We start from the raw sequence: 226185 nt of genomic DNA on the forward strand, positions 1-226185 counted from the left end.
CACCAGCGGATAGCCGATGGCCGCCGCCTTCTCCACCGCCTGTTCGATGGCGGTGACGGTGGCGTTGGCCGGTTGCTTCAGGCCCAGACGGTTGACCGCCTGCTGGAAGCGCTCGCGGTCTTCGGCGCGGTCGATGGCGTCCGGACTGGTGCCGATAACCGGCACGCCTGCGGCTTCCAGCTCGCGCGCCAGCTTCAGCGGAGTCTGGCCGCCATACTGCACGATCACGCCTTTCGGCTTCTCGATGCGCACGATTTCCAGCACGTCTTCCAGCGTTACCGGCTCAAAGTACAGGCGGTCTGAGGTGTCGTAGTCGGTGGAGACGGTTTCCGGGTTACAGTTGACCATGATGGTCTCGTAGCCGTCTTCACGCAGCGCCAGCGAAGCGTGCACGCAGCAGTAGTCGAACTCGATGCCCTGGCCGATACGGTTCGGCCCGCCGCCCAACACCATCACTTTCGGCCGGTCGTTGGTCGGGTTGGATTCGCACTCTTCTTCATAGGTGGAGTACATGTAGGCGGTGTCGGTGGCGAATTCCGCCGCGCAGGTATCCACGCGCTTGTATACCGGATGCAGGCCGTAGCTGTGGCGCAGCTTGCGAATTTCGCTCTCGGCGACGCCGGCCAGCTTGGCCAGACGCGCATCGGCGAAGCCTTTGCGCTTCAACGTGCGCAGGAAGTCTTTGTTCAGGCCGTTGATGCCCGCCTCGGCCACCTGCTCTTCCAGGCGCACCAGCTCTTCAATCTGCACCAGGAACCAACGGTCGACGTTGGTCAGGTTGAAAACGCCGTCAACCGACAAACCGGCGCGGAAGGCGTCGGCGATGTACCAAATGCGGTCGGAACCGGCGTCTTTCAGCTCGCGGCGGATTTTGGTCAGCGCTTCCGGATCGTCCAGGCTCACTTTCGGATCGAAGCCGGTGGCGCCCACTTCCAGACCGCGCAGCGCTTTTTGCAGCGATTCCTGCTGGGTGCGGCCGATGGCCATCACTTCGCCGACCGACTTCATCTGGGTGGTCAAGCGATCGTTGGCGCCGGAGAACTTCTCGAAGTTGAAGCGCGGGATCTTGGTTACGACATAGTCGATGGACGGTTCGAACGACGCCGGGGTGCGGCCGCCGGTGATGTCGTTCATCAACTCATCGAGGGTATAGCCCACCGCCAGCTTGGCGGCGATCTTGGCAATTGGGAAGCCGGTGGCTTTCGACGCCAGCGCCGAAGAGCGCGACACGCGCGGGTTCATTTCGATAACGATCAGGCGGCCGGTTTTCGGGTTGACCGAGAACTGCACGTTGGAGCCGCCGGTTTCAACGCCGATCTCACGCAGCACCGCCATCGAGGCGTTGCGCATGATTTGGTATTCCTTGTCGGTCAGGGTCTGGGCCGGCGCGACGGTGATCGAGTCGCCGGTGTGGATGCCCATAGCGTCGAAGTTTTCGATGGAGCAGACGATGATGCAGTTGTCGTTCTTATCACGCACCACTTCCATCTCGTATTCTTTCCAACCGATCAGCGATTCATCGATCAGCAGCTCGTTGGTCGGCGACAGGTCCAGGCCGCGTTCGCAGATCTCTTCGAACTCTTCGCGGTTGTAGGCGATGCCGCCGCCGGTGCCGCCCATGGTAAAGGAAGGGCGGATGATGCACGGGAAGCCGACGTCAGCGGCTACCGCCAGCGCTTCTTCCATGGTGTGCGCGATGCCGGAACGCGCGGTATCCAGACCGATTTTCTTCATCGCCACATCGAAACGGCGACGGTCTTCGGCCTTGTCAATCGCATCGGCGGTGGCGCCGATCATGGTAACGCCGAACTCGGCCAGCACGCCCTGGCGCTCCAGCTCCAGCGCGCAGTTCAGCGCCGTCTGGCCGCCCATGGTCGGCAGCACCGCATCCGGGCGCTCTTTTTCGATGATCTTGCGCACCACTTCCCAGTGGATCGGCTCAATATAGGTCGCGTCGGCCATCTCCGGGTCGGTCATGATGGTCGCCGGGTTGGAGTTGACCAGAATGACGCGGTAACCCTCTTCGCGCAGCGCTTTACACGCCTGGGCGCCCGAGTAGTCGAACTCACACGCCTGGCCGATAACGATCGGACCCGCGCCGAGGATCAGGATGCTTTTTATGTCTGTACGTTTTGGCATTTTTTACTGCTCCTGATTATTTGGCGTTAGAACGGTAAGTCTCAATCAGTTCGATAAAGTGATCGAACAGCGGCGCAGCGTCGTGCGGGCCTGGGCTGGCTTCCGGGTGGCCCTGGAAGCTGAACGCCGCCTTGTCGGTGCGGTGAATGCCCTGCACCGTATGGTCGAACAGCGATTTGTGCGTCACGCGCAGGTTCGCCGGCAGGTTGTTTTCATCTACCGCAAAGCCGTGGTTCTGCGCGGTGATCATCACGGTGTTGTTGTCCAAATCCTTCACCGGGTGGTTGCCGCCGTGGTGGCCGAGCTTCATCTTCATGGTTTTCGCCCCGCTGGCCAGCGCCAGCAGCTGATGGCCCAGGCAGATGCCGAACACCGGAATGTCGGTTTCCAGGAACTGTTTGATGGCGGTGATGGCGTAGTCGCACGGCTCCGGGTCGCCCGGGCCGTTGGACAGGAAGATGCCGTCCGGATTCATTTTCAGCACGTCGTCGGCCGGGGTCTGCGCCGGCACCACAGTCAGGCGGCAGCCGCGATCCACCAGCATGCGCAGGATGTTGCGCTTGGCGCCGTAGTCGTAAGCCACCACGTGGAATGGCAGTTCCGCGGCGGTTTTGGCTTCGGGCAGGTCGCCTTCAAGCGTCCAACTGCCTTGCTGCCAGCTGTAGGCCTCTTGGGTGGTGACCTCTTTCGCCAGATCCATGCCCTTCAACCCCGGGAAACCTTGCGCCTTGGCCAGGGCCAGCGCGGCGTCCGGCGAATCGGCGGCGATGATGCAGCCGTTCTGGGCGCCCTTCTCGCGCAGCAGGCGGGTCAATTTGCGGGTATCGATATCGGCGATCGCCACGATGTTGTGACGCTTGAGGTAGTCGGACAGGCTTTCTTCGTTGCGGTAGTTGCTGGCGATCAGCGGGAGGTCGCGAATGACGAGGCCTTGGGCGTGTACTGCGGAGGATTCTTCGTCGGAAGCATTGGTGCCGACATTGCCGATATGAGGATAAGTAAGAGTAACGATCTGGCGGGAATAGGAAGGATCAGTGAGGATTTCTTGATAACCGGTCATCGACGTATTGAAGACCACTTCCCCCACTGCCGTTCCCTCTGCCCCGATGGCCCGACCGTGGAATTGGGTTCCGTCTTCCAGAACCAATAGCGCTGACTTTATCAAAACACCCTCCAAGGAATAATCAATCACAATATTTGCATATTAATTCAGATATCACGATCTAAATCAATGCAAAAACCGTCCGCGAGGCCAATTTTTGGCAAATTGGGCGCATTTTAATGATGAGTGCCTGGCTTGTCTACCCAAACTGCCGTTTTTTGTTTTATTTTTGCAGTTCTCGGCGCGCATGCGGCTTGAGCGCCGATAAAAACACAGAAAACCGGGGCTAGAAAACGGTTGCGGGGAAGAATGACGGAAAACGGCGCCGGAATGGGACAAAAAAGACGCTAAAAAAGCAGAGAGTGGAAAAAAAGGAGATGATTAGCAAAGTAAATATAGATAAATAACATCTTTGACAATGAAACAAAGCCAACATGATATTTATCATGTTAAAAAAAAGGACAATAAAATTATTGCCCGATTATCATAGCATTATGACCAATACAACCACATCACGATGGTATGCAAATCAATTATAACTGGTCCAAATTCAATACATCTCGCATATCAAACAAACCTTTATCCCGGTTATGCAGCCAGGAAGCCGCGCGCACCGCGCCGCTGGCGAAAGTCATGCGGCTGGAAGCCTTATGGGTGATTTCCACCCGTTCACCGATGTCGGCGAACATCGCGGTGTGCTCGCCGACGATGTCGCCGGCGCGAATGGTGGCAAAGCCGATGCTTTTCGGATCGCGTTCGCCGGTATGGCCTTCGCGCGCATAGACCGCACAGTTTTTCAGATCGCGCCCCAGCGCGCCGGCGATCGCTTCGCCCATGGCCAACGCCGTGCCCGACGGCGCATCCACTTTGTGGCGGTGGTGCGCCTCAACGATTTCGATGTCGGTGTAGTCGCCCATCACCTGCGCGGCCTTCTCCAGCAGTTTCAGCACCAGGTTGACGCCGACGCTGAAGTTGGCGGCGAACACGATGCCGATATGCTGCGCCGCAGCGCGGATCGCCTGCTTGCCGGCGTCATCGAAGCCGGTGGTGCCAATCACCATCGCCTTGTGGTGCGCCACGCAAAAATCCAGGTAGCTCCGGGTGCTTTCCGGGCGGGTGAAGTCGATCAAAATGTCGAACTCGCTCGCCACTTTCTCCAGGCTGTCGCTTACCTTAACGCCCAGCGCGCCAATGCCCGCCAGCTCGCCGGCGTCGACGCCGATCAGGCTTGAACCCGGGCGCGACAACGCCGCGCCCAACACCACGCCTTCCGCCTGCTGCACCGCCTGGATCAACTGACGGCCCATCCGGCCGCCGGCGCCCGCAATCGCAATGCGGATTTGTGAATCACTCATGCTTGCTCTCTTCTTGATTTGACGCCTATCCCATTAGGCTATCGATTCAGGGTAACTGCCCCGCTTCAGCGTCGCCAGAGGATTCATTTCATAATTAGAAAATTATGATATTCCCCCGCTTTTATCAGCGGCGCTGTCGTGAGATTAACATTCAACCGATTTGGCGGCCTGCGACGATTGTACATAATCATGCAGTTTCCATGGCAAAAAAATGCAGAAAAAAGGCGCCGAAAACGGCGCCTGGGGAAAGGATCACAGCGTGGTCAGGCGGTAATGGCGGCCACTTCGTTGGCGATTCCCGTCAGCGCATCGTGGCGGGCATAATCCTCACGCACCAGCGCTGCGCGTTGTCGATAGATCGGCTGCTGCAGAATGCGCGTCGCCGCCGCCAGGATCTTTTCAGGGCTCGGCGTGCTGGTGTGCAGGCTGATGCCGCAGCCGGCGGCGACCACGCGCGCGGCCGCCTCCAGTTTGTCTTCGCCCGTGCCGGCGACGATCAGCGGCACGCCGCTGTTCAGCGCATAGTTGATCGAGCCGTAACCGCCATTGGTGATCAGCAGCGCCGCCTCCGGCAGCCAGTGTTCGAAGGAGATGAACTCCCGCACTCTGGCATTGCCCGGCAGCGCGTCCATCAGGCCTTCCGTCGCCCTCCCGCCGGTGGTGGCCAACACCCGCACCGGCAGATGCGCCAGCGCTTGCAGCGTCGGCACGATCAGCTGATGCAGATCGACATTGGCCAGCGTGCCCTGAGACACGATCACCAGCGGCCGATCATCGTCTGCCCCCCACAGCGTTTCTTCCGCCGCCGGCTGGCCGCCGCTGCGCAGCGGGCCGACGAAGCGCACGCCGCTCGGCAGATCGTCACGCTCATATTCCAGCGCCGTGGTGGCCAACTGCAGGAAACGCTCGCAGCCGCCGATCAGCGCGTCGGTGAACGGGCGATTCAGCGGCCGCCCGCCCGCCTGCACCAGCGCGGCATCAAAGCTTTGCTGCACCTCATCAAGCAACACCCGCGTTTCTTCATCCACCAACTGCTCACGGGTCAGCGCCCGCGGCAGCAGCGCCGGCGGGATGCGCGGGCCATAGAAAATGGCGTCGCGCGAAGAATACGACAGCGGCGTGACGCCGATCCCGAACACCGGCGGCCGTTCGGCGGACTGCAACAGCGGCAGCACGCCGTAGAAGCAGTTCTCCACCATCAGCAGATCGGTCTTTTCGGCGGCGATGGCCGCACGCAACTGACGATCCAACAGTGGGATCGGCGCGGCGAAGAAGTCTTTCAGCGCCAGCGCCATCTGCGCGTTGCCCGGCGGCAGCGCGGCGCGCTCGGGGAAATGCTCCTCCAGGTGGCGATAGTCGAAGTCCACCTGCGCGTCGAACGGCACGAAGCTCGCCCCAGCCGCTTCGGCGCGTTCGCGGAACAGCGCGCCGGTCATCACTCGCACCTGATGCCCTTGGGCAATCAGGTGGCGAGCGATGGCTAACATCGGGTAGACGTGCCCCGGAGTGGCGACCGCCGCCATCAGTATCCTTGCCATAATGCTCCTTTTAAGCTTCTGCGTTGGCCGGCTTCAGCGCCAGATTGGCGCACACCGGATTGCTTTGAATATGCACGCGCTGCAAATGACGCGCGGAACGGGCGGTAAAGCCCTCACGGCCGTGCAGCAGCGAGAAGTTGTCCGCCACCACCACGTCGCCCTGTTGCCACTGATGGGCATAATAGTGACGCGGATCGTACAGATGCTGCTGCAGAGTGTGGTGGAACTGTTCCTGCTGTTGTTCCGGCACGCCGTGATATTCCAGCGCATGTTGATTGAGGAATTTTTTCCCTTCCGTCGGCGGTTCATTGTAGCGCATGATCAAGCCCCTGCCGTTCGGGTGCTGCACCACCAGCGGCGAACAGACTTCACCGCCGTAATGCACCACCTGCTTGATACGGTAGGTGATCGAGACCGACAGCCACTGATCCAGCAACGCTTCGTCCGCATTGGCCAGCAGCCGCGTGGTATCGACGAAGGTAGTGCACCCGCCTTCGTCCGGCGACGGCGCCGCCACGCAGTGGAACAGCTGGAATTCGGGAATAGTCGGCTTATACATGCCATCCCAATGCAGCGGGACGTAGCTGCTGTCGAAAATATGATCCTTGGCGTCCGGATGTTCCTTCACGTCCAGCACCGCGCCGAACGGCCACATCATGATCTCGCCCCACTGCTCGGCGTAGCGCGTCAGAACCTCCCCATCGCTGAAACCGGAGTCGAATCCGCGCAGCACCAGCAAGTGATGTTCCTGCGCCAGCGCCCGCAGCGCTGCCACCGGCAGTTCGCCGATCTTTTGCCCCGGATGCTGCGGCGTCAGGATCGCGCCAAACGGGGTATTCGGTTGAATATGGCAATTAAGCGGTTGGTTATTCATCGGTGATTCTCCTTGCATCGAATGTGCTGCTCACACGGCAACGTGCCGTCAAAAACGCGTCCGCCAGGATTTCGGGCGCAAAAGCCTGCAGCGGCCTCAGGCCATCTGCGGTTGTTCGATCAGGTAATGGCTCGGCGTGCCGCGGATCGCCACCAATTCGCCGTCCAGGCTCTGCGCGTCTTTACGCTTCATCAGCACGAACTGGCCGTTCACGTTGGCTGCCACGCCATGCCACGGCGTCAGCCAATCGTCTTTGGTCGGCATCATGTGGATGCCCATTTTCAGACTGTCGACCGGCTGCGGGTGAATCGACAGCCGGATCGCCGCCGGGAAATGCTGCGCCAGCAGATTGCCCCAGGCCCAGCTACGCTGGATCACTCCGCAGGCGCGCCGTTTGGCGTCTTTCTGCAGCGCGGCGTTGGAACCGCTGTAGCCCGGCAGTTGGCTGTCTTCATACAGGAAGCGCGTGATGGCGCGGTACAGCAAGAGGCCCTGTTCGTCCTGCATCAACTGCTGTTTGATCGCCTCTTCCGATTCGGCATAGCCCTCCACCAACAGTTGGCGCAGCAGATCGTAATCATCGGTATGTTCAGCCAGGCCTTTGACGTCGCCGAGGTTGAATACGCTGAGATGCGTCGCGCCCACTTCATGCAGCAGGTTTTCAATTTCGCGCTGATAGTGGTTGATCGCTTCGTCACTGACGCGGATCAGATCGCCGAACACGTGGCCATCTGAGCAGATAACGATATGCGCGCCCGGCGGGTAGTAGAGTTGAATGCGCTGGCATAGCGAGTTGAGGAAGATCAGCGACAGCCGCTCCGCCATGTCCGGCACCGCGCCGATCACCTTGTTGGTGTTGGGCGACTTGGTCGGGAAGGCCGGCAGCACGAATTCGATACGTTGCTCGTTTTCGATGAATGCCCGAATGCGCGGCAATTGCACCTGAGTGACCCGCCGTTCTTCTTCAGCGATCGAGGTGTCGTCGCCGGGGAAACGGCGGCGGTATTGCAATAATTCACGTAGGATCTTTAACGATATTTCTTCTTTCTGAGCGCTGTCCACAATGAGCTCCTGTTACGATGTGGTGCGGGAGTATTATTGATAAGCGCAATAAGATTTATCAAAAAGAGAAAAAATCTCTGCAAAATAATAATCAGCCCGTCGTTTATATGCTTCAGGCAATATAGAAGAGATGATGCTATATTATTAGCCCGTATAATTCACAATCTTGGTTAAGTTGTGCTTAACAAACTATGAGCAATATTTTAAAACGCATGGCCATTTTCTCAAAAGTGGTCGATTGCGGCGCATTCAGCATGGCGGCAAAAGAATTGGGCATGACGACCTCCGCCGTCAGCCAACATATTCGCCAACTGGAGGAGCATCTGGGCATTCAATTACTGTTGCGATCGACGCGTTCATTGAGTCTGACCGAAGCAGGATTGTGTTTTTATGAAGATTGCCTGCTGATGATCCACGCTGCCGAACGTGGCCAACAACGGATCGCCGCGCTGCGCGGAGAGCTGGTCGGCGAACTGCGCGTCGCCACTTCCACCGAATTCGCCACTCACTATCTGGTGCCGGCGTTGCAAAGCTTTCTCGACGAGCATCCTCGGCTCACGCTGCGGCTGGAGATCCACGATGAGAAGATAGACCTGATCGCGCAACGCATCGATCTGGCGATACGCGGCGGCGTGCTGGCCGATTCCAGCTACGTTTCCACGCGGTTGGCCCGCTGCCGCGAAGTGTTGTGCGCCTCACCGGCCTACCTGGCACACCACGGCGTGCCGGATTCGCCGCAGGCGCTGACCCATCACCATTGGGTCACCTTTACGCCGCTCGGCAACCCACAGTTTGTCCGTCTTATCCATCGCAACGGCGATGAACACCGTATGCGCATGACCGGGCGTTTGTTCACCAACAGCGGTATGGCGATGAAGGAGTTGGCGTTGACCGGCAAGGGCATCATTCGCAATTTCTTCGCCAATGTTGAACGTGAATTGCGCAGCGGCGAGCTGATTGAAATATTGCCCGATTGGCGCTTACCGGAAATTAATTGCTACGCCATTATGCCACGTAGGGAGATCCAGCCATTAAAAGTCAGACGATTGCTGGAACATATGAAACTCTATTTGCAGGAGAAGGGATTAACCGCCGTAGAACATATTCGGCAGGAATAGAATAAGAAACATCTGCAACATCCATTATTGTAATTATTGTAATCACTTTGCCAACACCGGGCCTATTTAGATTGCAGCCTAATGATATTCTTATTAATGACTTTTCGCCAGCCTATATAATTAACCACACCGACGTTATTTCAAATGCTCAGAATAAATTTGACTTTAGTTAGCAGAAAATTTGAATATGCATGGAGTGTTATTTTTTACGCGGCTCGCTTTCCAAAAAAAACGGGAAGCCTAAGCCCCCCGTTGTCATTCACTCACGCACCTCAGTCAATCTGACGGACGTCCACGCGCAGCTCTTTCGGCACTTCGAACACGATGTTCTCTTCGCGCCCGCTGATTTCATGCACGTCCAGGCCGCCCAGCGCTTTCAGGCGAGAGATCACCTCCTGCACCAGCACGTCCGGCGCCGAGGCGCCGGCGGTAACGCCGATATTGCGCGCTTCGCTCAGCCAGCTTTCCTGAATATCCGCCGCCGAATCGATCAGATAAGCCGGTTTGCCCACGCGCTGCGCCAGTTCGGCCAGACGGTTAGAGTTGGAAGAGTTCTTCGACCCCACCACCAGCACCACGTCCGCATCGCCGGCCAGGTTGCGCACCGCTTCCTGACGGTTGGTGGTGGCGTAGCAAATGTCATCCTTGCGCGGACCGATAATGCTCGGGAAGCGCTGACGCAGCGCATCGATCACGTCCGAGGTATCATCAACCGACAGCGTGGTCTGCGTCATGAAGCACAGGTTGTTTTCGTCTTTCACCTGCAGCTTCCACACGTCTTCCGGCGATTCGACCAGGTACATGCCGCCCTGCGGGTTGCTGTACTGGCCCATGGTGCCTTCCACCTCCGGGTGCCCGGCATGGCCGATCAGGATCGCTTCGGTGCCGCGGCGGCTGGCGCGCGCCACTTCCATATGCACCTTGGTCACCAGCGGACAGGTGGCGTCGAACAGCATGGTCAGATCGCGCGCCTTGGCTTCGGCGCGCACCGCCTGAGAAACGCCGTGCGCCGAGAAGATCAGGATAGAGCCGTCCGGCACTTCGGCGATCTCTTCGATAAACACCGCGCCGCGCTCACGCAGGCTGTCGACCACGTAGCGGTTGTGCACCACTTCATGTCGCACGTAGATCGGCGCGCCATATAGCTCCAGCGCGCGTTCCACGATGCTGATCGCACGATCAACCCCGGCGCAGAAGCCGCGCGGGTTAGCCAGCAATATTTGCATGCGTCTCCTCCTGCTGCGGATCGATCTCCAGCACTTCGATGTCGAAGGTCACCGGATGGCCCGCCAGCGGATGGTTGAAATCGACGGTGATTGAATCCTCCGCCACCGCGCGCACCACGCCCGGCATTTCGCTGCCGTCGATGGCGGTAAACAGCATGATGGTGCCCACGTCCGGCACGCCGGTTTCCGCGAAGTCGCGGCGCGAGAAGAACTGGACCAGATCCGGGTTCTCCGCGCCGAACGCCGCTTCCGGCTGCAGGGTAAAGGCGCGCTTGTCGCCAGCGCGCAGGCCGAGCAGTTGCTCTTCCAGCGGCGCCGACAGGCTGCCGTCACCCAGGCGGAACAGCGCCGGTTTGCCGCTGCTGCGGGTGGATTCGGCGGTCGAACCGTCTTCCAGTTTCAGCGTGAAGTGAACCAGCACCGCGCTGTCACTGATAACCTGAGCCGTCATATTACTCACCTTTACTCTTTGCGCCTTTGTTCGCCGGCGACAAGAAACCTTCCAGCACGATCATCGCCGCACCCACGCAAATAAAGCTGTCCGCCAGATTGAAGGTCGGGTAGTGCCAGTCACCGACGTAGAAGTCGATGAAATCGACCACAAAACCGTGCCACAGGCGATCGAACAGGTTGCCCAACGCCCCGCCGATGATGAAGGCGTAGGCGATGTTGTTCAGCTTCTGCTGCGCCGCGCTGCGGTACATCATCACCAGCAGCACCGCGACGATGGCGATGGCGATGCCGGCGAAGAACCAGCGCTGCCAACCGCCGTGATCGGCCAGGAAGCTGAACGCGGCGCCGTAGTTGCGCGCGTAAAACAGGTTGAACGACGGGATCAACGGCTGGGACTGGCCCAGCGTAAAGTTAGCGAGGATCCACTGCTTGCTGCCGAAATCCAGCGCCAGCACCGCCACTACAACCCACAGCCAACGCAGGCCGGTCGAACAAATTGGTTTACTCATCAGGCGCGAGTTCTCAGGCAAAGTTACGCTTCTCGCCGTCACCGGCGACGTTGCTCACACAGCGGCCGCAGATGTCTGCGTGCTCCGCCACCAGGCCGATATCGGTGGTGTAATGCCAGCAGCGCGGGCACTTCTCACCTGGCGCCGTGCTGAAGGCGATTTTCAGCCCTTTCAGCAGCTCGGAAGCCTGCGCGTCGGCCGGCGCATCCGCCAAAGGCGCAACGCTTGCCGCAGAGGTCAGCAGCACAAAGCGCAGCTCATCCTGCAGGCTATTCAGACGCGCCGCCAACTCGCTGTCGGCATACAGCGTCACCGCCGCTTCCAGCGAACCGCCGAGGCGTTTGTCGGCACGCGCCTGCTCCAGCACCTTGTTCACTTCGCCGCGCACTTTCAGCAGCTCAGCCCAGAAAGCGTCGTTCATCGACTCGCCTTCCGCCAGCCCGAACAGGCCGTCGTACCACTCTTCAGTGAACACGTACTGCGCGCGTTTGCCCGGCATGAAGCCCCAGATCTCGTCTGCGGTGAACGACATGATCGGCGCCATCCAGCGCACCAGCGCTTCGACGATGTGATACAGCGCGGTCTGGCAGCTGCGGCGGGCGACGCTGTCGCTCTTCGCGGTGTACTGACGATCCTTGATGATATCCAGGTAGAAGGAGCCCATCTCGACCGAACAGAACTGCATCAGGCGCTGCACCACTTCGTGGAAATCGTAGTTGGCGTAAGCCTGCTCGATATCCCGCTGCGCCGCCAGCGCGCGGCCGACCGCCCAGCGATCCAGCACCACCATGTCTTCCGGCGCCACGCAATCGGTGCTCGGCTCGAACCCGTTCAGGTTGGCCAGCAGGAAGCGCGCGGTGTTGCGGATGCGGCGATAAGAGTCGGCGGAGCGCTTGAGGATCTCGTCGGACACCGCGATCTCGCCGGTGTAATCGGTCGACGCCACCCACAGACGCAGAATGTCGCCGCCCAGCTTGTTCATCACGTCCTGCGGGCTGACGGTGTTGCCGATCGATTTGGACATCTTGCGTCCCTGACCGTCGACGGTGAAGCCGTGGGTCAGCACTTCCTTGTACGGCGCCTTGCCCTTCATCGCGGTGGAAATCATCAGCGATGACATGAACCAGCCGCGGTGTTGGTCGGAGCCTTCCAGATACATGTCGGCGCCGTGGCCGTTGAATTCAGGACGCACGTCGACAACCGAGGCGTGGGTGGAACCGGAATCGAACCACACGTCCAGCGTATCCGGCACTTTCACGTAGTCGGCGGCTTCCGCGCCGAGGATGTCGGCCGCGTCCAGATCCCACCAGGCCTGAATGCCGTCTTGCTCGACGCGTTTGGCCACTTCTTCCATCAGCTCAACGCTGCGCGGGTGCAGCTGCTCGGTCTCTTTATGCACGAACAGCGACATCGGCACGCCCCAGGTGCGCTGACGCGAGATGCACCAGTCCGGGCGGTTGGCGACCATCATTTCGATGCGCGCCTGGCCCCAATCCGGGATCCACTGCACGCCCTTGATCTCTTCCAGCGACTGCTGACGCAGGCCTTTCTGATCCATGCTGATGAACCATTGCGGCGTAGCGCGGAAGATGATCGGCGTCTTGTGGCGCCAGCAGCACGGATAGCTGTGCAGGAACTTCTCGACGTGCAGCAGCGCGCCTTTGTCACGCAGCAGATCGACGATCAGATCGTTGGCCTTGAAGACGAACTTGCCGTCCAGCAGCGGGTAGGTGCCGGTCAGGTAGCAGCCGTTCGGCCCTACCGGGTTGGCCACTTCCAGGCCGTATTTCTGGCCGATCACGAAGTCGTCCGGGCCGTGGCCTGGCGCGGTGTGCACCGCACCGGTACCGGCGTCCAGCGTCACGTGCTCGCCGAGGATCGCCGGCACGTCGAAGTCCATGAACGGGTGTTTGAAGCGCAGCAGCTCCAGATCGGCGCCTTTGCAGCTGCCCAGCACCGTCCACTCGGTGATGCCGGCGCGTTTCATCACGCTTTCCACCAGTTCGGCCGCCAGGATCAGGCACTGGCCGTCAACCTGCACCAACTGATAGGTGAAGTCCGGGTGCAGCGAGATCGCGCGGTTGGCCGGCAGGGTCCACGGAGTGGTGGTCCAGATAACCAGGGAGATGGCGCCGCTGAAGTGGCTCACGCCGAACTTGGCCGCCACGGCAGCCGCGTCGGCCGCATGGAAGCTCACGTCGATCGACGGCGAAGTCTTGTCGTAGTACTCCACTTCCGCTTCCGCCAGCGACGAGCCGCAGTCGGTGCACCAGTGAACCGGCTTGGCGCCTTTCAGCAGGTGGCCGTTGCTGATGATCTTGCCCAGCGCGCGGATGATGTTGGCTTCGGTTTTGAAGTCCATCGTCAGGTACGGACGATCCCAGTCGCCCAACACGCCCAGGCGGATGAAGTCCTTCTTCTGGCCTTCAACCTGCTCGGCCGCGTACTCGCGGCACTTCTGGCGGAACTCGGCCGCCGTCAGCTTCTCGCCCGGCTTGCCGTACAGTTGCTCAACCTTCAGTTCGATCGGCAGGCCGTGGCAATCCCAACCCGGCACATAAGGCGAGTCGAAGCCGGCCATCCCTTTCGACTTGATGATAATGTCTTTGAGAATCTTGTTAACCGAGTGACCAATGTGAATGCTGCCGTTCGCATACGGAGGGCCGTCATGCAAAATGAAGGTTTTTTTGCCCTTTTTGGCAGTACGAATAATCCCGTACAGATCCTGTTCATACCAACGTTGCAGCATGCCAGGTTCGCGCTTGGCGAGATCGCCGCGCATCGGGAACCCTGTTTCCGGCAAGTTCAGGGTATTCTTGTAGTCACTCATGAGATTCTCGTTTCCGTTTTCGGCTATTTACCCGTCACACTTCAAGCTGCATCTTTGTCGGCCGCCCTTTCTCACCCGAATCACTTGCCTGTGCAAGCTCATCGGGGTTCGCGCGGTTGCCGCCGCGATGCAACTCGAATTGTTTAGGGTAAACGATTAAACCAGTGTTTTTAACCCGAAGAACTTCCGGGCCGTCACCACATCATTGGCGATTTGCTGCTTCAGGGCATCCAGCGAAGCAAACCGCTGTTCATTGCGCAATTTTGCGCGGAGCACCACCTCAATATGGCGCCCGTAAAGATCCATTGTGACATCCAGCAGATGCACTTCCAGCTGCTGGCGCACGCCGGCGACGGTCGGGCGCGTGCCGATATTGGCCACGCCCGGCAGCGGCTTCGGCCCCAGGCCATACACTTCCACCGCATACACTCCTTTCACCGGCGCCACCAGACGCTTGAGCGGCAGATTGGCGGTCGGGAAGCCGATGGTGCGCCCCAGCTCGTCACCGTGCACCACGCGCCCGGAAATGCTGTACGGGTGGCCCAGCAGGGTCTCCGCCAACGGCAGATCGTCCTCGCTCAGCGCGGTGCGGATCGCGGTGCTGCTGATGCGCCGCTCGCCTTCGCGGAAGGTCGGGGTGCTGACCACATCGAAGCCGTACTCTTTTCCGGCCTGCTGCAATAGCGGAAAATCGCCCTGACGCCCGGCGCCAAAGCGAAAATCATCCCCCACCATCAGGAATTTGACGCCCAGTTTTTCCACCAGCAGCTCGGCGACGAACGCCTGCGCGGTGTTGGCGGCGAAACGCGGATCGAACTTGACGCACAGCAGGTAATCGACGCCCGCCTGCGCCAGATAGTTGGCCTTGTCGCGCAGGCGCGTCAAGCGGGCCGGCGCCTTGTCTGCGGCGAACATCTCCAGCGGCTGCGGCTCAAAGATCATGACCATCACCGGCAGCCCGAGGCGTTGCCCTTGTTGCTTCAACTGCTCCAGCAGCGCCTGATGACCGCGGTGTACGCCGTCGAAGTTGCCGATGGTGAGCACGCAACCATGGTGGCGCGCCCGGATATTGTGAATGCCGCGAATTAGCTCCATAGCTGGCTCAAAACAGTGGAAATCGGCGGATTATACCTTGTACAGCCGGTAAGGTTAACCCGCGATTGGTGCCTTTATGTAATAGACATACCATACCGGAGATAATCTGCGCGTGAAACGGCTTCGCCGCAGTTTATCCGGCGTTGCCGGGGCGATTCTCGACCGCGGCCAACGGCTTGCGCCCGCCGCGGCAAAACATTGGCGAATTTTCTCGCGAAACACTGTATTCCCAAGAGCGAAGCTGGTAAAATCCTGCGCCATCACAACGTAGCGAGTGCCGCCTGTACAAACGGCGCTTATTTGCACAAATCCATTGACAAACGAAGGCTAAAAGGGCATATTCCTCGGCCTTTGAATTGTCCTCAATAGAATATATTTGGGAGTTGGACCTTGGCTAATATCAAATCAGCTAAGAAACGCGCCGTACAGTCTGAGAAACGCCGCAAGCATAACGCAAGCCGTCGCTCAATGGTGCGTACCTTCATCAAGAAGGTAGACGCAGCTATCGCAGCTGGCGACAAAGAAGCAGCACAAAATGCATTCCTGGTAATGCAACCACTGGTGGACCGTCAGGCAGCTAAAGGCCTGATCCACAAAAACAAAGCAGCGCGTCATAAGTCAAACCTGACTGCACGCATCAACGCAATGCAATAAGCATTTCGTTATCTGCTTGATAAAAAAACCGGCTCAGGCCGGTTTTTTTACGTCCTGCGTTCAGTGAACCGCTAGCAGGAAAACAGCGCCGAGAAGTCTTTGTTGCAGACGCGTTGCACCGCCGGATGCTGGATCATGCGCTCGGCGAAGATGATGTAATACTCCTCCTGCACGCTGTCGATACGCCCAATCTCCACCACGTTGTCATCGTTGTAGGTATCCTGCGCATACAGCGTCGGCGCCACGAAGATCGCATTGTGGTACATGCCGAAGGCCTTCATCAGCGCCGCATCGTCGAACTCGCCCAGAATTTCCACCTGAATGCCCTGCGTATTGAACCAGTTGAGCAGCTTGCGCCCCAACATCGAACGGCGGCCGGGGATCAGCAGCTTGCGCTGCTCCAGACAAGCCGGGAACGGCAGGTCCGGCGCCGGTTGGCGACAGAAAAAGCTGATGCCGCACTCGCCCAGCTTCAGCGAGAACAGCCCTTCCTGCTGGCTGGAGTCCACCGGGCAATCCGAGAGGATCATATCCAGCTTGTGCTGGCTAAGCTGCTCCAGCAGCATCTCGTGCGTCGATTCAAAGCAACGCAGGTGGATCTGCTCGTTGTCCACCACCACCGCCGTTTCCAATACCTGGCTGACCAGCCGCTTCGACAGCGCATCCGCTACGCCGACGTCGAACAGCAGGTTGGACTCTTTGCGGTAGTTGACGATATCCAGCATTTCCTGGCTGAGCATAAACATCTTGTCGGCATAGCGGAACACCAACTGCCCCAGCTCCGAAGGCACCAACCCGCGCCCCTGGCGTTTGAACAGCTTGCCGTCCAACCGCTCTTCCAGCGCTTTGATCTGGCCGGTGATGGTCTGCGGCGTCAGAAACAACGCTTCGGCGGCACCAACCACGGAACCGGCCTTGCAGACCTGCCAGAAATAGTAAAGGTGATTAAAGTTGATATGCGACATCCTCACGAGCGGCTCTCCTTAACAACGTTTCGCAGCGGCAAACGGTGTGCCGTGACGAGCGACAAACTTCCTTTCCCTGCTTCAGACAACGTATAACCCCATTAGTCCCAACGAAGAACGGCCGAAGCTGCACATATTTTATACCGTACAGCTCCGACCAGCCATTTTATTATGTGCCTTTACCGGGCACATTCAGGATTAACGCACGCGCGGCAACGCCAGACGCAGCAATCCATACCCTACCACCGCCGCAGTGGTGGAGCCCAACAGGATCCCCAGGCGGGAATAAGTGCTGAGCGCCGCATCTGCATCGCCAAACGCCAGCGAGGCGATAAAAATCGACATGGTGAAACCAATGCCGCAGAGCACCGAAACGGCAAACACCTGTTTGAAGCCGATGCCTTCAGGCAAACGGGCGATGCCCATTTTCACCGCCAGCAGGCTGAAGAGGAAAATCCCCAGCGGCTTGCCGATAAACAGCCCAGCCGCAATCCCGACCGGCAGCAGCGACGTTAACCCTTCCAGCGATACGCCCTGCAAAGAGACCCCGGCGTTGGCGAAAGCGAACAGCGGCAGGATCATAAACGCGACCCAAGGGTGCAACTCATGCTCCAGCGTTTCCGACGGCGATGGCCCCTTTTTGACGTTCAACGGGATCATAAAGCCGACGATCACCCCGGCCAGCGTCGCATGCACCCCAGACTTGAGGATCGCCACCCACAACACCAGGCCGACCATCATGTACAGCGAGGTTTTACCCACGCCGCGCCAGTTCATCACCGCCAGCAGCGCCGTCGCCGCCGCCGCCACGCCCAGCGCCACCATCGACACTTCGTGGGTGTAGAACAGTGCGATGATGATAATCACGCCCAGGTCGTCGATGATCGCCAACGCCAGCAGGAACACTTTCAGGCTGGTCGGCACGCGGTTGCCCAGCAGCGCCATTACGCCAAGCGCGAAGGCGATATCGGTCGCAGCCGGGATCGCCCAACCCTGGCGGGTGACGTCATCCGCGCCGTTGAACAGCAGGTAAATCAGCGCCGGCGCCAGCATGCCGCCCAGCGCGGCGATCGCCGGAAACACCGCCTTATCGCGCCCGGACAGCGAGCCTTGCATCAGCTCGCGCTTGACCTCCAGCCCCACCACCAAGAAGAAGATGGCCATCAGGCCATCGTTGATCCACAGCAGCAGCGGCTTGGCGATCTCCAGCGAAGCAATCTTCACCATCACCGGCAGGTTAAGGAATGCCTGATAGATCCCCTGCGCCGGGGTGTTGGCCATGATCAGGGCGACGATCGCCGCCGCGATCAGAATGATACCGCCCGCGGCTTCCTGACGTAAAAATTGACGAATGATGTTGGTCACAGTACGTCTCTCCAAATCTGTGCAGGACGTAGCGCCCTGCGAACCACAGTCATGAAGTGAGTATAGAGGGCGTTTTAGTTCGAAAAAATAAGTTTATAAATGCTAAATAACTCGGAAAAACCGATAAAAAGCACGAATAAGTCACACTTATATTATGGAATTTGCGGTTTGGCGCGCAAATAAAAACCCCGGAACAGAAGTCCGGGGTTCGTACATAAACCAAAAGAAACAGTAGGTTAGCGAGTCAGATCGTCAAAGAACTTTTTCACCCCGTCGAAGAAGCTCTTCGAACGCGGGCTGTTCTTGTCGCCGGACGGGCCACCCAGGCTCTCTTCCAGCTCACGCAGCAGCTGCTTCTGCTTGTCGTTCAGATTGACCGGGGTTTCCACCACCACGCGGCACAGCAGGTCGCCCTGGCTGCCGCCGCGCACCGATTTCACGCCCTTGCCGCGCATGCGGAACAGCTTGCCGGTTTGGGTCTCCGAAGGCACCTTCAGTTTCACCCGGCCGTCCAGCGTCGGCACTTCAATCTCGCCGCCCAGCGCCGCCATGGCGAAGTTGATCGGCACTTCACAGTACAGGTTGTTGCCTTCACGCTCGAAGATCGGGTGCGCCTTCACCTGCACCTGAACGTACAGATCGCCCGCCGGTGCGCCGTGTTCGCCGGCTTCACCTTCACCCGCCAGGCGGATGCGGTCGCCGGTATCGACGCCGGCCGGAATTTTCACCGACAGCGTCTTGGATTTTTCTACCCGGCCGTGGCCGTGGCACTTGTTGCACGGATCTTTGATAATCTGACCGCGGCCATGGCAGTGCGGACACGCCTGTTGCACGGTGAAGAAGCCCTGACGCATCTGCACCTGGCCCTGACCGTGACAGGTTGGACAGGTCACCGGCGAGCTGCCCGGTTTGGCGCCGCTGCCGTGGCAGACGTCGCACTCTTCCAGCGTCGGGATGCGGATCTCTTTGGTGACGCCACGTACCGCTTCCTCGAGGGTCAGCTCCATGTTATAGCGCAGATCGGAACCGCGGCTGGCGCGCTGACGGCGGCCTCCGCCGAAGATGTCGCCAAACACGTCGCCAAAGATATCGCTGAAGTCGGCGCCGCCGCCAAAGCCGCCGCCGCCCATGCCGCCCTGTTCAAAGGCCGCGTGCCCATACTGGTCGTAGGCCGCGCGTTTCTGGTCGTCGGTCAGAACTTCGTAAGCTTCTTTAACTTCTTTAAACTTGGTTTCGGCGTCTTGTTCCTGGTTGCGGTCAGGATGGTATTTCATCGCCAGGCGTTTATACGCCTTTTTGATCTCACGTTCATCCGCCGTCTTGCTGACGCCGAGAATCTCGTAATAGTCTTTCTTCGCCATTCTTTCGCTTACCCTTAACATGCGTGCACGGGCGCAGAGTTGCCTCGACGCCCGTGCTGGTTTCCGGGAACGACACCTCGGCCGCCCCGTGCCCGCTTAAGGGCGATTATTTTTTGTCTTTAACTTCTTCGAACTCGGCGTCAACCACGTCGTCGTCTTTCTGCGCCGCGTTGTCCGCGCCGGCGTCAGCACCCTGCTGAGCCTGCTGCGCCTGAGCCATTTCCAGCAGTTTGCCGGAAACCTGCACCAGCGCCTGAGTCTTCGCTTCGATCTCGGCTTTATCTTCGCCTTTCACCGCCGCTTCCAGATCCTTCAGCGCCGCTTCAATCGCCGTTTTGTCTTCCGCCGGCAGTTTGTCGCCCGCTTCTTCCAGCTGCTTGCGAGTGCCGTGGATCAGGTGATCCGCCTGGTTACGCGTCTGTACCAGCTCTTCGAACTTGCGGTCAGCTTCAGCGTTCAGCTCGGCGTCGCGCACCATTTTCTGGATTTCGTCTTCGTTCAGGCCAGAAGATGCCTTGATGGTGATCTTCTGCTCACGACCGGTGTTCTTGTCTTTGGCAGACACGTGCAGGATGCCGTCGGCATCGATATCGAAGGTCACTTCGATCTGCGCCATGCCGCGCGGCGCCGCCTGGATGCCGTCCAGGTTGAACTGGCCCAGAGATTTGTTATCGCTGGCGCGCTTACGCTCACCCTGCAGCACGTGGATGGTTACCGCAGACTGGTTGTCTTCAGCGGTAGAGAACACCTGGCTGTGCTTGGTCGGGATCGTGGTGTTTTTGGTGATCAGCGGCGTCATCACGCTGCCCATGGTTTCGATACCCAGCGACAGCGGGGTCACGTCCAGCAGCAGAACGTCCTTCACATCACCGGCCAACACGCCGCCCTGTACCGCAGCGCCCACGGCAACCGCTTCGTCCGGGTTCACGTCTTTACGCGGTTCTTTGCCGAAGAAGTCTGCGACTTTCTTCTGCACCATTGGCATACGGGTTTGGCCGCCCACCAGGATCACGTCCTGAATGTCGGAAACCGACAGGCCTGCGTCTTTCAGCGCCACTTTCAGCGGTTCGATAGAGCGCGCAACCAGATCTTCAACCAGCGACTCGAGTTTGGCGCGAGTCACTTTGATGTTCATGTGTTTTGGACCGGTCGCGTCTGCGGTGATGTACGGCAGGTTAACGTCGGTCTGCTGAGCGGAAGACAGTTCAATCTTCGCTTTCTCAGCGGCTTCTTTCAGACGCTGCATCGCCAGCGGATCGTTGCGCAGATCGATACCCTGATCTTTCTTGAACTCTTCCACCAGGTAGTTGATCAGACGGCTGTCGAAGTCTTCGCCACCCAGGTGGGTGTCACCGTTGGTCGCCAGCACTTCAAAGGTTTTTTCGCCGTCAACGTCGTCGATTTCGATGATGGAGATATCGAAAGTACCGCCGCCCAGGTCATAAACCGCGATGGTGCGGTTGCCGACTTCTTTGTCCAGGCCGTAGGCCAGAGCCGCCGCAGTCGGTTCGTTGATGATGCGTTTGACTTCCAGACCCGCGATGCGGCCGGCGTCTTTGGTCGCCTGACGCTGGGCGTCGTTGAAGTAAGCCGGTACGGTGATAACCGCTTCAGTTACCGGTTCGCCCAGGTAATCTTCCGCCGTTTTCTTCATTTTTTTCAGCACTTCCGCAGAGATCTGCGGCGGAGCCATTTTCTGGCCTTTCACTTCCAGCCAGGCGTCGCCGTTGTCGGCTTCGACGATTTTGTACGGCATGATCGCTTTGTCGCGCTGCGCTTCTTCATCCTGGAAGCGGCGACCGATCAGGCGCTTGATGGCGAACAGGGTGTTTTCAGGGTTGGTCACTGCCTGACGCTTAGCCGGCTGGCCAACCAGAGTTTCACCGTCCTGGGTATATGCGATAATAGAAGGAGTGGTGCGGTCGCCCTCGGCGTTTTCCAGCACGCGTGCCTTGGCACCATCCATAATTGCTACGCAAGAGTTGGTAGTACCCAGGTCGATACCAATAATTTTGCCCATCTAAACGTCTCCACTAAAAAATTCATAATCAGTCAGGTTGCTAACCTATATGCGGGCGATTTTTTGCTTTTCAACTGCCCGATATCTCAGTGCGACCCGCGGTTAGCAGCTGCGGTTGCAAATAAGATGGGGCCATCCAGTCCGGCATCAAGGGGCAAGGCGAAAAAAATTTCTTTTTTTATCGTCATTCAGATCATTGTTTCCGGCTGCGGGGATCATTATGATGCGCGCGCTCTGGTGGAAAACTTCGATTTTTTGGCCATTCAGACCATTTATGATTTTACTTCGCTGTTTCCGTTAATTTTCTGTTATCGCAGAGGACTTATGCACACCAACAAGTTGGCGAATCCCGGCCCTCTCGGCCTGATGGGCTTCGGGATGACCACCGTCTTGCTGAACCTGCACAACGCGGGCTTTTTCCCACTGAACTCCGCCATCATCAGCATGGGGATTTTCTTCGGTGGCCTGGCCCAGATCCTGGCCGGTCTGCTGGAGTACAAGAAGGGCAACACCTTCGGCATGACCGCCTTCACCGCCTACGGCAGCTTCTGGCTGAGCCTGGTCGGCCTGCTGCTGCTGCCGCGTCTGGGCCTGGCTGAAGCCACCGAGGCGCACGTGCTGGGCATCTACCTGGCGCTGTGGGGCGTCTTCACCCTGTTCATGTTCTTCGGCACCCTGGGCGCCAACCGCGTGCTGCAGTTCGTGTTCGCCAGCCTGACGCTGCTGTTCGCCCTGCTGGCCGTCGGCAACATCACCGGCAACCACGCGCTGCTGACCTTCGCCGGTTATGAGGGCATCATCTGCGGCGCCAGCGCCATCTACCTGGCGATGGCAGAAGTGCTCAACGAGCAATACGGCCGCACCGTGCTGCCGATTGGCGAACCGGCCCCGGCCCGCGTCGCGGCCTCACCGGTCGCGGCGTAATCGCCCTCCCCTGACGAAAAAGCCCTGCACTGCAGGGCTTTTTTTTTAGCTGTAGGAGTCGGCTCGCCGCTCCCCGGCTTCGCTGTTCAGGTCGCGATGCAGGTAGACGCCGAGCAGCAGCCCGAGGAGCGACAGCGCCAACACATAGTAAGCGGGCGCTAACGGGGTTAATTTCATGATCAGCGTCACAAAAATAGGGGTTAAACCGCCAAAAATAGCGTACGAGACGTTATATGAGAACGAGATGCCGGTAAACCGCACTTCCGCCGGGAAGGCCCGCACCATCACATACGGCACGGCCCCCACCACGCCTACGCTGAAGCCCACCAGCGCATAGCAGGCGAATAGCATTTCCGGGCGCACGCCCACCGTTTGATAGAACAGCCAGCTGCAGCCGGCCAGCAGCACACTGCCGACTACCAGCGTTTTGCTGGCGCCGAAGCGATCGGCCGACAAACCGGCGACGATGCAGCCGGCGATCAGCATGATGGTGGCGATGCTGTTGGCCTGCAGCGTCAAAGCCGGCGCAATGGCGAACTGTTTTTGCAGATAGGTCGGGGTCATCAGGATCACCACCACGATGCCGGCGGAGAGCAGCCAGGTCAGCAGCATCGACACCGCCACTTCCCGTTTGTGGTTGATCACCACCGATTTCAGCGGCAGCTCTTCGGCCAGCGCTTTACGCGCCTGCATCTCGATAAAGATCGGCGTCTCCTGCAGCCAACGGCGCAAGTACATCGCCACCAGGCCGAACATGCCGCCCAACAGGAAAGGAATGCGCCAGCCGCCGCCGGCGATGCTCTGCGGGCTGAGCGTGGTGTTGATCACCGTCGCCACCACCGAGCCCAACAAGATGCCCACCGTCAGCCCGGCGGTCAGCGTGCCGCAGGCGAAGCCGATGCGCCGGCGCGGCACGTGTTCGGCGACGAAGACCCAGGCGCCCGGCACCTCACCGCCGATCGCCGCGCCCTGCAGCACGCGCATCAGCAGCAGCAGTAGCGGCGCGGCGATGCCGATGCTGGCGTAGGTCGGCAGCAGACCCATCGCCAGCGTCGGCAACGCCATCAGCAGAATGCTCAGGGTAAACATCTTTTTGCGGCCGACCAGATCGCCGAAGTGCGCCATCACGATGCCGCCCAGCGGGCGGGCTAGATAGCCGGCGGCGAAGATGCCGAAGGTTTGCACCAGCCGCAGCCACTCCGGCATGTCCGCCGGGAAGAACAGATCGCCGACCACGGCGGCGAAGAACACGAAGATGATGAAGTCGTAAAACTCCAGCGCGCCGCCCAACGCGGCCAACGTCAGCGTTTTGTAGTCTTGCCGGTTCAGCCGGCGATTATTGTCGTGAGGCATAGGGCACCGTCGGTAAAGGCTGTAAAAATAAAAGCCGCAGGCTTTCTGTAAAAGAATCCTTACTATAACGGCAAATTATTTTCACACCAGACGGGCTGAAGCCGATCTCGCAGAACGCTGAAATTTAGAGGTTTATCTCGCGACGCGCGCTCTTTGGCCGAAATGCTGCTACCACCGCGGCGTGCGTTTCGACGTAAGGCCCGTCAAGCAGTTGAATGCAATAAGGCACGCTGGCGAAGATGCCATGCACCACCGCATTGCCCTGCTCATCCTTTACCCCTTCCAGCGTTTCCTTGATCGACTTCGGTTGGCCGGGCAAGTTGATGATCAGCGCCTGTTTGCGGATCGCCCCCACCTGGCGAGAAAGAATTGCCGTTGGCACATAGTGTAGGCTGATCTGACGCATTTGCTCGCCGAAGCCGGGCATCACGCGATCGGCGATCGCCAGCGTGGCGTCGGGGGTGACGTCGCGGCGCGCCGGCCCGGTGCCGCCGGTGGTCAGCACCAGATGGCAGCCCATTTCGTCCACCAGCTCGCACAGCGTTTGTTCAATTTGCGTCTGCTCATCGGGGATCAGCCGGGTTTCCAGCTTGAAGGGCGTCGCCAGCGCGCCGGCCAACCACTCCTCCAGCGCCGGAATGCCTTTATCCTGGTAAACGCCGCCGGAAGCGCGGTCGGAAACGGAAACCAAACCAATACGTAAAATATCCATGCGTAACCTCTACAGCCTGATGGGGTCCGAACGGGTTCGTCTCCCGTTCTGTTGTCATTGCCGAGAGTATAAGGGCTTCCCCCGCCGGCGGGAGCGTCGGGCATAAAAAAAGGTGGCCTGAGCCACCTTTTTACTGCGCGATCTGCGGGAATTACAGCAGGTCGGCGATCATTTTTTCCAGTTTACCCTGGTCTACGGCGAACTTGCGGATGCCGTCGGTCAGTTTTTCAACCGCCATCGGATCCTGGTTGTGCTGCCAGTAGAACTCAGGTTCGGTCAGTGCGGCAGGACGCGCCTTCACTTCACCGGTGTAAGACAGTTTACGCTCCAGCGCGCCTTCGCTCTCCGCCAGCTCTTTCAGCAGCGCAGGCGCGATGGTCAGGCGGTCACAGCCGGCCAGTTCGATGATTTCGCCGACGTTGCGGAAGCTGGCGCCCATCACCACGGTGTTGTAACCGTGCTGTTTGTAGTACTGGTAAATTTCGGTCACGGAGATCACGCCCGGATCTTCGTGCGGAGCGAACTCTTTCTTGTCGCCGTTAGCTTTGTACCAGTCGAGGATACGGCCGACGAACGGCGAGATCAGGTAAACGCCGGCTTCGGCGCAGGCGCGAGCCTGAGCGAAGGAGAACAGCAGCGTCAGGTTACAGTTGATGCCTTCTTTCTCCAGCTGCTCCGCCGCGCGGATGCCCTGCCAGGTCGAGGCCAGTTTAATCAGAATGCGATCGTTGCTGATGCCGGCTTCGTTGTACAGCTTGATCAGGCGCTTGGCCTTGGCCACGCTGGCAACGGTGTCGTAAGACAGGCGTGCATCCACTTCGGTGGAGATGCGGCCCGGAACCAGTTTGAGGATCTCCAGACCGATGTTGACCGCCAGCTTGTCGGCGGCGTCGGCGATCTGCTGCTCGCGATCGCTGCTCTGGCCGCGCGCCCAGGCAATGGCTTCGTCAATCAGTTTGCGGTATTCAGGAATTTGGGCTGCATTGAGGATCAGCGAAGGGTTGGTTGTGGCGTCCTGCGGTTGATACAGCTTCATTGCCGCGATATCACCCGTATCTGCAACCACTGTAGTCAGCTGGCGCAGGGAAGTTAATTTGTCGGTCATGTTGGCATTATCTCATCGTTTGTGCATGAACTTTTGGCATTGTTCAACCATGCCCTGCCCTGATAATAACATGCGCCAAGCCCGGTGCAAGGCTGGAAAACCGCGGCGCGCAAGCATCTGTTTTATCCTTGGGCGAGCAACCGTTTACGCCGATATCTTTCGCCATAACCGAGCGGATGGAAAGGCAATAACGTGCTATCGCCCGAATAAATTATGTTAAATTCGAAAAAATTGATGCAATTCGTCCGCTAATCTGCGAAAAATCTTAATCGACTGACGCCGGACAGATTCCAGCTAAGCTCTTGTAAAAAATAGGCCAATGTTTTTCACCTGCGGTGGATGCTGCAAGGTGCGCATGACATTTCGATAAGAGGAGGGATCCCTTGACGGACCTGATGAATTTTATAAACAACATTTTGTGGGGGTCAGTGCTGATTTATCTGCTGCTCGGCACCGGCATTTACTTCACGTTGCGTACCCGCTTTATCCAGCTTCGCCACTTCAGCCACATGTTCTCGGTGTTGAAAAACAGCAATAAAAGCGACAGCGCCGGCATCTCCTCTTTCCAGGCGCTGTGCACCACGCTGGCGGCGCGCGTCGGCACCGGCAACCTGACCGGCGTCGCCATCGCCCTGACCGCCGGCGGCCCCGGCGCCATCTTCTGGATGTGGGTGGTGGCGTTTATCGGCATGGCCACCTCATTTGTGGAAAGCTCGCTGGCTCAGCTCTATAAAACCAAAGACGACAACGGCAACTACCGCGGTGGCCCGGCCTATTACATGGAAAAAGGCCTCGGCATGCGCTGGATGGGCGTGCTGTTCTCGATCTTCCTGATCATCGCGTTCGGTCTGGTGTTCAACGCCGTGCAGGCCAACTCCATCGCGCAAGCCTCCGCCGTCGCCTTCCATTTGCAACCGCTGCACGTCGGCATCGGTCTGGTGCTGCTGAGCGGCGTGGTGATCTTCGGCGGCATCCGTTCCATCGCCAAAGTGGCCGAACTGGTGGTGCCGCTGATGGCGGGCGCCTACCTGCTGCTGGCTCTCTGGGTGATTGGCCATAACATCGAACACATGCCGGCGATCCTGGCGCTGATCTTCAAAAGCGCCTTCGGCCTGCAGGAAGCCGCAGCCGGCGCCGTCGGTTACGGCATCTCCCAGGCGATGACCCAGGGCGTGCAGCGTGGCCTGTTCTCCAACGAAGCCGGCATGGGCTCGGCGCCCAACGCGGCGGCGTCCGCCTCGCCTTATCCGCCGCATCCGGCTTCGCAGGGCTACGTGCAAATGCTCGGGGTGTTTATCGATACCATCGTCATCTGCAGCGCCACCGCGGCGATCATCCTCTCTTCCGGCATACTCGATCAGCCGACCGACAGCATCAGCGGCATCGATCTGACGCAGCGCGCGCTGTCGACCGCCGTCGGCAGCTGGGGGGCACCGTTCGTCGCCATCGCCATCTTCTTCTTCGCCTTCACCTCGATCATCGCCAACTATGCCTATGCCGAGAGCAACCTGGTGTTCCTCGAACACAATCATCCGGGCGGCCTGTTGATTTTCCGCTGTGTGGCGCTGGGCATGGTGATGTTCGGCGCGCTGGCGGAGCTGCCGCTGGTGTGGAAAATGGCGGATACCTCCATGGCGCTAATGGCGATCACCAACCTGACGGCGATCCTGCTGCTGTCGCGGGTGGCGCTGAAACTGGCCGACGACTACCATCGCCAGCGCCGCCTGGGCAAGCTACCAACCTTCGACGCCACCCGATTCCCGGAGCTGAAATCGCAGCTGGAGCCGGGCGTGTGGGACGATCAAAAGCCGCCGCGCTGAGTTTTCCGGGGCGCGTGCGATGCGCGCCCCGCCTATTGGACCGATTGCCGCTTTTTCCTGCGCTTTTTGCTACAGTACCCGCACTTGGATAAACAGGATCTGGCCATGCTCGTTATTATTTCCCCTGCAAAAACGCTCGATTACGACAGCCCGCTGGCGACAAAACGCTTCACGCAACCCGAACTGCTGGACAAGTCTCAGCGGCTTATCAACATTTGCCGCAAGCTGACGCCGGCGCAAATCGCCAGCCTGATGAGCATCAGCGACAAGCTGGCCGGCCTGAACGCCGCGCGCTTTAGCGAGTGGCAGCCGGCATTTACCCCGGACAACGCCCGTCAGGCGTTGCTGGCGTTCAAGGGCGACGTTTACACCGGCCTGCAGGCGCAGGATTTCAGCGAAGCCGATTTCGACTTCGCCCAACAGCATCTGCGCATGCTGTCCGGCCTGTATGGGGTGCTGCGCCCGCTCGATCTGATGATGCCGTATCGGCTGGAGATGGGCATCAAGCTGGAAAACCCGAAGGGCAAAGATCTGTACAGCTTCTGGGGCGGTCAGATCACCAAAAAGCTCAACGAAGCGCTGGAGCAACAGGGCGATGACGTGGTGGTCAACCTGGCGTCCGACGAGTATTTCAAAGCGGTGAAGCCGGCCAAACTGCACGGCGCGCTGATCAAACCGGTGTTCCTCGACGAGAAGAACGGCAAATACAAGGTCATCAGTTTCTACGCCAAGAAAGCGCGCGGGTTGATGAGCCGCTTTATCATCAAGAATCGCCTGACGCGCAGCGAGCAGTTGGCGGACTTCAACTTGGAAGGCTACGCCTTCGACGAAGCCGCCTCGCAGGGCAATGAACTGGTGTTCAAGCGCCCGGAGCAGGCATAAAAAAAAGCCGTCGCAAGACGGCTTTTCGCATTCTAACCTGCCGAATTTCAGGCCGGAAGTGCCATCAGGAACGTGCGCAGCTCGCCGAAACTGGCCGGCAGCGTGTGCGACAACAGCGGCAGATCGGCCCGCAACGCCAGCGCTTTCGGCAACGGCAGTTCCTGGCCGAGGATCGCCTCCACGCTCTCTTTAAACTTGGCCGGATGCGCGGTGCCAAGGAACAGACCAAACTCCCCTTCCTGCAATTGGTCACGCAGCGCACGGTAGGCAATGGCCGCGTGCGGTTCGGAGACATAGCCCAACTCGGCCAGCTCACGCATCGTGTCTTTGGTGGTCTCGTCGCTGACCGCCGCGTGGCCCAGCTCTTTCAACTGCCAGACCTTGCGACGGAACAGCTCTTCCACGCGCGGCCAGTTGTTCGGCTGGCTGACGTCCATGGCGTTGGACAGCGTCGCGACCGTGGCGTGCGGCTGCCACTGGCCGCTGGTCAGGAAGCGCGGCACGGTGTCGTTGGCATTGGTGGCGGCGATGAAGCGCTTCACCGGCAGACCCAGCGACTTGGCCAGCAGCCCGGCGGTCAGATCGCCGAAGTTGCCGCTCGGCACCGAAATCACCAGCTGATTGCGCGCTTCCTGCGGCAGCTGCGCCACCGCTTCGAAGTAGTAACAGATCTGCGCCAGCAAACGGCTGATGTTGATCGAGTTGGCCGAGTTCAGGTGCAGCGCATCTTTCAATTCCTGATCGTCAAACGCCTGCTTCACCAGCGCCTGACAGGCGTCGAAGTCGCCGTCGATCGCCACGGTGTGAATGTTGCCGCCCAGGGTGCAGAACAGTTTCTCCTGCAACGGGCTGATTTTGCCCTGCGGGTAGAGGATCACCACCCGGACGTTTTTCAGGCCGTAGAAGGCGTGCGCCACGGCGGCGCCGGTGTCGCCGGAGGTGGCGGTCAAAATGGTCACCGGCTGATCGCCGGCCACTTCCGCCAGCATCTGCGCCATAAAGCGGCCGCCAAAGTCTTTGAACGCCAGCGTCGGGCCGTGGAACAGCTCCAGGCAGGAGACGTCTTCCGTCACTTTCGCCACCGGCGCCGGGAACTCAAAGGCGGCCTGTACGCGTTTCTTCAGCGCCGCTTCCGGCACCTCTTCGCCGATAAAGGCCGACAGAATACGGCTGCTGCGGGTGACAAAGTCCTGCTCCAGCAGGTGGTCGATCTCGGTCAGTTCGAACGCAGGCAGCTCCAGCGGGAAGAACAGCCCCTGCTGCTTGCCCAGGCCTTGTTTGATCGCCTGCGCGAAGCTGACCTGCTCGTTGTGATCCTTAAGGTTGTACAGTTTCATGCGTTATCCCAGTAGTCGAGCGCCTGCGGTATCCAGACGGCAAATATGAACAAAACCTTCGTCGTTTTGCAGATAGTGTTGTTGCAGCCAGGCGGCCATGCGCTGCGCGGTGGCGCCGTCATTGCAGACGGCGAACAGCGTCGGGCCGGAGCCGGAGATGCCGCAGGCCAACGCGCCTATGTCCTGCGCCGCCTTGCGCGCTTCGGCGAAGCCCGGCAGCAGCCGGGTGCGGTACGGCTCGGCGATCACGTCCTGCATCAATTTGGCGGCCAACTGCGGCTGCCGGGTATGGCAGGCATGAATAAAGCCGGCCAGATAGCGGCCGTGGCTGATGCAATCCTGACGACGGTATTGCGCGGGTAAAATGGCGCGCGCTTCGGCGGTGGAGACCTTGATGCCCGGATAGGCCATGACCCACAGCCAATCGTCGAAGCACGGCACCTCCTGGCTGATAATGCCTTCTTCTTCCAGCATCAGCTGCAGGCCGCCCAGATAGCAGGGCGCCACGTTGTCATAATGCACGCTGCCGGAAATGCGGCCTTCCAGCTCGCCCATCAGGCCGAGCAGCGTCGTCTTATCCAGCGGGCGATCGCAAAATTCGTTCATCGCCATTAGCCCGGCCACCACCGAACAAGCGCTGGAGCCCAGCCCCGATCCGATCGGCATGTTCTTTTCCAGCCGCATCGCCACCGGCACTTCGCGGCCGATCTCCTGGCAGAAACGCTCCCAGCATTGATAAACGATGTTCTCTTTCGGCTCGGCCGGCAGCTTGCTGACGAAGCGCCCGGCATTCTGCAAACTGAACGTCTCGGCGGCTTCCACGCTGACGCAGTCGCCCAGCAGCGTGCCGTCGATCGGCGAAACCGCCGCGCCCAGCACATCGAAACCGACGCTGACGTTACCGATCGAGGCCGGTGCATACACCTTAACCATATTAAACTCCCAACTTCCATGACAGTGTGCGCAGCAGATCGGCGAACACGCCCGCTGCGGTCACATCGTTACCGGCGCCGTAGCCGCGCAGCACCAGCGGCAGCGGCTGATAATAACGGCTGTAGAAGGCCAGCGCGTTCTCGCCGTTCTTCACTTTATACAACGGATCGTTGCCGTCCACCGCCTCGATGCGCACCTTACATCGCCCTTCGTCGATCAGACCGACATAGCGCAGCACCTTGCCTTGCTCGGCGGCATTGGCCACGTTGCGCGCGAACTCTTTATCCAGTTCCGGCAGCCGCGCCAGGAAATGGTCCACGTCGCCCGACGCGTCGAAGGACGGCGGCAGCACCGGCTCGACCTCGATATCGCTCAGCTCCAGCTTGTAACCGGCCTCGCGCGCCAGGATCAGCAGCTTGCGCGCCACGTCCATACCGGACAGATCGTCGCGCGGATCCGGCTCGGTGTAGCCATTGGCCCTGGCCTGCAGGGTCGCCGCCGACAGCGACAGCCCTTCGTCCAGCTTGCCGAAGATAAAGGACAGCGAGCCGGACAGGATGCCGGAGAAGCGCACCAGCTCATCGCCGGCGTTCAGCAGGTTTTGCAGGTTCTCAATCACCGGCAAACCGGCGCCGACGTTGGTGTCGTACAGGAACTTGCGGTGCGAACCGGCGGCGGCGGCGCGCAGTTGCTGATAATAGTTCATCGACGAGGTGTTGGCCTTTTTGTTCGGCGTTACCACATGGAAGCCGTCCGCCAGGAAGTCCACGTATTGATCGGCCACCGCCTGGCTGGAGGTACAGTCGACGATCACCGGGTTCAGCAGGTGATACTCCTTCACCAAACGAATCAGGCGGCCGAGATTGAACGGCTCCTGCGCGCCGGCCAGCTCGTCGCGCCAGCTGTCCAACGCGATGCCATGCACGTTGGTCAGCATCACGCGCGAGTTGGCGATGCCGCACACCCGCAGATCGATATGTTTTTGTTTCAGCCACGGCTGCTGGCGGTAGATCTGCTCGATCAGCGCCCCGCCGACGCCGCCGACGCCGATGACGAACACTTCGATCACCTGATCGGTGTTGAACAACATCTGGTGGCTGACGCGCACGCCGGTGGTAGCGGAGTCATTGCTGACCACCACCGAGATTGAACGTTCGGAAGAGCCCTGGGCGATGGCGACGATATTGATGTTGGCGCGCGCCAACGCGGAGAAGAAGCGCGCGGAAATGCCACGCAGGGTGCGCATGCCGTCGCCGACCACCGAGATGATCGCCAGGCGCTCCATGACGTCCAGCGGATCCAGCACGCCATCTTTCAATTCCAGATAGAACTCCTCCTCCAGCGCACGGCGGGCGCGCTGCAGTTCGCCCTGCGGCACGCAGAAGCTGATGCTGTATTCGGAAGAGGATTGGGTGATCAGCACCACCGAAATGCCGGCGCGTGACATCACGGCGAACACCCGCGCGGCCATGCCGACCATGCCTTTCATGCCCGGGCCGGAGACGTTGATCATCGCCATATTGTTCAGGTTGGTGATGCCTTTCACCGGCATTGCGTCATCGGTGCTGTCTTTGCCGATCAGCGTGCCGGGGGCTTGCGGGTTAGAGGTGTTTTTTATCAGGCATGGGATTTGGAACTGGGCAATCGGCGTGATGGTGCGAGGGTGCAACACTTTGGCGCCGAAATAGGAAAGCTCCATCGCCTCCTGGTACGACATCGATTTCAGCAGCCTGGCGTCCGGCACGGTGCGCGGATCGCAGGTATACACGCCGTCGACGTCGGTCCAGATTTCGCAACAGTCGGCGCGCAGGCAGGCGGCCAGCACCGCGGCGGAATAGTCGGAGCCGTTGCGGCCCAGCACCACCAGCTCCCCCTTGTCGTTACCGGCGGTGAAACCGGCCATCAGCACGATGTGGTCGGCCGGGATCGCCGCTGCGGCGATGCGCAGCGTGGACTCGGCGATATCCACGGTAGACTCCAGGTAGTGGCCCTGCGCCAGCAGTTTCTCCACCGGGTTGATCACCGTGACCGGGTAGCCCTTGGCGCGGAACACCCCTTCCATGATGGCGATGGAGAGTTTTTCGCCGCGGCAGATGATCGCCGCGTTCACGCTGTCCGGGCACTGCCCCAGCAGCGAGACGCCGTGCAACACCTGTTTGAGCTGCGCGAATTCCTGATCGACCACGCCTTTCAGGCGATCGTATTCAAAGCCCGGCAGCGCCTGCGCCAGCCCGCTCAGCAGGTCGGCAAAGATCCGCTCGGCGTCGCTGATATTCGGCAGAATGTCCTGGCCCGCCACCGTTTTGTCGATCATCGCCACCAGATGGTTGGTGATCTTTGCGGGGGCGGACAAGACCGTGGCTACCTGCCCTTGACGCGCATTACTCTCCATGATGTCGGCGACGCGCAGAAAACGTTCTGCATTCGCCACCGAGGTTCCGCCAAATTTCAGCACTCGCATGTGTGATCTCTCCGAATTTAAGCCGAAAAAAAAGCCCGCACTGATTAGGTGCGGGCTTTTTTCTGTGTTTCCTGTGCGCGTCAGCCCGCCCCGTTACCTGTGGTATCGGTGGTGGTAATAATTGTGGTTTTCAGGCTGATGTTGCGCATGTTGTCTGTCTGTCTCATGAAATACTCTGTCCCCTCTATTGGTTAAAGCAATCGCTATCCCAAGTCAAACTATTTCTTTTTTTTGCTTATTTTCCGTTCAGCGGCGGTAATGCGCGATGCAACAGGTGAAAAGCAAAATGACAGAACAAAAAAACAACTTAAAGCCGATTTACTAGTGGATCACGCTGGGTAACCGTCTGATGGAGCCGCTATCACTTGGCGAGTTTTTTTTCGATGTCGTGCAGCAGCGTATGCAGCATCGCCGTATCTCGCTGTTGCAGCGCGCCGAGACGCTGGTGCAGCCAGTCGCGCAATTTTTGGTCATCGCCGACATCCAATGCGCTCAACAAGGCATCGGCGCGGCGGCGCAGCGCCTTAAGCTGCCCTTCCGACGCCGCCGTTTCCTGTGGCGTATTGACACCCATCAGGCTCGCCAGCTGGTAGCAGTACACCATCACCGCCTGGCCCAGGTTAAGCGACGGATAGTCCGCCTGCATCGGCACGCCGGTCAGCAAGTCCGCCAACGCCAGCTCTTCGTTGGTCAAGCCGGAATCTTCGCGGCCGAACACCAGCGCGGCCTGGCCGACCCACTGCTTACGCTCGCTCAGCTGTTCCAGCAGTTCGGGCGGCGTACAGTAGTAGTGAAAGCGCGCGCGGCTGCGGGCGGTGGTGGCGACGGTAAAATCCACGCCCGCCAGCGCCTGCTCTAGCGTGGCGAACGTTTGCACGCCGTCGAGGATCTCGCCGGCACCGTGCGCCACCCAGCGCGCCGCCGGCTGCAGGTGCGCCTCGCTGTCGACGATGCGCAACGACGTGAAGCCCATGGTTTTCATCGCGCGCGCCGCCGCGCCGACATTTTCCGGCCGCGCCGGAGCCACTAAAACAATATGAAGCTGCATCACTCTTCCACCGAAGGCGGGCCTGCGTTTTTAACGATGGCGCAGCGCCCGCTTATATTTACAATTAAGTAACAATAAACGCGTTAATAGCAACAAACAAGATTAAACGGCTCGTTGAGCTAATAAACCCATCGTAATAGTCATTATTCGCGCTTATGTTTTACTGTGTTTATTTATCAATAAGTTAAAACAACACGATGATCAATAAGCGAATAATTGTATCCTATCGGGCCGGATAATGCTGAATCGTTCACAGAATTTGAGGTTCTGTGACTTAAACTGGCATTTCTGTAAGTGTTTTTCACAAATCTGTTAACGTGCTACAATTGAATTTGATATATGTCAACAAAGCGTAGTTTTGTTGGGTGATGAATTCGGCACGCGCTGTTATATTGCTGTTAATGGGGTTAGGATATGCGCCGTTTCGGCACCCCAGGGGTTGTAGGGAACAGCATCCCCACCAGGCTAGCGATCTTGTTGACATGAGATGGAAAGTGCATCAAGAACGAGTTTACGTACTTTAGTCATTTGCTGAGAGGGAACGTGGCGCTATCTCTGCCCTCCTCTAAGAAAACAAAGACTTCTGTACTTCCGATTTTCTATTTTGTTGGCAATTTTAGGTAGCAAATATGCAGACCCCGCACATTCTGATTGTCGAAGACGAGTTAGTCACTCGTAACACCCTGAAGAGCATTTTCGAGGCGGAAGGCTACATTGTTCATGAAGCCAATGATGGTGCAGAGATGCACAATATCCTGTCTGAAAATGATATCAATCTGGTCATCATGGACATCAACCTGCCAGGCAAAAACGGCCTGCTGTTGGCGCGCGAACTGCGTGAACAGGCCAGCGTCGCCTTGATGTTCCTGACCGGTCGCGATAACGAAGTGGACAAAATCCTCGGCCTGGAAATTGGCGCCGACGATTACATCACCAAGCCGTTCAACCCGCGTGAGCTGACCATCCGCGCGCGCAACCTGCTGTCGCGCACCATGAACCTGGGCAGCCTGGGCGAAGAGCGCCGCCTGGTCGAGAGCTACAAGTTCAACGGGTGGGAGCTGGACATCAACAGCCGTTCTTTGATCAGCCCGGCCGGCGAACAATACAAGCTGCCGCGCAGCGAATTCCGCGCCATGCTGCACTTCTGCGAAAACCCGGGCAAGATCCAGTCGCGCGGCGAACTGCTGAAGAAAATGACCGGCCGCGAGCTGAAGCCGCATGACCGCACCGTGGACGTCACCATCCGTCGCATTCGCAAACACTTCGAATCGACGCCGGACACGCCGGAAATCATCGCCACCATTCACGGCGAAGGCTACCGCTTCTGCGGCGATCTGGAAGAGTAATTCCGGCCTGCCGTCATGAAAACGGGGTTCAGCATGCTGAACCCCGTTTTTTTATTTCGTCTCAGCCCACGGCATGATCGGCACCGCGCTCAACGCGTTCTTCGGCGAACCGTCGATCACCTTGTCGGAGTAGCTCAGGTAAATCAACGAATTGCGCTTGGCGTCATAGAAGCGCACCACCTGCAACTTCTTGAACACCAGCGAGGTGCGTTTCTGGAACACCACATCGCCTTCCGCCTTGCCGTTTTTGATCTTGTCGCTCAGCTCGATAGGCCCCACCTGTTGGCAGGAAATGGCCGCGTCGGCGGTGTCCTCCGCCAGCCCCAGGCCGCCTTTGATGCCGCCGGTTTTGGCGCGGCTGATATAACAAGTTACATTTTTAACGTCCGGATCGTCGAACGCTTCCACCACGATTTTGTGGTCCGGCCCTAACAATTTAAACACCGTATCAACGGAGCCCACCTGCTCCGCCTGCGCGCTGCCAACGGCTGCGCAAACCAAACCGAATAAAAATATCCAGCTTTTTTTCATTTACTTAACTCCGGTATAACCTTGCTGCAAAAATAGGTTCGGCGGTCGCCATTATTTATGTCTAAGCTCACGGAATCGGTTTTTACGGGTCCGCACCGTCCGTTTTAGCACAGAGCGTGACAAAAATCTTTGAGAGTCGCGGAGTAAAAAAATTGCTATGATGCGGCGTCGTTATTTCTTTGCGCCCACTACGGTGTACCCCAATCCAACTCTGGCGCGGCATGCGCAGCAGAGGCAAAGAGTGCAACGCATAATGGCTCATGGATCGGTCTGATAGCGCAGCACCAGCGTGACGAATCAACAGTTCGGGTTCCTACCCCCAAGCTTTACGAGGAAGATCTATGGATCAAGCCGGTATCATTCGTGATCTGCTTAGCTGGCTGGAAAGCCATTTGGACCAACCCTTGTCGCTGGATAACGTGGCGGCCAAGGCAGGCTACTCCAAATGGCATCTGCAACGGATGTTCAAAGATATTACCGGTAACGCCATCGGTGCTTACATCCGGGCAAGGAGGCTGTCCAAAGCCGCCGTCGCGCTGCGTTTGACCAGCCGGCCGATTTTGGATATCGCCCTGCAATATCGCTTCGACTCGCAGCAGACCTTCACCCGCGCCTTCAAAAAACAGTTTGCGCAGACGCCGGCGCTGTACCGCCGCGCCGAAGACTGGAACGCATTCGGCATCTGTCCGCCGATCCGTCTGGGAGCCTTCACCCTGCCGCAGCCGGAATTCGTCTCGCTGCCGGACAAGCACCTGGTCGGCCTGACCCAAAGCTACTCCTGTACGCTGGAACAGATCACCACCGTGCGCACCGAACTGCGCTCACAGTTCTGGCGTCAGTTCCTCGGTGACGTCGAAACCCTGCCGCCGGTGCTGTACGGGCTGCACCACTCGCGACCGAGCCAGGAGAAGGACGACGAACAGGAAGTGCTGTACACCACGGCGCTGGAGCCGGATCAGGTGCCTGACAAGGTACAGGAAGGCCAGCCGCTGGTGTTGCCGGGCGGTGAGTTTGCGATGTTCAGCTACGAAGGGCCCACCGAGGGACTGCAAGACTTTATTCTGACGGTCTACGGCACCTGCCTGCCGGCGCTCCAGCTGACGCGTCGCAAAGGGCACGACATCGAGCGCTTCTATCCGAAAGGCGAGCGCCGTCCGCATCAGGCGCCTATCGAGATCAAGTGCGATTACCTGATCCCGATTCGGCGTTAACGCTGCAGTTCATCCAACGCGGGCATGTCCAAATGCGTGACATCGCCCGCCGTTTCCACGATCCAGCCGGAAGCCAGCCACGGGCTCTGCTGGTGATCGACGCGCGACAGTGAGCAGTTGCGCAAGCGCAGGCGGCGTTCCGCATAGGCCGGCAGCCCCAGCACCGTACTGATCAAACACCCCAACGCGATGCCATGACTGACGAGCAGCGGCTTGCTGCCTTCAGGCAGCATCAGGCAACTCTCCAGCGCGGCGCGCATGCGCTCGCCCAGCTCCTCCATGGATTCGCCTTGAGGGATACGGCCGTCAGGAGTACCATCGACCATCTGTTTGCGCCACTGCTCTTCCTGCGGCGTCAAACTGTCGATCAGGCGTTCTTCCAGAACCCCCATGTGCAGCTCACGCAAACGCGGATCGCTAATCACTTCGCAGCCACAGGCGTCGGCGATGATCTGCGCGGTGCGCCGCGTGCGCCCCAGATCGCTGGTAATGATGTGCGTAATGCCTTCTTTGCTGACGCGCCTGGCGACCAGACGGGCCTGGTGTTCACCCATGGCGGTTAACGGGCTGTCGGACTGACCCTGGATACGGCGAGCCGCGTTCCATTCCGTTTCGCCATGGCGAACGAGGTATACCTGTAACATTTTTGTTTTCCGTTATACTGCGTGAAATTTGCGTTTATCCCCGGCCCGGCGGCGCTTTTGCCGCTGCCCGGCGTATCGGCCAGAAGGATATCAAACCCGTTATGTACCATGTTGTCGCTGCAACTACCAACCCGGCAAAGATCAAGGCTATTCAACTCGCCTTCGATGACGTCTTTGGCGCGGGCCAATACCGCATTGAATCCGTTGACGTCGCCAGCGGCGTCTCGCTGCAGCCGATAGGCAACCACGAAACCCGCACCGGTTCGCGTCAACGCGTCATGGAAGCGCGCCAGGTCAGGCCCGAGGCCGATTTTTGGGTCGGCGTGGAAGCCGGGATTGAAGAGAATATGACCTTCGCCTGGATGACCATCGAGAACCCGCACATCCGTGGCGAATCCCGCTCGGCGAGCCTGATGCTGCCGGAAGTCATCTTACAAGGTATTCGCGCCGGTCGCGAATTGGGCAGCGAAATGGCGGCGATCACCGGCAACGCCGAGGTGAAACGTCAGGGCGGCGCCATCGGCGTCTTCACCGACGGCCGGCTGAGCCGCACCAGCGTTTACCACCAGGCGCTGCTGCTGGCGCTGGTGCCGTTCCACAACGCCATCTATCAGCAATAACGCTGAGTCTGCTAGGGCGCGTCGTGCAACAGCTGCTGCTCAAGCCACTGTTTCAGCGCGGGTGAAGCCGCTTTCAGGCTGTTCGATCCGCGGGTGATGGTGGCGATCCCCGCGCCCAGTTCATTTTTTAACTCGCGCTGGCTCATCTCGCCGCGCATCAGTTCCTGAATGATCCGCACCCGGGTGCCCAGCGCGGTGCGCTCGTCCGGCGTCAACATCAGCTGCAGCAGCGGTTGATGCAGTTCTTGCGCAAAGGAATTCTGCAGCAGCGCGACGAAGCGCAGCCAATCCTCATTGCCTTGTTCTGAAAGAGCGGGGTCGTTTAACGATAATTGCGTCATGGCAGCCACCATACTATTTAACTAGTACAGCAGCATACCATAGGGCCGTCAAAATCAATAACGTCTCTGCCACTCGGCGTCGGTCAGCACCTTGGCCGGCCGGTGCGTCAGATAACGGTAAAACGCATCATAAGCCAGCACGTTCTTGACGTAGCCGCGGGTTTCAGAGAACGGAATGCTTTCGATGAATGCCACCGGATCGATCCGCCCCGCGCTGTTGCCCAGCCAGGTATTCACCCGCGACGGGCCGGCATTATAGGCGGCGCTCGACAGAATGCGGTTGCGGCCGAACTGCTGATAGACCGACTCCAGATAGCTGGTGCCAATGGTAATATTGGTCTGCGGATCGAACAGTTGGCTCGGGCCGACATAGCCGGGAATATTGTACATCTGCACCGTATGCTGCGCGGTGCGCGGCATCACCTGCATCAGGCCGGTAGCGCCAACCGGCGACTGCGCTTTCGGATTCCAGGCGCTCTCCTGACGCGCGATCGCCATCGCGTAGCTGGTGGTGATCCCCTTGTCATCGGTCGCGCGGCGGAACTCCTGCGGCCAGGCGACCGGGAAACGCTCCTCCAGATGATCCCACAGCTTGCCGACGATGGTCGCCTGCACGCTCAGATCGGCCCATTTTTGCTCAAAGGCGTAGCGCGCCAGCGCTTCTTGTTCCGGCCGGCTGCGGCTGGCGACATACGAGCCCCACTCGCTGCGGGCCAGGTTGTCCATATTCCAGTACATCAGCTCACGCACCCGGGCGACCTCCGGCCCGTCGACCAGCGACGTGCGCGGCTTGGCCGCCACCGCCACCATCACCGGATAAGTGGCGTTCAGCTTCTGCGCCGCGACCATCGGATAGAAGCCGCGTTCGGTCATCAGGTTACGCAACATCTCCTCGCCTTCGGCGCGTTTGCCTTCGTCCATCAGTTGACTGGCGCGCCAGTAGCGCCACTCATCCTTGTTGCGCGACTCTTCCGGCAGGCGGGCCAGCCAGGTCGCGACGCCCTGCCGATCGCCGTTGCCCAACGCCATGCGTACTCGGCGCTCCAACAGCGAAGGCGAACGGCTGCGCAGAATCACCTGATCGCGCCACTGCGCCTGCTCGTAGGTAGCGTCGCTGCCCATCAGGCGCCAGGCCACCGCCTCTTCCAACCCCAGCCGTTCGTCGTCGCTCATTTTCTGCAACCGCGCGAGCGTCGGGATCATCGCCCGCGCGTTTTCCACATCCTGCCGCGCCAGGCGTTCAAAGGCGATGCCGGTGGCGGCACGGGTAAAGTCAGTCGGCCCCACGCTGCGGGCGAAGGCTTCCACGGTGGTCGGATCGTTTTGCAAGCGCACCAGGGCGTTGCCCATGGTTTGATAGTCGGCCGGCAACTGGCCGTAAAGGTTGCTGACCAGCGAACTGTTACCCTCTTTCAACGCCAGCTTCATGCGCGCCAGAATATCCAGCGGCGTTTGCTTGCCTGCGCCGCGCCAGACGCTGAACAGACGATCGCAGGCGCTCGGCAACGTTTTGCCGTTCAGCCACAGTTCATCGGCGCCGCTCCAGGCCGCCTGCTGGTCACCGGTAGCCCATTTGGCGTAGTAATAGTTGCAGCGCGCAGCCACCGGTTTGGGCGGCTGCGCGCTGAAGGCCAACAGGGTGCGCCACTCTTCGCGCCGCGCCAGTTCATTGACGAAGCGCGGCACCAGTGATTTCGCCGGCGGCAGCGTCAGGTGGCGTTTGATAAAGTCGTTCACCTCGGAGAACCCCGCCTGGCTCAGATCCTGTGTCAGCTCGCGGTATTCCAGGTAAGGATAAAGCGGGTAATCGCGCAGCGTCGGCATCAGCTGCGCCACCACGTCCATTTGATTGCCGTCCCACGCCTGTTTGATCTGCTGGTAACGCTGACGTTGCGCATCCAGAGAATCCGCCAGCGCCGCGCCTGAAAACGCCGTCAGACACAGGCCCATTGCCAACAGCCGTCGCTTGTCCACCTTGACCATCCTCGCTCTTTCCTCACTGGTTGTACCGCAGGAGCCGCCCAGCTCCCCGGTGACCGCCGCACCACGGCGCCGCGGGACAAAATAAAGCCGGGCGCACGGCCCGGACGCGGATATCTACCATAGACAGCGCAATCGCTTATCCATTCAATACTGTAGAAGAAGAAGTGTATCGCCATGACGGGGGCCAGGTAAAAAACGTTTACTTTGGCTGACAAATCAGGCCGGCGGGATATTTCCAGCCACCGGATTTTTATTAGCTGCCCCGGCACTTATTGGAGAAGTAAAATACTTTTTAATTATTAGCCATCACATTATTGCATTTTCGACATGACGCCGCCGTTGCGCAAATCGCCTGACAGCAGGCTAAACGCGCCAACTTTGCAGAAAAGCGGTGGCAAACCCGGGTGGGCATTTTTATACTATCAAAAATAAGTAAGATAATTCCGAGAAAACAGCACATAAAGCGCCCAACGAAGACATCTTATAATACAATCCGCGCCAATTATGGGTTAGATAGTGTTCATTAGGCAGTGCGACTGACAGCTTTCAGCAAAACGATTGTCCCTTCAAGCGGGCCGGATTTTTCCTTGTCAGGCCACGGCCTGCGGGCGGTGGATCAGGCCGGAATGGCGGGTGAAGATGGTGAATAAGACCGCGATAGCGATGCGTTGCGCAAAAAGCCCCGAACCGGGCTTCCTTGACGCACGCCTGAATATCGGCCGCCTGCTGCTGATCGTTTTGTTGGTGCTGCTGACGTTGTCCGAGCCTGCGCACGCCGCCGCTGATCCCTATCAAAAGCGCACGCACGCCGTGACGACCGTGGTGGTAGGCATCATCAGCTACGCCCGCTGGTCGCGTGAACCCAATCCGATCCGCTTGTGCGTGACCGCACCCACCCAGTATGCCGAAGGGCTGTTCGATCCGATCCTGCTGAGCGCGCCGCGTCCGATTAAAGCCGAGCGCGTGCCGTTCGACAGCCCAACGCTGAGTACCGGCTGTGATGTCATCTACTTAGGAAACATCACCGCCGCGCAGAGACAAAATTTCATGCAGCGCATTTCCGGCAACTCCATTCTCAGCATCAGCGAGAACGATAGCGAATGCTCCGCCGGCAGCGCATTTTGCCTGCAGATTGATGGGGACCAGGCCAGCTTCAAGGTCAACCTGGACGCTCTGGCGCGCAGCGGCGTGCGCGTTCACCCCAACGTGCTGCAGCTGGCACGCAAACAGGCGCCGCCGCTATGAGGCTGTTGCGTAGAAACCGCTCCGGCAATGCGCGCCCGACGCTGGGCCGAGTGCTGCAGCGGGTGCATCTTGGGCTGGCGCTGATCGCCGTCGGCACCGCCGGCATCTTTTTGACGCTGGTGGCGCTGTTTGCGCTGCGCGCCTATGCCAATCACAACCTGCACCTGATCGCGCGCTCCATCAGCTATACCGTCGAGGCCGCCGTGGTGTTTGAAGACCGCACCGCCGCGCGCGAGGCGCTGATGCTGATATCCTCCAATGAAGAGGTATCGGACGCGCGGATCCTCGACAACAACGGCAAGATGCTGGCCAACTGGCGCCATCCTACCGATGGGCCGCTGCACGGCCTGGAGCAGATCGTCGCGCACTGGGCGCTGCCCGAACCGGTCATTCTGCCTATCACCCACGAGGGCAAACAGGTCGGCCAGGTCTGGCTGAGCGGCAACGGCGGCAGCCTGCTGCGTTTCCTGTTGCGCGGCATGGTCGGCATGATCGCCTGCCTGGTGCTCAGCACCCTGTGCGCCCTGGTGCTGTCGCGCCGCATGCTGGTCGGCATCGTCAGTTCGCTGGACGATATCGCCAACGTGGCGCATGCGGTGCGCCGCGATCGCACTTTCGGCCTGCGGGTGCCGTCGGCGCCTATCGCCGAGCTGCATGAGCTCAGCAACGATTTCAACGGCTTGCTCGACGAGCTGGAGGCCTGGCAGGCCCATCTGAAGCAGGAAAACGACTCGCTGGCGCACCGGGCGACGCACGACAGCCTGACCGGTTTGCCGAACCGCGCCTTCTTCGAAGGACGGCTGAGCCGGGCGCTGGGCGATATCGAATCGCCGGCGAAATTGGCGGTGCTGTTTATCGACGGCGATCGTTTCAAGGAGGTGAACGACAGTTACGGCCACGCCGCAGGCGACGCGGTGCTGACCACCATTGCCGGACGCATTCGCGCGCAGTTGCGCGAGACCGATCTGGTCGCCCGCCTGGGAGGGGATGAATTCGCCGTGCTGTTGGCGCCGGTACACGGCACGGAAGATGTCTTGCAGATCGCTGACAACATCATCGACTGCATGACGCAACCGGTCATTTTGCCGAACGACGAGGCGGTCATCACCTCTCTGAGTATCGGTATTGCGCTGTACCCTGATCACGCGTCGACGCCTCAGGGTCTTTTGCACGAAGCTGACGATGCGATGTATCAGGCAAAGCATCGTTATAACGGAGGCTGGCGGCTGGCTATACATAAATAAGAGCCCCGGCTATAACACTTGAACTAGGGATTTTGACTATGATACAGCAACTGTTTAAAGGTCGTTTTTCACTGCTGGCGATGGCGTTCGTCGCCCTGCTGGCGCTCGCCGGCTGCCAGAGCAAACCGCAGGGCCTGACGCCCGAGCAGGTTGCGCTGCTGCAATCGCAGGGCTTCAAACTGACCGATAACGGCTGGGAGTTCGGCCTGTCGGATAAGGTGCTGTTCGGCAACAACATCGGCAAGCTGAACCCGGAAAGCACCGAGACGGTGCAGAAGATGGGCCGTGCGCTGCTGAGCGTCGGCATCACCAAGTTCCGCCTGGACGGCCATACCGACAACTACGGTGAAGACAGCTATAACGATCAGCTTTCCCTGCGCCGCGCCGATGCGGTGGCCGATCTGCTGGCCAGCGTCGGCATTCCGCGCGCCAATATCGAAACTCGCGGCATGGGCAAGCGCGATCCCGTTGCCGATAACCGCACCTCCAGCGGCCGCGCGGAAAACCGCCGCGTCGCGATCGTCGTCACGCCATAAGCCACCAATATGCGCCTTTATCGGCGCATAAACGGTTATACTTGGCGATCGCTGAGCGATGTCTGGGATCCGAGATCGAAACGGGCTACACTCATGCCGCCAGACATCCTATAAATACTGATATAGAGAGGCTTAGAGCAACGTGGCTCAATACGTCTATACCATGCACCGCGTCGGCAAGGTGGTACCGCCGAAGCGTCATATTTTGAAAAACATCTCCCTGAGCTTCTTCCCTGGGGCCAAAATCGGCGTGCTGGGCCTGAACGGCGCCGGTAAGTCCACCCTGCTGCGCATCATGGCCGGCATCGATACCGATATCGAAGGGGAAGCGCGCCCGCAGCCGGGCATCAAGATCGGTTACCTGCCGCAGGAGCCGCAGCTTAACCTCGAACACACCGTGCGTGAATCGGTGGAAGAAGCGCTGGCGGAAGTGGTCGGCGCGCTGAAGCGCCTGGACGAAGTGTACGCGCTGTACGCGGAAGAAGGCGCAGACTTCGACAAGCTGGCCGCCGAACAGGGCCGCCTGGAAGAGATCATTCAGGCGCACGACGGTCACAACCTCAACGCCCAGCTGGAACGCGCCGCCGATGCGCTGCGCCTGCCGGACTGGGACGCCAAAATCGCCCACCTGTCCGGGGGTGAACGCCGCCGCGTCGCGCTGTGCCGCCTGCTGCTGGAAAAGCCGGACATGCTGCTGCTGGACGAACCGACCAACCACCTGGACGCCGAGTCCGTGGCCTGGCTGGAACGCTTCCTGCACGACTTTGAAGGCACCGTGGTGGCGATCACCCACGACCGTTACTTCCTGGATAACGTGGCCGGCTGGATCCTCGAACTCGACCGCGGCGAAGGCATTCCGTGGGAAGGCAACTACTCGTCCTGGCTGGAGCAGAAAGACGCGCGTCTGGCGCAGGAAGCGTCCGCCGAAGCCGCTCGTCGCAAGTCGATCGAGAAAGAGCTGGAGTGGGTGCGTCAGGGCGCCAAAGGCCGTCAGTCCAAAGGCAAGGCCCGCCTGGCCCGCTTTGAAGAGCTGAACAACACCGAATACCAGAAACGTAACGAAACCAACGAACTGTTCATTCCACCTGGCGCGCGCCTGGGCGATAAAGTGGTCGAAGTCAGCAACCTGCGCAAGTCTTATGGCGACCGCCTGCTGATCGACGACCTGTCGTTCTCGGTGCCGAAAGGCGCGATTGTCGGCATCATCGGCCCGAACGGCGCGGGTAAATCCACGCTGTTCCGCATGATGTCCGGTCAGGAGCAGCCTGATTCCGGCAGCATCGTGCTGGGCGACACCGTCAAACTCGCTTCCGTCGATCAGTTCCGCGACAGCATGGACGGTTCGAAAACCGTCTGGGAAGAAGTCTCCGGCGGGCAGGACATCATGCGCATCGGCAACACCGAGATGCCGAGCCGCGCCTATGTCGGGCGCTTCAACTTCAAGGGCGTCGATCAGGGCAAACGCGTGGGCGAGCTGTCCGGCGGTGAGCGTGGCCGTCTGCACCTGGCCAAGCTGCTGCAGGTTGGCGGCAACGTGCTGCTGCTCGATGAACCGACCAACGACCTGGATATCGAAACCCTGCGCGCGCTGGAAAACGCCCTGCTGGAATTCCCTGGCTGCGCCATGGTGATCTCGCACGACCGTTGGTTCCTCGACCGTATCGCCACCCACATCCTGGACTACCAGGACGAGGGCAAGGTGGAATTCTTCGAAGGCAACTTCACCGAGTACGAAGAGTACAAGAAGCGCACGCTGGGCGCCGATGCGCTCGAGCCGCACCGCATCAAGTACAAAAAGATCGCCAAGTAATACCCAAGGCGCCGCATGCGGCGCCTTTTTTTTACCCCCGCGCCAACTCGCGCGCGTAATCGTCGAACGCCGGGTGCTGCAGCACCACATCGATGAAACAAGCCAGCGCCGGGGAGTTCAGCTTGCGGCTCGGGTAGACCAGATACAGCTCGTTCCCTTCCGCACGCCACGCCGGCAACACCTCCACCAACAGCTTCTGCGCCACCACCTCGCGGCTGAGAAACGCCGGCAGCAACGTGATGCCGGCACCGGCAATGGCGCATTCGCGCGCATACAGCAGGTTGTCGGTGGTGTGCGCCAGCGGCAGCTGCCAACGGTAGTAGTCATCGCCGCAGCGCAGGTTCCAGGCCGTCCAGGCGCGGTGGGCGATGCAACGATGCTGCTGCAGTTGCTGCGGATGTTCGATCGGCGGGTGCTGCGCCAGGTAGGACGGCGCCGCCAGCAGATAGCGCGGCGCGTACCCGAGGCGTCGGCCGATCAGCGAAGAATCCTGCGGCTTGCCGGTGCGCAGCGCGGCGTCGTAACCTTCCTGCACCAGATCCACCATGGCGTCGGACACCGACACCTCCAGCGAAACGTCCGGGTACTGGCGCTGAAAATCCGCCGCCAGCCGCGCCACCAGGGTCGCCCCCAGCCCGGCCGGCGTCGAGATGCGCAGGCGCCCGCTCGGGTTATCGCGCAGCCGCTGCAACGCCAGATCGGCGCGTTCGGCAGCGGACATCATCGCCTGACAATGCTCCAGATAACGCTCGCCAGCGAAGGTCAGGTTCAGCTGGCGCGTAGTACGATTGAGCAAGCGCAGCCCCAGCGTCTGCTCGAGCTGGCTGATACGCTGGCTGACGCTGGATTTCGGCAACCCGACGCGCTGCGCGGCGGCGGTGAAGCTGCCGCACTCCGCCACCAGCGCGAACAACGCCATGTCCTGCAGCTGTTTGAATTCCATTGTTCACCTTAAACGAACACTCCGTTAGATATTGTCCATCTTATCACCCCACTGTCGCGGGTCTACACTGGGGGCATCATTTGAAAGGAGTACAATCATGTCGATAAAAGCCATTGCCGTAGACCCGCAGAACCCCGCCAGCTTCATCGAAATCTCACCGGAGATGCCGGTTCCCGGCCAGTACGATCTGCTGGTGGAAGTGAAAGCGGCGTCGGTCAACCCGGTGGACACCAAAGTGCACGCCGGCCTGCAGAAAAGCGGCCTGCAGCAGCCGCGCGTCCTCGGCTGGGACGCCAGCGGCATCGTGGTGGGCGTGGGCAGCAGCGTCAGCGGCTTCAAGCCCGGCGATGAAGTGTGGTACGCCGGCGACATCACCCGCCCCGGCAGCAACAGCAGTCACCAACTGATCGACTCACGCATCGCCGCGCACAAACCGCGCAGCCTGAACTGGGCCGAGTCCGCCGCCATGCCGCTCACCGCCCTCACCGCCTGGGAGGCGCTGTTCGAACACCTGAACATTCAGGACGCGCCGGAGCACAAGACGCTGCTGATCATCGGCGGCGCCGGCGGGGTCGGCTCGCTGGCCATTCCGCTGGCCGCATTGCGCAGCAAGGTGCAAGTGATCGCCACCGCATCAAGACCTGAATCCGCCGCCTGGTGCCGTGAGCGCGGCGCCGATCTGGTGGTGGACTACCGCGATCTGAAGGGCAACCTGGCGCAGCACGGCATCGAGCAGGTGGATTACATCCTGTGTCTGAACGATACCGACGGCCACTGGCCGGCGATGGCCGAACTGATCGCGCCGCTCGGCCATATCTGCACCATCGTCGAGAACGCGCAGCCGTTGGATCAAAACGCGCTGAAGCTGAAAAGCGCCGCGCTGCACTGGGAGTTCATGTTCACCCGCAGCATGTTCACCACCCCGGACATCGCGCAGCAGGGCCAGATCCTGCAGCAGGTGGCGCAGCTGCTGGACGAGGGCAAGCTGAGCACCACGCTGAGCGAAACCCTGCACGGGCTGTCGGTAGACACGCTGACCGCCGCGCATCAACAGCTGCTCGGCGGCCATATGCAAGGCAAGCTGGTGATCGCTTACTGAGCCTGAATCGCGGCGGCGCAGCGCGCCGCCGTTACTGCGGACGAACGAAGCCGACGCACAGCATCTGCTCGTCACTATGCGGATCGGCGCGGAAGGTCAGCGTCTGCTGCCAATCGAGGCGCATCTTCGGCCAGTGGGCCAACTCGCCGCCAAAGTCGCTGTGCGCGCAGTCTTCACCCAACCGCCCGAACAGGGCGACGCCGTGCTGCGCAATCTGCGGATAGCTGATGTTGACGTTGTAGATATTCGGCCGCGCATGATTGGACCAACGCGTAATGGTCCGCGGTCGGGAACCGGCGTACACCGTCATCCACTGCGACAGGTATTCGCCGCCGACGTAGCGCAGTTCAACGCCATACCGCTCTTGCCACTGCCGCTCCACCCCGGCGCTGAACGCCTTGATACCCACCATTTTCTGACCGGCGTTGCGCACGTTGCCCAGCATCACCGCGGCATACCCCAGATAGACCGCCAGCGCCGCACACATCAGCCCAATGGTTGCCGCGCGCAGCGAACGCACCGGCGGCTGGCGCACGCAACCGACCAGCAGCGCGGGCGCCAGCATGAAGAAAGGCTGCAGCCATTCGGTCAGCCGGCCGCCGACGTTGAAAGAGAACCAGAAGGTAATGATGCCGAGCGGCAACAGATAGACCCACAGCAACACCCGCATCGGCAACGCCGGTGGCCAGGCCAGCACCGCCCCGCTGCGCCGCAGGATCCCCCACAGCACCAGCGACGGATAGAACACCAGCAGCAGCGACTGCAGCATATCGAGGTTGAGCTGCATCTTGATCTGCGAATCCACCCACTTGAAGGCGGCAAAGTCGTGGTTCCACAACCAGAACACGTTCGGCAGCACCAGCGCCAACCAGATCGCCACCGCCAGATAGAACTGCGGCTGGCGATAGCAGCGGCGGATCTGCGGCACGAACAGCGTCGACAGCGCCGCGAAATAGACAAAGGCGAAGGTCGAGTACTTCGCCATCATCGCCAGCCCGGCGGCCAACGCGAAGGCCGGCCACCAGTTGGCCGAACGCGAAATAGCCAGGTGGAAAAACAGCGCCATCCACGGCCACAGCATCACCAACAGGTAATTGTCGTTGTAGGGAATGATGTCGAAATTGATGATGCCGGACAGGTTGAGCGTCAACAGCGCCATCCAGGCCAGCGAGGTGCTGCCGCTCAGCCGGCGCGCCAACAGCCAGACGCCCAACATGCCGATGGCGATGGCGATGAAGTGCCCGCCATACCAGTACAGGTTCAGCGGCAGCCACGAGAACCCGATCGCCGGCTGCATCGCCGCCCCGACCAGCCACGGGTTTTTCGGTGAGCCCCACTCACCGTTGAGGCCCCAGTTGAGCGCCTCGACGGCGTCGTAAGGCAGGGTAGGATCGAGATGAACAGTCAGCAGCGTCCAGGCTGCGGCATAGCAGACCAACCAAAGAGCGAGCAAGCGATAAGACATGTCTTCTTCTGAGCGTTATGGTAAAGAAAATCTTACCGTAGTCGCTGTCGAATGAACCATGTTTAAACAAGCCGTTAAATGTGCGCCCGGGCGGCCGTTTCTGCCGCCGCGACCGCACATTCCGCTAATTTTCTCAGCCTGCGGCGTGATGCTGGGCGGGCGCGTTCGCCAACCGGCCGGCGTCCGCCGCCAGCAACTGTTGCACCAGCTCGACGCAGCGCAGAAAACGCTCTTCGTAATCGCTGGACTCAACGTGCACATACTCGATGTCGTTGGCGCGCAGCATTTCCTCCAGCAGGCGCTGGAACGCCAGACGATCGGCGGTGCTGCCGAGGCTGCGCAGGCCGTCCGCCACCCACGGCGTGTTGTTTTCCAGCAGGATCACCAGATCGAAACGGTATTCGTCGATCAGCGCCTGCACGAAGGGGTGTTCACGCCCCTCGTACTTTTTGCAAAACGCCTGGGTGGTGACGAAATCGGTATCGATAAACGCCACCTTGTTGGCGTACTTGACCGCGAAATCCACATATTGCGCCTGCCCGAGGGCAATTTTGTCGTAGTCGGAGTATTGCAGCGCCATCTCGTCGCCGCCCAGGTGCGAGAACACGTAATCGCGGCCATATTCCCAGGCGCTGGTGGTGTTGAAGATGTTGGCCAGCTTGTTGACCAGCGTCGATTTGCCGCTCGACTCGCCGCCGAGGATCGCCACGGTGCGCACGAAGAACGGCTTCACCTCGGTCGGGATGTAATCCCAATAGCGGAATGGATCCTGGCGGATCTGATTGCCGCTGATGTTCATGAACGAACGCTCGGGATCGACCAAAATGGTTTCGATGCCCAGATGCTCGCGGTAGCGCGGCGCATCCTGCGCTTCGCTGGAATAAATGAAGCTCGGCACGATCCCCTTCTGTTCCATAAAGGCCTTCATGCCGTCGCTCCACACGTTCCAGCCGTGCGGATAGGGTTCGATGCCCTGCTCGTCGAACGAGTGGATATGGATGTTTTTCTGATACTTGAAGGTCTGCAGCAGCCAGCGCAGGCGATCGCTGACCGTCGGCTGTTGCGACATTGAACTGTTCTCGAACAGCTCGCGGTCGCGAGGTTCGTCGTGGCACAAAATAACGTGCAACTCGTCCACCTGGCTGCAGGCGCGCTGGATCAGATAGATGTGGCCGGTATGCAGCGGGTAAAATTTACCAAACACCACGCCGACTTTAACCTCTTTGCGCGGGAACTCCAGCCCGAGAAAACGGTGCAGCGCCTCAAGTTTTTGCGCGCTCGGGCTTTTGATTTTGTCGTTCAACAGCTGGCTCAGATAGCCCTTGGTCATGCCGCTGGCATCCGCCACCTGCTGCAGCGTGCAGCCCTTTTGCTTGATGGACGTCTTCAGGTAATCAAATTGCGGCATGGCCACCTCCGTTTAATATGCTAAACAAAATAGCATATCTTGCTCGCCGTCGGCGACATTAATAAAACCCTTCCAGCACGTCCAGCGCGTCCGCCAGCTTCTTGACCCCGAACACCTGCATGTTGGCCGGCGGCTTTTTCGGCATATTGCCGTGCGGCACGATGGCGCGCTTGAAGCCGTGCTTGGCCGCTTCGGAGATGCGCTCCTGGCCGCTCGGCACCGGGCGGATCTCCCCCGCCAGCCCCACTTCGCCGAACACCACCAGATCGTTCGGCAGCGGCCGATCGCGCAGGCTTGAGACCAGCGACATCAGCAGCGCCAGGTCGGCGCTGGTCTCGCTGACCTTCACCCCGCCGACCACGTTGACGAACACGTCCTGATCCGACATCTGCAGCCCGCCGTGCCGGTGCAGCACCGCCAGCAGGATCGCCAACCGGTTCTGTTCCAGGCCCACCGCCACGCGGCGCGGGTTGGACATCATCGAGTGATCCACCAGCGCCTGGATCTCCACCAACAGCGGCCGGGTGCCTTCCCACACCACCATCACCGAGCTGCCGGAAGTGACTTCATCGCCGCGGCTAAGGAAGATCGCCGACGGGTTGCTGACTTCGCGCAGCCCCTGTTCGGTCATGGCGAACACCCCCAGCTCGTTGACCGCGCCGAAGCGGTTCTTGTGGCTGCGCAGGGTGCGGAAGCGGGAATCGGCGTCGCCGTCCAGCAGCACCGAACAGTCGATGCAGTGTTCCAGCACTTTCGGCCCGGCCAGCGAGCCGTCTTTGGTGACGTGGCCGACCATCACGATCGCCACGCCGCGCGTCTTGGCGAAGCGCGTCAGGTAGGCGGCGGTTTCCCGCACCTGCGCCACGCTGCCCGGCGAAGACTGAATGTCCGCCATGTGCATCACCTGAATCGAGTCGATCACCATCAGCTTCGGCTGTTCCTGCTCGGCGATCAGGCAGATCTGCTCGATGCTGGTTTCCGACAGCATGTTCAGGCCGCCGGTCGGCAGCCCCAGACGGTGGGCGCGCATCGCCACCTGCTGCAGCGATTCCTCGCCGGTGACGTACAGGGTTTTCATCTGTTCAGACAGTTTGCACAGCACCTGCAGCAACAAGGTGCTCTTGCCGGCGCCGGGGTTGCCGCCGATCAGAATGGCGCTGCCGGGCACCACGCCGCCGCCCAGCACGCGGTCGAATTCGAGAAAGCCGGTGGTGAAGCGCGGCAGCGCCTCCAGGCTGATTTCCGACAGCTTCTGCACCTTGCTGACGCCGGCGTCGCCGGCATAGCCGCTGAGGCGATCGTTGCGCGCCGCTGCGGGCGACGCGGCCAAACGCACTTCCGTGATGGTGTTCCAGGCCTGACAGGCGCTGCACTGCCCCTGCCAACGCGGATAGTCCGCCCCGCACTCATTGCACACAAATGCCCGTTTTGCCGCTTTTGCCACGTCTTACCTCAATCTTTCGTTATCGCACTTCGTGTTTCAGGCTGCCGGTGAGAATACACAGCACGCCCATCAGATCCGCATGCCGGATCGCCACCTGCGCTTTTTCATACACTTTCGGCTTGGCGTGGTAGGCGATGCCCAACCCCGCCGCCTGCATCATTTTCAAATCGTTGGCACCGTCGCCGATGGCCACGGTCTGCGCCAGCGGGATCTCCAGCTTCTCCGCCAGCCGCAGCAGCGTATCGGCTTTGAACTGCGCGTCCACCACCGGCCCCAGCACTTCGCCGGTCAGCTTGCCGTCGCGGATCTCCAGCTCGTTGGCCGCCGCCGCCACCAGCCGCAGCCGGTTACGCAGGTATTCGGCGTAGTAGGTGAAACCGCCGGAGGCGATCGCCACATGCCAACCCATCGCCTGCAGCTTGCCCACCAGGCTGGTCAGCCCCGGCATCAGCGGCAGCTCGTCGCGCACCTGCTTGAGGATGTTGGCGTCGGCCCCTTTCAGCGTGCCGACGCGCTGGCGCAGGCTGGCGGTAAAGTCCAGCTCGCCGCGCATCGCGCGTTCGGTGACTTCCGCCACCTGTTCGCCGACGCCCGCCAGCTTGGCGATCTCATCGATGCATTCGATCTCGATCGCCGTCGAATCCATATCCATCACCAGCAGCCCCGGCGTGCGCAGGTGCGGGATCTTGCCGAGCGGCGCCACGTCCAGCCCGCTCTCCGCCGCCAGCAGCTTGGCGCGCGGCGTCAAGGTGCCCGCCAGGCGCACGACCTGATAGTCGTCCACGCCCCAGGCGGTGACGATCACCATCGCCGCGCCCAGCTTGCGTTGGAATTGCGTAATGCGCGCCTTGTCCAGCTTTCTGCCGTATAACAGCCACCCGGTATTGCCCGCCCGGTAGTCCAGCGGCATCACTTCGTCGCCGCTGAGCGAAAGGGGAAGACCCGGCCATTGAGAGATCTCCGCCGGAAGATCGCAATAGGTCAGACTGTTTGACATCATTGACTCCTGAATGGACAAAAACGCTGCATGATAAAACGACGCATCAAGCTATCCTATCGCCAGCGGTTCTGGCAACATAAAGTGTCCCCGATGCCCAAGGAACCTGCATGGCTCGCGCTAAACTGAAATTTCGCCTGCACCGCACCGCTATTATCCTGATTTGCCTGGCTTTGCTGGTGCTGCTGATGCAGGGCGCCTCTTATTTTAGCCTGAGTCACCAAATGGCGCGATCCGAGCAGGTGGAAGAGTTGGCGCAGACGCTGACCAAACAGGTCGCCTACAGCCTGGCGCCGCTGCTGGACGACGACGGCAACAACCCGCGCATCGACGCCATCCTCAAGCAGCTCACCGATCACAGCCGCATTCTCGACGTCAGCGTGTATCAGCTTGACGGCACGCTGGTCTCCCACGCCGGGGAACAGATAAGTATACGCGATCGCCTGTCGCTCGACGGCAAACGCGCCGGCAGCTACTTCAACCACCAGTTGGTCGAATCCATTCAGGGCAAAGACGGCCCGATCGGCTTTATCCGCATCACCCTCGACACCCACGTGCTGGCGACCGAATCCAAGCAGGTGGACAACACCACCAACCTGCTGCGCCTGATGATCCTGCTGGCGCTGGCGATCGGCATCATTCTGGCGCGTACCCTGCTGCAACACCGCCGCAGCCGCTGGCAGCAGTCGCCATACCTGTTGACCGCCAACACGCCACTGGAAGAAGGCAATACGGTGGAAGACGACGAAGAGGATGCGCCGGAAACAAAGCAGGAAGCGCCGAAGAAGGAATAACTCAGGCCAGGCGTTGAATGCGTTCGTGCCGATTTCTTGTCCTTTCGGTGAATAGATTGTCCGTAACAACGGGATCCACAACCAATTGAAAGGTAAAGCGTTAGCCAAAACTGGCCAAGCGGAATGAATAGATTGACGGGCGGGCGCCATGACGACGCCCGCCGCGGTATTACGCTTTGTCGCCCAGCAGCACGGATTCCAGCGCGATAACGATCATTTCGTTAAAGGTGGTCTGGCGTTCCGCCGCCGTGGTCGCTTCGTGACGCAGGATGTGGTCGGACACGGTGCAGATGGTCAGCGCCTTACAGCCGAACTCTTCGTACAGCTCCGCCGCCACGCCGTAGATGCCGGCCGCTTCCATTTCCACGCCCAGGATGCCGTACTTCTTCATCACCTGGAACATGTCCGGATCCGGGGTGTAGAACAGATCGGCGGAGAAGATGTTGCCCACGCGCGCCGGGATGCCCTGCGCAGCCGCCGCGTCGACCGCGTTGCGCACCATGTCGAAGTCGGCGATCGCCGCGTAGTCGTTATCCTTGAAGCGCAGACGGTTCACCTTGGAGTCGGTGCACGCGCCCATGCCGATCACCACGTCACGCAGTTTGATATCGTCACGCACCGCGCCGCAGGAACCGACGCGAATGATCTTCTTCACGCCGAATTCGGCAATCAGCTCGCGCGCATAGATGGAGCAGGACGGGATGCCCATGCCGTGGCCCATTACGGAGATGCGGCGGCCTTTGTAGGTGCCGGTGAAACCCAACATGCCGCGCACGTTGTTCACTTCCACCGCGCCTTCCAGGAAGGTTTCGGCGATGTATTTTGCGCGCAGCGGGTCGCCCGGCATCAGTACTACGTCAGCGAAATCACCCATCTCAGCATTAATGTGCGGCGTAGCCATAATTTTCTTCCTTTAGAAATCTTATTTAATAAAAACGTCAAACATCTAAGCCTTGAATTTCGAGTTGCAGCCAGGCAGCTAGCGGGTGAATCCCCAGGAACTTACTTGAGTAAGCGACTGGGGTTCACGCGTGAAGCTAACAACGCTGCGGCTTGAAAGACAGGGCTTAGAACATGGTCTTACCGTAATCCATCGGCGACAGGCCAAAATAATTGGCGACGGTCTGGCCGATGTCGGCGAAGGTCTCGCGGTGGCCCAGCGAGCCCGGCTTCACTTTCGGGCCGTAAACCAGCACCGGGATGTGCTCGCGGGTGTGGTCGGTGCCCGGCCAGGTCGGATCGCAGCCGTGGTCGGCGGTGAAGATGATGATGTCTTCGTCTTTCACCAGCTTCAGCAGCTCCGGCAGGCGGCGGTCGAACAGCTCCAGCGCGGCGGCGTACCCCGCCACGTCGCGGCGGTGGCCGTAAGAGGAGTCGAAGTCCACGAAGTTGGTGAACACGATGGTGTTGTCGCCGGCCTTTTCCATTTCAATCAGGGTCGCGTCAAACAGAGCATCGATGCCGGTCGCCTTCACCTTCTTGGTGATGCCGACGTTGGCGTAGATGTCGGCGATTTTACCGATCGACACCACTTCGCCGCCCTTCTCGTCCACCAGCTTTTTCAGCACGGTCGGCGCCGGCGGCTCTACCGCCAGATCGTGGCGGTTGCCGGTGCGCTGGAAGTGGCCCGGCTTATCGCCGACGAACGGACGCGCGATCACGCGACCGATGTTGTAACCGCCTTCGGTCAGCTCTTCACGCGCGATTTCGCACAGCTCATACAGACGATCCAGGCCGAAGGTTTCTTCATGGCAGGCGATCTGGAACACCGAGTCAGCGGAGGTGTAGAAAATCGGCTTGCCGGTTTTCATGTGCTCTTCGCCCAGCTGATCGAGGATCACGGTGCCGGATGAGTGGCAGTTGCCCAGGTAGCCCGGCAGATTGGCGCGTTCGACCAGTTTGTCCAGAAGCGCCTGCGGGAAGCTGTTGTGCTCGTCCTTGAAGTAGCCCCAGTCGAACAGCACCGGCACGCCGGCGATTTCCCAGTGGCCCGACGGCGTGTCTTTACCGGAAGAGAGCTCGCTGGCGTAAGCGTAAGCACCGATGATGTCGGCGTTGCGATCCAGCCCCTGTGGGAAGTTGCCGGTGGACTCTTCCGCCGCTTTGCCGAGGCCCAGACGGCTCAGGTTAGGCAGCGTCAGCGGGCCCTGGCGGCCCACGTTGGCTTCACCGCGCGCGCAAACCTCGGCGATGTGGCCCAGGGTGTCGGAACCCTGGTCGCCAAAACGTTCGGCGTCTTCGCTGGCGCCGATGCCGAAGGAGTCCAATACCATAATAAATGTGCGTTTCATCTGTGCTCTCCTGCGTGTTCTCACGCTATTGCGACCGCAAAACTGCAATCGCCCTTATTCTCTAAATTTATACCCAATGGATCTCAAGTTGTAGCTAGGCGGCTAGCGTGTGTATCCCCAGGAGCTTACTCAAGTAAGTGACTGGGGTGCACGCGTGCAGCCAACAACGCTACGGCTTGAAAGACGAGGGTCATCACGCTTGAGTGATGCGCTTATACACCACCGGCGTCGCCTCCGGCACCTTGTCGCTCAGCGTCATTGCGCTGCGCACCGCATCGGCCGCCAGTTGCCAGCTCTCTTCATCGTTGGCGTGGATCATCGCCAGCGGTTGCTGGGTATCCACCTTATCGCCCAGACGCGCTACCTCGGTCAGGCCAACGCTGTAATCGATGGCGTCGCTCGCCCGGCGGCGGCCGCCGCCCAGCGACACCACCGCCATACCCAGCGCGCGGGTATCCATGGCGCTGATGATGCCCGGCTTTTCAGCATACACCGGCTTGCTCAGCGTTGCCGCCGGCAGATAGCTATCATAACGTTCGACGAAGTCTATCGGCCCTTGCTGCGCCGCCACCATGCGGCCAAACACCTCAGCCGCTTTGCCGTTGTCCAGCACCGCCTGCAGCTTGGCGCGCGCATCGGCCTCGTCTTGCGCCAGGCCGCCGGACAGCAGCATCTCCACGCACAGCGCCAGCGTCACTTCCAGCAGGCGCGGGTTGCGGTATTCGCCGGTCAGGAAGCGCACCGCTTCGCGCACTTCCACCGCGTTGCCGGCGCTGGAAGCCAGCACCTGGTTCATGTCGGTCAGCAGCGCGGTGGTCTTGCAGCCCGCGCCGTTGGCCACGCCGACGATCGCCTGCGCCAAATCTTGCGACAGGGCATAGGTCGGCATAAAGGCGCCCGAGCCAACCTTCACGTCCATCACCAGCGCATCCAGCCCTTCCGCCAGTTTCTTGGCCAGAATGGAGGCGGTGATCAGCGGGATCGAATCCACGGTGGCGGTGATGTCGCGGGTGGCGTAAAAACGCTTGTCCGCCGGCGCCAGCGAGCTGGTCTGGCCGATGATCGCCACGCCGACGTCCTGAATGATTTTGCGGAAGGCGTTATCGTCCGGGAAAATATTGAAGCCCGGAATGGCTTCCAGTTTGTCCAGCGTGCCGCCGGTATGCCCCAGGCCGCGGCCGGAGATCATCGGCACATAGCCGCCGCAGGCCGCCACCATCGGGCCGAGCATCAGCGAGGTCACGTCGCCCACGCCGCCGGTCGAATGCTTGTCGACGATCGGGCCATTCAGCGCCAAACTCTTCCAGTCCAGCACGGTGCCGGAATCGCGCATCGCCATGGTGAGCGCCACGCGCTCCGGCATGCTCATGTCATGGAAATAAATGGTCATCGCCAGCGCGGCGATCTGCCCTTCCGACACCACGTTGTCGCGAATGCCGTTGATGAAAAAGCGGATTTCCGCTTCGCTTAACGGCTGGCCGTCGCGTTTCTTACGAATAATTTCTTGAGCCAGGAACAAGGCATCCCCCTGTGTCGCCGAGAGTCGGTGCAGACGGGCGCGCCTGGCGCCCGCCAACGAAATCGATCAGTAGCCGCCGCCGGCGGTCTGGGTCTGGTGGCCCAGCGCGGTCAGCAAGCTGGCCAGCAGGCTGGAAGCGCCAAAGCGGAAATGCCGCGCATCGGCCCACCCTTCGCCCAGAATACGATCGGCAAGTTGCAGATAATGCAGCGCGTCTTCCGCGGTGCGCACGCCGCCGGCCGGCTTGAAGCCCACCGTCTTCGCCACGCCCATATCGCGGATCACCGACATCATCAGCTCGGCGCTCTCCAGGGTGGCGTTGACCGGCACCTTGCCGGTGGAGGTCTTGATAAAGTCCGCCCCGGCCTTGATGGCGATCTCGGACGCCTTGCGGATCAAATCGGCCTGTTTCAGCTCACCGGTTTCGATGATCACTTTCAGCAGCACGTTGGCCGCCTGGCAAGCCTGCTTGCACTGTTTCACCAGCTCGAAGCCGACCTGTTCGTTGCCGGCGATCAGCGCGCGGTATGGGAACACCACGTCCACTTCATCCGCGCCATAGGCGATCGCCGCACGGGTTTCCGCCAGCGCGATGTCGATATCGTCATTGCCATGCGGGAAGTTGGTCACGGTGGCGATGCGGATGTCCGGCGTGCCTTGCTCGCGCAGCGCCTTACGCGCCACCGGGATAAAACGCGGGTAGATGCAGATGGCCGCCGTGTGGCCGGCCGGGCTGTTGGCCTGACGACAGAGCGCGATCACTTTCTCGTCGGTGTCATCATCATTCAGCGTGGTTAAATCCATCAAGTTCAGCGCACGTTGCGCTGCTGCGGTTAATTCGGTCATAAAACTCTCCAACTGAGTACCTGGGTGTTGGCGAGCGGACTTGGTTCCATGAAGATAGCGCTGGGGAACGGCGTTCCCGCGGCGGCAACTGAGATCCTTCTCACCGCACATGGCCACCCGCCTTGCGGCCGGCCAGTAATAGCTATTTGAACACGAATGCCGAAGGCGATTCGCGTTCATCGTCACACTATATGAAATAGCACTGTAACAGACCGGAATTATATGTGAAGAACATCACAAAATAACGCGATATCGTTCACAAATTCGCTAAAGAAGCGGCTGAAGATCGCGGATGCGGCAAGCACCCGCGTTGCTTAGAGTATAGGCGGAGTCCCGCGATCGGTCGCGCCGTCGCGGGCTCCGTGATGGCTTACAGCGCCAGGAAGAAGCCGGCGATGGTGGCACTCATCAAGTTGGACAGCGTACCCGCCGCCACGGCCTTCAGACCGAAGCGCGCGATGTCGTGGCGACGGTTGGGCGCCATGCTGCCCAGACCGCCCAGCAGGATCGCCACCGAGGAGAGGTTGGCGAAGCCGCACAACGCGAAGGAGATGATCGCCTTGGTGTGCGTCGACAGCACCTGCAGGCCTTCCGCCGCCACCACGTCGTCCGGGCGCAGATAGGCGCCGAAGTTCATGTAGGCGACGAACTCGTTGACGATGATCTTCTGCCCGATGAACGAACCGGCGGTCATCGCTTCGCTCCACGGCACGCCGATCAGGAAGGCGATCGGTGAGAACACCCAGCCGAGGATCAGCTCAAGCGACAGCTGAGGATAGTCGAACCAGCCGCCGATACCGCCGAGAATGCCGTTAAGCAAGGCGATCAGCGCGATAAACGCCAGCAGCATCGCACCGACGTTCAGCGCCAGCTGCATGCCGGAAGCCGCGCCGGAAGCCGCCGCATCGATCACGTTGGCCGGACGATCCTCTTCGGCGATTAGCTTCATCGCATCGTCTTTATCGTGGGTCTGCTCGGTTTCCGGCACCATCAGCTTGGCGAACAGCAGCCCGCCCGGCGCGGCCATGAAGGATGCGGCGATCAGGTATTCCAGCGGCACGCCCATCTGCGCGTACCCCGCCAACACCGAACCGGCTACCGAAGCCAGGCCGCCGCACATCACGGCGAACAGTTCTGACTGGCTCATGGTGGCGATATAGGGGCGCACCACCAGCGGCGCTTCGGTCTGGCCGACGAAAATGTTGGCGGTCGCCGACAGCGATTCGGTGCGCGAGGTGCCCAGCAGCTTGTGCAGGCCGCCGCCCAGCACGCGGATCACCAACTGCATGATGCCGAGGTAGTACAGCACCGCAATCAGCGAGGAGAAGAACACGATCACCGGCAGGACGCGCAGCGCGAACACGAAGCCGCCGCCGCCGAACACCTCGAACATCTTGTCGGACACCAGCCCGCCGAAAATGAACGAAATGCCCTGATTGCCGTAGGCGATAACGTTTGCCACGCCGTTAGACATACTGCCGAGGATGCTGCGGCCCAGCGGCACGTACAGCACCAGCGCGCCGATGCCGACCTGAATGATGAACGCCCACACGACGGTGCGCAATTTGATGGCCCGACGGTTGCTGGAGAGCAGCACCGCAATGGCGATCAGCACCGCCATACCGACCAGACTCATGATGAGTTGCATGCAAAGTTTCCCTGTTGCAAAAAATAAAATACATCCCTGCTCATGAAGAGAGGTCTGCTATTGGAGAGTTTCGGGGGGATTATACTGAGCGAGGTCACCCTCGCACCGATTTATGTCACAAATGTATACAACGAGACGCAAATGAAAATCTTATAACGTGACGCAGGTCACGTTATAAGCTCGTCAATCCGGCATGGCAAACAGTGACTGGGTATTGCGTTGCAGGTGAGCGGCGATCTCGTCGGCCGGTTCCGGCCGCAGCTCGCACAGCGTGTGAAACACCTCGGCGGCGCGCTCGGGGCGATTCGGCTGCCCCTGATAGCCGGCCAGCGGCATGTCCGGCGCATCCGTCTCCAGCAGCAGCGCCTCAAGCGGCAGCTGCGCCATCACGCCGCGCGTTTTCTGCGCCCGCTCATAGGTGATGGTGCCGCCCACACCGATGTAATAGCCGAGGCGGATAAACGCCTGCGCCTGCGACAGGCTGCCGGCGAAGCCGTGCACCACGCCGCGGCGCGGCAGTTGCATGCGCCGCAGCGCCGCGGCCAGCTGATCGTGGGTGCGGCGCGAGTGCAGGATCACCGGCAGGTCATGCTGTTTCGCCAGCCTCAGCTGGGCCAGCAGCACGCTTTGCTGGCGCTCGAACTGCGGGTTGTCCATATACAGATCGAGCCCAATCTCCCCCACCGCCACCAGCTTGCGCGGCCGTTCGGCCAACAGCGCCGCCAACTGCTCCAGCTGCGGCTCATGATGCTGCGCGATATACAGCGGGTGCAGCCCCAGCGCGGCGAACAGCGGCGCGTGATCCTGCGCCAGCCGCAGCACCCGCGCAAAGCGATCGGCAGTGACCGTCGGGACGATGATGCGCTGCACGCCGGCGCTTGCCGCCCGCGTCAGGCTTTCGGCCTCGTGTCCGGTAAAGGGTGGGAAATCGAAATGGCAGTGGGTGTCGGTAAAGGCGTAGCTCACAGCGCGCCCCCTTCACCCGGCGGCAGATCGCCCGGCAGAATGAGTTTCGGCGCCGCCACCGCAGCCTCCGGCTGCGCCGTGAGATCGGGCGACATGGCGATGTCGGTCACGATCGGCGAAGGCATTCTGACATTCTCGGGCTGGATCAGGCGGCGCGACAACGATTTTCGCACCTTGATGCCGTCCGGTTCCTGCTGCGCCATCCACTGGCCGACGGTGGCCAGGAAGTAGCGGCCGCAGCGGCGCCCCAGGTGATAATCCTGATTGAGCGCCCCCAGTCGGCTGCCCAGCGCATTGCTGGCCAGCGGCTTAGGCGGGAAGATCTCGAAGATGCGCAGCTTGCCCGGCGGCTTCTCGATAAAGCGCTGGATGCGGTGATAGCTTTGCTCATGATGCTGCAGGATGCGCACCATCTGCTGCAGGCTGCTGTCGCTCAGCCAATGCTCCATACGCTTCATCCACTGCGGGGTGTAGTACATTTGCGAAGGCACGGTGCGGATCACCACGATGGTGTCGGCGCCGCGGCGATAGGCCTCTTCCACCGGAATCGCATCGCTGATGCCGCCGTCCTGATAGCTGACGCCGTCCAACTCCACGCCCTGACGGTAGAAGCCGGGAATGGCGCTGGACGCCTTGATGGCCGGCAGCCAGCGTTCGCGCTGCGCCGGCAGATAGGCCGGTTCGAAATCGTCGCTGCGGCAGGCGCACAGCAAGAATTCGCGCCCGTCGGTAAAGTGCTGTTCCGCCACGTCCATCGCCAGCGGCATCTGCGCCGCCGCCGTATCAACCAGCCAATCGAGATCGATCAGATGCCCGCCGCGCACGAAGCGCAGCGGATTGAAGAACTGTGCCGAAGTGGTGTAACGGGTGATCACCCGGCGCGCGTAGCCCATCTGCCCGCAGATATAGGCAGACAGATTCTGAGCGCCGGCCGATGTGCCGATCAGCAGATCGAAAGGGTTAAAGCCCGCGCGCTGAAACTCGTCCAGCACGCCGGCGGTGAAAATGCCGCGCTGGCCGCCGCCTTCGCAGACCAGCGCCATCTTGCCTGGCCGAAAGGGTTTAGACGCCAGCGGTTCTATATTGCCGAGCGTGATGGGTATTCTGTATCCCAACTTGGCATCCTCAGTGAGACGTTTTCTCCGAGGATACCGCGTCTCGCTCTCTTCCGTAATCCTCTTGCAGTACACCGGCGAGGAAATCGTTGCTGCCGGCCAGCCAGGCGCAATCGCTGCCGGACCATTCGGCCCACGCCTGCCATACCTGGCCTTTCAGCTGTTTCCAGCGCCCAACGATGATGTCGCTGTTCATGGCCGGCCCTCCCCGAGGTGAGAAAAGGAATTAAGCTTTGTTACAGTTTACGGGAAAATGCCGGCCGGCTAAGGGCGCCGACGGCCGGTGAACAGGCTGACCAGGAACAGGATGATGCCGACAACGAACACCACCTTGGCGGCCCAGGCGGCGGTGCCCGCCAGCGAACCGAATCCCAGTGCCGCAGCGATAAGCGCGATGACTAAAAAGATAATGCCCCAACGAAACATAAGCTTCTCCTTACCATTGTGAAAAAATTCTCTGCTGTCTGCCGCCCCGACAACGGGACGTCGACGGCAAATCAGTTTCTTTTTTTGGTGGTACATGTCGGGCCGCCTTCACGGCCCGACAGATGCGGCTTGTTGTTACTTGTTACGGGCGCCTGGCGGGATTACGGCTTGACCACCAGGTCGTTTTTCACGCTTTTCACGCCGTCGATGGCCTTGGCGATGCTTTCGGCACGCTCAGACTGCGCCTGCGTTTTCACCTCACCGGAAAGCTGCACCACGCCATCGGTGGTTTCCACTTTCACATTGCGCGACGGCACGATGTCATCGGCCAGCAGCTTGGCTTTCAGCTCGCTGGTGGTGGCGGTGTCGCCGGCATACGATTTGATCGACTGGTTGGCTTCGTCCTTCACGTGCAGCTTGTCGCTAACGGTCTTGACGCCTTCCACCTTACCGGCAACCGCGACCGCATGTTCCGCCTGCGCCTGGCTGTCGACAAAGCCGCTCAGGATCACGGCGCCTTTTTCGGTTTTCACCGAAATGTCAGCGCTTTTGATGGTCTTATCTTCCACCAACGCACTTTTAACTTTAGCCGTTATCGCGCTGTCATCCATGTAACCGTCAACTTTTTTCATGGAGCTATCGATTTTGGCACCGGCACTATCCGCGGCGTTAGACGCCTTGTTTAACAGGCTGTCTTCGGCCAGCGCAGTGCCGCTCACCAAAGCAGAACCCAAAACAACAGCCATCAGCGAGTGTGCAAATTTGGTCTTTTTCATCGATCTCTTCCTTTTGTTGGGGGCCCGCAGCGCCAAAGCGCCGGAACCCTTCAGCCGCCTTCACGCGGCCTCTCGGTAAATACTTCATCATCGCTATACGATTAAGCGTTCACGACAGGAGTATTGCAACGGCCGTGCCAATCCAATAAATACCTTATTTATCAAAGAGAAAAATTCTTCAGTTGGATTTTTAATCAACAAACTGTCGTCTATTGACGACAGATTAAGCCACACAAAACTGAAATATTCCTATCTCATTGATATTTAAAGATACTGACTGTCTCCTATCGGCAACACATCAGAATAACTCACCAAACAAGCAACGTATTGCAGTGATTTACTCTCAAGCAATGTGCGAACATCCTGTTAAAGATAGACCATGCGGCGGAAAACGCAGGCCAATCGCGTCTCGCCTTGGCGATGTCGATTCGCAGGGTAAAATATGAGGAAGTTTTATTAATTAGCGGAGTGAGAATACGGGGAGCTGGCAGGGCGCACCGGGCGCCCTGCCGATTGATCAGTGTTCGCGGGTTTTGCGGAAGGTCACGTCAGGATAGCGTTCCTGCGTCAGGTTGAGGTTCACCATGGTCGGCGCGATGTAGGACAGGTTGTCCCCACCGTCCAGCGCCAGGTTGATCTCGTTCTTGCGCTTGAACTCTTCGAACTTCTTCACGTCGTCGCACTCAACCCAGCGCGCCGTCGACACGTTGACCGACTCATACAGCGCTTCCACGTTGTACTCGCTCTTCAAACGCGCCACGACCACGTCGAACTGCAGCACGCCGACCGCACCGACGATCAGATCGTTGTTGGCGATCGGGCGGAACACCTGCACCGCGCCCTCTTCGGACAACTGCACCAACCCCTTCAACAGCTGTTTCTGCTTCAGCGGATCACGCAGGCGGATGCGGCGGAACAGTTCCGGCGCGAAGTTCGGGATGCCGGTGAACTTCATGTCTTCACCCTGGGTGAAGGTATCGCCGATCTGAATGGTGCCATGGTTGTGCAGACCGATGATGTCGCCCGGGTAGGCTTCTTCCACGTGCGAACGGTCGCCGGCCATAAAGGTCAGCGCGTCGGAGATCACCACGTCTTTGCCGGTGCGCACCTGGCGCAGCTTCATGCCCTTCTCATAACGGCCGGAAACCACGCGCATAAAGGCCACGCGGTCGCGGTGCTTCGGATCCATGTTGGCCTGGATCTTGAACACAAAGCCGGTGAATTTCTCTTCCGCCGCCGTCACTTCGCGGGTGTCGGTTTTGCGCGGCATCGGCGCCGGCGCCCAGGCCACCAGGCCGTCCAGCATATGATCCACGCCGAAGTTGCCGAGTGCGGTACCGAAGAACACCGGCGTCAGCTCGCCGCTCAGGAAAGCCTCCTGATCGAACTCGTGAGAAGCGCCCTGCACCAATTCCAGCTCATCGCGCAGCTGCGCCGCCAGATCTTCGCCCACCGCCGCATCCAGCTCAGGGTTGTTCAGGCCCTTGACGATGCGCACTTCCTGAATGGTGTGGCCTTTACCGGTCTGGTACAGGTAGGTTTCATCCTTGTACAGGTGGTAAACGCCCTTGAACAGCTTGCCGCAGCCGATCGGCCAGGTGATGGGCGAACAGGCGATCTTCAGTTCGCGTTCGACTTCATCCATCACCTCCATCGGATCGCGGATGTCGCGGTCCAGCTTGTTCATGAAGGTCAGGATCGGCGTGTCGCGCAGGCGGGTGACTTCCATCAGCTTGCGGGTGCGATCCTCAACGCCCTTGGCGGCGTCGATCACCATCAGACAGCAGTCGACCGCGGTCAGGGTGCGATACGTATCTTCGGAGAAGTCTTCGTGCCCCGGGGTGTCCAGCAGGTTGACCAGGCTGTCGCGATACGGGAACTGCATCACCGAGGTGGTGATCGAGATCCCACGCTGCTTTTCCATTTCCATCCAGTCGGATTTGGCGTGCTGGCTGGAGCCGCGGCCTTTTACCGTACCGGCGGTCTGGATCGCCTGTCCGAACAGCAGCACTTTTTCGGTAATGGTGGTTTTACCGGCATCGGGGTGCGAGATGATGGCGAAAGTTCTTCTTTTGGAGACTTCGCGGGCAAATTCACTAGGAGACATGGTTTTCAGGTTCTACGGTTAGTCCGCCCTGCGACATCATCAGAACGCGCCGATCGCGGCGCCGGGCAAAGCGGTGAATAAAAGATAACAGCCGGGCATTTTCGCCGATTTGCCAACCGGTGACAATCAATGCTTTTTCCGACCGGGCTGATTACCCCAGCGGCAGCGCCATCACGATCGCGTCTTCGCGGCCGTGGGCGCTCGGGTAATAATTGCGGCGCACGGTGACTTCGTTGAAACCGAGATCTTCATACAGCGCGATCGCCGCCTGGTTGGAGGCGCGGACTTCCAGCCACAGCGTGACCACGCCGCGGCTCTCCAGCTGTTCGATCAACGCGTTGAGCAGCAGGCGGCCAAAGCCCCGGCGCTGGTACTGCGGATGAATGGCGATGTTGAACAGCGTGGCTTCGTCCAGCACGATCTGCGTGATGGCGAATCCCGCCATCTCCCCGTCGGCGCTCAGCTTCAGGTTAAGGTAGCGATCGCCCTGATTGCTGGCGAAGGTGGTTTCCGTCCAGGGGAAAGCGTGGCTGGCTTGCTCAATGGTGAAGGCCGTGGCCAGGTCGGCCGCCGTCAGGGTAGAAATCGTGTTCATGATGACAAATCTGCTGCCAGAGGGCGCGTTTGGCCCCCGCGTCTTGAGAAAGCTCGGCCAGCGCCGGGCTGTGTAGCTGCGCGCCGGCGACCGCGAGCGGCTCCGCTACGCCCAGCCGCCAACTGTTGCATGCGGTCTCTGCAGGCAGCATCGCCACCTGTTCCGGCGTCAGGCTGTAAGTTTGCGCCGGCGTCAGCCCCAGGCTGCGCAGCACGTCGCAAAACAGCGGATCGTCGGGCGCCGGCAGCGTCTGCGCCACCACCAGCAGGCGCGTCTCGGGCGGCAGACTGACCGCCACTTCGCCCTGCAACACGCCCGGGCGGCGCAATGTCCACTGCGTAATACCCAGTTGTTGTAACAGCCAGTCGCGTTTTGATGCCATGCCGATTCCTACCCGTTGTGGTGCGCCATGCCTGCCATGCGCCGCGCTATGCTAACAAACCCGCGCAGCCCGCGCCAACAAACCCGTCGAACATATCGCCACAAAGCTCTATAATCCCCGGTCTCATTTCCAGGAGCCAATATCTGATGTCTGCATTAACCCCCGCCAGTGAAGTCATGCTGCGCCACAGTGATGAATTTATCGAACGCCGCGTGCTGTTTGCCGGCGACCTGCAGGACAGCCTGCCGGCCCAATTCGAGGCCGCGGACGTGCGCGTCCACACTCAGCATTACCATCACTGGCAGTTACTGAACCGGACGATGGGCGATAACGTGCAGTTCGGTTTGACCGTCGATCCCGCTTTCGTCGCCGACTGCGACACGCTGGTTTACTACTGGCCGAAGAGCAAGCAGGAGGCGCAATTCCAACTGTGCAACCTCCTGGCGCTGCTGCCGGTGGGCGTGGACGTGTTCGTGGTCGGTGAAAACCGCAGCGGCGTGCGCAGCGCCGAGCCAACGCTGGAAGGCCACGTTGCGCTGGTGAAAATCGACAGCGCGCGCCGCTGCGGCCTGTATCACGGCCGCCTGGACGCGCAGACCGAGTTCGACCTGAACGACTGGTGGGACAGCTATCAGCTGCACGATCTGGAAGTGAAAACGCTGCCGGGCGTGTTCAGCCGCGACGGCCTGGACGTCGGCAGCTCGCTGCTGCTGTCGACGCTGGAAAAACACATGAAAGGCAAGGTGCTGGACATCGGCTGCGGCGCCGGCGTGATGGCCTCGGTGATGGCCAAGCTGTCGCCGAAGGTGAAACTGACCCTCAGCGACGTCAATGCCGCCGCGGTGGAGTCCAGCCGCGCGACGCTGGCCGCCAACGGCATCGAAGGCGAAGTGATCGTCAGCAACGTTTACTCCGATATCACCGGCCGTTTCGACATGATCATCTCCAACCCGCCGTTCCACGACGGGCTGCAGACCAGCCTGACCGCCGCCGAAACCCTGATCCGCGGCGCGGTGAAGCACCTGCCGATCGGCGGCCAGCTGCGCATCGTCGCCAACGCCTTCCTGCCCTACCCGGACATTCTGGACGCCACCTTCGGCAGCCACGAAGTGCTGGCGCAAAACGGCCGCTTCAAGGTGTACCAGGCGACCGTCGGCCGTCCGCCGCGCGCGCCGAAGAAGAAATAATTCGCCGTTGGCGGAAAACGACAGAGCGCGGCCTGCAGGCCGCGCTTTTTTTTAACCGTTGATGTAGGTCATCGACTCCGCGCCGTAGCGATCGCCGGCCGCCGCGCTCAGCGGAAACACCGCTTCTATCGCCGCCAGTTCAGCCGCGCTCAGCGCGATCTCCGCCGCAGCGACGTTCTCTTCCAGATAGCGACGGCGTTTGGTGCCGGGGATCGGCACAATGTGTTCGCCCTGCGCCAATACCCAGGTCAGCGCCAGCTGTGAAGGTTTGACGCCCTTCTGCGCCGCCAGCTCGCTCACCTTCTCCACCAGCGCCAGGTTGCGGGCGAAGTTTTCCCCCTGGAAGCGCGGGTTGCCACGGCGGAAATCGTCCTCGGCCAGATCCTCCGGCCGCCGGATAGCGCCGGTGAGGAAACCGCGTCCTAACGGGCTGTAGGGCACAAAGCCGATGCCCAGGCGCTCGCAGGCCGCCAGTACGCCCTGCTCGGCGTCGCGCGTCCACAGCGAATACTCGGTCTGCAGCGCGGTGATCGGATGTACCTTGTGCGCCCGCTCCAGCGTGGCGACCGACGCCTCGCTCAGGCCGATGTGGCGGATCTTGCCTTCGCGGATCAGATCCGCCATCGTGCCCACGACGTCCTCGATCGGCACTTGCGGATCGACCCGGTGCTGATAATAGAGATCGATCTCCTCCACGCCCAAGCGCCGCAGGCTGCCTTCCACCGAGCGCCGGATATACTCGGGCCGGCTGCTGACGCCGCGCGCCGACGGATCCGCCGGATCGCGCAGAATGCCGAACTTGGTGGCCAGGAACACCTGTTGCCGCTTGCCCTTGATCGCCTCCCCCACCAGCTCTTCGTTGGTGTGCGGCCCGTACATGTCGGCGGTGTCGAGCAGCGTGACGCCCAACTCCAGCGCCCGGTGCAGCGTGGCGATGGCTTCCTGCCGATCGGCGCCGGTGGAGTAGAAGTCGCTCATGCCCATGCACCCCAGCCCCAGGGCGGAGACGACGGGACCGTTGGAACCGAGTTTACGTTGTTGCATTGTGCTGCCCTCATGCGGTGAATGGATAACGCAGCAAAGTCTGGTTGTTTACGCGACAAAGATAAATAATGCAGATTGCACATCACTGTTCAAAAATCACCAACAATCCGGAGTGGACATGGATCAGGTTCAAGCCATGCGCATTTTTACCCGCATCGTCGAACTGGGCAGCTTCAGTCGGGCGGCCGAACGCCTGCAGCTGCCGCGCGCCACGGTCAGCAACGCGTTGAAACGGCTGGAACAACGGCTGGGCGTGCGCCTGCTGATCCGCACCACCCGCCAGGTGCAGGTGACCAGTGAAGGCAGCCTCTACTATCAACGCTGCGTGCAGTTGCTGGGGGCGCTGGAGGAGGCGGACTCGCTGTTCAGTCACCATAAGCTGCAGCCGTCCGGCAAGGTGCGCATCGATATGCCCCATTCGCTGGCGCGCCAGATCGTCATTCCGGCGTTGGACGACTTTTACCGGCGTTATCCCGACATCACCCTGGCACTGGGCGCCAACGACACCCACGTCGATCTGTTGCGCGAAGGCGTGGACTGCGTGCTGCGCGCCTGGGAAACCGAAGACGACAGTCTGGTAGCGCGGCGCATCGCCCAGCTGCCGCAGGTCACCTGCGCTTCCCCCGCTTATCTGCAGGCCCACGGCACGCCGCTCGACATCGATCGCCTGGGGCCGCATCGCGCGGTGGGGTATTTTTCCCTGGCCAACAACCGCGATTACCCGCTGGAATTCTGCCGCGGCGGCAAGCTGGAACTGCGCGAGCTGCCCGCGCGGCTCAGCGTCAGCGGCGCCGACGCCTACATCGCCGGCGCGCGGGCCGGCATGGGATTGATTCAGGCGGCGCGCTATTCGCTTGCCCCCTGGCTGGAACAGGGCGAACTGGTGGAAGTGCTGGCGGACACGCCGCCCCCGCCGATGCCGATTTACATCATGTATCCACCCGGCCGTTTCCTGGCGCCACGGGTCAGGGTGTTGATTGATTGGCTGATTTGGCTGTTTGACCAGCAGAAAAGCGGCGATATGGCTGTTTTTCCAGCAAACGCCCGCAAAGCGGGGAAATAACTGTTGACGTGCCCGCCAAAATCTCTAGAATTCGCCTCCGTGGTAACGTTACTCCGGTAATGTTTCTGGTACGCGAAGGTGGCGGAATTGGTAGACGCGCTAGCTTCAGGTGTTAGTGTCCTTACGGACGTGAGGGTTCAAGTCCCTCTCTTCGCACCAAATAACCACATGATTTATATTGCACTCAGCATCGATGCGAAGGTGGCGGAATTGGTAGACGCGCTAGCTTCAGGTGTTAGTGTTCTTACGGACGTGAGGGTTCAAGTCCCTCTCTTCGCACCAAGCTGGCGACGTAATATAAATCAAAGCAACAACATCGACTGTGCGAAGGTGGCGGAATTGGTAGACGCGCTAGCTTCAGGTGTTAGTGTCCTTACGGACGTGAGGGTTCAAGTCCCTCTCTTCGCACCAATTGATGATCTCTCCGGCGGTTCCTTCGAAAAAATCCCAACGCATTGATGATAAACACGCTTAAGCGTGGTTTTGCCGTTTCTGGCGTTTCACCCAAAGCTGAAGTTGAGGCTGACTGCCGCCAGGCCGCCCGCCAGCGCCATGCAGGAAGGCAACAGCAGATAGTGGCGCAGCCGGCTGTTGAACAGCATCACCAGCGTGGCCAACATCGCTATCACGATCAGGGTGCGCAACTGCAGCATATCCAGGTTGATCAGGGCCAGCAGCGGCATCAAAGCACAAGGCAGCAAAACGCCCCAGGCGCTGGCCAGGCGATCCCCGAGGCACCAACTGACGCCCCACAGCCCGCACGCGGCAATCATGGCAGTGAGCATGACAACCTCCTTAAGTGATAATGATAACCAATATCATATAACACTTTTTTGGCCGCCGCATCATTTTCACTGCGCTGACCAAACTCAGATGACACCAGCAGGAAAAAATGATAATTTGACATAAGAAAATTCCTAGTCCTGTTTGCATGATAATAATCACAACCCTCAACCATGCAATTAAAGTGGATATTCGCGCCAAGGGAATGCTTCTCAACCTTAATTATTCGACAGAACGACTTTGCAAAGAGTGACCTCCGTATGAACGCCCGTTCTTATCAGGAATTACTGAACAGCAAGCAGCGCCTGGCATTATTTCTTTTTCTGATAATGAATGCCGCCTCTTCCGTATTTACATTATTGTTCCCTTTTAGGGATACGCCCGCATTTACCCTACCTTTATTATGTATACCGCTATTTTGTCTGGTAGCAGCGCTATTTTCTCTGCAAACGCCACGTAAATATTTGTGCAAACTCAATCTGTTCGCCAGCGTGCTCGGCCTGCTCTGGGCCGCACATATTTACGTTAAAAGTCAATATTGCCTACCGAATAACCAAGATTTTTTATTAATTAGTTTGTTTAGCATCTTTTTTATCAGCGCTATTTCTCTGACGGATAACTTTACCGCCTTTTGTTTACACGCCGTACCTTCCGCAATGATGATCCTGGCTTTAGACGGTATGCATAATACCCTGCGGATATTATTCACCACGCTATTACCTATTATCGCTTTCTCCATTCATCACCTGATGTTGAAACGCAGTGAAATCTTTACCCACGCGCTGGTGGCCAACCTGTATAACGAGCGGGACAAATTCAATAATTTGAGCATGCTTGATCCCCTGACCGGCCTTTATAACCGTCGAGGGCTGGAGAATAAGATCACTATGCTGCTGGAACCGCAAACCGGCCGCCACTACGTGCTGCTGCTGGATATCGACCACTTCAAGGTCTACAACGACAGCTACGGCCACGCCATGGGCGACCGGGCGCTGGTGCAGGTGGCGATCGCCATCCGCGATGCGGTGCGTTCGCGCGACATCGTGGTGCGCTACGGTGGGGAAGAGTTTTTGGTGCTGTTGACCAACGTGCACGAAGGCTATGCGGCGCAGCTGGCCGAACGGGTGCGTCAACGCGTGGCGGAACTGAATATCCCGCACGGCGCCAGCCCGCAGCACAGCGGCACGCTGACGCTCAGCGCGGGCATCTCGGCATTGGAAAGGCTGGACGTCGAGTCAGCGATCGGCGCGGCCGACGCCGCGCTCTATCTGGCGAAGCACAGCGGCCGCAACAATATTCAGCTGGCGCAAAACGTCGAGCCCGCTCTGCTGCAACCGCAGGAATTGACACACTAGGCGCTTTCCCAAATCGCCTTGCCCTGCCAGCGCCGTTCGATCGCCGCCAGGAACAGTTTCACCTTGGGGGAGAGATGGCGCCGGCTGGGATAGACGGCGCAGATCGGCGGCCCAGGGCGACAATAGCGTTCCAGCACCGGCACCAGCGTGCCGGCCGCAATCTGCTCGCCGACCAGAAATGCCCCCACCTGACACAGACCGGCCCCGGCGACGGCGGCATCCCGCAAGGCCTCGACGTTGTTGAAACGCATCCGGCCGCGCACCGGCTGTTCGTGCAGTTGACCGTTAACCCGATAGCGCCAGGGCGCCGGCAGCCCCTGATGGCTGAAGACCAGTGTCTCGTGATCGCCCAACGCCTCCGGTTTCGCAGGCGCGCCGTGCCGCGCCAGATAATCCGGCGCCGCGCAGGTGATCAGGCGATGCGGCGCGAGCACCCGCCGCACCAGTCGGCTGTCGTCGCTGCCGCCGACGCGGATCGCCACGTCGATGCCGTCGCGCACCAAATCGCTGTAATCGTCGGAAAAGCTGACGTCGGCGTCCACCTCCGGCCACTGAGTCAAAAACTCCCGCAAAATCGGCAAAATGTGCAACCGCCCCAGCGAGACCGGCACATCCAGCCGCAGCCGCCCGCGCGGGGTTTGCCGCCGCGTATTGAGCGCCGTTTCCGCCTCTTCGGCCTGCGACAGGATGCGCTGCGCATACTCGTAAAACACCGCGCCGTCTTCGGTCAGGCTGACGCTGCGCGTGGTGCGCTGCAGCAGCCGGGTCGCCAATCGCTCCTCCAATCGGGTCACGCATTTGCCCGCCGCCGATCGGGAGATGCCCAGCCTCTCGGCCGCCAGCGTGAAGCTGCAGGCATCGGCGACGCGGATGAACACCAGCAGGTCGGTCAGGTTATCCAACGGCATAGACGGTAAATTAGCCACGATTCGTCCCCAATGTTGCGCATTCATGCCAGTTTATCAGCCATTTTGGCGCGGATACACTGAGGTTCTTCATCTGTTGGGAGGATCCTTATGAGTGCCTTACACGCCGGCGGCGGCGCAAAGTCTTGGCTGGCGACCTTCGCCATCGGCCTGTCCACCTTTGCCGTCGTCACGGCAGAAATGCTGCCCGTCGGGCTGCTGACCCCGATCGTCAATACTCTGAACGCGACGATCGGCCGCGCCGGGCTGCTGATTTCCCTGCCGGCCCTGTTCGCCGCGCTGTTTGCCCCGCTGGTGGTGCTGGGCGCCCGGCGCACGGATCGCCGCAGCCTGCTGGCGGGCTTTCTGCTGCTGCTGATCGCCGCCAACCTGCTGTCCGCCGCCGCCACCTCCCTGGCGCTGCTGTTCGCCGCGCGCATCCTGCTGGGTTTTTGCATCGGCGGTATCTGGGCCATCGCCGGCGGGTTGGCGGAACGTCTGGTGCCGCCGGCCTCCGTCGGATTGGCGCTGTCCGTCATCTTCGGCGGCGTAGCGGCGGCCTCGGTGTTCGGCGTGCCGCTCGGGGTATTCCTCGGCGAAACGCTGGGCTGGCGCATGGCGTTTCTGGCGGTCGCCGTTCTGGCGGCGCTGACCCTGCTCTTGCTGGTGTGCGTGCTGCCGCCGCTGCCGGTCACGCAGGCGATAAGCTGGCGGTCGTTCACCGCGCAGCGCGCGAATCGCCGGCTGCTGACCGGGCTGCTGCTGACGTTTCTGCTGGTCGCCGGCCACTTTATGGCTTACACCTTTGTCCGCCCGCTGTTGCAGACGGTCGCCGGCATCGAGAGCCGCTGGGTGGGGCCGCTGCTGTTCGCCTACGGCGTCGCCGGCATCTTCGGGAATTTCATCGCCGGCCAGGCCGCCGCCAAACGGCTGCGCCGCACCCTGGCGCTGATCGCCCTCGGGCTGGCGCTCGCCGTCCTGCTGCTGCCGCTGCTGGGCCACGCGCCGCTGAGCGGCGGCGCCTTCCTCCTGCTGTGGGGCATCGCCTACGGCGGCGTTTCCGTTGCGTTGATGGCGTGGATGCTCAAGGCGGCGCCCAACGCGGTCGAGGTCGCCTCTTCGCTGTATATCGCGCTGTTTAATCTGGCGATTTCCTGCGGTTCGCTGGCGGGCGGGCTGGTGGTGGACGCCGGAGGCCTGACGATAAACGGCATGCTGTCCGGCATGGTGCTGCTGCTGGCGTTGGCGATCCTGATGCGAACCCGCCCGCAGGCGCTGACAACGGCGGCGAAGGCCGATTCGCCGCCGGGTTGAATCAGCCGCGGCGCTGCCGCAGGCCGTAAATCAGCACCACCGCGAAGCACAGCAGCGGCAGCAGATAAGAGAGCGCGGTGCTGTAACGGTCGGCCAGCGCCCCCATAAAGTACGGCATGATGGCGCCGCCGACGATCGCCATGATCATAAAGGAGCTGGCGCGCTTGGTGTGCTTGCCCAGATTTTTCACCCCCAGGGCGAAAATGGTCGGGAACATGATCGACATAAAGAAGAACACCGCGATCAGCGCCACCACCGATACGCCGTCGACGCTCAGCATCACCACGCCGCACAGCGCGATGTTGATCAGCGCATAGACCGCCAGCAGCGTCGCCGGTTTGACTCGCCCCATCAGCCAGGTGCTGAAGAAGCGCCCGACCATAAAGCAGATCATGGCGATCGACAGCAGGTAAGAGGCGCTCTGGTTAGACACCTCGCGCCAGTGCTCGGTGGCGTAGTTGATGAAGAACGCCCCGACGCCCACCTGCGCCGCCACGTAGAAGAACTGTGTGATAACCCCGCCGACGAAATGCGGATGCTGCCACAATCCCTGCGCTATCACGCCGTGCACCGGCTTTTCCTCTTCGCGGATCGCCGGCAGCCGGGTGCGGCTGAACAACAGCGCGATCAGCAGCACCAGCGCAGCGATCGCCACATAGGTCATCTTCACCGCGCTCTGATCGCCGTCGCCGGCGGACTGACTGGCGGAGAAGAACAGCGTGCCGCCGATCAGCGGGCCGATAAACTGCCCGAGGCCGTTGAACGACTGCGCCAGGTTGAGCCGCCGTTCGGCGCCCTGCGCGTCGCCCAGCACCGTGGCGTACGGGTTGGCCGCCGTTTCCAGGCACCCCAGGCCGCTGGCGATGACGAACAGCGCGAACAGGAATACGCCGAAGCTGTTGGCCGACGCCGCCGGCACGAACAGCAACGCCCCCAGCGCGTACAGGCACAGCCCGACCAGAATGCCCGCCTTATAGCCCTTGCGATCCATAAAGTACCCGGCGGGCAGCGCCACCAGGAAGTAGGCGCCGAAGTAGGCCGCCTGCAGCAGCCCCGACTGCGCCTTGGTGACGTGCAACGTCTCCTGAAAATGTTTGTTCAATACGTCCAGCAGGCCATAGGACAGCCCCCACATGAAGAACAGGCTGGTGACCAGGATAAAGGCCCAGCGCAGATTGGCGGTCACGGGGACGCCCGGCTGCGCGGAGGCCGCACTTTTTTCAGCAAGCATGGTGATACCCTCGTATCGTCTGGCGATGATGATGTTGGCGTTATTGCTGTTGCAGAGAGAAAATCCGCGCCATTTCCACCCATTTTTCGCCCTGCGGCGTCCAGGGGGTGGCGGCCTGGTAGTGCCACATCAGCGCTTCCCATCGCTGTACTTCGGGGTTGTTCAGGCTGGCGGCGTCAAAGCGCGCGGCGTCGAAATCGGCGCTGACCTCCACGATCATGAACAGCCGGGTGCCCAACCGGTAAATTTCCATGTCCAGAATGCCGTGCTCGCGCAAATGCGCGGCGATGCCCGGCCAAATGCGCTGATGATGCTGCTGGTACTCCGCAATCAGCGCCGGTGAGTCAATCAGATCGAGCGCCTGGCAGAAACGGCGCCGCCCTGCCGCCGCGCCGCTCACGTCAGCGCCCGATCGAGATGCAGGTAGCCGCCGTCCACCGACAGCCACTGCCCGGTGGTATGCGATGACCGCGACGACAGCAGAAACGCCACGGTATCGGCGATCTCCTGCGGCGTGGTCATGCGCTGCCCGAGCGGAATGCGCGCGGTGATTTTCTCCATCTGCCGCTGCGGCTCGGCGAAGGTGTTGAGCCAGCGCTGGTACTGCGGGGTGATCACCTCCGCCGGCACCACCGCGTTCACCCGCACCCCGTCATGGCGCAGCGACACTGCCCATTCGCGCGTCAGCGCCAGCACCGCGCCCTTGGCGGCGGTGTAGCCGCTGGTGCCGCCCTGGCCGCTGAGCGCGGTCTTTGAGGCGATGTTGACGATGGCGCCCCGGCTCTCCCGCAGCGCCGCCTGGCACAGGTGCGCCATCAGGTAGTAGTGCACCAGGTTCTTTTCCAGCGAACCGACGAACGCTTCACGCCCCGCCTCCAGCCCGACGCCGTCATTGACCCCGGCGTTATTCACCAGTCCGTCGATGCGGCCGAAGGTCGCCAGCGTCTGGCTGACCGCGCGGCGGCAGGCCGCCTCATCGCACAATTCGGTGAGGATCACCTCGGTGCGCGGCTGCAGCCGCTGCAAATCGGCCAGCAGCGCCGCCTCCGGCGCGGCGTTGGTGACCAGCACCGGGATCGCCCCCTCTTCAGCCAGCACATGAGAAATCGCCGCGCCGATGCCGGCACCGCCGCCGGTGACCAGCACCACCTTATCTTGCAGATACAGATCCATAACCAGACTCCGTTAAACCGTAAATTCGCCAGGCGGTGTCGCCCCAAATCGCCGCCTGCTCGGCAGCCCCCAGCGTCGACAGCGCCCGTTCGCACAGTTGCACCACCTGGCGGTAGTCGCCGGCCAGCAGGCACACCGGCCAGTCGGAGCCGAACATCAGCCGCTGCGGGCCGAACGCCTCCAGCGCGACGTCGAAGAACGGCAGCAGTTCCTCCGCCCGCCACCGGCCGCCCGGCGCCTCGGTGATCAGGCCCGAAAGCTTGCAGGCCACGTGCGGCAGCGCCGCCAGCGGCCGGATTTGCTGCGCCCAGTGCCGCGCGCCGCGCGCGATGTCCGGCTTGCCGAGGTGATCCAGCACCAGCCAGTGCTCGTCATGGCGGGCGGCGAACGACGCCGCGGCCGCCAGATGCCGATGCGTCACCAGGATCTCGTACACATACCCGGCGCGCTGCAGCGTTTGCATGCCGCGTTCCACCTCCGGCCGCGCCAACCAGGCCGCCGGATCCGCTTCGTCCTGCACCTGATGGCGCACCCCGCGCAGCGCAGCGCGCGGCCTCAGGGCCTCCAGACGCTGCGCCAGCTGCGGCGCGGCGATATCCAACCAGCCCACCACGCCGCATACGCCTTCGCTCCGCTCAGCCAGCGCCAGCAAGGCCAGCGTCTCTTCCTCGCTGGGGCGCGCCTGCACCGCCAGCGCGCTGTCGAAACCGTGTTCCTGCAACAGCGGCCGCAGCCGGGGCGGATCGAAATCCTGTCGCAGCACGCGCATCCGCTCGTCGATCCACGGGTAGTGCTGCGGGTGGTAGCGCCAGTAGTGCTGGTGAGCGTCGATGCGCGGCATGCGATCCTCCCGCCTCACCCGCGGTACCGATACTGCTCGATCGACGACGGGTGCATCTCGATCGAGTAACCGGGCCGGCTCGGCGGCATGTAGGCCGCGCCGTTGATCACGCAGGGATCGACAAAGTGTTCATGCAAATGATCGACGTACTCGATCACCCGGCCTTCGTGGGTGCCGGCGATGCACAGGTAGTCGATCATCGACAGGTGCTGCACGTATTCGCACAGCCCGACGCCGCCGGCGTGCGGGCAGACCGGCAGTTGGTATTTGGCCGCCATCAGCATCACCGCCAGCACTTCGTTGACGCCGCCGAGACGGCAGGCGTCGATCTGCACCACGTCCACCGCGCCGCGCATGATGAACTGCTTGAACATGATGCGGTTCTGGCACATCTCACCGGTGGCCACCTTGACCGGCGCCACCCCTTCGCGGATGCGGCGATGCCCTTCGACGTCGTCCGGGCTGGTCGGCTCTTCGATAAACCAGGGGTTGGCAAACGCCAGATGTTTCACCCACGGAATGGCTTCGTCCACCTCCCACACCTGGTTGGCGTCGATCATCAGCCGGCGATCCGGGCCGATCACCTCACGGGCGATGCGCACCCGGCGAATGTCGTCTTCCAGATCGCGCCCGACCTTCAGTTTGAGGTAGGAGAAACCGGCGTCGACCGCTTCCTGGCACAGGCGGCGCAGCTTGTCGTCCGGATACCCCAGCCAACCTGCCGAAGTGGTGTAGCAGGGGTAACCTTCCTGCAGCAGCCGCTCCAGGCGCCGTTCTTTGCCCTCGGCCCGCTGTTTCAGCAGCGCCAGCGCTTCCTGCGGTGTGATGCAGTCGGTGATGTAACGGAAGTCGATGCAGCGCACCAGCTCCTCCGGCGTCATCTCTGCCACCAGCCGCCACACCGGTTTGCCGACCGATTTGGCCCACAGATCCCACACCGCGTTGACCACCGCGCCGGTCGCCAGGTGAATGGCGCCTTTGTCCGGCCCGATCCAGCGCAGCTGGCTGTCGCTGGTGAAGCGCCGCCAGAAGGCGCCCATATCGGCGGCGATCGTCTCCAGCCGCTCACCGACGATCTGATGCTCCAGCGCACGGATCGCCGCGCAGCAGATCTCGTTGCCGCGGCCGATGGTGAACGTCAGTCCGTGGCCGCTGAGATCCGCGCGATCGGTCTCCAGGATCACGTAGGCGGCGGAATAGTCGGGATCCGGATTCATGGCGTCGGATCCGTCCAGCCCCAGCGAGGTGGGGAAACGAATGTCTTCAACCCGCAGTGCGGTAATGGTGGTCATGGCGGCGCTCCCGGTTAAGCCTGTACGGTTTGCTGGCGCTGTTCGCCCAGCCCTTCAATGCCCAGACGCATCGTCTGGCCCGCCCGCAGGTAGATGGGCTGCGGTTTCTGCCCCATGCCGACGCCCGGCGGCGTGCCGGTGGAGATCACGTCGCCCGGCTGCAGGCTCATAAAGCGGCTGAGGTAGCTGACGATCTGCGGAATGCGGAAGATCATGGTGCTGGTGTTGCCGTCCTGATAGCGCTTGCCGTCCACCTCCAGCCACAAATTCAGGCTGTGCGGATCGGCGATCTCGTCGGCGGTCACCAGCCAGGGCCCGATCGGCCCGAAGGTGTCGCAGCCTTTGCCCTTGTCCCAGGTGCCGCCGCGCTCAATTTGATATTCGCGTTCTGAGACGTCGTTGATCACGCAATAACCGGCGACGTGGCGCATCGCATCCGCTTCGCTGATGTAGCGCCCGCCCAGGCCGATCACCACGCCCAGCTCCACTTCCCAGTCGGTTTTCTGCGAGCCGCGCGGGATCTCCACCCGGTCGTAGGGGCCGACCACCGCGCTGGTCCATTTGTTGAACACCACCGGTTCTTCAGGAATGGCCGCGCCGGTTTCCGCCGCGTGATCGGCGTAGTTCAGGCCGATGCAGATGAACTTGCCGATGCCGCCGACGCAGGCGCCGAGGCGCGGCTCCCCCTCGACCAGCGGCAATGCGGCGCTGTCCAGCGCGCGCAGTTTGGCGAGCGACGCCGGCGATAACGCGGCGCCGCCCACGTCGGCGATATGCTGCGACAGATCGCGCAGGCGGCCCTGTGCATCCAACATGCCGGGGCGCTCTTGCCCAGGTTGCCCGTAACGTAAAAGTTTCATGCGTTCCTCTCTCAAAAATGGCGGATCAGTTGCTCCAGCCGCCGTCGATGATCTGCACCGTGCCGGTGGTGTACGAACTGGCGTCGGAGGCCAGATACAGCGCCAATTGGGCGATTTCCTCGGTGGTGCCGATGCGCCCGATCGGCTGACGGGCGACGAACGCCTGATACACCTCTTGCTCGCTGCGCCCCTGTTCGCGCGCCTGCTCATTGATGCGCTGGCGCAGCGACGGCGATTCCACCGTGCCGGGGCAAATGGCGTTGCAGCGGATGCCCTGGGTGACGTAATCCGCCGCCACCGAGCGCGTCAGGCCGATCACCGCCGCCTTGCTGGCGCTGTAGGCGAAGCGGTTCGGCACCCCTTTCACGCTCGAGGCCACCGAAGACATGTTGATGATCGAGCCTTTGCCGCGCGCCAACATGCCCGGCAGGAAGGCGCGGATCATGCGGAACATCGCGGTAACGTTGAGATCGAGCGCGAACGCCCACTGATCTTCGCTGCAATCGAGGATCGATCCGCTGTGCACTACGCCGGCGCAGTTGAACAACACGTCGATCGGGCCGATCGCTTCCGCCGCCGCCGCGATGGCGGCAGGATCGGTGACGTTCAGCGTCAGCGCGCGGATCCCGGCGCAGCCCTGCAGGCGCTCGAGGTTGATATCGCTGGCGATCACTTCGGCGCCGGCGGCGGCGAACAGCCTGGCGGTGGTGAATCCGATCCCTTGCCCGGCGGCGGTGATCAGTACGCGTTTCCCGGTTAAATCCATCTTGACTCCTCGGCCTAAAGGTCTAATGGTCAGGCCACTAAGGGCGATTAAAGGTCAGGCCTCTAACATGACAAAAGACGCTTTACGCGTTATCGTTGGGGAAAGAAGTTAATAAAACAGCCTTGAAACCACATTTCAATTAACCATTTTTTTACACTTGAATAACGATTACTCAAGCGCCTTGTCGCATAATTGTGCGCCAAATCACTGAACGCCGAATCGTCAAAGGTCAAAAATGCCGATTACCCGACTGGAAAACCCAAGGATTTACAGACAGATAGCCGACCAGCTCAAACGTCTTATCGAGAATAACGAATTTCCGCCTGGCAGCCGCCTGCCCTCGGAGCGCGATCTCGCCCAGCAGTTGCAGGTCAGCCGCGCGTCGGTGCGCGAGGCGCTGATCGCGTTGGAAGTGATCGGCCTGGTGGACGTCAAGGTGGGCAACGGGGTGATCGTGCGTTCGCAAACGCCGCCGGCGGCGTCGCAGGAGTCGGTGATGGCCCAGGCCGGCCGCAACCAGTGGGCGGAGATCGACGACGAACTGAATATCGAGCTGGATTTCAACGCCGAGCTGCCGCCGTTTTCACTGCTGCAAACCCGCCTGCTGATTGAACCGGAGACCGCTGCGCTGGCCGCGCGCCACGCCACCGACGAGGAGCTGGCGGGCATCCGCGCCGCCTATGAGCAGAACTGCCGCGATAACCGCGCCGGCTCCGCCACCCACCCCGGCGATCGACTGTTCCACATTCGCATCGCCCAGGCCAGCGGCAACCCGGCTTACGCGTTCATCATCGGCCATCTGCTCGGCCACCGCTACGGCAGCATGTTCCGCGTGCTGCAGCGCCACTATACGCCGGACGACATGCCGCACCGCTCCGAGCTGGAACACCGGGCGATCCTGGCGGCGATCGAAGCGCGCGATGTGCGCGGCGCCCGCAAAGCGATGAAGGCGCACCTGGATGAAGTGATCGCCATTTTCGCCCGCGCGCAGTAAGCCGCCGGCGGTGAAAAAATTTTATCGCCACCGCTCTTTTTTCTACATGCAGCGGGGGGGCGGGCACATTACACTGGGCGATGGATTACGCCCTTTCCCGCTGCATTGTTAAATGGATAACGACCGTTGAAGAACTCTGTCTCCGCTTTATTGCTGGCGCTGGGCCTGTGCGCCGTGCCGCTGGCCGTGCAGGCCGCGCCCCCGCAGCTGGCTTCGCAAATCGTCGACCAGTATGCCGAACATATTTTCTACAACAGCGGCGCCACCGGCATGGCGCTGGTGGTGATCGACGGCAATCAGGTGGTTAACCGCAGCTTCGGCGACACCAAGCCCGGCAATAACCTGCGCCCGCGCCCGGATTCGCTGATCCGCATCGCCTCGATCACCAAGCTGATGACCAGCGAAGTGATGGTGAAAATGGCGGCGGCAGGTCAGGTCAAGCTGACCGATCCGCTGCGCAAGTACGCTCCCAAGGGCGCCTATGTGCCGTCTTACAACGCCGGCCAGCCGATCACGTTATTGAACCTGGCGACCCACACCAGCGCGCTGCCGCGCGAGCAGCCGGGCAAGAAGCCGCCGAAAACGCCAGTGTTCACCTGGCCGACCAAGGCCCAGCGCTGGCAGTGGCTGGCGCACGCCAACGTCACGGTGCCGCCGGGTGTGCGCGCCGCTTATTCCAACCTGGCGTACGATCTGCTGGCCGACGCGCTGTCGCGCGCCGCGGGCAAGCCTTACAGCGCGCTGCTGAAAGAGAAAATCACCGCGCCGCTCGGCATGGTGGACACCACGTTGACGCCGAGCCCCGAACAGTGCTCGCGCCTGATGGTGGCGGCGGCCGGCCCGAGCGCCTGCCGCGACACCACCGCCGCGGCCGGCAGCGGCGGGGTCTACTCCACCCCGCGTGACATGCAGCGCTGGATGCAGCAGTTCCTCTCTTCCAGCGCCAGCGGCCCGCGCAAAGCCACCGCCGCCAGCGAGCAAACCATGTACTTCCAGCGCCACGATCTGGTGTCGCTGAAGGGCATGGACGTGCCGGGGCAAGCGGATGCATTGGGATTGGGCTGGGTGTATATGGCGCCGAAGGACGGGCTGCCGGGCATCATTCAGAAGACCGGCGGCGGCGGCGGATTCATTACCTACATGGCGATGATCCCGGCGAAAAACGTCGGGGTGTTCGTGGTGGTGACCCGCTCGGAGCTGAGCAAGTTCACCAACATGAGCGATCCGGTCAACCGCCTGGTGAGCGATCTGGCGGCCAACAAGAGCTGATATGCGGGGCGCAGCCTGCTGCGCCCCAACGCCTCAGGCCGGCACCGCCATCTGATGGATCACCGGATGGAAGTTGCGCTTGAAGTAGATCAGGCCGTTGCCGGCTTCGCTCAGCGCGATCTGCTTGATCTGCACCAGATACATCTGGTGGGTGCCGATGCTCTGGATCTGCTCGATCTCCCCTTCCAGGCTGGCCAGGGTATTGCGCAGCACCGGCTGCCCCAGCGCGCCGAGCTGCCACTCTTCCAGCCGGAAACGATCTTCCATGCTGACGCCGGTCATGCCGGCGAAGTGGCGCGCCATCAGCTCCTGCTCATGGTTGAGCACGTTGACGCACAGCCTGCGGTTTTCCTGAAACACCGGGTTCATCGCGCTGTTGCGGTTGATGCACACCAGCAGCGTCGGCGGCGTATCGGTCACCGAGCACACCGCCGTGGCGGTGATGCCGCAGCGCCCCGCCGGGCCGTCGGTGGTGACGATATTCACCGCCGCCGACAGGCTGGCCATCGCGTCGCGAAAGCGCAGCCGCTGTTCATTTTCCTGAGACATACAACCTCCTCCTGAATTACTTCAGCAGATTATCCAACTGATTAATATCATCATTGTTCCGCAGGTGCGGCACCTTCCAGCCGTGCTGATCGTAATCGGCCAGGCACTTGTCGACCATCTGCATCATGCGATCCATGTTGCCGGATCCCTGCGCATGGCGCAGGCACTGCAGGCGGATCTCATCCTGGCTGCCGGCGTAGTTGATCTCATACAGCTCGTGGCGCCCGCCGAATTCGCTGCCGATCGCGTCCCACATCAGCTTGAGGATCTTGATGCGCTCGACGTGATCCATGCCGTCCGATCCGCGCACGTAGCGCGCCAGGTACTTGTCAATCTCCGGGTTGTTCATGTCGCGCACGCTGGACGGCAGGTAGATCAGGCCGCTGGTGACGTTCTTCTCGATGATGTGTTTCACCTTGGTGTAGGCCATCGGCGCCATCACGCGGTAGGTTTGCAGCGCGGCGGAATCCGGCAGGTAAGCGCCGTTTTCCCATTGAGTGGCTTCGGCGCACATCGCGTCGCTCAGCGACCAGAACAGGTTGCGCCAGGCCACCACTTCGCCCAGATCGGCCTGCACGCCGCGGAACTCCAGCACGCCGGTGCACGAGAGGCTCTTTTGCAGCAGCGCGGTGATGAAATCCATCTTCACCGCCAGGCGCACGCAGGCCTGCAGCGGGAACAGCCGGGCGAAACCGCCCTGGGTGCTCCAGCGGCGGCAGCGGTCGAAATCGCGGTAGATCAGCACGTTTTCCCACGGGATCAGCACATGATCCATGATCAGGATCGCGTCGTTCTCGTCGAAGCGGCTGGTCAGCGGGTAGTCGAACGGCGAACCGGTCGCGCCGGCCACCAGCTCGTAGGAGGCGCGTGAAATCAGCTTCACCCCTTCGGCGTCCATCGGCGCCACGAACATCAGCGCAAAGTCCGGGTTATCGCCCATCACCTGCGCTGAACCGAAGCCGATGAAGTTGTAGTGGGTCAACGCCGAGTTGGTGGCCACCACTTTGGCGCCGCTGACGATGATGCCGGCGTCGGTCTCTTTCTCCACCTGAATGTAGACGTCCTTCACCTCGTTGACCGGCTTATGGCGATCGATCGGCGGGTTGACGATGGCGTGGTTGAAATAGAGCCCGGTTTCCTGAATCCGTTTGTACCAGTGGCGCGCGTTATCGGCGAATTGACCGTAGAACTCCGGATAAGCGCCCAGCGCGCAGCCGAAGGCCGCTTTATAATCCGGCGTGCGCCCCATCCAGCCGTAGCTTTGACGCGACCAGTCGGCGATGGCGTCACGCTGCTGGCGCATCTCCTCCGGGCTGCGGGCATAGCGGAAGAATTTGTGGGTATAGCCGCCGTTGCCGGTGTCGGTATTCCAGCACAGGCGATCCTGGCTGGCCGGATCGTGCAGCGCGTCGTACAGCTGGCCGACAGACGCCGCCGCGTTGCGGAACGCCGGGTGGGTGGTGACGTCTTTTACGCGCTCGCCGTAAATGTAGATTTCGCGGCTGTCCTGCAAACTTTTCAGGTATTCGGCGCCGGTGAACGGGCGTTTGCTGTCGGCACGAAAGTCTTCTGGTTTCATCGGGTCTTCCTCGTCATCGGCATTTTTCAGGCCGTGGAGTCGGCCATTTGTTAAAATAATGTTTTCTTTTGGTTGCTTAATTGAAGCTGCCAAAGCCGGTTTCGAGAAGAGACTTTTGCGGCAATCGCCGGTACTTTTCAGGTCAGTTTGCCGCTTTCGCGGCAAACTGTGATCGCGGTTACGAAAGGGCGTGTTGCGCCGCGCGGTAGGTCGAGGGGGAACAGCCTTCCAGCCGATTGAAAAAACGGGCGAAATAGGCCGGATCCTTGAAGCCGAGGCTGTAGGCGGTTTCATGCACCGTGCAGGCGCTGAACAGCAGCATGCGCTTGGCCTCGCGCAGCAGCCGATCGAAGATCAGCCGTTTGGGCGGCCGGTTGGCGAAGCGCCGACACAGATCGTTGAGCCGCGATTCAGTCACCCCCAACGCCTGCGCATACTCCGGCACCGGCAGGTGCTCGCGAAAACGCTCGTCCACCATCTTGTTGAAGCGCTGGAACAGCTGCAGTTCGCCGCGCACGCCGCTGTTGGCGCTGTCTTCCAGCGCGGTGTTGCGCAGCAGCAGCGTGAACACCGCCTGCGCCAACAGCGCCAACGTCTGTTCGCGCCCGGCCAGGTTCTGCGCGAACTCGCGGCGGATCAGCGCCCAGTAGTGGCTGAGCGCCGTCAGTTCCTGCGGCGCATCGGCCAGCGACAGGCAGATGCCCGGCATGTCCAGCGCCAGGTTGCTGCCGGGGTACAGGCGCTCCAGCAGCGGCCAAATCAGCTCCTGGCGCACCGTCAGCACGTGGCCGTCGCTGTCCGGTTCGGTGAAGAACGCATGCGGCACCGACGGCGGCGTGAGGATGAACAGCGGCGCTTGCACCGAATAGTGCTGATCGTCGAGCTGCAGCTCTATCTTGCCGGTCTCCAGGAAATGCACCTGGAAGAAGCAGTCGTGCCAGTGCACCTGCATGTCGCGGCCGAAGAATGCCGCCAGCCCGGCGAAGGTTTCGTAGTGCACCTCGTCGGCGGCGTAGCGCGCGTCATACTCTTTGCAAATATCGATGTTGGCGATAAAGCCGGTACTTTTCCGCACCTCATGACCTCCTGCAATCCTGCCTATCTGCGTATCAAGGCGTCGCTCTCGGGCGCGAATCCTTCATCGGGATGCGCCACACCAGCACGGCGCCAACGATCAACAGCGCCGAGACGAAATACAGCCCGGAGTTGAAGCTGCCGGTCAGATCCTTGAACCAGCCGATCAGCAGCGGGCTGAGCGCCGATCCGATGTTGCCGGTGGCGTTGATCACGGCGATCCCCACCGCTCGCGCTTCCAGGCTGATCGACTGATCCGGCGTGGTCCAGAAGATCGCCATGGCGGTAAAGGAACCGACCGACGCCATCACGATCCCCAGCAGCTGGATCAGGCTGTGATCGGTGGCGGACGCCAATAGCCAGCCGGCGGCGGCGAACAGGTACGGCAGCGCGGTGTGATGCTTGCGCTCCTGCAGCCTGTCGGATCGTTTGCTCCACCACACCATGCCGGCAATGGTGCAGATCTGCGGGATCGCCGCCAGGATGCCGATCGTCACGTTGCTGCTGCCCTGGTTAAAGCTCTGCAGGATCTGCGGCGTCCAGATGTTGATCGCGCTCAGGGTGTTGGTCAGGCAGAAATAGGCCAGCGTGTACATCAGCACAATCGGCGTGCAGATCTCGCGCCACAGGCTGCGCTGCTGCAGCGCGCGGTGGCTGCTCGGCCCGTTGGGCTGCACCAGCTGCAGCTTGTCGGCCTCCATCATCGCCTTCAGGCTGGTTTTTTCCTCGTCGGTCAGCCACTTGGCTTTGGCCGGCGTGTCGTCGAGATAGAACCACACCACCACGCCCAGCAGCACCGACGGAATGCCTTCCAGCAGGAACAGCCACTGCCAGCCCTTCAGGTTCATCACCCCATCCAGCGCCAGAATATAGCCGGAGACCAGCGAACCGATCGCCATGGTCACCGGCATGGCGATCATGAACAAGGCGTTGGCGCGAGCGCGATAAAACGCCGGGAACCAGTAGGTGAGGTACACCAGAATTCCCGGCAGGAAGCCGGCCTCGGTGATGCCGACGATCATGCGCAGCACGTACAGGCTGGTCGGCCCGGTGGCGAACATGGTGCAGGTGGAAGCGATGCCCCACAGCACCATGATGGTGGCGATCCAGCGCCGCGCGCCGACCCGGCTCAGCATCATGTTGCTGGGAATGCCGAAGATCACGTAGGTGACATAGAACAACGTCGCCGCCAGCCCGAACATGGTCGAGCTAAGGCCGAGATCTTTGCCCATCGTCAGCCCGGCGAAGCCGATGTTGATACGATCGAGGAAAGAGAAAACAAACAACACGAACAGGAAAATGATCAGGCGCCGAAACAACTTTTTAATCACCGATTGCTCGGCGGCGGTTAACGCTTTATGTTGCTGCGCCGGGTTGGCCGGCGGCAGCGAATCGACGTGGTTCATGGTTCAGTAGACTCCCGATGAAGGCGCTTGCGCCCCGCCCTGTTTGAACTCGTCCGCCAGGGCTTCCGCCGCCCGCGCCAGCAGAGTGGTATCCACCCCTACCGCGACGAACAGCGCGCCGGCTTCCAGATAGCGCTGCGCCAGCGCCTTGTTGGCCATCAAAATGCCCGGCGCCTTGCCGGCGGCGCGGATGCGGGCAATCGCGTCGTCGATGGTGCGCTGCACCTCCGGGTGCTGCGGATTGCCGGCAAAGCCCATGTCGGCGCTGAGATCAGCCGGGCCGATAAACACGCCGTCCACCCCTTCCACCTGCAAAATGGCGTCGAGGTTTTTCACCGCTTCGCGGGTTTCAATCTGCACCAGCACGCACATCTGCTCATCGGCCTGCTGCAGGTAATCGGGCACCCGGTTCCAGCGCGAGGCGCGCGCCAGAGCGCTGCCGACGCCGCGCACGCCGTGCGGCGGATAGCGCGTGGCGCGCACCGCGTCGCGCGCCTGTTCGGCGTTTTGAATCATCGGGATCAATAAGGTTTGCGCGCCGACGTCCAGCAGCTGCTTGATGATCACCGCGTCGTTCCACGGCGGCCGCACCACCGGCTGGCTCGGGTAAGGCGCGACCGCCTGCAGCTGCCCCAGCACCGTTTGCACGTTGTTGGGCGCATGTTCGCCGTCGATCAGCAGCCAGTCGAAACCGGCGCCGGCCAGCAGCTCGGCGCTGTAGCTGCTGCACAGCCCGAGCCACAGCCCGATCTGCGGGCGTTTTTCCTGCAGCGCTCGCTTGAAGTGGTTGGTTAACATCGCATTCTCCCTGACAAGCGGGTGCGCCGCGTGGCCCCCGCCCGGTTATTGCGGCCCGGTTCGCCGAGCCGGCTTATTAGACGAAGCGGCAGCTGATGCAGCCCATCGGGCCGTAGTCGACGTGGAAAGTATCGCCGCGCCGCGCCGGCACCGGCCGGGTGAAGGAACCGCCGAGGATCACCTGCCCCGCTTCCAGCTCCACCTCATACGGCGCCAGCTTGTTGGCCAGCCAGGCCACGCCGTTGGCCGGGTGGTTGAGCACCGCGGCCGCCACGCCGGACTCTTCAATCACGCCGTTGCGGTACAGCAGCGCGGAGATCCAGCGCAGATCCAGCGCATCCGGCTTGATCGGCCGCCCCCCCATCACCACCCCGGCGTTGGCGGCGTTGTCGGAGATGGTGTCGAACACCTTGCGCGGCCGCTGCGTCTCGGGATCGACGTTGTGGCTGCGCGCATCGATGATCTCCAGCGCCGGAATGACGTAGTCGGTGGCGTTGTAGACGTCGAACAGCGTGCAGTTCGGCCCGCGCAGCGGCTTGGCCAGCACGAACGCCAGTTCCACCTCCACCCGCGGCACGATAAAGCGATCGATCGGAATGTCGCTGCCGTCATTGAAGAACATGTCGTCCAGCAACGCGCCGTAATCCGGCTCGGTGATCTGCGAACTCACCTGCATGGCCCGTGAGGTCAGGCCGATCTTGTGGCCTTTGAGCGTGCGCCCCTCGGCGATCTTCAGCTCCACCCACTGCCGCTGAATGGCATAGGCGTCTTCAATGGTGATCTCGGGATGATCGAGCGACAGGGCGCGGATCTGCTCACGACTCTTTTCCGCCTGATGCAGGCGCTGCACGGCGCGGTTAACCTGCTCTTTATCCAGCATTTACGACCCCTTATTCACGCCTTGTTGAACAGCGCGTGGACATTGTTCTGTTTGTAATTCAGCACCGGATCCAGCTCTTCCATGGTGAAAGAGAGCGCCAGGTAACGCTGCGCCATCAGCGCGGCGAAGTGTTCCTTGATCAGCGTAAACAGCATCTCGCCCACCTGCTGCCGGCTTTCCAGACTGCGGCCGTGGCCGATCTTCAGCGTCATGTGCACGAAGGCGTAATCCTGTTTGCCGTCGGCCATCTGCCAGGTGTCGAGCCAGATGGCGCGGCTGCGCACGCCGGCCAGCGGGAAGATGCCGGTCGCCGCCAGCGCCTCGTTGACCTTGGCGAACAGGGTGGGCAAATCCGCCTCGCGGCGGATGTTGTCGGTGCATTCAGCGTAAAAATGGGGCATAACGTTCTCCAGACGGCGCATAGGCGCGGGCGCGGCCCGCGCAGCGGCATTTACAGCGTATTGCCAAGTTTGAAACCTTTTTCCGTATCGCCCTCGCGGGTATAGGAAAAACCGTCTGCGCCGATGGTGACGGCCATTTCGCTGGGCGCACTGCGCTCGATGACCGGCTGCGGCTGCCCATCGAGATCCAGCACCAACGAGCCTTCGGTGTACCAGCTCGGCACCACCGGATTGCCCCACCAGTCGCGGCGCTGGTTATCATGCACGTCCCAGGTCACGGTCGGGTTGTCCGGATCGCCGGTATAGTAATCCTGCGTGTAGATTTCCACGCGGTGGCCATCGGGATCGCGCAGGTAGAGATAAAACGCGTTGGAGACGCCGTGACGGCCGGGGCCGCGTTCGATCACATCGGATTTGCGCAGCGCGCCGAGCTTGTCGCAGATGGCCAAAATGTTGTGCTTTTCATGGGTGGCGAAGGCGATGTGGTGCATGCGCGGCCCGGCGCCGCCGGTCATCGCGGTATCGTGCACCGTCGCCTTGCGGCGCATCCAGGCGGCGTAAACCACGCCGTCTTCATCGCGGATGTCTTCCGTCACGCGGAAGCCCAGCCCCTGGATGTATTCCACGGCGCGCGGCACGTCAGGGGTGATTTGGTTAAAGTGGTCGAGGCGCACCAGCGCGCCCGGCGTATACAGATCGTAGCGCCAGGCCAGACGCTCGACGTGCTGCACGTCGTAGAAAAACTCATACGGGAAACCGAGCGGGTCCTCTACCCGCACCGCATCGCCGATGCCTTTGGCGAACCCGTTCACCCGCCGCTCGGTGCGGCAACCAAGCGCCTTGAAATACGCTTCGGCGCGATCGACGTCTTCCGGCGTGCGCACGCGGAAAGCAAACGCCGCCACGGCGGCGACCGGGCCTTCGCGCAGCACCAGGTTATGGTGAATGAACTCCTCCATCGAACGCAGGTAGAGGGTTTTATCCTCTTCGGCGGTCACGACCAGGCCGAGGATATCGACGTAAAATTCGCGTGCGGCTTGAAGGTTAGTGACCTGAATTTCCATGTAGGCACAGCGCACGACGTCGGGAGCAGGGACAGCATCAGTGGTCAGTTTTGTCGTCATTGTTCTCATCTCTTTCGTTATTATTGTGGCCTGAGGCTCAAACGCCCCATTTCGGGATCGGGTGGTCGCCCATGGAAATGCACACGTTCTTCATTTCGGCGAACACTTCGAAGCTGTATTCGCCGCCTTCGCGGCCGGTGCCGGAGGCTTTCACGCCGCCGAACGGCTGGCGCAGATCGCGCACGTTTTGGGTGTTGACGAAAACCATGCCGGCTTCAATGCCGCGGGCCAGGCGCAGAACCTTGCTCACATCCTGCGTCCAGATGTACGACGCCAGGCCGTACTCCACGTCGTTGGCCATGCGCAGGCCGTCTTCTTCCGACTTGAACGGCAACAGGCAGGCCACCGGCCCGAAGATCTCCTCCTGCGCCACGCGCATCCGGTTGTCGACATCCGCCAGCACCGTCGGGCGCAGGAAGTTGCCGTGGCTCAAACCGGCCGGTTTATCCGGGCCGCCGGCCAGCAGGGTCGCCCCTTCTTCCACCCCGAGGCGGATATAGCCGGAGACTTTTTCCCAGTGCTGCGGGCTGATCAGCGCCCCCACCTGGGTGTTGGGATCTTGCGGATCGCCCACGCGCAGACGGTTGGCGCGCTCGGCGAAGCGTTTGACGAATTCCGGGTAGATGCTCTCCTGAATGAAGATGCGCGAGCCGGCGGTGCAACGTTCGCCGTTGATCGAGAAGATGGTGAACAGCGCGGCGTCGAGCGCCCGCTCGATGTCGGCGTCTTCAAAGATCAGCACCGGCGACTTGCCGCCCAGCTCCATGGAGAATTTCTTCAGCCCGGCGCTTTCGATGATACGGCGGCCGGTGGCGGTGCCGCCGGTGAAGGAGACCGCGCGCACGTCTTTATGGCGCACCAGCGCGTCGCCGGCGGTGGCGCCGTAGCCCTGCACCACGTTCAGCACCCCGGCCGGAATGCCGGCCTCCAGCGCCAGCTCGCCCAGGCGATCGGCGGTCAGCGGCGACAGTTCGGACATCTTCAGCACCGCCGTGTTGCCCAGCGCCAGGCAAGGCGCGGTTTTCCAGGTGGCGGTCATGAACGGCACGTTCCACGGCGACACCAGCGCGCATACCCCCACCGGCTGCACCAGCGTGTAGTTGAGCATCTTGTCGTCCACCGGGTAGGTCTTGCCGTTCATCTGCTGGCACACTTCGGCGAAGAACTCGAAGTTGTGCGAGGCGCGCGGGATCAGCACGTTTTTGGTCTGATGGATCGGCAGGCCGGTGTCGGCGGTTTCCATTTCGGCGATCTGCGGCACGTTCTGGTCGATCAGCTCGCCCAGACGGCGCATCAGGCGCGCGCGCTCTTTCATCGGCGTGTTGGCCCATTTGGGGAAAGCCTCTTTCGCGGCCGCCACCGCCTGGTCGATCTCCAGCTGACCGCCGGAGGCCACTTCTGCCAGCACCTCACCGTTCGCCGGGTTGGTGGTGGTGAAATACTCTTTGCTGGCGACGTTCTTGCCGTTGATCCAGTGGTTGATGGTTTTCATCGCAGGCTCTCCTCGTAATCTTTTTCACTGATAATGTGGTTAACCAGACGGCCGATGCCCTCGATCTCCACCACCACTTCATCGCCCGGCTGCACGTCGGCCAGCCCTTTCGGCGTGCCGGTGGCGATCATGTCGCCCGGCTGCAGCGTCATGAATTCGCTCAGGTAGGCGATCAGGAACGGAATGTCGAAAATCATGTCGGCGGTGCTGCCGCGCTGGCGCAGCTCGCCGTTGACGTAGGTGCTGAGCGCCAGCCGGTGCGGATCGGCGACGTCGTCGCGATCGACAATGTACGGCCCGATCGGCGTCAGGGTATCGCGGCTCTTCACCCGCAGATTCGGCCGGTAGTAGTTCTCCAGGTAGTCGCGGATGGCGTAGTCGTTGCACAGGGTGTAACCCGCCACATACTCCATGGCGCGCTCGCGGCTGACGTTGCGCGCGGTCTTGCCGATCACCGCCACCAGCTCGGCTTCGTAATGCATGTACTCCACGCCGGCCGGGCGTACCGACACCTGACGGTGGCCGGTCAGGGTGTTCGGCGCCTTAAGGAACACCAGCGGCTCTTCCGGCGCCTTGAATTCCAGCTCGCTGGCGTGGTCGGCATAGTTCAGCCCCAGGGCGAACACCGTGCCCTGCGCCGGCGGCAGCCATTCCACTTCGCGCTCCTGCAGCATCTCGCCGTTCGGCAGCGTGACGCGCAGCTGGTCGTCCACCTGAACGTTGACGATCTGGCCATGGTGGCGAATACGGGCATGTTTCATGATGCAGCTCCTGCCTGGGTGACGCGGTTGGTGAGAGTGGGCAGGCCGGCGGCGCGCACCGTCACCTCATCCCCCGGTTTGATCTCCACCCGCTGGTGAGGGGTGCCGATCAGCACCGCATCGCCCGGCTGCAGGGTGATGAAATCGCTGATGGCGGCGATCAGTTCCGGCACCGAGCGCACCAGATCGGCGGTGGACCAGCGATCCTGCTCCACGCCGTTGATCTCGGTGACGATCTCCAGCCGATCGGCATTCTCCAGCTGGCCGATCTCTCCCAGCGGGCAGAACCCGTCGCGGCATTTGGCCTTGATCGCCGGGCGGTAGAAGCTGCTTTCCGGCAGGCTGACGTCGTTGGCCAACGCATACCCGGCCAGATAACGGCCCACCTGCGCCGCCGGCACCTTGCGCGCGGTATCGCCGATGATCACCGCCAGCGTGCCGCCGCTCTGCACGGTTTCACCGGCCGGAAACGGGATCGCCCCGCCGTTGGCGAGGTGGGTGTTGCGCGGTTTGATAAACCACACCGGGGTTTTGGGCGGGGTTTGATACGGCGGCTGGTGAAACGCCTGATCCCAGGCGTCCAGTTGGCTGCGGTGGTTCAGCGCAACGGAAAATACGGTGCCTTTCATGCGAACTCCTCCAATGGCAAAACATGACAACCGGCATTCATTAATATATTAATGATTACTTTTATACGCTGTGCAGCTTTTACGCAACGCGCTTGGAATGATTTGTGATCGTGATAACAAAATATTCACAAACAACGAACATTGGCGTGATTATTCAACGCATTAATCATTTTTCTCGCCATTTTTCGCTGCGCCGCGCATTTTTGCTTTATCCCTACGGGTAACTTTGGCTACTATTAAGTTATTAACAAAATCGGGCTTTGCGGGGCAGGCGCCCCCATGACGAGCGCCGTAACAGCGAACACCTTGATAGCTAAGGCCAAACTTATGCATGAATCGTTAACCATCGCCCTGCTGCAGGCGCGTGAAACCGCCATGGGGTTCTTCCGCCCGATCCTGAAAAGCCACAACCTGACCGAACAGCAGTGGCGCATCATCCGCGTGCTGGCCAACAGCCGTTCGATCGAATTCCACGAACTGGCGGCGGAAACCTGCATCCTGCGTCCCAGCCTGACCGGCATTCTGTCGCGCATGGAGCGTGATAAGCTGATCTTCCGCCTCAAGCCGGTTAACGATCAGCGCAAGCTGTACGTGTCGCTGACCCAACAGGGCCAGGATCTGTATGAAGTGGCGCGCCACCAGGTGGAACAGGGCTACGCCGAGATTGAAGCCGCTTTCTCGCGGCAGAAAATGGACCAACTGATGACGTTGCTGGACGAGCTGATCACCCTGGGCGACAGCCTGCCCGCCAACGTCACCGCGCATCCCGCCAAGCAGTGATTTAACCAACCGGAATTCTCAAATTAATTGGCGTTGCAGCCAACAACGCTGCAGCGTCAAGTAAGCAGAGAATTCGTTTCCGGCAACAGCGCGCCGCCGTCCACCACCAGCGTCTGGCCGGTGATATAGGCCGCCGCCGGCGAGGCGAGAAACACCATCGCCGCGGCGATGTCTTCCGGTTCCCCCAGCCGCCCGAGCGGCACCGCAGCGGCGATCGCCTGATTCACCTGCGCATCGCCCAGGTTGGCCATCGCCGGCGTGCGGATCATCCCCGGCTCCACGCCGTTGACGCGAATATTCTCCGCCGCCAGCTCCAGCGCCGCCGCGCGAATAAACCCGTTCACCCCGGCCTTGGAGGCGGCGTAGTGCGCCAGCCCCGGATACGCCACCCGCGGGCCGGTCACCGACGAGGTCACCAGCAGGCTGCCGCCGCCGGCGCGGCGCATCCACGGCAGCGCCGTTTGCGTCAGAAAGAACGGCGCCATCAGATTGACGCTCAGCGTGCGTTGCAACAGGGCCGCGTCGATGGCAGCGAACGGCGTCAGCGGAAAATAGGCGGCGTTGTGGATCACCACATCCAGCCGTTGATGCCGCTCGCCCACCGCCGCCACCAACTCGGCTATCTGCCCCGGCTCGGCCAGATCGCAGGCCAGCGCCTGCACGCTCAACCCTTCGTCCCGCAGCGTTTGCGCCGCCGCCTGCGCCTGCGGCAACTGCACGTCCGCAATCGTCACCTCGGCGCCCAGCCGGGCAAACGCGCTGACGATCGCCAGCCCAATGCCCTGCGCGCCGCCGGTCACCAGCACCACCTGCCCTGCAAAGGCATCGGCCGCATAGGTTGCGCTCATCGGCCTATCCTCGCGGGTGGCGCGTGGTGTTCAGCACCTGCGCATGGGCGCCCACCGCAAAGTTGCTCAACGCGCTGAAATCGCTGCCCTGATAACCGAGGATCTTGCCGTCGGTGCGCATGCCCTGCAGATCGATCATCACCACCCCCAGCGTCGGAATGATCTTCTCGCGCCAGACGAACAGATAAAGCTGCTCCGCCACCTTCACGTAGTGGCAGCGATCGACATCCGCCAGCCCTTTCTCCACCCCGTCCAGACACTGCCAGGCGTAGAAGTTGTCGTTCAGGTAGATGTGCTCGTACCGTTCGGTCGGGCTGTAGGTGTACATATTGCGCATGCCGATCAGCTCATCGGTAAAGCCCGGCGGCGCCACGTCGGCGTCATCCAGCGTGCCGAAGCGGAATTCGGCCTCGACCGCGGTCAGCGGCAGCCCCTGCTCCACCCGGCTGAAGGCGTCGAGCCGCGTCTGCGCTTCGTCCGGCAGTTGGCCGTACACCGCGCTGAAGTTGCCCTGATTGCGGTCGCACACCAGCGTAATGCTGGCGTTGGCGCGGGCGGGATCGAGAAAATCGATGAACAACACGCCGGGGCGAATGCTGGTGGCGCGATAAGCGATACCGCGCCGCTCACCCCACTCCAGCGTCTGCTCATCGGTAAACCGACAGCGCTGCGTCGCGCCGTCGCTAAAGCGCAGCGTCAACGTGGCGCCCGCCAGGCCGTGCTGCCGTTCCAGCGTGTTGCTGTGCGGCGCAAAACCTTCCGCCAGCGCGCCAACCTGAATGAATACCGCTTCTGAACTCATGGAAATGCTCCTTACAGGGAAGTGAAAGCCAGGGTCGGCACATCGACGATAGTGGAGCCGCCGTCGGCCACCAGCGCCGCGCCGGTAATGATGGAAGCTTCGCTGGAACAGAGGAAACGGCAGACGCGGGCGATCTCCTCGGCGCTGGCCGGCCGGCGCAGCGGTACGTCGCGACAGACCATTTGGTAGGCCTGCTCCAGCGAAATCTGATGGGCGTCCATCAGCAGTTGCATCTCTTCGTCCGCCATCGGCGTGGTCACCCAGCCCGGGCACACCGCGTTGGCGCGCACGCCCAGCGGGCCATAGTCGCGGGCGATGGAACGCATCAGCCCGATCAGCGCGTGCTTGGCGGTAACGTAGCCGCAAACCTCCGGCCCGGCGGCCAGCGAGGCGATCGAGGCCACGAACAGCAGGTTGCCGCCACTCTTGATCAGCTCCGGCAGGCAGGCGCGCGCACTGGCGAAAGCGCTGTTGAGGTTGCTGTCCATCGCCCCTTGCCACTGCGCGTCGGTCATCTCGGTAATGCGCTTGAAGCCCATGCCGCCGGCGCTGCCGATCAGGCAGTCGATGCGCCCGGCGTCGCGCAGAATGGCCGGCAGCAGCGTGTGGGCCCAGCTCTCGCCGCTGGCGGCGTCGCCCACCAGCGCCTGCGCGCCGATCTCTTGCGCCAGCGCCGCCAACGGTTCCGGGCGGCGGCCGATGATGAACACCCGATCGCCCTGCGCCGCCAGTAGACGGGCGCAGGCGGCGCCGACGCCGGTGCCGCCGCCGGTAATCACAACCACTCTATTCATGATTCAGCTTCTCCATCAGTTGGCCGATCATCAGCAGGCTGCTCAACAGCAGCCGCCGCTGTTCGGCATCCAGCCGCAGATAGCGGCGGCCGGCCGGCAAACGGCTGACCACCTCCGACGCGGCAAAATGCTCGATATCCACCTGCCAGCGCCCGTCGTTCACCGTCAGCCGCACGCGGCGAAAATCCAGCTGCGCCAGCGTCTCGCCGATCTGCGGGTAGCGCTGCAGCCCTTCCAGCACTCGCTGCGCGGCTGCATGGCGTTGGCGCAACAGATAGCGCACCCCGCGCCGCCGCAGCCAGCCGCCGGTCACCACGTCCAGCGTCAGCGGAGGCTGCGCTGCGCATGCGCCCTGCAACCGAAAACGGTGGCTGACGATATGCGCCATAAACAGCCCCTGCACCTGTTCGCCGATCTCGATCTGCGGCCCCTGCGGCAGCGTCAGCCGCAGCAGGCCCGGCGCCAGGCGTTCGCACGCGTAGGGTTCCAGATTGCGCGCCAGACGATCCAGCGCGGCGCCCGGCCGATAGCCCGACGGCGCGCGCCGCCAGGCGCGATTAAGTGAGGGAAGTAAGCCGATCAAACTGCGCCTCCTCGTTTTCACCCTTGGCGAAGGCGTTCTCCAGCACCTGTTCGACCGGCACCGGCTTGAACGGATTCACTTTCTGCACGCACAGCGTCCAGAACAGCGCATAGGCGGCGGTCAGGCCGATCATCCAGCCGAAGGGAATGTAGACGTCGCGCGGATTCATCCCCGGCGGCGTGATGTAAACGATGGCCAGCACGATGCCGACGCTGGAGACGATCTGCGGCAGCGGGAACCACGGCGATTTATAGGCGCGCGGCAGATCGGGGCGGCGCAGGCGCAGCAGCACCACCGAGCAGGTCACCAGCAGGTAGGCCACGCCCCAGGCGCACACCGCCGCCAGCACCAGCGGAATGATCTTGTCGAGGTTGCCCTGAATGGCGAAGGCGTGTACGCAGGGGATCAGGACCGCCACCAGAATGCCGACCACCGGCGTCTTAAAGCGCGGGTGCAGATAGGCGAACATGCGCGGCAACGCGCCGTCCAGCGCCATGCCGTACAGAATGCGCGGCACCGCCGCCATCAGCGTGTTGATGGTCGCCGCGCCCGCCAGCAGCAGGCCGACGCCCAGCCAGTATTTGCCGAACTGGCCCATCACCTGGCCGGCGAAGGCCGGGATGGCCATCGGCGTTTCCAGCAGGCGCGTGCCGCTGGCGGCGTCGATCACCACGTTTTCCACCTGGTGGCTGAGCGCCGCGCCGTACAGCGCCATGCACACCGCCACACCGCACAGCCCGAGCGCCATCGCCCGCGGGATCACCCGATCGCAGCGTTTGATCTCCGGCGCCATCGGCGTCACCAGTTCGCAGCCGACGAACATGAACATCGCCATGCCGATCAGACTGAACACCGCGAACGGATCGTTCAGGCTCAGCGTGCTGCCGAACCAGCCCTCGAGCGGCACCGCATGCGGCGACAGCAGCCCGACGATGCCGAAAATCACCAGCGTGCTCCACATGGCGAAGGTCAGCACGATCTCCGCCTTGCCGAAGGCCTCGATGCCGAACGCGTTGAGCATGCCGAACACGACAACCAGCCCGACGCCGACCATCCAGGAGGCGTTGTGGCTTTCCATCAGGGTGTTGAGGTGTTCGAAGTTCACCAGCGCCATAATGCCGGAGAGAATGGTCTCGGCGGTGCCGGCGAAGATATGCACGATCAGGTAGGCCGACAGCGCGCCGGTGATGGCGAAAAAGCGCCCCATGCCGCAGGAAATGTAGTCGTAAACGGAACCGGAGGTCGGCAGCAGCGCCGCCGCTTCGGAGAAGGTGGTGAGCTGCGCCTGCATCATGACGAAAGCGATCAGCATCGCCAGCGCGAAGGTGTCGCCGCCGATGCCAAAGCCGCTGGTGACCGTCAGGATCACCGGGCTGGCCATGATCACTCCGACCGAACTGGCCAGGGTGGTGGGAAAGCCGACCTTGCCTCGAGCCAGGTGGGCGTGCAACCGCGACGACAGGTTCATGGTTATTTCCTCTTATAGTTTTGGCCTGATGCATGCAGGTGCTTGCAGGTTTTTCACCGCCAGCGGCGGTCATCTCACTATAGAGAGGAAAGGAAAATGCTGACTATCGTCCTTAAGGACGAGACGGTTTCAACCTGCGGTGGCGCTCACGGCGGCGCGCCACTGCATTGCCCCCTGCGGGCTGCGCGGGTAGGCGCGCAGCGGCGCCAGCAACGCGGAAAAGAAGGCGTAATAGCCGGCGCACAGCCGGTTGTAGCGATCTTCGCCCACATGCGCCGGGCAACCGCCCTGGCAGACGCTTTTCACGCTGCAGCGTTGGCACTCGCGGCGCAGGCTTTTGTTTTTACCGAACGGCATCTCTGCCGCCCTTGCCGCCAGGGTGGCGAGGGGCGTGTGGCGATCGGCATGGCCGAGCAGATGCTGCGCATTGATCAGATGATCGCAGGCGTAAAGCCGCCCGTCCGGCTCCATCACCAGATTGCCGCCGCAGCGTTCGGCGTGCACGCAGCTGGGGCTGACATGGGTGAAATACTGCGCGTAGACCTGTTCGATGTTCATTACAAAGACCTGGCCAACGTGCCCGCGGCTGCGCCAGCGGCGGTATACCGCCAGCATGAAGCGCCCCCAGTTGGCGGCGCTCAGTCCGTAACCGACGGTGGGCGCATCCCCTTCCAGCATCAGCGGCTGGAACTGCAAATAACGCGCCCCGATCGCCACCGCATGATCGTAGATCGCCTCGGCGCGATCCGCGACGCCGTCGTGCACCACCATCAGCAGATTGAAGTCGATCTGATGGCGCTGCAACAACGCAATGCCGCGCAGCGCGGCGTCATAGCTGGCGCCGCCGCGCTTGTCCGGCCGGTGGGCGTCCTGCACCTCGCGATCGCCGTCCAGGCTGACGCCGAGGATAAAGTGATGCTGCCGGAACAGCCGGCACCAGGCGTCGTTCAGCAGTGTGCCATTGGTCTGCAGGCTGTTGCTGATCCGCACGCCCGGCGGCGCATAGCGGCGCTGCAACGCCAGCGCCCGCTTGTAAAAACCGATCCCCGCCAGCAGCGGCTCACCGCCCTGCCAGACGAAGTTGATCTCGCGGCTGTAACGCGGCTGGGCGGCGATGTAGCCGCGGATAAACTCCGCCAGCAGGTCGTCGTCCATCTTGCGCGTCCGCTCTTGCTGGCGCTGCGGGTAGTAACAGTAGCGGCAACCCAGGTTGCAGCCGGCGCCGATCGGCTTCACCAGCAAATGAAAAGGCGCCGCCGCGCGCGGTTCGCTCTCTACCGGGATCTGCTGCGCGCGCAGCTGGGCCAGGTTCATGGCGCCGCCTGCGGCAACGGTTTGTGGGTCTGCGGATCCAGGCCGATGTAGTCGCCGGTGCTGGCGTCTACGCCGAGATAGTCGATCGCTGCGCCTTTGGCTTCAATGACCATGCCCTGCTGCGCAAAGCGGCGATACGCCTCGCTCAGGCGTTTGACTTGATCCGGGTTAGCGGCGGCCAGATCGCGCGTTTCCAGCGGATCGTCATGCAGGTTGAACAGCCCCCACGGCGCCATCTGCGCCGTCGGCCCGGCCTTCACCAACCGCCGCAGCTTCCAGATGCCGTCTACATAGGCGGCCTGGTTATGCAGCTCCACGCCGTAGGCCGCGCGCGGCACGCCGTTGGCCTCGCCGCTGAAATAGCGCTTGAAGCTGACGCCGACCATCGGCAGCGTCGGTTTCGCCTTCAGCGGTTTGTTGGCGTCGATGCCGGCATAGTCGTACAGCGTCGGCGCGATGTCATACACCGCCATCGGCGTGCGGTCGATGCCGCCGCGCCCTTTCAGCTGTGGCGCGGAGATGATGAAATCGGTATTGATGCCGCCCTGCGCGCTGGTGGTTTTGTGGTAATTGGCATACGGCGCATTGCTGACGTTGGCCCAGTGCGGCCCGTAGGAGATGAACGATCCCTTGCGGCCGAGGTTGGCGTAGCTGTTGTCGAACTGCCGCCAATACTCCGGCTTCGAGCCGTAGTAGAAGCCGCTGGCCGGGTTGGCGCCGTTGTCGGTGGCGAACACGATCACCGTATTTTGATCGCGACCGGTCTGCTTCAGAGTGTTCAGCACCGCGCCGACCTGATCGTCCATATAGGCAATCATCGCCGCGTACACCTGCATGGTCTTGGCTTCATATTTTTGCTGCTCGGGCGTCAGCACGTTCCAGGCCTTATCCAGCGCCAGCGTCGGCATCGGCGTGCGATCGGAAATCAACCCCAGCGCTTTCAGGCGTTGAATGCGCTGCTGATAGGCCTGCTGGTAGCCGGCGTCGTATTTGCCGTCGAATTTGGCGATCCAGTCATCCGGCGCCTGCAGCGGATCGTGCGGCGCGGTGAACGCCAGATAAGCGAAGACGGGCTTATTCTGCGGCGTCTCGCGGATCCACTGTTCCAGCTGATCGGCATAGGCCTTGCTGGAGTAGAAATCTTTGGGCAACGACACGCGTTTGCCGTTCAGGGTGTAGAAGGTGTGGAACGCCTCCACGGTGCCCAGCGGTTTCGCATCGTCGAAATGGCTGGTGCCGCCGCCCATGAAGGCGAAGGCGCGCTCGAAGCCGCGATCGGTCGGTTTGGCGCCGTCGACATAGCCCAGGTGCCATTTGCCCGCCATCATGGTGGCGTAACCCGCGTCGCGAAAGCGCTCCGGCAATGTGGTCACGCGGTCGGTCAGCCGCATTTCATAGCCCGGCTGCGCGGCAGTGCTCTCATACCACCACATGCCGCCCATGCCGGCCTGCTGGTTGGTGTTGCCGGTCATCAACATCGACCGCGCCGGCGCCGACATCGGCGAGGTGTAGTACTGGCTCATGCGCACGCCCCGCTCGGCCAGCGCCTGCAGGTTGGGGGTCGGTATCTCGCCGCCGAACGGGCTGATGTCGGAGTAGCCCATGTCGTCCACCAGAATGATCAGCACATTGGGGCGATCGGCGTCCGCCCCCTGAGCCAGGCCCGATAAGGCGCCGCTCAGCGCCACCGCCAGCGTTTTTTTCTGCATCGTTCGTTCCCCGTATGGTCATGTGGACTGAACAACCCGACGCCTCAGCCCGAGAAAGGTCATCATTTTTTCGTCTTATACGTTTGGCGCCGCCTGGCGCTATCTTCAATTCGCAGTGTAGGAAGCGGTGGAAAAGCCTGGCTATCGTTCTTAAGAACGAGGGACGGCGACGGTCGCGCCGGTTGTAGCACGCGCAGAGCGGCGAGGGCCTCGCTCAGGCAAGCATTGAAAAGCGCTGTAAATTCAGCGGGAAAAGCGGTGAATTATTTCATTAACCTATTAATGAAAATCGCGATGAATACAGCCTGAAAAGCCCTGACTAACGCAGTGTCATCTTGTTATTTATGTGTTTTATTGCAATCGGCCTCACGTTGTTAATATGTTTTTATTGTGTTGCCAAATTGCTACAACTATGCTTGTATCGTTCATATATTGACCGCCAACATTCTCCAGTTGAACGATAAAGGGAGGAACACGAATCATGCACAGCACCGCATCCGATGCCTTTATCAACAGTTGTTTGGCGACCATTACGCACCTGATCCCGGTGTCCGCCGGGGTGTTTTATCTGGTCGATCGCGACCTGCGGCCGGATCACTACATCCTGCACGGCATGCCCGATAAAACGCATCAGCAGTACCTGAAGCACTTCCAGCAGATAGACCCGCTGCAGCCGGCCAATTTCCATCGCCAGGACATCACCATGGTCGGCATGAGCCCGGCGGCGATCGCCGGCAACCGCCGTTATTACCACGACTTTATGCTGCCGAACGACATGCGCGACATGACGGAGATCTTCATCCGCCAGCGCAAGCGCATCGTCGCCGGGGTATCGCTGATCCGTGATACCCCGTTTACCGAAGCGGAGCGCGGCCGACTGCGCGCGGTGCTGCCGCTGATCGAGCTGGCGACGCGCGATCTGCTGCCCGACAGCGAGGCGCAGCTGCTGACCGCCAAAGAGCAAGAGATCGTCAACCTGGTGCGCGAAGGCGCCAGCAATAAGCGCATCGCCCTGAAGCTGGGCATTTCGCTGTCCACGGTGAAAACCCATATGCGCAATATTTTCGCCAAAACCGACGTGGTGAACCGCACCGAACTGGTCGCCGGCGGTTTTCTCGCCCACGGTTAACGCCCGATAGCGGCCGCCGCTGCCGACGGCCGAAAAATAACGTCAGAACGTATTCGCCATTTATGGCGCGGCTTCCCCCTGCCCGCAATCGGGCCGAGCGGGATATTTCATCGTCACTTAACGCTTGGGGAATAAGGTTTATGTCCAGTGATTCGGTTTCCGCGCCCGCCGTCGGCGCGGCGCTCCCCTGCCCGCCGCGGCTGCTGACCGCCATTATCGTCTTCGCCGCCATCGCGCCGGGCATTCTGATGACCGCCCCCGCCGTGGCCGCCCAGCTCGCCGCGCAGTGGCAGCTCGGTCCGGCGCAGATTGGCCACCTGTTCTCCACCGAACTCGGCGCCATGAGCCTGGCCACGCTGCCGGCGTGGTGGTGGATCGGGCGCATCAACTGGCGGCGGGTCGCTACGCTGTCGGCGCTGGTGTTTATCGCCGGCAACCTGGCTTCGGCGCTGGTGCAGGATTTCACCCTGCTGCTGCCACTGCGCTTTATCGCCTCGCTGGCGGGCGGCACCCTGATGATCCTGTGCATCACCTGCGCCGCCGGCACCGCCAATCCCAGCCGCGTCTATGCCTTCTGGGTGCTCGGCCAGCTGGTGCTGGGCGCGGTCGGGCTGCTGGTGCTGCCGCCGCTATTCGCGCACTTCGGCCTGATGGCGGTCTACCTGATTTTGGCGGCCATCATGCTGTGCTGCCTGCCGCTCATCCCGGCGTTCCCCAACGGTTTCACCGCCGCCCGCGCCGCCCGCAGCGGCCCCGCCGCCTCGCTGGCGCGCAAGCTGTGCGCCGTGCTGGCGGTGCTGACCTTTTACATTAGCCTGAGCGCGGTCTGGACCTTTATCGGCGGCATCGCCGCCGGCGCCGGGCTGTCGCCGGCTCACAGTGGTCAGGTGCTGGCCGTCGCCACCTTGCTCGGCATCGTCGGCGCCGGCGCCGCGGCGCTGATCGGCGCGCGCTTCGGCGGCGGGCGCCTGATCGTGCTGGGGTACGCCCTGCTGCTGGCCAGCGTGGCGCTGCTGACGGGCCAACCCTTGCTGCTGCGCTTCGCCCTGGCCGCCCTGCTGTTCAAATTCACCTGGACCTTCGTGCTGCCGTTCATTCTGGCGCGGGTCGCCGGGCTGGATAACGACGGCAAGCTGATGAACGGCATCAACCTGGTGATCGGCGGCGGCATGGCCATCGGCCCGACGCTGGCCGGCTCTCTGATCGAATCTTCCGGCGGTTTCAACGCCTTGCTGCTCGGCGCGCTGGGCTGCGCGCTGCTGTCGCTGCTGTTGATTTCGCTGGCTTCACCGCGCGCACCGCGCCGTATAACAGGAGGAGAAAGGTGAAAAGAACAACCGGTTTCTTGTTTGATGAACGCTGTTTCTGGCACAGCACCGGCCTGCACGCCACCACCCTGCCGGTCGGCGGCTGGGTGCAACCGCCCTCAGGCGCCGGCCATGCTGAATCGCCGGAAACCAAACGGCGCATGAAGAACCTGATGGACGTATCCGGCCTGTCGCGCCGGCTCACCCTGCTGAGCGCCGAACCGGCGACGGAAGAAGACCTGCTGCGCATCCACCCCGCCCACTACCTGCAGCGCTTCAAACAGGTGAGCGACAGCGGCGGCGGCCTGCTGGGGGAGGAAGCGCCGCTGGGGCCGGGCAGCTATGAAATCGCCAAACTCTCCGCCGGGCTGGCCTGCGCGGCGGTGGAGGCGGTGCTGCAGGGCGAACTGGATAATGCCTATGCGCTGTCGCGCCCGCCGGGCCACCACTGCCTGCCGGATCAATCGATGGGCTTCTGCTTCCTGGCCAATATTCCCATCGCCATCGAGCGCGCCAAGGCCCGTTACGGCCTCGGAAAAGTGGCGGTGCTCGACTGGGACGTGCACCACGGCAACGGCACCCAGCACATCTATTGGCAGCGCGGCGACGTGCTGACGCTGTCGCTGCATCAGGACGGCTGCTTCCCGGCGGGCTATTCCGGCGAGCAGGATCGCGGTGAAGGCGACGGGGCGGGCTGCAACGTTAACGTGCCGATGCTGGCCGGCGCCGGCGACGACGGCTACCTGCACGCCATGCGGCGCATCATCATCCCGGCGCTGGAAAAATTCGAGCCGGAGCTGATCATCGTCGCCTGCGGCTACGACGCCAACGCCCTCGATCCGCTGGCGCGCATGCAGCTGCACAGCGACAGCTTCCGCGCCATGACCGCGCTGGTGCAGGACGCCGCCGACCGGCTGTGCGGAGGCAAGCTGGTGATGGTGCACGAAGGCGGCTACGCCGAATCCTACGTGCCGTTCTGCGGCCTGGCGGTAATGGAGCAGCTGAGCGGCGTGCGCACGGAAGTGCAGGATCCGCTGCTGGCGTTCATCCAGCAGCAGCAGCCGCGCGACGCGTTCAACCGCTTCCAGCGCGAAGCGCTCGACGAACTGGCGCGCCAGTTCGGCCTGTAATCCCCTCTCTGCGGGCGCCGCATCCGGCGCCCCTGACAACCTCGCCGCCAGCCGCTACGCTGAAGGGCAACCCTACCACCATGAGAACAATAACATGTCCGAACAAACCGTCAGCTTTATCAAAGGCCGTCACGGCGACATCGCCGTGCACGACTGGGGAAACGACAAGCCGCGCTATCTGGCGCTGCTGATACACGGCTACGGCGAGCACCTCGGCCGCTATCAATACGTGGCGCGCACGCTGCAGGCGCAGGGCGCGCGGGTGTTCGGCCCCGACCATCTCGGCCACGGCCTGTCGCAGGGCGAGCGCGTGCTGATCGAAGATTATGACGCCGTGGTCGACGACGTGCAGCGCGTGGTCAGCCATTTCCGACAGCAATACCCCACCTTGCCGCTGGTGGCGATCGGCCACTCGATGGGCGGCATGATCGCCACCCGCTACGTGCAGCGCCATGGCGAGGAAGTGCGCGCGCTGGTGCTGTCCGGCCCGCTGCTCGGCGACAGAACGGCGATCTCCGATCTGGCCGAACTGCCGACGATCCCCGACGCGCCGCTGGATACCGCCACCCTGGCGCGCGATCCGGCGGTCGGCGCAGCGTATCAGGAAGATCCGCTGGTGTGGCACGGGCCGTTCAAGCGCCCCACCCTGCGCGCCATGCAGCGGATCCTCGCCGCCATCAACGCCGGGCCGGGCTTCGGCGCGCTGCCCACGCTGTGGATCCACGGCGACGACGATCGGTTAGTGCTGATGAGCGAAACGCAAACCGCGCTCGATCGTCTGCGCGGCGACGATTTCGAACGGATGATCAATGCGGGCGGGCGGCACGAGAGCTTTAACGAAACCAATAAGGATCAAATCCTCAAGCGGGTGACCGATTTTATTACGCGGGCGTTAGGCTAAGGCGCTCCCCCTCGGCATTCAGCCTGCTGAGGGGGGCATGACGGCGTCAGCCCTCGACGATGGCGAGGTAGTGTTTGACGAAGCGATCCGAGGTGATGTCCCAACGCACCGGAGTGCCCTTCTCGACGAACCAGGAGTCGCCGGCCTGATACTGCACCGATTCGCCGGTGCGTTCGTTGGTCAGGGTCGCGCTACCTTCCCACACCGTGGCGTGCTCGGCGAACGGATACTCCATCACGAAGCTGCCGCGGGTGCAGCTGAACACGCCGCAGTTCAGGTTGTCGGTCGGTTCGCCGAAGATGCTGGCCACGCCGACGTTTGGCGTGCCAGCGATCACCGTGGCGCCCAGGTTGCTGACGCTGCCGATCTCCAGCAGTTCCGGCAGTGGTTGTTTAAGCAGTAACGGTTTCATGTCATTCTCCTCTGAGGGTTAACGGCGGCCTTTCCAGTAGCCGGATGTCTGGTGCCAAACCTTACCGGCGGTGGTCATCACCCGCCGCAGCTTGTCCTTGCCGAAGATGTTGACGTGCGGGATCGAGCTCATCAGATCGTACCGATCGGATCCTTCGCTCATGCCCTCCGCCAGCACCTTGCACACGATGTGGCTCGGCGTCACGCCGAAGCCGGAGTAGCCCTGCACGTAAAACACATTGTCGCGATCCGGCAGCGTGCCGATCTGCGGGAACAGGTTCGCGCTGCAGCACAGCGGGCCGCCCCAGGCCAGATCGATCTTCACGTCTTTCAGGTACGGGAACACCTTCAGCATCAGGTTGCGGTTCCAGGCCTTGAGATCCGACGGGAAATATTCGATCAGGCGGGTGGCGCTGCCGAACAGCAGCCGGTTTTCGTTGGTCACCCGGTAATAGTCGATCACCGGGCGGATGTCGCTGTAAGCGCCGCGGATCGGACTGATCTGGCGGATCAGATCGTCAGACAGCGGCTCGGTGGCCAGCTGGAAGGCGTAGGTATTGATGGTCTTGCGGTAGATCTGCGGCTCCATGCCGTTGAGAAAGCCGTTGCAGGCCCACAACATCTTGTTGGCGCGCACCGAGCCCATGGCGGTGCGCACCGTGATGCGCGGGCCATACTCCACGTCGAGCACGCTGCTGTTCTCGAAAATTTTCACCCCGTAGCCGCTCAGCGCCTTAGCCTCGCCCAGCAACAGGTTGAGCGAATGCACGTGGCCGCCGCCCATGTGTTTCAGCGCGCAGGTGTAGGCGTCGGAGCCCACCACCTGCTTCACCTCCGCCCCGGTGTAGAGCTCAATCTCCTCCTGCGGCGCTACCGCCTTGAACTCCTTCAGCCAGCCGCGCAGGGTCTTCTCCTGGCGCGCGTTGCTGCCGAGATAGCCGTAGCCGAAGCAGAAGTCGGCGTCGATGTCATATTTCTTGATGCGCTCGCGGATAATGCCAGCGCCGAGATTGCTGATTTTGAAGATGGTTTCCAGCCCGGCCGGGCCGACGTGGCGCTTGATCTTCTCCAGATCGTGGCCGATGCCGGCCATCACCTGGCCGCCGTTGCGCCCGGTGCCGCCGTAACCCAGATAGCGGCCTTCGAGAATGGCGATGTTGGTGATGCCCTTCTCCGCCAGCTCCAGCGCGGTGTTGATGCCGGAGAAGCCGCCGCCGATGATCACCACGTCGACGTCCAGATCCTCTTCCAGCGTCGGGAAGCGCAGATCGTATTTTTTGGTCGCCGCGTAGTAGGTTAAGGACTCGATTTCGTTGTTCACTGCCGCACTCCCGATTGCCTATGCCATGACATCGGATTATCGGGAGCAGTGGGATCCTTCGCTATGTCCCCTTAGGGACATTCGCTACAAAAAATTAACATTCACGCGCTGCGTCGCTGCGGGGCGGTCAGCAGCAGGCTGAACAGTTCGGCCTGCGAACCGATGTTCAGCTTGCCGTAGATGTTCTTGCGGTGGTTTTTTACCGTGCCGAGGCTGATGAACAGCCGGTCGGCAATCTGCTGCGAACTGCAGCCGGCGAGGATCAGATCGACAATCTCGCGCTCGCGCGGCGTCAGCAGATAACGCGCCTGCGCGCCGTCGCTGTTCACCGTCGCGGCCTCGGCCGGCGCCGCCACCACCTCACCGTGCAGCCGCGCCACGCTTTTCACCAGCGTCAACGCGCTGCGCAGATCCGCCCGTTGCGGGTAGCGCACCGCCACCGTGCGGCGCGCCGAGCCGAAGAACACCCCCAGCCCGCGCTCCGGCGTCAGCTGCAGCAGCACGCCGGCCTCGTCGTGCCAGCCGGTCTTGCGATAAAAATTGCGGTAATAGTCGCTGTGATAAAACCCGCAGGGCGCCAGCTGGCGCAGCGTGAGCACCTCACCTTCGCCGCCGTCGCTCAGCGCGCGGTAAAACGGATCCTGCAGGTAGGCGCCCTGTTGGTAGAGCTGGTTGACCGCATCGCTGTTTTCCCGCTCGGTTTTGATCAGGCAATGCGGCGGCCGACCGCGTTCGAAGGCATAGACGATGGCGTTGTCGAAGGCGAAAAACCCTTCCAGCCAATTCAACAGGCTGGGATAAAAGCGTGGGCTGGCCACCGCATCGATCACCGCAGACAAGCGTTCAACCTGAATTTCCATACCCGCCTCGCCATTATTAATACATTAACAATCTACCGATTCCGGATGGGGTTGGCCGCATAGCGGCCGGTATTGTTAAAAAAAGCATCCGCAGCGCCGAAATGCAAGAACGCGATCGTTTACATGTTAAACAACTCACAGGTTGCCGCGGCGGGGAAAGCGGTGGCCGCTCCGCGCCCACTGGCTTATGCTGTGGCATCGCGACCTGCAACGCCGTCAAGGAGGCCTCATGTCCGTCAGCCACATCATCGCCAACCGCCAGACCTGGTTCGGCCACGGCAGCATCCAACAGCTGTCGCCGCTGCTGCTTGCCGATCCGCAGCCGACGCTGCTGTTCAGCTGCCGCTCTTTTCTCAACGGCCCGGTGTACGCCGGCCTGCGCGAATCGCTGGCGCCGCTGTTCATCGGCACCGAGATCGTCAGCCACGAGGCGTCGCCGCAGGAAATCGACGCCTGGGTGGCGCGCTGGCGCGGACAGGTGCGGCGCGTGGTGGCCATCGGCGGCGGCAGCGTGCTGGACGCCGCCAAGGCGTTCTCCGCGCTGGTGGAGCATCCGCTGCCGACGCTGCGCTATATGGAAAAGGTGGGCGACAGCAAAATCAGCGGCGCCACCCTGCCGCTGATCGCCATTCCCACCACCGCCGGTACCGGCAGCGAGGTGACGCAGAACGCGGTGATCACCGATACCCAGATCAGCAAGGTGAAAGCTTCGCTGCGCCATAACAACTTCGTGCCGCACACCGCCATTCTCGATCCGCAGCTGCTGGCGGGCGCCCCGGACAAGGTGCTGGCCTACTGCGCCATCGACGCCTTCACCCACCTGTTCGAGGCCTATCTGTCGAAAACCGCCGGCGCCATGACGCGCGACATGTCGCTGAGCGGCATCCGCCACTTCCTCGCCGCCTGGCCGGCGCTCAACCGCAGCGACGCGGCGCGCGAGGCGATCATGCAGGCTTCCTACCTCGGCGGGCTGACGCTGAGCGCCGCCGGGCTGGGGGTCATTCACGGCATCGCCGGCGAGATCGGCGCACTGCGCGACTACCACCACGGGCAGGTCTGCGGCCGCCTGCTGCTGCCGTTCCTCGCCCTGTTGGAAAACAGCGAACAGCCGCAGCAACGCGCGCTGATGGCCGAGCTGGCCGCGCGCCTGTACCCGCACTGGCAGGGCAGCCCGGAGAGCTACCTGACCGACTTCATCACCCGCCACGCCATCGCGCCGTTCTGGCAGGACGATTTGCCGATTTCCGGCCAGGAATTGGCGGTGGCGCTGGAGAAATCCAACAGCAAGAATTCCTGGATCGACTATGCGCCGGCGCAGCGGCAACGGATGATCGAAGAGGCGTTTCGCGTCGAATGATTATATAATCAGATCAACGCACTAGCAGGAGTTAAGGAAATGGGCATCATCGGCTGGATCTTTGCCGGCATCGCGGTCGGCATCCTGGTCGGCGCGCTGATCAGAATCTTCGGCAAGAAGAAAGAGCAGTAAGCGTCACGCTGTTCCGTGGGCCGCCAGCAGGCACTCATGGAACAGCTTCACCACCCGTTGCGGCACCGGCGAGCGGCGCAGCACGCTGGAGTATTCGCAGTGATAGCGGAATAGCGCCGGTTTGATCGCCCGCATCATATTCTGCGCCACGAAAAACGCCGCGTAGTGATCAGGCAAAAAGCCGACGTATTTGCCGGACAGAATTAACGTCGCTATCGACTCCTGCGCAAACCCCGTCGCCTTGCGATGCAAATGTTGCTGCAGGCTCAGTTCCATATTCGGCGAATGATAGCCTAATCCGGCGAAGGCATAATTGTGCAGCAGATCCCAATTTAATGTTTCATGGGGGCCGGAAAATAATTCATGCTGCGCGCCGCAATATAAGAACATCCTCTCACTGAATAACGAATGATAAGATAAACTTTCCGCGCTGCGGTGCATGGGAATAACGCCAACCTGAAATTGCCCGTCAATAACGCCGCGTTCAATGGTATTAATCGGCTCCACGTACATTTGCAAAGAAACCTCCGGCGCGCGCTCGCTGAATAATGCGATGGCCCGGCCGATCTGCGCCTGCGGATTGCTGACCGTATGGTCGAATATCGCCACGTGCAGCTGCCCGCCCATGCGCTGGTGCACCTCGTCCACCCCGCGCCGGAACGCCTCGGTGGCCGCCAGCAGGTTGACGGTTTCCTGGTAGATAATCAGCCCCTCGTCGGTGACCGCAAAGCCCTCGCGCCCGCGCTGGCACAGCGTCAGGCCCAGCCGCTGTTCCAGATCCTTGATGTGCTTGCTGATGGTCGACAGGCTGATGTTCAGCTCCAGTTCGGCGGCGCTCATGCCGCCGCAGTCGACCACGGCCTTGAATACCCGCAGCAAACGCAGATCCATATCCGACAATTGTCCTAACAGCGCGCGCTTTTTTACTTGCATAAAACCTTAAGTAAGTTTCGACATATGATTATTCACAGTAGAGAACAAGCGGTACATAGTCAATTTCGCACAACAATTCGTTAACAACTCAGTTTATTTCATTAATCGCTCTTATTTTCCTGTTCGGAGGAAAACATGGCCGCTGAAAATCACCCGCTAAATAACCTCGATGCCGCAGGATTAGAGGCCCATTGGATGCCTTTTACCGGCAACCGCAATTTTAAAGCGCAGCCGCGCATCATTACTCAAGCCGCGGGGGCGTATTACACCAGCCACGACGGCAGAAAGATTTTCGACGGCCTGTCCGGATTGTGGTGCTGCGGATTGGGGCACGGCCGGCAGGAAATCACCGACACCGCCCAGCGCCAGCTGGCGACGCTGGATTACTCGCCGGCGTTTCAGTTCGGCCACCCGCTGTCGTTCGAGCTGGCCAACAAAATCAAGGCGCTGACGCCGGCGGGGCTGGATTACGTGTTCTTCACCGGCTCCGGCTCGGAAGCGGCGGACACCTCGCTGAAAATGGCGCGCGCTTACTGGCGCGCCAAAGGCCAGGCGGGCAAAACCTGCTTTATCGGCCGGGAAAAGGGCTATCACGGCGTTAACTTCGGCGGCATCTCGGTCGGCGGCATCGCCGGCAACCGCAAGACGTTCGGCGCCGGCGCCGAGGCGGACCACCTGCCGCACACCCTGCTGGCCGGCAACGCCTTTTCGCGCGGCATGCCGCAACAGGGGGCGGAGCTGGCGGAAGAGCTCAACCGCATCATCGCGCTGCGCGACGCCTCGACGATCGCCGCGGTGATCGTCGAACCGTTCTCCGGCTCTGCCGGGGTGATCGTGCCGCCGGTCGGCTACTTGCAGCGCCTGCGCGAAATCTGTACCCAGCATGACATCCTGCTGATCTTCGACGAAGTGATCACCGCCTTCGGCCGCTGCGGCGCGATGACCGGCGCCGAGGCGTTCGGCGTCACGCCGGACATCATGAACATCGCCAAACAGGTGACCAACGGCGCGCAGCCGATGGGCGCGGTGGTGGTGCGGCCGGAGATTTACCACACCTTCATGAACGGCGGCGAGCCGGACTACCAGCTCGAATTCCCGCACGGCTACACCTACTCCGCCCATCCGGTCAGCTGCGCGGTCGCGCTGGCGACGCTGGACATCCTGCAGCGCGAACAGATGGTGGAGCGCGTACAGGCGCTGGCGCCCTACTTCGAGCGCGCGGTGCACAGCCTGCAAGGAGCCAAACACGTCGCCGACATTCGCAATATCGGCCTGGCGGCCGGCATCACGCTGGCGGCGCGGCCCGGCGAGCCGGCGCGGCGCCCCTTCGAGGCGGCGATGCGCTGCTGGGAAAGCGGATTTTACGTGCGCTACGGCGGCGACACCCTGCAGTTGGCACCGCCGTTCATCAGCAGCGAAGCGCAGATCGATGCGCTGATCAACGCCGTGGGCGACGCCCTCAACGCCACCGAATAAGGAGAGAACCATGACCATCACCCATTGGATCAACGGCGAGCCCGCCGCCGGCGGCGAACGCAGCCAGCCGGTTTACGACCCGGCCACCGGCCAATCGGCGCAGGAGGTGCAGTTGGCCGACCGCGCCACGGTGGAGCGCGCCATCGCCGCCGCCGAACAGGCTTATCCCGCCTGGCGCGATACCCCTCCGCTGAAGCGCGCGCGCATCATGATGAAGCTCAAGGATCTGCTGGAGCAACACGCCGACGCCATCTGCCAGTTAATCACCGCCGAGCACGGCAAGGTGCTCAGCGACGCCCTGGGCGAACTGCAGCGCGGCATTGAGAATATCGAATACGCCAGCTATGTGCCGGAACTGCTGAAGGGTGAACACAGCAAAGAGGCAGGCCCGGGCATCGACAGCTGGAGCGAGTTTCAGCCGCTGGGGGTGGTGGCGGGCATCACCCCGTTCAACTTCCCGGCGATGGTGCCGCTGTGGATGTGGCCAATGGCGGTCGCCTGCGGCAACACCTTCGTGCTGAAGCCTTCCGAGCGCGTGCCTTCCGCCGCGCTGTATATCGCGCGGCTGGCGGCGGAGGCCGGGCTGCCACCGGGGGTGCTCAACGTGGTCAACGGCGACCGCGAAGCGGTGGAGACGCTGCTGCATGACGGGCGCGTCAAAGCGATAAGCTTCGTCGGTTCGACGCCGGTGGCGGAGCACATCTATCACACCGGCTGCGGCCAGAACAAACGGGTGCAGGCGCTGGGCGGCGCCAAGAACCACGCGGTGGTGCTGCCGGACGCCGATATCCCCGGCGCGGTCGGCGCGCTGATGGGCGCGGCGTTCGGTTCCTGCGGCCAGCGCTGCATGGCCATCCCGCTGGTGGTGGCGGTGGGCGACGGCACCGCCGACGCGCTGATCGCCGGGCTGCGGCAACAAATGGCCGCCATGCGCGTCGGCCCCGGCAGCGACAACCGCAACGACATGGGGCCGCTGGTGACCCAGCAGCATTATCAGAAGGTGAAAGGCTATATCGAGCAGGGCGTGGCCGAAGGCGCCGAGCTACTGGTGGACGGCCGCGAGCTGAGCGTGATCGGCGCCGACGGCCGCCCCAGCCAGGGGTATTTCCTCGGCCCGACGCTGTTCGATCGCGTGACGCCCGGCATGCGCATCTATCAGGAAGAGATCTTCGGCCCGGTGCTCGGCGTGGTGCGCGCGGCCTCGCTGCCGGAGGCGATGGCCTTGATCGACGCCCACGAATACGGCAACGGCACCTGCCTGTTCACCCGCGACGGCGAAGCGGCGCGTTACTTCTCCAGCCGCATTCAGGTCGGCATGGTGGGGATCAACGTGGCGCTGCCTGTGCCGGTGGCCTACCACTCGTTCGGCGGCTGGAAGCGCTCGCTGTTTGGCGATCTGCACGCCTACGGCCCGGACGCCGTCAGGTTCTACACCAAACGCAAGACCGTGACCCAGCGCTGGCCGGCCTCCGGCGATGCCCGCCGCGCCAGCTTCAGCTTCCCGTCGGGGCAGGGGTAACACATAAGAACAATAAACTTCCGGGGAGCAACGCTCCCCGGCATTTAGCGCGCTCCATTTGATTCCTGCGTACAGCCTGTGCAGCAAAACAATAACTCACTCACACGTTAATGGAGTCGTTATCCCATGAAAGAGTCCGCCCCTGAACACACCTTCAAAGGCAATCTCAGCGTCCTCGACGTAGTGATGATCACCGCGTCCGGCGTGACGCCGGCCAGTTCGATCTTCGTTATCGCGCCGCTGGCGATCGCCAACGCCGGCAGCGGCGCCTTTCTGTCGTTTCTGATCGCCGCCTGCGTCGCCGCCGCCATCGCGTTGTGCTATGCCGAGCTCGGCGCCGCACACCCCAGCGCCGGCGGTGAATACAGCATCATCAAGCGCCTGTTCGGCACCCTGTGCGGGTTGCAGACCTACCTGTTTATCCTCAGCGCCTCGCTGTTCGTGCCGGCGGTGCTGGCCACCGGCGCAGTGCCTTACCTGAACACCGCGCTGGGCACCCAATTCGACGCCTCGACCGCCGGCATGCTCACCGTGCTGGTCGGCGGTATCTGCGCCATTTTCAACATCAAGGCCAACGCCCTGCTGACCGGCGCCTTTCTGGTGGTCGAAGTGGCGGTGCTGGCGCTGATCGCCTGGCTCGGTTTCAGCCATCCGCATCAAAGCGCGGAGATCCTCACCGCGCCGGTGATGCTGGACGCGCAAGGCAGCCTGGCGCCGGTATCGCTGCCGCTGATCGTCGCCATGGTCGGGGTCGCACTGTTCTCCTACAACGGCTACGGCGCGGCGGTGTACATGGCGGAAGACATGCGCGAACAGGGCAGGCCGATGGCGATCGCGATCATGCTGACGCTGGCCATCGTGGTGCTGGTGGAGCTGGTGCCGTTCACCGCCCTGCTGATCGGCTCGCCGTCGCTGACGGAGATGGCCAAACAGGCCGATCCGGTCGGCTATGTGGTCACCGAGCTCGGCGGCCCGACGCTGGCGCGGGTGGTGAGCGGCGCGATTTATCTGTCGGTATTCAACGCCATCATCGCCATCGTGGCGCAGTTCAGCCGCATGATGTTCGCCAGCGGACGCGACGGCTTCTGGCTGCCGGCGTTCAACCGGGCGCTGAAAATCATCCATCCGCGCTTCGGCACCCCCTGGATCGCCACCCTGCTGTTCGGCGTGCCCTCGGCGCTGCTGGCGTTTTGCTCCGACCTCGAATCGCTGACCTCGTTCACCGTGATCCTGCTGCTGCTGGTGTACATCATCATGGCGGTCGCGGCGCTGATCAGCCGCCGTCGCCGCCACTTCCCCCACCCGTATCTGATGCCGCTGTGGCCGCTACCGGTGGTGGCGGCGCTGCTGTGCTGCCTGTACGTACTGTGGACGATTTTGATCGCCAGCAGCCTGAAAGACTTTATCATCATTGCCGGCATCATCGGCTTCGGGCTGGCGCTGAACCATCTGCGCGGCCGCCAGACGGCGCCCCTCGCCGCCCCCTCAATAGAAGGAGAATAACCATGACGCAGCGCGCTCAGGATCTGGGCATTATCATCGGACAGGGCACGCCCGGCCCGCTGAACGCCATCACCGACGTGCCCGGCGTGCGCGTCGGCCATGCCAGCCTGCATGCCGATTTGGCGGACGGGCGCAGCGTGCGCACCGGCGTGACGGTGATCGAACCGCGCCCCGGCTCCGCCCGCCACGCGCCCTGCTTCGCCGGCGTGCACGTGCTGAACGGCAACGGCGACGCCACCGGCCTGGAATGGGTGCGCGAAGCGGGCCTGCTGACCAGCCCAATCGCCTTCACCAATACCCACAGCGTGGGGGTAGTGCGCGATGCGCTGATCGCGCTGGAGCGTGAAGCGCTGCCCGCGAGCGACAACGCGGTGTACTGGAATATGCCGGTGGTGATGGAAACCTTCGATGGCCTGCTCAACGACATCAACGGCTTTCACGTCAAAGCCGAACACGTGCGCGAAGCGCAGCAGGCGGCCCGGAGCGGCTTGCCGCAGGAAGGCGCGGTCGGCGGCGGCAGCGGCATGATCTGCCATGAATTCAAAGGCGGCAGCGGCACCGCATCGCGCCGCTTGCCCGCCGATCAAGGCGGCTGGACGGTGGGCGCCATCGTGCAGGCCAACCACGGCAAGCGCGAGTCGCTGTTGGTGGGCGGCTACCCGGTGGGCCGCCACCTGGGGCATCTCCCCTCGCCGTTCACGCCGCAGTTGCCGCATCCCGGCATGGGCTCCATCGTGGTGGCGCTGGCGACCGACGCGCCGCTGCTGCCGCACCAGTGCGCGCGGCTGGCGCAGCGCGCCAGCATCGGCATCGCCCGCACCGGCGGCGGCACCGAGGATTCGAGCGGCGACATTTTCATCGCCTTCGCCACCGGCAACGACGGCCTGCCGCCCGCCGACTACGCCAATAAAGGCGATTTCACCACGCCGCTGCGCATGGTGAACAACGACTACATTTCGGCGCTGTTCGCCGCGGCGGCGGAAGCGGTGGAAGAAGCGATCGTCAATGCGTTGCTGGCGGCCAATACCGTCAGCGGCAACGGCCATCGGGCGGAAGGATTGAGCGCCGAACAGCTGGTGACGGCGCTGGAGAAAGCCGGCTGGCGGCGGTAAAAAAACACAGGGCGCGGGGGTTAACCGCGCCCTGATTATCAGGATTCGCCGCCCAGCTTGGGCGTCGGGTAGTCGTAATCCAGCCGCAACGGTTCGGCGTAGACGCTGTTCCACAGCTGTTGGTAAAGCTGGTCCAACCGCCCGCTCATCGCCGCGCTGTGCAGCACCAGCTCCAGATTGCGCGAGTTGTCCAGATAGCCGCCGGTCCAGTTGCTGGTGCCCACCCAGGCGATCTCATCATCGATGGTCATCAGCTTGCTGTGGATCACCCGGGCAAACGGGATGAAGCCGCTGCTGGCCGGCGGAATGGTCACCACCTTGATCTGCACGTTCGGCACCAGCGCCAGGCTCTTCAGCCAGGCGATATCCGGCTTTTTGGTGTTCCAGTTGGCCACCATCAGCTCGATCTGCACGCCGCGCGCCGCCGCGCTGCGCAGCGCGTTGTCGATCACCGCATAGAAGGGACGGCTGCGTTCCGGGCCGAACGACAGCGGCGCGTAGTCCATCACCTGCACCCGCACCCGCCGTTTGGCGTCGGCCAGCAGGCGCGGCAGCTCGGCCTGTGAGTCGATCACCCCTGCCGGATTGTAGGCGCGCGGGCTGGCCACCAGATAGTTGCCCTGCGGGGGCGCGGTCGGCGGCGAGTCGGGCAGCGCCGGCACCGGCTTATCCTGCGCCAGCAGCGCCTGCGCCCGCCAGTCCTGTTCGAAGATCGCCTGGATCTGCCCCACCACCCTGGCGTCGCTGATGCGCAGCCCGGTTTCGTGAATGTGTTCCAGCGCGCGCCAGTCGAAGTTCTGGCTGCCGACGAACGCCTGCTCGCCGTCCACCAGCAGATACTTGGCGTGCAGGATGCCGCCGCTCAGCTTCTGGTAAGGAATGATGCGCAGCTCCAGATTGGGGATCGCCTTCAGCTGTTCCAGCGTTTCGGCGGTAGAAATGCGAAGGCCCTTCTCTTCGACCAAAAAGCGGATTTTCACCCCGCGTTCGCCGGCCGCCTTCAGGTGCTGCAGCACGCCATCCAGCAGCGAACCGTCCTGATTCGCCACGTAGAACTGCCCCAGGTCGATGCGGGTTTTCGCCGCGTCGAACATCTCGCGCCACACCTCGGCGGTGTTGCGCAGGTCGTCGGCCTGCAGCGCGGTTTCCACCGGCGCGGTGTACACCAGCTCGTAACCGGGAATCGCAAAACGCGCCGCAGCGCTCTGGCTCAACATCAACAAACAACCGCTCCACAATGCCGTATAAAGGCGGCCTCTCGGCCGCCGTGCTGGATGGCCATTAGGCATAGCGCGGCGCTCCGCTGTCAACCCATTGTTCGCCGCTGCCGCTCTCCGGACGGCTGGCCGGCTGGCCGGCGCGGATCAGCAGCACCTTCAGCAATTCGTTGATGCGCTCCATGCGGCTCTGCAGGAAGTTGTTGGCCACCAGGCACAGCAGCGCGATGGCGATGCCCAGCCCGGTGGCGTACAGCGCGGTGCCCATGCCGGCCGACACCAGACTCGGCTCGGACACCCCCGAGGCGGCCAGCGCCTTGAAGGTTTCGATGATCCCCATCACCGTGCCCAGCAGCCCCAGCAACGGCGCGGCGGTGACCACGGTTTCCAGCAGCCACAGGCCGCGCGCCATCGGCGGCTTGCTCAGCAGGTACTGGGCGTCGATCAGATCGCCGATCGCCTCGCGGTCGCCGGCGCGGTGTTTCTGCGCCAGCACCGGCGCGATCACCGCCATCGGCAGGCTGTTGCGCTGGGTCAGCGCGTCGGGCAAATCGGCGGCGCGGCGCACCTCCGGCGTCAGCGCCTGCTCCAGCCGGCGCGCCTGGCGCTGGGTATAGGCGAAGTACAGCGTGCGTTCGATGATGATCACCAGCGCAATCGCCAGCGCGGCGTACATCACGTAGAAAATAATGTCGTGCAACAGATTAGCGTCCATACAGGTTTCCTCTTCCCCGCCGCACGGCAGGCAGCGGGGTATTCAGTTAAAAGGTGGCTTCCAGCGAGACGCTGAAGGTGCGTTCTTCGCCGACGTTGTAATACGGCGTGCTGGCCTTCACACCGCCGTAGGGCGCCGCGTTGAAGGTGGTGGTGCGCACCGAGGTCAGGTATTCCTTGTCAAACAGGTTGCTGATGCCAAAGCGCAGCGCGGCGCTTTTGACGATTTTCTTGTCCACCGGCAGATGCACCCCCGCCGCCAGATCGAACACCGTGCGGCCGCCGATCTTCTCGTCGTTGGTCAGATCGCCGTAGAACGCGCTGACGTACTTGCCGCTGACGCTGCCGTAATACAGCCCGTCGTCATAACCCAACGTCATGTTCAGCAGGTTTTTCGGCACGTTCGGCACTTCTTTGCCGGAGGTCGGCAGCGGCTGCCCGCCATTGCTGACGATGTCGCTCTTCTGCTTCGATTGGGTATAGGTATAAGAGGTGTAGTAGTTGAAGTTATGCGGCAGTTGGCCGCTCCACTCCAGCTCCAGCCCTTTGTTCTCCACGTTGCCGATGTTCATCATCTCGTAGTCGCCGGCCGCGTTGGTGGTGGAGATTTGGCGATCGCTGTAGCGCATGTAGAACAGCGTGGCGCTCAGCAGCATGTCCTCTTGTTGAAAACGCCAGCCCAGCTCGTGGTTCCAGCTCAGTTCCGGCTTGGTGCTGAGCGAGTCGCCGACGTTGTACAGCACGTAGTTTGGCGGCGTGCGCATGTTGCGCGTCAGGTTGTAGAACACCTGGTTTTCCTGGTTCACCTTATAGCTGGCGCTGAAGTTCGGCAGGAATTCGTGATAGGTGGCTTTGCGCTTCTCCGGCACGTTGTACAGGCTGCCGCGGTTGTCCCCTTTGCGCTCCACATACTGATAGGCCAGGCCGCCGACGAAGGTCCAGTCCGGCGTGGCGAACCAGGTGTCCTGCAGCCACACTTTCTGCGCCGGGGTGATGGTGTACTGGTTGCGTCCCTGCACGGTGTTGCCGTTGGCGTCCTTCACCTGATCGGAACCGCCAGGTTTCCCCCAAATCTGTGACGGGTTGCCGTCGCCCTTGATGCTGATGAACGGCTGAGTCTGCAACTGGCGCGCGCGCTCGTACCAATAACCGACGTCCAGGCTGTGCTGCTCGTTGATGTCCCACTTCAGCTTGGTGGTGATGCCCGGCCGCCAGGTTTGGGTCCACGACGGGCGGTAATAGGTGTTGGACTGCAGGTTGCTGAGGTCATACTGCCCGGCTCTGTCCGACGTGCTGGACAATACCGACGCCGTCTGGCCGTTGAAACTGCCGCCGTTGCCCCAGTAGTAATAGGGCTGCAGAGTCAGCGACAGGTTGTCGCGCAGCTGCAGTTTCTGGGTGAACGACAGCGTAAAGTTCTCGAACGGGTTGCGTTCAATCTTGTAATACTTGTTCAACTGCCCTTTGCTGTTGTACTCCGGCGAGGTGACATAATCGGTGTCACGACCGTCGTTTTGGAACTGCGCCTTGCTCAGGGTGTTGTAGTTGGTGTTGTTCTGGCGGTTGTACTTCATCACCAGATTGCTGCTGTTGCCGTTGCCGTCTTCATACAGCGAGTTCATCTCGAACTTGTCGGAGTACAGCCGCCCCTCGCCGCGCCATTTCTTCGCCTCGGTGTGCGAATAGGAGAGCCAGTTGCTGAAGCCGTTGTACTCGCCGGTTTCCAGGCGGGCGAAGGTTTTGCTCAGGCTGTTGCTGCCCAGCGTCTGCTTGACGAAACCGCCGAAGTCTTTCGCCGGGCGGCGCGTCACCAGGCCGATGTTGCCGCCGCTGGAGCCGATGTGCGGGCCGTCCGCTTCGGAAGACCCCTGGGTGACGAACACCTCTTCCAGGTTCTCCGCATCGCCGAGCAGGTTCGGGTAGACCGCGTAGTTGCCGGAGTCATTGATCGGGATGCCGTCCATCGACAGGCCGATCTGATCCGAGTTCATGCCGCGCATGGTGTAGTCCACGCCGCTCAGGCCGCTGGCGTCGTTGCTGTTGACGTTCAAGCCCGGCGTGTATTTCAGTTTATCGATGGCGTTGGCCGCCGACGGCATTTTGTCCATCGCTTCTTTGGTGACGGTGGAGCGCGCCTTGGCGCTGTCATCCTGCACCATCATGCCGCCGCCGAGCGACTGCCCCTTGACGCTGATGGTGCCGACATCGGTGGCGTCGGCCGCCAGCGCGGCGCCCGGCAGCATCACCGCCAGATAGATCCCAGAACGATTAAACGATTTCATTGTGTGCATCCCATAAAAATCAAACGATTAACCCTTGCGCTAAGGCGCCTGATAATTGAACGTCGCGGTAAATCTTTTGGTTGTTTGCCCGGCGAACGCCTCGCTCGGGAACGGCTTCACTGAACTGATGCTTTGCAGGCTGCTCATCGCCGCGCGATTCAGCAGCATGCTGGCGGCTTTGTTGGCGATGCCGGAAGAGAGCACCCGCCCGCTGCGATCGACCTCCAACCACACCTCGACGTTGCCCTGCGGGCGCTCGAGCGAGGCCTGCCGCCCGCTCGGGTAGCGCTTGCGCTGTTCCAACTCACGGCGCAAGGCCAGCAGGTAGCCGTTTTCTATCGCCTGCGCGTTCACCTTCGGCGCCGCGGGGGCGACCGGTGCGGGCTGCGCCGCCGGTTTGCTGGCCAGCGCGCGCGGTACGGCGGGCGCCGGCGTCGGTTTGGGTTTCTCTACCGGTTTGGCTTTCTCTTTCACCGGTTTGGGTTTGGTCTTCGGCTGTGGCTTCGGCACCGGCTTGGCTTCCACGATCGGTTCCGGCGCCGGCACCACCGGTTCGGGGATCGGCTCCGGCTCGGGCGGCGGCGGTTCGGGCTGAGGTTCCGGCGGCGTTTCCGGTTGGGGTTCCGGCGCCGGTTCAGGTTCCACCAGCGCCAGTTCAATGGCGGTTTCGTCATAGCGCGGCTGGATCTTCAGCGCCGCCTGTTGGCTGGCGAACAGCAGGCAACCGGCGACAATCAGCGCCGGCAACCAGCTGAAAAGATGACGTGAGCGATAGAGCAGATACATGTCACAGCTTCCGTGTCGCGATGGAGACGGAGAAGAAGCCGCCCTGGCGCAGGTTGTCCATGACCGCCACCAGCCGCTCGACCGCCACGCCTTTATCGCTGTTGACGATGATGGTGGTGGTCTGGTTGGCCTGCTGCTGTTGTTTCAGCGTGTTGACCAACGCGTCGAGCGCGATCGGCTGGCCATCCAGCTGCAGCTGTTCGTCGGCCCCCAGCGTGATGATCGCTTTCTTCTGCGGTTTCAGCTGTTGCGCGCTGCCGGCGGACGGCAACTGCGTTTTCAGCCCGAGCGCCGGGATGACGTTCAGGCTGATCAAGACGAAAAACACCAATAAAAACATCATCACGTCGATCATCGGGATCAGTTCGATGTGCGCTTTGTTCTTTTTCGGTTCGTTCCAGTTACGCATGACACTCCCTCCAAAAGCGAAGCAGCCAATATAGGAGGGGTTTGTTTACCTTTTGTTACGCTTGTGTGATATTATTTTCACAGCACGGATTTTTTGCGAGAATTTTTTCAATGGCAGGCGATAAGGGAGTAGATATAACTTATTAATTAGCGATAATTTTTATTGGAATAATTGCGATGGGGTATTTCAGAGAGCCAAAGCCAGAGAGGATAATGTGAGAATAGTGACAGCCCATACGGTCACTACAACAAGACCTCAAGCCCGTGCTTACGTACGATCGAAAGCAGCTTGAGCGACACGCCGCCGGGCCGTTTCACCCCCGTCTCCCACTTCTGTATGGTCGACACGCTGGTATTCAGATAACGGGCAAAAACCGGTTGGCTTAAACGTAAATGCTCACGCAAGGCTTTGATCTCTTGGGGCTGCAACATCTCGACCGGAGCAAGGCAAGACTCGTCGAAACTGCGTAGGGTTTCCAGAGAAATGGCGCCAGTACGATGCAATCCTTCAGCCGCGCTGTGAATCGCCTCAAAGGCCGGACTCCGAAACGTTTTTTCCTTCTTCATGGCAAATCTCCATCCATTCGTTCTTTACGACCAAGGATTGGAGCATTTCGTCGCTCAACGCGCCAAAATGCACCGCCAACTTGCGAAAAGCTTGCAATTCCGCCCCAGAGATATTGGCCTGGACCTGCTTGGCAAACAAAAAAACATACACCCAATGCCGACCGTTTTTCGCTAATACCAACGCACGGTCGCGATTATGATTAAGACGTTTTTTAAATACACCACCGCCTAAATCCACAGCCAAACCCCGTTGTACATCGTGTACCGCCCGACATAATGCCTTATCGGTAATGCCGTGCGCCTGAGCCTTCTTGCTAAACCAACGAGTTTTAAATGTACGCATTGCAATGACTCCCCCATAAAACATAGCACCGAGTGAAACACTTTTACAGAGCATTCCTTCTCGCCAGCATCACCTCAAACGTCGATGATGGCCACCATGGGAAACCCGATTTGCATGATGGCGCGCATCATGACTTCTTTCTGTGCAACGCTGAGGGCATCATTGCGAACGCACACGCAACAACATGTTTTACAAGCACAAAAAAAGACGCCCGCAGGCGTCTTCTTGGCATTGTCACTGAGCCCGAGGCGATCAGTTCACTTTCACCGGCATACCGGAACGGGCTTTGATCGCCGCGTCCACTTCGCTCTGGTTGACGCCGGCGTCCATCAGCACTTTGCCGACCGGCGCGGAGATGGTCAACGGCACCGGATCTTTCGATTGCAGCTGCTCTTCGTTGGCCGACAGCGGGTTGTGCACTTCCACGTAGCGCGAGCCGTCCGGTTCGACGGAGGCTTTCATCGGTTCGTTGATGAACTGCACGCGGGTGCCGACCGGCACGTTTTCGAACAGATACTTGATGTCGTCGGCGCGCAGACGCACGCAGCCGTGGCTCACGCGCAGGCCGATGCCGAAGTTGGCGTTGGTGCCGTGGATGGCGTACAGGCGGCCGACATACAGCGCATACAGCCCCATCGGGTTGTCCGGGCCGGCCGGGAACACCGCAGGCAGGATCTCGCCGTCAGCCGCGTATTCGGCGCGCATCTTGGCGGTCGGCGTCCAGGTCGGGCCGTCTTTCTTGCGCTGCACGGTGGTGGTCCAGTTCAGCGGGGTGTCTTTACCCAGCTGGCCGATGCCGATCGGCAGCACCACCACGGTGTTGGAGCCTTTCGGGTAATAGTACAGACGCATTTCGGCGCTGTTGATGATGATGCCTTCACGCGGCGCGTCCGGCAGGATCAGCTGCTGCGGGATAGTCAGGGTGCTGCCGGCCTTCGGCAGGAACGGATCCACACCCGGGTTGGCCTCCAGCATGTTGCTCAGCCCCATCTGATACTGGGCGGCGAAGCTCTCCAGCGGCAGTTTGCTGTCTTCCGGTACGGTGATTTGGATATTCTCGCCCACCAAACGGCTGTCTTTTGGCGGCAGCGGGTAAACGACGGCGAAGGCAGCCTGGCTGAATGCAACCAGTGCCGTAAACAGGGTTAATAACGCGCGAATGCTCATTTTCATCTTCGTGTTGGTCAAGGCCACTGGCGATTAGGGATATCGGTTTCTACGGCCACTTCGCCCCGATGAGTTTCAGCCGGCAGCCACTCGCTGCGGCCTGAAAAACAGGGGGATTGGACCGGATGCGCATTATATGTGCACATCAATCAAAGTGTGAACCATTACCGATGTAATATCGCAATTTTTTGTAACCTGACGCGCCACGAAGGCGATTTTTTGCGAGAACCGCCGCCTAGCTGGCGGCGGCCAACGCTTCCACCCGCCGTATCGGGATCAGGTATTCACAGCGGATCGCCGCGCCGCCGAGCGGGCAACTGCCCTCCTGCGCCGGGTAGAAACGCTCGATATCCTGCCCCGGCCGGCGGATGGCGTTCATCTGCGGCATGGCGGTGTCATACAGCCGGACAATAAAGTTTTGTAACCCTTCCGCCTGTCCCTGGTAGGTGAAACGGGCATACTCGCCCTGCTCGATAGTCACCCGCTCTCCCGGCGCCCCTTCGTCCGGCAGAGCGGCGGTGTAGGCCATGCGCGGGCTGCCCCGGCGGCGCCGGTCAACTTCCAGACTGGTAAGACCGTATACTACCTCCGGCAGCGCCTGCGGCTGCAGCAACTGCCGCCAGGCGTGGCGGCGCAGCTCACACTTGGAGGCCGCCAGTTGCCCCAGGGTAAAACTGCGGCGCTGGGTATGGCCCACCAACTGCATGGCGGGCAGCGTCACGATATCGGCCTGCGGCAATGGCGCTTCGGTCAGGCGCAGCGGCGGCTGCAGGCCATAGCTCGACCAATCCTGGCTGCGACGATAGCTGGCCGGCGGCAGACCGAACTGCTTGCGGAAGCAACGGGTGAAGGTCTGCTGCGAATCGAACTGGTAAGTATCGGCGATGCAGGCCACGCTGGTGCCGGTCAGGCGCAGTTCACGCGCGGCGGCGGTCAGCCTTCTGCGGCGCGCGTAGGTGCCGAGAATATGGCCGGTATGCTGCTTGAACATCCGCTGCAAATGCCATTTGGAGTAGCCGGACTTGGCGGCGATGTCGTCCAGCGTCAGCGGCTGATCCAGGCTCTGCTCGATCCAGGCCAGCAGCTGTTCAATCACCTGTTGCTGGTGCATGGTGTTCCCCTTATTTGATTAATAACGTCTGCGCCAATACCCGGCCTGCGGCTTCATTGGCGGCCACCAGCACCGGATAGCCCCAGAATTTGGCGCCGTATTCGGCGAATTCTTCCGCCGCCGCGCGTTTGGCGTCGTCCGGCTCCAGCATGATCATGCCTTTCACCCACCGCTTCAGCGCCTCGCGGTTATCGCGTTTCCACAGCGCCACCTGGGTGCGAGCATCGCGGTCATGTTCTTCTTCTTCATCGCCGACGCTGCGGTCGGTGATCAGAACAAAAGGTTCGGCGCGCGCCAGCAGCGCGCTGAATTCGGCCAGCTCGGCCTGGGTATCGCGCCCGTTTCGGCGCATCCACACCAGCGGAAAATCGGCGGTATCCAATGACATAATCAGTTTCCTCGCGAAAGGGTTTAGGACTGGCGCTTACTTTATCGGCACCGGCGCTAGACCGCATTGCGCAATCAGGACATAATACTTTTCAATTCCGCCAAATTGAGAACTATTCTCATGAAAGTACAGATCCCCCGCCACTGTCTGGATATCGATCAAGTGCCGCGCCCGCTGTTTGCCCTGCAGGGGTCGACCCTCGAACAGGATTGGGAAGTCGAGCCGCACCGCCACCGGAAGGCGCAACTGATCTACACCGTGCGCGGCATGATCCGCTGCGAAGTGGAAAACGGGCTGTGGCTGGTGCCGCCGCAGTGCGCGCTGTGGATGCCGGGCAACGTATTGCACAACGCCCAGGGCGCCGGCTCCACCGAGGCCTACTGCCTGTTCGTCGATCAACATGCCGCCGCCGGCCTGCCGCAAAGCTGCTGCACGCTGTCGGTCTCGCCGCTGCTGCGCGAGCTGCTGCTGCAGGCCAGCACCTTCGAGCCGCTTTACGACGAACAGGGCGCCGAAGGGCGTCTGACGGCGGTATTGCTGGATCAGCTGGCGGCCGCGCCGATCGAGAATCTGCATCTGCCGGTGTCCGACGATGCGCGCATCCGGCAGTTGACCGAAGGCATGCTGAGCAGCCCGGCGGACAAATCCACCCTCGGGCAGTGGGCGCAGCGCATCGGCATGAGCGAACGCTCCCTCAGCCGCACGCTGCAACAGCAGATGGGCATGAGCTTCGGCCACTGGCGGCGCCAGCTGCACGTGATGCTGGCGCTGCAGCGCTTGACGCAGGGCGAGAGCGTACAGACGGTGGCGCTGGATCTGGGCTACGAGAGCGCCAGCGGCTTCGTCACCATGTTCAGAAAGGCGGTGGGCAAACCGCCGGCGCGCTACCTGGCGGAGCGCAACGCCTCTGGAGAAACCCTGGGCGGCGCGATCACCATGTGAAAAAGCCGGCGCAAGCGCCGGCTTGGAGCAGGTGAAAATCAGAAATCGTAGAACACCGTTATCCAGGTGGAATCCGGCTCATTGTCGCTGCTGTTGGCCAGCGTGCGCTCCACATACACCGACAGACCGTAACCGATGGTGGTGCCCGCGCCAAGATAGACGTGGTTGGCGTGATACGCCTCGTCTCCCTTCAGCCGCAGCGAGTCCGCCGCCACATAAGGCTGGACGGATTTGAGGAACGGCTTGTCGATATTGAAGGTATAACCGACGAAGCCTTCCAGCCCGTAGCCGTCACCGGCGAAGAAGTGCGACAGCGTGCGCTGGCGGGTGCTCGGCACATAATCTTTGTAGTAGCTGGCGGTGCCGACGATGTACCAGTTGTTCGGCTGCCAGGTCAACGCGGTGCCGGACAACTGCTGGTGATAATCCTGTTCGTGGTACAGATTGTCTTTGATCTTCGCATCGGTATAACTGTAGGCCGCGCTGAAAGTGAAATCCTTCGTCACCTTATAATCGAAGCCCAGCCCGCCACCGCCCTTGCGGCGGTAAATCAGGTTATCCGCGGTGTGCAGATCGTCTTCCGGCAATAAATAGTTGGCGTACAGCGTGACCGGCCCGAAATCATTGGTGTATTTGATGCTGTTTTTCGGTTTATTGCCGCCGTCATAGTCGCCGGAAATGCCGATGCCGGTGCCGCCCGCATGGCCATCGTTATCCCAGACGTCGCTTTTAATGCCGACCACCGAATAATAGATGCCGTATTGATGGCCATAGGTCAGGGTGCCGTAACGATCGTCCTTGAAACCGGCGTACAGTTGGCGCTGATAGTCGCGCTTGCCGTCTTCGTTATAATGCCCGTCCCAGCTGAGCGCGTGCGCCAGATCGACGCCCCACTCGTAATAGCCGATGATCGAAGTGTCCTGCGTCAGCGCATAATCGCCGCTGAAGCGAAAACGCGTGCCGCCGTCGTGGCCGTTTTTGTCATAGCCCGGCTCCGGGCCATTATTGAAGATCCACTCGGGGCGAATGCTGCCGCCCACCTTTAAACTGAGCGGCGCCAGCAACACATTGCTCTGCGGGTTTTTATCCAGAATGGTGATCTCGGCCTGTGCGCCGGCGGATAACGCCGACAGCAAGACGCCGCCAATGAATATTGGCGTTGTATTTTTTCTCATTATTACCCCTGCCCGAAAAAATTATTGTTATAAACGCGGTGGTCTTAAGCCACGCAGAAATAATTAACCGATGTGAACATCGCACGCAAGATATAAAAATTCACGCCATAACCTGCCATTATTTCAGGTTGGATTTAATTTCAGCAAAAACATGTTCACCTGTAACACAAAGAAAAACAATGTAATAATCGCAGCACGAAATAAACCAATCCGCACGCTTCACCCAAAATAACCCTTCGTGATTATCTGGAAATAAAGATAGCAAATAACAAATAAATATTATTGCCGCAGGTAAACCGTCACGCGAGGGAATTAACTAAAGGCGGGAAATAACGACGGAGCGCGTTGCGCGCTCCGGGAGAGAGAATTCACTACTGCGCCAGCCAGCCGCCGTCCATGTTCCAGGCGGCGCCGCGCACCTGCGCCGCCGCATCACTGCACAGGAACAGCGCCAGCTCGCCGAGCTGCTCAGGCGTGACGAACGCTTGCGAAGGCTGCTTCTCCGCCAACAGCTCATCGCGCGCCTGCTGCGGATCGGTCCCGGCGGCAATGCGTTTGTCGATCTGCTGCTGCACCAGCGGCGTCAGCACCCAGCCGGGGCAGATGGCGTTGCAGGTGACGGGCGTGCGCGCGGTCTCCAGCGCCAGCGTCTTGGTCAGCCCCACCACGCCGTGCTTGGCCGCCACATAGGCCGACTTGTCTTTCGACGCCACCAGCCCGTGCACCGACGCCACGTTGATGATGCGCCCCCAGTTGCGCTCGCGCATCCCCGGCAGCGCCAATCGGCAGGTGTGGAATACCGCCGACAGGTTGATGGCGAGGATGGCGTTCCATTTCTCCACCGGGAACTGATCCAGCGGCGCCACATGCTGAATGCCGGCGTTGTTCACCAGAATGTCCACGCCGCCGAACTCACGCTCGGCATACTGCATCATGTCCGCTATCTGGGCCGCATCGCCGAGATCGGCGCCGTGATACCCCGGCGCGGCGCCCAGCCGCGCGACCTGCATTTGCGCCTGCTCCACGTCGCCGAAGCCGTTGAGGATCACGCGCGCGCCGGCGGCGGCCAGCACGGACGCTATCCCGAGGCCGATGCCGCTGGTCGAGCCGGTCACCAGCGCGGTTTTGCCTTGTACACTCATGGTATCGCTCCTTTAAACAATGCCGGTCAGGTAGAACACGCCGATCACGAACAGCACCGCAGCGCTTTTGATCAGGGTGATGGCGAAGATGCCGCCATAGGCCTGCCGGTGGCTGAGGCCGGTGATCGCCAGCAGGGTGATCACCGCGCCGTTGTGCGGCAAGGTGTCCATGCCGCCGCTGGCCATCGAGGCCACCCGGTGCAGCACCTCCAGCGGAATGTGTGCCGCATGGGCGGCGGCCACGAAGTTATCGGCCATCGCCGCCAGCGCGATGCTCATGCCGCCGGAGGCCGAACCGGTGATGCCGGCCAGCAGGGTGACGCTGATCGCTTCGTTCAGCAGCGGGTTGGGGATCGCCGACAGCGCCTGCGACAGCACCAAAAAGCCCGGCAGCGCGGCGATCACCGCGCCGAAGCCGTATTCGGAGGCGGTGTTCATCGCCGCCAGAATTGCGCCGCCGACCGCCGTCTTGCTGCCTTCCGCCAGCCGGCCGCGAATATTGCGAAAGCCGAACACCACCACCAGCAGAATACCCGACACCAGCGCCGCTTCCACCGCCCAGATGGCGGTGATCTTCGCCACATCGGTGGTGATGGGCTTGGCCAGCCCCGGCAGCGTCAGATCGTGGCTGGCGCCGTACCACTGCGGGATCCAATGGGTGAAGCCAAGGTTGAATACCCCGACCAAAATCAACGGCAAGATGGCGATCAGCGGGTTAGGCAGGTTGATGTCGTCCGGGGTTTCCGGTTCGTTCAGCAGCTCGGTGCCGTAACCCTCCCCCTTCAACTGCGCGTTGCGCCGCTGGCGTTCAAGATACAGCAAACCGACCGCGATGATGAACAGCGAGCCGATCAGCCCCAGCCAGGGCGCGGCCCAGGCGTTGGTGCCGAAGAAGCTGGTCGGGATGATGTTTTGGATCTGCGGCGTGCCGGGCAAGGCGTCCATGGTGAAGGAGAAGGCGCCGAGCGCTACGGTGGCCGGGATCAGCCGCTTGGGGATGCCGCTCTGGCGGAACAGCTCGGCGGCGAACGGATAGACCGCGAACGCCACCACGAACAGCGACACCCCGCCGTAGGTCAGCAGCGCGCATACCAGCACAATCACCGGAATGGCGTGGCGTCGGCCGAGAATGCGGATCGCCGCCGCGACGATCGATCGGGAAAAGCCGGACAGCTCGATCAGTTTGCCGAATACCGCCCCCAGCAGGAACACCGGGAAGTAGAGCTTCACGAAGCCGACCATCTTCTCCATAAACAGCCCGGTGAAGGTCGGCGCCACCGCGCCGGGATCGGTCAACAGCACCGCGCCCAGCGCGGCGATCGGGGCGAACAAAATCACGCTGTAGCCGCGGTAGGCGGCCAGCATCAGTAATCCCAGTGCTGCCAGGGCAATTAAAACGCTCATCGGGCACCTCGCTATCGTTGTTATTGTCAGGTACGGCGTGCGAAATTACGGTTTCAGCGCAAAGCGCAGCTGATGCGCCCGTCGCCGTTGAATGCGTTCCCTGCGGGCTTCATCCCAAAGATAAAATCCCCGGCCGCTGCGCTGGCCGCTATCGCCGCGCTGCAGCCGCTGTTCTACCAGCGCCATCATCTCGTCGCCGGTCGCCAGTTCCGGGAACAGGTGGCGGGCGATGTCCGCCACCGTCGCCAACCCGGTCATGTCGGCGGCCTCCAGCGGGCCGACCATGGCGTAGCGCCGCCCCAGCGAGGCGCGCATCACCTGATCCACCACCTCCGCGCTGGCGATGCCGCTGTGGACGATGTGCAGCGCCTCGCGCAGCACCGCAAACTGCAGCCGGTTGCCGACAAACCCCGGCGCGGCGCGCTCCAGCAGCACCGCCTCCAGCGCCATCCCGCCGAGCAGCGCCTGCACCGCCGCCAGATGGCGCGGATCGGTGGCGCGGCCGGGCACGATCTCCACCAGCGGGATCAGGTGCGGCGGGTGCCAGAAGTGGGCGATCAGCAGCCGCTGCGGATGGGTCATGCGCGCCGCCAGCTCGTCCGGCGGCAGGCCGCTGGTGTTGCTGGCAATCACCGCGTCGTCGGCGATCAGCCCCTCCAGTTGCTCATACAGCGCGTGCTTCAGCTCGAGCCGTTCCGGGATCGCCTCGATAAGCAGCCGGGCGCGCGCCACGTCGTTCAGATTGCCGGTCACGCGCAGGCGCGCCAGCGCCACGTCGCGCTCACCGCGATCAAACTGCCCGACGTCGCTCAGCTCAGCCAGAATGCCGCTTGCTACCGCCGGCGCTTCCGCCAGGCGCTGCGGATCCGGGTCATACAGCAGCACCTCATGGCCGTGGCGAATAAAGTGGGTGGCGATGCCCACCCCCATCAGCCCGGCGCCCAATACCGCATAGTCAGATGACTGCATGGTGCCCTCCTCGGTTGTTTACGGGCGCTCTACCGCCAGCGCCACCCCCTGCCCGCCGCCGATGCACAGCATCGCCAGCCCCTTGTTCACCCCGCGGCGCTGCATTTCGTACAGCAGCGACACCAAAATGCGACAGCCGGAGGCGCCGATCGGATGCCCCAGCGCGATCGCTCCGCCGTTGACGTTGACCCGCTCCGCCTCCCAGCCCAGTTCTTTACCCACCGCCAGCGCCTGCGCGGCGAAGGCTTCGTTGGCTTCGATCAGATCGACTTCCTCCAGCCGCCAACCGGCTTTTTCCAGGCAGCGGCGCGCGGCCGGCGCCGGGCCGATGCCCATGATCGCCGGATCGACGCCCGACGAGGCGTAACCGGCGATGCGCGCCAGCACCGGCAAGCGCAGCTCAGCGGCTTTTTCCGCGCTCATCAGCAACACCACGGCGGCGCCGTCGTTGAGCGACGAGGCGTTGCCGGCGGTCACCGAGCCCTCCTTGCGAAACGCCGGACGCAGCCGCGCCAGCGCCTCCAGGCTGGTGTCGCGCGGCTGTTCGTCGCGCTCAACTCTCAGCGCCTCCCCCTTCGGCTGCGGCACCGTCACCGGCGTGATCTCCTGCGCGAAACGCCCGGCCTGCTGCGCCGCCTGCGCCTTCTGCTGCGAACGCAGCGCGAACCTGTCTTGTTCTTCTCTGCTGATGGCGTATTTCTCCGCCAGGTTCTCGGCGGTGATGCCCATGTGGTAGTCGTTGAACGCGTCCCACAGGCCATCGTGGATCACGCTGTCCACCATCTGCGCGTGACCGAGGCGCAGACCGGCGCGCGCGCCGGCCATCAGGTAAGGCGACTGGCTCATGCTTTCCTGGCCGCCGGCGATCACCGCCTCGGCGTCGCCGCTGCGGATCGCCTGCACCGCCAGATGCACCGCCTTCAAACCGGAGCCGCACACCTTGTTGATGGTCAGCGCCGGCGTCGTAACGGGCAGCCCGGCGTTGAGCGCGGTCTGGCGCGCCGGATTCTGCCCGCAGCCGGCGGTCAGCACCTGGCCGAGGATCACTTCATCGATCTGCTGCGGCGGCACGCCGCTTTGCGCCAGCAGCCCCTGCACCGCCGCCGCGCCCAGTTCCACCGCCGTCAGCGGCGCCAGCGCGCCGTGAAAACTGCCGACCGGCGTGCGCGTCGCCGCCACGATCACCACTTCACGTTGTTGCACATTCACCTCCCGTTTCAGAAACGCATTTCCGGCACTTGCTCCGGCACGATCAGCCGGCCGGCGGTTTTGGCGACAATCTCCGCCACGCTGACGCCCGGCGCGCGTTCGCGCAGCACGAAGGCGCCGTCTTCAATTTCCAGGTAGGCCAGATCGGTCAATACCTTGCGAATGCAGCGGGCGCCGGTCAGCGGCAGCGTACAGCGCGGCAGCAGCTTGGACTCGCCGCCCTTCGCGGCGTGGGTCATCACCACGATGATGTTCTCCGCCCCCGCCACCAGATCCATCGCGCCGCCCATGCCCTTGACCATCTTGCCGGGGATCATCCACGAGGCGATGTTGCCCTCGACGTCCACTTCAAACGCCCCCAGCACGGTCAGATCGACATGGCCGCCGCGGATCATGGCGAACGACTGCGCCGAATCGAAAATAGACGCGCCGAGGCGCGCGGTGACCGTCTGCTTGCCGGCGTTGATCATGTCGGCGTCCAGCTGCTGCTCGGTCGGGAACTCGCCCATCCCCAGCAGGCCGTTTTCCGACTGCAGCATCACGTCCATGCCCGCCGGCACGTAGTTGGCCACCAGCGTCGGGATGCCGATGCCCAGGTTGACGTAGTAACCGTCCCTCAACTCTTGCGCCACGCGCTGCGCCATTTGTTCACGGGTAAGCATGCGAATTCTCCTTATGCCCGCAGGGTGCGTTGTTCGATACGCTTCTCGAAGGTGCCCTGGATCAGCCGATCGACGTAAATGCCGGGGGTGTGGATCGCCGCCGGATCCAGCTCGCCCGGCGCCACGATCTCTTCCACTTCCACCACCGTGATGCGCCCGGCGGTCGCCATCAGCGGATTGAAGTTCTGCGCGGTGTGGCGGTAGATGACGTTGCCGAAGTGATCGGCCTTCCAGCCTTTCACGATGGCGAAATCGCCGGTGATGGCGGTTTCCATGATGTAAGGGCGGCCGTTGAACTCGCGCACCTCTTTGCCTTCGGCGATCGGCGTGCCGTAACCGGTGGCGGTGAAGAACGCCGGGATGCCGGCGCCGCCGGCGCGGATCTTCTCCGCCAGCGTGCCCTGCGGCGTGAGATCCACCTCCAGCTCGCCGCTGAGCGCCTGCTGCTCGAACAGCGCGTTTTCACCGACGTAAGATCCCACCACCTTGCGGATCTGATGGGTTTCCAGCAGCCGCCCGAGGCCGAACCCGTCGACGCCGCAGTTGTTGGAGACCACCGTCAACCCGCGCACGCCGCGCCGGCGGATCTCTTCGATCAGGTTTTCCGGGATGCCGCACAGGCCGAAGCCGCCCGCCAGCACCGTCATGTTGTCCGTCAGGCCTGCCAGCGCTTCCTGGTAGCTGCCGACGCGTTTGTCGAGCCCTGCCATATCGTTGCCTCTGCATGTTGCGGCGCAGGGCGAAATGCCCTGGCTTGCGTGAGGGCATCTTCAGGTCACAAAAATGATTTGTTAATTTTGTTTTTATGCCGCATTCATTTAGAATTTTTATTAATCAGTCGTTAACCGAAAATTAACAAAGAGTTAACGCCAACCAAAATGAAAATGAGCATCAAACAGTTACGCGCGTTTTTAGCGGTAGCTCACACTCTGAATTTCGCCCAGGCCAGCGAGCGGCTGAATATTTCTCAGCCGGCGCTCAGCCTGGCGATCCGTGGGCTGGAAGACGCGCTGGGCGGGCCGCTGCTGCTGCGCACCACCCGTCGGGTGACGCTGACACCGGAGGGGGAAACCTTCTTTCCGATGGCGCGCCAGCTGCTGGCGGATTGGGACAACGCGGAAGAGGCTATGCGCCAGCGCTTCACCCTGCAGATGGGCAAGGTGGCGATCGCCGCCATGCCGTCGTTCGCCGGCAACCCGCTGCCGCCGATCCTCAAGGCGTTTCGCGATCGTTACGCCGGCATCAACGTGGCGGTGCACGACGTCATCAACGAGCAGGTATTTGAAATGATCCGCGAAGGCCGGGTGGAGATGGGCATCGCCTTCGAGCCGGAGCCGAGCGACACCCTGCACTTTACCCCGCTGTGCCGCGATCGCTTTCTGGCGGTGGTGCCGAAGGATTCGGCGCTGGCGCGCAAGGCGCAGGTCAGCTGGAAGGAGCTGCTGACGCTGGATTTCATCACCCTGCAGCGGCCATCGGCGGTACGGCTGCTGCTGGAGCAGGAGCTGGCCCGCAGCGGGCGAACGCTGGAGGTGGCGTTTGAAAGCCACCAGTTGGTGACGGTCGGGCGCATGGTGGCCAACGGCCTCGGCGCCAGCGCGGTGCCGGCGCTGTGCGAGCGACAGATGGATGAGCTGGGGGCGGTCTGCGTGCCGCTGATCGGCCCGATCATCGAACGGCGCGTGGGCCTGATCCGCCTGGCGCAGCATCAGCTCTCTTCCGCCGCGCAGGCGCTGGCGACGGTGATCGAACGGGAGATGGCGGGGAGTGGCGGGCAGCCTGCGCTTAAACCGTAAACCCGACGTGCTTGCCGCCCGGCAGCTCGAAAAAGAAGGTGGTTATTGCCTTGCGGCTTGAACAGGGGATGCGACGAGATACGGGAACAGCGGCATCAGTATCGGCCAGAGAAGAAAACATACGGGTTTGGCGAGGTAATAAAGCACGCAACCCGGTTTTCTATTTATGAATGAATATCAAAATAATAGAATCATTCTCCATATCAATCAATTAATTACACCAAATACTCCTTTGCCTTTCAGTCTTGTGAGCGAACGCAAAAGATTGTGACAAAGTGGGTTAATCATGTCTGAACTTTCGTTATGGTATTTTTTCATGTTTTAACGGATTAAAACCATGGCCACAACTCAAGGAAACGCCAGAAAACTTACGGCCGGTGAAATCACATTGGCCAGACTGCTCTACAAAGATGCTGTCGATTACTCGCGCGTTCGCGTCCATAACGGCAGCTATTTCCCCTTCGGCTTACAGCATAAAGATACGGCCGTAACACCAAATGGCACGCTCTATTTTATGCCCAAACACTTCAAAGAAGACTTTGCCACGGCAAACGCCTACGATCAGCATTGGTTTATCCATGAAATGGCGCATGTCTGGCAATATCAATTAGGCATGAACGTACGCCTGCGCGGGTTGGCTAGTTGGGCGGTTTCCTATCAGTATTCCTTGCCCAATTATCATCTTCTATCCGATTATGGAATGGAGGCACAGGCAAGTATCATTGCAGACTATTTCTATCTCACTAAATTTGGGCGCAATGGCTTTCAAATAATCACCAACTACAGCGGCATTATTGGGCCAGACATCAAAAAACGCTATGAATGGGTATTGCGAGCTTTCCTGAAAAATCCAAAGAACCGGAACACCTTATTATGACAAGACGTTATCTCTCTTTGCTGTGCGTACTGCTACTGAACGGCTGTCAATCCACTCAGCCCTGGTACCATCCGTTGGATGTCTCGCTCAAAGACAATCAACCTTGCTTTGCAGTGCCTATCAACAGCGTTCGCAGCGGCGACAACCTGCAAAACCGGGGAGTGATCGTCTCACGACAGGAACAACAGCAATGGCATATCGTCTGGACCTCACCAGAAGTCACTCCATTGCCTGACCTGAAACCAGGGCAATGCGTCACTTATCCGCAAGTAAACTGGGCTGCGGGAGAATACTCCGTCTTGCTTGGTGTCTCGATGAATAACGACACGGAAAGGCGTAAATACATGAAAGAATTCAACTTAAGAATTAATCCCAAAGGAGAAATACAGCTACAGTAAGGAGACTGGGATTATTTATTCCCCCTCCACCGCCTGCACCGCCGCCTTCTGCGTGGCGCGCTGATATAAACACAGCTCCCTGCCCGGCTGGTTTTTCATAAACGGCTGCGGGTAGCGCCCGCCGATAAACAGCGCCGAATAGCCGACGTCATCACCGTAGTGAACGATCGCCCCTTCCACCCTGGCGTTTTTTAGTCCGCTGGCTTTCAGGCAGGCGGCGCGCATCGCCCGTGCGCTCTCGGCCCACGCCTGTGGGGAAGACGCAGTGGCGTGGAACGCGGCCAGCGCGGCGATAAGCAGCCCTATTCTCTTCATCGTTATCTCTCCTTCTACGGCCCGTCTCGCCAGTATAGACCGTGCCGACCCGGCCAACCCGCCGCGCTCTTTACGGCATTTTTATTCCGCGCCCCGTTAACGTTACGGCGTTTTTACAGACAGTTTTTGCCGCCGCAGATACCCTTTTCACATCGCCGCTATGGCCTCACAAGAGAGTTGTCTCATGCGTTTATCCCTGCCTCTGGCCGTGACCGGTCTTCATTCTGGAGCGCGCCATGCATTCTAATATCATCGGGTTCAATCCTCTGCTGGCGGAGCTGCCCGCATCGCCGACACGCACCTTCCGCAAAGAGCTGGAACACTACCTGCAGCGCTATCCGGATACCGAACAGCTGGATATTTATCTGCACGATCTGAACGGCCAGCTGCGCGGCAAGCGCCTGCCGATCGCCGAAGCCTTTGGCCTCGAAAAAGGCTGCTACTTCCCGCTGTCGATCTACGCCCTGGATCTGCACGGCCGGGTGATTGAAGAAAGCGGGCTGGGGCAACGGGCGGGCGAGCCGGATCGACTGTGCCTGCCGGTGCCCGGCACGCTGCGCCCCTGCGCGCGCGATCCCGAACGCCACGCCCAGCTGCTGCTGACGATGCAAAACGCCGACGGCGGCGCCTGCGAACTGGAGCCGCGTGTGGTGCTGCAACGGGTGCTGAAGCGCCTGCACGAGCGCAACTGCTTCCCGGTGGTGGCGGCCGAGCTGGAGTTCTACCTGCAGGATCCGCTGCGCCCCGCCGAGGCGGAAGCTTGCCCGACGCAGAGCTTCGCGGTGGATGCGCCCGAGCGCCACCATGCGCTGCTGAGCGACATCGAACGGCACGCGCGGCTGCAAAACCTGCCGCTGACCGGCGTGGTGGCCGAAGCCGCCTCCGGCCAGTACGAGCTGAACCTGCATCACACCCGGCGCGTGCTGGAAGCCTGCGACCAGATCATGGCGCTGAAACGCCTGACGCGGCAGATTGCCGAGCAGCATCACCAGCACGCCTGCTTTATGGCCAAACCCTGCGCCAATGCCGCCGGCAGCGGACTGCACTTTCACATCAGCCTGCAGAACGAGCACGGCGAGAACCTGCTGACCGGCGCGCCGGGCGAACTGAGCGACAACATGCAGCAGGCGATGGCGGGCATGCTGGCGCTGATGCCCGCGTCGATGGCGATCCTGGCGCCCAACATCAACGCGTTTCGCCGCTTCCGCCCCGGCATGCACGTGCCGCTGCGCGCCTCCTGGGGCCACAACAATCGCACGGTGGCGCTGCGCCTGCCCTGCGCCGACAGCGCCAATCAGCGTATCGAATACCGCCTGGCCGGCGCCGACGCCAACCCCTATCTGGCGCTGGCGGTGATGCTCGGCGGCCTGCTGCACGGGCTGGAACACCCGCTGCCGCTGCCGCCCGCCGCCCACGGCTGCGAAAGCGACAACGCCGCCCCCTTGCCGCTCGGCCAGCAGGAGGCGCTGGCGCTGTTCCGCCACAGCGATCCGCTGCGCGAGCTGCTCGGCCCGGCGTTCTGCACCCTGTGGCACACCTGCAAAAGCGCCGAACTGCGCCGCTTCGAGGAACAGGTCACCGCCGCCGAACTCGGCTGGATGCTGTAACCGTCCACTGATTCGTTAACCTAAGGATAATCATGAACATGCAACCGCAATTGGCCCCCGTACAGCCGCTGCTCTGCTGGCGCAAAGGCGTTTTTCATATCAGCACCGATCGGCAGTTATTGGATATCGAGGCGATCCAGCGTTTCCTCAGCCTGCCGGATCGGGCGGCGGCGGAGCGCCTGGCGCGCCACGGCCTGTGCTTTGGCCTGTACCGCAAACGCCACCAGCTCGGCTTCGCCCGTATGGTGACCGATTACGCCACCTTCGCCTCGGTGAGCGAGCTGTTCGTCAGCGCCGAATACCGCGGCGTCGGGCTGGGAAGCTGGCTGACGCGCTGCTGCCTGGCGCATCCGGCATTGCGCGGCCTGCGCGTCACGCTGCCCGCGCTGCAAGCGCCCTGGCGCGCCGACTGCGCGGCGCACGCCCCGCGCGCCCTGCACTGATAAGGAGAACCCGATGTCTCGTTTGGTGCTGATTTCCAACAAACAGTGCGACGGCAAGGATCTGGCCTGCGCCGGCCGGACGTTGGCGGCCGACGCCGAACCGGGGCTGTGGCTCGGCTGGAACGGCGACGTGCAGAATTTCGCGCAGCGCCCGATCAGTTGCCGCCAACGCGCCGGTTACGATCAGGTGACCTTCCCGCTGTCGATCGAGGAGTTTCGCCGCCACTATCAGGGCTACTACCACGACGGCCTGTGGCCGGTGTTCCACAACCAGCCGGAGAAGGCGCACTTCACGCCGGAAAACTACCGCGCTTACCGGCAGCTGAACTGCCGTTTCGCCGATATCGCCTGCGAGCACCTGTGCCCGGGCGACATCGTCTGTATCGACGACTACCAGCTGCTGCCCTGCGCCCAGGCGTTGAAGGAGCAGGGGCTGCTGAATGCCTGCGCGTTTTTCTTCCACCTGCCGTTCCCGTCGGCGGCGCTGCTGCGGCGCATCCCGGAACATCGCCAGCTGATCGCTTCGCTGCTGTTCTACGATCTGATCGGCTTTACCACCACGGACGATCGCAACGCCTTTCTCAGCTGCCTGTCAGGCGAGTTCCCGCTGGAGATGCTGCCCGACGACCAGATCCAGGCCAACGGGCATATTTTCGCCACCGGCATTTTCCCCGCCGGCATCAACGCCAGGCAGGTTTACTGAACTCAGGCCGCCGCTCGCTGGCGCTCCAGTTCGCGCACCAGCGGGATCACCTCGCGGCCGAAGAACGCCACTTCTTCCTGGAAGTGCAGGAACGCCAACAGCATCAGCTCCACCCCGGCGTCTTTCAGCGCGATGATGCGCTCGGCGATCTGCTGCGGCGTGCCGATCAGGTTGGTTTTAAAGCCATCGTTGTACTGCACCAGATCCTCAAACGAGGATTTGGCCCAGTTGCCCTCACCCTCCGGCGAAGCCGCCCCGGCGTTCTTCACCTCATGGCCGAATCCTTGCACCGCCTCCGGGTTGGCATGATCGATAATCTCCTGCAGCACCGCCTGCGCTTCCTGCTCGGTATCGCGGGCAATGACGAAGCCGTTCACCCCCACCTTGACCCGGTGCTGGTTGGCCCTGGCCTTGGTCTGCAGATCGTCCACCTGCTGGCGAATGCCCTCCACGCTATTGCCGTTGGTGAAATACCAGTCCGAAACCCGCGCCGCCATGTCGCGCGCCGCCCGCGAGCTGCCGCCCTGGAAGATCTCCGGCAGCGGATCCAGCGGCTTGGGCTTTAGCGAGTAGTCGCGGAAACGGTAGAAATCGCCGGCGAAGGTGAAGCTGGGCTCGGCCCAGATGCCGCGCAGGCAGCGGATAAACTCTTCCGAGCGCAGGTAGCGCTCCTCATGATCCAGCCACGGCTCGCCGATGGCCTTGAACTCGCCTCGGAACCAGCCGCTGACAATGTTCACCGCGATGCGCGCGTTGGAAAGATGGCTGATGGTGGCGATCTGTTTGGCCGCCAGCGTGGGGTTCCACGGCCCCGGCAGCAGCGCGGCGATCACCTTCAGCTTCTCGGTGGAATCCAGCAGCGCCTGCGAAAACGACACCGACTCGTGCTGGTTGTCGGCGCCGTAACCGGCGGTGAAGCGGATCTGGGTGAGCGCGTAGTCGAAACCGGCGCGCTCGGCGATCTGCGCCAGCTTGCGGTTATAATCGATGTCCCAACCGGTGCGCTGCGGGATGTTGCTGATCACCAGGCCGCCGGAGACGTTCGGCACCCAGTAGGCGAACTGAATAGGCTGCTGCGAGTGGTTTGTTGCTGACATGCTTCTCTCCCTCTGCTCGTTGGCGCCGTGATGCGGCGCGCATATAACCATTATTGATTTACAAATATTGAAAATCTTGTTTTGGTTATAAATCCGATAGCAGAATGCGTGCCAACCGCCGCGTTAAGGCATCCGGCTGATAAACCGAGGGTTTAAAGTCGGCGGGTTAAAGCGGGTGCTGCATTGGCAACAGCGGCTGGCGGGCGGCTGTTGGTTATGCAGCAAACCGCTCACCCCGCCAATCCAACCGTTCACCCGGCGGATCTGACCGCTGAGCGAAATACGCCTGTCTTCCCCCCTTACCCCCGGCGATGATGAGCTGTTCCTAAACCCGCCTTACCTCGGGAAAGACGCTACGGCTCGCCGCGCCACTCTGACATCTCTTACAAGCGGATGAGTTCATTCATATTTTGCAGACTGGAATTAAGGATACCTCATGAAACGAGAGGGGATTTTAAAGCACATTCCGTGGATGCTGCTGGGGATACTCGGCGCAGCCTGCCTCGGCGTGGTGGCGCTGCGCCGCGGCGAACACATCAGCGCGCTGTGGATCGTCGTCGCTTCGGTGGCGGTGTATCTGGTGGCCTACCGCTACTACAGCCTGTACATCGCCACCAGGGTGATGAAGCTGGACGCCGGCCGCGCCACCCCGGCGGTGGTCAACAACGACGGCCTCAACTACGTGCCGACCAACAAGAACGTGCTGTTCGGCCACCACTTCGCCGCCATCGCCGGCGCCGGGCCGCTGGTGGGGCCGGTGCTGGCCGCGCAGGTCGGCTACCTGCCCGGCACGCTGTGGCTGCTGGGCGGCGTGGTGCTGGCCGGGGCGGTGCAGGACTTTATGGTGCTGTTCATCTCCTCGCGCCGCAACGGCGCCTCGCTCGGTGAGATCATCAAAAAAGAGATGGGGCCGATACCGGGCACCATCGCGCTGTTCGGCTGCTTCCTGATCATGATCATCATCCTGGCGGTGCTGGCGCTGATCGTGGTGAAAGCGCTGGCGGAAAGCCCGTGGGGGGTGTTCACCGTCTGCTCCACCGTGCCGATCGCGCTGTTTATGGGCATCTACATGCGCTATCTGCGCCCCGGCCGCGTGGGTGAAGTGTCGATCATCGGCATCGTGCTGCTGGTGGCCGCCATCTGGTTCGGCGGCGTAGTGGCGCACGACCCGTACTGGGGCCCGGCGCTGACCTTTAAAGACACCACCATCACCTTCACGCTGATCGGCTACGCCTTTGTCTCCGCCCTGCTGCCGGTGTGGCTGATCCTGGCGCCGCGCGACTACCTGGCCACCTTCCTGAAAATCGGCGTGATCGTCGGGCTGGCGATCGGCATCGTGATCCTCAACCCTGAGCTGAAAATGCCGGCGGTGACCCAGTTCGTCGACGGCACCGGCCCGGTGTGGAAAGGCACCCTGTTCCCGTTCCTGTTCATCACCATCGCCTGCGGCGCGGTCTCCGGCTTCCATGCGCTGATCGCCTCCGGCACCACGCCGAAGCTGTTGGCCAATGAGACCGACGCGCGCTTTATCGGTTACGGCGCGATGCTGATGGAGTCCTTCGTCGCCATCATGGCGTTGGTGGCGGCGTCCATCATCGAGCCGGGCCTGTACTTCGCCATGAACACCCCGCCGGCGACGCTGGGCATCACCATGCCGGATCTGCACCGCCTGGGCACCGAAGACGCGCCGATGATCATGGCTTCGCTGAAGGACGTCACCGTGCATGCGGCGGCGGCGGTCAGCTCCTGGGGCTTCGTCATCAGCCCGGAACAGATCCTGCAGACCGCCACCGACATCGGCGAACCTTCGGTGCTGAACCGCGCCGGCGGCGCGCCAACCCTGGCGGTGGGCATCGCCCACGTGTTCCACCAGATCATTCCGGGCGCCAACATGGGCTTCTGGTACCACTTCGGCATTCTGTTCGAGGCGCTGTTCATCCTGACCGCGCTGGACGCCGGCACCCGCTCCGGCCGCTTTATGCTGCAGGATCTACTGGGCAACTTCGTGCCGTTCCTGAAGAAAACCGACTCGCTGGTGGCCGGCATCGTCGGCACCGCCGGCTGCGTCGGGCTATGGGGCTACCTGCTGTATCAGGGCGTGGTGGATCCGCTCGGCGGCGTGAAGAGCCTGTGGCCGCTGTTCGGCATCTCCAACCAGATGCTGGCCGCCGTGGCGCTGGTGCTGGGCACTGTGGTGCTGATTAAGATGAAGCGCGCGCAATACATCTGGGTTACCGTGCTGCCGGCGGTGTGGCTGCTGATCTGCACCACCTACGCGCTGGGCCTGAAGCTGTTCAGCGACAACCCGCAGCTGGAAGGCTTCTTCTTCCTGGCCGGCGAGTACAAGCGCAAGATCGCCGAAGGCGGCGCCGAGCTGAGCGCCCAGCAGATCGCCAACATGAACCACATCGTGGTGAACAACTACACCAACGCCGGGCTGAGCATTCTGTTCCTGCTGGTGGTGTACAGCATCATCTTCTACGGGGTGAAAACCGCGCTGGCGGCGCACAAGAACCCGAAACGCACCGACCAGGAAACGCCTTACGTGCCGGTGCCGCAGGCCGCGCCCGCCGACGGCGTAACTGAGGGGGAGGTCAAAGTTTCGACCCAGCATTGATGTGATTTAACGGATACCCTGCATAATGAAATCAGTTATGCAGTACCGACATGAAAGCTAACCGGTACCCAAAGGATTTCGGGCCGCAGCAAGGCGGCAAGTGAGCGAATCCCCAGGAGCTTACTCAAGTAAGTGACTGGGGTTCGGGAGTGCAGCCAACACCGCTGCGGTTCGAAAGACGAAGGGTAAGCAGGGTATTTGGGAGTAAGAAACTATGTTCGGAAATCTCGGCCAGGCGGGGAAGTACCTCGGGCAGGCGGCGCGCATGTTGGTGGGCGTGCCTGACTACGATACCTACGTCCAGCACATGAAAGACAACCACCCGGACAAGCCGGTGATGACCTATAAAGAATTTTTCCGCGAGCGCCAGCAAGCGCGCTACGGCGGCGACGGCAAAGGCGGCATGCGCTGCTGTTAACCCGCAGTCACAAGGATCCGTATGAAACCCATTGCAGTCACCATCCTGACCGGCTTTTTGGGCGCCGGCAAAACCACCCTGCTGCGCCACATCCTGAACGCCGAACACGGCTATAAAATCGCGGTCATCGAGAATGAGTTCGGCGAAGTGCCGATCGACGATGCGCTGATCGGCGATCGCGCCAGCCGCATCACCACCCTGAGCAACGGCTGCATCTGCTGCAGCAAGTCCAACGAACTGGCGGACGCGCTGCTGGATCTGCTGGACGGCGTCGACAGCGGCCAGCTGGCGTTCGACCGGCTGATCATCGAATGCACCGGCATGGCCGATCCCGGCCCGATTACCCAGACCTTCTTCTCGCACGAGATCCTGTGCGAGCGTTTCCTGCTGGACGGCATCATCACCCTGGTGGACGCGGCGCACGCCGAGCAGCAGCTGAGCCAGTTCAGCATCGCCCAGGCGCAGGTGGGCTACGCCGACCGCCTCCTGCTGACCAAAACCGACGTGGCGCCGGACTGCGAGGCGCTGATCCAGCGGCTGCAGCGGATGAACGCCCGCGCGCCGGTCTACCAGGTGACGCACGGCGACATCGATCTGAGCGTGCTGTTCGACATCGAAGGCTTTACGCTGAACGACAAGCTCAACCTGACGCCGCACGCCCCGCTGTTCCGCCTCATCCCGCAGCCGCAGAGCGACATCCGCTCAATTGTCGTGACGCTGGAACGCCCGCTGCCGCTGATGCAAATCTCCGAGGTGATGGAAGGCCTGCTGCTGGAATACGCCGACAACCTGCTGCGCTACAAAGGCATACTGTCCATCGAAGACGAGCCGCGCCGCCTGCTGTTCCAGGGCGTACAGCGGCTGTATAACGCCGACTGGGATCGGGAATGGCTGCCGGAGGAAGAGCGCAAGAGCACCTTGGTATTTATTGGCGTGGATCTGCCGGAGGAGGAGATTCGGGGAAGGATTGGGGGGGTTGGGGTAAGATAAACCATTCCCCAGGCCAACACGGCCCATATTCAGCAAACTCAAGGATGAACGATGGCAAACAACGTGATGATAGTAGGATTAAAGGCGCTTAACCTGTGCGCGAGCGCCTATATCGTCATCAAACTGAGCACGGTGTTAGCCATCGGCATCATGTTTCTTATTGTCTCTTACGCCGGCGTGGAGGACGTTGGGCTGTCCAATCTCCTCGCCGGGGCGCTCATCATCCTGCCGCTGTTGGTCGTCGTCGGTGGCACGCTTATCGTCTGCGCCGTCGCCGCCTATCTCAACCTAAAGGCGCCCTATCGTAAAAAAGCGCTGTTCTTTAGCCTGCTGTTGGGCAGCATTTCTGCGGTTGGCCTGCTGCTGCCCTACACACGCGAGTTCGCGCTATCCACGGCAGCCGCCAGCGCCCTGGCATTGGGCAGCGCGCTGGGGATTTTTGCTTTGTCGAAGAGGCGGGTTCAAGCGTTGTAGCGCCTGAAAAAGACGGGTACGCGATTATGCCTTTCCCCAATACGGCCCCGCCGCCACCGACTCGCGCTCGATCAGGCTGGCCGGGAAGCTGGGGCGCTTGCTCAGCTCGCCGCCGTCCAGCATCGACAGCAGGCGGTTGATGGTCTCCTGGATCATCTCGGTGACCGGCATCTTCATGCTCGACAGCGACGGCACGGTATAGGGCGCCAGCGGGATGTCGTCGAAGCCGATGACCGATACCGCCTCCGGCACCGCCACGCCGCGCTCCGCCAGCCGCTTCATCGCGCCGATGGCCATCTCGTCGTTGCCGGCGACGATAGCGCTGAACGGTTGCCCGCCGGCCAGCAGCGCATCGACCGCCGCCACGCCGCTTTGCGCGTGCCATTTCCCCTCGACGATCAACGCCTCGTTAACCGCGATGCCCTGCTGCGCCAGCGCGGATTTGTAGCCGGAAAGCCGCTCCAGCCCGGTGGGGGAATCGAGCGAGCCGGTGATAAAGGCGATGTCGCGATGGCCGCGCGCGATCAGGTGCGCCACCGCCGCCGCGCCGGCGGCGTGCTGATCGCTGAAGATGCAGTAGCTGTCGTTCAGCCGCAGCCGCCGGTTGATCACCAGAATCGGCTGGCGGTGTTGGGAGACGATCTCGTCCATTTCCGCGATCGACAGAAAACGCGGATAGATGATCACCCCGTCGCAGCGCAGATCCAGCAAAAACTGAATGGCGGCCCGCTCCTCTTCCGCGGTGTGCTTGCCGTCCGCCAGGATCAGTTGGCGGCCGTTCGCCTCCATGATGCGCGCCGACTGCGCCATCAGTTCGCTGAAATAGTTGCCGCTGTAGAGGGTGTTGGTGACCACCAGGCCGAGGGTTTGGGTGGTGTTGGTCGCCAGGCTGCGCGCCAGCAGGTTGGGCCGATAGCCGGTTTCCGCGATGGCTTTTTCCACCAACGCGCGTTTCTCCTCGCTGACATAGCCGCTGCCGGACAAAACGCGCGACACCGTCGCCTTTGAAACGCCGGCCTTTTTCGCCACCTCGAGTATCGTTGCCATCTGTGCGCCGCCAAAATCCATGGGTTCAGCGCAGTCTACCCAAGACGCCCGGCGTTTGGAACGTTTTCACGCCCCTGCACAGCGGTATGCGCTCACCCCTAACGATCCAGATCACGAAAACGAAACGCCAAAAACCATAGTTCTTGCCAACTATAAAACACCAATACATGATTTTGTGAAACCGGTTTCTTATGGGCGTTTCATACGGATGGAACGACGGATCGCCCAGGCAGTAAATATTCGCCTTTGGGCTATCCGAATTGCTATCTGAGAGACGACACGCCATGCCGAAGAACTACGCAGAGATCTCGCACGCCATCGTGGCCGCCCTGGGCGGCGCGGGCAATATCGAGGCCGTGACCCACTGCATGACCCGCCTGAGATTCGTAGTGAAAGACAAAGCGCGGATCGACACGCCAACGCTGAAGGCCATCGACGGCGTGCTGGGCGTGGTGCACAGCGGCGAGCAGTGCCAGGTGATCATCGGCAACGAGGTGGCCAAAGCCTATCAGGCGGTGCTGGCGCTCGGCATGCCGGGCGCAGCATCCCCCGCCGCCCCGGTGAAGCGCAAGCTCACCCTGAAGGGCATCGGCGCCGGCATTCTCGACGCGCTGGTGGGCACCATGTCGCCCCTGATCCCCGCCATCATCGGCGGCTCGATGGTGAAGCTGCTGGCGATGATCCTGGACATGGCCGGCGTATTCGAGAAAGGCTCCTCGACCCTCGTCATCCTCAACGTGATCGGCGACGGCGCGTTCTTCTTCCTGCCGGTGATGGTCGCCGCCTCGGCGGCGCTGAAGTTCAAAACCAACATGTCATTGGCGATCGCCATCGCCGGGGTGCTGGTGCATCCCAACTTTATCGATCTGATGGCCAAGGCGGCGCAGGGCCAGGCGGTGGAATTCGCCTTCATCCCGGTGACGGCGGTGAAATACACCTACACGGTGATCCCGGCGCTGGTGATGACCTGGATCCTGTCGCACATCGAACGCGGGGTGGATCGCATCACCCCGGCGGTGACCAAGAACTTCCTCAAGCCGATGCTGATCGTGCTGATCGCCGCGCCGATCGCCATTCTGCTTATCGGCCCGCTCGGCATCTGGATCGGCAGCGGCATCTCTGCGCTGGTCTACACCGTGCACGGCTACCTGGGCTGGCTTTCCGTGGCCATTATGGGAGCGATTTGGCCGCTGCTGGTGATCACCGGCATGCACCGGGTGTTTACCCCGACCATCATCCAGACCATCGCCGAGACCGGCAAAGAGGGCATGGTGATGCCTTCGGAGATCGGCGCCAACCTGTCGCTGGGCGGCGCTTCGCTGGCGGTGGCGCTGAAAACCAAGAACCGCGAGCTGCGCCAGACCGCGCTGGCCGCCGCCGCCTCCGCCATCGTGGCGGGGATTTCCGAACCGGCGCTGTACGGCGTGGCGGTACGCCTGAAGCGGCCGCTGATCGCCAGCCTGATCAGCGGCTTCGTCTGTGGCGCGGTCGCCGGCATCGGCGGGTTGGCCAGCCATTCGATGGCCTCGCCCGGGCTGTTCACCAGCGTGCAGTTCTTCGATCCGGCCAACCCGATGAGCATCGTGTGGGTGGTAGCGGTGATGGCGCTCTCGGTGGTGCTGTCGTTCGCGCTCACGCTGATGCTGGGCTTCGAGGATCTGCCGGAAAACGCCGCCGCGCCCGGCCAAACCGCACCGGCGGCGAACGCCGCCAGCGCAACGCATTGAGACACCAGAGGATTGCATGTCCGATTCAACATTCCCTAAAGGATTTTTATGGGGCGGCGCTTTGGCCGCAAACCAGGCGGAAGGCGGCTATCGCGAGGGCGGCAAAGGGCTGACCACCGTCGATATGATCCCGCACGGCGCCAACCGCATGGCGGTCAAACTCGGGCTGGAGAAGCGCTTTAGCCTGCGCGACGACGAGTTTTATCCCAGCCACGACGCCATCGATTTCTACCACCGCTACCGCGACGACATCGCGCTGATGGCGGAGATGGGCTTTACCGTGTTCCGCACCTCCATCGCCTGGAGCCGGATTTACCCCAACGGCGACGAGCTGGCGCCCAACGCCGAAGGCATCGCCTTCTACCGCAGCCTGTTCGAAGAGTGCCGCCAATACGGCATCGAGCCGCTGGTCACCCTGTGCCACTTCGACGTGCCGATGCACCTGGTGACCGAATACGGCTCCTGGCGCAGCCGCAAGATGGTGGAGTTCTTCACCCGCTACGCCCGCACCTGCTTCGAAGCCTTCGACGGGCTGGTGAAATACTGGCTGACCTTCAACGAGATCAACATCCTGCTGCACAGCCCGTTCTCCGGCGCCGGGCTGGTGTTTGAAGCGGACGAAAACCCCGAACAGGTGAAATACCAGGCCGCGCACCACGAACTGGTGGCCAGCGCGCTGGCGACGCGCATCGCCCACGAAGTGAACCCCGCCAACCAGGTGGGCTGCATGCTGGCCGGCGGCAACTTCTACCCGTGGTCCAGCAAGCCGGAAGACGTGTGGGCCGCGCTGGAGAAAGACCGCGAGAACCTGTTCTTTATCGACGTGCAGGCGCGCGGCGCTTATCCCTCCTACGCCGCCCGCGTATTCCGTGAGAAAGACGTCAGCATCGTCATGGAACCGGAAGACGCCGACATCCTGAAACACACCGTCGACTTCGTCTCCTTCAGCTACTACGCCTCGCGCTGCGCCTCCGCCGACATGAACGACAACAACAGCAGCGCCGCCAACGTGGTGAAATCGCTGGTGAACCCGCACCTGCCGCGCAGCGACTGGGGCTGGGGCATCGATCCGCTGGGGCTGCGCATCACCATGAACATGATGTATGACCGCTACCAAAAACCGCTGTTCCTGGTGGAAAACGGCCTGGGCGCGCACGACGAGTTCAATGCAGCAGGCGAGATTGAGGACGACTACCGCATCAGCTACCTGCGCGAACACATCCGCGCCATGGCCGACGCCATCGCCGACGGCGTGCCGGTGTTGGGTTACACCACCTGGGGCTGCATCGACCTGGTGGCCGCCTCAACCGGCGAAATGAGCAAGCGCTACGGCTTTGTCTACGTCGACCGCGACGACCAGGGCAACGGCACCCTCACCCGCACCCGCAAGAAATCGTTCTGGTGGTATAAGAAAGTGATCGCCAGCAATGGGGAGGATTTGGGGTAGGTTTGGGTCGGAGGCTAGGAGGGTTGGGCGCTGGTGGTGAGATTAGCGTGGGGGACGGAGGACTTCCAACCTAAGTTGATTGCCTTCCTGCCGCACAGCAAATTCGGCGACGAATTCACGCGCAGAGGGAAACTCGCCCGCCTGCTGTTTGTTGAGGGAGACCAGCTTCGCGGAGAAATGGTATTGCTGCCCCGGCGTAAATACGTAGCCCTCATCAGGGACGCACTGATTGGGGGCGACATCCCGCAGCGGATCGAAGAATTTGAACGTGCGGCTCTGCGCCTCATCCAATCGGTAGATCGAGATGCCCGCGAGCTTTTCGTCTCCCAGCGGCTGAACGGTGATACATACTTTGCCCTCACGCAAGCCGGCGGTTGCGGGGTAGTCTACGGGGATACGATCGCCTATCGACGGGCAGCCGGCGAGCAGGAAGGGGAAAGTGAGGGGGAAGATCCGTTTCATTTTGTCCCTACGTTATCTGCTGCCCTGTGTGATATTTTCAATTTCGTAAACACCATTGAGCTTTGTCACTTTGAAGTGAGCAATAAAGGCCCTGCCGGAAACATCCTGCAGGTTTCTGCGCTTCTCAATCGGCACAAAATTTAGCCTCATGCTATAGGTATGATTTTCCTGAAATGGGTAATCGTTCTGCGTAACGCAAATGCCCTTTTTAAGATCCTGATTCCCCACCTCAATCAATTTCTCATCAGCATCACCCGTGAGATAGAGCGTATCTTGCCTTTCGTTTTCCTTTGGTGAAGGATAGATACAGATGTCTCCATTCTCTTTAACATGGGCGGCGATAGGGATATCCGGCGCATAGCGCTGATCGAGACGATCGCCTACACAGGCGCTTAGCAAGGTCACACCAACAACGGCACAGAACAGTCTCGCCTTCATAACCAATCCTCTTACTTGTAAGGAAAACCGACTAACACTTTCTCATATTTTTCTTTTACTTTTCTCACATCGGCATAGTCATTACCGTTGTAAGTCACTTCCTTGCCGAAGCGGTTTCTCCAAACAGCATAACCTGAAGAGGTCAACAAATGATAATCAGCAACGATCTGAGCCTGTTGCTCCATAGCGTAGTTCTTTAGGAGTTTGGAGCCATCCAGTTCATAACTGTAATTTGCCAACCAACTGTAGAGGCCTCGGGTCTTAACCCACATACCACGCTGGTATTGCCAAACATGAACCATTTCATGGATGAAAAGATGTTTATGACTATACCCTTCCTTTGAGAAATCGGGCACGTACCAGTCTCTAAAATACAGCTCACCATTGGGTGACATCGCAGTGTTTCGATTTTGTAAGCCAAAGGGGAAATAGCTATCGTGATGAACCCAGACTTTCCCATAAATAATTGAACCACCAAATACCGACTTCGCAAGGCCGATCTCCCCGGAGGTTAATAGCCTTAAAGCCCCCTCTTTCTTTTCCATCGTAGTGCATCCCTGTCATTATTTTAAAAAACTCACTACCGCGAGTATTAAAAAAGAGGTTGATAATAGCACCCTAGGTACACAGGATAAACATTCAACCATTCTTTTTACATTCATTCACCTCAACGTATTTCGTGACAACAAAATTCACAGATTTAATAATTCATTTAGCAAATGAATTATCCTAACTGATTAGCCTGAATTAAAATTTAATAACTGCGATCTGCATTCCAACCTCATGAGTAAACAGCCTGTAATTCCATACGGCTTATTTTTTCCTTTTACTGATAACGTTATAGTTTTTCTGCTGCGGCAAAATCCGCAGCCGGAGTTAGCGTTCCGAATCTGACATATTACCGCTGTATTATGTAATAATGCAGCAGCTTTAGTTCACTCCAAATAATGGTGGCTCAGGCGGGGGCTTCGCAAGAAGCGCCGGTTCGTATGTCCCGGTGACGCTAACCCCGTCTGGGCTACCACCCGAGTTTAGCGTCTCTGGTGATAGTCATTAACCAATGACATACGGAGATGCCCCCATGACAAAGGTTCCCACTACAGAATCCGTTGAAAGCACCCTTATCCTCTACCGCCAACTGTTTAACCACCTCGATCTCAGCGCTTTTAACCCTTCAGAACTTTTAGACCTGGCCGCACTCTCTGCCGAGCAAGCGGAAGGGCTGTGCCACGGCCTGATGCTGTTTGGTCACTTGCTGCAAAAGCACCCACAGTTGGATACCGAAGGCTGGGAGCAGATGAATCGCTATCTCAATGCTACAGCGCATCTGGTTCCTGCGTTGTGTAACCTTTATGGGCGTGCGTTGCGGGAGATGGAAGCCTGCGGCTAACGTAAATGGCAATCAGGGCGATGCCTGCACTCGTCGCCCTTCCCACTCAGGATTTCCAATAGATCTGAATGACATGTCACAACAAAAACATTCATCAAGGTAGGCATTTCCTCCCCTACCTGGCATAGTTAACGCATTCGGTAAATCGATGAGTTAACTGCTGGGTATTGATGCATACTGCTCTCGTCAGCAAGCACATTGCTCAGAGCCAACTCGGCAATGTGAGGGAGTGGTTTTGGCAACTGCAATAGAGGCGTTATCTTCAAAAGAATCCGTTTTAAAAGCCATCGAAGAATATAAGAAACTTGGCCGAGATGAATTCTTAAAACAACATAAAATTAAGCGATTTAAAAAACACACCCTTCTTTATAATGGCGAGAAGTACGATATACGAGGCATTGCCGCTAGAGCATACAGTGAGCAGCATGGCTATCCGTTTAAGGGAATCAACGCCGATAGCGGAACAGAAAAAGCCATCCAATTTCTCAAAGAGCTCGGTTTTGAGATCGTCGAAACGCCACATCCTTTTGACTATTTAACCGAAGGCAAACTATACACACGCAAAGCGCTTATCGAGCTCTACGGCGGGCAGTTGCAAGGCGGTATCTGGACCCCGCGGGAATTCCCGGTGATCTTTATCTTCACCGGAGAAAGCGGTGAAACCTACGGCTACAAAGATGGATGGACAGCCGAAGGCAGCTTCTCTTATACGGGAGAAGGCCAGAAAGGCCCTATGGAATTTATTCGGGGTAATAAATCCATCCGCGACCATAAAAAAGACGGCAAAGACATCTTCCTGTTCGAAGACAACAAGAAAGAAAAAGGCGTCCGCTATCTTGGCATGTTCGAGTGCGACTCTTGGGATCACATTCAGTGCTTAGACTTCGAAAATAACATGCGGCAAGGCATTACCTTTAACCTTTTCAAAGTCTCGTCACTGCATGCGTTTGAAGAAGAAGCAGACACCGATGAAGCCGATACGCAGACAGAGACGCTCGAACAGTTACGCAAGAAGGCACTGCAGTCCTCAAAGCAATCAGGCCAGCGCCAACAGAGCGACAGCAAAAAATCCTGGTTCAAACGCAGCGAAGACGTAAAAAAATACGTGCTGAAGCGCGCCAATGGTATCTGCGAAGCCTGCAACCAGCCGGCACCATTCAAGAAAAGGAACGGCGAGCCCTACCTTGAACCCCATCACACTAAACGCCTAGCCGACGAAGGCCCCGATCACCCGCAGTGGGTGGGCGCCATCTGCCCCACTTGCCATCGACGGATTCATAGCGGGGTGGATGGGAAAGAGGTGAATAAACAGCTGATGGTGAAGTTGGAGATGAAAGAGGCCGCTATCGGTTAAAAGTTGCCGACAACAGCGTGCTACCTGTCAACTTCAAAACCGGGTTTGTGCAGTATCATAGGAATAATAAAGAATAACAGGGAACCTCAGCATGTCAGTACCTACCTACGACCAATTCATCGAGCCAGTGCTTCGCTTTTTGGCAACCAAGCCCGAAGGCGCACTTGCTAGAGATGTGCAAGATGCAGCAGCAGACATACTCAACCTAAACGAAGAACAACGGGCAGAGACCATTGCCAGCGGCCAATTGGTTTATAAGAACCGTACCGGCTGGGCTCACGATCGTTTGAAACGTGCTGGGCTCTCGCACAGCTTATCCAGAGGCAAATGGTGCTTAACCGCCAAAGGCATCGACTGGTTAAAGCAGCATCCAAACCCGCTTACTGCAGCAGAAGTCGAGCATCTCGCTTTGGCTTATACCAACGTCAAACTTCAACAAAATAGTGATGCGGTGGATTTGGACCCGGTTACAGAACCTCTTCTCACCGAAGCAATGTTAACAAATAGCCCAGACGATCGCCTGGAACAATCAATCAAAGAGATCCGCGATGCGGTTGCAACTGAACTGCTGGAGAATCTGAGCCAGGTATCTCCAGGCCGCTTCGAGGTCATCGTGCTGGATGTGCTGCACCGTTTAGGCTACGGCGGCCACCGCGATGATTTAAAGCGTGTCGGAGGCAGCGGTGATGCGGGGATTGATGGCGTAATTTCTTTAGACAAGCTCGGCTTAGAAAAAGTGTATGTGCAAGCCAAACGCTGGCAAAACACCGTAGGCCGCCCTGAGTTGCATGCATTCTACGGTGCACTTGTGGGACAAAAGGCTAAACGGGGAGTATTCATCACGACCTCTGGTTTTACTAAGCATGCCGTTGCCTACGCGCAATCAGTAGAAGGCATGGTACTTATCGACGGTAACCGACTAGTGCATCTGATGATGGATAATGAGGTGGGTGTCAGCTCAACGTTACTGAAGGTTCCTAAACTCGATAGCGACTACTTCGACCAGTGATCCCCTTGCAAAATCGGTAATTTCTTAGAGGTCGAGCACATATCTCCTGGCCGATGTGTGGCCATGCCGTATTTTGTCCCTTTAGTTGGCTTATGTCGTTTAAGATTGCTCTGCTTGCGGGTATGATTTTGCGATACACATTCCAAATGACTAGTTCAGATTTAGCGTTTCTTGAGGATTTTCATGAATAACAACGAGCAGCTTTTCTTAAACGAGCTGGATAACAAATTTTGGAAGGCCGCCGACAAGCTGCGTGCCAATATGGATGCCGCCAACTACAAGCATGTAGTCCTGGGGCTGATCTTTCTAAAATATGTTTCCGATGCCTTCGAGGCACGTCAGCAGGAGCTGATCACTTTGTTCCGCGATGTTGGCAACCCGGACAACATCTATGCCATGTCACGCGACGATTACGATTCTGATGAAGAGTACGCTCAAGCGATCCAGGAAGAACTAGAGGTCGAAGATTATTACACCGAGAAAAACGTCTTCTGGGTACCCAAAGCCGCACGCTGGGAAACGCTGAAAAACAAAGCCATGCTGCCGACCGGGACGGTATTGTGGGTCGATAAGACCACAGGCCAAGAAATTAAACTGCGATCAGTCTCTTGGCTTATCGACAATGCGCTGGATGAAATTGAAAAAACCAACCCAAAACTGAAAGGTATTTTGAACCGCATCAGCCAATTCCAACTGGGCAATGAGGTTTTGACTAGTCTCATCAACACCTTCTCCGACGCAAACTTCAGCAAACCGGAATATAATGGCGAGAAGCTCAGCTTAAAAAGCAAAGATATTCTTGGACACGTTTACGAATATTTCCTCGGCCAGTTTGCACTGGCGGAAGGCAAGCAAGGCGGGCAGTACTACACACCAAAAAGTATCGTTACGCTGATTGTCGAAATGCTGCAGCCGTATAACGGGCGCGTGTATGACCCGGCAATGGGTTCCGGTGGGTTCTTCGTCTCTAGCGATCGTTTTATTGAAGAACACGCGGGTGAGAAAAATTACAATGCCGCTGAACAGAAGCGCAATATCTCCGTATACGGCCAGGAGTCTAACCCTACCACCTGGAAACTGGCGGCGATGAACATGGCGATCCGTGGTATCGACTTTAACTTCGGTACGAAAAACGCCGATACCCTGCTGGACGATCAGCACCCGGATCTGCGCGCCGATTTCGTGATGGCTAACCCGCCATTCAACATGAAGGAGTGGTGGAACGCTAAGCTAGAAAACGACGTGCGCTGGAAGTACGGCACACCGCCGCAGGGTAACGCTAACTTCGCCTGGATGCAGCACATGATCCACCACCTTGCGCCGAAAGGCTCGATGGCGCTGCTGCTGGCCAACGGTTCAATGAGTTCTAACACCAACAACGAAGGCGAAATCCGTCGTAACCTGATCGAAGCCGATCTGGTGGAGTGTATGGTGGCGCTGCCGGGCCAATTGTTTACTAACACCCAAATACCAGCCTGTATCTGGTTCCTGACCAAAGATAAGTCTGGCGGCAACGGAAAAGCACACCGCAAAGGCGAAGTGCTATTTATTGATGCCCGCCAGATTGGCTATATGAAAGACCGCGTACTGCGTGATTTCACTCGCGAAGATATCGCCAAAATTGCCGATACCTTCCACGCCTGGCAGGCAGATAAGGATTACGAAGACGAAGCTGGGTTCTGCTTCTCTGCAACGCTGGAAGATATTCAGAAAAACGACTTTGTACTGACCCCAGGACGTTATGTTGGTGCAGCTGAGCAGGCAGAAGACGATGAGTCATTTGCTGAAAAGATGGCGCGGCTGACGGCACAGCTTAAAGCTCAGTTGGAAGAGAGTGCGAAGCTGGAAGCGCAGATTAAGGCGAATCTGGGAGGACTGGGTTATGAGTTTTGAAATGACGCAACTCCAATCAATTTGCAAAAAAATTGTCTCAGGGGGAACACCCAAGAGCACTAACCCAGACTTTTATAACAATGGGGCTATTCCTTGGATAAAAACAAAGGAAGTCAACAATAATAGAATTCATGTCTCTGAAAATCACATTACGGAGCTTGGTCTTAAAAATTCCTCAGCAAAAATAATCCCTGCAAACTCGGTAATTATCGCAATGTATGGGAATGGAGATACTGCTGGTAGAGTGGCGATAAATAAAATACCGGTATCAACCAATCAAGCCTGTTGTAATTTAATTATAGATAACAACAAAGCAGACTATCGCTATGTTTTTTATTTTCTCCGCACACAGTATCAGCGTTTAGTTAATTTGAAGAATGGAGGGGCACAGCAGAATCTTAATGCAAAAACTATTAAAGAATACCCTTTCCCTTGTGCTCCACTTCATTTTCAGCATATGGTGTCTGATATTCTAGAGGATCTTGATGACAAAATCATACTTAATCAATGTATCAACCAAACCCTCGAACAAATGGCACAAGCCCTGTTCAAAAGCTGGTTTGTCGATTTTGAACCAGTAAAGGCCAAAATCGCAGCGCTGGAAGCGGGTGGTTCTCAGGAAGACGCGACGCTGGCGGCCATGACGGCGATTTCCGGGAAAGATGCTGATGCGCTGACGGTTTTTGAGCGTGAATACCCAGAAAAATATGCCGAGTTAAGAGCCACGGCAGAGCTGTTCCCGTCCGCGATGCAGGATAGCGAGTTGGGGGAGATTCCTGAAGGATGGTCTATTAAATCATTAGATACAATCGCAACATACCAAAATGGATTAGCGTTACAAAAATTTAGGCCAGAAAATGAAAGTGACTTCCTTCCAGTTGTAAAAATAGCACAATTGAAGAAAGGTTTTGCTGATGGTGAGGAAAAGGCATCTCCTAATATAAAATCTGAGTGCATTATTGATAATGGGGACGTCGTCTTCTCATGGTCAGGCTCACTGATGGTGGATATTTGGTGCGGTGGTAAAGCAGCTCTTAATCAGCATTTATTTAAAGTTTCATCCACCAAGTTTCCTAAGTGGCTTTACTTTAAATATACTACTCATCACCTCAATGAGTTTCAGCAAATAGCTGAAGCAAAAGCAGTTACGATGGGACATATAAAACGAGAACATCTTTCCCAAGCTAAATGTGTCATCCCTGCATCTGATACAATTAACTCTTTTACGGTTTTTTTCGAACCATTAATAAACATGGTTATTTCAAACCGTCTAGAGTGTCAGCAACTCGAGAAAATCCGCGATATTCTCCTCCCTAAACTCCTCTCCGGAGAAATCATCCTGCCGGAAGCCGAGCAGGCAGTAAGCGAGGTGGAAAATGTATAAAGTCGATACACCCACTAACAGTCTGCACTCACTGCAGGAAGTCTCTTTCAGCAGCCTCGGTTTTACCGAGCGCTATCATCTACAAGAGTGGCTGGCACAAAATCCCCAAGCGCTAACTCGCGATAATAACGATGAACTGTTGATTATCCAGAAAGAGTTCGCCGGGTTTGACGATACCAAAGAGCGCCTCGACCTGCTAGCAATTGATAAACAGCGCAATCTAGTGATTATAGAAAACAAACTCGATGATTCCGGGCGTGATGTTGTCTGGCAGGCACTGAAGTACGCCGGTTACTGCGCCAATCTGCGTAAAGAGCAAATTCTCGATATCTTCCAGCGTTATCTCGACAAATATGAACAGGAAGAAACCCGTCCAGCGGCGGAAGTCATGGCAGAATTTCTGGAATGCGAAAGCCTGGATGAAATACAAATCAATCAGAGCCGTACCCAGCGGGTGATGATGGTAGCCGCCAGCTTCCGTAAGGAAGTCACCAACACAGCACTGTGGCTGATGCAGTTTGGCCTGCGGGTGCAGTGCTTTAAAGTTAAGCCGTACAAATTCAACGATGATGTGTTTGTCGATATTCGGCAGGTAATTCCGACGCCGGAAGCTGAATCCTTCATGATCGGCATGGCGCAGAAAGAGGCTGAAGAGCAGTCAACCAGCAGCGAATTGAAAACCCGACATCAGATGCGCAAAGCCTTCTGGACAAAGATGCTGGAGTGCCTCAAAGCCAGCTCCTGTAACGTGTATAACAATATCAGCCCCTCTACCGATCACTGGATCAGCGCGGGTTCCGGTATTAGCGCCGTGTCGTATAACCTGATTTTCAGTAAAAAAGAGATTCGGGTTGAGCTGTGGATTGCCAAAGCCTCCGCAGAGAGCAATACCTTTGCTTTTAACTGGCTGCATGAGCGCAAAGAGGCAATTGAAAACGCGTTTGGTCATGCGCTTAAGTGGGAGCCTCTGCCAGGTAAAAAATCCTGTCGAATTTCCTATGCCAGCCCGGCCATCAGCCTTGATGAAGCTAACTGGCCCGAGATGATCGATTGGCTGTTAGTAAACCTGACGGAGTTTGAAAAAGCGCTCGCTCCTTTTATTGCCCCACTGAATATGGCGCTCAAAGAGATTTCAAACGCGCCGGAAGAAATGGAAGAAACCGAGACAGAGGAAGCCTGATGCTAAGCGAAGACGATTTAGAACAGCAAAGCCTGCAGTGGTTTGCTGAACTGGGCTGGGAATTATTGCACGGACCGGATATTGCGCCAGATGGCAGTAATCCGCTGCGTGCTTCGTTCCACGATGTGTTTTTGCGCCCGTTATTGCTGGAACAGCTGCAAAAAATTAATCCGCATCTCCCGGTTGCCGTGCTGGATGAGGTGATATTGCGTATCGCCCATGCACAAAGCCCGGACCTAATCGTCAGTAACAAAGCCTTCCATCACCTGCTGCTCGACGGCGTGCCGATACAGTACAAGCAGGACGATAAGGTTATCCACGATAAAGCACTGTTGATGGATTTTAACCATCCGAAGAATAATCGCTTTACGGTGGTCAATCAGGTAGCCATCCAGGGGACGAAGCAAGTACGTCGCCCGGATGTCATCTGCTATATCAACGGTCTGCCAATAGCAGTTATCGAACTAAAAAGTCCCGTTGATGCCAATGCCGATATCTGGGCGGCATTTAATCAGTTACAGACCTATAAAAACGAACTCAGCGATTTGTTTATCTGCAACGAAGCGCTGGTAGTCAGCGACGGCTATAACGCCCGCATTGGTTCCCTTACCGCGAACGAAGAACGTTTCCTGCCATGGAAAACGCTGACCAATGAAAATGACAAACCTCTGTTTGAGTGGCAACTTGAAACGGTAGTTAAAGGATTCTTTAACCGTGAATTGCTACTCGACTATATTCGCTACTTCATCCTGTTTGAAAACGACGGTAAACGACTGATTAAAAAGATTGCCGCTTATCATCAATTCCATGCCGTGCGAGAAGCGGTGGCAGCGACAATTGTGGCCTCTACCGGCAAACACTTGCCGCTACGCAGCAACATCACGCCAGGCAGTAAAAAAGCGGGCGTAGTTTGGCATACTCAAGGTTCTGGAAAGAGTATTTCAATGTGCTGCTATGCCGGGAAGCTGCTGCAACAGGCAGAAATGAACAACCCGACCATCGTGGTAGTGACCGACCGTAACGATCTCGACGGACAACTTTATGCCACGTTCTGCCAGGCGCAAGATTTGCTTAAGCAGGAACCGTTGCAGGCGAACGACCGCGACCAACTCCGCGAGATGCTCAATGCCCGTGAATCAGGCGGAATTATTTTTACCACCGTACAAAAATTTGCCCCGCTGGACGGCGAAAAAACTCACCCAGCGCTCAATCTACGCAGCAATATCGTCGTCATTTCCGATGAGGCGCACCGCAGTCAATATGGCCTTAATGCCACGTTGGATCGCGAAACAGGCGCTTATAAGTACGGTTACGCCAAACATATGCGCGATGCATTACCCAATGCATCGTTTATGGGCTTTACCGGAACACCTGTATCTTCCGAAGATAAAGATACTCGCGCGGTATTTGGTGATTACGTCTCTATCTACGATATTCAGGATGCGGTGGAAGATGGCGCAACCGTGCCTATCTACTATGAATCACGTCTGGCAAAACTCGACCTTAACCACGAAGAGCTGGAAACGCTCTCTGAGCAAGTTGATGAGCTGGTCGAAGACGAAGAGACCGATCAGAAAGAGAAAACTAAAGGCGATTGGAGCCGCCTGGAAAAACTTGTAGGTTCTGAACCGCGTATCAATCAGGTGGCTGCCGATCTGGTTCAGCATTTTGAGGCCCGTAATGCCACAATGAATGGCAAAGCGATGATTGTTGCCATGAGCCGTGAAATCTGCGTGAAACTGTATAATTCATTGGTCACCTTACGTCCGGAATGGCACAGCGATGATGTTGAGAAGGGTGAAATCAAAATCATCATGACCGGCTCAGCCTCCGATAATAAATTCCTGCAGCCGCACATCTACAATAAGCAGACCAAAAAACGCCTTGAAGCGCGCTTTAAAGATCTCAACGATCCGCTAAAACTGGTGATTGTGCGCGATATGTGGCTTACCGGGTTTGATGCCCCCTGCTGCCATACCATGTATATCGACAAGCCAATGCGCGGACATAACCTAATGCAGGCCATTGCACGCGTTAACCGAGTCTTTAAAGACAAACCTGGCGGGTTGGTGGTCGATTACATCGGGATTGCTAACGAGCTGAAGCAAGCTTTGAAAACCTATACCGATTCAAAAGGTAAGGGGCAGACCACTATCGATGCTCATGAAGCTTTCGCTATTCTGCTTGAAAAGCTGGATGTGATTCACGGCATGTTTGCCAAAACACCAACCGCTGCCGGGTTTGATTACACTGGTTTTGAAGAAGTACCCCAACGGTTTTTACTCAAAGCTGCAGATTACGTGCTGGGCCTCGATGATGGTAAAAAACGCTTTTTTGATGTCGTACTGGCAATGAACAAAGCCTGGTCACTGTGCAGTACGCTGGATGAAGCCAAACCATTGCAAAAAGAGATAGCGTTTCTGTCAGCGGTGAAAGTGGCGATTATCAAGCTGACGACAACCGACAAGAAATTCAGCCAGTCAGAGAAAAACACGCTGCTCGGTAAAATCCTTGATAACGCTATTATTGCGACAGGGGTGGATGATGTGTTTGCACTGGCGGGGTTAGGAAAACCCAATATCGGCTTACTTTCAGAAGAGTTTTTAGAAGAAGTGCGTGAAATGCCTCAGCGTAATCTGGCCGTTGAATTGCTAGAGAAGTTGTTGAACGACGGCATTCATGCTCGCACAAAAAATAACGTAGTACAGGAGAAAAAGTATTCAGATCGCCTTAGGGCCGTATTGCTTAAGTACAATAACCGCGCAATAGAAACTGCACAGGTAATTGAAGAGCTTATACAGATGGCTAAAGAGTTCCAAGAGGCCATGGCACGCGACGATGCTCTAGGTCTCAATCCGGATGAGATCGCGTTCTACGATGCATTAGCAGAAAACGAAAGTGCTGTGCGTGAACTAGGTGACGAAACGCTCAAAAAGCTGGCAATTGAAGTTACCTTGAAACTGCGACAGTCCACTACGGTAGACTGGCAAGTACGAGAAAGTGTGCGTGCCAGACTGCGTATTTTGGTAAGGCAGACACTGCGTAAATATAAATATCCTCCGGATAAAACCGCAGGCGCCGTTGAGCTTATTTTGAAACAAGCCGAGGTTGTTTCGAATAATTGGACGATTTAAATTTCACTCGTAAAGGGAAGATGAAACTTCCCTTTATAAAATTCATAGATAAACTACTCATATTATCATATTAAAACCTAATACGGCTCCAACATAACCTCTTCACCTCGCTTCCACACAATAAACCCCGCCTCATAAGGATGCAAAGGCGTACTAACAATAACACTGTATCCTTCACCAGGGATAAAATCATACTCGCCAATGCCGGGCACGCACTTCCCCGGTTCCAATGCAACAGGCGTGTTTGCATATGACTTTTCATAGACATAATTATCATTGCCATACTTCCATATGGCTACCGTGAGAATGGACTCCTCTTTTTCCATGTCATTCTTATCGACAAAAACGCAGATCTTGCTACCGACAGTCGTTGCTTTTGCCGGGCGTAAATTGACCTTATCCCCCATAGGGCAACCGGAGATAAAAAGTGGAATAAAGAGTAAGAGGAGTTTTTTCATAGTGGCAGCCCTGCGCTTCTGATTATGGGTTGAAATTTTGACAATGTACTTCTGTCTACTATCCCTGAGTAATTCCTACCATATAAACCGATAAAATCGTTAACGCCAAATTTCTTAAGGTAGAAATAGTCTGCAATTATCGATGCTTGCTGCTCCATACTATAATCACGCAACAGCAACCGATCGAGCCGATATTGATAGCTCACCGCCCAACTGAGAAGCCCACGGGTTCGCACCCACATGCCTCTTTGATGCTGCCAGACATGCGCCATCTCGTGGATAAACAGGTGCTGTGCCAAATGATGCACCGTGAAATCAGATCGATATAAAGCCCTACGAAAGTACAACTCCCCATTCGGGCTCATCGCCGTGTACTGATTCTGCAACCCAAACGGCAGGTAGCTGTCGCAGTGAACCAACACGCTCTGATAGAAAATGGTGCTGCCAAACACTGAACGCGCCAGATTGATTTCGCCCGGTGTTAACGCCCGTGTGATCCCTTCCTGTTGTGGCTCCATCCTGGAACTCCTTGTTCCGAAAGGGTTCAATGAAACGCCATTTTATCCTTTAAGGTCAATCAGATAGACATTAGTAAAACATCAGGAAGATTCGGTTTTTACTGAAATGGGAAATACGTCAATACAGTGTAAAGTGGGTGCTGGCAGATTTCAGGCACAAAAAAACCACCTTTCGGTGGCTTCTTGTTCGCGCGGTACTTAATGGTGCCGAAGGCCGGACTCGAACCGGCACGTATCTCTACGGTTGATTTTGAATCAACTGCGTCTACCGATTTCGCCACTTCGGCACTGAAGTAGTATGCGGAAAACGGGTGCATTATACCTTCCCGCGATCCGTGCGCAAGAGTTATCAAGCATTCAATGAGTTAAATGTTGAAAAAAGCGTCACAATCCCCGTTTACCCTCTTATTGCGGCGTTTGCCGCATCTTCCTCCCACACTTTCACCCTCCTCGCAACAAAATCGCAGATCCGATCACAATTTCACCAAATGCTGATTTTAAAGCCATATGAAAGAGAATAAGGTGAACAAATAAAATTAAATGAAAACAAAAGAAGGATAAACGTAATGAATGAAACAACCAGACGCATGGCCAGGTTGATCGATCTGAGCGCAGTGCAGGCCACCAATACCGAGGAAGACGTGCGCCAATGCGCCGCGCTGGCCAGCCGCTATCGCATCATCTCGGTGCACGTGCTGCCGTGCTGGGCGCGTTTCCTCAGCACTTTGCTGCCGGAGCGCGGCCAGGCAGACGTGATGATTGGCGGGCCGGTCGGTTTTCCCGGCGGTGGGCAAACCACCGATCTCAAGGTGCAGGAGGTGCGCCAGCTGATCGCCGAGGGCGCGCGCGAGGTCGATATGGTGGTGAACATCGGTAAGGTGCTGTCGGGGGATTACGACTATGTGCGCGAAGATCTGCGCCGGGTAGTCGAGGCCGCCGCACCGGTGCCGGCCAAAGTCATTCTGGAGACGCACTATCTAAACGAGCAACAGATCCGTCGGGTGTGCGACATCGCGGTCGAGGTCGGCATGGTCTGGGTGAAAACCTCCACCGGCTGGGCACCGACCGGCGCCACGGTGGAGAAGGTGACGATCATCGCCGATCAGTTGCGTGGCCGCATCCAGATCAAAGGGGCCGGCGGCATTCGCGATCTGGACACGGTACGCGCGTTGTATCGGCTGGGCGTACGCCGCTTTGGCATGAGCGCGGCAGCTACCCAGCGCGTGCTGGAGCAGCTCGAACTGGATCCAGGCCTGTTCCCGGAACTGAACGATAACTAATCTTGCGCGATCCCAGCGCACGCTTCTGCGAGTGGCCCGCGCCATCCGCCACGGGAGTGATAACAATGAAAGATTTACTTCTTACTCTTGATATTGGCACCGGCAGCACCCGCGCCGGGCTGGTTACCAACACCGGGGAAATCCTTGGCTTCGCGCAGCGCGAGTACGAGCAGATCACGCCGCAGGCCGGTTGGTCGGAACAACCGCCTTCACTGTGGTGGCAGAGTGTCTGCCAGTGTACGCAGGAGCTGTACGCACGCTACGCCGAATACTGGCCGCGTATCGCCGCCGTCGGCGTCTGCGGGCAAATGCACGGCACGGTCTTGCTCGATGCCGACGGCGAGCTGGTCGTCGATCGCGCCATGCTGTGGAACGACAAACGCGCGCAGCCGCAGGTGGCGCGCTTTAGTCACCAACAGCCGCCGCAGCCCTGGCTGGAACTGTTGAACAATCCCCCCACCGCCGCCTGGCCGGCGTTCAAGCTGGCCTGGCTGCGCGAGCATAATCCATCGCAGTGGGAGCGCATCGCTACGGTGTTGATGCCGAAGGATTACGTCAATTTCCGGCTCTGCGGCGTGCGCGCCACTGATTACAGCGAGGCCTCCTGCTATTACCTGATGGACAGCGCCACGCTGCAGTGGTCGCCAGAGGCGCTGCGGCAGTTCGGGTTGCGCGCCGATCAGCTGCCCGCCATCCATCTTTCCAGCGAGGTGATTGGCCACATTACGCCCGCAGCTTCACGCGTTACCGGTCTGCCGCCGGGGGTGCCGGTGGTAGCGGGCACGGCGGATATGGCCGCTACCCTGCTCGGCTCAGGCGTCTATCAGGCCGGCATCGCCTCCGACAGCACCGGCACCTCCACGTTGCTCACCGTGGTCTCGGAACACCCGCTGCTCTCTGCCAGCGTCAACAACCTGCACCTGGCCAACTCGGCCTGGGGCGGTTTTACCTTGCTCGATGCCGGTGGCGACGCCATGCGCTGGGCGCGTTCGGCGCTAAACGCCGGCCAACTCAACCATCAGCAGATGCTCGATATGGCGGCCGAGGTGCCGCCGGGTGCCGAAGGGCTGCTGTTCCTGCCCTACCTGACCGGCGAGCGGCTGGCGGAATACACCCACTCGCGCGCGCAGTTCTTCGGCCTGCAGCGCAAGCATAGGCAGCCGCATCTCTACCGCGCGGTGCTGGAAGGCGTAGCGCTGGCCTCCCTGCGTAATCTGCAGCAGCTCAGGCGCCACGCACAGGAGCCGGAGGCAATGATCGCCTCCGGCGGCGGCGCACGCAGCCCGCTGTGGCTGCAGATCAAAGCCTCGGTCTATAACCTGCCGCTGCTGCAGACGCGCAATCAGGAGAACGGCACCACCGGCTGCGCGATCGTCGCCGGGGTCGGCGTCGGGCTATTCAGCAGTTTCGCCCAAGGGGTGAGCCGCACTGTCAGCATCGAGCGCGAATTTACTCCCGATCCACGCCAGCACGAGCACTACCTGCGCTGCTTCGAGCTGTTCGAACAGCTCTACCGCCAGGCGCAGCCCCTCTACGAGCAGCTTGACGTTATTAGCTCGTTCTCTTTTTCTCCGGATGAAGGAACACCGCAATGAGCGACTCTCTGATTAACAAAGGCGACATCGCGCAGCACGCCGCGGCCGAAAGTATCGACCGCAGCGCCTATCTGCCCGCCACGCCCTGGCTGCAGCTGATGCTGGTCTGCTGCCTGTTCGCCCTGTGGGGCATGGCCGGCAACCTGAACGATATTCTGATCGCCCAGTTCAAGAAGGGGTTCGATCTGTCGGATACCCAAACCGCACTGGTGCAGTCGATCTTCTTCCTCGGCTACTTCGTGATGGCGCTGCCCGCCGCAGCGGTGATCAAACGCTACTCGTACAAGGTGGCGATCGTGATCGGCCTGTGCCTGTACGCGCTCGGCTGCTTCCTGTTTATCCCTGCAGCGCAGATCATGACCTACGGCGCTTTCCTGGCCTGCCTGGGGGTGATCGCCACTGGGCTGTCGTTCCTGGAAACCTCCGCCAATACCTACTCCAGCCTGCTGGGGCCGCTGGAAACCTCCACCCAGCGCATCAACTTTTCGCAGATCTTCAACTCGCTGGGGATCATTTTTGGCGTATTGATCGGCCAACAGCTGGTGTTCGGCAAAAACGATCCCAGCCACGCCGAGCTGCTACAGATGTCGGCGGCGGCAGCCGAAGCGGCGCGCACCCAGATGGTGTCGCAGGTGGTCACGCCTTATCTGATCATCGGCAGCGTGCTGATCGTGCTGGCGCTGATCTTCGTGGCGGTGAAATTCCCCGCCTGCAAAACCCAACGCTCGTACCAGGGAGCGGGCAAACCGCTGATGCAATCGCTGAAAATCCTGCTGGCGCTGCCGCGCTTCCGGTTGGGGGTGCTGTCGCAGTTCCTGTATGTCGGCGCGCAGGTAGGGCTGTGGAGTTTCACCATTCGTTTTGTGCAGATGATTGAACAGGGGGCAACCGAGCATTCGGCCACCTACTGGCTGCTGGCCACGCTGGTCTGCTACTCGGCCGGCAAGGTGGTCACCACCGCGCTGATGAAAAAGTTCAGCCCGGCGTGGTTGCTCGGCGTGTTCTGTTCGGTATGCGTGCTGCTGTTGCTGCTGGCCGTCAACATCCAAAGCCTGCTGGCGGTGGTGGCGATCATGGGCGTCAACTTCTGCATGGCGCTGTGCTGGCCAACCAACTTTGGCCTGACGATCAAAGGGCTGGGCGAAGAAACTCAGGTGGCCGGTTCGATCGTAGTGATGTCGATCATCGGCGGCGCGGTGGTGCCGTTAATCATGGGCATCATTTCCGATCTCAACGGCGGCGATATGCAGATCGCCTTCGCAGTGCCGCTGGTCTGCTTCGCCTACGTCGCCTTCTATGGCTTCTACTGCGCGCGCAAGGGGATTTGATATGGCACACCGGATTAATGGGTTGATGCACGTCGGCCTGCGCTGCGCCGATATCGAACGAGCCGCCGGCTTCTATCGTTCACTCGGTTTCGAACCCCTGCAAACGCTGGCGCTCGGCGGCCCCGTCACCGTACAGTTTTTGCAGTTGGGTGAGCTAACGCTGGAGTTATACCAGTTACCTGACGAAGGGCTGACTCGCCCCGCCAACGCCTATGGTATCGACCATATCGCTTTGCGCGTCACCGATCTGGCGGCCACGCAACGCTGGCTGGCGGAGCTGGGGTATCCGGTGATTGAAGGGCCGACGCTACAGCCCAGCGGCGCCAACGGCGTGTGCTATCTGATGATCGCCGGGCCGGACGGCGAACGAGTGGAGTTCAGCCAGCCGCTGTAATGCCTTTTCCCCACAACATGAGACCCGGTGGCTGTTCCAAGCCACGGGTCTCCTTCGCTCTATCGTCTGTTTAAATACTCCCTACACTAAATAATTCCATCTTCGTCCATTAGGACCGTTTTCCCCGGCGTATCCAAGCAGCGCCAAATAATCCCCAGCCGCAATGACAACGCTGCAAATAATTGCATAACAATGTGTCAGCCAATAAAGAATGAGGTTGCGTAACATTCCGAGAACACTATTTTTTCATTGGTGGATATCAGGCAGGAAATAAAAGAATTGGAATGGCGCTCTCAAAGGCGAAAGAGTAATTCTATTAGATGGGTTTTATCTTAAATCACCAGTAAATAGCGTACATACCTAACAAAATGGCTAGTTAATGCCTAAAAACCAGCTGAGATCGCTTGCCTCTTCAGAGTTAATAGCTTTAAGATGATGTAAGAAAATTTTCCCTGGTGTTGGCCAATATTGGCAACCTGGCCCTACGCGGTCAGGTTTTTTTTTGTATTTTTTATCAAAAAATTACCGGGGAAGTGTATCGCCTTGACGGGTGGGAAACCAGTTAGACTAAAGTACAGTCCCTTACTAGACCTTTATCAGTTCAGTCTGGTTATTATTTCACATCGCAGAGATCGGGACCGGTACTCTATTACTTCCTTCTCTAGAATCACCACGGTACCAAATCAATACCGGCTGCCGCCTGTCATTTCCTGAATCGAAAGAATCTATTTCCTATCTGGTATTTTCTACCTTTAGGCTTATCTCGGCTGATTTAGTTCTGCGCTGCCACCAGCGCAGTATCCCGCCGGAACGCCAGCCGTTTGCCAAGCCAGCATGCCTTTCACTCCACCGGCTTAATCAGCCGCAGCTCCATCCCCAGGCGCACGGCATGTCGGGCATTCGTGACCCCCAACTTTTTGACGATGTTGGACATATGAAACTTGATGGTGCCGGTCTTTATGCCCAGGATCATCGCCGTTTCCTGGTAGGTTTTACCCACGCTGGCCCAATAGAGGATTTCGTTTTCTCTGTCGGTAAAGCGAGCGTTACGCTCCAGGGCTGCGGCGTTTTTTGCTGACAGTGGTGACAGCGCCAGATACGACTCATGGATTGAGGCCAGCAATACCGAAATATCGCCTTTACGATCGGTGAGCGCCTGGATGGCTTCCGCTCTCTGCTCAAGGTTGAAGGCAAAAGAAAGCGTGACGAGGTTATCGTTGTAATCGTGCAGCACGAAGGTATAGCCGTGCGTCACGCCAAACTCGCGGGCCTGTTCGAACAGTTCGGGAAAGTGCAGCCCCGCGTCGGCCATGATTTGCTCGTCCCAGGCGAAGGGGGTCAGGCGGTTGCGGGCGGTAAGCACCACCGGATCAATGTACTGCAACCCCTGCTCTTGATACTTTTTTACCCATTCACTCGGGTAGTTGGTGACGCCAAAGATGCAGGCAATGTCTTTTTTGGATAGGACCACATACGCCCACAGAAGATCGCCAAACCCCTCTAGTGCCGCTTCGAGTCGCTTGCCAATAATGTTGCTGAGATTATATTCATCTTCCATTGACTGTCAGCTCCCTCTGTCCAACCTATCGCTTAACTGACTATACCAAAAAGGATCGAAGCGCCGTAACCTTCACATCTCGCAAGGATAATGCCCGGTGGAATATTGCCATCGGTAGCCGGCAAGCCGCTTTGCCTGCGGCCGATGTGCAAGGTATATTAGCCGCACATCCATTGTGCCGGTCAGGAGTGAATGAGTGAGCATGTTCGCAGAAGAGCGCCAGGAAAAACTTCTCGCCATTCTCAAGGAGAAGCGCAAGCTCTCCGTAGGGGAAATGAGCTCGCGCTTTAACGTCTCCGGCGCCACCATCCGCACCGATCTGCGCATTCTGGAAGACGCCGGCATGCTGACGCGCACCCACGGCGGTGCCATTCTGCGCACCCGTGCCAGCTTTGAGGTCGGTTCCGATCAGCGTGAAGAGGTGAACCTCAGCGCCAAGGAGCAGATCGGCCAACTGGCCGCCGGTCTGGTGGAGGACGGCGATATCATCGTGCTGGACACCGGCACCACCACCCTGCAGATCGCTCGCCATCTGCGCCAGCGCCGCAACCTGACCGTGGTCACCAACGATTTCATGATCGCCAAGAGTCTGGAAGACGTCGAGTCTATCCAAATCATCCTGCTGGGCGGCATCGTCAAAAAGGGCTATCACTGCGCGGTCGCCATCAACGGCCGTTCACTGCTGGATACGCTGAACATCGACAAGGCGTTTATGGGCACCAACGCGCTGTCGTTGAAACAGGGCGCCTGCGTGGCCGACATCATGCTGGCCGAAACCAAGCGCGCGATGGTGGAGCATGCCAATCAGGTGATCGTGGTGTGCGATCACTCCAAGCTGAGCAACACCTCGCTGGCGCAGTTCGCCTCCCCTGCTCAGATCGACACTCTCGTGCTGGATCGCCTGCCGGAAGACGCGCAGGCCTATCAGGATGCCGGCATCGCGCTGCTGAGCGTCAGCTAATCCCACCCACAAAAAAGGCGCGGCCCCGCGGCCACGCCTTTCTTCACTACCGATCGCCCCGCTACTTGCGTTTGAGCAGCATATACACGCTGATCAGCAGGAACAGCATGCTCGGCAACAACGCGCCCAGCACCGGCGGCATGCTGTAAACCAGGCTCAGCGGGCCGAAGATCTGATCCAGCACGTAGAACAGGAAGCCGAAGCTGATGCCAGTCACCACGCGGATGCCCATCGGCACGCTGCGCAGCGGGCCGAAGATGAACGACAGCGCCATCAGCATCATCACCGCCACCGACAGCGGCGAGAAGATTTTGCTCCACATGTTGAGCTGGTAACGGCTGGCTTCCTGGCCGCTCTGCTTCAGGTACTTCACGTAGTTGTGCAGCCCGCTGATGGAGAGCGAATCCGGATCCAGCGCCACCACGCCCAGCTTGTCCGGGGTCAGGTTGGTTTTCCATTCGCCGGTCAGCGTCTGGGTGCCGGTCACCTGTTTCGGGTTGGTCAGATCCGAGGTGTCCACCTGCGAAAGCTGCCACAGGCCGTTCTCGAAGCTGGCGGTGGCGGCATAGCGCACCGTCTCGAGGCGACGCTGATCGTTGAAGTGGTAGATGTTCACGCCGGAGAGTTCTTTATCGCCGGAGACGCGCTCGATGTAGATGAAGTCGTTGCCGTCCTTCGCCCACAGCCCGCTCTTGGTGGAGAGCAGCGAGCCGCCGTACATCTGCTGGGCGCGGTAGTTGCGCGCCATCTGCTCGCCCTGCGGCGCTACCCACTCGCCGATCGCCATGGTCAACAGCACCAGCGGAATGGCGGTTTTCATCACCGAGCCGGCGATCTGCAGGCGGGTGAAGCCGGAAGCCTGCATCACCACCAGTTCGCTGCGCGTCGCCAACTGGCCCAGGCCGAGCAGCGCGCCGAGCAGCGCCGCCATCGGGAAGAAGATCTCGATGTCTTTCGGCACGCTCAGCAGGGTGTACATGCCGGCGCTCAGCGCGGTGTATTCGCCCTGGCCGACCTTGCGCAGCTGATCGACGAACTTGATGATGCCGGACAGCGACACCAGCATGAACAGCGTCATGATGATGGTGTTGAAAATCGTTTTACCGATATACCGGTCTAATACGCCAAACATCAGGCCGCTCCTCTCAGGCGTGCGCGCAGCTTGCGCATCGGCACGGTATCCCACAGGTTCAGCGCCAGCGCGATCGCGAAGTAAACGCCGTTAACCAGCCACAGCCACAGCATCGGATCCAGCTTGCCCTTGCCGGCGTTGGAGCGCAGCGAGGTCTGCAGCAGGAAGAAGATCAGATACAGCAGGATGGCCGGCAGCATGCTCAGCACGCGGCCCTGGCGCGGGTTCACCACGCTGAGCGGCACCACCAGCAGCGCCATCAGCGCCACCGACACCACCAGCGTCAGGCGCCAGTGCAGCTCGGCGCGCGCGTCCGGATCGTCGGATTCCCACAGCGTCTGCATCGACATCTGTTCGGATTCGGTGTTGTCCGCCGCCACGGTGCGGTGGCCAATCACCGCCTTGTAGTCGGTGAAGTCGGTAATGCGGAAATCGCGCAGCAGCGCGGTGCCTTCAAAACGGGTGCCCTTGTCGAGCGTCACCACCTGCGAGCCGTCTTTCTGCTGCACGATGTTGCCGTGCTCGGCCACCACCACCGACGGGCGTTGGTTGCCGTTCGGCCGCAGCTGCGCCAGGAACACGTCGTTGAAGGTGCTGCCCTTCACGTTGCCGATAAACAGCACCGCGTTGCCGTCTTGCGAGGGTTTGAACTGCCCTTCCGCCAGCCCGGCGATGCTCGGGTTGGCCTTGGCTTCGTTCACCACCACGTCCTGATAGCGCGAGGCCCAGGGGCCGGCCCAGAACACGTTCACCGCCGCGACCGCAGAGGTGAACAGCGCCAGGATCATGGCGGCGATAATCAGGGTGCGTTTGCCCAGCCCGCAGGCGTGCATGACGGTGATTTCGCTCTCGGTATACAACCGCCCAAGCGTCATCAGCAAGCCGAGAAACAGGCTCAAAGGCAGGATGAGCTGCGCCATCTTCGGCACGCCCAGAGCGAGCAGAGAGAGTACTAAGTTTGTCGGGATATTGCCGTCCACCGCGTCGCCCAACACCCTGACCAGGTTCTGACAAAAGAAGATCAGAAGCAGGATGAACAGGATGGCGATTTGGCTCTTGAGCGTTTCCCGTACCAGATATCTTATGATGATCACGCTTATTACGCCTGTGAAAACTTGTCTTTTTGCAGGAAAATCGATAATTTCATCGCTAATCCGCCATTTATTCTCATCATATGGCAACCTTCACAGCTAAAATAGTATTACAACATCAAGCCGTTTGGGTGTCCTATAGGAACTTGCTTATAGTCGCCAAAACAGAGCAATTTACGCCGTTCAGGTTAACATAATCCGTTAACTCAAATGGCGGGAGATCGTTACGGAGTCGGTTATTCTAGCCGTAGCGTCCGCCTTTGTCTTTAAGATTCAGGAGAGTGCATGGAGTTCAGTGTAAAAAGCGGTAGCCCGGAAAAACAGCGCAGTGCCTGTATTGTAGTCGGCGTTTTCGAACCGCGCCGCCTGTCCCCTATCGCAGAACAACTCGACAAAATCAGTGATGGTTATATCAGCGCATTGCTGCGCCGCGGCGAACTGGAAGGCAAGGTCGGGCAGACGCTGCTACTGCACCATGTGCCCAACATTCTCTCCGAGCGCATCCTGCTGATCGGCTGCGGCAAAGAGCGCGAGCTCGATGAGCGCCAATACAAGCAGGTGATCCAGAAAACCATCAATACCCTCAACGACACCGGCTCGATGGAAGCGGTCTGTTTCCTGACCGAGCTGCACGTGAAAGGCCGCAACACCTATTGGAAAGTGCGTCAGGCGGTGGAAACCGCCAAAGAGACGCTCTACACCTTCGATCAGCTGAAAAGCAACAAGGTGGAGCCGCGTCGTCCGCTGCGCAAAATGGTGTTCAACGTGCCGACCCGCCGTGAGCTCACCAGCGGCGAGCGCGCCATCCAGCACGGCCTGGCGGTGGCTTCCGGCATCAAGGCGGCCAAAGATCTCGGCAACATGCCGCCGAACATCTGTAACGCCGGCTACCTGGCCTCGCAGGCCCGTCAGCTGGCGGACGCCTTCAGCACCAACATCACCACCCGCGTCATCGGCGAACAGCAGATGAAAGAGCTGGGCATGAACGCCTATCTGGCGGTCGGCGCCGGTTCGCAGAACGAATCATTGATGTCGGTGATGGAATATAAGGGCAACCCAAATCCGGACGCTAAGCCGATCGTGCTGGTAGGCAAAGGGCTGACCTTCGACTCCGGCGGCATCTCGATCAAACCGGCCGACGGCATGGACGAGATGAAATACGACATGTGCGGCGCGGCGACCGTGTACGGCGTGATGCGCGTGGTGGCGGAGCTGAACCTGCCGCTGAACGTGATCGGCGTGCTGGCCGGCTGTGAAAACATGCCGGGCGGCCGGGCGTATCGTCCGGGCGACGTGCTGACCACCATGTCCGGCCAGACCGTCGAGGTGCTCAACACCGACGCCGAAGGCCGCCTGGTGCTGTGCGACACCCTGACCTACGTCGAGCGCTTCGAGCCGGAACTGGTGATCGACATCGCCACCCTGACCGGCGCCTGCGTGATCGCCTTGGGCCACCACATCACCGGCCTGATGTCGAACCACAACCCGCTGGCGCACGAGCTGCTGGGCGCTTCCGAGCAGGCCGGCGACCGCGCCTGGCGCCTGCCGATGGCCGACGAGTACTACGAGCAGTTGGACTCCAACTTCGCCGACATGGCGAACATCGGCGGCCGCCCTGGTGGCGCCATCACCGCCGCCTGCTTCCTGTCGCGCTTCACCCGCAAGTACACCTGGGCGCACCTGGACATCGCTGGCACCGCCTGGCGCTCCGGTAAAGCCAAGGGCGCGACCGGCCGCCCGGTGGCGCTGCTGTCGCAGTTCTTACTGAACCGTGCAGGCCTGAACGGCGACGATTAAATACCCTTCATCTTTCAAGCCGCAGCGTTGTTGGCCGCATTCGTTCACCCCAGTCACTGACTTGATGTCAGCTCCTGGGGATGAACGAACTTGCCGCCTAGCTGCAACTTGAAATCTATTGGGTATATAATCCTCTCAGCAGCGAAGGGGTAGAGTTATCTGCTCCGTTCCCAAAAAGGGCGCAACCTACATGTTGTGCCCTGTTTTTTTATCGGCAGCGGTGGATCCTTAATGAAACAGGCGACGTTTTATTTGCTCGACAACGCGGAACCGTCAGGCGCGCTCAGCGCCCATGAGGCCGTGGCCTGCGCCGTTGCCGCCGAACGCTGGCGTTCCGGCAAGCGGGTGCTGATCGCCTGCGAGAGCCAGGAGCAGGCCCAGCGGCTGGACGAAGCGCTGTGGCAGCGCGAGCCGCATGAATTCGTGCCGCACAACCTGGCCGGCGAAGGGCCGCACTACGGCGCGCCGGTGGAACTGTGCTGGCCAGGCAAGCGCGGCAATGCCCCGCGCGATCTGCTGATCGCCCTGCTGCCGCAGTTTGCCGACTTTGCTACCGCTTTCCATGAAGTGGTAGACTTCGTTCCTTACGAAGACACTCTGAAACAGTTGGCGCGCGACCGTTACAAGGCCTATCGCAGCGTCGGCTTCCATTTGACCACGGCTACGCCGCCAACTCACTGAATACGATAAAGAATGGAAAAGACAAACAGTCAGCTCGACACCGCATACGACCCAAAACAGATCGAACAGAAGCTGTACGATCACTGGGAGAGTCAGGGTTACTTCAAGCCGAACGGCGATACCAGCCAGGAAAGCTTCTGCATCATGATCCCGCCGCCGAACGTCACCGGCAGCCTGCACATGGGCCACGCGTTCCAGCAGACCATCATGGACACCATGATTCGCTATCAGCGCATGCAGGGTAAAAACACCCTGTGGCAGGCGGGCACCGACCACGCCGGCATCGCCACCCAGATGGTGGTGGAGCGCAAGATCGCCGCAGAAGAAGGCAAAACCCGCCACGACTACGGCCGTGACGCGTTCATCGACAAGATCTGGCAGTGGAAGGCGGAATCCGGCGGCACCATCACCCGTCAGATGCGCCGTCTGGGCAACTCCGTGGACTGGGAGCGCGAGCGCTTCACCATGGACGAAGGCCTGTCGAACGCGGTGCGCGAAGTGTTTGTCCGTCTGCACAAAGAAGATCTGATCTACCGCGGCAAGCGCCTGGTGAACTGGGATCCGAAGCTGCGCACCGCCATCTCCGATCTGGAAGTGGAAAACCGCGAATCCAAAGGCTCGATGTGGCACCTGCGCTATCCGCTGGCCGACGGCGCGAAAACCGCCGAGGGCAAAGACTACCTGGTGGTCGCCACCACCCGTCCGGAGACCGTGCTGGGCGATACCGGCGTGGCGGTCAACCCGGAAGATCCGCGCTATAAAGACCTGATCGGCAAAGAGATCATTCTGCCGCTGGTCGGCCGTCGCATCCGCATCGTCGGCGACGAACACGCCGATATGGAAAAAGGCACCGGCTGCGTGAAGATCACCCCGGCGCACGATTTCAACGACTACGAAGTCGGCAAACGCCACGGCCTGCCGATGATCAACATTCTGACCTTCGACGGCGACATCCGTCAGGAAGCGGAAGTGTTCAACACCCTGGGCGAAGTCTGCACCGACTACTGCAGCGAGATCCCGGCCGAGTTCCGCGGCCTGGAGCGCTTCGCGGCGCGTAAAGCGGTGGTCGCCGCCTTCGAAAATCTGGGCCTGCTGGACGAGATCAAACCGCACGACCTGACGGTGCCTTACGGCGACCGCGGCGGCGTGGTGATCGAGCCGATGCTGACCGACCAATGGTACGTGCGCACCGCGCCGCTGGCCAAAGTGGCGGTGGAAGCGGTCGAACAGGGCCAAATCGAGTTCGTGCCGAAGCAGTACGAAAACATGTACTTCAGTTGGATGCGCGACATTCAGGACTGGTGCATCTCGCGTCAGCTGTGGTGGGGCCACCGCATCCCGGCCTGGTACGACGTGAACGGCAAAGTCTATGTGGGCCGCAGCGAAGAAGAAGTGCGCAGCGAGAACAACCTGGGCGCCGACGTGGTGCTGACCCAGGACGAAGACGTGCTGGACACCTGGTTCTCGTCCGGCCTGTGGACCTTCTCCACCCTGGGCTGGCCGGAGCAGACCGACGCGCTGAAAACCTTCCACCCGACCAGCGTGATGGTCAGCGGCTTCGACATCATCTTCTTCTGGATCGCGCGCATGATCATGCTGACCATGCACTTCATCAAGGATGAAAACGGCAAGCCGCAGGTGCCGTTCAAGACCGTCTACATGACCGGTCTTATCCGCGACGACGAAGGCCAGAAGATGTCCAAGTCGAAAGGCAACGTGATCGACCCGCTGGACATGGTCGACGGCATCTCGCTGGAAGACCTGCTGGAAAAACGCACCGGCAATATGATGCAGCCGCAGCTGGCGGAGAAAATCCGCAAGCGCACCGAGAAGCAGTTCCCGAACGGCATCGAGCCGCACGGCACCGACGCCCTGCGCTTCACCCTGGCGGCGCTGGCCTCGACCGGCCGCGACATCAACTGGGACATGAAGCGCCTGGAAGGCTACCGCAACTTCTGTAACAAGCTGTGGAACGCCAGCCGCTTCGTGCTGATGAACACCGAAGCGCACGACTGCGGCTTCAACGGCGGCGAGAAAGTGCTGTCGCTGGCGGATCGCTGGATCCTGGCCGAATTCAACCGCACGGTGAAAGCCTACCGCGAAGCGCTGGATACCTACCGCTTCGATCTGGCGGCCAACATCCTGTACGAATTCACCTGGAACCAGTTCTGCGACTGGTATCTGGAGCTGACCAAGCCTGTCGTGAGCAACGGCAGTGAAGCGGAACAGCGCGGCACCCGCCACACGCTGATCACCGTGCTGGAAGCGCTGCTGCGCCTGGCGCACCCGATCATTCCGTTCATCACCGAAACCATCTGGCAGCGCGTGAAGCCGCTGACCGGCACGGCCGCAGACACCATCATGCTGCAGCCGTTCCCGGCCTACGACGCCGCGCTGGAAGACGAGCAGGCGCTGAACGATCTAGAGTGGATCAAGCAAACCATCATCGCCGTGCGCAACATTCGCGCCGAGATGAACATCGCGCCAAGCAAAGCGCTCGACGTGCTGCTGCGCAACTGCAGCGCCGACGCCCAGCGCCGCGTGCAGGAGAACCAGAGCTTTATCGCCCGCCTGGCGCGCCTGGGATCCATCGCGCTGCTGCCGGCCGGTGAGAAAGGCCCGGTCTCCGTCACCAAGCTGGTGGACGGCGCCGAGTTGCTGATCCCGATGGCCGGTTTCATCGACAAGGACGCCGAGATCGCGCGTCTGGCCAAAGAGATGGGCAAACTGGATGCGGAAATCGCTTCGATCGAAGGCAAGCTGGCGAACGAAGGCTTCGTGGCGCGCGCGCCGGAAGCGGTGGTCGCCAAAGAACGCGATCGTCTGGCGGCCTGCAAAGAAGGCAAAGTGAAGCTGCAGGAACAGCAGGCGACCATCGCTGCGCTGTAATCCACCGGCTCACGCCAACGCCTAAAAACAGCGGGGTCTTCCCCGCTGTTTTTTTATCGCCGTTGCATCCGGGCCGGGTTAGATGTTATTACAAGATATTACTGCTGCAGGGACGCCGCCGGGAAATAACCCCCGGCGCGTTTCGCGCTGCGATAAAAATGAAAAACGAACGTGGTCTCTTTCAATGGCGAGTGTAAACATGACAACAGCAACCCCGGCGCGCCTGCTGGTGCGCCCCATCACGGCGGAAGACAATCCCGCCATTGCTCACGTCATTCGCGAAGTCTCCGCCGAGCACGGCCTGACGGCGGATAAAGGCTATACCGTCTCCGATCCCAACCTGGACGCCCTGTATCAGCTCTATAGCCTGCCGCGCAGCGCTTACTGGGTGATCGAGGTGGACGGCCAGGTCGCCGGCGGCGGCGGCGTCGCGCCGCTGCAGGGCGGCGCCGACGATATTTGCGAATTGCAGAAGATGTATTTCCTGCCGGTGTTGCGCGGCAAGGGATTGGCGAAACGCCTGGCGCTGCAGGCGCTGGATTTCGCCCGCCAGCACGGCTTCCGCTGTTGTTATCTCGAAACCACCGCCAGCCTGACGCAGGCCGTCGCGCTGTACGAACACCTGGGTTTTGAACACATCGACCACGCGATGGGCGCCACCGGCCACGTCGATTGTGAAGTCACCATGCTGAAAACGCTGTAATCGCCCCGCCTCTTCATCAGGGCGCAGCTTGCTGCGCCTTTTTTATTAATATCGCAATCAATCAGTAAAACTCGCTATAACGCCGTTTTTCAAGCAGATAAACTGACGTTAAAAACCACGATGTAAATTTAATGTGAAGTTCGTTAATAAATTAACGATCGCAAATTGACCGCCTTTTCCCCCGCGTTACTCTGCCAGTATCCCAATCGCGCACGGAGAGCTGTCATGTCGGAAAATACCTTTGATTACATCATTGTCGGCGCCGGTTCCGCCGGCTGCGTGCTGGCGGCGCAGCTGATCCGCCGCACCCAGGCGCGGGTGCTGCTGCTGGAAGCCGGCGGCGACGACAATAACCTGTTTATCAAGATGCCGGCCGGGGTGGCCAAAATCATCGCCAAAAAGAGCTGGCCCTACGAGACGGAGCCGGAACCGCATGCCAACAACCGCCGCATGCAGATCGCGCAGGGCAAGGTGCTGGGCGGCAGCAGTTCGGTCAACGGCATGATCTACCTGCGCGGCCAGCCGCAAGACTACGACGACTGGGCCGAACGCTACGGCTGCACCGGCTGGAGCTACCGCGAGGTGTTGCCCTACTTCAAACGCGCCGAGGCCAACGAAAGCCTGTCGGACGACTACCACGGCGCCGACGGGCTGCTGCCGGTCAGCGAAAACCGTTATCGCCACCCGCTCAGCATGGCGTTTATCCGCGCCGGCCAGGAGCTGAACCTGCCCTATCGCAACGACTTCAACGGCGACAGCCAGCACGGCGTCGGTTTCTACCAAACCACCACCCACAACGGCGAGCGCGCCAGCACCGCCCGCACCTACCTGAAGGCGGTGCGCGACGAACGGCGGCTGGTGGTGAAACTGAACGCCCTGGCGCACCGGCTGACCTTCGAGGGCAACGTCGCCACCGGCGTGGTCTACAGCCAGAACGGCGGCGCCGAAGTGACCGCGCGCGCCACCAAAGAGGTGATCGTCAGCGCCGGCGCGGTCGGTTCGCCGAAGCTGCTGATGCTGTCCGGCATCGGCCCGCGCGACCACCTGCAGCAGCTGGGCATCGAGGTGCGGGCGGATCTGCCGGTGGGCAAAAACTTCCACGACCATCTGCACATGTCGATCAACGTCAGCACCCGCGAGCCGATCAGCCTGTTCGGCGCCGATCGCGGCCTGCAGGCGCTGAGCCACGGCGCGCAGTGGCTGGCGTTTCGCAGCGGGGTGCTCTCATCCAACGTGCTGGAAGGCGCCGCCTTCACCGACAGCCAGGGCGACGGCCGGCCGGACGTGCAGATCCACTTCCTGCCGCTGCTGGACAGCTGGGACGACGTGCCCGGCGAGCCGCTGCCGAACATTCACGGCTTCACGCTCAAGGTCGGCTACCTGCAGCCGAAGGCGCGCGGCGAAGTGCAGCTGCGCAGCAGCAACCCGCGCGATCCGGTCAAGCTGCACGCCAACTACCTCGGCCACCCGGACGATCTGGCCGGCAGCGTGCGCGCGGTGAAGTTCGGCCTGGATTTCCTGCAAACCGCGGCGCTGAAGCCGCTGATCAAAGATCTGCTGATGCCGCAGCCGGAGTGGACGCGCGATGAAGCGCAGCTGGAAGAATTCGTGCGCAACTTCTGCAAGACGGTGTATCACCCGGTGGGCAGTTGCCGCATGGGGCCGTCGCCGCAGGACGCGGTGACCGATCCGCAGCTGCGGGTGCACGGTTTTGAACGGCTGCGGGTGATCGACTGCTCGGTGATGCCGCAGCTCACCAGCGGCAACACCAATGCGCCGACCATCATGCTGGCGGAAAAGGCGGTAGATTTGTTGCTGGGCGCGCCGCAGTAAGGGCGCGCCTCAACGTCAGGCGGCGGCGGGCACGCCGCTGTGGAAGCGAAGCTCGCTGTCCGGCGACAGGATCAGCTCAGCTTCGAGGCGGCCGAAATGCGCCACCCGTTCGCTGATGTCGCCGCCGGCGATCTGCTCGGCCAATGTCAGGTAGTCCTGATAATGCCGCGCTTCGGATCGCAGCAGCGAAACGTAAAAGCGGTTCAGCTCGTCGTCCAGGTGCGGCGCCAGTTTGGCGAAGCGTTCGCAGGATCGCGCTTCGATGTAGGCGCCGCAGATCAGTTTGTCGATCAGCGTCGCCGGATCGTGAGTGCGGATCTCGCGGATCATCCCCTTAGCGTAGCGGCTGGCGGTGATCTTGCGATATGGGATCCCGCGCGCCTGCATGATCTCCAGCACCTGCGAGAAGTGATGCAGCTCTTCCTTGATCAACAGCACCATGCGATCCGCCAAATCCTGGCCGTAGGCCGAGCCATTTTTCGGCAGGATCTTGCGGGTGAACTGGCCCTGGCGGAACAGCGTGTCCGGCGCGCCCTGCGCCTCGTGCAGAAACGCCTCGTAGGGCCGCAGCAGCGCCAACAGCGCGTCGCCGCTCTCTTTGTCCGCCACGTAGCGGCGGATCAGCCACATGCCGGTCTGCGCGGCCTTCAGCTCGCACACCAGGTGGTCGGTCAGCAACAGCTGCAGGTTTTCCGGACGGCGCGCGGCGTCGATCCAGGCGTCGGGAGTTTCACAGTGCAGGAAGCTTAAAATCGGGGCTAACAGGGATTGGTATGTCATCGGCTTCATTGCCCTATGTATTTCAAGTTGCAGCTAGGCGGCCAGCTCACTCATCCCCAGGAGCTTACTCAGGTAAGTGACTGGGGTGAGAGAGTGCAGCCAACAACGCTGCAGCTTGAAAGACGACGGGGATATCAGGGGCCGGCGAGAGCCGACCCATGTGAATAAGCGGGGTTAATTAGTGGCGTTTGCCGTCGTCGTCTTCGTCGATGTAGTCGCCGTCTTCGTCATCCTCACCGTCTTCACCGTTCGGATCTTCGAAGTAGGTGCCCCAGCCGTCGTAGTTGACGCCGCAGCGTTCCGCCAGCGCCACCAGCTGCTCGACCTGGGCGTCGATCAGCTCGGCGTTCAGGCCGACTTCGCTGATCACGTCGCAGCACATCACCAGCGAACCGTCTTCCACTTCCAGCTCTTCGGCGTCGGTCACTTCGTAGCCCAGCTTGAAGGCTTCAACGGCAGCCTGCTCCAGAACCTCAAATTTCTCGGCGGACAGATGGTGCTCGATGGTGTAGAGCGCGTCCGGATCGCTGCCGTCTTCCAGCAGTTCTTCGATGATCAGGCGGGTCTCTTCACGTTGTTCTTCCAGCAATTCGCGGTTTGCCATGCCTATATCCTCAAGTCAAATGGCCTTCATTCCTTCTATTTTCACACACCGCCGACATTGCTTCCACGATAAACGTGAAAGATTTCCTCGCCGGGGTTGAAATTGAATATTCATACATATAAAGTGAATTTTAATTCAATTAAACAATCAGGGAATCGGACTATGAGCACCGGCAATGCGTTCTACCAACGTCACTTTCTGAGGTTAATGGATTTCACCCCCGCCGAACTGCAGGCGCTGCTGAAGCTGGCGGCCGATCTGAAACAGGCCAAAAAGCAGGGGCGGGAACCGCGCCGGCTGCAGGGCAAAAACATTGCGCTCATCTTCGAAAAAGACTCGACCCGCACGCGATGCTCTTTCGAAGTTGCCGCATTCGATCAGGGCGCGCAGGTGACCTATCTCGGCCCAAGCGGCAGCCAGATCGGCCATAAAGAGTCGATGAAAGACACCGCCCGGGTGCTGGGCCGCCTGTACGACGGCATTCAGTATCGCGGCTACGGCCAGGCGCTGGTGGAAACCCTGGCGGAACATGCCGGCGTGCCGGTGTGGAACGGCCTGACCGACGAGTTCCACCCTACCCAATTGCTGGCGGATCTGCTCACCGTGCAGGAACACCTGCCGGGCAAGGCGCTGAGTGAAGTGAAGCTGGCGTACGTCGGCGACGCGCGCAACAACATGGGCAACACGCTGCTGGAAGCCGCCGCGCTGGCGGGCATGGATCTGCGGCTGGTGGCGCCGAAGGCCTGCTGGCCGCAGCCGGAGCTGGTGGCCGAATGCCAGGCGCTGGCGCAGCAAACCGGCGCGAAACTCACCCTGACCGAAGACATCGCCGAAGGGGTACAAGACGCCGACTTCCTCTACACCGACGTGTGGGTGTCGATGGGCGAACCGAAAGAGACCTGGCAAGAGCGTATCGCGCTGCTGCGGCCGTATCAGGTCAACATGGCGATGCTGAAACTGACCGGCAACCCGAACGTGAAGTTCCTGCACTGCCTGCCGGCGTTCCACGACGACCAAACCACGCTCGGCAAGCAGATGGCGCAACAGTACGATCTGCACGGCGGCATGGAAGTGACCGACGAGGTGTTCGAGTCGGCGCACAGCGTGGTGTTCGATCAGGCGGAAAACCGGCTGCATACCATCAAGGCGGTGCTGGTCGCCACGCTGAGCGAAACCCTCTGACAGTCCTCCTCCTCCGCCCTGGCGCCCCCGGCCAGGGCGGCTAATATATTCCAGGAATATCAAATAGCGCATTGACCTTTGCCCGCCGCCGGCAAAGGTTCTACCGTGACAGGCCGACGGCGCCCGCGCCGTAAAAACCAACGATAACAAACCGTTCTCAGCGCCGCCCTGCGGCGCCTTCAGGGGATACACACCGATGAAAGCCAAACTCTTGCCGCTGTTCCTGCTCGCCGCCCTGCCCGCCGCCGCGTTGGCCGCCACGCCGCCGAATACGCTGGTGGTGGTGCAATCGCTGGATGACATCGTCAGCCTCGATCCGGCGGAAGCCAACGAACTCTCCAGCATCCAGACGGTGCCCAGCCTGTATCAGCGGCTGGTACAGGCGGATCGCGACGATCCGGCCAAGGTGGCGCCGGTGCTGGCGGAAAGCTGGCGGGGCGATGCGGCGGCCAAAACGCTGACGGTGAAGCTGCGGCCGCAGGCGGCGTTCGCCTCCGGCAACCCGCTGACCGCCGACGACGTGATCTTCTCTTACAGCCGCGCGGTGAAAATGAACAAGTCGCCGGCGTTCATCCTCAACGTGCTCGGCTGGCAGCCGGACAACATCGACGCGCAGCTCAAGAAGATCGACGAACATACCGTGCAGCTGCGCTGGACGGCGGACGTCAGCCCAGCGGTGGCGCTGAATATCCTCTCGACGCCGATCGCCTCGATCGTCGACAGCAAAGCGGCGCTGGCCAACGTCAAAGACGGCGACTTCGGAAACGCCTGGCTGAAGATGCACTCCGCCGGCAGCGGTCCGTTCAAGATGCGCGTCTATCAGCCGCACCAGGCGATCGTGCTGGACGCCAATCCCACCACGCCGGGCGACAGGCCGCAGCTGAAAAACATCATCATTAAAAACGTGCCGGATCCGGCCACCCGCCGCCTGCTGCTCCAGCAGGGCGACGCCGATATCGCCCGCGAACTGGGCGCCGACCAGACCGACACGCTGAAGAACCAGCCGGGCGTCAAGGTGCTGGAGATCCCGTCCGCCGAGCAAAACTATCTGGTGTTCAACACCGGCAACGGCGCCAATCCGCTGCTGAACAACCCGGCCTTCTGGGAAGCGGCGCGCTACCTGGTGGATTATCAGGGCATCACGAAGGATCTGCTGAAGGGCCAATACTTCGTGCACCAGAGCTTCCTGCCGGTCGGGCTGCCGGGCGCGTTGGAGACCAACCCGTTCAGCTACGATCCGGCCAAGGCGAAAGCCATTCTGGCCAAGGCGGGCATCACCCACGCCGCCTTTACGCTGGACGTGGAGAACAAACCGCCGTTCATCACCATCGCGCAGGCGCTGCAGGGCAGCTTCGCCGCCGCCGGCGTGAAAATCGAGCTGCTGCCGGCCGCGGGCAGCCAGGTTTACTCGCGCGTGCGCGCCAGGCAGCATCAGGCGGCGATCCGGCTGTGGATCCCGGATTACTTCGACGCCCACTCCAACGCCAGCGCCTTCGCCTACAACGACGGCAAGAGCAGCACGGTGGCCGGGCTGAACGGCTGGCAGATCCCGCAGTTGAATAAGCAGACGCTGGCGGCGCTGGCCGAAGCCGATCCGGCCAAGCGCCGCGCGCTGTACACCGCCATGCAGCAGGAGCTGCAGCGCAGTTCGCCGTACGTGTTTATCGATCAGGCTAAAACCGAAGTGGTGCTGCGCGACAACGTCAAAGGCTATCAACAAGGGTTGAACGCCGACATGGTCTACTACGATCGCGTCAGCAAATAGCCGGCGAGCGGCCATCGCCGGCCAATCGATTGCGGGGCGGAAAAAAACGGCGTTTTAACGCTTGCAGTGGCGAAAAGCGCGAGTATAATGCGCCACAATTTGCCAGGAGAAAGCATGAAAAACGACGTTTGTTTTGTTAGCCGCAATCGACAAAACCGACTGCCTATCGGCGGCCAGCTGCCGTTGTTTCTCCTGTTGCTAAACCGATCTTTTCAAGCCCCTCATTGAGGGGCTTTTTTTTGCCTTAAAAAGTCCCGCGCCACGGGCACGCGTCGAGGAGGAGTGAAAAATGGCCAACCCGCTGTATCACAAACACATCATCTCTATTAACGATCTCAGCCGCGAGGATCTGGAGCTGGTGCTGCGCACCGCCGCCGGTCTGAAAGCCAACCCGCAGCCGGAGCTGTTGAAACACAAGGTGATCGCCAGCTGCTTCTTCGAAGCCTCGACCCGTACCCGCCTGTCGTTCGAAACCTCGATGCACCGCCTCGGCGCCTCGGTGGTCGGTTTCGCCGACGGCAGCAACACCTCGCTCGGCAAGAAAGGCGAAACCCTGGCCGACACCATCTCGGTGATCAGTACCTACGTGGACGCCATCGTGATGCGCCATCCGCAGGAAGGCGCGGCGCGCATGGCCTCGGAGTTCTCCGGCAACGTGCCGGTGCTCAACGCCGGCGACGGCGCCAACCAGCACCCGACCCAGACCCTGCTGGATCTGTTCACCATCCAGGAAACCCAGGGGCGCCTGAGCAACCTCAGCATCGCCATGGTCGGCGACCTGAAGTACGGCCGCACCGTGCACTCGCTCACCCAGGCGCTGGCCAAGTTCGAAGGCAACCGCTTCTACTTCATCGCCCCGGACGCGCTGGCGATGCCGGCCTACATCCTGAAAATGCTGGAAGAGAAAGGCATCGAGTACAGCCTGCACGGCAGCATTGAAGAAGTGGTGCCGGAGCTGGATATTCTCTACATGACCCGGGTGCAGAAAGAGCGCCTCGATCCGTCCGAGTACGCCAACGTGAAGGCGCAGTTCGTGCTGCGCGCCGCGGATCTGGCCGGCGCGCGCGCCAACCTCAAGGTGCTGCACCCGCTGCCGCGCATCGACGAGATCGCCACCGACGTGGATAAAACGCCGCACGCTTACTACTTCCAGCAGGCGGGCAACGGCATCTTCGCCCGCCAGGCGCTGCTGGCGCTGGTGCTCAACGCAGATTTGGCTCTTTAAGGGGGAACCGCCATGACTCATGACAACAAACTGCAGGTCGAAGCGATCAAATGCGGCACGGTGATCGACCACATTCCGGCGCAGATCGGTTTCAAACTGCTGACGCTGTTCAAGCTGACCGCCACCGACCAGCGCATCACCATCGGCCTGAACCTGCCCTCCAACGAACTGGGCCGCAAGGATCTGATCAAGATCGAGAACACCTTCCTGACCGAGCAGCAGGCCAACCAACTGGCGATGTACGCGCCGAAGGCCACGGTAAACCGCATCGACAACTATGAAGTGGTGCGCAAGCTGACCCTCAGCCTGCCGGACCACATCGACGGCGTGCTGACCTGCCCGAACGGCAACTGCATCAGCCGCAGCGAGCCGGTGGCGTCGAGCTTCAGCGTCAAATCGCGCGGCGGCGAAGTGCACCTGAAATGCCGCTACTGCGAAAAAGAGTTCGAGCATCAGGTGGTGTTGCAGGCGGACTAAGCCCGGCATGGGCGCCGGGAGATGGCGCTGTCATTCTCCCGGTGACGCCCTATAATGGGATTTCTGGATAGAACAATCCTCGTTTATCAGGAGAAAACATGTCACGTAACATCAGCACTGAACTCGCCCCGGCAGCCATTGGTCCTTACGTGCAGGGCGTTGATCTGGGCAGCATGATCATCACTTCCGGCCAGATCCCGGTCGATCCGAAAACCGGCGCCGTCGCCGACGACGTCGCCGCACAGGCGCGCCAGTCGCTGGAAAACGTCAAGGCGATCGTCGAAGCCGCCGGCCTGATCGTTGCCGACATCGTGAAAACCACCGTATTCGTGAAAGACCTGAACGACTTCGCCACCGTCAACGCCGCGTACGAAGCCTTCTTCACCGAGCACAGCGCGCCGTTCCCGGCCCGCTCCTGCGTAGAAGTGGCGCGTCTGCCGAAAGACGTGAAGATCGAAATCGAAGCCATCGCCGTGCGTCGTTAATCGACACACACGCGAATCACGGTCAGCTTCGGCTGGCCGTTTTTATTGGTAAGAATTTTATTAATCCAATTAATTTATAGCGATAGCGCAATATTGCTCACATTTACAATTCCACAATAAAAATACGCCTATAATTGTTTTTCACCCGGCCGGGTCATTGCTGTTTCATTTCGTTCACTTCGTGAATAATGACAGGAGATAACCATGGCACCTAGCGTATTGGATTATTTTATCCAACAAGTTTCCCGTTATCCGGAAAAACTTGCCGTCGTCGGCGATAATAAGCGCCTGACCTACCGTCAATTGGATGAAGCCAGCAGCGCACTGTGCGCGCTGTTACTACGGCGGGGCGTGGCGCCCGGCAGCTATGTGCCGCTCGTTACGCTGCGCACGCCGGAAATGCTGATCGGTTTGTTGGCGATCGTCAAAGCCGGCGCAGGCTATATTCCCATCGACGCCCGTTACCCGGAAAAAAGAATACAGGATATCGTTACGCAAAGCGGTTCCCCTTTAATACTCGCCAGCAATGCGACGATAGCGCTTTCGGAAAATAACTTCAGCGAGGATATTATTTATATTGATAATATATCAATTTCTCCGCAGGAGAATATAACGTTAATTTCTCCGTCTCCCGATGCCATCGTTTATCTCATTTTCACTTCAGGCACCACCGGCAAACCGAAAGGTGTGCTGATAGAACATCAGTCGCTGCTGCATTTAATTCTCTGGCATAACAAGCAATTCGTCATGGATGCCGAAAGTCGTTCTACGCTGATCGCCGGCTTGAGTTTCGACGTCGCGCAATGGGAGATCTGGTCGCCTCTGACCAGCGGCGGCACATTGTATCTGCCCCCGGAAGACGCTCGCCTGCAGCCGGAAGTCCTGCTGGCCTACTTTGCCGAACAGGGCATTACCCACGCCAGCCTGCCCGCCGTACTGGTCGCCGAAGTGGTCGGCGCGCCGCAACCGGCCAATCTGGCGCTGCGGTATCTGTTCAGCTCAGGGGAGAAACTTCATCCGGTCGATCTTCGCGGCATCGATTATGCATTGATCGATTACTACGGCCCGACGGAAGCCACCATATTCGCCACCTGCAACCGGGTGGCTTGCGCCACGCAAAACCCGCCCGCCAGCATTGGGCGGCCCATCGGCGATACCGAAATCTTCATCCTCGATGACCGACTGCAGCCCGTGATCGGCGATCGCCCCGGCGAGCTGTATATCAGCGGCCGCTGTCTGGCCCGCGGCTACCTGAACAATCCGGCGTTGACCGCCGAGCGCTTCATCACCCCGCCTCACTTCGCCGGATTGCGCCTATACCGCAGCGGCGATCGGGCTCGTTGGCTGGCGGATGGCCGCATTCAATATCTGGGCCGTATCGACGATCAGGTCAAAATCCGCGGCAATCGCATTGAACTGGGCGAAATCGAAAACGCCATGCTGCAGGTTGCGGGCATCCGTAAAGCGGTGGCCGTCGTGGCGATGGCAGATGATCCGCTGAGCAAGAAAATCGTGGCGTTTCTGATCGCGGAGTGTGACGGCGAAAACGTGATCGCACGCGTCCGACAGAAACTGAAAGAAACGCTGCCCACCGCATTTCTGCCCGCCGATTATCGTTTACTGCAACACATGCCGCTGAACAACAACGGCAAAATCGACAAAGCGGCTCTGTTGGCGCATTACCAACCGGTCAGCGCCGGCGTTGCGCAGCCGCTGACCGCCGATCAGCGCATCGTCGCCGATCTCTGGCGTTCGTTGCTGAAAGTGGAACAGCCCGCAACCGACGATAATTTTTTCTCGCTGGGCGGCCATTCGCTGTTGGCGGCCAAACTGATGGCAGCGCTGGCCGAGGCATTTGCCGTCGAGACGTCGGTGCACGACATCTATGAATATCCCACTCTGGGCGCCCTGGCGCAGGCACTGGCACAACGCAGAGACCGGCAACCGACACAGCGGCAAGGCGAAGCGCGTGCCTTGCAGGATGATGTGTATTTGCCGTCGGATCTCGTCATCGATCCGACGTTCGCTCCGCGGCAAATCAGCGCGCCGCGCGCCATTTTGCTGACCGGCGCCACCGGCTTCGTCGGCGCGCATCTGTTGGCCGATCTGCTGCGCACCACCGACGCCGAGCTGTACTGTCTGGTGCGCGACGGCGCCAAACTGCCGCCGAGACAGCGGCTGGAGGCGGTGCTGCAGCGCTACCGGATCGCGCTGAACGCCAGCCAGCATGCGCGCATTCATATCGTGCCTGGCAACGTAGCGAAACACGACTTTTCGCTGACGCCGGCGGCCTACAGGGCGTTAAGCCGAGATATCGATCTGATTTACCATTCGGCCAGCGCGGTGAATTTTATCCAGCCTTACGCCTACATGAAGCGCGACAACGTGCAGGGCCTGCGGGAAATCATTCGCTTCGCGGCGCATAGCCGCACCAAGCCGCTGATGCTGCTGTCGACCATCTCCGTATACAGCTGGGGGCATCTGCACACCGGCAAGCGGGTGATGCGGGAAAGCGACGATATCGACCAAAACCTGCCGGCGGTCAGCCGCGATATTGGCTACGTGCGCAGCAAATGGGTGATGGAGAAAATCGCCGATTTGGCGGCGGCGCAAGGCCTGCCGCTGATGACCTTCCGCCTGGGCTACGCCACCTGCCACAGCCGTACCGGCGTCAACGCCGATTATCAATGGTGGGGACGGCTGGTGAAAACCTGCATCAGCAGCGGCACGGTGCCGGATTTACGGGATATGCGCGAAGGGTTGACCACGGTGGATTACATGACCCGGGCCATCGCCCACGTCTCTCGCAATCCGCAGGCGCTGGGGCAGAAATTCAACCTGATCCATCAAGGTGACAATAATCTGACGCTACGTGAGTTTTTCAGCCTGCTGGAGCGCGAGTTCGGTTATCGTTTTCGTCCCGTGCCCTTCGCACAGTGGCGGGCACAATGGGAAAACGACAGCGACGCGCCGCTGTACCCGCTGCTCAGCCTGTTCAAGGATCCTATGGTTGACGAGCTATCGACGGTGGAGCTCTATCAAGACACCTATCGGTGGGACTGCAGCAACCTGCAACGCTTCCTGCAGGGCAGCGGTATCGATGAGCCGCGCTTCACCCGCCAGCTGCTGCTGAATTACCTGCAGCACGCCATCGGGTATGCGCCGCTGTCGCTACAGGCGTAACAAAACCGGGGCTCAACTGGCCGAGCCCCGTCACCCTCACTCCGTTTTAAGCCCCCGCAGCAGCGCCTCCAGCGGGTACACCGCGGCAATCACCACTTCGTCGCGCGTCTGCGCCGCCGCATCCAGCCGGCGCTGCGCTTGTTCGGCCTCGGCTCGGCTCAGCGGTTTGCCCTGCTGATGGCGTTCCAGCAGCGTTAACCCTAATGCGGCCAGGGCATCCACGTCCTGCGCCACCGGCGCCAGATCGCGCAGCGTGCGGTTGCCCGCGATCGCCGTCCGCAGCGCCGCGCCGTTCGCCTGCCAGCGCTGCAGCCGTTCGCGCAGCGCCTGCGCCGCCGCCTTATCGCGCTTATCCTTCAGCAAGGCCGCGACCTGGGCATGCATGGCGCGCACCGCCTCGCTCTCCGGCGGCAGCGCATCGGCGAAGCGGTTCAGCGGTTCGAACTGGTGATAGTTGCCGGCCTGGAACTTCAGATGCTGGCGGGTGTAATAGTGCGCCGGTTCCACCGCCTCGGCCAGGATCTGCAGCGGCACGATCTGCACGCTGTTGCTCAGCCGGGTGAATTCGCGCGCCGTTTCCGCGTGCTGCTGCAGGCCGACCGACACCACCGACCAGGCGTCGATCGCCGCCAGCCGCCGGTACATGTTGTTCTCATCGGTGACGTCCTGCGCCGACCACAGCCGCTCCGCCACCGCAAAGGCGCGCGGCCACAGCTTAAGATCGATCAGCGGCGCGCGCACGTTTTCCGCCCACAGCGCCGCTTCCCCGCCGAGAATGTTGGCCTGCCCCTTCTCATCCGGTACCACCGGCATCTTGCCCGCCGGCGCCGCCGCCAGTTTGTCGCCCTGGGTGGGGTAACGCACGTTGCCGACCAACGTATAGCCGCTGAGCTTGTCCTGTTGCAGCGTAAACACCGGCCGTGTGTCGCCCATCCAGGTATCGACGCGGAACGTCACCTGCTGCGGCGTGCGCCAGACGATGTCGTGCACCGCGCGGCGCGACTTGCCGTTGAAATCGATAAAGCCGCGCCAGCCCTGCTTGCCCTCGATCAGCGTGAAGCTGCCCTCCACCGCGCTGCCCTTCAGGCGCGGCATGCTGAAACGCCAGCTTTGCGCCTGCTCGCCGGGCTGCACCGCCGTCTCGACCCCCAGCGGCTGCGGCAGAATTTCATTGCGGTAGTGATAGGCGGTGCTTTGTGGCTGATCGAGATAGAAACCGGTGGAGAGAATGCCCTGATAGCCGTCCTGCGCGCTGGCGCCCAGCGAGTCTTGCCCCTGCCAGGATTGAATAACGATCGAACGCGGCAGCAACGGGTGGTAGATCTCATCCCAGCCGACCATCTGCCGCTGGTGCTTTTCGAGGATCTTTTCCAGCTTCTGGTTGAAGTAGGCCTGCAGCGCATGGGTATCCGCCAGCCCGTTCTGCTGCATAAACGCCTGAATCGACGGCGACGCCCGCCACTGGCTGGCGTCCACTTCGTCGCCGCCGATGTGCAGATAAGGATCGGGGAAGATCGCCGCCAGCTCGCCGACGATCGTATCGACAAACTGATACACCTCGTCGCGGGTCGGATCGAGCGTCGGCTTATGCACGCCCCACTCGCGCTCCATCCGATACGGCCCCGGCGCGCTCATCAGGTTGGGATAGGCCACCGCGATGCTGGAGGCGTGCCCCGGCATGTCGATCTCCGGCACCACGCGAATGCCGCGCGCCGTGGCGTAAGCCACCACCTGCCGCATTTGCTCACGGGTGTAAAACAGGCCGTCGCTGGCCTGCTGCTGCAATTTGGGGTAATGCTCGGAGGCGAAGCGCCAGCCCTGATCGTCGGTCAGGTGCCAGTGGAATACGTTGAGCTTGGCCGCCGCCATGCCGTCGAGCTGGCGCAAAATGTCCGGCAGCGGCAGGAAATGGCGCGCCGAATCCAGCAGCACGCCGCGCCACGGAAAACGCGGCACGTCGCGAATATCCACCAGCGGCAGGAAGGTGTTTTGCCCGTCGGTCTGCAGCAGTTGCAGCAGGGTCTCCATGCCGCGCAGCGCGCCGAAGCGGGTGTTGGCGGTCAGCGTGGCGCCCTGCGGCGTGACCACCAGCCGGTAACTCTCATCGCTGCCCGGCAGCGGCTGCGCCGCCACCCGATCCTTGATCACCACCTTGATCGCCGCGCCGTTTGCTTCCTCCCTCGGCGCCAGCGTCCAGCCGGTCTGCAACTCGATGCGCTGGCGCCAGCGCGGCAGCGCGTCACCCAGTTCGTCACCCTGGAGGCTTAACGACAGCCGGTGATCCAAAATCAGTTTGCCCGCCGGTTGCGTCACTTCCACCTGCTGCGGCCAGGGCATCAGCGGCAGATCGCCAGCCGGCTGCGCCAGCGCGCCGCAAGAAAACCATAACGATGAAGCCAGTAGCGTATAACGGAAAGGTCTGTGCATCGGAAATTCCTCAGAGGAAAAAAACAAAATATCCCCAATGAATTTCAAACCACCGCTAGGCGGCAAGCGCCCGCATCCCCAGGTGCTTAGGTCTGCTAAGTCACTGGGGGGCGGGCGTACAGCCAACAACGCGGTGGCTTGAAAGGCGCAGGGGAAAACAGCCAACGCTGTAGATAAAGACTCAGCACAGAACAGATGTCCAACCGTTGCGGTGAAAAAGCGGACGGGATCACAGTTGCCCCCTCCCGGCCGGAGGGGGCGAACGAGTTATTGCCAGCCGTAGCGGCGCACGAACCAGCCTTTCACGCACTGGGTCAGCACCATGTAACCGGCGAGGATCAGCACCAGCCACGGGAAGTAGCCGAGCGGCAGCGCCTGCAACTGCAGGAAGCCGGCCAGCGGTGAGAACACCAGGCCGATGCCGGTGGCGATCACCGCCAGCGTCATGATGCACAGCGGCCAGGACGGGCGGCTCTGGATAAACGGAATTTTGCGCGTGCGGATCATGTGCACGATCAGCGTCTGCGACAGCAGCCCTTCCACGAACCAGCCGGACTGGAACAGCGTCTGCATTTCCGGCGTGTTGGCCTTGAATACCCACCACATCAGGCTGAAGGTCAGCACGTCGAAAATTGAACTGATCGGCCCAAAGAACACCATAAACCGCCCCAGATCGGCGGAGTTCCAGCGCTGCGGCTGAGTGATTTGATCGTCGTCGACGTTATCGAACGGGATGGCGATCTGCGAGATGTCGTACATCAGGTTCTGAATCAGCAGGTGCAGCGGCAGCATCGGCAGAAACGGCAGGAAGGCGCTGGCGATCAGCACGCTGAACACGTTGCCGAAGTTGGAGCTGGCGGTCATCTTGATGTATTTCAGCATGTTGGCGAAGGTGCGGCGCCCTTCGATCACCCCCTGCTCCAGCACCATCAGGCTTTTTTCCAGCAGGATGATGTCCGCCGCTTCCTTGGCGATGTCCACCGCCGAATCGACGGAGATGCCGATATCGGCCGCGCGCAGCGCCGGCGCGTCATTGATGCCGTCGCCCATAAAGCCCACCACGTGCCCCTGGCGGCGCAGCAGTTTGACGATGCGCTCTTTGTGCAGCGGCGTCAGCTTGGCGAACACCGTGGTGCGCGCCGCCGCCTGCGCCAGCTGCTCGTCGCCCATCTGCTCGATCTCGCTGCCGCGCAGCAGGTGATCGGCCTCGAGCCCGACGTCACGGCACACTTTGGCGGCCACCAGCTCGTTGTCGCCGGTGAGGATCTTCACCGTGACGCCGTTCTGTTTCAGCGCCGCCAGCGCCGGTGCGGTGCTTTCCTTCGGCGGATCGAGGAAGGCGACGTAGCCTTCGAGGATCAGATCCGACTCGTCCGCCACGCCGTATTCATGGGTTTGCGCCGGCAGGATCTTGTTGGCCACTGCTACCACCCGCAGCCCCTGTTGATTGAGATCGTCGGTGATGCGGCGAATGCGCGCCAGCAGCGCCTCGCTCAGCGGGATCACCTCGTCTTCGTGGCGCACGTGGCTGCAAATCGCCAGCATCTCTTCCAGCGCGCCCTTGCACACCAGCTCGTGATACTCGTTGTCTTTGGCCACCACCACCGACATGCGGCGGCGCACGAAGTCGAACGGGATCTCATCCACCTTGCGGTAGTTTTGCAGCGCCTCCGGCTGCCGGTTCTGCTCCGCGCAGCTCAGCACCGCCACGTCGAGCAGGTTTTTCAGCCCGGTCTGGTAGAAGCTGTTCAGCCAGGCGTAGCGCAGCACCCGCTCGCTGCCGGCGCCGAACGCATCGGTATGGCGCTCCAGCACGATCTTGTCCTGGGTCAGGGTGCCGGTCTTGTCGGTGCACAGAATGTCCATCGCGCCGAAGTTCTGGATGGCGTCCAGCCGTTTGACGATCACCTTCTGGCGCGACAGTTTCACCGCCCCTTTGGCCAGCGTCGAGGTGACGATCATCGGCAGCATCTCCGGCGTCAGCCCGACCGCCACCGACAGCGCGAACAGCGCCGCCTCCCACCAGTCGCCCTTGGTGTAGCCGTTGATCAGCAACACGATCGGCGTCATCACCAGCATAAAGCGGATCAGCAGCCAACTGACCTTGCTGATGCCGCTCTGGAAGGCGTTCGGCTGCTCATCCTGGCTGGTGACGCGCTGCGCCAACTGGCCGAAGTAGGTGCCGCCGCCGGTGCCGATCACCATCGCCAGCGCGGTGCCGCTGACCACGTTGGTGCCCATGAAGCACAGGTTCCGGCAGTCGAGCGGATCGGCCGCCAGCGCCTGCGGCGCCGCGGATTTCTCCACCGGCAGCGATTCGCCGGTCAGCGCCGCCTGGCTGATGAACAGATCCTTGGCCGACAGCAGCCGCAGATCCGCCGGGATCATGTCGCCGGCCGCCAGCTTGATGATGTCACCCGGCACCAGCTGCGCGATCGGCAGCTCCACGTGTTCGCTCTTGCCGGTGAGTGCGTCGCTGCGGATCACCGTGGCGGTGTTGCTCACCATCGCCTTCAGCGCATCGGCCGCCCGGTTGGAGCGCGCCTCCTGGATGAAGTTCAGCAACGTGGAGATCAGCACCATCAGCGCGATCACCAAGGCGCCAGTGAGATCCTCGGTAGCGTAAGAGATCATGCCGAGCGCGGTCAGCAGCAGGTTGAACGGGTTGCGGTAGCAGTGCCACAGGTGCTGCCACCAGGCCTCTTTCTGCTGATCGTCGATGACGTTCTCGCCACAGCGCCGGCGAACCTGTTCTGCCTCATGGGCGGTGATGCCTTCCGGGTGGCTGTGGAAACGCTCAAACAGCTGCATCGTCTCTGCGGCGGCGCATGCCAGCCGCTGCTGCGCCAGGCCGGCCGGCATATCGCGCGCAGCGCCGCTGACGCCGTCCAGCAGGCTGTCGCGGCGCACCAAACGGCGCGGGAGGCCGCGGGCGAACAGGCCCAGCAGCTGACGGGGGAGTTTTTTCAATTTCATGGTTCGCACCTCGTCGCCCGGTGCCTCACGGCAGCGGGTAAACGGGGATCGTCATCGGCCGGGCGGATGGCGGGTGCGCCAAAAAGCCTCTGCCAACGCAGATCCTTATTATTTTTTTCAGCAGCAGGAGCGAACGACGAAGCGCGCGCTACCGGTTACCGTGATGTACTTCACCGGTAAAACAGCAGCGCCAGGCGGAGAGGTTTTACCGGAGAACCGAGTGAGTGTCTAAAGCAGTCGGGTCGGGGTCCATATGGGGTATAACCTCCGGTAAAGGGAAAAACAGAGCGGCAGGAGCGGCCGTTCAGCGCAGTGCAACAATCCCGTTTTGCATCAAGATCCCCGTAGGAAAATGAGCTATGCTGACGGGCATTGTTTTACAGGCCGTTATGTTACGCCTGTCCACTTCAACGAAAAGTAAACCATGCAAAACCGGCTGACCATCAAGGACATCGCACGCCTGAGCGGCGTAGGCAAATCCACCGTCTCACGCGTGTTGAACAATGAAGGCAGCGTGAGCCCGCAAACCCGTGAACGGGTGGAAGCGGTGATCCGTCAGCAAGGGTTTACCCCCTCCAAGTCGGCGCGCGCCATGCGCGGCCAGAGCGACAAAGTGGTGGGCATCATCGTTTCTCGTCTCGATTCGCCGTCGGAGAACCAGGCGGTGCGCACCATGCTGCCGCTGCTGTACCAGCAGGGCTTCGATCCGATCGTGATGGAGAGCCAGTTCGAAACCCGCCTGGTGCAGGAGCATCTGCACGTACTGCATCAGCGCAACGTCGACGGCGTGATCCTGTTCGGCTTCACCGGCCTGACCGCGGCGATGCTCAAGCCGTGGCAGGAAAAAATGGTGGTGATGGTGCGCGAATACGACGGCTTCTCGTCCGTCTGCTATGACGACGCCGGCGCGGTGAACCTGTTGATGGATCGCCTGTATCAACAAGGGCATCGGCATATTGGCTATCTGGGGGTGCAGCTCAGCGACGCCACCACCGGCCAGCGCCGCTATCAGGCCTATCTCGACGCCTGTGAACGCCTCACGCTCACGCCGCGCGCCACGCTGGGCGAGCTGAGCTACCAGAGCGGTTTCCAGCACGCCGCCGAAGTGATCGATGCGCATACCAGCGCGCTGATCTGCGCCTCCGACAGCATCGCCCTGGGGGCGATCAAGTACCTGCAGCAGCAGCCGGCGCGCGCCATTCAAGTGTGCGCCATCGGCAACACCCCGCTGCTCAGCTTCCTGTTCCCCGACACCCTGTCGGTGGAGTTCGGCTACGGCAGCGCCGGCCTGCTGGCGGCGCAGCAGCTGCTGGCGCAGCTCAGCGGCGAACAGGGGATCCGCCGCTTGGTGGTGCCCAGCAAACTTTCCTGACGACCTGCTTAGAAGTTGACCATTTTTTGTCATTTTGTGATCCTCGCCCCAAACCGGGAACGTTCCCATTTCATTCAAAAAGCCGAGTGGCTAAGCTTTGATCATTACTCAGTCAACACCTCTGCAGGTATCCCATAATGAGCAAAGTAAAACAGCAGGATATTGATCGCCTGATTGTTTTGGTCGGCGGCCGCGAGAACATCGCCACCGTCAGCCATTGCATTACCCGGCTGCGTTTCGTCCTCAACGATCCCAACAAGGCGAAACCGAAAGAGATCGAAGCGCTGCCGATGGTCAAAGGGTGCTTCACCAACGCCGGGCAGTTCCAGGTGGTGATCGGCACCGACGTCGGCGACTACTATCAGGCGCTGATCGCCAGCACCGGCGTCAACGAGGCCGACAAGGAACAGGCCAAGGTGGCCGCGCGCCAGAACATGACCTGGACCGAGCGCACCATCTCCCACTTCGCCGAAATCTTCTTCCCGCTGCTGCCGGCGCTGATCAGCGGCGGTCTGATCCTCGGCTTCCGCAACGTGATCGGCGACATCCCGATGTCCGGCGGCCAAACGCTGGCGCAGATGCACCCGGCGTGGAAAACCGTTTACGACTTCCTGTGGCTGCTCGGTGAAGCGATCTTCATGTTCCTGCCAGTGGCCATCTGCTGGTCGACGGTGAAAAAGATGGGCGGCACGCCGGTGCTCGGCATCGTGCTGGGCGTCACCCTGGTGTCGCCGCAGCTGATGAACTCCTACCTGCTCGGCCAGCAAACGCCGGAAGTGTGGAACTTCGGCTGGTTCGTGATCCAGAAAGTGGGTTATCAGGCGCAGGTGATCCCGTCGATCCTGGCGGGCATGGCGCTGGGCTGGATCGAAACCCGGCTGAAAAAGATCGTCCCCGACTATCTCTATCTGGTGGTGGTGCCGGTGGTTTCGCTGCTGCTGGCGGTGTTCCTGGCGCACGCGCTGATCGGGCCGTTCGGCCGCATGATCGGCGACGGCGTCGCCTGGGCGGTGAAAGCGGTGATGACCGGCAGCTTTGCACCGGTGGGCGCCGCGCTGTTCGGCTTCCTGTATGCGCCGCTGGTGATCACCGGCGTGCACCAGACCACGCTGGCTATCGACATGCAGATGATCCAGAGCATGGGCGGCACCCCGGTGTGGCCGCTGATTGCGCTGTCCAACATCGCGCAGGCCTCGGCGGTGCTCGGCATCATCATCATCAGCCGCAAGGCCAACGAGCGTGAAATCTCGGTGCCGGCGGCGATCTCCGCCTACCTCGGCGTGACCGAACCGGCGATGTACGGCATCAACCTCAAATACCGCTTCCCGATGCTGTGCGCGATGATCGGCTCCGCGATCGCGGGCCTTATCTGCGGCCTGGACGGCGTGATGGCCAACGGCATCGGCGTCGGCGGCCTGCCGGGCATCCTGTCTATCAAGCCGCAGTTCTGGCTGATTTATTCGCTGGCGATTCTGGTGGCGATCGTCATCCCGCTGGTGCTGACCATCATGGTCTACAAACGCAAGGCCGCCCGCGGCGAGCTGCCGGTTTAATTGACGCAAAATACGCAACATGAATGTAGAGGCTGGAAATACCCTATAGCTTTCGAGCTGCAGCTAGGCGGCAAGGGTGCAACAAATCGGTCGGGAACCGATTTGAACAGCGCCTGCGCTGGCCCAAAGGGCGAGCCTCCGGACGAGGCTCGTAATCCCCAGGAGCTTACTCAAGTAAGTGACTGGGGTGCAGCGCCAGCAGCCAACAACGCTGCAGTTTGAAAGATGAAGGGTACGGGCCCGTTGTCACGATTCAAAGGTATACAGCTATGAGCAACCCAACCCCCTGGTGGCAGAACGGCGTCATCTACCAAATTTATCCGAAGAGTTTTCAGGACAGCACCGGCAACGGCTACGGCGATTTGGCCGGCGTGACCCGGCGGCTGGACTATCTACAGGAGCTGGGCGTCGACGCCATCTGGCTGACGCCGGTCTACGTATCGCCGCAGGTGGACAACGGCTATGACGTGGCGGACTACTGCGCCATCGATCCGGCTTACGGCACGATGGCGGACTTCGAGCAGCTGGTCGCCGCCGCCCACCAGCGCGGCATCCGCATCGTGATGGACATGGTGTTCAACCACACCTCGACCGAGCATCCGTGGTTCAAGGCCGCGCAGGATCGCCACAGCCCGTATCGTCAGTTCTACGTCTGGCGCGACGGCGAAGGCGATACGCCGCCGAACAACTGGCGCTCCAAGTTCGGCGGCAACGCCTGGCAGTGGCACGCCGACAGCGGCCAGTACTACCTGCACCTGTTCGCCGCCGAGCAGGCGGATCTCAACTGGGAACACCCGCCGGTGCGCGAAGAGTTGAAGAAAGTGTGTCAGTTCTGGGCGGATAAAGGCGTCGACGGCCTGCGCCTCGACGTGATCAACCTGGTGTCCAAACAGCAGGACTTCCCGTCCGACAGCCAGGGCGACGGCCGCCGCTTCTACACCGACGGCCCGCGCATTCACGAGTTCCTGCAGGAGATGAGCCGCGAGGTGTTTCAGCCGCGCGGCCTGATGACGGTGGGCGAGATGTCTTCCACCACGCTTGAGCATTGCCAGCAGTACGCGGCGCAGAGCGGCGAAGAGCTGTCGATGACCTTCAACTTCCACCACCTGAAGGTGGACTACGCCGGCGGCGAAAAATGGACGCGGGCGGCGCCGGATTACGTGGAACTGAAGCAGATCTTCCGCCACTGGCAGCAAGGGATGCATAACCGCGCCTGGAACGCGCTGTTCTGGTGTAACCACGATCAGCCGCGCATCGTGTCGCGCTTCGGCGATGAAGGCGCACTGCGGGCGCCGGCCGCCAAAATGCTGGCGATGGTGCTGCACGGCATGCAGGGCACGCCTTATATCTACCAGGGTGAAGAGATCGGCATGACCAACCCCGGCTTCCGCGCCATCGAGCAGTATCGCGACGTGGAAAGCCTGAACATGTACGCCGAACTGCGCGCCCAGGGCCGCAGCGACGCCGAACTGCTGGCAATCCTGGCCGACAAATCGCGCGACAACGGCCGTACGCCGATGCAATGGAGCGCCGCGCCGCACGCCGGCTTCACCACCGGCACGCCGTGGATCGGCTGCGCCGAGAACTACCCGCAGATCAACGCCGAAGCGGCGCTGGCCGACCTCGACTCGGTGTTTTACGCCTACCGCCAGCTGATCACCCTGCGCAAGCAGTATCCGCTGCTGACCCACGGCGACTATCAGGATCTGGCGCCGGAACACCCGGCGCTGTGGTGCTATCAGCGCAGCTGGAACGGCCAGCGCCTGCTGGTGGCGGCCAACCTGAGCCGCGAGCCACAGGCCTGGGCGGCGGAAGGCGTGGAAGCCTCCGCGCAGTGGCGCCCGCTGATGAGCAACTACAGCGACTCAGCGGATCAGCCGCAGGCGCTGACGCTGCGGCCGTTCGAAGCGGTGTGGTGGCTGCTCGAAGACTAACCCCACAGGGCGCGGCGAGCGCTGCGCCCTACCATTTCCCCAGCAGCGCCGCCACCCCGGCGGCCTCTTGCGTCAACTGCTCATCGCTCATGTCGCTCACGCCCTGCACCAGATGCGGCGGCAGGTAATCCATGCCGGTCAGGTTGGCCATGGCGTGGAACGGCAGCAGCAGATCCTGCACCGGATAACGGTTATACCCTTCCGCCGTATAGGCCTGCGCGTTGCCGCCGGTGCTCACCACCAGCTGCAGCGGCTTGCCATGCAGTTGGGTGCCTTCGCTGCCGTAGGCGAAACCGTAGGTTAATACCGCATCCTGCCATTCGCTGAGGATCGCCGGCGAGCTGTACCAATAAAACGGGAACAACATCACTACCGCATCATGGCTCTGCAGCAGTTCCTGCTCGCGCGCCACGTCGATGCGGTAATCCGGGTACGCGCGGATCAGTTCGTGAACGGTCACGTTTGGCAACGGACGCAGCGCCGCGATCAGCGCTTTGTTGATGCGTGACTCGTCGGGGGTGCGGTGGGCGGTTAACACTAAAATGCGTGACATAACGATTCCTCGGTCATAAGAAGATGAGGGCATTTTTCCATTTCCGCCGCTGCGGGTGTAGGCTGTTAGAGGTCACTTCAATTTCAACCGAAAGTATCAACCACGATGTCGCTGCCCTTTGACGTGCATCGCCTGTTGCCGGCCTTCCTCGCCGCCGCGCAGGCGCAAAATTTCTCCGCCGCCGCCCGCCAGCTGGGCGTGACGCCGGCGGCGGTCAGCAAAAACATCCGCGCGCTGGAAGAGAAGCTGGCGCTGCGGCTGTTTCAGCGCAACACCCACAACGTACTGCTGACTGACGAGGGCAAAGCGCTGCTGGCGCAGGTGGCGCCGCTGTGGCAGGCGTTGGCGGCGACGCTGGAAAGCGCCGGCGGCGAACGGCAGGCGCCTGCCGGAGTGGTACGCGTCACGATGATCCCCGGCTTCGGCCGCAGGATGCTGATGCCGTTGATCCCGCAATTTCTGGCGCGCTACCCGCAGATCGATCTCGATCTGTCGCTGGACGCCCGGGTGGTGAATCTGGTGGGCGAAGGTTTCGACGTCGGCATCGGCAGCCGGGTCGATCCCGACAGTCGGCTGGTGGCCCGCCCACTCTACCCGATGCATATGGTGCTGGCGGCGTCGCCCGACTATCTGGCGCGACGCGGTGAACCACAAACGCCGCACGATCTGCTGCGGCACGACTGCCTGCTGCACCGTAACCCGGCCAACGGCCGCCACGTCAAATGGCAGTTGCGCCATAAAGGCGAAACGCTGGCGCTGGATCTGAACGGCCGCCTGGTGGTCAGCCGCCCGGAGATGTTGCTGGATGCGGCGCTGGCCGGGCTGGGCATCGTCAACCTGGCGCACTGGTACGTAGAGAAACACTTCGAACAGGGCACGCTGCGGCCGGTGCTGGCGGAATGCTGGCCGCGCCCGGTGCAGCTGTGGCTCTATTACGCCTCGGCGGATCTGCCGCCGCGGGTGCGCGTTTGGGTCGATTTTCTGCTGGAACATTTTCGCGATCGGCCAACCGGCGATTGACGTCTGTTCAGCTTGCGCACGCTCTTCCGTTTTCCTTGTTCTACATCAAAAGAATCGCGCCAATATCTATATATAGTGCATTAAGAATTGCGAACACCTATATATAGTAGTTATCCACAAAATCATCCACACGCCGCCACAGCCCTTGCGCGCTGCGGCTTTGCCCTGTGGATAAGCGAAATTTGACGGTTGCTCGCCGCGTCAGGCGGGTATCAACGCTCCCTCGGGGAACAAGGAGTACAACGTGAAACCAGTAGTGATTAAGCGGGACGGTTGCCAGGTACCTTTTGACGAAGCGCGCATTGCGCAGGCCATCGAGCGCGCCGCGCTGGCGGTGGGCGTGGTCGACGCCGACTACTGCGCCACCGTCGCCCGCGTGGTCGCTCAGCGCATGGAGCAGCAGCCGCGCGTCGATATCCACGAGATCCAGCAGGCGGTGGAAAACCAGCTGATGGCCGGCGAATACAAACAGCTGGCGCGCACCTATATCGAATACCGCCACGATCGCGACGTGGCGCGCGAGCTGCGCGGCCGCCTGAACCAGGAAATTCGCGGCCTGGTCGAGCAGAGCAACCGCGCGCTGCTGAACGAGAACGCCAATAAAGACAGCAAGGTGATCCCCACCCAGCGCGACCTGCTGGCGGGCATCGTCGCCAAACACTACGCCAAACAGCACATCCTGCCGCGCGACGTGGTGCTGGCCCATGAACGCGGCGAAATTCACTACCACGATCTCGACTACTCGCCGTTCTTCCCGATGTTCAACTGCATGCTGATCGATCTGAAAGGCATGCTGACCAACGGCTTCAAGATGGGCAACGCCGAGATTGAGCCGCCGAAGTCGATCTCCACCGCCACCGCCGTGACCGCGCAGATCATCGCTCAGGTCGCCAGCCATATCTATGGCGGCACCACCATCAACCGCATCGATGAAATCCTGGCGCCATTCGTCGACGAGAGCTTCCGCAAACACCTGCAGGTGGCGGAAGAATGGCAGATCCCGGACGCCAAAGGCTATGCCATGGCGCGCACCGAGAAAGAGTGTTACGACGCCTTCCAGTCGCTGGAATACGAGGTCAACACCCTGCACACCGCCAACGGCCAGACGCCGTTCGTCACCTTCGGCTTCGGCCTCGGCACCAGCTGGGAATCGCGCCTGATCCAGCGCTCGATCCTGAAAAACCGCATCGCCGGGCTGGGCAAAAACCGCAAGACCGCCGTATTCCCCAAACTGGTGTTCGCCATCCGCGACGGCCTCAACCACCAGTACGGCGATCCGAACTACGACATCAAGCAACTGGCGCTGGAGTGCGCCAGCAAGCGCATGTACCCGGACATCCTCAACTACGATCAGGTGGTGAAGGTCACCGGCTCGTTCAAAACGCCGATGGGCTGCCGCAGCTTCCTCGGCACCTACGAGCAGGACGGCGAGCTGGTGCACGACGGCCGCAACAACATCGGCGTCATCAGCCTCAACCTGCCGCGCATCGCGCTGGAGGCGATGGGCGACGAGTCGCGCTTCTGGGCGCTGCTGGATCAGCGCCTACAGCTGGCGAAAAAGGCCTTGATGACGCGCATCGCCCGGCTGGAAGGCATCAAGGCGCGGGTGGCGCCAATCCTGTACATGGAAGGCGCCTGCGGCGTGCGGCTCAAGGCCGACGATAACATCGCCGACATCTTCAAGAATGGCCGCGCCTCGATTTCGCTGGGCTATATCGGCCTGCACGAGACCATCAACGCGCTGTTCGGCGGCGAAAACCACGTGTATGACGACGAGGCGCTGCGCGCCAAAGCAGTGGCGATCGTCGCGCGGCTGCGCGCCGCCGTCGACGCCTGGAAAGACGAGACCGGCTACGGCTTCAGCCTCTACAGCACGCCGAGCGAAAACCTGTGCGATCGCTTCTGCCGGCTGGACACCGCCGATTTCGGCGTGGTGCCGGGCGTCACCGATAAGGGCTATTACACCAACAGCTTCCACCTTGACGTGGAGAAGAAGGTCAATCCGTACGACAAGCTGGACTTCGAAGCGCCCTACCCGCCGTTGGCCAGCGGCGGCTTCATCTGCTATGGCGAGTACCCGAACCTGCAGCACAACCTGAAGGCGCTGGAAGACGTCTGGGACTACAGCTACACCCGGGTGCCTTACTACGGCACCAACACGCCGATCGACGAGTGCTACGAATGCGGCTTCACCGGTGAATTCTCCTGCACCAGCAAAGGCTTCACCTGCCCAAAATGCGGCAACCACGACTCGGCCAAGGTCTCGGTCACCCGCCGGGTGTGCGGCTATCTCGGCAGCCCCGATGCCCGGCCGTTCAACGCCGGCAAGCAGGAAGAGGTGAAACGCCGGGTGAAACACCTCGGCAACGGGCAGCTCGGCTGAAAAGCCGCCGCGCAACCAAAGTACCAGCCTGTTCATCAGGCGTGATTGTCGCAGCCGGTTTGCCTTCGGCCAGCGCGCACCAACCGGAGCGTACACGCAGTACGTGAGGATTGGCAGCACTGCCCGGAGGCAAAATGGCCAGTAAAATAGCCTGATGGGCAGGCCTCACATGAATTATCACCAGTACTACCCGATTGACGTCGTCAACGGCCCCGGCACCCGCTGCACGCTGTTTGTCGCCGGCTGCGTGCACCAGTGCCCCGGCTGCTACAACAAAAGCACCTGGCGGCTCAACTCCGGCCAGCCGTTTACCCCGGAGTTGGAAGACCGCATCATCGCCGATCTGAACGATGCGCGCGTGCCGCGCCAGGGGCTGTCGCTCTCCGGCGGCGATCCGCTGCACCCGGCCAACGTGCCGAGCATCTTAACGCTGGTGAAACGGGTGCGCGCCGAGTGCCCCAGCAAGGATATCTGGCTGTGGACCGGCTACCGGCTGGCGGAGCTGGACGCACAGCAAATGCAGATAGTGGACAGAATCAACGTGCTGATCGATGGCAAGTTCGTGCAGGATTTGAAAGACCCGGCGCTGATCTGGCGCGGCAGCAGCAACCAGGTGGTGCATAGGTTGCGTTGAGCTGATAGCTCGTGTCTCGACGTGTGTTAATACAAAGTCGGCATGATACGGCTACGGCACAGAGCTAAACCTGATCTGATAGGCGGCTTTGTGCCAGGAGCGGACCTTGCTACCATTTACTGTGTTAATATCCTCTTAACGTAAGCTAGGAAGTTAAACTGCTTCTTAAAATATCAACTTTGGAAATCTCAAAAGGAACACCCTATGGCCACTACTATGTTTTTTGAAGAAACAATCAAGGATCAAGGAGGTAAAACTTCTATGGATCTGGAACTCGGTCGATCTTCATACTATGCCGAAGACAGCATCTATATAACTGTCGATGGGAAAACCGTAATAATGGATCGGGAAACGGCGAAGAAATTTGTTGATGCTGTAGTTTCTGTCGGTTCCTATAATGGTCTAGTGGAGTAATGTGGTGCCTGCCACTCATTACGGTCAATCGCGCAGAGTTAAGGTTGTTTCTTAACTTGGCGTGAAACCTGCCTTTAGTCGTTTGGATTGCCCCGTACCAAGAAGCGGAAGTCCCTTCTCATTAGGAATTTGACAAAGAGTATCGTTTGGATTTATTATCACTTGTTAAAATTAATAAATACTTTATTTCCCAGTACTGATGTTTATGATGGCGCGCTATCATATGTATCATATTCGCAATTGGTCCGACTGTTTCCATTCGCGCTACAGTCAACCAAAAATTCAGTTATCTTTTCTAAAGGCTTCTATGCGTACAGTACAGCACATAATAGATACTCGGTCGATTAAACGTGTTCTAAATATTCTCCCTGACCACTGGGTGATTCGGGAGTTAACCGAGCGTGATTATGGAATTGATCTTATTATAGAAATTTTTGAAAAAAACAACAAAGATAAGAATGATCGTGACGTATTCGTCTCAACAGGGGCAATATTTCATGCGCAGGTTAAAGGTACAAACTCAGCATTAAAAGTAGATGAAAATAATAATATATCCTTTTCATTAGATAAGGGGGGGTTACTCTACACAGAAAGATTCAGTACACCTTTCTTGCTATTCAGAGTTGATGTTTCGTCAGACAATGCGGACTCATATTTTGTATGGATTCAACGCTATGTAAGGGATGTTCTCGACTTAACAACGCCGGGATGGAGAACTAGTGGACAAAATTCATTCACAATAAAAATCCCTGAGCATAACAATATATCTTCAAGTTTCGAAAAAATAGAACGAATTGCATCATGGCCACGCTTAATACAAGAGATGATGGAATTCCACGAGAGCTACTTTCATCTTTCATCACAGTTAAAAAACGCAGCGTTAGGGGATTATAATATTAACAAGGATTCCCTGGCACACATGGTAACCTTGGCAAGGAGAATAAAAAACCTGCAAACCATATATAAATACAATCACTGTTGCATTACTAAATCATGTGCAGAGGAATTATTATCATTTGTCCAATCACTTAATGTCAGTAGTGTTCCATCCAATTTTTCAAATATACCTCACCAACAGAATCTTGACCTTTTAGCTAGCAGTATCTATAGCCTTCTAGATAGTGAGGGTTTTATAGCGGAAAATGAGTGCAATACAGTTTATTAAAATTAAAAACAACCAGTTTGCAAATTACTTACTTTGCAAACAGCATGATGTTTCTAGTTTGTTGTGCTGCCCAATAATATATTCATAGCCATCAAAACTTTAAAATACAATCATAATTATAGGTTGGCTGATTTGCACTACTCAAGAAAATATCATTTAATTTTTCCCTGCCTTGTGGCCATATATCATGTTCGCTCCTCGCTCATAAGGGACAACCATACTCAAATCTCCAACATTGCAGGAGATTTGAGTATGAACATGTCACCGTGGAACAAAGACCGTATCATCGGCCAAAAAAGACCACTTCAGATATCTCATATATGGGGGATCCGAATCCGGCTTGAACTGGAAGGTAAAACGCGTGATTTAGCTCTGTTCAATATGGCCTTAGACAGTAAGCTACGAGGCTGCGATCTGGTGAACCTCAAAGTATCTGATGTTGCATATGGTAGCTCAGTTTCAAGCAGAGCAACGGTGCTACAACAGAAAACCGGTAGCCCTGTGCAATTTGAGATAACCAAAGGGACAAGAGAAGCTGTTGCTGCATTGATAAAGCTTGGCAATTTGCACAGTAAAGACTTCTTGTTTCGTTCTCGGATCGGAACTAACCGGCACATATCAACCCGACAATACAGCCGAATTTTTCATGGGTGGGTAGAAAAGCTTGGCCTCGAAGCTTCGCTTTACAGTACACATTCCATGAGAAGAACAAAGCCTTACCTGATATACAAGAAAACCAAGAATCTCCGGGTGATCCAACTTCTGTTGGGACATAAGAAACTGGAAAGCACAGTCCGTTATCTGGGCATCGAAGTCGATGATGCGTTAGAGATCTCTGAATCGATTGAAGTCTAAGGTTGTCAGGGCTGCAACAGCAGCCCTGTGTCAACAGCGGAAGTAGCTAACAACAGTTTATGTGGAGAAGCTGTGAGCAGGTCAATCATTACTAAAGTGATAGTACCCATGATCCTCTGCATATGAGGCCATTGATTCATGATCATTCGGGTCAATTAATTCATAATACTCCTGAGGGGTATAATGTGTTCTGTTTGTGTAGTGATCTGCTACCCCGGCCGCAGCTAATTGAGCATAACCATTTAGTTTCAATCCACAAGCTGGACATGAAAATACAGTTGGAATTACTGAACGCCTAGTTATTATCTCTGTCCCTTTGTTTTCCACTTGCTCTTTCCCATATTCATTCCCATGAACTGTAGCAGTACAAGAACATGCTGGGCATTTCACCTTGTGATGCTTTTTATGAGAAAGATCTTCGCCTTGCTGTTCAGCGATTATCTTTATTGCCTCTTTCTCTCCCAATGATTTATCATTAAAAACTTTCTCATAAGCATTGATTTGAGTTATTACATATTTTTTTACCTGTTTATCAAGTTCAGTAATAATTTCATGAGCCGCTTTTGCTTCATCTTCACCAAACAGCTCTTCTAGATTTTTATCTTGCGCTTGTGATAACACTCTACAACATTTATAAAATGCCCCAATCCATTGTTGAGGTTTATATTCAACAAAAGCGGCGGTGCCTGAGTGAACCTCTTCATTTCTACGTCCGGCCAAAGCCAAAGCTATCGTGATCTCCTCCTCATTGAAATCTGGAATCAAATCTTTGCAAAGTTTCAATACCTGAGATGTAGATATAGACTTAGCCTGCGAGATATTCGCGTTAAGACCTAAAGCTGCAAGGAGATTTTTTTGATCTTTATCAGGCTCAGCAAGTAAGCACGGACTAAAGTGTGAGATAGTTGACCGTGAAAGTAACTCAAGCCCCATTGCGCACCATAGCCCAAAAATCTCTGAATCTCTGTCATCATTAAATGCTCTTTGAAAATAAACCTTACTTTTTGACCACAATGAATCATTATCCCAACTCATTTTTCACCTCACGTAAGCTCTAAATATTTTTCGGATTTCATGCTTGTTCTCGACCTTACTCCTTCCATGAAGCATGTTCCAGTTATTAAGAACCAAAGCATTTGAACCCGACCAATTAAAATTAATTAAATTCATTCCTCGGACTACCTCATGAAATATCTCTATAAACTTCCTACCTTGTTCGTTTGCGGGTGTCATTATATTCGGGTCGAATCTGAATCCATTTCCTAATGGAGAAGAAAATTTTAAACCTCGATAGTTCACACTTTCATATGTATGAACTTTAAATATAGCATCATTAATGATTTTCTTTTCGCTTTCAGAGAAAACGTCTACTATATCTCTCCACGACAAGATGGTTGTTGATGTTGTGCTAGCCTCGGGTGACCACATTATTAAAAATCTTGCTGGTATTGCCCAAAAGGCAGTATCGGTGTGTAATGGGAATTCGGCAAAACCGAAATTTTGACTGAAAGAACCTATTTTGGCATTAACACCGTCATTTGCTATAATCACATCGTATACTTCGCCATTAGGGTGAGGAATTATTTCACCTAAACTCTTAGCCAACGATAGAAAGCTCTCTACTGAATCGCATTCTTCTACAATATTATATTTATTCATATAAAAACACATAGTGATAGACGTTAAAAACACGATATATGTTATAAAATTCACCAGTTTGACACTCTAACTGCAATTATCCATCCTATCATGGCTATAAAACAGGTCAACATTCTATCAGTGTGGTATTACTTTCAGCGTTGCGATAAAGAGATTTAGTATTTTCTATCTTAAACATCCGACGCCAGCTCCTCACTCATAGCCGCTCTGGCCTGCTCCCAGTTGATTAGATAGAATGCCCATAGCTATGTCCGCTCCTCGTTAAAAGCAGCCCCTTCGCTCAGTTAACGCATCCGCGTCGTGCCAGAAGCGGACGTTGCTAACAACAGTCTGAGTTGAACAATGGGGAGCAGGTCAAGAGAACGGATAAGTCCACGTTTACTGATGTAGCTGTTTTGCAAAAATACGCCCAGACGTTGTGGTCTTCGGCCACTTACCCTACACATTGTGGGTACAGATTTGGCATGGCTGAGCCAGGTTATTTTGTTGGTATCAAAAACGTCGTGATCACAAGATTTTTCAGGAAGACGGGGACTCTCCCACGTCACCTTAGGAAACATTTTATGAAAACAGCAATTACCTTGAATGAACTCGTAATGGCTACAGCTCATGCTCGTGAGCAATACCGTTTACACGGTACGTACTTCTGGCAGGCTATGTATGAGTCCAGATACGTAGAACTTGGTCAGCTGGCTTACGATCAACGGAGAATGGTGCTCAAATCTCCTGCTGCACTGGAAGCTATGTATCGGTTAGCCATTGATGTGGAATAGTCAGGGGTAAATGGCCTCCCAGGAAGGCCATTGTTGACCAGAATGAAGAACGCTATCAAGCAGGTGGGCTTGCTCAACCCTTCACAAACCCGACAAGGATTTCTGGGTGTACTAGTACAACTCCCCCCTCGCCGATAACGCCCCCGGATTTTCGCTCTGAATAAAGCCATTCGTTTTTCTGCCTCCGAATGGCTTATATAAACCGCGGTGCCGTTTCTTAAGCGTTCAAGGGCGGCATCCACCCTTTCACGCAGCGCTTGCTCCACGAACATCGCCTCTACGTCCATTTCAGGTTTATTCCGCTGTTCCATTTCCATCTCCTCCATTGAGATAGCGTCAAGTCACGAATCCGTTACACCAACCCCATCCCCACCACGCCGGTCACCGCGCCGCACAGCGCCACCAGCGCCGCCGTCAGGCACAGCGCGCGGGCGGAGAAGGCTTTGTTGAGCATCAGCAGCGAAGGCAGGCTGACCGCGGGCAGGGTCATCAGCAGCGCCAGCGCCGGGCCTGCGCCCATGCCCGCCAGCATCATGGTCTGTACGATCGGGATTTCCGCCGCGGTGGGGATAACAAACAGGCAGCCGACGATCGCCAGGCCGATGATCCACAGCAGGCTATTGTCGACGGCGCCGTCAGCGTGCGGGAACAGCCAGACCCGCGCCGCCCCCAGCGCCAGCACCGCCAGCACGTAGATCGGGATGGTCGACCAAAACAGCGCCCACAGCGCTTTGCCCCAGCGGACAAGGAACGGCTGCTCGTCGTTCTGCGCCATCATCATCACCGGCGGCTGCGGCGCGGCGGGCTGCGGATCGTTGGCGGTCACGCGCTGCACCAGCCAGGCGATGCCCAGCACCATCACCACGCCCGCCACCAGGCGGATAGCGGCAAACGGCCAGCCGAGCACAAATCCCATAAACACCAGCGTCGCCGGGTTCAGTACCGGGTTAGCGAGCCAAAAGGCCAGCGCAGCGCCGCTGGACACCGACTGGCGGCGCATGCCGGCGGCAACCGGTGCGGCGCAGCAGGTGCACATCATGCCCGGCAGCGCGATCAGCGCCCCCAGCACGGTACCGGAAAAACGCCGGTGGCCGAGCGTGCGCGCCAGCCAGTCGCGCGGGATCAGCACCTGCACCAGCGAGCCTAACAGCACCCCGAGCAGCGCCGCCTTCCATACCGCGGTGAAGTAGACCAGCGCGTACTGCCAGGCCGCCAGCCAGGGGCTCGCGGCGCCGTCGGCCAGGATAGATTTGCCGATCGAGTGGCTGTCCGCCGCCACGAACGCCTTGCCGTAGTAAGGCTGCCATTTGACGTAGTAGAGGCCAACGGCCACCACCAGCAGAAACAGGATCGGTTTCCACAGCGGCCAGGCGCGTGGGGCGTGTTCAGGGGCGTTCAGAGATTGCGGCATGGTAGCGGCCAGAGTCAGTCAACAATGGCGCCAGCATAGCGCGCCGCCGCCGCCCGTGCACGCCCGCGCTGTCCTAAATAGTTCATCTGTTCGCCACCGACGCGTAACGCGATTGTCATCTGTGCCCGTCACCATGATGCCGACGAGAAAACCACAGGGTAGACGCCCGATGAAACGCACCGCTTCCGCCTTCATCGCACCGCCATCGGCATGACGAGGTTTTTATTATGATGGAGTTATCTAGACATCCGACCACTTACCCCACCCGCTATCAGCAGATCGCCGCGCAGCTGGAACAGGAGCTGCGCACGCAGTACCGCTGCGGCGACTACCTGCCTTCGGAACAGCAGCTGGCCGAGCGTTATCAGGTCAATCGCCACACCCTGCGCCGCGCGGTGGATCAGCTGGTAGAACGCGGCTGGCTGCAGCGCCGCCACGGCGTCGGCATTCTGGTGTTGATGCGGCCTTACGACTACCCGCTGCACGCCAATACCCGCTTCAGCCAGAACCTGTTCGAACAGGGCAGCCATCCCACCAGTGAGCGCTTACTCGCTGTCTTGCGCCCGTGCAATGGGCATGTCGCCAGCGCACTCTCGCGTGAAGAAGGCGAAATGGTGATCCACCTGCGCACCCTGCGCCGCGTCAACGGCGTGCCGATGAGCGTGATCGACCATTATCTGCCCGATCTGGACTGGTGGCCGGCGCTGCAGCAGTTCCACAGCGGTTCGCTGCACCAGTTTATCGAACAGCACCTGCAGCAGCCGCTGACCCGCCGCCAGACGCGCATCAGCGCGCGCCGCGCGCAGGCCAAAGAGAGCCGGCTGCTGGAGATCGCCACCCACGCGCCGCTGCTGTGCGTGCGCACCCTTAACGTCCGCAGCGGCGGCGAAGACGTGGCGGAATACTCCGTCAGCCTGGCCCGCGCCGACATGATTGAACTGACGATGGAGCACTGAATGCAAGCCTTAGAGTCGAGACAACGCTGGATGTCGGTGCTGGCGCACAGCCGGCCCGAGCAGCTGCGCAGCCACTGGCAGGCGCTGAACCTCAGCCCGGGTTACCGCAGCATCCGCGCGCCGGAGATCGGCCTGGCCCAGCTGCAGGGGCGCATGGGCGCCACCGGCCGCCGCTTCGTATTGGGGGACATGACGGTCACCCGCGCGGTGGTGCAGCTGGACAACGGCGGCTACGGCTACAGCTATATCGCCGGGCGCGACAAGGCGCACGCCGAGCTGTGCGCGCTGGCCGATGCGCTGCTGCAACAGCCGGAACACGGCGAACGCCTGCAACAACAGCTGATCGCGCCGCTGGCCGCGCTGCAGCACGAGCAGCGCCAGCTGCGCGCCCGGGCGATCGCCGCCAGCCGGGTGGACTTCTTTACGCTGGTGCGAGGGGATTAAGCCATGAGTTTATTGACCGGTTTTGAACAACCGATAGACCAATCGCAGCACGCTTTTCGTTTGATTCTTAAAGCCTTGAGCGAACCGGGCCACCGGGTGACGCTGCCGTCCGGCCCGGCCTGGGCGCCGCTGAACGCCGCCAGCACCGCCGCGCTGCTGACGCTGGCCGATCAGGAAACGCCGCTGCAGCTGTGCGCTGCGCTCAAAAGTGAGCAAGTGCTAACCAACATTCGTTTTCACAGCGGCGCGCCGCTGGCCGCCACGGCGCAGGAGGTCTGTTTTGCCCTGTTCGATGAGCAGCTGCAGGCCGCCGATCTGCAGGCCTTACCGCACGGCACGGAAATCTCGCCGGAATGCGGCGCCACGGTGGTGGTGCAGCTTGCTGAGCTGGAGAACGGCGCCGCGCTGCGCCTGACCGGCCCCGGCATCGAGAATCATCGCCTGATTGCGCCGCGCCTGCCGCCGGCGCTGCTGGATTATCTCGTCAACCTCCCGCAGCGCTTCCCGCTCGGGCTGGATATCTTGCTGACCTGCGGCGATCGCCTGCTGGCGATCCCGCGGACCACCCGCGTGGAGGTGTGCTGATGTACGTAGCGGTAAAAGGGGGCGAAAAAGCCATTGAGGCCGCCCATCAGCTGCAGGAACAGCTGCGGCGCGGCGACGAGGCGCTGCCGGCGATCGGCGCGGAACAAATCGAACAGCAGCTGGGGCTGGCGGTAGATAGGGTGATGACCGAAGGCGGCATCTACGATCGCGAGCTGGCGGCGCTGGCCATCAAACAGGCCAGCGGCGATCTGGTGGAGGCGATCTTCCTGCTGCGCGCCTATCGCACCACCCTGCCGCGCCTGGCGGTCAGTGAGCCGCTGGCCAGCGAAAACATGCGGCTGGAGCGGCGCATCTCGGCGGTTTACAAGGACTTGCCCGGCGGGCAGGTGCTGGGGCCGACCTATGACTACACCCACCGGCTGCTGGACTTCGCGCTGCTGGCGGAAGGCGAGGCGCCGCGCGCGCCGCAGGCCGACGAACCGCTGCCGGACAACTGTAGCCACGTGTTCGATCTGTTGTGTCGCCAGCAGCTGGCGCGGGAGGAACAGGACGACGGCAGCGCGCCGGACGACATCACCCGCAACCCGCCGGTTTACCCCTGCTCACGCTCGGCGCGCCTGCAGCAGCTGGTGCGCGGCGACGAAGGTTTTCTGCTGGCGCTCGGCTACGCCACCCAGCGCGGCTACGGCCGCAACCACCCGTTCGCCGGCGAGATCCGCACCGGCCACGTTTCGGTGGAGATCGTGCCTGAAGAGCTCGGTTTCGCCATCGATATCGGCGAAATCCTGCTGACCGAGTGCGAAATGGTCAACGGCTTCGTCGATCCAAAGGACCATCCGCCGCACTTCACCCGCGGTTACGGGCTGGTGTTCGGCCGCGCCGAACGCAAGGCGATGGCGATGGCGTTGGTGGATCGCGCATTGCAAAGCCCCGACTACGGCGAAGGCGTCGCCGGCCCGGCGCAGGACGAAGAGTTCGTGCTGGCCCACGCCGACAACGTCGAGGCCGCCGGCTTCGTCTCCCATCTCAAGCTGCCGCACTACGTCGACTTCCAGGCCGAACTGGAACTGCTCAAGCGGCTGCGGCAGGAATACAGCGAGCGTCAGGAGGCCCGCGATGAGTGAAGTATTGACCGGCTATAACCTCGGTTATCTGGACGAGCAGACCAAGCGCATGATCCGCCGCGCCATCCTCAAGGCGGTGGCGATCCCCGGCTACCAGGTGCCGTTCGGCGGCCGCGAGATGCCGATGCCCTACGGCTGGGGCACCGGCGGCATTCAGCTCACCGCCAGCGTCATCGGCCGCGCCGACGTGCTGAAGGTGATCGACCAGGGGGCCGACGACACCACCAACGCAGTGTCGATCCGCCGCTTCTTCCAGCGCGTCGCCGGGGTGGCCACCACCGAACGCACGCCGGAGGCCTCGCTGATCCAGACCCGTCACCGCATTCCGGAAACCGCGCTGCGCGAAGACCAGATCCTGATCTATCAGGTGCCGATCCCGGAGCCGCTGCGCTTTATCGAACCGCGCGAAACCGAGACCCGCAAGATGCACGCGCTGGAGGAGTACGGCGTGATGCAGGTGAAGCTGTATGAAGACATCGCGCGCTACGGCCATATCGCCACCACCTACGCCTATCCGGTGAAGGTCAACGATCGCTACGTGATGGATCCGTCGCCGATCCCGAAATTCGACAACTCGAAAATGCACATGATGCCGGCGCTGCAGCTGTTCGGCGCCGGGCGCGAGAAACGCATCTACGCCCTGCCGCCGTTCACCAAGGTGGAGAGCCTGGACTTCGACGACCATCCGTTCAGCGTGCAGCAGTGGGACGAACCCTGCGCGCTGTGCGGCTCGCGCCACAGCTACCTGGACGAGGTGGTGCTCGACGATCGGGGCAACCGCATGTTCGTCTGTTCGGACACCGACTACTGCCGGCAGCAGCTGGCGCAATCTTCGCAAGAGGCGCAGCACTGATGACTTCCACCCCTTTGAGCACCACCCCGCTGCTGTCGGTGAACCGGCTCACCCACCTGTACGCCCCCGGCAAGGGCTTCAGCGACGTGTCGTTCGACATCTACCCCGGTGAAGTGCTGGGCATCGTCGGCGAATCCGGCTCCGGCAAAACCACGCTGCTGAAGTCGATCTCGGCGCGGCTGGCGCCGCAGCATGGGCAGATCCTTTACCGCCCGCAGGCGGACCAGGAACACGATCTGTACGCCATGGCGGAGAGCGATCGCCGCCGCCTGCTGCGCACCGACTGGGGCGTGGTGCACCAGCACCCGCTCGACGGGCTGCGGCCGCAGGTCTCCGCCGGCGGCAACATCGGCGAGCGGCTGATGGCCATCGGCCAGCGCCACTATGGCGACATTCGCCGCCAGGCCGGCCAGTGGCTGGAAGACGTCGAAATCCCGCTGTCGCGCCTCGACGATCTGCCGACCACCTTCTCCGGCGGCATGCAGCAGCGGCTGCAGATCGCCCGCAATCTGGTCACCCACCCTAGGCTGGTGTTTATGGACGAGCCGACCGGCGGGCTGGACGTGTCGGTGCAGGCGCGCCTGCTCGATCTGCTGCGCAATCTGGTGGTGGAGATGCAGCTGGCGGCGGTGATCGTCACCCACGATCTCGGCGTGGCGCGGCTGCTGGCCCACCGCCTGCTGGTGATGAAACAGGGCGAAGTGGTGGAGAGCGGCCTGACCGATCGGGTGCTGGACGATCCGCACCATCCTTACACCCAGCTGCTGGTTTCTTCGGTGCTGTCGTAACCCAAGGCGATAACAGATGACTATGCAAATCCGAGTTGAACATCTCAGTAAAACCTTTGTGCTGCATCAGCAGTACGGCACCCGCCTGCCGGTGCTGCACGACGCCAACCTGACGGTCCACGGCGGCGAATGCGTGGTGCTGCACGGCCACTCCGGCAGCGGCAAATCCACCCTGCTGCGCTCGCTGTACGCCAACTACCTGCCGGACAGCGGCCATATCTGGATCAACCACCAGGGCGACTGGCTGGACATGGTCAGCGCCGACGCGCGCCAAATTCTGGCGGTGCGCCGCCATACGCTGGGCTGGGTCAGCCAGTTCCTGCGGGTGATCCCGCGCATCAGCGCGCTGGAGGTGGTGATGCAGCCGCTGCTGGAACAGGGCGTCGAGCGCGCCGAGTGCCGCGAACGCGCCGAAGCGCTGCTCGCTGCGCTCAACGTGCCGCAGCGCCTGTGGCCGCTGGCGCCGTCCACCTTCTCCGGCGGCGAGCAGCAGCGGGTGAACATCGCGCGCGGCTTTATCGTCGATTACCCGATCCTGTTGCTGGACGAACCGACCGCTTCGCTCGACAGCCGCAACAGCGCGGCGGTGGTGCAGCTTATCGAACGCGCCAAGGCGCGCGGCGCGGCGATCGTCGGCATTTTCCATGATGAAGGCGTCCGCCGACAGGTCGCCGACCGGCTTTATGATATGCAGGCGCCGCAGGCGCTGGAGGCCCTCTGATGATCGTCAATAACGTTAAGCTGGTGTTGGATGACCAGGTGGTGCAAGGCTCGCTGGAGATGCAGGACGGCGTGATCCGCAGCTTCGCCGACGGCCCGAGCCGGCTGCCGCAGGCGCTGGACGGCGACGGCGGCTGGCTGCTGCCGGGGCTGATCGAGCTGCATACCGACAACCTGGACAAGTTTTTCACCCCGCGCCCGAACGTCGACTGGCCGGCCCATTCGGCGATGAGCAGCCACGACGCGCTGATGGTGGCCAACGGCATCACCACGGTGCTGGACGCAGTGGCGATCGGCGACGTGCGCGACGGCGGCCACCGGCTGGAAAACCTGCAGAAGATGATCGACGCGGTGATCCACAGCCAGCGCGCCGGGGTGAACCGCGCCGAGCACCGGCTGCACCTGCGCTGCGAGCTGCCGCACGAGAGCACGCTGCCGCTGTTCGAACAGCTGATGGACAAGCCGGGCGTGTCGCTGGTGTCGCTGATGGACCACTCGCCGGGCCAGCGCCAGTTCGCCTCGCGCGAAAAGTACCGCGAATATTATCAGGGCAAATACCACCTCAACGATCAGCAGATGAGCGAGTACGAGGCGCAGCAGGTCGCCCTGTCCGCCCGTTGGGCCGCGCCGAACCGCGAGGCGATCGCCGCCCACTGCCGCGCGCGCCGCATCTCGCTGGCCAGCCATGACGACGCCACCGCCGCGCACGTGGCCGAATCCTGCGCGCTGGGCAGCGCCATCGCCGAGTTCCCCACCACCGAGGCGGCCGCCCGCGCTTCGCACCAGCAGGGCCTGCAGGTGCTGATGGGCGCGCCGAACATCGTGCGCGGCGGCTCCCATTCCGGCAACGTGGCGGCGCACCACCTGGCGGCGCTGGGGGTGCTGGATATTCTCTCTTCCGATTATTACCCGGCCAGCCTGCTGGACGCGGCGTTTCGCCTCGCGGCGGACGAGCGCAACGCCTACGATCTGCCCCAGGCGGTGCGCATGATCACCCGCAACCCGGCGCGGGCGCTGGATCTGCAGGATCGCGGCGCCATCGCCGAAGGATTGCGGGCGGATCTGGTGCTGGCGCGGCCGCACGGCGAGCACGTTTACGTGCAGAACGTGTGGCGTCAGGGCAGGCAGGTGTTCTGATGGCGCGGCTCATCTATCTGATGGGGGCTTCCGGCGCAGGCAAGGACAGCCTGCTGGCCGCGCTGCGGGCCGACGCCGACCGCGCGCCGCTGGTGGCGCACCGTTACATCACCCGGCCGGCGGACGCCGGCTGCGAGAATCACATCGCGCTGAGCGAACCCGAATTTCTGCGCCGCCGCGCCAAGGGGCTGTTCGCGCTCGACTGGCAGGCCCACCAGCAGCGCTACGCGTTCGGGATCGAAGTGGATCTTTGGCTGCTGCAGGGGATCGACGTAGCGGTCAACGGTTCGCGCGCCCACCTGCCGCAGGCGCAGCAGCGCTACGGGGCGCAGCTGCTGCCGGTATGCCTGCAGGTCAACGCCGCGATCCTGCGCCGGCGCCTGCAGGATCGGGGGCGGGAAAGCGCTGAACAGATCGAGCAGCGGCTGGCGCGGGCGGCGGAATATCAGCAGAGTCTGCCCGCCGGCTGCCGGGTGCTGCACAACGACGGCCCACTCGACGATACCCTGGCGGCGCTGCTGGCGCTGCTGCCGACCTCTACCCGACAAGCTCAGGATGCGACGCCATGAACGACTTTGCCCAGCCGAAAATCGGCGACAACGTGACCCTTAACCACACCCGGCTTGGCCAATATGTGCACCTGGCCGACGATGCGATCCTGGAAGAGGTGGAGATGGGGGACTACTCCTACACCGCCGGGCACAACCAGATCTTTTACGCCACTATCGGCAAGTTCGTCTCCATCGCCTCCTATGCGCGCATCAATCCCGGCAACCACCCGACCTACCAGCGCATCGCGCAGCATCACTTCACCTACCGCGCTTCCGAATACGGGCTGGGGGAAGACGACGCGGCGTTCTTCGACTGGCGGCGCGAGCACCACGTCACCGTCGGCCACGACGTGTGGATCGGCCATAACGCCATCCTGATGCCGGGCGTCAGCGTCGGCAACGGCGCGGTGATCGGCAGCGCGGCGGTGGTTACCAAGGACGTGGAGCCTTACAGCATCGTTGCCGGCGTGGCGGCCAAAAAGATCGGCATGCGCTTTGACGACGCGCTGATCGAGCGTATCGAACGCAGCCAGTGGTGGCACTGGGATCACGCTACGCTGCAGGCGCGGCTGGCGGATTTTCGCGACATCAACCGCTTTGCGCAGAAGTACCTTTAACGGAGGGGGAACGATGCAACTGACCTTTCTCGGCACCGGCGGCGCGCAGCAGGTGCCGGTGTTCGGCTGCGACTGCCCGGTCTGCCAACGGGCGCGGCGCGAGCCGGCATTTCGGCGGCGAGCGTGCAGCGCCATGCTTAACTATCAGGGGGAAACGACCTTATTGGATGCGGGATTGCCGGCTTTGGAGCGGCGATTTTCGGCGGGGCAAATTCAACGTTTTTTACTGACACATTACCACATGGATCACGTTCAGGGGTTATTTCCTTTGCGTTGGGGGTGCGGAAATTCCATTCCGGTGTATGGTCCGCCGGATGAACAGGGCTGCGACGACCTGTTCAAACACCCCGGCATTCTGGCGTTTCAGCCGCCGTTGGCCCCCTTCGCCACCGTCGAGCTGGGCGGCATGCGCATCACCCCGCTGCCGCTGCAACACTCCAAACTGACCCACGGCTACCTGATCCAGGCGGCGGGCGCTTCACTGGCCTACCTGACCGACACCGTCGGCCTGCCGCCGGCCACCGCCGACTATCTGCAGAATGTGGCGCTGGATCTGCTGGTGCTCGACTGCAGCCTGCCGCCTCAGCCGCAGGCGCCGCGCAACCACAACGACCTGACCCGCGCGCAGGAGACGCAGCGGTTGCTGCAGCCCAAACGCACGCTGCTGACGCACATCAGCCATCATCTCGATCGGTGGCTGCTGGACAATGAACTGCCCGCCGGCCTGGAGCTGGCGTTCGATCACCTCAGCGTCAGTCTCGGTAGCAATGCAGCCGATCCGATTCCAGCACCCTGACCCCTTCGCCCGGCGTGAACGCCTGCTGCTGCAGCGTTTGCGCCACATCTTTGGCGGCGACCGCCCGCCATTTGCCGGGCAGCAGCCTGAACAGCGGCAGCGTGAGGCGCTCCGTCAGGCGCGGCGCCGGGCGATCCCCCACCAGCATGGAAGGCCGCACCAGCGTCAGGCGCGGCCAGCGCTGTTCGCGCAGCGCCTGCTCCATCTCGCCTTTGGTGCGGTTATACAGGAAAGTGGAATCCGCGTTGGCGCCCAACGCGCTCACCACCAGACAGTGCTGCGCCCCCAACCGGCGGCCGGTCAGCGCGCTCTCCACCACCAGTTGGTAATCGACGTAGCGGAAGGCATCGGCGCTGCCCGCCGCCCGGCGGGTGGTGCCCAGGCAGCAGAACACCAGATCGACCGGCTGCTGCAGGCCGCTCAGCAGTTCGAACAGCGCATCGCCGACCGGATTGGTCAGCTTGCCGTGCGGCGGCAGCGGCGTGCGCGTCGGCGCCACAATGGCCGTAATCTGCGGATCGCTTTGCAACCGCTGCAGCAACTCGCGCCCCACCAGCCCGGTTGCGCCGACTAACAGTGCTCGCGCCATGCGATCTCCCGTTGTAATCAATACGTCGACTTAAAGTATAGACCGCGCCCAATGCAGCTTCTTGCCGAAACCAAGGGTGTTGTCGGTCATCTTCACCTCGTGCAGATCCAACCGCCATACCGAGGCCTTCATCGCCCTGGCGATCGGGAAGCGCTTGCAGTAACGCGCGCGCGCCGCCTCGGCTTCTTCGCCGCTCAGCAGCACCGCCTCGGCGCGGTACTGCACGCCGCGGATCAGCGCGATGCTTTTCGGCTTAGGCGCGATGGTGCCGACCACCCGGCCGTTGTTCAGCATCAGCCCGCCGTGGCGGGTGTGCGGTTCGGTCATCAGCCACAGCGCCATCGTTGCGGCGTCGAACACGTAAAAACAGGTGGCGCACCACATGTCGAGGCCGTCGCCGGCGCACAGCGTCAAGACGTGTTGCTTGCCGATGAAATCCGCAATCTGCTGCCGTTGTTCTTGGGTATTCAAGGTTACTCGCCTCCCTGTTCACTCGCCTCATCTTACCCTGCGTTGTTGAAGCGAGTCACAAATAACGATAATCATCAAAAATCCCGCATGAATATAAAAGCATTATATTTGAATTTTTACCCACAATAGCATAAAGCAGGTTGATAACATAAATAACACAATGCGGATTTATTTGATCGTTATGCAGCCGGTTATTTGACCGCTTTTTTTATTCCTTCTCGAGCGGCATCAAAATTAAGCGCTCAAGGCCCGAGAACATTAGCAATTCATTTACATGCCAACCTCTGCGTCTGGATGATACTTATGCAACACATTGCATAACCGGTGAATAGTTATTTATCAGAACCGGCATTTATGTGACGATAGTCACGATTTTAAGCCAATCTTGCGCTAAAATAGCGCCATCTTTTCACTCAGCAAGGTGGATTAGAAAATGGAAAACAATAACCGAAAAATGGCGCACATCAGGCGCACAACCCATATTATGATGATGGCTCATCGCAGCTGCTTTAGCTTCGCATTCTTCAACTACAGATAACCCTCACCCTCGCTCTTACGCCGTTGTTAAGAGTGTCTTTGCGTTTCACTTTATTCTCCGCACTCCGGTGATAATGTCTTTCCCCCGCAAACCGGGAAGGGCGCGCAATACATTTTTAATTTCGGCCAAGCACATCCAATATAAATAAAACAGCGAACACAGTTAATGCCTTTCGGCATCACTGGGTTCTCGCACACCTTTATTTTCGTGAAGGCGTTAGCGGCAAATGAAATTATTTGCCGGCGGAATGCCTTTGCCTGAAGAATGAGAAAAATGAAAAAACTAAAAATTGCCGCCAACACCCAAACCCTCGGCTGCTTTGAAACTGAACGCGACATCGTCGATGTGCATCACAGCGATTTCAATGACGTCGCCGCCATCGTGCTGTCGGTAGACGACGTCGCGCAAGGCATGGTGGCGCGCATCGAAGAACACGGCCTGAACATTCCGCTGTTCGTCGCCGTCTGCTGCGAAGAAGAGCTGGATAACGCCGTACTGCCGGCGCTGCACGGCGTGTTTGAACTGTGCGGCAAGAATACCCAGTTCTACGGCAAACAGCTGGAGGCCGCCGCCGCCAAATATGAGAGCGAGCTGCTGCCGCCGTTCTTCAACACGCTGACGCAGTATGTGGAAATGGGCAACGCCACCTTCGCCTGCCCCGGCCACCAGGGCGGCGAGTTCTTCCGCAAACACCCGGCGGGCCGCCAGTTCTTCGACTTCTACGGCGAAACGCTTTTCCGCTCCGACATGTGCAACGCCGACGTCAAACTGGGCGATCTGTTGATCCACGAAGGCGCGCCTTGCGCCGCGCAGCAGCACGCCGCCAAGGTGTTCAACGCCGACAAGACCTACTTCGTGCTCAACGGCACCTCGGCCTCGAACAAGGTGGCGACCAACGCCCTGCTGACGCGCGGCGACCTGGTGCTGTTCGACCGCAACAACCATAAATCCAACCACCACGGCGCGTTGATCCAGGCCGGCGCTACGCCAGTTTACCTGGAAACCGCCCGCAACCCGTTCGGCTTTATCGGCGGCATCGACGCGCACTGCTTCGACGAACGCTACCTGCGCCAGCAGATCCGCGAAGTGGCGCCGGAACGCGCCAACGAAGCCCGCCCGTTCCGCCTGGCGATCATCCAGCTCGGCACCTACGACGGCACCATCTACAACGCCCGCCAGGTGGTCGACAAAATTGGCCACCTGTGCGACTACATCCTGTTCGACTCCGCCTGGGTGGGCTATGAGCAGTTCATTCCGATGATGAAAGACTGCTCGCCGCTGCTGCTGGAACTGAACGAAAACGATCCCGGCATCATCGTCACCCAGTCGGTGCACAAACAGCAGGCCGGTTTCTCGCAGACCTCGCAGATCCACAAAAAAGACAAGCACATCAAGGGGCAGAGCCGCTACTGCAACCATAAGCGCTTCAACAACGCCTTTATGCTGCACGCCTCCACCAGCCCGTTCTACCCGCTGTTCGCCGCGCTGGACGTCAACGCCAAGATGCACGAGGGCAAAAGCGGCCAGCGCCTGTGGCAGGAGTGCGTGCGCGTGGGTATCGAAGCGCGCAAAATGCTGCTGGATACCTGCACGATGATCAAACCGTTCGTGCCGGATCAGATCGACGGCAAGCCTTGGCAGGCCTATGACACCGCGGCGATGGCCAACGATCTGCGCTTCTTCAACTTCGTGCCCGGCGAGAAGTGGCACGCCTTTGAGGGCTATGCCGAGTCGCAGTACTTCGTCGATCCGTGCAAACTGCTGCTCACCACGCCGGGCATCGATACCGCGACCGGCAGCTACAGCGAGTTCGGCATCCCGGCGACCATTCTGGCCAACTACCTGCGTGAAAACGGCATCGTGCCGGAAAAATGCGATCTCAACTCGATCCTGTTCCTGCTGACGCCGGCGGAAGACATCGCCAAGATGCAACACCTGGTGGCTCTGATCGCCCGCTTCGAGAAGCACATCGAGCAAAACTCATTGCTCAGCGAGGTGCTGCCTGCGGTCTATAAAAACCACCAGCAGCGCTACAAAAACTACACCATCCGCCAGCTGTGCCAGGAAATGCACGACCTTTACGTCAGCTATGACGTTAAAGAACTGCAAAAAGAGATGTTCCGCAAAAGTTATTTCCCGCGCGTGGTGATGAACCCGCAGGACGCCAATACCGAGTTCGTGCGCGGCAATGTGGAATTGGTCTCGCTGGCCAAGGCCGAGGGCCGCATCGCCGCCGAAGGCGCCCTGCCTTACCCGCCAGGCGTGCTGTGCGTGGTTCCCGGTGAAATTTGGGGCGGCGCCGCGCAGCGTTATTTCCTGGCACTGGAAGAAGGCATCAATTTATTGCCGGGGTTCGCGCCGGAATTGCAGGGCGTTTATATCCAACAGGATGAGGACGGCTGGAACCGCGCTTACGGCTACGTCATGAAAAATTAATCACCTTACGGGGCGGCGATTATTCTCGCCGCCCGGATCGCATCCTAAAAGAGAAAATGATCATGAGTAAGTCCAATAATAAAATGGGGGTCGTGCAATTAACGATCCTGACCGCCGTGAATATGATGGGTTCCGGCATAATTATGCTGCCGACCAAGCTGGCCGAAGTAGGCACGATTTCGATCGTTTCCTGGCTGGTGACCGCCGTCGGCTCGATGGCGCTGGCCTACGCCTTCGCCAAATGCGGCATGTTCAGCCGTAAATCCGGCGGCATGGGCGGCTACGCCGAATACGCCTTCGGTAAATCAGGCAACTTCATGGCGAACTACACCTACGGCGTTTCGCTGTTGATCGCCAACATCGCCATCGCCATTTCCGCCGTCGGCTACGGCACCGAGCTGTTCGACACCACGCTCAGCCCGCTCGGGATCTGCATCGCCACCATCGGCGTGCTGTGGCTGGCGACCGTCGCCAACTTCGGCGGCGCGCGCATCACCGGCAAAATCAGCGGCATCACCGTCTGGGGCGTGATCATTCCGGTGGTGGGCATCTCGGTCATCGGCTGGTACTGGTTCAGCGGCAGCGCCTATGTCGCCGCCTGGAACCCGCATCAGGTGCCGACCTTCGAAGCCATCGGCGCCTCGATCTCAATGACCCTGTGGGCGTTCCTGGGGCTGGAATCCGCCTGCGCCAACACCGACGTGGTGGAAAACCCGGAGCGCAACGTGCCGATCGCCGTACTGGGCGGCACCCTCAGCGCGGCGGTGATCTATATCATTTCGACCAACGTGATCGCCGGCATCGTGCCGAACATGGATCTGGCCAACTCCACCGCCCCGTTCGGGCTGGCGTTCTCCCACATGTTCAACCCGACGGTCGGCAAGATCATCATGGCGTTGATGGTCATGTCCTGCGTCGGCTCGCTGCTCGGCTGGCAGTTCACCATCGCTCAGGTGTTCAAATCCTCCGCCGACAGCGGCTTCTTCCCGAAAATCTTCTCCAAGCTGAGCAAGGCCGACGCGCCGGTTAAAGGCATGCTGACCATCGTCGTCATCCAGAGCGGTTTGTCGCTGATGACCATCAGCCCGTCGCTGAACAAGCAGTTCAACGTGCTGGTGAACCTGGCGGTGGTGACCAACATCATCCCTTACATCCTGTCGATGGCGGCGCTGGTGATTATTCAGAAAGTGGCGAAGGTGCCGGACAACAAGGCGCGCATCGCCAATATCATCGCCGGCATCGGCGCGCTGTACAGCTTCTATGCGCTCTACAGCTCCGGTGAAGAAGCGATGATGTGGGGCGCCATCGCCACCTTCCTCGGCTGGACGCTGTACGGCATCGTTTCGCCGCGCTTCGAGCTGGCGGGAAAAAAGGGGTAAAGCGGTAAGGCTCCGGCGGCCGGGGATAGGATTGTGATGGGGCGCAATATCACCTCATCACAACCCTGGCCAGCCGACGCTCTCTGTCGCCCACGCAGCTCTAGTGACTGGAATGATTCACTCTCTTTCTTGCTCTCGGGCTTTATTATCAGTAAATCCAAGCCACCACGCATAATCCCTGTTCACTACCGCCATTCATAAATAAAAAGCATCAAAACATCATTGATACCGCTTATATAAATCCATTTAAAACAGCGTTCTCGCTTCGTCACCCGATGTGCGCCAATGCCTTCAGCATGAATAAAAAACCTTATTAAATATGGCGTTAGGATGATTAATGCCGTTTTACAGGGACTTTATTTCCCGAACGCCTAAGCACTTTCTATCATCTGCTCTGCTTTCCGGCGGTGCTATGATCATCGTTGATTTACAACCAATCACCGGCTCATCATCGGAATAAACGGCCAATTATTCACCCCGGAAGTCACGTGACGAGGTTTATATGAAAAACAATGAAAAACTCATTGTGAAAGCAGAAGAGACTCAACTGCCAAAAGATGTGGTTTATGCATTCTTGATGAACACGGCAAAGGAAGACGTCACCAATGCCGCCATGCGTCTTATCGATGAAAACGCGGTTTATACTTCCCTGAACTTTGAAAACAAAGAGCTCAAACAGATCGAGCCCTGGGCGGGCACTTCTCAAGGGCGACAGGTTTACATCGACACCTTTTCAAATGTCGGCACTTACTGGGAGATAAACGACTTCACGATCGGTGACATTCTTGCCGACGGAGGTACCGTGGCCGTATTTGGTCAATTCACCTATACCTCAGTAGCGTTAGGCCATCAGTTCACCTCTCCTTTCGCAATAAAAGCGCAGGTCAAAGACGGAAAAATCGTTTATTTCCAGTTTATGGAAGACACCTATGCTTCCGCGGCTTCATTCCGCGTCAGTGGCGAGTGGACAATTCAGCATCATAAAGGGGAAGAAAACAAATTTACCGTGGGTGTAAAATAATCCCTTATCGTCAAGACGGAATAAACAAACCGTTCCGCCAGTGGTGAAATCCATCGTTAAATCGTGACAAAATAGAGATGCCGCGCTTAGCTATGGCGGCCTGATGTCATCTCTACCCTTGCACAGGACCCCAATGATGGACTTGCCCCACTGGTATCTCTATATGCTGCGTTTACCGAGCGGCATGCTGTATACCGGCATCACCACCGACGTGGCGCGCCGCCTGGCGCAGCATCAGGCCGGCAAAGGCGCCAAGGCGCTGCGCGGCAAAGGGGAATTGACGCTGGCGTTTCACTGCCCGGTGGGGGATCGCTCAACGGCGCTGAAGCTGGAATACCGCGTCAAACAGCTGAGCAAAATACAAAAAGAGCGGCTGGTGAATCACCCGCCGCTGTCGTTGGAGTATTTGTTGCCGGGCGCTAGAAGCGATTAAACGGCGCCGAAAAAGCCACTTCGCCGCTGACGCCATTCAGGGCGTCTTCCGCCAGCGGATACACCTGGAATGCGCTTTCCGTCTCCGGCCAGCGGCAGTGCAGGCCATAGGCGGCGGCCGGTTTAAAGCCGAAGCGGCCGTAGTAGGCCGGATCGCCCAGCACCACCACCGCGGCGTAGCTGAATTCGTTCAGCGAATCCAGGCCTTCGTACACCAGCTTTTCAGCCAGCCCCTGGCGACGCAGACTTTCGTCTACCGCCAGCGGCGCCAGCGCCACCCATTGGCGGTCTTCGCCGGCCACGTCTACCGGGCTGAACGCG

The 226185-nt window shown here is 60.3% G+C and carries 208 protein-coding genes, 4 tRNA genes and 1 other annotated feature (2 of these 213 cut by a window edge); of the genes, 95 read left to right on the forward strand and 117 right to left on the reverse strand.

Annotation, left to right across the window (positions count from 1 at the left end; genetic code table 11):
• The 6 genes from carB to pvcA all read right to left on the reverse strand — a co-directional run.
• On the reverse strand, positions 1 to 2139 hold the 5' portion of the coding sequence (gene carB / locus ACP39K_RS14275; RefSeq protein ID WP_033641234.1) for a carbamoyl-phosphate synthase large subunit. 1086 nt of this gene lie to the left of the window's left edge; the window shows 2139 of its 3225 coding nt (coding positions 1-2139); its start codon is at positions 2137 to 2139; its stop codon lies beyond the left edge, outside the window.
• A 16-nt stretch (positions 2140 to 2155) separates the two neighbouring features.
• Positions 2156 to 3304 (reverse strand): glutamine-hydrolyzing carbamoyl-phosphate synthase small subunit, encoded by a 1149-nt coding sequence (gene carA, locus ACP39K_RS14280; protein ID WP_071525950.1) that lies wholly within the window; start codon positions 3302 to 3304, stop codon positions 2156 to 2158.
• 470 nt (positions 3305 to 3774) lie between these two features.
• Positions 3775 to 4596: a 4-hydroxy-tetrahydrodipicolinate reductase gene (gene dapB / locus ACP39K_RS14285; RefSeq protein ID WP_033641233.1), complete on the reverse strand. Its 822-nt coding sequence runs from the start codon at positions 4594 to 4596 to the stop codon at positions 3775 to 3777.
• A gap of 263 nt (positions 4597 to 4859) precedes the next feature.
• Positions 4860 to 6119, reverse strand: a complete 1260-nt coding sequence (locus ACP39K_RS14290) for a glycosyltransferase (protein WP_497008675.1) — start codon at positions 6117 to 6119, stop codon at positions 4860 to 4862.
• 25 nt (positions 6120 to 6144) lie between these two features.
• Complete coding sequence (locus ACP39K_RS14295) at positions 6145 to 7008, reverse strand: TauD/TfdA dioxygenase family protein (RefSeq protein WP_016929131.1); 864 nt, start codon at positions 7006 to 7008, stop codon at positions 6145 to 6147.
• 96 nt (positions 7009 to 7104) lie between these two features.
• Positions 7105 to 8070: an L-tyrosine isonitrile synthase gene (gene pvcA / locus ACP39K_RS14300; protein WP_033641230.1), complete on the reverse strand. Its 966-nt coding sequence runs from the start codon at positions 8068 to 8070 to the stop codon at positions 7105 to 7107.
• 212 nt (positions 8071 to 8282) lie between these two features.
• On the opposite strand from pvcA, the gene ACP39K_RS14305 reads away from it, so the two are divergent.
• On the forward strand, positions 8283 to 9188 hold the full coding sequence (locus ACP39K_RS14305) for a LysR family transcriptional regulator (RefSeq protein WP_016929133.1): 906 nt from the start codon (positions 8283 to 8285) through the stop codon (positions 9186 to 9188).
• Positions 9189 to 9460: 272 nt separating this feature from the next.
• Here the strand turns inward: ACP39K_RS14305 and ispH are convergent, their stop codons facing one another.
• The 5 genes from ispH to ribF all read right to left on the reverse strand — a co-directional run bounded on the left by ispH (position 9461) and on the right by ribF (position 15301).
• A complete protein-coding gene (gene ispH / locus ACP39K_RS14310; RefSeq protein ID WP_033641229.1) occupies positions 9461 to 10414 on the reverse strand; it encodes a 4-hydroxy-3-methylbut-2-enyl diphosphate reductase in 954 nt (317 codons plus the stop codon).
• Entirely contained in the window at positions 10395 to 10865 is a 471-nt protein-coding gene (gene fkpB / locus ACP39K_RS14315) for an FKBP-type peptidyl-prolyl cis-trans isomerase (protein WP_016929135.1), read from the reverse strand. The genes ispH and fkpB overlap by 20 nt, the downstream gene beginning before the upstream one ends.
• A gap of 1 nt (position 10866) precedes the next feature.
• Positions 10867 to 11376, reverse strand: coding sequence for a signal peptidase II (lspA, locus tag ACP39K_RS14320; protein WP_025301524.1), 510 nt, complete (start codon positions 11374 to 11376; stop codon positions 10867 to 10869).
• A 13-nt stretch (positions 11377 to 11389) separates the two neighbouring features.
• A complete protein-coding gene (gene ileS / locus ACP39K_RS14325; RefSeq protein ID WP_016929137.1) occupies positions 11390 to 14206 on the reverse strand; it encodes an isoleucine--tRNA ligase in 2817 nt (938 codons plus the stop codon).
• 156 nt (positions 14207 to 14362) lie between these two features.
• Positions 14363 to 15301, reverse strand: coding sequence for a bifunctional riboflavin kinase/FAD synthetase (gene ribF / locus ACP39K_RS14330; RefSeq protein ID WP_016929138.1), 939 nt, complete (start codon positions 15299 to 15301; stop codon positions 14363 to 14365).
• Between the two features lie 390 nt (positions 15302 to 15691).
• On the opposite strand from ribF, the gene rpsT reads away from it, so the two are divergent.
• Positions 15692 to 15955 (forward strand): 30S ribosomal protein S20, encoded by a 264-nt coding sequence (gene rpsT / locus ACP39K_RS14335; RefSeq protein WP_004932960.1) that lies wholly within the window; start codon positions 15692 to 15694, stop codon positions 15953 to 15955.
• A 71-nt stretch (positions 15956 to 16026) separates the two neighbouring features.
• Here the strand turns inward: rpsT and nhaR are convergent, their stop codons facing one another.
• The 4 genes from nhaR to dnaK all read right to left on the reverse strand — a co-directional run bounded on the left by nhaR (position 16027) and on the right by dnaK (position 21666).
• Complete coding sequence (nhaR, locus tag ACP39K_RS14340; protein ID WP_028127865.1) at positions 16027 to 16926, reverse strand: transcriptional activator NhaR; 900 nt, start codon at positions 16924 to 16926, stop codon at positions 16027 to 16029.
• A 192-nt stretch (positions 16927 to 17118) separates the two neighbouring features.
• Positions 17119 to 18285, reverse strand: coding sequence for a Na+/H+ antiporter NhaA (gene nhaA / locus ACP39K_RS14345; RefSeq protein WP_033641227.1), 1167 nt, complete (start codon positions 18283 to 18285; stop codon positions 17119 to 17121).
• A 236-nt stretch (positions 18286 to 18521) separates the two neighbouring features.
• Positions 18522 to 19646, reverse strand: a complete 1125-nt coding sequence (dnaJ, locus tag ACP39K_RS14350) for a molecular chaperone DnaJ (RefSeq protein ID WP_004932969.1) — start codon at positions 19644 to 19646, stop codon at positions 18522 to 18524.
• Between the two features lie 106 nt (positions 19647 to 19752).
• The gene (gene dnaK / locus ACP39K_RS14355; RefSeq protein ID WP_004932972.1) at positions 19753 to 21666 is read right to left on the reverse strand and encodes a molecular chaperone DnaK; all 1914 of its coding nucleotides are present in this window, start codon (positions 21664 to 21666) and stop codon (positions 19753 to 19755) included.
• Between the two features lie 324 nt (positions 21667 to 21990).
• Here dnaK and satP point away from each other — a divergent pair, with 324 nt between their 5' ends.
• A complete protein-coding gene (gene satP, locus ACP39K_RS14360) occupies positions 21991 to 22590 on the forward strand; it encodes an acetate uptake transporter (RefSeq protein ID WP_048796026.1) in 600 nt (199 codons plus the stop codon).
• 45 nt (positions 22591 to 22635) lie between these two features.
• Here the strand turns inward: satP and ACP39K_RS14365 are convergent, their stop codons facing one another.
• The 3 genes from ACP39K_RS14365 to tal all read right to left on the reverse strand — a co-directional run bounded on the left by ACP39K_RS14365 (position 22636) and on the right by tal (position 25760).
• A complete protein-coding gene (locus ACP39K_RS14365) occupies positions 22636 to 23943 on the reverse strand; it encodes an MFS transporter (RefSeq protein WP_016929143.1) in 1308 nt (435 codons plus the stop codon).
• A 124-nt stretch (positions 23944 to 24067) separates the two neighbouring features.
• Positions 24068 to 24655, reverse strand: coding sequence for a molybdopterin adenylyltransferase (mog, locus tag ACP39K_RS14370; RefSeq protein WP_015376607.1), 588 nt, complete (start codon positions 24653 to 24655; stop codon positions 24068 to 24070).
• A 151-nt stretch (positions 24656 to 24806) separates the two neighbouring features.
• A complete protein-coding gene (tal, locus tag ACP39K_RS14375) occupies positions 24807 to 25760 on the reverse strand; it encodes a transaldolase (protein WP_004932982.1) in 954 nt (317 codons plus the stop codon).
• Positions 25761 to 26143: 383 nt separating this feature from the next.
• Here tal and ACP39K_RS14380 point away from each other — a divergent pair, with 383 nt between their 5' ends.
• Positions 26144 to 27580 carry an alanine/glycine:cation symporter family protein gene (locus ACP39K_RS14380; RefSeq protein ID WP_033641226.1) on the forward strand — a complete coding sequence of 479 codons (1437 nt, stop codon included), beginning with the start codon at positions 26144 to 26146 and terminating at the stop codon, positions 27578 to 27580.
• A 105-nt stretch (positions 27581 to 27685) separates the two neighbouring features.
• A complete protein-coding gene (yaaA, locus tag ACP39K_RS14385) occupies positions 27686 to 28462 on the forward strand; it encodes a peroxide stress protein YaaA (RefSeq protein ID WP_497008601.1) in 777 nt (258 codons plus the stop codon).
• Positions 28463 to 28509: 47 nt separating this feature from the next.
• Here yaaA and thrC read toward each other — a convergent pair whose 3' ends face one another.
• The 5 genes from thrC to ACP39K_RS14410 all read right to left on the reverse strand — a co-directional run bounded on the left by thrC (position 28510) and on the right by ACP39K_RS14410 (position 34241).
• A complete protein-coding gene (gene thrC, locus ACP39K_RS14390; RefSeq protein ID WP_197818402.1) occupies positions 28510 to 29799 on the reverse strand; it encodes a threonine synthase in 1290 nt (429 codons plus the stop codon).
• Positions 29800 to 29802: 3 nt separating this feature from the next.
• On the reverse strand, positions 29803 to 30732 hold the full coding sequence (gene thrB, locus ACP39K_RS14395; protein WP_016929148.1) for a homoserine kinase: 930 nt from the start codon (positions 30730 to 30732) through the stop codon (positions 29803 to 29805).
• A gap of 1 nt (position 30733) precedes the next feature.
• Positions 30734 to 33193 carry a bifunctional aspartate kinase/homoserine dehydrogenase I gene (gene thrA, locus ACP39K_RS14400; protein ID WP_016929149.1) on the reverse strand — a complete coding sequence of 820 codons (2460 nt, stop codon included), beginning with the start codon at positions 33191 to 33193 and terminating at the stop codon, positions 30734 to 30736.
• Positions 33194 to 33217: 24 nt separating this feature from the next.
• Positions 33218 to 33335 (reverse strand) — a sequence feature (Thr leader region).
• Positions 33274 to 33360: a thr operon leader peptide gene (gene thrL / locus ACP39K_RS14405; RefSeq protein ID WP_071525951.1), complete on the reverse strand. Its 87-nt coding sequence runs from the start codon at positions 33358 to 33360 to the stop codon at positions 33274 to 33276. Its footprint overlaps the feature before it by 62 nt.
• Before the next feature lie 194 nt (positions 33361 to 33554).
• On the reverse strand, positions 33555 to 34241 hold the full coding sequence (locus ACP39K_RS14410; protein ID WP_016929150.1) for a tRNA/rRNA methyltransferase: 687 nt from the start codon (positions 34239 to 34241) through the stop codon (positions 33555 to 33557).
• A gap of 629 nt (positions 34242 to 34870) precedes the next feature.
• On the opposite strand from ACP39K_RS14410, the gene arcA reads away from it, so the two are divergent.
• A complete protein-coding gene (gene arcA / locus ACP39K_RS14415; protein ID WP_004933003.1) occupies positions 34871 to 35587 on the forward strand; it encodes a two-component system response regulator ArcA in 717 nt (238 codons plus the stop codon).
• A 51-nt stretch (positions 35588 to 35638) separates the two neighbouring features.
• Here arcA and creA read toward each other — a convergent pair whose 3' ends face one another.
• Complete coding sequence (gene creA / locus ACP39K_RS14420; protein ID WP_060444849.1) at positions 35639 to 36118, reverse strand: protein CreA; 480 nt, start codon at positions 36116 to 36118, stop codon at positions 35639 to 35641.
• 341 nt (positions 36119 to 36459) lie between these two features.
• Here creA and robA point away from each other — a divergent pair, with 341 nt between their 5' ends.
• Positions 36460 to 37329, forward strand: a complete 870-nt coding sequence (robA, locus tag ACP39K_RS14425; RefSeq protein ID WP_033641224.1) for an MDR efflux pump AcrAB transcriptional activator RobA — start codon at positions 36460 to 36462, stop codon at positions 37327 to 37329.
• Here the strand turns inward: robA and gpmB are convergent.
• The gene (gene gpmB, locus ACP39K_RS14430) at positions 37326 to 37973 is read right to left on the reverse strand and encodes a 2,3-diphosphoglycerate-dependent phosphoglycerate mutase GpmB (protein WP_004933012.1); all 648 of its coding nucleotides are present in this window, start codon (positions 37971 to 37973) and stop codon (positions 37326 to 37328) included. The two genes, robA and gpmB, sit on opposite strands and share 4 nt — an antisense overlap.
• A 101-nt stretch (positions 37974 to 38074) precedes the next feature.
• On the opposite strand from gpmB, the gene yjjX reads away from it, so the two are divergent.
• Positions 38075 to 38593, forward strand: a complete 519-nt coding sequence (gene yjjX, locus ACP39K_RS14435) for an inosine/xanthosine triphosphatase (protein WP_004933015.1) — start codon at positions 38075 to 38077, stop codon at positions 38591 to 38593.
• A gap of 11 nt (positions 38594 to 38604) precedes the next feature.
• On the opposite strand, the gene trpR is transcribed toward yjjX, so the two are convergent.
• Together trpR and sltY are read right to left on the reverse strand one after the other, a co-directional pair.
• A complete protein-coding gene (gene trpR, locus ACP39K_RS14440; protein ID WP_016929152.1) occupies positions 38605 to 38934 on the reverse strand; it encodes a trp operon repressor in 330 nt (109 codons plus the stop codon).
• Between the two features lie 54 nt (positions 38935 to 38988).
• Positions 38989 to 40917: a murein transglycosylase gene (gene sltY, locus ACP39K_RS14445; RefSeq protein ID WP_497008602.1), complete on the reverse strand. Its 1929-nt coding sequence runs from the start codon at positions 40915 to 40917 to the stop codon at positions 38989 to 38991.
• Positions 40918 to 41556: 639 nt separating this feature from the next.
• Here sltY and yfiR point away from each other — a divergent pair.
• The 4 genes from yfiR to ettA all read left to right on the forward strand — a co-directional run bounded on the left by yfiR (position 41557) and on the right by ettA (position 45752).
• Entirely contained in the window at positions 41557 to 42162 is a 606-nt protein-coding gene (yfiR, locus tag ACP39K_RS14450; protein ID WP_015376603.1) for a regulatory sequestration protein YfiR, read from the forward strand.
• Positions 42159 to 43406 (forward strand): diguanylate cyclase DgcN/YfiN, encoded by a 1248-nt coding sequence (gene dgcN / locus ACP39K_RS14455; protein WP_033641222.1) that lies wholly within the window; start codon positions 42159 to 42161, stop codon positions 43404 to 43406. The genes yfiR and dgcN overlap by 4 nt, the downstream gene beginning before the upstream one ends.
• Before the next feature lie 38 nt (positions 43407 to 43444).
• Complete coding sequence (yfiB, locus tag ACP39K_RS14460; protein WP_016929155.1) at positions 43445 to 43942, forward strand: outer membrane lipoprotein YfiB; 498 nt, start codon at positions 43445 to 43447, stop codon at positions 43940 to 43942.
• 142 nt (positions 43943 to 44084) lie between these two features.
• The gene (gene ettA / locus ACP39K_RS14465; RefSeq protein ID WP_025159620.1) at positions 44085 to 45752 is read left to right on the forward strand and encodes an energy-dependent translational throttle protein EttA; all 1668 of its coding nucleotides are present in this window, start codon (positions 44085 to 44087) and stop codon (positions 45750 to 45752) included.
• Positions 45753 to 45783: 31 nt separating this feature from the next.
• Here ettA and ACP39K_RS14470 read toward each other — a convergent pair whose 3' ends face one another.
• A complete protein-coding gene (locus ACP39K_RS14470; RefSeq protein ID WP_016929157.1) occupies positions 45784 to 46695 on the reverse strand; it encodes a LysR family transcriptional regulator in 912 nt (303 codons plus the stop codon).
• A gap of 97 nt (positions 46696 to 46792) precedes the next feature.
• Between ACP39K_RS14470 and ACP39K_RS14475 the strand changes: the two genes are divergently transcribed.
• Positions 46793 to 47794 (forward strand): zinc-binding alcohol dehydrogenase family protein, encoded by a 1002-nt coding sequence (locus ACP39K_RS14475; protein WP_033641221.1) that lies wholly within the window; start codon positions 46793 to 46795, stop codon positions 47792 to 47794.
• 31 nt (positions 47795 to 47825) lie between these two features.
• Here ACP39K_RS14475 and ACP39K_RS14480 read toward each other — a convergent pair whose 3' ends face one another.
• The 4 genes from ACP39K_RS14480 to serB all read right to left on the reverse strand — a co-directional run bounded on the left by ACP39K_RS14480 (position 47826) and on the right by serB (position 53108).
• On the reverse strand, positions 47826 to 49259 hold the full coding sequence (locus ACP39K_RS14480) for a glycosyltransferase family 39 protein (RefSeq protein WP_028127869.1): 1434 nt from the start codon (positions 49257 to 49259) through the stop codon (positions 47826 to 47828).
• Positions 49260 to 49392: 133 nt separating this feature from the next.
• On the reverse strand, positions 49393 to 50667 hold the full coding sequence (gene nadR, locus ACP39K_RS14485) for a multifunctional transcriptional regulator/nicotinamide-nucleotide adenylyltransferase/ribosylnicotinamide kinase NadR (protein ID WP_016929160.1): 1275 nt from the start codon (positions 50665 to 50667) through the stop codon (positions 49393 to 49395).
• Positions 50668 to 50725: 58 nt separating this feature from the next.
• Positions 50726 to 52111, reverse strand: a complete 1386-nt coding sequence (gene radA / locus ACP39K_RS14490; RefSeq protein ID WP_028127870.1) for a DNA repair protein RadA — start codon at positions 52109 to 52111, stop codon at positions 50726 to 50728.
• A 19-nt stretch (positions 52112 to 52130) separates the two neighbouring features.
• Positions 52131 to 53108 (reverse strand): phosphoserine phosphatase, encoded by a 978-nt coding sequence (gene serB, locus ACP39K_RS14495; RefSeq protein ID WP_016929162.1) that lies wholly within the window; start codon positions 53106 to 53108, stop codon positions 52131 to 52133.
• 110 nt (positions 53109 to 53218) lie between these two features.
• Here serB and ACP39K_RS14500 point away from each other — a divergent pair, with 110 nt between their 5' ends.
• A complete protein-coding gene (locus tag ACP39K_RS14500) occupies positions 53219 to 53902 on the forward strand; it encodes a YtjB family periplasmic protein (protein ID WP_004933054.1) in 684 nt (227 codons plus the stop codon).
• Between the two features lie 169 nt (positions 53903 to 54071).
• On the opposite strand, the gene deoD is transcribed toward ACP39K_RS14500, so the two are convergent.
• The 13 genes from deoD to ACP39K_RS14565 form a co-directional block, all read right to left on the reverse strand.
• Positions 54072 to 54803 (reverse strand): purine-nucleoside phosphorylase, encoded by a 732-nt coding sequence (gene deoD / locus ACP39K_RS14505; RefSeq protein ID WP_004933059.1) that lies wholly within the window; start codon positions 54801 to 54803, stop codon positions 54072 to 54074.
• Between the two features lie 166 nt (positions 54804 to 54969).
• Entirely contained in the window at positions 54970 to 56193 is a 1224-nt protein-coding gene (gene deoB / locus ACP39K_RS14510) for a phosphopentomutase (protein WP_016929163.1), read from the reverse strand.
• Positions 56194 to 56386: 193 nt separating this feature from the next.
• Positions 56387 to 57712, reverse strand: coding sequence for a thymidine phosphorylase (gene deoA, locus ACP39K_RS14515; protein WP_033641216.1), 1326 nt, complete (start codon positions 57710 to 57712; stop codon positions 56387 to 56389).
• A 66-nt stretch (positions 57713 to 57778) separates the two neighbouring features.
• Entirely contained in the window at positions 57779 to 58558 is a 780-nt protein-coding gene (gene deoC, locus ACP39K_RS14520; protein ID WP_016929165.1) for a deoxyribose-phosphate aldolase, read from the reverse strand.
• A 370-nt stretch (positions 58559 to 58928) separates the two neighbouring features.
• The gene (locus ACP39K_RS14525; RefSeq protein ID WP_004933076.1) at positions 58929 to 60206 is read right to left on the reverse strand and encodes a NupC/NupG family nucleoside CNT transporter; all 1278 of its coding nucleotides are present in this window, start codon (positions 60204 to 60206) and stop codon (positions 58929 to 58931) included.
• A 183-nt stretch (positions 60207 to 60389) separates the two neighbouring features.
• Positions 60390 to 61172, reverse strand: a complete 783-nt coding sequence (locus tag ACP39K_RS14530) for a metal-dependent hydrolase (protein WP_004933080.1) — start codon at positions 61170 to 61172, stop codon at positions 60390 to 60392.
• On the reverse strand, positions 61169 to 62287 hold the full coding sequence (locus ACP39K_RS14535; protein WP_048796557.1) for a patatin-like phospholipase family protein: 1119 nt from the start codon (positions 62285 to 62287) through the stop codon (positions 61169 to 61171). Before ACP39K_RS14535 ends, ACP39K_RS14530 begins: the two co-directional genes overlap by 4 nt.
• A 10-nt stretch (positions 62288 to 62297) precedes the next feature.
• Positions 62298 to 62483 carry a CsbD family protein gene (locus ACP39K_RS14540; RefSeq protein ID WP_025305210.1) on the reverse strand — a complete coding sequence of 62 codons (186 nt, stop codon included), beginning with the start codon at positions 62481 to 62483 and terminating at the stop codon, positions 62298 to 62300.
• A 68-nt stretch (positions 62484 to 62551) separates the two neighbouring features.
• The gene (locus tag ACP39K_RS14545) at positions 62552 to 62713 is read right to left on the reverse strand and encodes a DUF1328 domain-containing protein (protein WP_004933089.1); all 162 of its coding nucleotides are present in this window, start codon (positions 62711 to 62713) and stop codon (positions 62552 to 62554) included.
• Positions 62714 to 62874: 161 nt separating this feature from the next.
• On the reverse strand, positions 62875 to 63489 hold the full coding sequence (osmY, locus tag ACP39K_RS14550) for a molecular chaperone OsmY (protein ID WP_497008603.1): 615 nt from the start codon (positions 63487 to 63489) through the stop codon (positions 62875 to 62877).
• Between the two features lie 517 nt (positions 63490 to 64006).
• A complete protein-coding gene (gene prfC / locus ACP39K_RS14555) occupies positions 64007 to 65596 on the reverse strand; it encodes a peptide chain release factor 3 (RefSeq protein ID WP_004933094.1) in 1590 nt (529 codons plus the stop codon).
• A 151-nt stretch (positions 65597 to 65747) separates the two neighbouring features.
• Positions 65748 to 66191 (reverse strand): ribosomal protein S18-alanine N-acetyltransferase, encoded by a 444-nt coding sequence (gene rimI / locus ACP39K_RS14560; RefSeq protein ID WP_497008604.1) that lies wholly within the window; start codon positions 66189 to 66191, stop codon positions 65748 to 65750.
• Complete coding sequence (locus ACP39K_RS14565) at positions 66136 to 66573, reverse strand: DNA polymerase III subunit psi (RefSeq protein ID WP_016929171.1); 438 nt, start codon at positions 66571 to 66573, stop codon at positions 66136 to 66138. Before ACP39K_RS14565 ends, rimI begins: the two co-directional genes overlap by 56 nt.
• Positions 66574 to 66719: 146 nt before the next feature.
• Between ACP39K_RS14565 and rsmC the strand changes: the two genes are divergently transcribed.
• Positions 66720 to 67760, forward strand: a complete 1041-nt coding sequence (gene rsmC / locus ACP39K_RS14570; protein WP_049241930.1) for a 16S rRNA (guanine(1207)-N(2))-methyltransferase RsmC — start codon at positions 66720 to 66722, stop codon at positions 67758 to 67760.
• A gap of 51 nt (positions 67761 to 67811) precedes the next feature.
• On the opposite strand, the gene ACP39K_RS14575 is transcribed toward rsmC, so the two are convergent.
• Positions 67812 to 68804: an aldo/keto reductase gene (locus ACP39K_RS14575; protein WP_497008605.1), complete on the reverse strand. Its 993-nt coding sequence runs from the start codon at positions 68802 to 68804 to the stop codon at positions 67812 to 67814.
• A 118-nt stretch (positions 68805 to 68922) separates the two neighbouring features.
• Here ACP39K_RS14575 and ACP39K_RS14580 point away from each other — a divergent pair, with 118 nt between their 5' ends.
• The 4 genes from ACP39K_RS14580 (at position 68923) to ACP39K_RS14595 (ending at position 70278) form a co-directional block, all read left to right on the forward strand.
• The gene (locus tag ACP39K_RS14580) at positions 68923 to 69867 is read left to right on the forward strand and encodes a LysR family transcriptional regulator (protein WP_497008606.1); all 945 of its coding nucleotides are present in this window, start codon (positions 68923 to 68925) and stop codon (positions 69865 to 69867) included.
• Between the two features lie 72 nt (positions 69868 to 69939).
• A tRNA-Leu gene (locus tag ACP39K_RS14585) sits at positions 69940 to 70026 on the forward strand.
• Between the two features lie 36 nt (positions 70027 to 70062).
• Positions 70063 to 70149 (forward strand) — tRNA-Leu (locus tag ACP39K_RS14590).
• Between the two features lie 42 nt (positions 70150 to 70191).
• Positions 70192 to 70278 (forward strand) — tRNA-Leu (locus tag ACP39K_RS14595).
• 89 nt (positions 70279 to 70367) lie between these two features.
• Here the strand turns inward: ACP39K_RS14595 and ACP39K_RS14600 are convergent.
• Positions 70368 to 70652 (reverse strand): DUF1435 domain-containing protein, encoded by a 285-nt coding sequence (locus ACP39K_RS14600; protein WP_004933115.1) that lies wholly within the window; start codon positions 70650 to 70652, stop codon positions 70368 to 70370.
• A 258-nt stretch (positions 70653 to 70910) separates the two neighbouring features.
• Here ACP39K_RS14600 and ACP39K_RS14605 point away from each other — a divergent pair, with 258 nt between their 5' ends.
• On the forward strand, positions 70911 to 72005 hold the full coding sequence (locus ACP39K_RS14605; RefSeq protein ID WP_033638787.1) for a GGDEF domain-containing protein: 1095 nt from the start codon (positions 70911 to 70913) through the stop codon (positions 72003 to 72005).
• Here the strand turns inward: ACP39K_RS14605 and ACP39K_RS14610 are convergent.
• Positions 72002 to 72913 carry a LysR family transcriptional regulator gene (locus tag ACP39K_RS14610; protein ID WP_048326046.1) on the reverse strand — a complete coding sequence of 304 codons (912 nt, stop codon included), beginning with the start codon at positions 72911 to 72913 and terminating at the stop codon, positions 72002 to 72004. The two genes, ACP39K_RS14605 and ACP39K_RS14610, sit on opposite strands and share 4 nt — an antisense overlap.
• Positions 72914 to 73021: 108 nt before the next feature.
• On the opposite strand from ACP39K_RS14610, the gene ACP39K_RS14615 reads away from it, so the two are divergent.
• Positions 73022 to 74224, forward strand: a complete 1203-nt coding sequence (locus ACP39K_RS14615; RefSeq protein WP_497008607.1) for an MFS transporter — start codon at positions 73022 to 73024, stop codon at positions 74222 to 74224.
• A 1-nt stretch (position 74225) separates the two neighbouring features.
• Here the strand turns inward: ACP39K_RS14615 and fucP (ACP39K_RS14620) are convergent, their stop codons facing one another.
• Genes fucP (ACP39K_RS14620) through ACP39K_RS14650 form a run of 7 tightly spaced genes read right to left on the reverse strand, consistent with a single transcriptional unit; the run spans position 74226 to position 80387 of the window.
• Complete coding sequence (fucP, locus tag ACP39K_RS14620) at positions 74226 to 75455, reverse strand: L-fucose:H+ symporter permease (protein ID WP_497008608.1); 1230 nt, start codon at positions 75453 to 75455, stop codon at positions 74226 to 74228.
• Positions 75456 to 75495: 40 nt separating this feature from the next.
• Positions 75496 to 75855, reverse strand: a complete 360-nt coding sequence (locus ACP39K_RS14625) for an L-rhamnose mutarotase (protein WP_015376547.1) — start codon at positions 75853 to 75855, stop codon at positions 75496 to 75498.
• A complete protein-coding gene (locus ACP39K_RS14630; RefSeq protein ID WP_033638791.1) occupies positions 75852 to 76628 on the reverse strand; it encodes an L-fucose dehydrogenase in 777 nt (258 codons plus the stop codon). Before ACP39K_RS14630 ends, ACP39K_RS14625 begins: the two co-directional genes overlap by 4 nt.
• Complete coding sequence (locus tag ACP39K_RS14635) at positions 76606 to 77469, reverse strand: amidohydrolase family protein (RefSeq protein WP_060444836.1); 864 nt, start codon at positions 77467 to 77469, stop codon at positions 76606 to 76608. The genes ACP39K_RS14630 and ACP39K_RS14635 overlap by 23 nt, the downstream gene beginning before the upstream one ends.
• A gap of 14 nt (positions 77470 to 77483) precedes the next feature.
• A complete protein-coding gene (locus ACP39K_RS14640; protein ID WP_033638793.1) occupies positions 77484 to 78761 on the reverse strand; it encodes an L-fuconate dehydratase in 1278 nt (425 codons plus the stop codon).
• 14 nt (positions 78762 to 78775) lie between these two features.
• A complete protein-coding gene (locus ACP39K_RS14645; protein ID WP_060444835.1) occupies positions 78776 to 79621 on the reverse strand; it encodes a fumarylacetoacetate hydrolase family protein in 846 nt (281 codons plus the stop codon).
• A 25-nt stretch (positions 79622 to 79646) separates the two neighbouring features.
• Positions 79647 to 80387 carry an SDR family oxidoreductase gene (locus ACP39K_RS14650; protein WP_075684788.1) on the reverse strand — a complete coding sequence of 247 codons (741 nt, stop codon included), beginning with the start codon at positions 80385 to 80387 and terminating at the stop codon, positions 79647 to 79649.
• 235 nt (positions 80388 to 80622) lie between these two features.
• On the opposite strand from ACP39K_RS14650, the gene ACP39K_RS14655 reads away from it, so the two are divergent.
• Both ACP39K_RS14655 and ampH read left to right on the forward strand, forming a co-directional pair.
• Positions 80623 to 81381, forward strand: coding sequence for a FadR/GntR family transcriptional regulator (locus tag ACP39K_RS14655; RefSeq protein WP_004933150.1), 759 nt, complete (start codon positions 80623 to 80625; stop codon positions 81379 to 81381).
• 126 nt (positions 81382 to 81507) lie between these two features.
• Positions 81508 to 82650, forward strand: coding sequence for a D-alanyl-D-alanine-carboxypeptidase/endopeptidase AmpH (gene ampH, locus ACP39K_RS14660; RefSeq protein ID WP_497008609.1), 1143 nt, complete (start codon positions 81508 to 81510; stop codon positions 82648 to 82650).
• A gap of 33 nt (positions 82651 to 82683) precedes the next feature.
• Here ampH and hpaC read toward each other — a convergent pair whose 3' ends face one another.
• The 11 genes from hpaC to ACP39K_RS14715 form a co-directional block, all read right to left on the reverse strand.
• The gene (gene hpaC, locus ACP39K_RS14665; protein ID WP_016929186.1) at positions 82684 to 83199 is read right to left on the reverse strand and encodes a 4-hydroxyphenylacetate 3-monooxygenase, reductase component; all 516 of its coding nucleotides are present in this window, start codon (positions 83197 to 83199) and stop codon (positions 82684 to 82686) included.
• Between the two features lie 16 nt (positions 83200 to 83215).
• A complete protein-coding gene (gene hpaB / locus ACP39K_RS14670) occupies positions 83216 to 84778 on the reverse strand; it encodes a 4-hydroxyphenylacetate 3-monooxygenase, oxygenase component (RefSeq protein ID WP_004933158.1) in 1563 nt (520 codons plus the stop codon).
• Positions 84779 to 84956: 178 nt separating this feature from the next.
• Positions 84957 to 85853: a 4-hydroxyphenylacetate catabolism regulatory protein HpaA gene (gene hpaA / locus ACP39K_RS14675; RefSeq protein WP_004933161.1), complete on the reverse strand. Its 897-nt coding sequence runs from the start codon at positions 85851 to 85853 to the stop codon at positions 84957 to 84959.
• Between the two features lie 34 nt (positions 85854 to 85887).
• Positions 85888 to 87258, reverse strand: a complete 1371-nt coding sequence (hpaX, locus tag ACP39K_RS14680; RefSeq protein WP_016929187.1) for a 4-hydroxyphenylacetate permease — start codon at positions 87256 to 87258, stop codon at positions 85888 to 85890.
• Positions 87259 to 87261: 3 nt separating this feature from the next.
• Entirely contained in the window at positions 87262 to 88056 is a 795-nt protein-coding gene (gene hpaI / locus ACP39K_RS14685) for a 4-hydroxy-2-oxoheptanedioate aldolase (RefSeq protein ID WP_033631724.1), read from the reverse strand.
• A 76-nt stretch (positions 88057 to 88132) separates the two neighbouring features.
• Entirely contained in the window at positions 88133 to 88936 is an 804-nt protein-coding gene (gene hpaH, locus ACP39K_RS14690) for a 2-oxo-hept-4-ene-1,7-dioate hydratase (protein ID WP_004933170.1), read from the reverse strand.
• 14 nt (positions 88937 to 88950) lie between these two features.
• Positions 88951 to 89337: a 5-carboxymethyl-2-hydroxymuconate Delta-isomerase gene (locus ACP39K_RS14695; protein WP_033638797.1), complete on the reverse strand. Its 387-nt coding sequence runs from the start codon at positions 89335 to 89337 to the stop codon at positions 88951 to 88953.
• Positions 89338 to 89387: 50 nt separating this feature from the next.
• Positions 89388 to 90461, reverse strand: coding sequence for a 3,4-dihydroxyphenylacetate 2,3-dioxygenase (gene hpaD, locus ACP39K_RS14700; protein ID WP_025305186.1), 1074 nt, complete (start codon positions 90459 to 90461; stop codon positions 89388 to 89390).
• A 37-nt stretch (positions 90462 to 90498) separates the two neighbouring features.
• Positions 90499 to 91953 (reverse strand): 5-carboxymethyl-2-hydroxymuconate semialdehyde dehydrogenase, encoded by a 1455-nt coding sequence (hpaE, locus tag ACP39K_RS14705; RefSeq protein WP_025305185.1) that lies wholly within the window; start codon positions 91951 to 91953, stop codon positions 90499 to 90501.
• Positions 91950 to 92714, reverse strand: coding sequence for a fumarylacetoacetate hydrolase family protein (locus tag ACP39K_RS14710; RefSeq protein WP_497008610.1), 765 nt, complete (start codon positions 92712 to 92714; stop codon positions 91950 to 91952). The genes hpaE and ACP39K_RS14710 overlap by 4 nt, the downstream gene beginning before the upstream one ends.
• On the reverse strand, positions 92711 to 93343 hold the full coding sequence (locus ACP39K_RS14715; protein ID WP_025305184.1) for a fumarylacetoacetate hydrolase family protein: 633 nt from the start codon (positions 93341 to 93343) through the stop codon (positions 92711 to 92713). Before ACP39K_RS14715 ends, ACP39K_RS14710 begins: the two co-directional genes overlap by 4 nt.
• A 327-nt stretch (positions 93344 to 93670) precedes the next feature.
• Here ACP39K_RS14715 and hpaR point away from each other — a divergent pair, with 327 nt between their 5' ends.
• The gene (hpaR, locus tag ACP39K_RS14720) at positions 93671 to 94123 is read left to right on the forward strand and encodes a homoprotocatechuate degradation operon regulator HpaR (protein ID WP_004933183.1); all 453 of its coding nucleotides are present in this window, start codon (positions 93671 to 93673) and stop codon (positions 94121 to 94123) included.
• 56 nt (positions 94124 to 94179) lie between these two features.
• Here the strand turns inward: hpaR and ACP39K_RS14725 are convergent, their stop codons facing one another.
• The 7 genes from ACP39K_RS14725 to ACP39K_RS14755 all read right to left on the reverse strand — a co-directional run bounded on the left by ACP39K_RS14725 (position 94180) and on the right by ACP39K_RS14755 (position 101641).
• A complete protein-coding gene (locus tag ACP39K_RS14725) occupies positions 94180 to 94971 on the reverse strand; it encodes an SDR family oxidoreductase (protein ID WP_497008611.1) in 792 nt (263 codons plus the stop codon).
• Positions 94972 to 94975: 4 nt separating this feature from the next.
• Entirely contained in the window at positions 94976 to 95773 is a 798-nt protein-coding gene (locus tag ACP39K_RS14730) for a MoaF C-terminal domain-containing protein (protein ID WP_016929195.1), read from the reverse strand.
• An 11-nt stretch (positions 95774 to 95784) separates the two neighbouring features.
• On the reverse strand, positions 95785 to 96567 hold the full coding sequence (locus ACP39K_RS14735; RefSeq protein WP_163966106.1) for an SDR family NAD(P)-dependent oxidoreductase: 783 nt from the start codon (positions 96565 to 96567) through the stop codon (positions 95785 to 95787).
• Positions 96560 to 97150 (reverse strand): DUF3156 family protein, encoded by a 591-nt coding sequence (locus ACP39K_RS14740; protein WP_043136151.1) that lies wholly within the window; start codon positions 97148 to 97150, stop codon positions 96560 to 96562. The genes ACP39K_RS14735 and ACP39K_RS14740 overlap by 8 nt, the downstream gene beginning before the upstream one ends.
• Positions 97125 to 98618 carry an APC family permease gene (locus ACP39K_RS14745; protein WP_147826773.1) on the reverse strand — a complete coding sequence of 498 codons (1494 nt, stop codon included), beginning with the start codon at positions 98616 to 98618 and terminating at the stop codon, positions 97125 to 97127. Before ACP39K_RS14745 ends, ACP39K_RS14740 begins: the two co-directional genes overlap by 26 nt.
• Positions 98619 to 98747: 129 nt before the next feature.
• On the reverse strand, positions 98748 to 99932 hold the full coding sequence (locus tag ACP39K_RS14750; protein ID WP_197818416.1) for an anaerobic sulfatase maturase: 1185 nt from the start codon (positions 99930 to 99932) through the stop codon (positions 98748 to 98750).
• A complete protein-coding gene (locus ACP39K_RS14755; protein WP_197818417.1) occupies positions 99929 to 101641 on the reverse strand; it encodes an arylsulfatase in 1713 nt (570 codons plus the stop codon). Before ACP39K_RS14755 ends, ACP39K_RS14750 begins: the two co-directional genes overlap by 4 nt.
• 481 nt (positions 101642 to 102122) lie before the next feature.
• Here ACP39K_RS14755 and ACP39K_RS14760 point away from each other — a divergent pair, with 481 nt between their 5' ends.
• From ACP39K_RS14760 to ACP39K_RS14775, 4 genes are all read left to right on the forward strand, one after another.
• The gene (locus ACP39K_RS14760; RefSeq protein WP_115116237.1) at positions 102123 to 102770 is read left to right on the forward strand and encodes a helix-turn-helix transcriptional regulator; all 648 of its coding nucleotides are present in this window, start codon (positions 102123 to 102125) and stop codon (positions 102768 to 102770) included.
• Positions 102771 to 102910: 140 nt separating this feature from the next.
• Complete coding sequence (locus ACP39K_RS14765) at positions 102911 to 104098, forward strand: MFS transporter (RefSeq protein WP_025305177.1); 1188 nt, start codon at positions 102911 to 102913, stop codon at positions 104096 to 104098.
• Positions 104095 to 105207 carry a class II histone deacetylase gene (locus ACP39K_RS14770; RefSeq protein WP_048795372.1) on the forward strand — a complete coding sequence of 371 codons (1113 nt, stop codon included), beginning with the start codon at positions 104095 to 104097 and terminating at the stop codon, positions 105205 to 105207. The genes ACP39K_RS14765 and ACP39K_RS14770 overlap by 4 nt, the downstream gene beginning before the upstream one ends.
• Positions 105208 to 105301: 94 nt before the next feature.
• On the forward strand, positions 105302 to 106108 hold the full coding sequence (locus ACP39K_RS14775) for an alpha/beta hydrolase (protein WP_033638806.1): 807 nt from the start codon (positions 105302 to 105304) through the stop codon (positions 106106 to 106108).
• Between the two features lie 46 nt (positions 106109 to 106154).
• Here ACP39K_RS14775 and ACP39K_RS14780 read toward each other — a convergent pair whose 3' ends face one another.
• From ACP39K_RS14780 to ACP39K_RS14790, 3 genes are all read right to left on the reverse strand, one after another.
• A complete protein-coding gene (locus tag ACP39K_RS14780; RefSeq protein ID WP_015376517.1) occupies positions 106155 to 106520 on the reverse strand; it encodes a cupin domain-containing protein in 366 nt (121 codons plus the stop codon).
• Positions 106521 to 106538: 18 nt separating this feature from the next.
• A complete protein-coding gene (locus tag ACP39K_RS14785) occupies positions 106539 to 107840 on the reverse strand; it encodes an NAD(P)/FAD-dependent oxidoreductase (protein ID WP_033638807.1) in 1302 nt (433 codons plus the stop codon).
• A 101-nt stretch (positions 107841 to 107941) separates the two neighbouring features.
• The gene (locus tag ACP39K_RS14790) at positions 107942 to 108700 is read right to left on the reverse strand and encodes a helix-turn-helix transcriptional regulator (protein ID WP_048795370.1); all 759 of its coding nucleotides are present in this window, start codon (positions 108698 to 108700) and stop codon (positions 107942 to 107944) included.
• A gap of 229 nt (positions 108701 to 108929) precedes the next feature.
• On the opposite strand from ACP39K_RS14790, the gene ACP39K_RS14795 reads away from it, so the two are divergent.
• Complete coding sequence (locus tag ACP39K_RS14795) at positions 108930 to 110057, forward strand: iron-containing alcohol dehydrogenase (protein ID WP_033638809.1); 1128 nt, start codon at positions 108930 to 108932, stop codon at positions 110055 to 110057.
• A gap of 135 nt (positions 110058 to 110192) precedes the next feature.
• Here the strand turns inward: ACP39K_RS14795 and ACP39K_RS14800 are convergent, their stop codons facing one another.
• Positions 110193 to 111122: a LysR family transcriptional regulator gene (locus ACP39K_RS14800; RefSeq protein WP_016929209.1), complete on the reverse strand. Its 930-nt coding sequence runs from the start codon at positions 111120 to 111122 to the stop codon at positions 110193 to 110195.
• A 135-nt stretch (positions 111123 to 111257) separates the two neighbouring features.
• Here ACP39K_RS14800 and aptA point away from each other — a divergent pair, with 135 nt between their 5' ends.
• The 4 genes from aptA (at position 111258) to ACP39K_RS14820 (ending at position 116732) form a co-directional block, all read left to right on the forward strand.
• Positions 111258 to 112598: an omega-aminotransferase AptA gene (aptA, locus tag ACP39K_RS14805; RefSeq protein ID WP_497008612.1), complete on the forward strand. Its 1341-nt coding sequence runs from the start codon at positions 111258 to 111260 to the stop codon at positions 112596 to 112598.
• Positions 112599 to 112608: 10 nt separating this feature from the next.
• Positions 112609 to 114117, forward strand: a complete 1509-nt coding sequence (locus ACP39K_RS14810; RefSeq protein WP_197835658.1) for a CoA-acylating methylmalonate-semialdehyde dehydrogenase — start codon at positions 112609 to 112611, stop codon at positions 114115 to 114117.
• 126 nt (positions 114118 to 114243) lie between these two features.
• Positions 114244 to 115620 (forward strand): APC family permease, encoded by a 1377-nt coding sequence (locus ACP39K_RS14815; protein ID WP_033638812.1) that lies wholly within the window; start codon positions 114244 to 114246, stop codon positions 115618 to 115620.
• 2 nt (positions 115621 to 115622) lie between these two features.
• A complete protein-coding gene (locus ACP39K_RS14820; RefSeq protein WP_033638813.1) occupies positions 115623 to 116732 on the forward strand; it encodes a DmpA family aminopeptidase in 1110 nt (369 codons plus the stop codon).
• 38 nt (positions 116733 to 116770) lie between these two features.
• Here ACP39K_RS14820 and ACP39K_RS14825 read toward each other — a convergent pair whose 3' ends face one another.
• The 10 genes from ACP39K_RS14825 to ACP39K_RS14870 all read right to left on the reverse strand — a co-directional run bounded on the left by ACP39K_RS14825 (position 116771) and on the right by ACP39K_RS14870 (position 125715).
• Positions 116771 to 118021 carry a phospholipase D-like domain-containing protein gene (locus tag ACP39K_RS14825; protein ID WP_497008613.1) on the reverse strand — a complete coding sequence of 417 codons (1251 nt, stop codon included), beginning with the start codon at positions 118019 to 118021 and terminating at the stop codon, positions 116771 to 116773.
• Positions 118014 to 118664, reverse strand: coding sequence for a MotA/TolQ/ExbB proton channel family protein (locus tag ACP39K_RS14830; protein WP_016929215.1), 651 nt, complete (start codon positions 118662 to 118664; stop codon positions 118014 to 118016). The genes ACP39K_RS14825 and ACP39K_RS14830 overlap by 8 nt, the downstream gene beginning before the upstream one ends.
• A 46-nt stretch (positions 118665 to 118710) precedes the next feature.
• Positions 118711 to 120945, reverse strand: coding sequence for a TonB-dependent receptor family protein (locus tag ACP39K_RS14835; protein ID WP_016929216.1), 2235 nt, complete (start codon positions 120943 to 120945; stop codon positions 118711 to 118713).
• 39 nt (positions 120946 to 120984) lie between these two features.
• Positions 120985 to 121731 carry an energy transducer TonB family protein gene (locus ACP39K_RS14840; RefSeq protein ID WP_497008614.1) on the reverse strand — a complete coding sequence of 249 codons (747 nt, stop codon included), beginning with the start codon at positions 121729 to 121731 and terminating at the stop codon, positions 120985 to 120987.
• 1 nt (position 121732) lies between these two features.
• Positions 121733 to 122140, reverse strand: a complete 408-nt coding sequence (locus ACP39K_RS14845; RefSeq protein WP_004933244.1) for an ExbD/TolR family protein — start codon at positions 122138 to 122140, stop codon at positions 121733 to 121735.
• Positions 122141 to 122382: 242 nt separating this feature from the next.
• A complete protein-coding gene (locus tag ACP39K_RS14850) occupies positions 122383 to 122706 on the reverse strand; it encodes a helix-turn-helix domain-containing protein (protein ID WP_033638818.1) in 324 nt (107 codons plus the stop codon).
• Positions 122669 to 123049, reverse strand: coding sequence for a type II toxin-antitoxin system RelE/ParE family toxin (locus ACP39K_RS14855; protein WP_033641319.1), 381 nt, complete (start codon positions 123047 to 123049; stop codon positions 122669 to 122671). The genes ACP39K_RS14850 and ACP39K_RS14855 overlap by 38 nt, the downstream gene beginning before the upstream one ends.
• A 252-nt stretch (positions 123050 to 123301) precedes the next feature.
• On the reverse strand, positions 123302 to 124222 hold the full coding sequence (locus ACP39K_RS14860) for a L,D-transpeptidase family protein (protein ID WP_033638819.1): 921 nt from the start codon (positions 124220 to 124222) through the stop codon (positions 123302 to 123304).
• Between the two features lie 229 nt (positions 124223 to 124451).
• Positions 124452 to 125327: a helix-turn-helix domain-containing protein gene (locus ACP39K_RS14865; RefSeq protein WP_033638820.1), complete on the reverse strand. Its 876-nt coding sequence runs from the start codon at positions 125325 to 125327 to the stop codon at positions 124452 to 124454.
• 10 nt (positions 125328 to 125337) lie between these two features.
• Positions 125338 to 125715, reverse strand: a complete 378-nt coding sequence (locus ACP39K_RS14870; RefSeq protein WP_016929221.1) for a hypothetical protein — start codon at positions 125713 to 125715, stop codon at positions 125338 to 125340.
• Between the two features lie 120 nt (positions 125716 to 125835).
• Here ACP39K_RS14870 and ACP39K_RS14875 point away from each other — a divergent pair, with 120 nt between their 5' ends.
• Positions 125836 to 126657, forward strand: coding sequence for an AraC family transcriptional regulator (locus ACP39K_RS14875; protein WP_004933266.1), 822 nt, complete (start codon positions 125836 to 125838; stop codon positions 126655 to 126657).
• A gap of 38 nt (positions 126658 to 126695) precedes the next feature.
• On the opposite strand, the gene ACP39K_RS14880 is transcribed toward ACP39K_RS14875, so the two are convergent.
• The 7 genes from ACP39K_RS14880 to ACP39K_RS14910 all read right to left on the reverse strand — a co-directional run bounded on the left by ACP39K_RS14880 (position 126696) and on the right by ACP39K_RS14910 (position 133928).
• Positions 126696 to 127832, reverse strand: coding sequence for a porin (locus ACP39K_RS14880; RefSeq protein WP_033638822.1), 1137 nt, complete (start codon positions 127830 to 127832; stop codon positions 126696 to 126698).
• Between the two features lie 371 nt (positions 127833 to 128203).
• Positions 128204 to 128974 (reverse strand): 3-hydroxybutyrate dehydrogenase, encoded by a 771-nt coding sequence (locus ACP39K_RS14885; protein ID WP_060444823.1) that lies wholly within the window; start codon positions 128972 to 128974, stop codon positions 128204 to 128206.
• Between the two features lie 12 nt (positions 128975 to 128986).
• Positions 128987 to 130378, reverse strand: coding sequence for a GntP family permease (locus ACP39K_RS14890; protein ID WP_033638824.1), 1392 nt, complete (start codon positions 130376 to 130378; stop codon positions 128987 to 128989).
• Positions 130379 to 130423: 45 nt separating this feature from the next.
• On the reverse strand, positions 130424 to 131347 hold the full coding sequence (locus ACP39K_RS14895; protein ID WP_033638825.1) for a 3-hydroxyacyl-CoA dehydrogenase family protein: 924 nt from the start codon (positions 131345 to 131347) through the stop codon (positions 130424 to 130426).
• A gap of 18 nt (positions 131348 to 131365) precedes the next feature.
• Complete coding sequence (locus ACP39K_RS14900) at positions 131366 to 132550, reverse strand: acetyl-CoA C-acetyltransferase (protein WP_048795374.1); 1185 nt, start codon at positions 132548 to 132550, stop codon at positions 131366 to 131368.
• A 14-nt stretch (positions 132551 to 132564) separates the two neighbouring features.
• A complete protein-coding gene (locus ACP39K_RS14905) occupies positions 132565 to 133218 on the reverse strand; it encodes a CoA transferase subunit B (protein WP_015376496.1) in 654 nt (217 codons plus the stop codon).
• A gap of 11 nt (positions 133219 to 133229) precedes the next feature.
• A complete protein-coding gene (locus ACP39K_RS14910; protein WP_004933280.1) occupies positions 133230 to 133928 on the reverse strand; it encodes a CoA transferase subunit A in 699 nt (232 codons plus the stop codon).
• Positions 133929 to 134096: 168 nt separating this feature from the next.
• Between ACP39K_RS14910 and ACP39K_RS14915 the strand changes: the two genes are divergently transcribed.
• The 3 genes from ACP39K_RS14915 to ACP39K_RS14925 all read left to right on the forward strand — a co-directional run bounded on the left by ACP39K_RS14915 (position 134097) and on the right by ACP39K_RS14925 (position 136289).
• Positions 134097 to 135014 carry a LysR family transcriptional regulator gene (locus ACP39K_RS14915; RefSeq protein ID WP_025305150.1) on the forward strand — a complete coding sequence of 306 codons (918 nt, stop codon included), beginning with the start codon at positions 134097 to 134099 and terminating at the stop codon, positions 135012 to 135014.
• A gap of 337 nt (positions 135015 to 135351) precedes the next feature.
• The gene (locus ACP39K_RS14920; protein ID WP_197818426.1) at positions 135352 to 135891 is read left to right on the forward strand and encodes a hypothetical protein; all 540 of its coding nucleotides are present in this window, start codon (positions 135352 to 135354) and stop codon (positions 135889 to 135891) included.
• Positions 135888 to 136289, forward strand: a complete 402-nt coding sequence (locus ACP39K_RS14925; RefSeq protein WP_131165162.1) for a putative T6SS immunity periplasmic lipoprotein — start codon at positions 135888 to 135890, stop codon at positions 136287 to 136289. Before ACP39K_RS14920 ends, ACP39K_RS14925 begins: the two co-directional genes overlap by 4 nt.
• A 15-nt stretch (positions 136290 to 136304) precedes the next feature.
• Here ACP39K_RS14925 and ACP39K_RS14930 read toward each other — a convergent pair whose 3' ends face one another.
• Positions 136305 to 136604, reverse strand: coding sequence for a hypothetical protein (locus ACP39K_RS14930; RefSeq protein WP_497008616.1), 300 nt, complete (start codon positions 136602 to 136604; stop codon positions 136305 to 136307).
• A gap of 236 nt (positions 136605 to 136840) precedes the next feature.
• Here ACP39K_RS14930 and ACP39K_RS14935 point away from each other — a divergent pair, with 236 nt between their 5' ends.
• From ACP39K_RS14935 to ACP39K_RS14945, 3 genes are read left to right on the forward strand one after another with little or no spacing between them, the layout of a single operon-like run.
• On the forward strand, positions 136841 to 138211 hold the full coding sequence (locus ACP39K_RS14935) for a glutamine synthetase family protein (protein WP_089185263.1): 1371 nt from the start codon (positions 136841 to 136843) through the stop codon (positions 138209 to 138211).
• Positions 138212 to 138243: 32 nt separating this feature from the next.
• Positions 138244 to 138654 carry a GNAT family N-acetyltransferase gene (locus tag ACP39K_RS14940; protein WP_033631690.1) on the forward strand — a complete coding sequence of 137 codons (411 nt, stop codon included), beginning with the start codon at positions 138244 to 138246 and terminating at the stop codon, positions 138652 to 138654.
• Positions 138655 to 138667: 13 nt separating this feature from the next.
• Entirely contained in the window at positions 138668 to 139357 is a 690-nt protein-coding gene (locus ACP39K_RS14945) for a trehalose-6-phosphate synthase (protein ID WP_016929237.1), read from the forward strand.
• A 2-nt stretch (positions 139358 to 139359) separates the two neighbouring features.
• Here the strand turns inward: ACP39K_RS14945 and sfnG are convergent, their stop codons facing one another.
• Positions 139360 to 140454, reverse strand: a complete 1095-nt coding sequence (gene sfnG / locus ACP39K_RS14950) for a dimethylsulfone monooxygenase SfnG (protein WP_497008617.1) — start codon at positions 140452 to 140454, stop codon at positions 139360 to 139362.
• Positions 140455 to 140890: 436 nt separating this feature from the next.
• Between sfnG and ACP39K_RS14955 the strand changes: the two genes are divergently transcribed.
• The 4 genes from ACP39K_RS14955 to ACP39K_RS14970 all read left to right on the forward strand — a co-directional run bounded on the left by ACP39K_RS14955 (position 140891) and on the right by ACP39K_RS14970 (position 144953).
• Positions 140891 to 143071: a carbon starvation CstA family protein gene (locus tag ACP39K_RS14955; RefSeq protein ID WP_497008618.1), complete on the forward strand. Its 2181-nt coding sequence runs from the start codon at positions 140891 to 140893 to the stop codon at positions 143069 to 143071.
• Between the two features lie 214 nt (positions 143072 to 143285).
• A complete protein-coding gene (locus ACP39K_RS14960) occupies positions 143286 to 143489 on the forward strand; it encodes a YbdD/YjiX family protein (RefSeq protein WP_004953088.1) in 204 nt (67 codons plus the stop codon).
• Between the two features lie 21 nt (positions 143490 to 143510).
• Complete coding sequence (yjiA, locus tag ACP39K_RS14965) at positions 143511 to 144479, forward strand: GTPase (RefSeq protein ID WP_497008619.1); 969 nt, start codon at positions 143511 to 143513, stop codon at positions 144477 to 144479.
• A gap of 51 nt (positions 144480 to 144530) precedes the next feature.
• Positions 144531 to 144953, forward strand: a complete 423-nt coding sequence (locus ACP39K_RS14970) for a hypothetical protein (protein ID WP_016929240.1) — start codon at positions 144531 to 144533, stop codon at positions 144951 to 144953.
• Between the two features lie 24 nt (positions 144954 to 144977).
• Here the strand turns inward: ACP39K_RS14970 and ACP39K_RS14975 are convergent, their stop codons facing one another.
• Positions 144978 to 146000, reverse strand: coding sequence for a LacI family DNA-binding transcriptional regulator (locus tag ACP39K_RS14975; RefSeq protein ID WP_243810819.1), 1023 nt, complete (start codon positions 145998 to 146000; stop codon positions 144978 to 144980).
• 284 nt (positions 146001 to 146284) lie between these two features.
• On the opposite strand from ACP39K_RS14975, the gene ascF reads away from it, so the two are divergent.
• Positions 146285 to 147727, forward strand: a complete 1443-nt coding sequence (ascF, locus tag ACP39K_RS14980) for a PTS cellobiose/arbutin/salicin transporter subunit IIBC (protein ID WP_194571161.1) — start codon at positions 146285 to 146287, stop codon at positions 147725 to 147727.
• 16 nt (positions 147728 to 147743) lie between these two features.
• The gene (locus ACP39K_RS14985; protein ID WP_497008620.1) at positions 147744 to 149174 is read left to right on the forward strand and encodes a 6-phospho-beta-glucosidase; all 1431 of its coding nucleotides are present in this window, start codon (positions 147744 to 147746) and stop codon (positions 149172 to 149174) included.
• Between the two features lie 42 nt (positions 149175 to 149216).
• On the opposite strand, the gene ACP39K_RS14990 is transcribed toward ACP39K_RS14985, so the two are convergent.
• Genes ACP39K_RS14990 through ACP39K_RS15000 form a run of 3 tightly spaced genes read right to left on the reverse strand, consistent with a single transcriptional unit; the run spans position 149217 to position 150619 of the window.
• Positions 149217 to 149636: a putative T6SS immunity periplasmic lipoprotein gene (locus ACP39K_RS14990; protein ID WP_197769262.1), complete on the reverse strand. Its 420-nt coding sequence runs from the start codon at positions 149634 to 149636 to the stop codon at positions 149217 to 149219.
• A 12-nt stretch (positions 149637 to 149648) separates the two neighbouring features.
• Complete coding sequence (locus ACP39K_RS14995; RefSeq protein WP_261425240.1) at positions 149649 to 150074, reverse strand: putative T6SS immunity periplasmic lipoprotein; 426 nt, start codon at positions 150072 to 150074, stop codon at positions 149649 to 149651.
• Between the two features lie 11 nt (positions 150075 to 150085).
• Entirely contained in the window at positions 150086 to 150619 is a 534-nt protein-coding gene (locus tag ACP39K_RS15000; RefSeq protein WP_048795350.1) for a hypothetical protein, read from the reverse strand.
• A gap of 536 nt (positions 150620 to 151155) precedes the next feature.
• On the opposite strand from ACP39K_RS15000, the gene ACP39K_RS15005 reads away from it, so the two are divergent.
• From ACP39K_RS15005 to ACP39K_RS15035, 7 genes are all read left to right on the forward strand, one after another.
• Positions 151156 to 151464 (forward strand): hypothetical protein, encoded by a 309-nt coding sequence (locus tag ACP39K_RS15005; protein WP_497008621.1) that lies wholly within the window; start codon positions 151156 to 151158, stop codon positions 151462 to 151464.
• A 229-nt stretch (positions 151465 to 151693) separates the two neighbouring features.
• Positions 151694 to 152818 (forward strand): HNH endonuclease, encoded by a 1125-nt coding sequence (locus ACP39K_RS15010; protein WP_497008622.1) that lies wholly within the window; start codon positions 151694 to 151696, stop codon positions 152816 to 152818.
• 91 nt (positions 152819 to 152909) lie between these two features.
• Positions 152910 to 153827 (forward strand): restriction endonuclease, encoded by a 918-nt coding sequence (locus ACP39K_RS15015; protein WP_049294769.1) that lies wholly within the window; start codon positions 152910 to 152912, stop codon positions 153825 to 153827.
• Between the two features lie 183 nt (positions 153828 to 154010).
• A complete protein-coding gene (locus ACP39K_RS15020) occupies positions 154011 to 155720 on the forward strand; it encodes a class I SAM-dependent DNA methyltransferase (RefSeq protein WP_497008624.1) in 1710 nt (569 codons plus the stop codon).
• Positions 155710 to 157104 carry a restriction endonuclease subunit S gene (locus tag ACP39K_RS15025; RefSeq protein ID WP_497008625.1) on the forward strand — a complete coding sequence of 465 codons (1395 nt, stop codon included), beginning with the start codon at positions 155710 to 155712 and terminating at the stop codon, positions 157102 to 157104. The genes ACP39K_RS15020 and ACP39K_RS15025 overlap by 11 nt, the downstream gene beginning before the upstream one ends.
• Positions 157097 to 158284 (forward strand): DUF4268 domain-containing protein, encoded by a 1188-nt coding sequence (locus tag ACP39K_RS15030; RefSeq protein ID WP_497008626.1) that lies wholly within the window; start codon positions 157097 to 157099, stop codon positions 158282 to 158284. The genes ACP39K_RS15025 and ACP39K_RS15030 overlap by 8 nt, the downstream gene beginning before the upstream one ends.
• The gene (locus ACP39K_RS15035; RefSeq protein WP_497008627.1) at positions 158284 to 161418 is read left to right on the forward strand and encodes a type I restriction endonuclease subunit R; all 3135 of its coding nucleotides are present in this window, start codon (positions 158284 to 158286) and stop codon (positions 161416 to 161418) included. Before ACP39K_RS15030 ends, ACP39K_RS15035 begins: the two co-directional genes overlap by 1 nt.
• A 77-nt stretch (positions 161419 to 161495) precedes the next feature.
• On the opposite strand, the gene ACP39K_RS15040 is transcribed toward ACP39K_RS15035, so the two are convergent.
• The 3 genes from ACP39K_RS15040 to ACP39K_RS15050 form a co-directional block, all read right to left on the reverse strand.
• On the reverse strand, positions 161496 to 161876 hold the full coding sequence (locus ACP39K_RS15040; protein WP_497008628.1) for a putative T6SS immunity periplasmic lipoprotein: 381 nt from the start codon (positions 161874 to 161876) through the stop codon (positions 161496 to 161498).
• Positions 161873 to 162394 (reverse strand): type IV secretion protein Rhs, encoded by a 522-nt coding sequence (locus ACP39K_RS15045; protein WP_497008629.1) that lies wholly within the window; start codon positions 162392 to 162394, stop codon positions 161873 to 161875. The genes ACP39K_RS15040 and ACP39K_RS15045 overlap by 4 nt, the downstream gene beginning before the upstream one ends.
• Positions 162395 to 162596: 202 nt before the next feature.
• A tRNA-Leu gene (locus ACP39K_RS15050) sits at positions 162597 to 162681 on the reverse strand.
• A gap of 279 nt (positions 162682 to 162960) precedes the next feature.
• Between ACP39K_RS15050 and deoC (ACP39K_RS15055) the strand changes: the two genes are divergently transcribed.
• The 4 genes from deoC (ACP39K_RS15055) to ACP39K_RS15070 all read left to right on the forward strand — a co-directional run bounded on the left by deoC (ACP39K_RS15055) (position 162961) and on the right by ACP39K_RS15070 (position 166991).
• Positions 162961 to 163674: a deoxyribose-phosphate aldolase gene (gene deoC / locus ACP39K_RS15055; RefSeq protein ID WP_412072773.1), complete on the forward strand. Its 714-nt coding sequence runs from the start codon at positions 162961 to 162963 to the stop codon at positions 163672 to 163674.
• A 65-nt stretch (positions 163675 to 163739) separates the two neighbouring features.
• Positions 163740 to 165269: a xylulokinase gene (locus ACP39K_RS15060; protein ID WP_060444804.1), complete on the forward strand. Its 1530-nt coding sequence runs from the start codon at positions 163740 to 163742 to the stop codon at positions 165267 to 165269.
• Positions 165266 to 166597 (forward strand): L-fucose:H+ symporter permease, encoded by a 1332-nt coding sequence (fucP, locus tag ACP39K_RS15065; protein WP_060444803.1) that lies wholly within the window; start codon positions 165266 to 165268, stop codon positions 166595 to 166597. The genes ACP39K_RS15060 and fucP (ACP39K_RS15065) overlap by 4 nt, the downstream gene beginning before the upstream one ends.
• 1 nt (position 166598) lies before the next feature.
• Positions 166599 to 166991, forward strand: a complete 393-nt coding sequence (locus ACP39K_RS15070) for a VOC family protein (RefSeq protein WP_072270922.1) — start codon at positions 166599 to 166601, stop codon at positions 166989 to 166991.
• A gap of 841 nt (positions 166992 to 167832) precedes the next feature.
• On the opposite strand, the gene ACP39K_RS15075 is transcribed toward ACP39K_RS15070, so the two are convergent.
• Complete coding sequence (locus ACP39K_RS15075; RefSeq protein ID WP_060444801.1) at positions 167833 to 168549, reverse strand: LuxR family transcriptional regulator; 717 nt, start codon at positions 168547 to 168549, stop codon at positions 167833 to 167835.
• Positions 168550 to 168751: 202 nt separating this feature from the next.
• Here ACP39K_RS15075 and ACP39K_RS15080 point away from each other — a divergent pair, with 202 nt between their 5' ends.
• The gene (locus tag ACP39K_RS15080) at positions 168752 to 169510 is read left to right on the forward strand and encodes a DeoR/GlpR family DNA-binding transcription regulator (protein ID WP_060444800.1); all 759 of its coding nucleotides are present in this window, start codon (positions 168752 to 168754) and stop codon (positions 169508 to 169510) included.
• Positions 169511 to 169571: 61 nt separating this feature from the next.
• Here the strand turns inward: ACP39K_RS15080 and lptG are convergent, their stop codons facing one another.
• Positions 169572 to 170642 (reverse strand): LPS export ABC transporter permease LptG, encoded by a 1071-nt coding sequence (lptG, locus tag ACP39K_RS15085; RefSeq protein WP_004933350.1) that lies wholly within the window; start codon positions 170640 to 170642, stop codon positions 169572 to 169574.
• Positions 170642 to 171736, reverse strand: coding sequence for an LPS export ABC transporter permease LptF (gene lptF / locus ACP39K_RS15090; protein ID WP_016929274.1), 1095 nt, complete (start codon positions 171734 to 171736; stop codon positions 170642 to 170644). The genes lptG and lptF overlap by 1 nt, the downstream gene beginning before the upstream one ends.
• Before the next feature lie 282 nt (positions 171737 to 172018).
• Here lptF and pepA point away from each other — a divergent pair, with 282 nt between their 5' ends.
• From pepA to ACP39K_RS15115, 5 genes are all read left to right on the forward strand, one after another.
• The gene (gene pepA, locus ACP39K_RS15095; RefSeq protein WP_004933352.1) at positions 172019 to 173530 is read left to right on the forward strand and encodes a leucyl aminopeptidase; all 1512 of its coding nucleotides are present in this window, start codon (positions 172019 to 172021) and stop codon (positions 173528 to 173530) included.
• A 231-nt stretch (positions 173531 to 173761) separates the two neighbouring features.
• The gene (locus ACP39K_RS15100) at positions 173762 to 174211 is read left to right on the forward strand and encodes a DNA polymerase III subunit chi (RefSeq protein ID WP_016929275.1); all 450 of its coding nucleotides are present in this window, start codon (positions 173762 to 173764) and stop codon (positions 174209 to 174211) included.
• A gap of 12 nt (positions 174212 to 174223) precedes the next feature.
• Positions 174224 to 177100: a valine--tRNA ligase gene (locus ACP39K_RS15105; protein WP_197758640.1), complete on the forward strand. Its 2877-nt coding sequence runs from the start codon at positions 174224 to 174226 to the stop codon at positions 177098 to 177100.
• Between the two features lie 199 nt (positions 177101 to 177299).
• A complete protein-coding gene (locus tag ACP39K_RS15110; protein WP_033638868.1) occupies positions 177300 to 177803 on the forward strand; it encodes a GNAT family N-acetyltransferase in 504 nt (167 codons plus the stop codon).
• A 225-nt stretch (positions 177804 to 178028) separates the two neighbouring features.
• On the forward strand, positions 178029 to 179636 hold the full coding sequence (locus ACP39K_RS15115) for a GMC family oxidoreductase (RefSeq protein ID WP_033638869.1): 1608 nt from the start codon (positions 178029 to 178031) through the stop codon (positions 179634 to 179636).
• A 15-nt stretch (positions 179637 to 179651) separates the two neighbouring features.
• On the opposite strand, the gene miaE is transcribed toward ACP39K_RS15115, so the two are convergent.
• Together miaE and rraB are read right to left on the reverse strand one after the other, a co-directional pair.
• Positions 179652 to 180416, reverse strand: coding sequence for a tRNA isopentenyl-2-thiomethyl-A-37 hydroxylase MiaE (gene miaE / locus ACP39K_RS15120; protein ID WP_015376459.1), 765 nt, complete (start codon positions 180414 to 180416; stop codon positions 179652 to 179654).
• 178 nt (positions 180417 to 180594) lie between these two features.
• Positions 180595 to 181020, reverse strand: coding sequence for a ribonuclease E inhibitor RraB (rraB, locus tag ACP39K_RS15125; protein ID WP_004933365.1), 426 nt, complete (start codon positions 181018 to 181020; stop codon positions 180595 to 180597).
• Positions 181021 to 181182: 162 nt separating this feature from the next.
• Here rraB and argF point away from each other — a divergent pair, with 162 nt between their 5' ends.
• From argF to ACP39K_RS15155, 6 genes are all read left to right on the forward strand, one after another.
• On the forward strand, positions 181183 to 182202 hold the full coding sequence (gene argF / locus ACP39K_RS15130; protein WP_048795039.1) for an ornithine carbamoyltransferase: 1020 nt from the start codon (positions 181183 to 181185) through the stop codon (positions 182200 to 182202).
• Between the two features lie 196 nt (positions 182203 to 182398).
• Positions 182399 to 183967: an ABC transporter substrate-binding protein gene (locus ACP39K_RS15135; RefSeq protein ID WP_048795040.1), complete on the forward strand. Its 1569-nt coding sequence runs from the start codon at positions 182399 to 182401 to the stop codon at positions 183965 to 183967.
• Between the two features lie 289 nt (positions 183968 to 184256).
• Positions 184257 to 185192, forward strand: coding sequence for an aspartate carbamoyltransferase (gene pyrB / locus ACP39K_RS15140; protein ID WP_004933375.1), 936 nt, complete (start codon positions 184257 to 184259; stop codon positions 185190 to 185192).
• A gap of 12 nt (positions 185193 to 185204) precedes the next feature.
• Positions 185205 to 185669 (forward strand): aspartate carbamoyltransferase regulatory subunit, encoded by a 465-nt coding sequence (pyrI, locus tag ACP39K_RS15145; protein WP_004933377.1) that lies wholly within the window; start codon positions 185205 to 185207, stop codon positions 185667 to 185669.
• A 98-nt stretch (positions 185670 to 185767) separates the two neighbouring features.
• The gene (ridA, locus tag ACP39K_RS15150) at positions 185768 to 186154 is read left to right on the forward strand and encodes a 2-iminobutanoate/2-iminopropanoate deaminase (RefSeq protein WP_004933379.1); all 387 of its coding nucleotides are present in this window, start codon (positions 185768 to 185770) and stop codon (positions 186152 to 186154) included.
• A gap of 204 nt (positions 186155 to 186358) precedes the next feature.
• Entirely contained in the window at positions 186359 to 189337 is a 2979-nt protein-coding gene (locus tag ACP39K_RS15155; protein WP_033638872.1) for a non-ribosomal peptide synthetase, read from the forward strand.
• A 36-nt stretch (positions 189338 to 189373) separates the two neighbouring features.
• Here ACP39K_RS15155 and ACP39K_RS15160 read toward each other — a convergent pair whose 3' ends face one another.
• Positions 189374 to 191764: a beta-N-acetylhexosaminidase gene (locus tag ACP39K_RS15160; protein WP_251684369.1), complete on the reverse strand. Its 2391-nt coding sequence runs from the start codon at positions 191762 to 191764 to the stop codon at positions 189374 to 189376.
• Positions 191765 to 192031: 267 nt separating this feature from the next.
• A complete protein-coding gene (gene mgtA / locus ACP39K_RS15165) occupies positions 192032 to 194740 on the reverse strand; it encodes a magnesium-translocating P-type ATPase (RefSeq protein ID WP_497008630.1) in 2709 nt (902 codons plus the stop codon).
• A 424-nt stretch (positions 194741 to 195164) separates the two neighbouring features.
• On the opposite strand from mgtA, the gene treR reads away from it, so the two are divergent.
• The 3 genes from treR to treC all read left to right on the forward strand — a co-directional run bounded on the left by treR (position 195165) and on the right by treC (position 199599).
• Positions 195165 to 196112 (forward strand): trehalose operon repressor TreR, encoded by a 948-nt coding sequence (gene treR, locus ACP39K_RS15170; RefSeq protein ID WP_016929286.1) that lies wholly within the window; start codon positions 195165 to 195167, stop codon positions 196110 to 196112.
• 137 nt (positions 196113 to 196249) lie between these two features.
• Positions 196250 to 197665, forward strand: a complete 1416-nt coding sequence (gene treB / locus ACP39K_RS15175; protein ID WP_097102885.1) for a PTS trehalose transporter subunit IIBC — start codon at positions 196250 to 196252, stop codon at positions 197663 to 197665.
• 269 nt (positions 197666 to 197934) lie between these two features.
• A complete protein-coding gene (treC, locus tag ACP39K_RS15180) occupies positions 197935 to 199599 on the forward strand; it encodes an alpha,alpha-phosphotrehalase (RefSeq protein WP_261267631.1) in 1665 nt (554 codons plus the stop codon).
• Between the two features lie 28 nt (positions 199600 to 199627).
• Here treC and ACP39K_RS15185 read toward each other — a convergent pair whose 3' ends face one another.
• The gene (locus ACP39K_RS15185; RefSeq protein WP_497008631.1) at positions 199628 to 200152 is read right to left on the reverse strand and encodes an NAD(P)H-dependent oxidoreductase; all 525 of its coding nucleotides are present in this window, start codon (positions 200150 to 200152) and stop codon (positions 199628 to 199630) included.
• A gap of 105 nt (positions 200153 to 200257) precedes the next feature.
• On the opposite strand from ACP39K_RS15185, the gene ACP39K_RS15190 reads away from it, so the two are divergent.
• The 6 genes from ACP39K_RS15190 to ACP39K_RS15215 all read left to right on the forward strand — a co-directional run bounded on the left by ACP39K_RS15190 (position 200258) and on the right by ACP39K_RS15215 (position 206623).
• A complete protein-coding gene (locus ACP39K_RS15190; protein WP_368908264.1) occupies positions 200258 to 201172 on the forward strand; it encodes a LysR family transcriptional regulator in 915 nt (304 codons plus the stop codon).
• Between the two features lie 244 nt (positions 201173 to 201416).
• Entirely contained in the window at positions 201417 to 203555 is a 2139-nt protein-coding gene (gene nrdD, locus ACP39K_RS15195) for an anaerobic ribonucleoside-triphosphate reductase (RefSeq protein WP_497008632.1), read from the forward strand.
• A gap of 169 nt (positions 203556 to 203724) precedes the next feature.
• On the forward strand, positions 203725 to 204189 hold the full coding sequence (gene nrdG, locus ACP39K_RS15200) for an anaerobic ribonucleoside-triphosphate reductase-activating protein (RefSeq protein WP_497008633.1): 465 nt from the start codon (positions 203725 to 203727) through the stop codon (positions 204187 to 204189).
• 204 nt (positions 204190 to 204393) lie between these two features.
• A complete protein-coding gene (locus tag ACP39K_RS15205) occupies positions 204394 to 204603 on the forward strand; it encodes a hypothetical protein (protein WP_497008634.1) in 210 nt (69 codons plus the stop codon).
• A 307-nt stretch (positions 204604 to 204910) separates the two neighbouring features.
• Positions 204911 to 205768: a DUF4365 domain-containing protein gene (locus ACP39K_RS15210; RefSeq protein ID WP_158526710.1), complete on the forward strand. Its 858-nt coding sequence runs from the start codon at positions 204911 to 204913 to the stop codon at positions 205766 to 205768.
• Between the two features lie 252 nt (positions 205769 to 206020).
• Positions 206021 to 206623, forward strand: coding sequence for a site-specific integrase (locus ACP39K_RS15215; protein WP_095846576.1), 603 nt, complete (start codon positions 206021 to 206023; stop codon positions 206621 to 206623).
• An 81-nt stretch (positions 206624 to 206704) separates the two neighbouring features.
• Here the strand turns inward: ACP39K_RS15215 and ACP39K_RS15220 are convergent, their stop codons facing one another.
• Both ACP39K_RS15220 and ACP39K_RS15225 read right to left on the reverse strand, forming a co-directional pair.
• Positions 206705 to 207658 carry a hypothetical protein gene (locus ACP39K_RS15220; protein WP_148666827.1) on the reverse strand — a complete coding sequence of 318 codons (954 nt, stop codon included), beginning with the start codon at positions 207656 to 207658 and terminating at the stop codon, positions 206705 to 206707.
• 3 nt (positions 207659 to 207661) lie between these two features.
• Positions 207662 to 208282 carry a Fe(II)-2OG oxygenase family protein gene (locus tag ACP39K_RS15225; RefSeq protein ID WP_158526709.1) on the reverse strand — a complete coding sequence of 207 codons (621 nt, stop codon included), beginning with the start codon at positions 208280 to 208282 and terminating at the stop codon, positions 207662 to 207664.
• 563 nt (positions 208283 to 208845) lie between these two features.
• Here ACP39K_RS15225 and ACP39K_RS15230 point away from each other — a divergent pair.
• The gene (locus tag ACP39K_RS15230) at positions 208846 to 209055 is read left to right on the forward strand and encodes a hypothetical protein (RefSeq protein WP_004933406.1); all 210 of its coding nucleotides are present in this window, start codon (positions 208846 to 208848) and stop codon (positions 209053 to 209055) included.
• 352 nt (positions 209056 to 209407) lie between these two features.
• Here ACP39K_RS15230 and ACP39K_RS15235 read toward each other — a convergent pair whose 3' ends face one another.
• Entirely contained in the window at positions 209408 to 210466 is a 1059-nt protein-coding gene (locus tag ACP39K_RS15235) for a permease (RefSeq protein WP_497008635.1), read from the reverse strand.
• Between the two features lie 227 nt (positions 210467 to 210693).
• On the opposite strand from ACP39K_RS15235, the gene phnF reads away from it, so the two are divergent.
• The 11 genes from phnF to phnP are packed head-to-tail and all read left to right on the forward strand — an operon-like array spanning position 210694 to position 218998.
• Complete coding sequence (gene phnF / locus ACP39K_RS15240) at positions 210694 to 211422, forward strand: phosphonate metabolism transcriptional regulator PhnF (RefSeq protein ID WP_015376439.1); 729 nt, start codon at positions 210694 to 210696, stop codon at positions 211420 to 211422.
• Complete coding sequence (gene phnG / locus ACP39K_RS15245; RefSeq protein ID WP_019453314.1) at positions 211423 to 211866, forward strand: phosphonate C-P lyase system protein PhnG; 444 nt, start codon at positions 211423 to 211425, stop codon at positions 211864 to 211866.
• A 3-nt stretch (positions 211867 to 211869) separates the two neighbouring features.
• Positions 211870 to 212451, forward strand: a complete 582-nt coding sequence (phnH, locus tag ACP39K_RS15250; protein ID WP_497008636.1) for a phosphonate C-P lyase system protein PhnH — start codon at positions 211870 to 211872, stop codon at positions 212449 to 212451.
• Positions 212451 to 213536, forward strand: coding sequence for a carbon-phosphorus lyase complex subunit (locus ACP39K_RS15255; protein ID WP_021504231.1), 1086 nt, complete (start codon positions 212451 to 212453; stop codon positions 213534 to 213536). The genes phnH and ACP39K_RS15255 overlap by 1 nt, the downstream gene beginning before the upstream one ends.
• Positions 213529 to 214389 carry an alpha-D-ribose 1-methylphosphonate 5-phosphate C-P-lyase PhnJ gene (locus ACP39K_RS15260; protein ID WP_497008637.1) on the forward strand — a complete coding sequence of 287 codons (861 nt, stop codon included), beginning with the start codon at positions 213529 to 213531 and terminating at the stop codon, positions 214387 to 214389. The genes ACP39K_RS15255 and ACP39K_RS15260 overlap by 8 nt, the downstream gene beginning before the upstream one ends.
• Positions 214389 to 215177, forward strand: a complete 789-nt coding sequence (gene phnK, locus ACP39K_RS15265) for a phosphonate C-P lyase system protein PhnK (RefSeq protein ID WP_166730530.1) — start codon at positions 214389 to 214391, stop codon at positions 215175 to 215177. The genes ACP39K_RS15260 and phnK overlap by 1 nt, the downstream gene beginning before the upstream one ends.
• 16 nt (positions 215178 to 215193) lie before the next feature.
• Entirely contained in the window at positions 215194 to 215898 is a 705-nt protein-coding gene (gene phnL / locus ACP39K_RS15270) for a phosphonate C-P lyase system protein PhnL (RefSeq protein ID WP_019453319.1), read from the forward strand.
• Positions 215898 to 217034 (forward strand): alpha-D-ribose 1-methylphosphonate 5-triphosphate diphosphatase, encoded by a 1137-nt coding sequence (gene phnM / locus ACP39K_RS15275; RefSeq protein ID WP_033638888.1) that lies wholly within the window; start codon positions 215898 to 215900, stop codon positions 217032 to 217034. Before phnL ends, phnM begins: the two co-directional genes overlap by 1 nt.
• Positions 217034 to 217603 carry a ribose 1,5-bisphosphokinase gene (gene phnN, locus ACP39K_RS15280; protein ID WP_060444783.1) on the forward strand — a complete coding sequence of 190 codons (570 nt, stop codon included), beginning with the start codon at positions 217034 to 217036 and terminating at the stop codon, positions 217601 to 217603. The genes phnM and phnN overlap by 1 nt, the downstream gene beginning before the upstream one ends.
• A complete protein-coding gene (locus ACP39K_RS15285; protein ID WP_048796084.1) occupies positions 217600 to 218202 on the forward strand; it encodes a DapH/DapD/GlmU-related protein in 603 nt (200 codons plus the stop codon). The genes phnN and ACP39K_RS15285 overlap by 4 nt, the downstream gene beginning before the upstream one ends.
• A 13-nt stretch (positions 218203 to 218215) precedes the next feature.
• A complete protein-coding gene (phnP, locus tag ACP39K_RS15290) occupies positions 218216 to 218998 on the forward strand; it encodes a phosphonate metabolism protein PhnP (protein ID WP_261280772.1) in 783 nt (260 codons plus the stop codon).
• On the opposite strand, the gene ACP39K_RS15295 is transcribed toward phnP, so the two are convergent.
• On the reverse strand, positions 218955 to 219587 hold the full coding sequence (locus tag ACP39K_RS15295; RefSeq protein ID WP_497008638.1) for an NAD(P)H-binding protein: 633 nt from the start codon (positions 219585 to 219587) through the stop codon (positions 218955 to 218957). The two genes, phnP and ACP39K_RS15295, sit on opposite strands and share 44 nt — an antisense overlap.
• A gap of 30 nt (positions 219588 to 219617) precedes the next feature.
• Positions 219618 to 220058, reverse strand: coding sequence for a YhbP family protein (locus ACP39K_RS15300; protein ID WP_497008639.1), 441 nt, complete (start codon positions 220056 to 220058; stop codon positions 219618 to 219620).
• A 433-nt stretch (positions 220059 to 220491) separates the two neighbouring features.
• Between ACP39K_RS15300 and speFL the strand changes: the two genes are divergently transcribed.
• The 5 genes from speFL (at position 220492) to ACP39K_RS15325 (ending at position 225865) form a co-directional block, all read left to right on the forward strand.
• Complete coding sequence (gene speFL, locus ACP39K_RS15305; protein ID WP_004933443.1) at positions 220492 to 220596, forward strand: leader peptide SpeFL; 105 nt, start codon at positions 220492 to 220494, stop codon at positions 220594 to 220596.
• A 273-nt stretch (positions 220597 to 220869) separates the two neighbouring features.
• Entirely contained in the window at positions 220870 to 223032 is a 2163-nt protein-coding gene (gene speF / locus ACP39K_RS15310; RefSeq protein WP_015376427.1) for an ornithine decarboxylase SpeF, read from the forward strand.
• 62 nt (positions 223033 to 223094) lie between these two features.
• Positions 223095 to 224411: a putrescine-ornithine antiporter gene (potE, locus tag ACP39K_RS15315; protein WP_025305085.1), complete on the forward strand. Its 1317-nt coding sequence runs from the start codon at positions 223095 to 223097 to the stop codon at positions 224409 to 224411.
• A gap of 502 nt (positions 224412 to 224913) precedes the next feature.
• A complete protein-coding gene (locus ACP39K_RS15320; RefSeq protein ID WP_004933453.1) occupies positions 224914 to 225432 on the forward strand; it encodes a nuclear transport factor 2 family protein in 519 nt (172 codons plus the stop codon).
• Between the two features lie 136 nt (positions 225433 to 225568).
• Positions 225569 to 225865, forward strand: a complete 297-nt coding sequence (locus tag ACP39K_RS15325; RefSeq protein WP_033634297.1) for a GIY-YIG nuclease family protein — start codon at positions 225569 to 225571, stop codon at positions 225863 to 225865.
• Here the strand turns inward: ACP39K_RS15325 and ACP39K_RS15330 are convergent.
• A protein-coding gene (locus ACP39K_RS15330) for a GNAT family N-acetyltransferase (protein ID WP_016929312.1) crosses the window boundary here: on the reverse strand, positions 225852 to 226185 show its 3' portion. The gene runs 170 nt beyond the window's last position; the window shows 334 of its 504 coding nt (coding positions 171-504); its start codon lies off the right edge, out of view; the stop codon is at positions 225852 to 225854. The genes ACP39K_RS15325 and ACP39K_RS15330 overlap by 14 nt on opposite strands.

It is taken from the genome of Serratia sp. EC4 (assembly GCF_059652115.1).

What these genes read in the sequence shown, in the direction of transcription:
- ACP39K_RS15015 (WP_049294769.1), top strand. Translation starts at nt 152,910, where the DNA reads ATGTCAGTACCTACCTACGACCAATTCATCGAGCCAGTGCTTCGCTTT.
- ACP39K_RS14565 (WP_016929171.1), bottom strand. Translation starts at nt 66,573, where the DNA reads ATGGCATCAAAACGCGACTGGCTGTTACAACAACTGGGTATTACGCAG.
- treC (WP_261267631.1), top strand. Translation starts at nt 197,935, where the DNA reads ATGAGCAACCCAACCCCCTGGTGGCAGAACGGCGTCATCTACCAAATT.
- ACP39K_RS15075 (WP_060444801.1), bottom strand. Translation starts at nt 168,549, where the DNA reads ATGGAAGATGAATATAATCTCAGCAACATTATTGGCAAGCGACTCGAA.
- ACP39K_RS14645 (WP_060444835.1), bottom strand. Translation starts at nt 79,621, where the DNA reads ATGAAACTTTTACGTTACGGGCAACCTGGGCAAGAGCGCCCCGGCATG.
- ACP39K_RS14915 (WP_025305150.1), top strand. Translation starts at nt 134,097, where the DNA reads ATGAAAATGAGCATCAAACAGTTACGCGCGTTTTTAGCGGTAGCTCAC.
- yjjX (WP_004933015.1), top strand. Translation starts at nt 38,075, where the DNA reads ATGTACCATGTTGTCGCTGCAACTACCAACCCGGCAAAGATCAAGGCT.
- phnM (WP_033638888.1), top strand. Translation starts at nt 215,898, where the DNA reads ATGATCGTCAATAACGTTAAGCTGGTGTTGGATGACCAGGTGGTGCAA.
- dgcN (WP_033641222.1), top strand. Translation starts at nt 42,159, where the DNA reads ATGAGGCTGTTGCGTAGAAACCGCTCCGGCAATGCGCGCCCGACGCTG.
- ACP39K_RS15320 (WP_004933453.1), top strand. Translation starts at nt 224,914, where the DNA reads ATGAAAAACAATGAAAAACTCATTGTGAAAGCAGAAGAGACTCAACTG.
- serB (WP_016929162.1), bottom strand. Translation starts at nt 53,108, where the DNA reads ATGTCAAACAGTCTGACCTATTGCGATCTTCCGGCGGAGATCTCTCAA.
- ACP39K_RS14925 (WP_131165162.1), top strand. Translation starts at nt 135,888, where the DNA reads ATGACAAGACGTTATCTCTCTTTGCTGTGCGTACTGCTACTGAACGGC.
- yaaA (WP_497008601.1), top strand. Translation starts at nt 27,686, where the DNA reads ATGCTCGTTATTATTTCCCCTGCAAAAACGCTCGATTACGACAGCCCG.
- ACP39K_RS15115 (WP_033638869.1), top strand. Translation starts at nt 178,029, where the DNA reads ATGTCGGAAAATACCTTTGATTACATCATTGTCGGCGCCGGTTCCGCC.
- ACP39K_RS14305 (WP_016929133.1), top strand. Translation starts at nt 8,283, where the DNA reads ATGGCCATTTTCTCAAAAGTGGTCGATTGCGGCGCATTCAGCATGGCG.
- phnK (WP_166730530.1), top strand. Translation starts at nt 214,389, where the DNA reads ATGACTTCCACCCCTTTGAGCACCACCCCGCTGCTGTCGGTGAACCGG.
- ACP39K_RS14845 (WP_004933244.1), bottom strand. Translation starts at nt 122,140, where the DNA reads ATGCGTAACTGGAACGAACCGAAAAAGAACAAAGCGCACATCGAACTG.
- robA (WP_033641224.1), top strand. Translation starts at nt 36,460, where the DNA reads ATGGATCAAGCCGGTATCATTCGTGATCTGCTTAGCTGGCTGGAAAGC.
- ACP39K_RS15100 (WP_016929275.1), top strand. Translation starts at nt 173,762, where the DNA reads ATGAAACAGGCGACGTTTTATTTGCTCGACAACGCGGAACCGTCAGGC.
- deoB (WP_016929163.1), bottom strand. Translation starts at nt 56,193, where the DNA reads ATGAAACGCACATTTATTATGGTATTGGACTCCTTCGGCATCGGCGCC.
- ACP39K_RS14760 (WP_115116237.1), top strand. Translation starts at nt 102,123, where the DNA reads ATGCACAGCACCGCATCCGATGCCTTTATCAACAGTTGTTTGGCGACC.
- hpaC (WP_016929186.1), bottom strand. Translation starts at nt 83,199, where the DNA reads ATGTCTCAGGAAAATGAACAGCGGCTGCGCTTTCGCGACGCGATGGCC.
- sltY (WP_497008602.1), bottom strand. Translation starts at nt 40,917, where the DNA reads ATGGTCAAGGTGGACAAGCGACGGCTGTTGGCAATGGGCCTGTGTCTG.
- ACP39K_RS15285 (WP_048796084.1), top strand. Translation starts at nt 217,600, where the DNA reads ATGAACGACTTTGCCCAGCCGAAAATCGGCGACAACGTGACCCTTAAC.
- ACP39K_RS14635 (WP_060444836.1), bottom strand. Translation starts at nt 77,469, where the DNA reads ATGCCGCGCATCGACGCTCACCAGCACTACTGGCGCTACCACCCGCAG.
- ACP39K_RS14500 (WP_004933054.1), top strand. Translation starts at nt 53,219, where the DNA reads ATGGCTCGCGCTAAACTGAAATTTCGCCTGCACCGCACCGCTATTATC.
- aptA (WP_497008612.1), top strand. Translation starts at nt 111,258, where the DNA reads ATGGCCGCTGAAAATCACCCGCTAAATAACCTCGATGCCGCAGGATTA.
- lspA (WP_025301524.1), bottom strand. Translation starts at nt 11,376, where the DNA reads ATGAGTAAACCAATTTGTTCGACCGGCCTGCGTTGGCTGTGGGTTGTA.
- ACP39K_RS14575 (WP_497008605.1), bottom strand. Translation starts at nt 68,804, where the DNA reads ATGCAACAACGTAAACTCGGTTCCAACGGTCCCGTCGTCTCCGCCCTG.
- ACP39K_RS14810 (WP_197835658.1), top strand. Translation starts at nt 112,609, where the DNA reads ATGACCATCACCCATTGGATCAACGGCGAGCCCGCCGCCGGCGGCGAA.
- ACP39K_RS15190 (WP_368908264.1), top strand. Translation starts at nt 200,258, where the DNA reads ATGTCGCTGCCCTTTGACGTGCATCGCCTGTTGCCGGCCTTCCTCGCC.
- ACP39K_RS14410 (WP_016929150.1), bottom strand. Translation starts at nt 34,241, where the DNA reads ATGCAGCTTCATATTGTTTTAGTGGCTCCGGCGCGGCCGGAAAATGTC.
- ACP39K_RS15215 (WP_095846576.1), top strand. Translation starts at nt 206,021, where the DNA reads ATGAACATGTCACCGTGGAACAAAGACCGTATCATCGGCCAAAAAAGA.
- argF (WP_048795039.1), top strand. Translation starts at nt 181,183, where the DNA reads ATGAGCACCGGCAATGCGTTCTACCAACGTCACTTTCTGAGGTTAATG.
- ACP39K_RS14640 (WP_033638793.1), bottom strand. Translation starts at nt 78,761, where the DNA reads ATGACCACCATTACCGCACTGCGGGTTGAAGACATTCGTTTCCCCACC.
- ACP39K_RS14920 (WP_197818426.1), top strand. Translation starts at nt 135,352, where the DNA reads ATGGCCACAACTCAAGGAAACGCCAGAAAACTTACGGCCGGTGAAATC.
- ACP39K_RS15060 (WP_060444804.1), top strand. Translation starts at nt 163,740, where the DNA reads ATGAAAGATTTACTTCTTACTCTTGATATTGGCACCGGCAGCACCCGC.
- hpaH (WP_004933170.1), bottom strand. Translation starts at nt 88,936, where the DNA reads ATGCTGGATAAAGAGCAGGTTAACCGCGCCGTGCAGCGCCTGCATCAG.
- ACP39K_RS14755 (WP_197818417.1), bottom strand. Translation starts at nt 101,641, where the DNA reads ATGCAGAAAAAAACGCTGGCGGTGGCGCTGAGCGGCGCCTTATCGGGC.
- mgtA (WP_497008630.1), bottom strand. Translation starts at nt 194,740, where the DNA reads ATGAAATTGAAAAAACTCCCCCGTCAGCTGCTGGGCCTGTTCGCCCGC.
- ACP39K_RS14820 (WP_033638813.1), top strand. Translation starts at nt 115,623, where the DNA reads ATGACGCAGCGCGCTCAGGATCTGGGCATTATCATCGGACAGGGCACG.
- ACP39K_RS14975 (WP_243810819.1), bottom strand. Translation starts at nt 146,000, where the DNA reads ATGGCAACGATACTCGAGGTGGCGAAAAAGGCCGGCGTTTCAAAGGCG.
- hpaB (WP_004933158.1), bottom strand. Translation starts at nt 84,778, where the DNA reads ATGAAACCAGAAGACTTTCGTGCCGACAGCAAACGCCCGTTCACCGGC.
- ACP39K_RS14880 (WP_033638822.1), bottom strand. Translation starts at nt 127,832, where the DNA reads ATGAGAAAAAATACAACGCCAATATTCATTGGCGGCGTCTTGCTGTCG.
- thrC (WP_197818402.1), bottom strand. Translation starts at nt 29,799, where the DNA reads ATGAAACTGTACAACCTTAAGGATCACAACGAGCAGGTCAGCTTCGCG.
- phnN (WP_060444783.1), top strand. Translation starts at nt 217,034, where the DNA reads ATGGCGCGGCTCATCTATCTGATGGGGGCTTCCGGCGCAGGCAAGGAC.
- lptG (WP_004933350.1), bottom strand. Translation starts at nt 170,642, where the DNA reads ATGTTTGGCGTATTAGACCGGTATATCGGTAAAACGATTTTCAACACC.
- ACP39K_RS14865 (WP_033638820.1), bottom strand. Translation starts at nt 125,327, where the DNA reads ATGCACCAGCAACAGGTGATTGAACAGCTGCTGGCCTGGATCGAGCAG.
- ispH (WP_033641229.1), bottom strand. Translation starts at nt 10,414, where the DNA reads ATGCAAATATTGCTGGCTAACCCGCGCGGCTTCTGCGCCGGGGTTGAT.
- prfC (WP_004933094.1), bottom strand. Translation starts at nt 65,596, where the DNA reads ATGTCTCCTAGTGAATTTGCCCGCGAAGTCTCCAAAAGAAGAACTTTC.
- phnF (WP_015376439.1), top strand. Translation starts at nt 210,694, where the DNA reads ATGATGGAGTTATCTAGACATCCGACCACTTACCCCACCCGCTATCAG.
- ACP39K_RS15020 (WP_497008624.1), top strand. Translation starts at nt 154,011, where the DNA reads ATGAATAACAACGAGCAGCTTTTCTTAAACGAGCTGGATAACAAATTT.
- nrdG (WP_497008633.1), top strand. Translation starts at nt 203,725, where the DNA reads ATGAATTATCACCAGTACTACCCGATTGACGTCGTCAACGGCCCCGGC.
- treB (WP_097102885.1), top strand. Translation starts at nt 196,250, where the DNA reads ATGAGCAAAGTAAAACAGCAGGATATTGATCGCCTGATTGTTTTGGTC.
- ACP39K_RS14870 (WP_016929221.1), bottom strand. Translation starts at nt 125,715, where the DNA reads ATGTCATTGGATACCGCCGATTTTCCGCTGGTGTGGATGCGCCGAAAC.
- ACP39K_RS15185 (WP_497008631.1), bottom strand. Translation starts at nt 200,152, where the DNA reads ATGTCACGCATTTTAGTGTTAACCGCCCACCGCACCCCCGACGAGTCA.
- sfnG (WP_497008617.1), bottom strand. Translation starts at nt 140,454, where the DNA reads ATGTCAGCAACAAACCACTCGCAGCAGCCTATTCAGTTCGCCTACTGG.
- dapB (WP_033641233.1), bottom strand. Translation starts at nt 4,596, where the DNA reads ATGAGTGATTCACAAATCCGCATTGCGATTGCGGGCGCCGGCGGCCGG.
- rimI (WP_497008604.1), bottom strand. Translation starts at nt 66,191, where the DNA reads ATGAACACGATTTCTACCCTGACGGCGGCCGACCTGGCCACGGCCTTC.
- rraB (WP_004933365.1), bottom strand. Translation starts at nt 181,020, where the DNA reads ATGGCAAACCGCGAATTGCTGGAAGAACAACGTGAAGAGACCCGCCTG.
- ACP39K_RS15105 (WP_197758640.1), top strand. Translation starts at nt 174,224, where the DNA reads ATGGAAAAGACAAACAGTCAGCTCGACACCGCATACGACCCAAAACAG.
- ACP39K_RS14600 (WP_004933115.1), bottom strand. Translation starts at nt 70,652, where the DNA reads ATGCTCACTGCCATGATTGCCGCGTGCGGGCTGTGGGGCGTCAGTTGG.
- ACP39K_RS14855 (WP_033641319.1), bottom strand. Translation starts at nt 123,049, where the DNA reads ATGCGTACATTTAAAACTCGTTGGTTTAGCAAGAAGGCTCAGGCGCAC.
- fucP (WP_497008608.1), bottom strand. Translation starts at nt 75,455, where the DNA reads ATGCTTGCTGAAAAAAGTGCGGCCTCCGCGCAGCCGGGCGTCCCCGTG.
- ACP39K_RS15225 (WP_158526709.1), bottom strand. Translation starts at nt 208,282, where the DNA reads ATGAATAAATATAATATTGTAGAAGAATGCGATTCAGTAGAGAGCTTT.
- ACP39K_RS15255 (WP_021504231.1), top strand. Translation starts at nt 212,451, where the DNA reads ATGTACGTAGCGGTAAAAGGGGGCGAAAAAGCCATTGAGGCCGCCCAT.
- creA (WP_060444849.1), bottom strand. Translation starts at nt 36,118, where the DNA reads ATGAAAAAAAGCTGGATATTTTTATTCGGTTTGGTTTGCGCAGCCGTT.
- ACP39K_RS15000 (WP_048795350.1), bottom strand. Translation starts at nt 150,619, where the DNA reads ATGGAAAAGAAAGAGGGGGCTTTAAGGCTATTAACCTCCGGGGAGATC.
- miaE (WP_015376459.1), bottom strand. Translation starts at nt 180,416, where the DNA reads ATGACATACCAATCCCTGTTAGCCCCGATTTTAAGCTTCCTGCACTGT.
- ACP39K_RS15110 (WP_033638868.1), top strand. Translation starts at nt 177,300, where the DNA reads ATGACAACAGCAACCCCGGCGCGCCTGCTGGTGCGCCCCATCACGGCG.
- ACP39K_RS14800 (WP_016929209.1), bottom strand. Translation starts at nt 111,122, where the DNA reads ATGCAAGTAAAAAAGCGCGCGCTGTTAGGACAATTGTCGGATATGGAT.
- ACP39K_RS14850 (WP_033638818.1), bottom strand. Translation starts at nt 122,706, where the DNA reads ATGAAGAAGGAAAAAACGTTTCGGAGTCCGGCCTTTGAGGCGATTCAC.
- ACP39K_RS14955 (WP_497008618.1), top strand. Translation starts at nt 140,891, where the DNA reads ATGAAACGAGAGGGGATTTTAAAGCACATTCCGTGGATGCTGCTGGGG.
- ACP39K_RS14990 (WP_197769262.1), bottom strand. Translation starts at nt 149,636, where the DNA reads ATGAAACGGATCTTCCCCCTCACTTTCCCCTTCCTGCTCGCCGGCTGC.
- tal (WP_004932982.1), bottom strand. Translation starts at nt 25,760, where the DNA reads ATGACCGACAAATTAACTTCCCTGCGCCAGCTGACTACAGTGGTTGCA.
- ACP39K_RS14830 (WP_016929215.1), bottom strand. Translation starts at nt 118,664, where the DNA reads ATGGACGCTAATCTGTTGCACGACATTATTTTCTACGTGATGTACGCC.
- yjiA (WP_497008619.1), top strand. Translation starts at nt 143,511, where the DNA reads ATGAAACCCATTGCAGTCACCATCCTGACCGGCTTTTTGGGCGCCGGC.
- hpaD (WP_025305186.1), bottom strand. Translation starts at nt 90,461, where the DNA reads ATGACGACAAAACTGACCACTGATGCTGTCCCTGCTCCCGACGTCGTG.
- rsmC (WP_049241930.1), top strand. Translation starts at nt 66,720, where the DNA reads ATGTCTGCATTAACCCCCGCCAGTGAAGTCATGCTGCGCCACAGTGAT.
- mog (WP_015376607.1), bottom strand. Translation starts at nt 24,655, where the DNA reads ATGGATATTTTACGTATTGGTTTGGTTTCCGTTTCCGACCGCGCTTCC.
- ACP39K_RS15035 (WP_497008627.1), top strand. Translation starts at nt 158,284, where the DNA reads ATGCTAAGCGAAGACGATTTAGAACAGCAAAGCCTGCAGTGGTTTGCT.
- ribF (WP_016929138.1), bottom strand. Translation starts at nt 15,301, where the DNA reads ATGGAGCTAATTCGCGGCATTCACAATATCCGGGCGCGCCACCATGGT.
- ACP39K_RS15025 (WP_497008625.1), top strand. Translation starts at nt 155,710, where the DNA reads ATGAGTTTTGAAATGACGCAACTCCAATCAATTTGCAAAAAAATTGTC.
- dnaJ (WP_004932969.1), bottom strand. Translation starts at nt 19,646, where the DNA reads ATGGCGAAGAAAGACTATTACGAGATTCTCGGCGTCAGCAAGACGGCG.
- hpaX (WP_016929187.1), bottom strand. Translation starts at nt 87,258, where the DNA reads ATGAACCACGTCGATTCGCTGCCGCCGGCCAACCCGGCGCAGCAACAT.
- ACP39K_RS15295 (WP_497008638.1), bottom strand. Translation starts at nt 219,587, where the DNA reads ATGGCGCGAGCACTGTTAGTCGGCGCAACCGGGCTGGTGGGGCGCGAG.
- ACP39K_RS14580 (WP_497008606.1), top strand. Translation starts at nt 68,923, where the DNA reads ATGGATCAGGTTCAAGCCATGCGCATTTTTACCCGCATCGTCGAACTG.
- potE (WP_025305085.1), top strand. Translation starts at nt 223,095, where the DNA reads ATGAGTAAGTCCAATAATAAAATGGGGGTCGTGCAATTAACGATCCTG.
- hpaE (WP_025305185.1), bottom strand. Translation starts at nt 91,953, where the DNA reads ATGAAAACCATCAACCACTGGATCAACGGCAAGAACGTCGCCAGCAAA.
- dnaK (WP_004932972.1), bottom strand. Translation starts at nt 21,666, where the DNA reads ATGGGCAAAATTATTGGTATCGACCTGGGTACTACCAACTCTTGCGTA.
- hpaI (WP_033631724.1), bottom strand. Translation starts at nt 88,056, where the DNA reads ATGTTAACCAACCACTTCAAGCGAGCGCTGCAGGAAAAACGCCCGCAG.
- ACP39K_RS14875 (WP_004933266.1), top strand. Translation starts at nt 125,836, where the DNA reads ATGAAAGTACAGATCCCCCGCCACTGTCTGGATATCGATCAAGTGCCG.
- ACP39K_RS14995 (WP_261425240.1), bottom strand. Translation starts at nt 150,074, where the DNA reads ATGAAGGCGAGACTGTTCTGTGCCGTTGTTGGTGTGACCTTGCTAAGC.
- ACP39K_RS14540 (WP_025305210.1), bottom strand. Translation starts at nt 62,483, where the DNA reads ATGAACAGCGACATCATCGTTGGGCGCTGGAAACAGCTGAAAGGCCAG.
- ACP39K_RS14290 (WP_497008675.1), bottom strand. Translation starts at nt 6,119, where the DNA reads ATGGCGGCGGTCGCCACTCCGGGGCACGTCTACCCGATGTTAGCCATC.
- deoC (WP_016929165.1), bottom strand. Translation starts at nt 58,558, where the DNA reads ATGACCGAATTAACCGCAGCAGCGCAACGTGCGCTGAACTTGATGGAT.
- ACP39K_RS14905 (WP_015376496.1), bottom strand. Translation starts at nt 133,218, where the DNA reads ATGCTTACCCGTGAACAAATGGCGCAGCGCGTGGCGCAAGAGTTGAGG.
- ACP39K_RS14840 (WP_497008614.1), bottom strand. Translation starts at nt 121,731, where the DNA reads ATGTATCTGCTCTATCGCTCACGTCATCTTTTCAGCTGGTTGCCGGCG.
- ACP39K_RS15160 (WP_251684369.1), bottom strand. Translation starts at nt 191,764, where the DNA reads ATGCACAGACCTTTCCGTTATACGCTACTGGCTTCATCGTTATGGTTT.
- ACP39K_RS14735 (WP_163966106.1), bottom strand. Translation starts at nt 96,567, where the DNA reads ATGAATAGAGTGGTTGTGATTACCGGCGGCGGCACCGGCGTCGGCGCC.
- ACP39K_RS14470 (WP_016929157.1), bottom strand. Translation starts at nt 46,695, where the DNA reads ATGGAATTCAAACAGCTGCAGGACATGGCGTTGTTCGCGCTGGTGGCG.
- ACP39K_RS14295 (WP_016929131.1), bottom strand. Translation starts at nt 7,008, where the DNA reads ATGAATAACCAACCGCTTAATTGCCATATTCAACCGAATACCCCGTTT.
- hpaR (WP_004933183.1), top strand. Translation starts at nt 93,671, where the DNA reads ATGCATGAATCGTTAACCATCGCCCTGCTGCAGGCGCGTGAAACCGCC.
- ACP39K_RS15325 (WP_033634297.1), top strand. Translation starts at nt 225,569, where the DNA reads ATGGACTTGCCCCACTGGTATCTCTATATGCTGCGTTTACCGAGCGGC.
- ridA (WP_004933379.1), top strand. Translation starts at nt 185,768, where the DNA reads ATGTCACGTAACATCAGCACTGAACTCGCCCCGGCAGCCATTGGTCCT.
- phnH (WP_497008636.1), top strand. Translation starts at nt 211,870, where the DNA reads ATGAGTTTATTGACCGGTTTTGAACAACCGATAGACCAATCGCAGCAC.
- ACP39K_RS14790 (WP_048795370.1), bottom strand. Translation starts at nt 108,700, where the DNA reads ATGGAAATTCAGGTTGAACGCTTGTCTGCGGTGATCGATGCGGTGGCC.
- ACP39K_RS14835 (WP_016929216.1), bottom strand. Translation starts at nt 120,945, where the DNA reads ATGAAATCGTTTAATCGTTCTGGGATCTATCTGGCGGTGATGCTGCCG.
- ACP39K_RS14780 (WP_015376517.1), bottom strand. Translation starts at nt 106,520, where the DNA reads ATGAAACCGTTACTGCTTAAACAACCACTGCCGGAACTGCTGGAGATC.
- deoC (WP_412072773.1), top strand. Translation starts at nt 162,961, where the DNA reads ATGAATGAAACAACCAGACGCATGGCCAGGTTGATCGATCTGAGCGCA.
- ACP39K_RS14475 (WP_033641221.1), top strand. Translation starts at nt 46,793, where the DNA reads ATGTCGATAAAAGCCATTGCCGTAGACCCGCAGAACCCCGCCAGCTTC.
- speF (WP_015376427.1), top strand. Translation starts at nt 220,870, where the DNA reads ATGAAAAAACTAAAAATTGCCGCCAACACCCAAACCCTCGGCTGCTTT.
- ACP39K_RS15235 (WP_497008635.1), bottom strand. Translation starts at nt 210,466, where the DNA reads ATGCCGCAATCTCTGAACGCCCCTGAACACGCCCCACGCGCCTGGCCG.
- ACP39K_RS14930 (WP_497008616.1), bottom strand. Translation starts at nt 136,604, where the DNA reads ATGAAGAGAATAGGGCTGCTTATCGCCGCGCTGGCCGCGTTCCACGCC.
- ACP39K_RS14655 (WP_004933150.1), top strand. Translation starts at nt 80,623, where the DNA reads ATGCCGATTACCCGACTGGAAAACCCAAGGATTTACAGACAGATAGCC.
- ileS (WP_016929137.1), bottom strand. Translation starts at nt 14,206, where the DNA reads ATGAGTGACTACAAGAATACCCTGAACTTGCCGGAAACAGGGTTCCCG.
- ACP39K_RS15260 (WP_497008637.1), top strand. Translation starts at nt 213,529, where the DNA reads ATGAGTGAAGTATTGACCGGCTATAACCTCGGTTATCTGGACGAGCAG.
- pyrB (WP_004933375.1), top strand. Translation starts at nt 184,257, where the DNA reads ATGGCCAACCCGCTGTATCACAAACACATCATCTCTATTAACGATCTC.
- ACP39K_RS15080 (WP_060444800.1), top strand. Translation starts at nt 168,752, where the DNA reads ATGTTCGCAGAAGAGCGCCAGGAAAAACTTCTCGCCATTCTCAAGGAG.
- ACP39K_RS14895 (WP_033638825.1), bottom strand. Translation starts at nt 131,347, where the DNA reads ATGCAGTCATCTGACTATGCGGTATTGGGCGCCGGGCTGATGGGGGTG.
- ACP39K_RS15045 (WP_497008629.1), bottom strand. Translation starts at nt 162,394, where the DNA reads ATGGAGCCACAACAGGAAGGGATCACACGGGCGTTAACACCGGGCGAA.
- ACP39K_RS14795 (WP_033638809.1), top strand. Translation starts at nt 108,930, where the DNA reads ATGTCCGTCAGCCACATCATCGCCAACCGCCAGACCTGGTTCGGCCAC.
- ACP39K_RS14940 (WP_033631690.1), top strand. Translation starts at nt 138,244, where the DNA reads ATGAACATGCAACCGCAATTGGCCCCCGTACAGCCGCTGCTCTGCTGG.
- pyrI (WP_004933377.1), top strand. Translation starts at nt 185,205, where the DNA reads ATGACTCATGACAACAAACTGCAGGTCGAAGCGATCAAATGCGGCACG.
- ACP39K_RS14910 (WP_004933280.1), bottom strand. Translation starts at nt 133,928, where the DNA reads ATGGCAGGGCTCGACAAACGCGTCGGCAGCTACCAGGAAGCGCTGGCA.
- ACP39K_RS14725 (WP_497008611.1), bottom strand. Translation starts at nt 94,971, where the DNA reads ATGAGCGCAACCTATGCGGCCGATGCCTTTGCAGGGCAGGTGGTGCTG.
- ACP39K_RS14750 (WP_197818416.1), bottom strand. Translation starts at nt 99,932, where the DNA reads ATGAACCTGGCCCAGCTGCGCGCGCAGCAGATCCCGGTAGAGAGCGAA.
- ACP39K_RS14970 (WP_016929240.1), top strand. Translation starts at nt 144,531, where the DNA reads ATGGCAAACAACGTGATGATAGTAGGATTAAAGGCGCTTAACCTGTGC.
- deoD (WP_004933059.1), bottom strand. Translation starts at nt 54,803, where the DNA reads ATGGCTACGCCGCACATTAATGCTGAGATGGGTGATTTCGCTGACGTA.
- thrL (WP_071525951.1), bottom strand. Translation starts at nt 33,360, where the DNA reads ATGAGACAGACAGACAACATGCGCAACATCAGCCTGAAAACCACAATT.
- ACP39K_RS14650 (WP_075684788.1), bottom strand. Translation starts at nt 80,387, where the DNA reads ATGGATTTAACCGGGAAACGCGTACTGATCACCGCCGCCGGGCAAGGG.
- ACP39K_RS14605 (WP_033638787.1), top strand. Translation starts at nt 70,911, where the DNA reads ATGAACGCCCGTTCTTATCAGGAATTACTGAACAGCAAGCAGCGCCTG.
- ACP39K_RS14730 (WP_016929195.1), bottom strand. Translation starts at nt 95,773, where the DNA reads ATGAGTTCAGAAGCGGTATTCATTCAGGTTGGCGCGCTGGCGGAAGGT.
- thrA (WP_016929149.1), bottom strand. Translation starts at nt 33,193, where the DNA reads ATGCGAGTGCTGAAATTTGGCGGAACCTCGGTGGCGAATGCAGAACGT.
- ACP39K_RS15005 (WP_497008621.1), top strand. Translation starts at nt 151,156, where the DNA reads ATGACAAAGGTTCCCACTACAGAATCCGTTGAAAGCACCCTTATCCTC.
- ACP39K_RS14890 (WP_033638824.1), bottom strand. Translation starts at nt 130,378, where the DNA reads ATGAGCGTTTTAATTGCCCTGGCAGCACTGGGATTACTGATGCTGGCC.
- ACP39K_RS14815 (WP_033638812.1), top strand. Translation starts at nt 114,244, where the DNA reads ATGAAAGAGTCCGCCCCTGAACACACCTTCAAAGGCAATCTCAGCGTC.
- ACP39K_RS14525 (WP_004933076.1), bottom strand. Translation starts at nt 60,206, where the DNA reads ATGCAACTCATCATGAGTCTGGTCGGTATGGCGGTGCTGATCGCCATT.
- ACP39K_RS14610 (WP_048326046.1), bottom strand. Translation starts at nt 72,913, where the DNA reads ATGCCGTTGGATAACCTGACCGACCTGCTGGTGTTCATCCGCGTCGCC.
- ACP39K_RS15230 (WP_004933406.1), top strand. Translation starts at nt 208,846, where the DNA reads ATGAAAACAGCAATTACCTTGAATGAACTCGTAATGGCTACAGCTCAT.
- ACP39K_RS15205 (WP_497008634.1), top strand. Translation starts at nt 204,394, where the DNA reads ATGGCCACTACTATGTTTTTTGAAGAAACAATCAAGGATCAAGGAGGT.
- trpR (WP_016929152.1), bottom strand. Translation starts at nt 38,934, where the DNA reads ATGACGCAATTATCGTTAAACGACCCCGCTCTTTCAGAACAAGGCAAT.
- fkpB (WP_016929135.1), bottom strand. Translation starts at nt 10,865, where the DNA reads ATGACGGCTCAGGTTATCAGTGACAGCGCGGTGCTGGTTCACTTCACG.
- gpmB (WP_004933012.1), bottom strand. Translation starts at nt 37,973, where the DNA reads ATGTTACAGGTATACCTCGTTCGCCATGGCGAAACGGAATGGAACGCG.
- ACP39K_RS14935 (WP_089185263.1), top strand. Translation starts at nt 136,841, where the DNA reads ATGCATTCTAATATCATCGGGTTCAATCCTCTGCTGGCGGAGCTGCCC.
- ACP39K_RS14630 (WP_033638791.1), bottom strand. Translation starts at nt 76,628, where the DNA reads ATGGATCTGTATCTGCAAGATAAGGTGGTGCTGGTCACCGGCGGCGGT.
- ACP39K_RS15030 (WP_497008626.1), top strand. Translation starts at nt 157,097, where the DNA reads ATGTATAAAGTCGATACACCCACTAACAGTCTGCACTCACTGCAGGAA.
- ACP39K_RS14480 (WP_028127869.1), bottom strand. Translation starts at nt 49,259, where the DNA reads ATGTCTTATCGCTTGCTCGCTCTTTGGTTGGTCTGCTATGCCGCAGCC.
- ACP39K_RS14695 (WP_033638797.1), bottom strand. Translation starts at nt 89,337, where the DNA reads ATGCCCCATTTTTACGCTGAATGCACCGACAACATCCGCCGCGAGGCG.
- ACP39K_RS14545 (WP_004933089.1), bottom strand. Translation starts at nt 62,713, where the DNA reads ATGTTTCGTTGGGGCATTATCTTTTTAGTCATCGCGCTTATCGCTGCG.
- phnL (WP_019453319.1), top strand. Translation starts at nt 215,194, where the DNA reads ATGACTATGCAAATCCGAGTTGAACATCTCAGTAAAACCTTTGTGCTG.
- phnG (WP_019453314.1), top strand. Translation starts at nt 211,423, where the DNA reads ATGCAAGCCTTAGAGTCGAGACAACGCTGGATGTCGGTGCTGGCGCAC.
- ACP39K_RS14775 (WP_033638806.1), top strand. Translation starts at nt 105,302, where the DNA reads ATGTCCGAACAAACCGTCAGCTTTATCAAAGGCCGTCACGGCGACATC.
- nadR (WP_016929160.1), bottom strand. Translation starts at nt 50,667, where the DNA reads ATGCCGCAATTTGATTACCTGAAGACGTCCATCAAGCAAAAGGGCTGC.
- ACP39K_RS14885 (WP_060444823.1), bottom strand. Translation starts at nt 128,974, where the DNA reads ATGAGTGTACAAGGCAAAACCGCGCTGGTGACCGGCTCGACCAGCGGC.
- ACP39K_RS14715 (WP_025305184.1), bottom strand. Translation starts at nt 93,343, where the DNA reads ATGAAAGGCACCGTATTTTCCGTTGCGCTGAACCACCGCAGCCAACTG.
- ACP39K_RS15220 (WP_148666827.1), bottom strand. Translation starts at nt 207,658, where the DNA reads ATGAGTTGGGATAATGATTCATTGTGGTCAAAAAGTAAGGTTTATTTT.
- pepA (WP_004933352.1), top strand. Translation starts at nt 172,019, where the DNA reads ATGGAGTTCAGTGTAAAAAGCGGTAGCCCGGAAAAACAGCGCAGTGCC.
- arcA (WP_004933003.1), top strand. Translation starts at nt 34,871, where the DNA reads ATGCAGACCCCGCACATTCTGATTGTCGAAGACGAGTTAGTCACTCGT.
- ACP39K_RS14945 (WP_016929237.1), top strand. Translation starts at nt 138,668, where the DNA reads ATGTCTCGTTTGGTGCTGATTTCCAACAAACAGTGCGACGGCAAGGAT.
- ACP39K_RS14825 (WP_497008613.1), bottom strand. Translation starts at nt 118,021, where the DNA reads ATGCCTAATGGCCATCCAGCACGGCGGCCGAGAGGCCGCCTTTATACG.
- satP (WP_048796026.1), top strand. Translation starts at nt 21,991, where the DNA reads ATGCACACCAACAAGTTGGCGAATCCCGGCCCTCTCGGCCTGATGGGC.
- treR (WP_016929286.1), top strand. Translation starts at nt 195,165, where the DNA reads ATGCAAAACCGGCTGACCATCAAGGACATCGCACGCCTGAGCGGCGTA.
- ACP39K_RS14745 (WP_147826773.1), bottom strand. Translation starts at nt 98,618, where the DNA reads ATGAACCTGTCGTCGCGGTTGCACGCCCACCTGGCTCGAGGCAAGGTC.
- ACP39K_RS15070 (WP_072270922.1), top strand. Translation starts at nt 166,599, where the DNA reads ATGGCACACCGGATTAATGGGTTGATGCACGTCGGCCTGCGCTGCGCC.
- ACP39K_RS15155 (WP_033638872.1), top strand. Translation starts at nt 186,359, where the DNA reads ATGGCACCTAGCGTATTGGATTATTTTATCCAACAAGTTTCCCGTTAT.
- thrB (WP_016929148.1), bottom strand. Translation starts at nt 30,732, where the DNA reads ATGGTTAAGGTGTATGCACCGGCCTCGATCGGTAACGTCAGCGTCGGT.
- ACP39K_RS15135 (WP_048795040.1), top strand. Translation starts at nt 182,399, where the DNA reads ATGAAAGCCAAACTCTTGCCGCTGTTCCTGCTCGCCGCCCTGCCCGCC.
- speFL (WP_004933443.1), top strand. Translation starts at nt 220,492, where the DNA reads ATGGAAAACAATAACCGAAAAATGGCGCACATCAGGCGCACAACCCAT.
- yfiB (WP_016929155.1), top strand. Translation starts at nt 43,445, where the DNA reads ATGATACAGCAACTGTTTAAAGGTCGTTTTTCACTGCTGGCGATGGCG.
- osmY (WP_497008603.1), bottom strand. Translation starts at nt 63,489, where the DNA reads ATGAAAAAGACCAAATTTGCACACTCGCTGATGGCTGTTGTTTTGGGT.
- ACP39K_RS14960 (WP_004953088.1), top strand. Translation starts at nt 143,286, where the DNA reads ATGTTCGGAAATCTCGGCCAGGCGGGGAAGTACCTCGGGCAGGCGGCG.
- ACP39K_RS15040 (WP_497008628.1), bottom strand. Translation starts at nt 161,876, where the DNA reads ATGAAAAAACTCCTCTTACTCTTTATTCCACTTTTTATCTCCGGTTGC.
- ACP39K_RS14365 (WP_016929143.1), bottom strand. Translation starts at nt 23,943, where the DNA reads ATGCCTCACGACAATAATCGCCGGCTGAACCGGCAAGACTACAAAACG.
- ascF (WP_194571161.1), top strand. Translation starts at nt 146,285, where the DNA reads ATGCCGAAGAACTACGCAGAGATCTCGCACGCCATCGTGGCCGCCCTG.
- ACP39K_RS14710 (WP_497008610.1), bottom strand. Translation starts at nt 92,714, where the DNA reads ATGAAACATGCCCGTATTCGCCACCATGGCCAGATCGTCAACGTTCAG.
- ACP39K_RS14860 (WP_033638819.1), bottom strand. Translation starts at nt 124,222, where the DNA reads ATGAAAATGAGCATTCGCGCGTTATTAACCCTGTTTACGGCACTGGTT.
- phnP (WP_261280772.1), top strand. Translation starts at nt 218,216, where the DNA reads ATGCAACTGACCTTTCTCGGCACCGGCGGCGCGCAGCAGGTGCCGGTG.
- yfiR (WP_015376603.1), top strand. Translation starts at nt 41,557, where the DNA reads ATGGTGAATAAGACCGCGATAGCGATGCGTTGCGCAAAAAGCCCCGAA.
- ACP39K_RS14615 (WP_497008607.1), top strand. Translation starts at nt 73,022, where the DNA reads ATGAGTGCCTTACACGCCGGCGGCGGCGCAAAGTCTTGGCTGGCGACC.
- ACP39K_RS15210 (WP_158526710.1), top strand. Translation starts at nt 204,911, where the DNA reads ATGCGTACAGTACAGCACATAATAGATACTCGGTCGATTAAACGTGTT.
- ACP39K_RS14765 (WP_025305177.1), top strand. Translation starts at nt 102,911, where the DNA reads ATGTCCAGTGATTCGGTTTCCGCGCCCGCCGTCGGCGCGGCGCTCCCC.
- fucP (WP_060444803.1), top strand. Translation starts at nt 165,266, where the DNA reads ATGAGCGACTCTCTGATTAACAAAGGCGACATCGCGCAGCACGCCGCG.
- ACP39K_RS14985 (WP_497008620.1), top strand. Translation starts at nt 147,744, where the DNA reads ATGTCCGATTCAACATTCCCTAAAGGATTTTTATGGGGCGGCGCTTTG.